204 protein-coding genes, 2 tRNA genes and 2 pseudogenes (2 of these 208 cut by a window edge) are annotated in these 229,130 nt (G+C 71.8%); 92 read left to right on the forward strand and 116 right to left on the reverse strand.

The features are described 5' to 3' along the window. From ACUP6Y_RS20715 to ACUP6Y_RS20735, 5 genes are all read right to left on the reverse strand, one after another. A protein-coding gene (locus tag ACUP6Y_RS20715) for a hypothetical protein (RefSeq protein WP_462552799.1) crosses the window boundary here: on the reverse strand, positions 1-134 show its beginning. 853 nt of this gene lie to the left of the window's left edge; only the first 134 of its 987 coding nucleotides appear in the window; its start codon is at positions 132-134; its stop codon lies off the left edge, out of view. A gap of 12 nt (positions 135-146) precedes the next feature. Beyond that, positions 147-602, reverse strand: a complete 456-nt coding sequence (locus ACUP6Y_RS20720) for a hypothetical protein (protein ID WP_462552800.1) — start codon at positions 600-602, stop codon at positions 147-149. Positions 603-756: 154 nt separating this feature from the next. Further along, a complete protein-coding gene (locus tag ACUP6Y_RS20725) occupies positions 757-2,277 on the reverse strand; it encodes a hypothetical protein (RefSeq protein WP_462552801.1) in 1,521 nt (506 codons plus the stop codon). Then, the gene (locus tag ACUP6Y_RS20730; protein ID WP_462552802.1) at positions 2,262-2,813 is read right to left on the reverse strand and encodes a hypothetical protein; all 552 of its coding nucleotides are present in this window, start codon (positions 2,811-2,813) and stop codon (positions 2,262-2,264) included. The genes ACUP6Y_RS20725 and ACUP6Y_RS20730 overlap by 16 nt, the downstream gene beginning before the upstream one ends. A gap of 199 nt (positions 2,814-3,012) precedes the next feature. Beyond that, positions 3,013-4,878: an acyl-CoA dehydrogenase gene (locus ACUP6Y_RS20735; RefSeq protein ID WP_462552803.1), complete on the reverse strand. Its 1,866-nt coding sequence runs from the start codon at positions 4,876-4,878 to the stop codon at positions 3,013-3,015. A 190-nt stretch (positions 4,879-5,068) separates the two neighbouring features. Between ACUP6Y_RS20735 and ACUP6Y_RS20740 the strand changes: the two genes are divergently transcribed. Further along, complete coding sequence (locus ACUP6Y_RS20740; protein ID WP_462552804.1) at positions 5,069-5,527, forward strand: RrF2 family transcriptional regulator; 459 nt, start codon at positions 5,069-5,071, stop codon at positions 5,525-5,527. A gap of 128 nt (positions 5,528-5,655) precedes the next feature. Here the strand turns inward: ACUP6Y_RS20740 and ACUP6Y_RS20745 are convergent, their stop codons facing one another. After that, complete coding sequence (locus tag ACUP6Y_RS20745; RefSeq protein WP_462552805.1) at positions 5,656-6,318, reverse strand: hypothetical protein; 663 nt, start codon at positions 6,316-6,318, stop codon at positions 5,656-5,658. 126 nt (positions 6,319-6,444) lie between these two features. On the opposite strand from ACUP6Y_RS20745, the gene ACUP6Y_RS20750 reads away from it, so the two are divergent. Both ACUP6Y_RS20750 and ACUP6Y_RS20755 read left to right on the forward strand, forming a co-directional pair. Next, entirely contained in the window at positions 6,445-6,897 is a 453-nt protein-coding gene (locus ACUP6Y_RS20750; protein WP_462552806.1) for a nuclear transport factor 2 family protein, read from the forward strand. A 46-nt stretch (positions 6,898-6,943) separates the two neighbouring features. Further along, positions 6,944-7,432, forward strand: a complete 489-nt coding sequence (locus ACUP6Y_RS20755; RefSeq protein WP_462552807.1) for an FBP domain-containing protein — start codon at positions 6,944-6,946, stop codon at positions 7,430-7,432. A gap of 6 nt (positions 7,433-7,438) precedes the next feature. On the opposite strand, the gene ACUP6Y_RS20760 is transcribed toward ACUP6Y_RS20755, so the two are convergent. Together ACUP6Y_RS20760 and ACUP6Y_RS20765 are read right to left on the reverse strand one after the other, a co-directional pair. Next, positions 7,439-8,071 carry a DUF2461 domain-containing protein gene (locus ACUP6Y_RS20760; protein ID WP_462552808.1) on the reverse strand — a complete coding sequence of 211 codons (633 nt, stop codon included), beginning with the start codon at positions 8,069-8,071 and terminating at the stop codon, positions 7,439-7,441. 1 nt (position 8,072) lies between these two features. Next, positions 8,073-8,258 carry a hypothetical protein gene (locus ACUP6Y_RS20765; protein WP_462552810.1) on the reverse strand — a complete coding sequence of 62 codons (186 nt, stop codon included), beginning with the start codon at positions 8,256-8,258 and terminating at the stop codon, positions 8,073-8,075. A 35-nt stretch (positions 8,259-8,293) separates the two neighbouring features. On the opposite strand from ACUP6Y_RS20765, the gene ACUP6Y_RS20770 reads away from it, so the two are divergent. Continuing rightward, positions 8,294-8,524, forward strand: a complete 231-nt coding sequence (locus ACUP6Y_RS20770) for a hypothetical protein (protein WP_462552812.1) — start codon at positions 8,294-8,296, stop codon at positions 8,522-8,524. A gap of 27 nt (positions 8,525-8,551) precedes the next feature. Here the strand turns inward: ACUP6Y_RS20770 and ACUP6Y_RS20775 are convergent. Further along, a tRNA-Gly gene (locus tag ACUP6Y_RS20775) sits at positions 8,552-8,627 on the reverse strand. A gap of 30 nt (positions 8,628-8,657) precedes the next feature. Then, positions 8,658-9,431 carry an SGNH/GDSL hydrolase family protein gene (locus tag ACUP6Y_RS20780; protein WP_462552813.1) on the reverse strand — a complete coding sequence of 258 codons (774 nt, stop codon included), beginning with the start codon at positions 9,429-9,431 and terminating at the stop codon, positions 8,658-8,660. A 64-nt stretch (positions 9,432-9,495) separates the two neighbouring features. Here ACUP6Y_RS20780 and dcd point away from each other — a divergent pair, with 64 nt between their 5' ends. Both dcd and ACUP6Y_RS20790 read left to right on the forward strand, forming a co-directional pair. Next, positions 9,496-10,071 (forward strand): dCTP deaminase, encoded by a 576-nt coding sequence (gene dcd, locus ACUP6Y_RS20785; protein WP_462552814.1) that lies wholly within the window; start codon positions 9,496-9,498, stop codon positions 10,069-10,071. A gap of 51 nt (positions 10,072-10,122) precedes the next feature. Next, positions 10,123-11,112 (forward strand): siderophore-interacting protein, encoded by a 990-nt coding sequence (locus ACUP6Y_RS20790; protein ID WP_462552816.1) that lies wholly within the window; start codon positions 10,123-10,125, stop codon positions 11,110-11,112. A 105-nt stretch (positions 11,113-11,217) separates the two neighbouring features. On the opposite strand, the gene dmpG is transcribed toward ACUP6Y_RS20790, so the two are convergent. Genes dmpG through ACUP6Y_RS20805 form a run of 3 tightly spaced genes read right to left on the reverse strand, consistent with a single transcriptional unit; the run spans position 11,218 to position 14,020 of the window. After that, positions 11,218-12,249: a 4-hydroxy-2-oxovalerate aldolase gene (gene dmpG / locus ACUP6Y_RS20795; protein ID WP_462552817.1), complete on the reverse strand. Its 1,032-nt coding sequence runs from the start codon at positions 12,247-12,249 to the stop codon at positions 11,218-11,220. Continuing rightward, positions 12,246-13,193 carry an acetaldehyde dehydrogenase (acetylating) gene (locus ACUP6Y_RS20800; RefSeq protein ID WP_462552818.1) on the reverse strand — a complete coding sequence of 316 codons (948 nt, stop codon included), beginning with the start codon at positions 13,191-13,193 and terminating at the stop codon, positions 12,246-12,248. The genes dmpG and ACUP6Y_RS20800 overlap by 4 nt, the downstream gene beginning before the upstream one ends. Then, complete coding sequence (locus tag ACUP6Y_RS20805; RefSeq protein WP_462552819.1) at positions 13,190-14,020, reverse strand: 2-keto-4-pentenoate hydratase; 831 nt, start codon at positions 14,018-14,020, stop codon at positions 13,190-13,192. The genes ACUP6Y_RS20800 and ACUP6Y_RS20805 overlap by 4 nt, the downstream gene beginning before the upstream one ends. A gap of 68 nt (positions 14,021-14,088) precedes the next feature. Between ACUP6Y_RS20805 and ACUP6Y_RS20810 the strand changes: the two genes are divergently transcribed. Next, on the forward strand, positions 14,089-14,844 hold the full coding sequence (locus ACUP6Y_RS20810; protein WP_462552820.1) for an IclR family transcriptional regulator: 756 nt from the start codon (positions 14,089-14,091) through the stop codon (positions 14,842-14,844). Positions 14,845-14,851: 7 nt separating this feature from the next. On the opposite strand, the gene ACUP6Y_RS20815 is transcribed toward ACUP6Y_RS20810, so the two are convergent. From ACUP6Y_RS20815 to ACUP6Y_RS20840, 6 genes are all read right to left on the reverse strand, one after another. Then, entirely contained in the window at positions 14,852-16,918 is a 2,067-nt protein-coding gene (locus tag ACUP6Y_RS20815) for a CocE/NonD family hydrolase (protein ID WP_462552821.1), read from the reverse strand. A gap of 89 nt (positions 16,919-17,007) precedes the next feature. After that, on the reverse strand, positions 17,008-17,844 hold the full coding sequence (locus tag ACUP6Y_RS20820) for a DUF4097 family beta strand repeat-containing protein (protein ID WP_462552822.1): 837 nt from the start codon (positions 17,842-17,844) through the stop codon (positions 17,008-17,010). 23 nt (positions 17,845-17,867) lie between these two features. Next, positions 17,868-18,380, reverse strand: coding sequence for a toxin-antitoxin system HicB family antitoxin (locus tag ACUP6Y_RS20825; protein ID WP_462552824.1), 513 nt, complete (start codon positions 18,378-18,380; stop codon positions 17,868-17,870). 173 nt (positions 18,381-18,553) lie between these two features. Beyond that, positions 18,554-20,197, reverse strand: a complete 1,644-nt coding sequence (locus ACUP6Y_RS20830; RefSeq protein WP_462552825.1) for an AMP-binding protein — start codon at positions 20,195-20,197, stop codon at positions 18,554-18,556. A 100-nt stretch (positions 20,198-20,297) separates the two neighbouring features. Next, positions 20,298-23,510: a (Fe-S)-binding protein gene (locus ACUP6Y_RS20835; RefSeq protein WP_462552827.1), complete on the reverse strand. Its 3,213-nt coding sequence runs from the start codon at positions 23,508-23,510 to the stop codon at positions 20,298-20,300. A gap of 179 nt (positions 23,511-23,689) precedes the next feature. Continuing rightward, a complete protein-coding gene (locus ACUP6Y_RS20840) occupies positions 23,690-26,266 on the reverse strand; it encodes a hypothetical protein (RefSeq protein ID WP_462552828.1) in 2,577 nt (858 codons plus the stop codon). 124 nt (positions 26,267-26,390) lie between these two features. Here ACUP6Y_RS20840 and ACUP6Y_RS20845 point away from each other — a divergent pair, with 124 nt between their 5' ends. Then, a complete protein-coding gene (locus tag ACUP6Y_RS20845) occupies positions 26,391-27,863 on the forward strand; it encodes a M1 family metallopeptidase (RefSeq protein WP_462552829.1) in 1,473 nt (490 codons plus the stop codon). A gap of 513 nt (positions 27,864-28,376) precedes the next feature. Here the strand turns inward: ACUP6Y_RS20845 and ACUP6Y_RS20850 are convergent. Next, positions 28,377-28,853, reverse strand: a pseudogene (locus ACUP6Y_RS20850) (serine/threonine-protein kinase); the annotation flags it as partial. A 100-nt stretch (positions 28,854-28,953) separates the two neighbouring features. On the opposite strand from ACUP6Y_RS20850, the gene ACUP6Y_RS20855 reads away from it, so the two are divergent. Further along, a complete protein-coding gene (locus tag ACUP6Y_RS20855) occupies positions 28,954-29,799 on the forward strand; it encodes a DUF1707 SHOCT-like domain-containing protein (RefSeq protein WP_462552830.1) in 846 nt (281 codons plus the stop codon). A gap of 19 nt (positions 29,800-29,818) precedes the next feature. Here the strand turns inward: ACUP6Y_RS20855 and ACUP6Y_RS20860 are convergent, their stop codons facing one another. The 9 genes from ACUP6Y_RS20860 to ACUP6Y_RS20900 form a co-directional block, all read right to left on the reverse strand. Continuing rightward, a complete protein-coding gene (locus ACUP6Y_RS20860) occupies positions 29,819-31,132 on the reverse strand; it encodes a dihydrolipoamide acetyltransferase family protein (RefSeq protein WP_462552831.1) in 1,314 nt (437 codons plus the stop codon). Between the two features lie 8 nt (positions 31,133-31,140). Then, positions 31,141-32,118, reverse strand: a complete 978-nt coding sequence (locus ACUP6Y_RS20865) for an alpha-ketoacid dehydrogenase subunit beta (RefSeq protein ID WP_462552832.1) — start codon at positions 32,116-32,118, stop codon at positions 31,141-31,143. After that, positions 32,115-33,248: a pyruvate dehydrogenase (acetyl-transferring) E1 component subunit alpha gene (pdhA, locus tag ACUP6Y_RS20870; RefSeq protein WP_462552833.1), complete on the reverse strand. Its 1,134-nt coding sequence runs from the start codon at positions 33,246-33,248 to the stop codon at positions 32,115-32,117. The genes ACUP6Y_RS20865 and pdhA overlap by 4 nt, the downstream gene beginning before the upstream one ends. A 255-nt stretch (positions 33,249-33,503) precedes the next feature. Then, a complete protein-coding gene (locus ACUP6Y_RS20875) occupies positions 33,504-34,310 on the reverse strand; it encodes a hypothetical protein (RefSeq protein WP_462552834.1) in 807 nt (268 codons plus the stop codon). Positions 34,311-34,320: 10 nt separating this feature from the next. Beyond that, entirely contained in the window at positions 34,321-35,205 is an 885-nt protein-coding gene (locus ACUP6Y_RS20880; protein ID WP_462552835.1) for a hypothetical protein, read from the reverse strand. 13 nt (positions 35,206-35,218) lie between these two features. Further along, complete coding sequence (locus tag ACUP6Y_RS20885) at positions 35,219-36,133, reverse strand: DUF2510 domain-containing protein (RefSeq protein WP_462552836.1); 915 nt, start codon at positions 36,131-36,133, stop codon at positions 35,219-35,221. 109 nt (positions 36,134-36,242) lie between these two features. Further along, positions 36,243-36,455, reverse strand: a complete 213-nt coding sequence (locus tag ACUP6Y_RS20890; RefSeq protein ID WP_462552837.1) for a hypothetical protein — start codon at positions 36,453-36,455, stop codon at positions 36,243-36,245. 40 nt (positions 36,456-36,495) lie between these two features. Then, entirely contained in the window at positions 36,496-37,362 is an 867-nt protein-coding gene (locus ACUP6Y_RS20895) for a nuclear transport factor 2 family protein (protein WP_462552838.1), read from the reverse strand. 89 nt (positions 37,363-37,451) lie between these two features. Further along, on the reverse strand, positions 37,452-37,886 hold the full coding sequence (locus ACUP6Y_RS20900; RefSeq protein WP_462552839.1) for a hypothetical protein: 435 nt from the start codon (positions 37,884-37,886) through the stop codon (positions 37,452-37,454). Between the two features lie 34 nt (positions 37,887-37,920). On the opposite strand from ACUP6Y_RS20900, the gene ACUP6Y_RS20905 reads away from it, so the two are divergent. The 4 genes from ACUP6Y_RS20905 to ACUP6Y_RS20920 all read left to right on the forward strand — a co-directional run bounded on the left by ACUP6Y_RS20905 (position 37,921) and on the right by ACUP6Y_RS20920 (position 40,453). After that, positions 37,921-38,625: a GntR family transcriptional regulator gene (locus ACUP6Y_RS20905; protein ID WP_462552840.1), complete on the forward strand. Its 705-nt coding sequence runs from the start codon at positions 37,921-37,923 to the stop codon at positions 38,623-38,625. A gap of 12 nt (positions 38,626-38,637) precedes the next feature. Next, a complete protein-coding gene (locus ACUP6Y_RS20910; protein WP_462552841.1) occupies positions 38,638-39,030 on the forward strand; it encodes a phage holin family protein in 393 nt (130 codons plus the stop codon). Beyond that, positions 39,030-39,533 (forward strand): low molecular weight protein-tyrosine-phosphatase, encoded by a 504-nt coding sequence (locus ACUP6Y_RS20915; protein WP_462552842.1) that lies wholly within the window; start codon positions 39,030-39,032, stop codon positions 39,531-39,533. Before ACUP6Y_RS20910 ends, ACUP6Y_RS20915 begins: the two co-directional genes overlap by 1 nt. Before the next feature lie 77 nt (positions 39,534-39,610). Continuing rightward, positions 39,611-40,453 (forward strand): 3-hydroxybutyryl-CoA dehydrogenase, encoded by an 843-nt coding sequence (locus ACUP6Y_RS20920; RefSeq protein ID WP_462556787.1) that lies wholly within the window; start codon positions 39,611-39,613, stop codon positions 40,451-40,453. A gap of 355 nt (positions 40,454-40,808) precedes the next feature. Here ACUP6Y_RS20920 and ACUP6Y_RS20925 read toward each other — a convergent pair whose 3' ends face one another. From ACUP6Y_RS20925 to ACUP6Y_RS20955, 7 genes are all read right to left on the reverse strand, one after another. After that, positions 40,809-41,036, reverse strand: a complete 228-nt coding sequence (locus ACUP6Y_RS20925; protein ID WP_462552843.1) for a hypothetical protein — start codon at positions 41,034-41,036, stop codon at positions 40,809-40,811. A gap of 9 nt (positions 41,037-41,045) precedes the next feature. Next, positions 41,046-41,261 (reverse strand): AMP-binding enzyme, encoded by a 216-nt coding sequence (locus tag ACUP6Y_RS20930; RefSeq protein ID WP_462552845.1) that lies wholly within the window; start codon positions 41,259-41,261, stop codon positions 41,046-41,048. Between the two features lie 27 nt (positions 41,262-41,288). Continuing rightward, positions 41,289-42,503: an AMP-binding protein gene (locus ACUP6Y_RS20935; protein ID WP_462552847.1), complete on the reverse strand. Its 1,215-nt coding sequence runs from the start codon at positions 42,501-42,503 to the stop codon at positions 41,289-41,291. A gap of 54 nt (positions 42,504-42,557) precedes the next feature. Further along, the gene (locus ACUP6Y_RS20940) at positions 42,558-44,066 is read right to left on the reverse strand and encodes an aldehyde dehydrogenase family protein (RefSeq protein WP_462552849.1); all 1,509 of its coding nucleotides are present in this window, start codon (positions 44,064-44,066) and stop codon (positions 42,558-42,560) included. A 78-nt stretch (positions 44,067-44,144) separates the two neighbouring features. After that, positions 44,145-44,942 (reverse strand): vWA domain-containing protein, encoded by a 798-nt coding sequence (locus ACUP6Y_RS20945; RefSeq protein WP_462552850.1) that lies wholly within the window; start codon positions 44,940-44,942, stop codon positions 44,145-44,147. Between the two features lie 146 nt (positions 44,943-45,088). Beyond that, on the reverse strand, positions 45,089-46,012 hold the full coding sequence (locus ACUP6Y_RS20950; protein WP_462552852.1) for an AAA family ATPase: 924 nt from the start codon (positions 46,010-46,012) through the stop codon (positions 45,089-45,091). Between the two features lie 6 nt (positions 46,013-46,018). Further along, a complete protein-coding gene (locus ACUP6Y_RS20955) occupies positions 46,019-47,131 on the reverse strand; it encodes an NDMA-dependent alcohol dehydrogenase (protein ID WP_462552854.1) in 1,113 nt (370 codons plus the stop codon). Positions 47,132-47,287: 156 nt separating this feature from the next. Here ACUP6Y_RS20955 and ACUP6Y_RS20960 point away from each other — a divergent pair, with 156 nt between their 5' ends. After that, entirely contained in the window at positions 47,288-48,898 is a 1,611-nt protein-coding gene (locus tag ACUP6Y_RS20960; RefSeq protein ID WP_462552856.1) for a sigma-54-dependent Fis family transcriptional regulator, read from the forward strand. A 146-nt stretch (positions 48,899-49,044) separates the two neighbouring features. Then, positions 49,045-50,055 (forward strand): VWA domain-containing protein, encoded by a 1,011-nt coding sequence (locus ACUP6Y_RS20965; protein ID WP_462552858.1) that lies wholly within the window; start codon positions 49,045-49,047, stop codon positions 50,053-50,055. Between the two features lies 1 nt (position 50,056). On the opposite strand, the gene ACUP6Y_RS20970 is transcribed toward ACUP6Y_RS20965, so the two are convergent. Then, positions 50,057-50,560, reverse strand: coding sequence for a MarR family winged helix-turn-helix transcriptional regulator (locus ACUP6Y_RS20970; protein ID WP_462552859.1), 504 nt, complete (start codon positions 50,558-50,560; stop codon positions 50,057-50,059). A gap of 118 nt (positions 50,561-50,678) precedes the next feature. Here ACUP6Y_RS20970 and icmF point away from each other — a divergent pair, with 118 nt between their 5' ends. The 3 genes from icmF (at position 50,679) to ACUP6Y_RS20985 (ending at position 55,689) form a co-directional block, all read left to right on the forward strand. Then, entirely contained in the window at positions 50,679-53,849 is a 3,171-nt protein-coding gene (gene icmF / locus ACUP6Y_RS20975) for a fused isobutyryl-CoA mutase/GTPase IcmF (protein WP_462552860.1), read from the forward strand. 157 nt (positions 53,850-54,006) lie between these two features. Beyond that, on the forward strand, positions 54,007-54,390 hold the full coding sequence (locus tag ACUP6Y_RS20980) for a YciI family protein (RefSeq protein ID WP_462552862.1): 384 nt from the start codon (positions 54,007-54,009) through the stop codon (positions 54,388-54,390). Positions 54,391-54,426: 36 nt separating this feature from the next. Continuing rightward, complete coding sequence (locus tag ACUP6Y_RS20985) at positions 54,427-55,689, forward strand: RNA polymerase sigma factor (RefSeq protein WP_462552864.1); 1,263 nt, start codon at positions 54,427-54,429, stop codon at positions 55,687-55,689. 21 nt (positions 55,690-55,710) lie between these two features. On the opposite strand, the gene ACUP6Y_RS20990 is transcribed toward ACUP6Y_RS20985, so the two are convergent. Then, positions 55,711-56,640 carry an AraC family transcriptional regulator gene (locus tag ACUP6Y_RS20990; RefSeq protein ID WP_462552865.1) on the reverse strand — a complete coding sequence of 310 codons (930 nt, stop codon included), beginning with the start codon at positions 56,638-56,640 and terminating at the stop codon, positions 55,711-55,713. A 198-nt stretch (positions 56,641-56,838) separates the two neighbouring features. Here ACUP6Y_RS20990 and ACUP6Y_RS20995 point away from each other — a divergent pair, with 198 nt between their 5' ends. Then, the gene (locus tag ACUP6Y_RS20995; protein WP_462552866.1) at positions 56,839-57,384 is read left to right on the forward strand and encodes a flavin reductase family protein; all 546 of its coding nucleotides are present in this window, start codon (positions 56,839-56,841) and stop codon (positions 57,382-57,384) included. Between the two features lie 11 nt (positions 57,385-57,395). Next, positions 57,396-58,970, forward strand: coding sequence for a 4-hydroxyphenylacetate 3-hydroxylase family protein (locus tag ACUP6Y_RS21000; RefSeq protein ID WP_462552868.1), 1,575 nt, complete (start codon positions 57,396-57,398; stop codon positions 58,968-58,970). A gap of 134 nt (positions 58,971-59,104) precedes the next feature. On the opposite strand, the gene ACUP6Y_RS21005 is transcribed toward ACUP6Y_RS21000, so the two are convergent. Continuing rightward, positions 59,105-60,373 (reverse strand): MFS transporter, encoded by a 1,269-nt coding sequence (locus ACUP6Y_RS21005; protein ID WP_462552870.1) that lies wholly within the window; start codon positions 60,371-60,373, stop codon positions 59,105-59,107. Between the two features lie 143 nt (positions 60,374-60,516). Between ACUP6Y_RS21005 and ACUP6Y_RS21010 the strand changes: the two genes are divergently transcribed. The 3 genes from ACUP6Y_RS21010 to ACUP6Y_RS21020 all read left to right on the forward strand — a co-directional run bounded on the left by ACUP6Y_RS21010 (position 60,517) and on the right by ACUP6Y_RS21020 (position 63,762). Then, complete coding sequence (locus ACUP6Y_RS21010) at positions 60,517-61,014, forward strand: thioesterase family protein (RefSeq protein ID WP_462552871.1); 498 nt, start codon at positions 60,517-60,519, stop codon at positions 61,012-61,014. Between the two features lie 45 nt (positions 61,015-61,059). After that, positions 61,060-62,274 carry an IS4 family transposase gene (locus tag ACUP6Y_RS21015; protein WP_462551601.1) on the forward strand — a complete coding sequence of 405 codons (1,215 nt, stop codon included), beginning with the start codon at positions 61,060-61,062 and terminating at the stop codon, positions 62,272-62,274. Between the two features lie 270 nt (positions 62,275-62,544). Next, entirely contained in the window at positions 62,545-63,762 is a 1,218-nt protein-coding gene (locus ACUP6Y_RS21020) for a DUF480 domain-containing protein (RefSeq protein ID WP_462552872.1), read from the forward strand. Between the two features lie 4 nt (positions 63,763-63,766). On the opposite strand, the gene ACUP6Y_RS21025 is transcribed toward ACUP6Y_RS21020, so the two are convergent. Next, positions 63,767-64,114, reverse strand: coding sequence for a DUF2568 domain-containing protein (locus ACUP6Y_RS21025; RefSeq protein ID WP_462552873.1), 348 nt, complete (start codon positions 64,112-64,114; stop codon positions 63,767-63,769). A 17-nt stretch (positions 64,115-64,131) separates the two neighbouring features. Between ACUP6Y_RS21025 and ACUP6Y_RS21030 the strand changes: the two genes are divergently transcribed. Together ACUP6Y_RS21030 and ACUP6Y_RS21035 are read left to right on the forward strand one after the other, a co-directional pair. Beyond that, on the forward strand, positions 64,132-64,875 hold the full coding sequence (locus tag ACUP6Y_RS21030) for a helical backbone metal receptor (RefSeq protein ID WP_462552875.1): 744 nt from the start codon (positions 64,132-64,134) through the stop codon (positions 64,873-64,875). An 88-nt stretch (positions 64,876-64,963) separates the two neighbouring features. Beyond that, positions 64,964-65,179, forward strand: a complete 216-nt coding sequence (locus ACUP6Y_RS21035) for a hypothetical protein (protein ID WP_462552876.1) — start codon at positions 64,964-64,966, stop codon at positions 65,177-65,179. A 90-nt stretch (positions 65,180-65,269) separates the two neighbouring features. Here ACUP6Y_RS21035 and ACUP6Y_RS21040 read toward each other — a convergent pair whose 3' ends face one another. Beyond that, entirely contained in the window at positions 65,270-66,748 is a 1,479-nt protein-coding gene (locus ACUP6Y_RS21040; RefSeq protein WP_462556789.1) for a helicase HerA-like domain-containing protein, read from the reverse strand. A gap of 233 nt (positions 66,749-66,981) precedes the next feature. Between ACUP6Y_RS21040 and ACUP6Y_RS21045 the strand changes: the two genes are divergently transcribed. After that, positions 66,982-67,278, forward strand: coding sequence for a type II toxin-antitoxin system VapB family antitoxin (locus tag ACUP6Y_RS21045; protein WP_462552878.1), 297 nt, complete (start codon positions 66,982-66,984; stop codon positions 67,276-67,278). Between the two features lie 5 nt (positions 67,279-67,283). Then, positions 67,284-67,826: a LytR C-terminal domain-containing protein gene (locus tag ACUP6Y_RS21050; RefSeq protein WP_462552879.1), complete on the forward strand. Its 543-nt coding sequence runs from the start codon at positions 67,284-67,286 to the stop codon at positions 67,824-67,826. A gap of 6 nt (positions 67,827-67,832) precedes the next feature. On the opposite strand, the gene ACUP6Y_RS21055 is transcribed toward ACUP6Y_RS21050, so the two are convergent. Then, positions 67,833-69,326 carry a potassium/proton antiporter gene (locus tag ACUP6Y_RS21055; RefSeq protein WP_462552880.1) on the reverse strand — a complete coding sequence of 498 codons (1,494 nt, stop codon included), beginning with the start codon at positions 69,324-69,326 and terminating at the stop codon, positions 67,833-67,835. Positions 69,327-69,398: 72 nt separating this feature from the next. On the opposite strand from ACUP6Y_RS21055, the gene ACUP6Y_RS21060 reads away from it, so the two are divergent. From ACUP6Y_RS21060 to ACUP6Y_RS21100, 9 genes are all read left to right on the forward strand, one after another. Next, positions 69,399-70,937: an FAD-binding protein gene (locus ACUP6Y_RS21060; RefSeq protein ID WP_462552882.1), complete on the forward strand. Its 1,539-nt coding sequence runs from the start codon at positions 69,399-69,401 to the stop codon at positions 70,935-70,937. A 126-nt stretch (positions 70,938-71,063) separates the two neighbouring features. Next, positions 71,064-72,233 (forward strand): pyridoxal phosphate-dependent aminotransferase, encoded by a 1,170-nt coding sequence (locus tag ACUP6Y_RS21065; protein WP_462552883.1) that lies wholly within the window; start codon positions 71,064-71,066, stop codon positions 72,231-72,233. Between the two features lie 72 nt (positions 72,234-72,305). Continuing rightward, positions 72,306-72,758 carry a WXG100 family type VII secretion target gene (locus ACUP6Y_RS21070; RefSeq protein ID WP_462552885.1) on the forward strand — a complete coding sequence of 151 codons (453 nt, stop codon included), beginning with the start codon at positions 72,306-72,308 and terminating at the stop codon, positions 72,756-72,758. After that, the gene (locus tag ACUP6Y_RS21075; RefSeq protein WP_462552886.1) at positions 72,758-73,690 is read left to right on the forward strand and encodes a DEAD/DEAH box helicase; all 933 of its coding nucleotides are present in this window, start codon (positions 72,758-72,760) and stop codon (positions 73,688-73,690) included. The genes ACUP6Y_RS21070 and ACUP6Y_RS21075 overlap by 1 nt, the downstream gene beginning before the upstream one ends. Further along, positions 73,687-75,021, forward strand: coding sequence for a hypothetical protein (locus tag ACUP6Y_RS21080; RefSeq protein WP_462552887.1), 1,335 nt, complete (start codon positions 73,687-73,689; stop codon positions 75,019-75,021). Before ACUP6Y_RS21075 ends, ACUP6Y_RS21080 begins: the two co-directional genes overlap by 4 nt. A 205-nt stretch (positions 75,022-75,226) precedes the next feature. Then, on the forward strand, positions 75,227-76,231 hold the full coding sequence (locus tag ACUP6Y_RS21085; RefSeq protein ID WP_462552889.1) for an AurF N-oxygenase family protein: 1,005 nt from the start codon (positions 75,227-75,229) through the stop codon (positions 76,229-76,231). Positions 76,232-76,234: 3 nt separating this feature from the next. Further along, positions 76,235-77,926, forward strand: a complete 1,692-nt coding sequence (locus ACUP6Y_RS21090; RefSeq protein ID WP_462552890.1) for an FAD-dependent oxidoreductase — start codon at positions 76,235-76,237, stop codon at positions 77,924-77,926. 20 nt (positions 77,927-77,946) lie between these two features. Continuing rightward, complete coding sequence (locus ACUP6Y_RS21095; protein WP_462552892.1) at positions 77,947-78,657, forward strand: TetR/AcrR family transcriptional regulator; 711 nt, start codon at positions 77,947-77,949, stop codon at positions 78,655-78,657. Beyond that, entirely contained in the window at positions 78,658-80,112 is a 1,455-nt protein-coding gene (locus ACUP6Y_RS21100) for a flavin-containing monooxygenase (protein WP_462552893.1), read from the forward strand. Between the two features lie 106 nt (positions 80,113-80,218). Here the strand turns inward: ACUP6Y_RS21100 and ACUP6Y_RS21105 are convergent, their stop codons facing one another. Continuing rightward, positions 80,219-81,649, reverse strand: coding sequence for a vWA domain-containing protein (locus ACUP6Y_RS21105; protein ID WP_462552894.1), 1,431 nt, complete (start codon positions 81,647-81,649; stop codon positions 80,219-80,221). 7 nt (positions 81,650-81,656) lie between these two features. Next, positions 81,657-82,568: an AAA family ATPase gene (locus ACUP6Y_RS21110; RefSeq protein WP_462552895.1), complete on the reverse strand. Its 912-nt coding sequence runs from the start codon at positions 82,566-82,568 to the stop codon at positions 81,657-81,659. Between the two features lie 130 nt (positions 82,569-82,698). On the opposite strand from ACUP6Y_RS21110, the gene ACUP6Y_RS21115 reads away from it, so the two are divergent. Next, a complete protein-coding gene (locus tag ACUP6Y_RS21115) occupies positions 82,699-83,064 on the forward strand; it encodes a hypothetical protein (RefSeq protein WP_462552896.1) in 366 nt (121 codons plus the stop codon). Between the two features lie 15 nt (positions 83,065-83,079). Here ACUP6Y_RS21115 and ACUP6Y_RS21120 read toward each other — a convergent pair whose 3' ends face one another. Both ACUP6Y_RS21120 and ACUP6Y_RS21125 read right to left on the reverse strand, forming a co-directional pair. Then, positions 83,080-84,156: a helix-turn-helix transcriptional regulator gene (locus ACUP6Y_RS21120; RefSeq protein WP_462552897.1), complete on the reverse strand. Its 1,077-nt coding sequence runs from the start codon at positions 84,154-84,156 to the stop codon at positions 83,080-83,082. 98 nt (positions 84,157-84,254) lie between these two features. Beyond that, positions 84,255-84,923: a response regulator gene (locus ACUP6Y_RS21125; RefSeq protein ID WP_462552898.1), complete on the reverse strand. Its 669-nt coding sequence runs from the start codon at positions 84,921-84,923 to the stop codon at positions 84,255-84,257. 80 nt (positions 84,924-85,003) lie between these two features. Between ACUP6Y_RS21125 and ACUP6Y_RS21130 the strand changes: the two genes are divergently transcribed. Continuing rightward, a complete protein-coding gene (locus tag ACUP6Y_RS21130; RefSeq protein ID WP_462552899.1) occupies positions 85,004-87,352 on the forward strand; it encodes a sensor histidine kinase in 2,349 nt (782 codons plus the stop codon). 72 nt (positions 87,353-87,424) lie between these two features. Here ACUP6Y_RS21130 and ACUP6Y_RS21135 read toward each other — a convergent pair whose 3' ends face one another. Together ACUP6Y_RS21135 and ACUP6Y_RS21140 are read right to left on the reverse strand one after the other, a co-directional pair. Beyond that, positions 87,425-89,998, reverse strand: coding sequence for a VaFE repeat-containing surface-anchored protein (locus ACUP6Y_RS21135; RefSeq protein WP_462552900.1), 2,574 nt, complete (start codon positions 89,996-89,998; stop codon positions 87,425-87,427). 235 nt (positions 89,999-90,233) lie between these two features. After that, a complete protein-coding gene (locus ACUP6Y_RS21140; RefSeq protein WP_462552901.1) occupies positions 90,234-90,515 on the reverse strand; it encodes a hypothetical protein in 282 nt (93 codons plus the stop codon). A 144-nt stretch (positions 90,516-90,659) separates the two neighbouring features. Here ACUP6Y_RS21140 and ACUP6Y_RS21145 point away from each other — a divergent pair, with 144 nt between their 5' ends. Further along, on the forward strand, positions 90,660-91,034 hold the full coding sequence (locus ACUP6Y_RS21145; RefSeq protein ID WP_462552902.1) for a hypothetical protein: 375 nt from the start codon (positions 90,660-90,662) through the stop codon (positions 91,032-91,034). Positions 91,035-91,062: 28 nt separating this feature from the next. Here ACUP6Y_RS21145 and ACUP6Y_RS21150 read toward each other — a convergent pair whose 3' ends face one another. Together ACUP6Y_RS21150 and ACUP6Y_RS21155 are read right to left on the reverse strand one after the other, a co-directional pair. Next, entirely contained in the window at positions 91,063-92,676 is a 1,614-nt protein-coding gene (locus ACUP6Y_RS21150) for a sigma-70 family RNA polymerase sigma factor (protein WP_462552903.1), read from the reverse strand. Positions 92,677-92,904: 228 nt separating this feature from the next. Beyond that, positions 92,905-94,155 carry a low temperature requirement protein A gene (locus tag ACUP6Y_RS21155; RefSeq protein ID WP_462552904.1) on the reverse strand — a complete coding sequence of 417 codons (1,251 nt, stop codon included), beginning with the start codon at positions 94,153-94,155 and terminating at the stop codon, positions 92,905-92,907. Between the two features lie 84 nt (positions 94,156-94,239). Here ACUP6Y_RS21155 and ACUP6Y_RS21160 point away from each other — a divergent pair, with 84 nt between their 5' ends. After that, on the forward strand, positions 94,240-94,377 hold the full coding sequence (locus ACUP6Y_RS21160; protein ID WP_462552905.1) for a hypothetical protein: 138 nt from the start codon (positions 94,240-94,242) through the stop codon (positions 94,375-94,377). A gap of 95 nt (positions 94,378-94,472) precedes the next feature. On the opposite strand, the gene ACUP6Y_RS21165 is transcribed toward ACUP6Y_RS21160, so the two are convergent. After that, positions 94,473-94,562 (reverse strand) — tRNA-Ser (locus ACUP6Y_RS21165). Positions 94,563-94,703: 141 nt separating this feature from the next. On the opposite strand from ACUP6Y_RS21165, the gene ACUP6Y_RS21170 reads away from it, so the two are divergent. The 3 genes from ACUP6Y_RS21170 to ACUP6Y_RS21180 all read left to right on the forward strand — a co-directional run bounded on the left by ACUP6Y_RS21170 (position 94,704) and on the right by ACUP6Y_RS21180 (position 97,972). Then, complete coding sequence (locus ACUP6Y_RS21170) at positions 94,704-95,921, forward strand: GAF domain-containing protein (RefSeq protein WP_462552906.1); 1,218 nt, start codon at positions 94,704-94,706, stop codon at positions 95,919-95,921. Positions 95,922-96,080: 159 nt separating this feature from the next. Then, the gene (gene exaC / locus ACUP6Y_RS21175) at positions 96,081-97,604 is read left to right on the forward strand and encodes an acetaldehyde dehydrogenase ExaC (RefSeq protein ID WP_462552907.1); all 1,524 of its coding nucleotides are present in this window, start codon (positions 96,081-96,083) and stop codon (positions 97,602-97,604) included. Beyond that, positions 97,604-97,972 carry a DUF779 domain-containing protein gene (locus tag ACUP6Y_RS21180; protein WP_462552909.1) on the forward strand — a complete coding sequence of 123 codons (369 nt, stop codon included), beginning with the start codon at positions 97,604-97,606 and terminating at the stop codon, positions 97,970-97,972. The genes exaC and ACUP6Y_RS21180 overlap by 1 nt, the downstream gene beginning before the upstream one ends. Here ACUP6Y_RS21180 and ACUP6Y_RS21185 read toward each other — a convergent pair. After that, positions 97,963-99,147 (reverse strand): ROK family protein, encoded by a 1,185-nt coding sequence (locus ACUP6Y_RS21185; RefSeq protein WP_462552910.1) that lies wholly within the window; start codon positions 99,145-99,147, stop codon positions 97,963-97,965. The genes ACUP6Y_RS21180 and ACUP6Y_RS21185 overlap by 10 nt on opposite strands. A gap of 90 nt (positions 99,148-99,237) precedes the next feature. Here ACUP6Y_RS21185 and zwf point away from each other — a divergent pair, with 90 nt between their 5' ends. From zwf to eda, 3 genes are read left to right on the forward strand one after another with little or no spacing between them, the layout of a single operon-like run. Beyond that, positions 99,238-100,713, forward strand: coding sequence for a glucose-6-phosphate dehydrogenase (gene zwf, locus ACUP6Y_RS21190; protein ID WP_462552911.1), 1,476 nt, complete (start codon positions 99,238-99,240; stop codon positions 100,711-100,713). Next, positions 100,710-102,554, forward strand: a complete 1,845-nt coding sequence (gene edd, locus ACUP6Y_RS21195) for a phosphogluconate dehydratase (RefSeq protein ID WP_462552912.1) — start codon at positions 100,710-100,712, stop codon at positions 102,552-102,554. Before zwf ends, edd begins: the two co-directional genes overlap by 4 nt. Beyond that, positions 102,541-103,152: a bifunctional 4-hydroxy-2-oxoglutarate aldolase/2-dehydro-3-deoxy-phosphogluconate aldolase gene (eda, locus tag ACUP6Y_RS21200; protein WP_462552914.1), complete on the forward strand. Its 612-nt coding sequence runs from the start codon at positions 102,541-102,543 to the stop codon at positions 103,150-103,152. The genes edd and eda overlap by 14 nt, the downstream gene beginning before the upstream one ends. Here the strand turns inward: eda and ACUP6Y_RS21205 are convergent. From ACUP6Y_RS21205 to ACUP6Y_RS21240, 8 genes are all read right to left on the reverse strand, one after another. Then, the gene (locus ACUP6Y_RS21205; RefSeq protein ID WP_462556792.1) at positions 103,115-103,585 is read right to left on the reverse strand and encodes a nucleoside deaminase; all 471 of its coding nucleotides are present in this window, start codon (positions 103,583-103,585) and stop codon (positions 103,115-103,117) included. The two genes, eda and ACUP6Y_RS21205, sit on opposite strands and share 38 nt — an antisense overlap. Before the next feature lie 29 nt (positions 103,586-103,614). Next, on the reverse strand, positions 103,615-104,106 hold the full coding sequence (locus ACUP6Y_RS21210; protein ID WP_462552915.1) for a tRNA adenosine deaminase-associated protein: 492 nt from the start codon (positions 104,104-104,106) through the stop codon (positions 103,615-103,617). 59 nt (positions 104,107-104,165) lie between these two features. Then, positions 104,166-105,284: a Dyp-type peroxidase gene (locus ACUP6Y_RS21215; protein WP_462552916.1), complete on the reverse strand. Its 1,119-nt coding sequence runs from the start codon at positions 105,282-105,284 to the stop codon at positions 104,166-104,168. Beyond that, a complete protein-coding gene (locus ACUP6Y_RS21220) occupies positions 105,281-105,877 on the reverse strand; it encodes a class F sortase (RefSeq protein ID WP_462552918.1) in 597 nt (198 codons plus the stop codon). The genes ACUP6Y_RS21215 and ACUP6Y_RS21220 overlap by 4 nt, the downstream gene beginning before the upstream one ends. Next, positions 105,874-107,202: a right-handed parallel beta-helix repeat-containing protein gene (locus tag ACUP6Y_RS21225; protein ID WP_462552920.1), complete on the reverse strand. Its 1,329-nt coding sequence runs from the start codon at positions 107,200-107,202 to the stop codon at positions 105,874-105,876. Before ACUP6Y_RS21225 ends, ACUP6Y_RS21220 begins: the two co-directional genes overlap by 4 nt. Next, positions 107,202-107,894, reverse strand: coding sequence for a hypothetical protein (locus tag ACUP6Y_RS21230; RefSeq protein WP_462552922.1), 693 nt, complete (start codon positions 107,892-107,894; stop codon positions 107,202-107,204). Before ACUP6Y_RS21230 ends, ACUP6Y_RS21225 begins: the two co-directional genes overlap by 1 nt. Positions 107,895-107,929: 35 nt before the next feature. After that, on the reverse strand, positions 107,930-111,133 hold the full coding sequence (locus tag ACUP6Y_RS21235) for an SdrD B-like domain-containing protein (RefSeq protein WP_462552923.1): 3,204 nt from the start codon (positions 111,131-111,133) through the stop codon (positions 107,930-107,932). A 200-nt stretch (positions 111,134-111,333) separates the two neighbouring features. Next, positions 111,334-112,035 (reverse strand): response regulator, encoded by a 702-nt coding sequence (locus ACUP6Y_RS21240; RefSeq protein WP_462552924.1) that lies wholly within the window; start codon positions 112,033-112,035, stop codon positions 111,334-111,336. Between the two features lie 332 nt (positions 112,036-112,367). On the opposite strand from ACUP6Y_RS21240, the gene upp reads away from it, so the two are divergent. The 4 genes from upp to pntB all read left to right on the forward strand — a co-directional run bounded on the left by upp (position 112,368) and on the right by pntB (position 118,423). Continuing rightward, positions 112,368-113,012 carry a uracil phosphoribosyltransferase gene (gene upp / locus ACUP6Y_RS21245; protein ID WP_462552926.1) on the forward strand — a complete coding sequence of 215 codons (645 nt, stop codon included), beginning with the start codon at positions 112,368-112,370 and terminating at the stop codon, positions 113,010-113,012. Positions 113,013-113,017: 5 nt separating this feature from the next. Next, entirely contained in the window at positions 113,018-115,330 is a 2,313-nt protein-coding gene (locus ACUP6Y_RS21250) for a sensor histidine kinase (RefSeq protein WP_462552928.1), read from the forward strand. Between the two features lie 115 nt (positions 115,331-115,445). After that, entirely contained in the window at positions 115,446-116,996 is a 1,551-nt protein-coding gene (locus tag ACUP6Y_RS21255; protein ID WP_462552929.1) for a Re/Si-specific NAD(P)(+) transhydrogenase subunit alpha, read from the forward strand. Positions 116,997-116,998: 2 nt separating this feature from the next. Then, positions 116,999-118,423: a Re/Si-specific NAD(P)(+) transhydrogenase subunit beta gene (gene pntB / locus ACUP6Y_RS21260; RefSeq protein ID WP_462552931.1), complete on the forward strand. Its 1,425-nt coding sequence runs from the start codon at positions 116,999-117,001 to the stop codon at positions 118,421-118,423. A 273-nt stretch (positions 118,424-118,696) separates the two neighbouring features. Here pntB and ACUP6Y_RS21265 read toward each other — a convergent pair whose 3' ends face one another. Together ACUP6Y_RS21265 and mftR are read right to left on the reverse strand one after the other, a co-directional pair. Beyond that, positions 118,697-119,431 carry a VIT1/CCC1 transporter family protein gene (locus tag ACUP6Y_RS21265; protein ID WP_462552933.1) on the reverse strand — a complete coding sequence of 245 codons (735 nt, stop codon included), beginning with the start codon at positions 119,429-119,431 and terminating at the stop codon, positions 118,697-118,699. Between the two features lie 41 nt (positions 119,432-119,472). After that, on the reverse strand, positions 119,473-120,072 hold the full coding sequence (gene mftR / locus ACUP6Y_RS21270) for a mycofactocin system transcriptional regulator (RefSeq protein WP_462552935.1): 600 nt from the start codon (positions 120,070-120,072) through the stop codon (positions 119,473-119,475). Between the two features lie 89 nt (positions 120,073-120,161). Between mftR and mftA the strand changes: the two genes are divergently transcribed. The 7 genes from mftA to mftF are packed head-to-tail and all read left to right on the forward strand — an operon-like array spanning position 120,162 to position 125,821. Continuing rightward, on the forward strand, positions 120,162-120,251 hold the full coding sequence (gene mftA / locus ACUP6Y_RS21275) for a mycofactocin precursor MftA (RefSeq protein WP_462552936.1): 90 nt from the start codon (positions 120,162-120,164) through the stop codon (positions 120,249-120,251). After that, a complete protein-coding gene (gene mftB, locus ACUP6Y_RS21280) occupies positions 120,251-120,532 on the forward strand; it encodes a mycofactocin biosynthesis chaperone MftB (protein WP_462552938.1) in 282 nt (93 codons plus the stop codon). The genes mftA and mftB overlap by 1 nt, the downstream gene beginning before the upstream one ends. Further along, on the forward strand, positions 120,529-121,815 hold the full coding sequence (mftC, locus tag ACUP6Y_RS21285) for a mycofactocin radical SAM maturase (protein ID WP_462552939.1): 1,287 nt from the start codon (positions 120,529-120,531) through the stop codon (positions 121,813-121,815). Before mftB ends, mftC begins: the two co-directional genes overlap by 4 nt. Positions 121,816-121,822: 7 nt before the next feature. Further along, a complete protein-coding gene (gene mftD, locus ACUP6Y_RS21290; protein WP_462552940.1) occupies positions 121,823-123,067 on the forward strand; it encodes a pre-mycofactocin synthase MftD in 1,245 nt (414 codons plus the stop codon). Positions 123,068-123,069: 2 nt separating this feature from the next. Further along, positions 123,070-123,738: a mycofactocin biosynthesis peptidyl-dipeptidase MftE gene (gene mftE, locus ACUP6Y_RS21295; RefSeq protein ID WP_462552941.1), complete on the forward strand. Its 669-nt coding sequence runs from the start codon at positions 123,070-123,072 to the stop codon at positions 123,736-123,738. After that, on the forward strand, positions 123,735-124,460 hold the full coding sequence (locus ACUP6Y_RS21300; RefSeq protein ID WP_462552943.1) for a mycofactocin-coupled SDR family oxidoreductase: 726 nt from the start codon (positions 123,735-123,737) through the stop codon (positions 124,458-124,460). Before mftE ends, ACUP6Y_RS21300 begins: the two co-directional genes overlap by 4 nt. Next, positions 124,457-125,821, forward strand: coding sequence for a mycofactocin biosynthesis glycosyltransferase MftF (mftF, locus tag ACUP6Y_RS21305; protein WP_462552945.1), 1,365 nt, complete (start codon positions 124,457-124,459; stop codon positions 125,819-125,821). Before ACUP6Y_RS21300 ends, mftF begins: the two co-directional genes overlap by 4 nt. A 120-nt stretch (positions 125,822-125,941) precedes the next feature. Here the strand turns inward: mftF and ACUP6Y_RS21310 are convergent, their stop codons facing one another. Beyond that, a complete protein-coding gene (locus tag ACUP6Y_RS21310) occupies positions 125,942-127,087 on the reverse strand; it encodes an acyl-CoA dehydrogenase family protein (protein ID WP_462552946.1) in 1,146 nt (381 codons plus the stop codon). A gap of 85 nt (positions 127,088-127,172) precedes the next feature. Further along, positions 127,173-127,763, reverse strand: coding sequence for a hypothetical protein (locus ACUP6Y_RS21315; protein ID WP_462552948.1), 591 nt, complete (start codon positions 127,761-127,763; stop codon positions 127,173-127,175). Between the two features lie 82 nt (positions 127,764-127,845). On the opposite strand from ACUP6Y_RS21315, the gene ACUP6Y_RS21320 reads away from it, so the two are divergent. Further along, entirely contained in the window at positions 127,846-130,623 is a 2,778-nt protein-coding gene (locus ACUP6Y_RS21320) for an ATP-binding protein (RefSeq protein ID WP_462552950.1), read from the forward strand. Between the two features lie 9 nt (positions 130,624-130,632). Continuing rightward, positions 130,633-131,262 (forward strand): PadR family transcriptional regulator, encoded by a 630-nt coding sequence (locus tag ACUP6Y_RS21325; RefSeq protein WP_462552952.1) that lies wholly within the window; start codon positions 130,633-130,635, stop codon positions 131,260-131,262. A 37-nt stretch (positions 131,263-131,299) separates the two neighbouring features. Here the strand turns inward: ACUP6Y_RS21325 and ACUP6Y_RS21330 are convergent, their stop codons facing one another. Next, positions 131,300-133,453, reverse strand: a complete 2,154-nt coding sequence (locus ACUP6Y_RS21330) for a hypothetical protein (RefSeq protein WP_462552954.1) — start codon at positions 133,451-133,453, stop codon at positions 131,300-131,302. A 268-nt stretch (positions 133,454-133,721) separates the two neighbouring features. On the opposite strand from ACUP6Y_RS21330, the gene ACUP6Y_RS21335 reads away from it, so the two are divergent. Further along, a complete protein-coding gene (locus tag ACUP6Y_RS21335; RefSeq protein ID WP_462552956.1) occupies positions 133,722-134,744 on the forward strand; it encodes an ATP-binding cassette domain-containing protein in 1,023 nt (340 codons plus the stop codon). Next, a complete protein-coding gene (locus ACUP6Y_RS21340; protein ID WP_462552958.1) occupies positions 134,741-135,493 on the forward strand; it encodes an ABC transporter permease in 753 nt (250 codons plus the stop codon). Before ACUP6Y_RS21335 ends, ACUP6Y_RS21340 begins: the two co-directional genes overlap by 4 nt. A 60-nt stretch (positions 135,494-135,553) precedes the next feature. On the opposite strand, the gene ACUP6Y_RS21345 is transcribed toward ACUP6Y_RS21340, so the two are convergent. Beyond that, positions 135,554-137,380 (reverse strand): serine/threonine-protein kinase, encoded by a 1,827-nt coding sequence (locus ACUP6Y_RS21345; protein ID WP_462552960.1) that lies wholly within the window; start codon positions 137,378-137,380, stop codon positions 135,554-135,556. Between the two features lie 312 nt (positions 137,381-137,692). Here ACUP6Y_RS21345 and ACUP6Y_RS21350 point away from each other — a divergent pair, with 312 nt between their 5' ends. Together ACUP6Y_RS21350 and ACUP6Y_RS21355 are read left to right on the forward strand one after the other, a co-directional pair. Beyond that, positions 137,693-141,502 carry an nSTAND1 domain-containing NTPase gene (locus tag ACUP6Y_RS21350; RefSeq protein WP_462552962.1) on the forward strand — a complete coding sequence of 1,270 codons (3,810 nt, stop codon included), beginning with the start codon at positions 137,693-137,695 and terminating at the stop codon, positions 141,500-141,502. A 9-nt stretch (positions 141,503-141,511) separates the two neighbouring features. Further along, positions 141,512-143,707, forward strand: coding sequence for an ATP-binding protein (locus tag ACUP6Y_RS21355; protein ID WP_462552964.1), 2,196 nt, complete (start codon positions 141,512-141,514; stop codon positions 143,705-143,707). Between the two features lie 108 nt (positions 143,708-143,815). On the opposite strand, the gene ACUP6Y_RS21360 is transcribed toward ACUP6Y_RS21355, so the two are convergent. Together ACUP6Y_RS21360 and ACUP6Y_RS21365 are read right to left on the reverse strand one after the other, a co-directional pair. Continuing rightward, on the reverse strand, positions 143,816-144,454 hold the full coding sequence (locus ACUP6Y_RS21360; RefSeq protein WP_462552966.1) for a response regulator: 639 nt from the start codon (positions 144,452-144,454) through the stop codon (positions 143,816-143,818). Positions 144,455-144,561: 107 nt separating this feature from the next. Then, complete coding sequence (locus tag ACUP6Y_RS21365; RefSeq protein WP_462552967.1) at positions 144,562-146,721, reverse strand: MMPL family transporter; 2,160 nt, start codon at positions 146,719-146,721, stop codon at positions 144,562-144,564. Between the two features lie 123 nt (positions 146,722-146,844). Here ACUP6Y_RS21365 and ACUP6Y_RS21370 point away from each other — a divergent pair, with 123 nt between their 5' ends. Then, on the forward strand, positions 146,845-147,675 hold the full coding sequence (locus ACUP6Y_RS21370) for a TetR/AcrR family transcriptional regulator (RefSeq protein WP_462552969.1): 831 nt from the start codon (positions 146,845-146,847) through the stop codon (positions 147,673-147,675). A 60-nt stretch (positions 147,676-147,735) separates the two neighbouring features. On the opposite strand, the gene ACUP6Y_RS21375 is transcribed toward ACUP6Y_RS21370, so the two are convergent. The 6 genes from ACUP6Y_RS21375 to ACUP6Y_RS21400 form a co-directional block, all read right to left on the reverse strand. Continuing rightward, positions 147,736-149,028, reverse strand: a complete 1,293-nt coding sequence (locus ACUP6Y_RS21375) for a hypothetical protein (RefSeq protein WP_462552970.1) — start codon at positions 149,026-149,028, stop codon at positions 147,736-147,738. Then, positions 149,025-150,353, reverse strand: a complete 1,329-nt coding sequence (locus tag ACUP6Y_RS21380; protein WP_462552971.1) for a TolB-like translocation protein — start codon at positions 150,351-150,353, stop codon at positions 149,025-149,027. Before ACUP6Y_RS21380 ends, ACUP6Y_RS21375 begins: the two co-directional genes overlap by 4 nt. A 24-nt stretch (positions 150,354-150,377) precedes the next feature. Beyond that, the gene (locus ACUP6Y_RS21385; RefSeq protein WP_462552972.1) at positions 150,378-151,658 is read right to left on the reverse strand and encodes an FAD-binding oxidoreductase; all 1,281 of its coding nucleotides are present in this window, start codon (positions 151,656-151,658) and stop codon (positions 150,378-150,380) included. A 126-nt stretch (positions 151,659-151,784) separates the two neighbouring features. After that, positions 151,785-152,240, reverse strand: a complete 456-nt coding sequence (locus ACUP6Y_RS21390) for a hypothetical protein (protein WP_462552973.1) — start codon at positions 152,238-152,240, stop codon at positions 151,785-151,787. A gap of 108 nt (positions 152,241-152,348) precedes the next feature. Next, positions 152,349-153,020, reverse strand: coding sequence for a hypothetical protein (locus ACUP6Y_RS21395; protein WP_462552974.1), 672 nt, complete (start codon positions 153,018-153,020; stop codon positions 152,349-152,351). Continuing rightward, complete coding sequence (locus ACUP6Y_RS21400) at positions 153,013-153,525, reverse strand: RNA polymerase sigma factor (protein WP_462552975.1); 513 nt, start codon at positions 153,523-153,525, stop codon at positions 153,013-153,015. The genes ACUP6Y_RS21395 and ACUP6Y_RS21400 overlap by 8 nt, the downstream gene beginning before the upstream one ends. A 226-nt stretch (positions 153,526-153,751) precedes the next feature. Here ACUP6Y_RS21400 and ACUP6Y_RS21405 point away from each other — a divergent pair, with 226 nt between their 5' ends. Together ACUP6Y_RS21405 and ACUP6Y_RS21410 are read left to right on the forward strand one after the other, a co-directional pair. Next, on the forward strand, positions 153,752-155,140 hold the full coding sequence (locus ACUP6Y_RS21405) for a BTAD domain-containing putative transcriptional regulator (RefSeq protein ID WP_462552976.1): 1,389 nt from the start codon (positions 153,752-153,754) through the stop codon (positions 155,138-155,140). Beyond that, positions 155,137-157,149: a sensor histidine kinase gene (locus tag ACUP6Y_RS21410; protein WP_462552977.1), complete on the forward strand. Its 2,013-nt coding sequence runs from the start codon at positions 155,137-155,139 to the stop codon at positions 157,147-157,149. Before ACUP6Y_RS21405 ends, ACUP6Y_RS21410 begins: the two co-directional genes overlap by 4 nt. A 22-nt stretch (positions 157,150-157,171) precedes the next feature. Here ACUP6Y_RS21410 and ACUP6Y_RS21415 read toward each other — a convergent pair whose 3' ends face one another. From ACUP6Y_RS21415 to ACUP6Y_RS21430, 4 genes are all read right to left on the reverse strand, one after another. Further along, positions 157,172-157,906: a hemerythrin domain-containing protein gene (locus tag ACUP6Y_RS21415; RefSeq protein ID WP_462552978.1), complete on the reverse strand. Its 735-nt coding sequence runs from the start codon at positions 157,904-157,906 to the stop codon at positions 157,172-157,174. 85 nt (positions 157,907-157,991) lie between these two features. Continuing rightward, positions 157,992-158,684: an NAD-dependent deacylase gene (locus tag ACUP6Y_RS21420; protein ID WP_462552979.1), complete on the reverse strand. Its 693-nt coding sequence runs from the start codon at positions 158,682-158,684 to the stop codon at positions 157,992-157,994. Positions 158,685-158,748: 64 nt separating this feature from the next. Further along, on the reverse strand, positions 158,749-160,170 hold the full coding sequence (locus ACUP6Y_RS21425) for an NAD(P)/FAD-dependent oxidoreductase (protein WP_462552980.1): 1,422 nt from the start codon (positions 160,168-160,170) through the stop codon (positions 158,749-158,751). Positions 160,171-160,237: 67 nt separating this feature from the next. Continuing rightward, positions 160,238-161,332, reverse strand: a complete 1,095-nt coding sequence (locus ACUP6Y_RS21430) for a fatty acid desaturase family protein (protein WP_462552981.1) — start codon at positions 161,330-161,332, stop codon at positions 160,238-160,240. An 89-nt stretch (positions 161,333-161,421) separates the two neighbouring features. Here ACUP6Y_RS21430 and ACUP6Y_RS21435 point away from each other — a divergent pair, with 89 nt between their 5' ends. The 4 genes from ACUP6Y_RS21435 (at position 161,422) to ACUP6Y_RS21450 (ending at position 164,729) form a co-directional block, all read left to right on the forward strand. Next, positions 161,422-162,138, forward strand: coding sequence for a GAF and ANTAR domain-containing protein (locus ACUP6Y_RS21435; RefSeq protein ID WP_462552983.1), 717 nt, complete (start codon positions 161,422-161,424; stop codon positions 162,136-162,138). Positions 162,139-162,189: 51 nt separating this feature from the next. Further along, a complete protein-coding gene (locus tag ACUP6Y_RS21440; protein WP_462552985.1) occupies positions 162,190-162,912 on the forward strand; it encodes a GAF and ANTAR domain-containing protein in 723 nt (240 codons plus the stop codon). 196 nt (positions 162,913-163,108) lie between these two features. Then, the gene (locus tag ACUP6Y_RS21445; RefSeq protein ID WP_462552986.1) at positions 163,109-163,771 is read left to right on the forward strand and encodes a response regulator; all 663 of its coding nucleotides are present in this window, start codon (positions 163,109-163,111) and stop codon (positions 163,769-163,771) included. Between the two features lie 94 nt (positions 163,772-163,865). Beyond that, complete coding sequence (locus ACUP6Y_RS21450; RefSeq protein ID WP_462552987.1) at positions 163,866-164,729, forward strand: ATP-binding protein; 864 nt, start codon at positions 163,866-163,868, stop codon at positions 164,727-164,729. 137 nt (positions 164,730-164,866) lie between these two features. Here the strand turns inward: ACUP6Y_RS21450 and ACUP6Y_RS21455 are convergent, their stop codons facing one another. The 3 genes from ACUP6Y_RS21455 to ACUP6Y_RS21465 all read right to left on the reverse strand — a co-directional run bounded on the left by ACUP6Y_RS21455 (position 164,867) and on the right by ACUP6Y_RS21465 (position 168,877). Then, complete coding sequence (locus tag ACUP6Y_RS21455; protein WP_462552988.1) at positions 164,867-165,202, reverse strand: DJ-1/PfpI family protein; 336 nt, start codon at positions 165,200-165,202, stop codon at positions 164,867-164,869. Positions 165,203-165,879: 677 nt separating this feature from the next. Then, on the reverse strand, positions 165,880-167,391 hold the full coding sequence (ltrA, locus tag ACUP6Y_RS21460; RefSeq protein ID WP_462552989.1) for a group II intron reverse transcriptase/maturase: 1,512 nt from the start codon (positions 167,389-167,391) through the stop codon (positions 165,880-165,882). Positions 167,392-167,869: 478 nt separating this feature from the next. Beyond that, entirely contained in the window at positions 167,870-168,877 is a 1,008-nt protein-coding gene (locus tag ACUP6Y_RS21465) for an HNH endonuclease signature motif containing protein (RefSeq protein WP_462552990.1), read from the reverse strand. A 202-nt stretch (positions 168,878-169,079) separates the two neighbouring features. Here ACUP6Y_RS21465 and ACUP6Y_RS21470 point away from each other — a divergent pair, with 202 nt between their 5' ends. From ACUP6Y_RS21470 to ACUP6Y_RS21490, 5 genes are all read left to right on the forward strand, one after another. Further along, positions 169,080-169,745 carry a lipoyl protein ligase domain-containing protein gene (locus ACUP6Y_RS21470; protein ID WP_462552991.1) on the forward strand — a complete coding sequence of 222 codons (666 nt, stop codon included), beginning with the start codon at positions 169,080-169,082 and terminating at the stop codon, positions 169,743-169,745. A 125-nt stretch (positions 169,746-169,870) separates the two neighbouring features. After that, entirely contained in the window at positions 169,871-170,767 is an 897-nt protein-coding gene (locus ACUP6Y_RS21475) for a LysR family transcriptional regulator (protein WP_462552992.1), read from the forward strand. Between the two features lie 85 nt (positions 170,768-170,852). Further along, a complete protein-coding gene (gene aceE / locus ACUP6Y_RS21480; RefSeq protein WP_462552993.1) occupies positions 170,853-173,498 on the forward strand; it encodes a pyruvate dehydrogenase (acetyl-transferring), homodimeric type in 2,646 nt (881 codons plus the stop codon). Positions 173,499-173,502: 4 nt separating this feature from the next. Next, positions 173,503-174,765: a 2-oxo acid dehydrogenase subunit E2 gene (locus ACUP6Y_RS21485; RefSeq protein WP_462552995.1), complete on the forward strand. Its 1,263-nt coding sequence runs from the start codon at positions 173,503-173,505 to the stop codon at positions 174,763-174,765. 19 nt (positions 174,766-174,784) lie between these two features. After that, complete coding sequence (locus tag ACUP6Y_RS21490; RefSeq protein ID WP_462552996.1) at positions 174,785-178,204, forward strand: pyruvate carboxylase; 3,420 nt, start codon at positions 174,785-174,787, stop codon at positions 178,202-178,204. A gap of 45 nt (positions 178,205-178,249) precedes the next feature. On the opposite strand, the gene ACUP6Y_RS21495 is transcribed toward ACUP6Y_RS21490, so the two are convergent. From ACUP6Y_RS21495 to ACUP6Y_RS21505, 3 genes are read right to left on the reverse strand one after another with little or no spacing between them, the layout of a single operon-like run. Beyond that, positions 178,250-179,323 (reverse strand): LLM class F420-dependent oxidoreductase, encoded by a 1,074-nt coding sequence (locus tag ACUP6Y_RS21495; RefSeq protein WP_462552997.1) that lies wholly within the window; start codon positions 179,321-179,323, stop codon positions 178,250-178,252. Next, positions 179,320-180,084, reverse strand: a complete 765-nt coding sequence (locus ACUP6Y_RS21500) for a 3-hydroxyacyl-CoA dehydrogenase (RefSeq protein ID WP_462552998.1) — start codon at positions 180,082-180,084, stop codon at positions 179,320-179,322. Before ACUP6Y_RS21500 ends, ACUP6Y_RS21495 begins: the two co-directional genes overlap by 4 nt. A 14-nt stretch (positions 180,085-180,098) precedes the next feature. Further along, positions 180,099-181,292, reverse strand: a complete 1,194-nt coding sequence (locus ACUP6Y_RS21505; RefSeq protein WP_462552999.1) for a thiolase family protein — start codon at positions 181,290-181,292, stop codon at positions 180,099-180,101. Positions 181,293-181,404: 112 nt separating this feature from the next. On the opposite strand from ACUP6Y_RS21505, the gene ACUP6Y_RS21510 reads away from it, so the two are divergent. After that, positions 181,405-181,995, forward strand: coding sequence for a TetR/AcrR family transcriptional regulator (locus ACUP6Y_RS21510; protein WP_462553000.1), 591 nt, complete (start codon positions 181,405-181,407; stop codon positions 181,993-181,995). A 37-nt stretch (positions 181,996-182,032) separates the two neighbouring features. Here ACUP6Y_RS21510 and ACUP6Y_RS21515 read toward each other — a convergent pair whose 3' ends face one another. Together ACUP6Y_RS21515 and ACUP6Y_RS21520 are read right to left on the reverse strand one after the other, a co-directional pair. After that, the gene (locus ACUP6Y_RS21515; protein ID WP_462553001.1) at positions 182,033-183,274 is read right to left on the reverse strand and encodes an RNA polymerase sigma factor; all 1,242 of its coding nucleotides are present in this window, start codon (positions 183,272-183,274) and stop codon (positions 182,033-182,035) included. Beyond that, entirely contained in the window at positions 183,271-183,630 is a 360-nt protein-coding gene (locus ACUP6Y_RS21520) for a YciI family protein (protein ID WP_462553002.1), read from the reverse strand. Before ACUP6Y_RS21520 ends, ACUP6Y_RS21515 begins: the two co-directional genes overlap by 4 nt. A 188-nt stretch (positions 183,631-183,818) precedes the next feature. Between ACUP6Y_RS21520 and ACUP6Y_RS21525 the strand changes: the two genes are divergently transcribed. Beyond that, entirely contained in the window at positions 183,819-184,280 is a 462-nt protein-coding gene (locus ACUP6Y_RS21525) for a limonene-1,2-epoxide hydrolase family protein (protein WP_462553003.1), read from the forward strand. 10 nt (positions 184,281-184,290) lie between these two features. Here ACUP6Y_RS21525 and ACUP6Y_RS21530 read toward each other — a convergent pair whose 3' ends face one another. The 4 genes from ACUP6Y_RS21530 to ACUP6Y_RS21545 all read right to left on the reverse strand — a co-directional run bounded on the left by ACUP6Y_RS21530 (position 184,291) and on the right by ACUP6Y_RS21545 (position 187,027). Then, positions 184,291-184,782 (reverse strand): HtaA domain-containing protein, encoded by a 492-nt coding sequence (locus ACUP6Y_RS21530; RefSeq protein WP_462553004.1) that lies wholly within the window; start codon positions 184,780-184,782, stop codon positions 184,291-184,293. Continuing rightward, positions 184,779-185,090, reverse strand: a complete 312-nt coding sequence (locus ACUP6Y_RS21535) for a hypothetical protein (protein WP_462553005.1) — start codon at positions 185,088-185,090, stop codon at positions 184,779-184,781. The genes ACUP6Y_RS21530 and ACUP6Y_RS21535 overlap by 4 nt, the downstream gene beginning before the upstream one ends. 1 nt (position 185,091) lies before the next feature. Beyond that, complete coding sequence (locus ACUP6Y_RS21540) at positions 185,092-185,760, reverse strand: hypothetical protein (RefSeq protein WP_462553006.1); 669 nt, start codon at positions 185,758-185,760, stop codon at positions 185,092-185,094. Between the two features lie 640 nt (positions 185,761-186,400). Beyond that, positions 186,401-187,027, reverse strand: coding sequence for a hypothetical protein (locus ACUP6Y_RS21545; RefSeq protein WP_462553007.1), 627 nt, complete (start codon positions 187,025-187,027; stop codon positions 186,401-186,403). A 76-nt stretch (positions 187,028-187,103) separates the two neighbouring features. On the opposite strand from ACUP6Y_RS21545, the gene ACUP6Y_RS21550 reads away from it, so the two are divergent. Continuing rightward, positions 187,104-188,275, forward strand: a protein-coding gene (locus ACUP6Y_RS21550) for an IS3 family transposase (protein ID WP_462556739.1) whose coding sequence is annotated in 2 segments (ribosomal slippage) — positions 187,104-187,356 and positions 187,356-188,275 — 1,173 coding nt in all. Because the reading frame shifts where the segments join, the coding sequence is not laid out codon by codon here. 14 nt (positions 188,276-188,289) lie between these two features. Here the strand turns inward: ACUP6Y_RS21550 and ACUP6Y_RS21555 are convergent. Continuing rightward, positions 188,290-188,733 (reverse strand): hypothetical protein, encoded by a 444-nt coding sequence (locus ACUP6Y_RS21555; protein ID WP_462556838.1) that lies wholly within the window; start codon positions 188,731-188,733, stop codon positions 188,290-188,292. Here ACUP6Y_RS21555 and ACUP6Y_RS21560 point away from each other — a divergent pair. Beyond that, on the forward strand, positions 188,698-189,081 hold the full coding sequence (locus ACUP6Y_RS21560) for an acyl-CoA dehydrogenase family protein (RefSeq protein WP_462553008.1): 384 nt from the start codon (positions 188,698-188,700) through the stop codon (positions 189,079-189,081). The two genes, ACUP6Y_RS21555 and ACUP6Y_RS21560, sit on opposite strands and share 36 nt — an antisense overlap. Here the strand turns inward: ACUP6Y_RS21560 and ACUP6Y_RS21565 are convergent. From ACUP6Y_RS21565 to ACUP6Y_RS21590, 6 genes and pseudogenes are all read right to left on the reverse strand, one after another. Beyond that, positions 189,071-190,366 (reverse strand): acetoacetate--CoA ligase, encoded by a 1,296-nt coding sequence (locus tag ACUP6Y_RS21565; protein ID WP_462553009.1) that lies wholly within the window; start codon positions 190,364-190,366, stop codon positions 189,071-189,073. The genes ACUP6Y_RS21560 and ACUP6Y_RS21565 overlap by 11 nt on opposite strands. Continuing rightward, on the reverse strand, positions 190,329-191,066 hold the full coding sequence (locus ACUP6Y_RS21570) for an AMP-binding protein (RefSeq protein WP_462553010.1): 738 nt from the start codon (positions 191,064-191,066) through the stop codon (positions 190,329-190,331). The genes ACUP6Y_RS21565 and ACUP6Y_RS21570 overlap by 38 nt, the downstream gene beginning before the upstream one ends. A gap of 4 nt (positions 191,067-191,070) precedes the next feature. Then, positions 191,071-191,991 (reverse strand): VOC family protein, encoded by a 921-nt coding sequence (locus ACUP6Y_RS21575; RefSeq protein WP_462553011.1) that lies wholly within the window; start codon positions 191,989-191,991, stop codon positions 191,071-191,073. Positions 191,992-192,016: 25 nt separating this feature from the next. Then, positions 192,017-192,886, reverse strand: coding sequence for a fumarylacetoacetate hydrolase family protein (locus ACUP6Y_RS21580; protein WP_462553012.1), 870 nt, complete (start codon positions 192,884-192,886; stop codon positions 192,017-192,019). A 27-nt stretch (positions 192,887-192,913) separates the two neighbouring features. Next, on the reverse strand, positions 192,914-193,552 hold the full coding sequence (locus ACUP6Y_RS21585) for an aromatic-ring hydroxylase C-terminal domain-containing protein (protein WP_462556794.1): 639 nt from the start codon (positions 193,550-193,552) through the stop codon (positions 192,914-192,916). 72 nt (positions 193,553-193,624) lie between these two features. Further along, positions 193,625-194,693, reverse strand: a pseudogene (locus ACUP6Y_RS21590) (FAD-dependent monooxygenase); the annotation flags it as partial. Positions 194,694-194,817: 124 nt separating this feature from the next. On the opposite strand from ACUP6Y_RS21590, the gene ACUP6Y_RS21595 reads away from it, so the two are divergent. Next, complete coding sequence (locus ACUP6Y_RS21595; protein WP_462553013.1) at positions 194,818-195,507, forward strand: GntR family transcriptional regulator; 690 nt, start codon at positions 194,818-194,820, stop codon at positions 195,505-195,507. A gap of 19 nt (positions 195,508-195,526) precedes the next feature. Here ACUP6Y_RS21595 and ACUP6Y_RS21600 read toward each other — a convergent pair whose 3' ends face one another. The 8 genes from ACUP6Y_RS21600 to ACUP6Y_RS21635 form a co-directional block, all read right to left on the reverse strand. Continuing rightward, positions 195,527-196,057: an Lrp/AsnC family transcriptional regulator gene (locus ACUP6Y_RS21600; protein WP_462553014.1), complete on the reverse strand. Its 531-nt coding sequence runs from the start codon at positions 196,055-196,057 to the stop codon at positions 195,527-195,529. Between the two features lie 117 nt (positions 196,058-196,174). Then, the gene (locus ACUP6Y_RS21605; protein ID WP_462553015.1) at positions 196,175-198,520 is read right to left on the reverse strand and encodes a transketolase-like TK C-terminal-containing protein; all 2,346 of its coding nucleotides are present in this window, start codon (positions 198,518-198,520) and stop codon (positions 196,175-196,177) included. 300 nt (positions 198,521-198,820) lie between these two features. Next, a complete protein-coding gene (gene lpdA / locus ACUP6Y_RS21610; RefSeq protein WP_462553016.1) occupies positions 198,821-200,212 on the reverse strand; it encodes a dihydrolipoyl dehydrogenase in 1,392 nt (463 codons plus the stop codon). A gap of 37 nt (positions 200,213-200,249) precedes the next feature. Next, positions 200,250-200,570, reverse strand: a complete 321-nt coding sequence (locus tag ACUP6Y_RS21615) for a hypothetical protein (RefSeq protein ID WP_462553018.1) — start codon at positions 200,568-200,570, stop codon at positions 200,250-200,252. Then, complete coding sequence (locus ACUP6Y_RS21620; RefSeq protein WP_462553019.1) at positions 200,567-201,811, reverse strand: dihydrolipoamide acetyltransferase family protein; 1,245 nt, start codon at positions 201,809-201,811, stop codon at positions 200,567-200,569. Before ACUP6Y_RS21620 ends, ACUP6Y_RS21615 begins: the two co-directional genes overlap by 4 nt. A 9-nt stretch (positions 201,812-201,820) precedes the next feature. Next, positions 201,821-202,795, reverse strand: coding sequence for an alpha-ketoacid dehydrogenase subunit beta (locus ACUP6Y_RS21625; protein ID WP_462553021.1), 975 nt, complete (start codon positions 202,793-202,795; stop codon positions 201,821-201,823). A gap of 1 nt (position 202,796) precedes the next feature. Continuing rightward, a complete protein-coding gene (locus tag ACUP6Y_RS21630; protein WP_462553022.1) occupies positions 202,797-203,915 on the reverse strand; it encodes a thiamine pyrophosphate-dependent enzyme in 1,119 nt (372 codons plus the stop codon). A gap of 5 nt (positions 203,916-203,920) precedes the next feature. Continuing rightward, positions 203,921-205,012 carry a Glu/Leu/Phe/Val dehydrogenase dimerization domain-containing protein gene (locus tag ACUP6Y_RS21635; RefSeq protein ID WP_462553024.1) on the reverse strand — a complete coding sequence of 364 codons (1,092 nt, stop codon included), beginning with the start codon at positions 205,010-205,012 and terminating at the stop codon, positions 203,921-203,923. Between the two features lie 187 nt (positions 205,013-205,199). Here ACUP6Y_RS21635 and ACUP6Y_RS21640 point away from each other — a divergent pair, with 187 nt between their 5' ends. Continuing rightward, positions 205,200-205,751 carry an Lrp/AsnC family transcriptional regulator gene (locus tag ACUP6Y_RS21640; RefSeq protein ID WP_462553025.1) on the forward strand — a complete coding sequence of 184 codons (552 nt, stop codon included), beginning with the start codon at positions 205,200-205,202 and terminating at the stop codon, positions 205,749-205,751. On the opposite strand, the gene ACUP6Y_RS21645 is transcribed toward ACUP6Y_RS21640, so the two are convergent. Further along, on the reverse strand, positions 205,741-205,914 hold the full coding sequence (locus tag ACUP6Y_RS21645; protein WP_462553026.1) for a hypothetical protein: 174 nt from the start codon (positions 205,912-205,914) through the stop codon (positions 205,741-205,743). The genes ACUP6Y_RS21640 and ACUP6Y_RS21645 overlap by 11 nt on opposite strands. Positions 205,915-205,996: 82 nt before the next feature. Here ACUP6Y_RS21645 and ACUP6Y_RS21650 point away from each other — a divergent pair, with 82 nt between their 5' ends. Beyond that, the gene (locus ACUP6Y_RS21650; protein ID WP_462553027.1) at positions 205,997-207,154 is read left to right on the forward strand and encodes a Fic family protein; all 1,158 of its coding nucleotides are present in this window, start codon (positions 205,997-205,999) and stop codon (positions 207,152-207,154) included. Between the two features lie 302 nt (positions 207,155-207,456). On the opposite strand, the gene ACUP6Y_RS21655 is transcribed toward ACUP6Y_RS21650, so the two are convergent. Next, entirely contained in the window at positions 207,457-207,747 is a 291-nt protein-coding gene (locus ACUP6Y_RS21655; protein WP_462553028.1) for a hypothetical protein, read from the reverse strand. A gap of 397 nt (positions 207,748-208,144) precedes the next feature. On the opposite strand from ACUP6Y_RS21655, the gene ACUP6Y_RS21660 reads away from it, so the two are divergent. Next, entirely contained in the window at positions 208,145-208,909 is a 765-nt protein-coding gene (locus ACUP6Y_RS21660) for a nuclease-related domain-containing protein (protein WP_462553029.1), read from the forward strand. A 148-nt stretch (positions 208,910-209,057) separates the two neighbouring features. Here ACUP6Y_RS21660 and ACUP6Y_RS21665 read toward each other — a convergent pair whose 3' ends face one another. Together ACUP6Y_RS21665 and ACUP6Y_RS21670 are read right to left on the reverse strand one after the other, a co-directional pair. Then, positions 209,058-209,216 (reverse strand): hypothetical protein, encoded by a 159-nt coding sequence (locus tag ACUP6Y_RS21665; RefSeq protein ID WP_462553030.1) that lies wholly within the window; start codon positions 209,214-209,216, stop codon positions 209,058-209,060. 213 nt (positions 209,217-209,429) lie between these two features. Next, on the reverse strand, positions 209,430-210,053 hold the full coding sequence (locus ACUP6Y_RS21670) for a TetR/AcrR family transcriptional regulator (protein ID WP_462553031.1): 624 nt from the start codon (positions 210,051-210,053) through the stop codon (positions 209,430-209,432). A 147-nt stretch (positions 210,054-210,200) separates the two neighbouring features. Here ACUP6Y_RS21670 and ACUP6Y_RS21675 point away from each other — a divergent pair, with 147 nt between their 5' ends. Beyond that, positions 210,201-210,791 (forward strand): hypothetical protein, encoded by a 591-nt coding sequence (locus tag ACUP6Y_RS21675; RefSeq protein ID WP_462553032.1) that lies wholly within the window; start codon positions 210,201-210,203, stop codon positions 210,789-210,791. Between the two features lie 59 nt (positions 210,792-210,850). Continuing rightward, complete coding sequence (locus tag ACUP6Y_RS21680; RefSeq protein WP_462553033.1) at positions 210,851-212,272, forward strand: dihydrolipoyl dehydrogenase family protein; 1,422 nt, start codon at positions 210,851-210,853, stop codon at positions 212,270-212,272. Positions 212,273-212,294: 22 nt separating this feature from the next. Here the strand turns inward: ACUP6Y_RS21680 and trxB are convergent, their stop codons facing one another. After that, positions 212,295-213,245, reverse strand: a complete 951-nt coding sequence (gene trxB, locus ACUP6Y_RS21685) for a thioredoxin-disulfide reductase (protein ID WP_462553034.1) — start codon at positions 213,243-213,245, stop codon at positions 212,295-212,297. 150 nt (positions 213,246-213,395) lie between these two features. On the opposite strand from trxB, the gene ACUP6Y_RS21690 reads away from it, so the two are divergent. Beyond that, positions 213,396-215,561, forward strand: a complete 2,166-nt coding sequence (locus tag ACUP6Y_RS21690; RefSeq protein WP_462553035.1) for a malate synthase G — start codon at positions 213,396-213,398, stop codon at positions 215,559-215,561. A 1-nt stretch (position 215,562) separates the two neighbouring features. On the opposite strand, the gene ACUP6Y_RS21695 is transcribed toward ACUP6Y_RS21690, so the two are convergent. Beyond that, a complete protein-coding gene (locus tag ACUP6Y_RS21695; RefSeq protein ID WP_462553036.1) occupies positions 215,563-217,143 on the reverse strand; it encodes an MFS transporter in 1,581 nt (526 codons plus the stop codon). Between the two features lie 374 nt (positions 217,144-217,517). On the opposite strand from ACUP6Y_RS21695, the gene ACUP6Y_RS21700 reads away from it, so the two are divergent. Genes ACUP6Y_RS21700 through ACUP6Y_RS21715 form a run of 4 tightly spaced genes read left to right on the forward strand, consistent with a single transcriptional unit; the run spans position 217,518 to position 221,579 of the window. Further along, entirely contained in the window at positions 217,518-218,297 is a 780-nt protein-coding gene (locus ACUP6Y_RS21700) for an SDR family NAD(P)-dependent oxidoreductase (protein WP_462553037.1), read from the forward strand. Between the two features lie 27 nt (positions 218,298-218,324). Continuing rightward, on the forward strand, positions 218,325-219,284 hold the full coding sequence (locus ACUP6Y_RS21705) for an NmrA family NAD(P)-binding protein (protein WP_462553038.1): 960 nt from the start codon (positions 218,325-218,327) through the stop codon (positions 219,282-219,284). Continuing rightward, the gene (locus tag ACUP6Y_RS21710) at positions 219,284-220,444 is read left to right on the forward strand and encodes an acyl-CoA dehydrogenase family protein (protein WP_462553039.1); all 1,161 of its coding nucleotides are present in this window, start codon (positions 219,284-219,286) and stop codon (positions 220,442-220,444) included. The genes ACUP6Y_RS21705 and ACUP6Y_RS21710 overlap by 1 nt, the downstream gene beginning before the upstream one ends. Further along, a complete protein-coding gene (locus tag ACUP6Y_RS21715; protein ID WP_462553041.1) occupies positions 220,437-221,579 on the forward strand; it encodes an acyl-CoA dehydrogenase family protein in 1,143 nt (380 codons plus the stop codon). Before ACUP6Y_RS21710 ends, ACUP6Y_RS21715 begins: the two co-directional genes overlap by 8 nt. Positions 221,580-221,590: 11 nt before the next feature. Here ACUP6Y_RS21715 and ACUP6Y_RS21720 read toward each other — a convergent pair whose 3' ends face one another. Further along, positions 221,591-222,139, reverse strand: a complete 549-nt coding sequence (locus ACUP6Y_RS21720; RefSeq protein ID WP_462553042.1) for a hypothetical protein — start codon at positions 222,137-222,139, stop codon at positions 221,591-221,593. A gap of 124 nt (positions 222,140-222,263) precedes the next feature. On the opposite strand from ACUP6Y_RS21720, the gene ACUP6Y_RS21725 reads away from it, so the two are divergent. Both ACUP6Y_RS21725 and ACUP6Y_RS21730 read left to right on the forward strand, forming a co-directional pair. Beyond that, a complete protein-coding gene (locus ACUP6Y_RS21725; protein ID WP_462553044.1) occupies positions 222,264-224,594 on the forward strand; it encodes an ATP-binding protein in 2,331 nt (776 codons plus the stop codon). 72 nt (positions 224,595-224,666) lie between these two features. Continuing rightward, positions 224,667-225,359, forward strand: a complete 693-nt coding sequence (locus ACUP6Y_RS21730) for a GntR family transcriptional regulator (protein ID WP_462553045.1) — start codon at positions 224,667-224,669, stop codon at positions 225,357-225,359. A 6-nt stretch (positions 225,360-225,365) separates the two neighbouring features. On the opposite strand, the gene ACUP6Y_RS21735 is transcribed toward ACUP6Y_RS21730, so the two are convergent. From ACUP6Y_RS21735 to ACUP6Y_RS21750, 4 genes are all read right to left on the reverse strand, one after another. After that, complete coding sequence (locus tag ACUP6Y_RS21735; protein WP_462553046.1) at positions 225,366-226,283, reverse strand: enoyl-CoA hydratase-related protein; 918 nt, start codon at positions 226,281-226,283, stop codon at positions 225,366-225,368. Beyond that, positions 226,280-227,914: a class I adenylate-forming enzyme family protein gene (locus ACUP6Y_RS21740; RefSeq protein ID WP_462553047.1), complete on the reverse strand. Its 1,635-nt coding sequence runs from the start codon at positions 227,912-227,914 to the stop codon at positions 226,280-226,282. The genes ACUP6Y_RS21735 and ACUP6Y_RS21740 overlap by 4 nt, the downstream gene beginning before the upstream one ends. Before the next feature lie 223 nt (positions 227,915-228,137). Continuing rightward, complete coding sequence (locus tag ACUP6Y_RS21745; protein ID WP_462553048.1) at positions 228,138-228,671, reverse strand: flavin reductase family protein; 534 nt, start codon at positions 228,669-228,671, stop codon at positions 228,138-228,140. Between the two features lie 10 nt (positions 228,672-228,681). Next, positions 228,682-229,130, reverse strand: the 3' portion of a protein-coding gene (locus ACUP6Y_RS21750; protein ID WP_462553049.1) for an ABC transporter ATP-binding protein. Its footprint extends 292 nt past the window's final position; the window shows 449 of its 741 coding nt (coding positions 293-741); the start codon falls outside the window, past its right edge — the gene reads right to left on this strand; it ends in the stop codon at positions 228,682-228,684.

Consider the following 229,130-nt stretch of genomic DNA (forward strand, 5'->3'; position numbering starts at 1 on the left):
ACGGCCAACTCGCCGTGGCTCTGTCCTCCGGCGACCTTGTGTCCGATCGCCACCGCATTGACCCCGGACTGCGCCAGGTAGCGGTCCGCGATATCCCGCCGGGCTTCGTCGACAGCATCCCTGTCGGCGGTCATCCGCTCACCTCCCTACGCCAACTCGAAGGAGCCGTCGATCACAACGACGCTCCCGTCTTCGACAAGCCCGGAACAGCCGACGACGTCACCGACCCAGAGATCGGTGTCCTCAACTGCGGACCTGACTTCCTTCTCGGCGAGGGCAAGATCGGCGGAGGTCGCACCCGTCATCGAGAACGAGCAGCCATGACCTGTCCGGACCTCGACGACGATCGATCGGAGCTCGACGCGCCCCTGACCGCCGGACAACCCATCGTCATCGGCAACCACCTGCCAACCACCGCTTTGCGTGACCTCGACGGGCGAGCCGAAGGGATCTGAACAGCCCGTCCAGGTCGAGCCGGTCACCCAACCGACCTGCATCTTTCCGTCGGGAGTGAGGTCGCCCATCTCGAGCTCGTAGGACATCACCACCGTGTCGCAATATCCGAAGATCGAGCTGTCTCCGTACCAGTCCAGGATCGTCATCGAGATATCCGTGCTCTCACTGACGCCGGTGGGGTGCTCAACCGCCGTCGGCGTCCCCGTCGCCTCGGCAGGGCCGAGTCCCAGAAGGACCGCGCCGACACCTGCCGCGGCGATGACCCGGGAACGTCGACACCGTGCCGCCAAGCCGACCATGTCAGTTCACCACGCAGTCTGTCGTGGGCGCGTCGCCGGAGGGGAATGCTCTGATCATGTGCTCCGACGGCAGAGGAGGGGCCAGATTAGGAAATCCACGGTTGTGGAACCTGTACAGGCAACCGCCGACGAACGTAGACGGGTCACTGGTGTCGGCGCTCTTCTCCCAGAGGACCTCGGTATCAGGAGCCTTGTCGAAGATGCCGCTGACGAAGACATTGCCTTCATGATCCGCATCGAAGGCGTAGGAGTAGGTAATTGCCGGGGCGTCCACCATGCCGAGGAGACGACACAGAGGGTTGGGCGCATCGACCTTGACCAGGCGCCATGCGCTCTCCGCATCCGACCAGGCATCCTCCAGCGTGATGTCACGCGTACCGACATTCGCTTCCTTGATCAGGACCTTGTCCTCGTCATAGGCATGCGACGTGCCAACGCCCCGATAGAGCCAATCGTCGTAGATCTCCGCATTCAGGTCCGACCCACTGCCCGAGAGGTCCCACGAGCTGCCAACCCGGCTCGAGATCCGCGAACGCGGCATCCCGGTCGCCGTGAACGCCTCGTCCGCCGGTTCGTCCGCATAGTCCCGATCGTCGCCGCCGTAATAAGCGATGTCGCTACCCCAGCCGCAAACGCTCGAGTCCACATAGTCCTCACCGATGAACGAGTTCCACTCCACGAACCGGGCAACCTCCGGCCCAGCGTTGTTGAGTTGTCCGGCCACAGCCCGAGAGCTCACGAACCCTGGGTCAGGCTCCAACTCGATACGGCCGACCTGACGACCGAGCAGGTTCTCGTCGTATCGCGGCACTTCAAACCCGTAGGTGAACCCATCGCGTTGGTCGCCCCGAACCTCGTCTCCCCCGCCCCGAACCTCGGCAAGCCCGTCGTGACGAATGGTGTAGCCCCGCGTTGCATCGACCCGCCCGGGATCGAAGTAGTAGCGTCCAGCATCGCTAGTCAGCTGCGCTCCATCACGCATGATCGACCACCCTCTGCGTCCTTGACCATCCCAGACGATCTCGACCCCGTCCTTCGACATCACCCACTGCACCGCGAGCTGACTGCCCCAGCCCCGCAGGTTCCCGATGACAGCCACATCGATGATCTGACCGCCGTCATCGGTCAGATAGACGACCACTTCCTTCTTCGCCAGGTAACTGGAGTCGTCGGCGGCGAACTCCAGCACACCGGGGTCGATAGGTGTTGGCTTTCCGAACAACCGCTCTCCGGAGTCCCATCGCGAGATGTAGGCATGGTCCGGAATGACGACCTGTGCGCCCCCGTCCCTCGTCCAGGTCAGCCCCAGCACACCCGTCGGCCCCTGCCATGCGGGCGCGGGATCCGACGCATCGGGACTCGAGCTCGCCGAATCCGACGGCCCGGCCGAGCCCGGCGCCCCTTGCTCGCCCTGCAAGTCGGGCTCCCGGCTCACACCGATCAGCACCGCTGTCAACAGAGCCCCGGCGACCACCACGACGAGGAGTCGTCGGGCGCCGATGCGCCTCACCCACGTCGCCACGGCGACACCTCCGTCCCGGCGAAGCCGGCCAGCCACAGCGCCCCGACCGCTCCACTCGCGCCGCTGAGACGAGGAACGGCCCCGGCAACGGCGAGAGCACACGCCTCCACGACGCCCTCGCGCGCACGCCCCTCCATCTCACCGAGCGCCGCCTGTCGCAAGGTCGCGCGAGCACGATCCACGGCGGTCAGATCGACATGCTCCCGCCACCAACCGAGACCGCGTCGAACGGCGTCCCGCCGGTCCGGATCGAGTGACTCGAACCGGACGCGCAAGCCGGGGAGCACCTCATCCGGAGACACGGCGGCAAGACCACCGTCCGCGAGAGCCGCGGGATAGCTCCTCACGAGCCGGACCAGACTGACGAGCAGGGTCGCTTCGCGCCGGTTGAGGACGGCAAGGTCCACCCTAACGCCAGGGCAGGGCCCGGTCAGCGTCAAACCGAGCAGGCCGACAGCACCGGCCAGCACGCCCCTCCTCGTGGTGGTGGCGCAGCTCGCCGCGACGTCGTCGCGCTCCAACTGCGGTGCGGCCAACGGTGCCACCTCCTCGCTCCTTCTCGCAGGGCTGGTGAGCGACGCTAGGTCGTGGCACAAGACATGACGAGGGAGAAGCGACGAGAAGCGGAACTTCTCGCCGGACGTTGTATCGCAGGTGACAATTCACGGACCGCCACGTACGACGACGGCCGCCCCGGTTGCCCGGAGCGGCCGTCGTGTGCGCGTCAGCGGTGGATCAGAACGCGGCCTCGTCGAGCTCCATCACGTCCAGGCCGGTGGCCTGGGCGATCCGCAGCTCGGCGGACACGCGCGGCAGGTTGAGCTGCGCGAACCACTGGGCCGCAGCGACCTTCCCCTCGTAGTAGGCCTGGTCGCTGCCGGCGTCGCCACCGAGCTTCTCCAGCGCGACCTCGGCACCGCGCAGCAGCAGCCAGGCGCAGACCACGTCACCGAGCGCCATCAGCAGACGCGTGGTGTTGAGACCGACCTTGTAGATGTTCTTGATCTCGTCCTGGGCGGACATGAGGTCGTTGATCATCAGGCTGACCATGGCCTCGGCGTCGGCGAGAGCGGTCGCGAGCAGCTCGCGCTCGTTCTTGAGCCGCCCGTTGCCCGCGCCAGACTCGATGAACGCCTTGATCTCGCCCGCGATGTGGCCCAGCGCCTTGCCCTGGTCCTTGACGATCTTGCGGAAGAAGAAGTCCTGGCCCTGGATCGCGGTGGTGCCCTCGTAGAGGGTGTCGATCTTGGCATCGCGCACGTACTGCTCGATCGGGTACTCCTGCAGGAAGCCGGACCCACCGAAGGTCTGCAGCGACTCGGTGCCGAGCAGCACCCACGAGCGCTCCGAGCCGTAGCCCTTGACGATCGGGAGCAGCAGGTCGTTGACGGCCTCGGCGAGCTCGTTGCGCTCACCGGTGGCCTTGGCGAGCTGGACCTGGTCCTGCCAGGTGGCGGTGTAGACGACCAGGGAGCGCATCGCCTCGGCGAACGACTTCTGGGTCATCAGCGAGCGGCGTACGTCGGGGTGGTGGGTGATCGTCACCCGCGGCGCCGCCTTGTCGGCGGACTGGGTGAGGTCGGCACCCTGGACCCGCTCCTTGGCGTACTCGAGCGCGTTGAGGTAGCCGGTCGACAGGGTCGCGATCGCCTTGGTGCCGACCATCATCCGGGCGTTCTCGATGACGTCGAACATCTGCCGGATGCCGTCGTGGACCTCGCCGAGCAGCCAGCCCTGGGCGGGCTCGCCTCCGCCGACCTGCGGGTCGCCGAAGGTGAGCTCGCAGGTGTTGGACACCTTGATGCCCATCTTGTGCTCGACGTTGGTGACGTAGACGCCGTTGCGCTCGCCGGTCAGCTCACCGCTCTGGTGGTCGAAGTGGTACTTCGGCACGAGGAACAGGCTCAGGCCCTTGGTGCCGGGACCGCCCACGCCCTCGACGCCCTTCGGGCGGGCGAGGACGAGGTGCATGATGTTCTCCTGCAGGTCCGACTCGGCGCTGGTGATGAAGCGCTTGACGCCGGAGATGTTCCAGGAGCCGTCCTCGTTGGGGGTGGCGAAGGTCTTGCCGGCGCCCACGTCGGAGCCCGCGTCGGGCTCGGTCAGCACCATGGTCGCGCCCCACAGGCGCTCCACCATGATCTCGGCGATCCGCACGTCGCGCGCGACGCCGTTGGCGTTCTTGAAGACGACCGAGCCCATCGAGGGTCCGGTGCAGTACATCCAGATCGGCGCATGCGCGCCGAGCACCATCTCGGCACTGCCCCAGACCAGCGACGGGGGCGCGATCGTGCCGCCGATCTCCTCGGGCAGGCCCAGCCCCCAGAAGCCGGACTCCATCCAGGTGTCGTAGGACTTCTTGAACGACGCCGGCAGCGGCGCGGTGTTCGTCTTGGGGTCGAACACCGGCGGGTTGCGGTCGGAGTCGACGAAGGAGGCCGCGAGGTCCTCGCGGGCGATGCGCTCGACCTCGGAGAGGATCTCGCGCGCGGTGTCGGCGTCCATCTCCTCGTAGAGGCCGGTGCCGAGGTAGTCCTGCACCTTGAAGAGCTCGAAGAGGTTGAACTCGATGTCGCGCAGGTTGCTCTTGTAGTGACTCACAGTTCCCACCGTTTCCAGTTCCAGGGATTCGCGGAGTGGCTTCGTCGTACGTCATGAGTACGGCTACTCACCAGTAACTTCATGATACGGGGGGTGCTAGCTGCGGGCAAGCACGGGGTCGGCGTCCTCGCTCACACCGAACTGCCCCTAGGTCGACTGAATCGATCGAGCAATCTGACAGACTGGGCCCATGCGCGTCTCCGCCAAGTCCGACTACGCACTGCGGGCCCTGATCGCCATGGCGAGCAGGTCCGACGGGCGAGCCGTGAGCGCGGAGGAGCTCGGACGCCTCCAGGACATCCCCCACGGCTTCCTCCAGGCGATCCTCGCCGACCTGCGCCGCTCCGGGATCGTGATGTCCCAGCGCGGACAGTCCGGCGGCTGGCGGATGGCCCGCGAGGCCACGGCGGTCTCCGTCGCCGACGTCATCCGCGCCGTCGACGGCCCGCTCGTCTCCGTCTACGGCCTGCGCCCCGAGGCAGTCAACTACAACGACGCCGCCGAGGTGCTCCAGCACGTGTGGATCGCCGCCCGGCGCGCCCTGCGCGAGGTGTTCGAGGACGTCTCGATCCAGCAGCTCGCCGACGGTCAGCTGCCCGATGCCGTCACCAGCCGTACGGCCGACGACGACGCCTGGGCGCCGCACTGAGAGTCGGCCGCTGCGGCTGCTGGTTTCCCAAGGGATGCAGGAGTCCCCACGCTTCCCAAGCCAAATCTGAACAGGGAAGTGCAGACATGGCTGCATCCCTTGGGAAACCTGCAGCCCCCGCCACCCCCTCAGGCAGCCAACCTCTTCTTGAGCTTGCGCCGCTTGCGGTCCAACTCCTCGAGCCGCACCTCCAGCGACGCGTTGCGTCGAGCCAGCCGCTCGACCTCCCGCAGCGCCTCGGGGAGGGTCTGGAGCGTGGCGGAGGCAGTAGGAACAGCAGAGAGGCCGAGGGACGCCGTACCGAAACCGACGAGCTTGCCGAACGCCTTCCAGACCTGGGCCGGCTCGAGCCCGTCGGTCTCGAGGACGTGGAGCCGCTCGGGCTTGCGGCAGGCGGCCTGCCACCGGGCGAGGGCCGTGGTCTCGTCGTCGAGGCCGGTGGTGAGCACGACGTGGACCTGGTAGCCGGCGAGCGCGTCGACGAGGAGGGCGACCTGCTCGGGAGTGGCGGCCGCGAGGAGGGACTGGCTGAAGGCGACGTCGCAGCGGGTCTTGCGGGCGCGGCGGACCAGGCGGCACCACTGGCCCTCGACGTCGGCGCGCTTGAGACCCCAGTCCTTGTGGGAGCGGGTCATCTCGACGGCGGCACGGAAGCTCTCGGCGCCCGACTGGGCGAGGGAGGCGACGCCGAGCTCGACGAGTGCCGCATGGTGGTGAGCGAGGGCGGGCTCGATCATGTCGCCGGCGCCCGGCATGCCCACGTGGATCCAGGCCTTCTGCTTCTTCGCCATACTCGCACGCTGACAGGCGCCGGTGAGCGCTCCGTGAACGTCCGGCGACCGGAAGCGGTCGCACCGTCGGTGATCGAGAGACCCTCGGGACTAGAACACGTTCTAGATTCGCCCTACGATGGCCGCATGATCACCTCCGACGCGATCGTCTGGAACGCCCCCAACGACCCGCACCCGGCCCGCGCCGCGTCCCAGCGGTCGTACTCCGCCGTGGCCAAGGGCGACCTGGCCGAGTGGCTGACGGTGTACGCCGAGGACGCGGTGCTCGAGGACCCGGTCGGGCCGTCGATGTTCGACCCCGAGGGCACCGGCCACCACGGGCACGCCGGCATCTCGGCGTTCTGGGAGAAGGCGATCGCACCGATCGCGACCTTCGAGTTCCGGATCGACGACTCGTTCGCCAACCCGGGCAGCAACACCTGCGCCAACATCGGGCGGATCAAGACGTCCTTCGCCGACGGCTCGCACACGACGACCGACCTGATCATGGTCTACGTCGTCGACGACGACGGCCGCGTGAAGTCGATGAAGGCGTTCTGGGAACCGGACCGCACCATGGCGAGCTTCACCTCCGCCTGACGCTGCAGAGGTCAATGGGTGGCGGCGGTTCGTAGGGTGGATCGACGTGGAGTCCCTCACCGAGCAACAGATCCGCGCGTCCTTCGTGAACTGCTCGAAGGGCGAGGCCAAGCGGCTCAACGTCCCGCGGCAGCTCGCCGACCAGCCGTGGGACGACCTCGACCTCCTGGGCTGGCGCGACCCGCAGTCGCGCACCCGGGCCTACCTCGTGGCCGAGCGCGACGGGGCGCCGTACGGCGTGGTGCTGCGGGCCTCCGACGGCGGCCGCGGCGTACCCCGCAAGAACCTCTGCACGCTCTGCCTCACCCCCCACTCCGCCGGCGGCGTGGTGCTGCTCGTCGCGCCGCGCGCCGGCAAGGCGGGGCAGAACGGCGACTCGGTCGGCACCTACGTCTGCGCCGACCTGCAGTGCTCGCTGTACGTGCGCGGCAAGCGGACCACCGACGCCGGCAAGCTGCCCGAGTCGCTCAGCGTGGAGCAGAAGGTCGAGCGGCTGCGCACCAACCTGGCCGCTTTCCTCGGGCGGGTCGGCTGACCCGGGTCAGGCGCTGGTCGCGTCCGCGATCCAGTTGACCAGCGGCCGCAGCCGCCGCCAGTCCGCCCGCACCCGGTCGAGCAGCTCGGCCGTATGCACGAACGGCTCGAAGCCGTACGACCGCATGCCCAGCACGGTCTTCATCCGCAGCAGCTCGATCCGCGGGTGCTCCTTGTCGTAGCCGCGCGGCACCGTCTTGAGCCGCTCGCCCGCCACCTCGAACCCGCCCTTCTCCAGGCCGCGCAGGATCCGCTGCAGCGCCTTGCCCGTCTTGTCGTCGGCCATCGCCTCGCGCAGCGCCGCCAACCGCCCCCCGCCGGCCTCGTAGATCCCACCGCCGACCCGCACGCCGGGCGCCGCCACCTCGACGTACCAACCCGTCGCCGGCCCCACCCCGACGAACGCGCCCTGATGGGTCTTGTAGGGGGTCTTGTCCTTGGCGAAGCGCACGTCGCGGTAGGGCCGGAACACCTTGGCGGCACCGAACTCCTGGCCGAGCGCGTCGGTCAGCGCCACCATCGGCGCCTTGACGCTCTCGACGTAGACCTCCTTGTGGGCCTCCCAGAAGGACTTGGTGTTGTCGACCTCGAGGTCGTCGTAGAAGTCGAGGGCGGCGACGGGGAATCCGGTGAAGTCCACGTCAGGAGGGTACGACCGGCTGCTCGACCAGGGCGCGCGGGACCGGCACGTTCCAGCGCAGCGTCAGGCCGATCCCGTAGCCCGCCCAGCCACTGCCGGCCACGGTCAGCACGGCCGCGGTCACCGGGCCGCCCCGGCGCCGGGGACGCGGGGTGAAGGTGAAGGGTGGGGGCTCCACAGGCACCATGGACCCATTCAACCGCCCCACCCGGAGGAGAGACCATGGCCAAGAAGCGCTGGAAGGACCTGAGCCCCCGAACCCGCCGGATCATCCTGGTCACCGGCATCATCGACGGCGCGCTCAAGACGGCCGCGCTGGCCGACCTGCGCCGGCGTGAGGACAGCGAGGTGAACGGCTCGAAGAAGAGGTGGACGCTCGCGCTGACCTTCGTGAACTCCGCCGGGGTGCTGCCGGTGGTGTACTTCGTGCGGGGGCGGCGCACCGCGGGCTGAGCCCGCTGGGCTCGCGCCGGCTGAGAATGGAGCGGACGACGAGGTTCGAACTCGCGACATTCAGCTTGGGAAGCTGACGCTCTACCAACTGAGCTACGTCCGCACGCCCCGGCGAACCGGAGCGTGGAGGATGTTACCCGATGGGTCGGAAGGTGCTGTGCTTCGGCTCCACCCCGTCGCCCGAGGAGCGCCCGGTGACCCGCCGCTGCACCCAAGGGGCGAGGTGCGTGCGGGCCCAGGCCAGGTTGGCCGCGCGCTGCTCACGGACGCTCAGGACGGGCGCCGGCGCCGGCGGGATCGGTCGCAGCTCGTGGGCGACGCCGAGCGCGTCGAGGGCGGCGATGGCGATGGTCTGATGGCCGACCGCGTTGAGGTGCAGTCGATCCTCGTCCATCACCTCGGCGACCTTCCAGCCGCGCATCCGCCACATGTCGACCAGCGTGGCGTCGTGCTTCTCCGCGATCTCGCGGACCCACTCGTTGAAGATCGCGGTCCGGCCGCGGATCACCTTGATCACGCCGTTGAGGCCGGGGTCGGCGATCGTGAACATGACGACGTGCGCCCCGCTGGCCGCGAGCCGGCCGATCGCGGCGTCGTACGTCGCCGCGAGGGCGTCGATGTCGACCTTGGGCCGCAGCACGTCGTTGCCGCCGCCGTGGATGCTGACCAGGTCCGGGCCGAGCGCGATCGCGGCGTCGACCTGCTCGTCGATGATCGCCGGCAGCTTGCGGCCGCGGATGGCGAGGTTGGCGTAGCCGAAGTCCGCGCCCTGGGCCGCGGCAGCCACGGCGAGGGCCTCCGCGGTCCGGTCCGCCCATCCCCGCAGGCCGTTGGGACGCGCCGGGTCGGGGTCACCGACCCCTTCGGTGAACGAGTCGCCCAGGGCGACGTACTTGCGGTAGGTCATCCGATCATTGTGCGCCCGTGATCGGGACCACTCGCGAGCAGGTGGGGCCGGTAGGGTGCGGGACGTGCTGCTCAGCGACAGGGACATCACTGCCGAGATCGACGCCGGCCGGATCGGCCTGGACCCCTACGACCCGGGGCTGATGCAGCCGTCGTCGGTGGACTTCCGCCTGGACCGGTTCTTCCGGGTCTTCGACAACCACAAGTACCCGTCGATCGACCCGGCCGCCGACCAGTCCGACCTCACCCGCGTGGTAGAGCCGGAGGGAGACGAGCCGTTCATCCTGCACCCGGGCGAGTTCGTGCTCGGGTCGACGTACGAGGTCGTCTCCCTGCCCGACGACATCGCCGCCCGGGTCGAGGGCAAGTCGTCGCTGGGCCGGCTCGGCCTGCTCACCCACGCGACCGCCGGCTTCGTGGACCCCGGGTTCTCCGGGCACGTGACGCTCGAGCTCGCCAACGTCGCCACGCTGCCGATCAAGCTGTACCCGGGCATGAAGATCGGACAGTTCTGCTTCTTCCGGCTCTCCTCGCCCAGCGAGCACCCGTACGGCTCGGAGAAGTACGGCTCGCGGTACCAGGGGCAGCGGGGTCCGACGCCGTCGCGCTCGTTCCAGAGCTTCCACCGCACTCGGATCTGACTGCGAACCCGGTTCTCCGGGGATTCATGCAGGTTAGGTTAGCCTGACCTCATGACCACCGACCAGAACGAGTACGTCGCCACCCTCCCTCTGCTCCTGACCAAGCTCGAGGTCGTGCGGGCGGAGCGGGTGTCGCCGTCGTTCGTACGGATCGAGCTGGGGGGTGCGGCGCTGGCCGAGCTGGGTCCGGACGGGCCGGTGTACGACCAGCGGATCAAGCTGATCTTCCCGAACGCGAAGGGCGGGCTGCCGTCGTTCGCCGACGCCGACGAGTCCTGGTGGACCACCTGGATGGAGATCCCCGAGGACGAGCGCGGGTCGATGCGGACCTACACGATCCGCGACCGGGTGGGTGAGGGCACCGAGACCCGGCTGGTGGTCGACATCGTGGTCCACGAGGCGGACGAGAGCCATGACCAGGACCTGCTCGACGGCGCCGGCAACCGCTGGGCGCTCCAGGCCGCGCCCGGCCAGCGCCTGGTCGCGATGGCGCCGCGCGCGGGCCACGAGTTCGGCGGCATCGAGTGGTCGCCGGGCGACGCGAGCCGGCTGCTGCTGGTGGGTGACGAGACCGCCGTACCCGCGATCCGGGGCGTGCTGCGCGACCTGCCGGCCGACGCGACCGGGGCGGCGTACGTCGAGGTGCCGGTCGACGCCGACATCCAGGAGCTCGTCTCCCCCGCAGGCGTCCAGGTCACCTGGCTGCCTCGCAACGGCGGCCCCCGTGGCGTGGCGCTGCACGCCGCGGTCATCGACCACCTGACCGGCACCGCCCCCACCGAGGCGATCGTGGTGAGCGACGACGAGATCGACCCCGACCTGTGGGAGACGCCGGTGCACTCCTCGTCGGGCGAGGAGGTCGGCACGGCGACGGCGGTCCCGACCGGGGACACGCCACACGCCGGGCTCTATGCGTGGATCGCCGGCGAGTCCAAGGTCGTGACCGGCCTGCGCCGCAAGCTGGTCAACGACCTCGGACTGGACCGCCGCCAGGTCGCGTTCATGGGCTACTGGCGCGAGGGCGTCTCCCTGCGCTCCTGACCGACCCGTCGCAAACTGACTCCCCGAAGACGCCGACCCGGCGCGAAAGTGACACTTTTGCGCCGGGTCGGCGTCGTTCCAAAGGCCAGTTTGCGCCGGGTCGCGCTAGACCAGAGCGGCCTCCCGCTCGGCGACGATGGTCAGCGCGATGTCGACGATCATGTCCTCCTGCCCACCGACCAGGCCGCGGCGGCCACACTCCATGAGGATGTCGCGGACGTCGACGCCGTACTGCTCGGCGGCGCGCTCGGCGTGTCGGAGGAACGAGGAGTACACGCCGGCGTAGCCGAGGGTCAGCGTCTCGCGGTCGACCCGGACCGGGCGGTCCTGGAGCGGGCGGACGATGTCGTCGGCGGCGTCTTGGAGCTTGAAGACGTCGCAGCCGTGCTCGAAGCCCATCAGGTCGGCGACCGCGATGAACGGCTCGATCGGGCAGTTGCCGGCGCCGGCGCCATGGCCGGCGAGGGAGGCGTCGACCCGGTAGACCCCGTTCTGGACGGCGACCACCGAGTTGGCGACCGAGAGCGAGAGGTTCTCGTGGGCGTGGATGCCGATCTCGGTCTCCGGGTTCAGCACCGAGCGGTACGCGCGCACGCGGGCCACGACGTCGTCCATGGTCAGCCGGCCGCCGGAGTCGGTGATGTAGACGCAGTGGGCGCCGTACGACTCCATCAGCTTGGCCTGCTGGGCGAGCTGCTCCGGCGGCGCCATGTGCGAGAGCATGAGGAAGCCGGAGACGTCCATGCCGAGCTCGCGGGCGGCCGCGATGTGCTGGGCGGAGACGTCGGCCTCGGTGCAGTGGGTGGCGATCCGCACCGAGCGGACACCGAGGTCGTAGGCACGCTTCAGCTCGTGGACGGTGCCGACGCCGGGGAGCAGCAGGGTGGTCAGGCGCGCGTTCTTGAGCACCGACGCGGCGGCCTCCAGCCACTCCCAGTCGGTGTGCGAGCCGGGCCCGTAGTTGACCGAGCCGCCGGCGAGACCGTCGCCGTGGGCGACCTCGAGCGCGTCCACGCCGGCCTCGTCGAGGGCGACGACGATCCGCTTGACGTCGGCGGGCGAGATCCGGTGCCGGATCGCGTGCATGCCGTCGCGCAGGGTGACGTCCTGGACGAAGATCTTGGTCTTCTCGCTCACAGTGCGCTCTCCTTCGCCGCAGCGATCCGCTCGGCGACCTGCAGGCCGGCCGAAGTCATGATGTCGAGGTTGCCGGCGTACGCCGGGAGGTAGTGGCCGGCGCCGGTGACCTGGAGGAACACCGACACCTGGTGGGTCGGCCGCCCCGCGCCGTCGACCAGCAGCGTCTCCACCGGCTGGTCGGCGGGGATCTCGGCGATCTGGACCTTCTGGACCAGCCGGTAGCCGGGGACGTACGCCGCCACGTCGGCGACCATCTTCTCCACGCTCGCGCGGATCTCGTCATGCACGGCCGGGTCGGGCGCATGGACAAGGGCGAAGACGGTGTCGCGCATCATCAGCGGCGGCTCGGCCGGGTTGAGGATGATCACGGCCTTGCCGCACTTGGCACCGCCCACCGCGGCGATCGCGCCGGAGGTGGTCTCGGTGAACTCGTCGATGTTGGCGCGGGTGCCCGGGCCGGCGGACTTCGAGGAGATCGAGGCGACGATCTCGGCGTACTCCACCGGGACGACGCGGGAGATCGCGGCCACGATCGGGATGGTGGCCTGGCCGCCGCAGGTGACCATGTTGAGGTTGGGCGCGTCGAGGTGCTCGTCGATGTTGACCGCCGGGACGACGTACGGGCCGATCGCGGCCGGCGTGAGGTCGATCAGCCGCTTGCCGAACGGGCGCAGCAACGCGTCGTTGTGGAGGTGCGCCTTGGCCGAGGTGGCGTCGAAGACGATCTCGATGTCCTCGAAGCCGGGCAGGGCGATCAGGCCCTCGACCCCCTCGTGGGTGGTCGCGACGCCGAGGTCGCGGGCCCGGGCCAGGCCGTCGGACTCCGGGTCGATGCCGACCAGGGCGCCCATCTCGACATGCTGGGCGGTCTGCAGGATCTTGATCATCAAGTCGGTGCCGATGTTGCCGGAACCGATGATGGCCACCTTGGTCTTGCTCACGCTTCCTCCTGGTCAGCGAAGTGGACGGAGACCTCACCGAGGCCGGTGATGGTCACCCGGACGTCGGCGCCCGGCGCGGCCGGACGCATCGGGCCGAGGGCGCCGGAGAGGATGACCTGGCCGGCCCGCAGCGGCTCGCCGAGGTCGCGGGCCTGGCGGGCCAGCCACTGCACCGCGAGCAGCGGGTCGCCGAGGCAACCGGCGCCGGTGCCGGTCGAGTCGTCCTGGCCGGTGACCGTCATCCGCATCTCGACCTCGCGCGGGGTGAACTCCGCGAGCGTCCGCCGCTCGGTCCCGAGGACGTACGCGCCGGACGAGGCGTTGTCGGCGACGGTGTCGGCGAAGGAGATGTCCCAGTCGGCGATCCGGCTGTCGCAGATCTCGATCGCGGCCACCGCGTAGTCGACCGCGGCCGCGACCTGGTCCAGGTCGAGGTCGCCCTCGGCGAGGTCCTCCTTGAGCACGAAGGCGATCTCCCCCTCGACCTTGGGCTGCAGCAGGTCGCCGACGGGCACGGCCGAGCCGGCGTCGTAGGCCATGTCCGCGAAGAGCACGCCCAGGTCCGGCTGGTCGACGCCGAGCTGCTCCTGCACGGCCTTCGAGGTCAGGCCGGCCTTGCGGCCGACGATCCGCGCGCCGGCGTCGACCCGGGCCTGGTTGAGCCGCTGCTGGACGGCGTAGGCGAGCCGGATGTCGGTGGCGCCGACCAGCTCACGGATCGGGGCGCACGGGACGCCGGTCTCGAGGGCGTTCCGCAGCCGCTCGGCGGCAGCCCTGACAGCGGAGGCCGCGGCATCGGTGTCGACAGCGTCGAGGGTGGGGTTCATGGTCCCACTGTCCCGGTCCTCGACCGCGGCCACCATGGCCGCGTTCCACTCACCGGTACGCTGTGGACGTGGACGACCTGGACACCGTTCTCGGCAAGGCGGTCGCGCTGCTGCGCGCCTTCGGCCCCGAGGACCGGCTGCTCCCCCTCGCCGAGCTGGTACGACGCACCGGTCTCCCCAAAGGCAGCGCCCATCGGGTCGCCGGCGACCTAGTCCACCACCGGCTGCTGGAGAAGACCGAGCACGGCTACCGGCTGGCGGGCGGGCTGTTCGAGCTCGGCATGCGCGCCGCCACCGAACGCACCCTGCTCGAGGTCGCGATGCCCTTCCTGCAGGACCTCTACGAGCGCACCCACGAGACCGTCCACCTCGGTGTCCGCGACGGCACCGAGATCGTCTACGTCGCCAAGATCGGCGGCCACCGCCAGGCCCGCAGCCCCTCGCGCGCCGGCGGCCGGATGCCGATGCACTGCACGGCGCTGGGCAAGGTCCTGCTCGCGCATGCCGAGCCGTCCGTGCGGGCGGCCGTGCTGGCCGGGCCCCTCGCCCGTCGTACGCCGCACACGGTCGTGGCTCCCGGCCTGCTGGAGCAGCAGCTGGAGCGCGCTGTGGAGACCGGGCTGGCCTTCGAGCGCGAGGAGTCGACGCCGGGTCTGCTGTGCGTGGCCGCACCGGTGCTCGACACCGACGGCGCGAGCGCGCTGGCCGCGATCAGCGTGACCGGTCCGGTCGGCCGGTTCCGCCCGGACGCCCACCAGAACGCCGTCCGGGCGGCGGCCACGGCGCTCGCGAGCACCCTGGCCCGCCGCCCGGGCGGGTGGTAGCGCTAGCTCAGCGCACGGCCATGGTCAGCACCGACGGGTACTGCGGTCCGGTGTGGACGGTGACCGGCACCAGCTGACCGACCAGGTCGGTGGCCGGCGAGAGCAGGTGCGGCACGTCGAACGCCTGGACCGCGATCCGCAGCCGGTGCCCCTGCGCGATCACGGCGCCGGTCGGGAAGATCTCGACGTCGACCGGCGCGATCTCGCCGGCCGGCAGGCTCACCTTCGCCTCGCGGGTGAACGGGTGGTAGGGCTGGAGCAGCTCTCCGTCGAGGTAGCGCGAGCGGCTCTCGTCGAGCTTGCGGTGCGCGATGGTCTGCCAGCCGCCGCTGATCCGGGTGACCGTTCCGTCGGGTGCGACGTCCTCGACCGCCACCGACAGCATCCCGTCACCACTCGGGGTCGAGACGTAGAGCCGCGCGTTGAGCGGGCCCTGGAAGCGCACGTCGGCGTCCTGGGGCGCGGTGTCGAAGGTGACGCCGCCGAGGTCGTTGAGGCTGTTGTCCTGGAAGCAGGGCAGGTCCTCGAGCAGCACGTTCGGCAGGCCGGCGGTCCACTGGTTGGCCGAGCGGGTACACAGCCCGGTGACCGGGATCGGCGGGACGATCGCGGACCCGGCGGCCGCCACACCCGTGGTCAGGGCACCGGCTTTGCCGCCCACCGACGCGGATCCCGAGAGCCGGTAGCTGCGCGCGGACAGGTCGCTGTCGATCCACCTCGCCTTGCGCACCCACGAGCCGGAGCCCTGCTCGTAGTAGGTCAGCGGCGCGATCTGGTCGAGCTGACCGTCGATGCCGTTCAGGTACTGGTCGAACCAGCGCAGCTGCAGCTCGGCGAGCGAGCCGTAGCCGGCCCTGCCGACCTCGGCGCCGGCCGAGCCCTGCAGGTGGTCCCACGGACCGAGGATGAGCTTGGCCGGGATGCCGCGCTGCTGGAGCCGCTCGAAGACGAGCGGGGTGCCGCGCTGGAACAGGTCGAACTCGCCACCGACCAGGAAGGTCGGGACGGTGACCTCGTCGAGCACCTCGATCGGCGAGCGCTCGCGGTAGAACGGCCCGTCGTACGCCGGATCCCCGCCGAGCAGCGCCTGGGTCGCCAGCGGCAGGGTGAAGGTGAGCCCGCCCATCAGGTGGTCGAGCGCCATCTGGAGGCCGGCCTGCGGATCCTCGAGGCCGTACGCCGGCGGGATCACCCCGGTCGCGGTGACCAGGCCGAGCCACAGCGGGATGAACCCGACGTCGATCTGACCGCCGGAGGCGACGACGTCGCGGTACACGTCGGCCGCCGGCACCTGCGGGAAGATCGCCTTGAGGCCCTTGGGCTGCCGGGCCGCGGCGAAGAGCTGCGAGATGCCCATGTACGACGCGCCGGTCATGGCGACCTTGCCGTTGCTCCACGGCTGCGAGGCCGCCCACTCGACGATCGCGCCGGCGTCCTTGCCCTCGCGGGCGCTGAACGCGGCCCACTGGCCCTGGGAGCCGCCGGTGCCGCGGGCGTCGACCGTGAGCTGGGCGTAGCCGCGCTCGACCAGGTAGCCCGGATCGGCGCCGGCAAGGGTGGCGCCCGCGCCGGCGGAGAGCACCGTCTTGTTGTAGGCGGTGATGGTGACGATGACCGGCAGCGGCGCGGTGACCGGCTGACCGTCGGCACCGGCCGGTCGCTGCAGGTCGCCGCGCAGGACCACGCCGTCGTCCATCGTGATCGGGATGTCCGTGGTGGTGACGGTGGCGTCGTACTGGGCCGGACGCGGGGTCCAGGGGGTGGCCGCGGGGGCGGCGCCGGGGGAGCCGCCGGGGGCGGTGCCGGGGGCGGTGCCAGTGGCGGCCGGCGCCTGCTTCGCCTTGCCGCACTTCCTCTTGTGCTTCTTGCCCTTGTGCTTCTTCGCCTTCTTGCACTTCTTCGGCTTCTGCGCGACGGGCACGCTCGCCGTGGCCCGCTGGGCCGCGGCCGCGGTCCGGGCCGAGGTCGTGTCCGCGCCGGCCGCGTCACCGGCGAACGGGAGCACGACGGTGGCGGCGAGGCCGGTGCTGAGCAGCGCGGCCACCAGGCGGCGGCGCAGGACGTGGTCGTTCATGGGTCATCCCCTCCCGTGGCGTACTCACGGGTAACGAGCCACCTGTGGCGTCGGTCACGCTCGGATGCCGCCCACCCGCGGCGGCACGGTCAGGCAGGGACCAGCGAGATGTCGCCGGAGACCGTGGTGGCGCGCAGCTCGACGTGGTCGGCGCCCGGCTCCGGCCGGCCGACCGGCGACAGGGTCGAGCTGACCCGGCCGGTGACGGTGGTGAGATCGGTCCAGACCGGCGTACCTGCGGGGATTCCGACGTGGACCCGGGTCGAGGCGCCCTTGACGAGGATCCGACCGCGGCGCGCCGTACGGACGACGACGTCGCCGGACCCGGTCTTGCTGGTCAGGTCGGCCGCACACTCGCCCACCTCGAGGTCGCCGGAGCCGGTCTTCACGACGGCCGTGCCAAGCGCTTGGCCGAGACAGACGTCGCCGGAGCCGGTCGAGACCGACGCGACGTGGGCGACCCGGCCGAGGTCGACCGCGCCGGAGCCGGTACGGACCCGAACGTCGCCGTCCACCTCGGCGACGCTGACGTCACCGGAGCCGGTGTCGACGACGACGGTCGTGGCCTGGTCGAGGACGACGTCGCCCGAGCCGCTCTTGACCCGGGCGGTCATCAGCCGGCCGCCGGCCGTGACGCTCGCATTGCCGCTGCGGGCGATCAGGTCACTGTCGGACGGGACGACGACCTCGATGTCGAGCTCGTCGGCACGCCCGAAGATGCCATTGCGAGGCTTCGGGGCGTGGACGCCGATCCGGCGGCCGTCCTGGGTCACCCGCACCTCGGCCGCGCGAGCGCCGGTGACGGTGATGTCGGTCGTGGCCTGCTCGGCCACCTGGACGACGATCCGGCCACGGCCGTTCTCGACGTGGAGGCGGACCGGGCCGGGGGTCTCGAGGACCTGGCGGAGGGGTTCGTGGGTGGACATGGTCTCTCCTGGGATCGGTGCGGTCACAGCCAGCCGGTGAGCCGGCGATTGCTGCCGAAAGGTGCGCTGGACAGGTCGGCGTCGACGTGGAGCGCACGCCCGCCGGTGGCGCCGCGGATCAGGGTCACCAGCCAGGTGTTGAGCGACTGGCCGGCCTGGGCCGCGGCCTCGTCGGCGCGGGTCTTGAGCGACTCGGGCAGCCGCAGGCTGACCCGCGCCTGCCCCTCGTCCTCGGCAGGCATCTCGGCCGGGACCGGCCCGGTCATCTGCTGCGGCTGCGTGGGGCCGTCCGGCTCGCCCGGCGTCACGACGAAGTCGAGATCGCGGCCGTCGAGTCGGACGTCGACCCCGCCGCTCGACATCGCCGCGGTGATCTCCGCGGCTGCCTGGCTGATCGCCTCCATCACCGCGAGCCGGACCGCGGGATCCAGCGCGTAGCCCAGCCGCTCGGCCGCCTCCCGCACCTCCGCCCCCGCGCTGTCGGCAGCGGCGAGAAGGTCGCGGCGCAGGCTATCGACGTACGGGGTGATGTCCACAGACGTCATTGTGACGTCACTATGACGTCAATGTCAAGGAACTATGGCGTCACCCGCGACCCGGCGCAAAGCGGCTCCTGAAATCCGCTGACCCGGCGCAAAGCGAACGCATCTCGCGGTTCGCTTTGCGCCGGGTCGGCGCGGATCGGGAGTCGGCTTGCGCCGGGTCGGCGTCAGGCCAGACCGAGGATCTCCGTGGACCTCTCTCGCATCTCGATCTTGCGGATCTTGCCGGTGACGGTCATCGGGAACTCGTCGACGAGCAGGACATAGCGCGGGATCTTGTAGTGGGCGAGCCTGCCGGTCGCGAACGCGCGCACCCCGTCGGCGTCGAGCGGCTCGGCGCCGGCGCGCAGGCGGACCCAGGCGCACAGCTCCTCGCCGTACTTCTCGTCGGGGACGCCGACCACCTGGACGTCCTCGACGTCGGGGTGGGTGTAGAGGAACTCCTCGATCTCGCGCGGGTAGATGTTCTCACCCCCGCGGATCACCATGTCCTTGATCCGGCCGACGATGTTGGCGTACCCGTCCTCGCGCATGACCGCCAGGTCGCCGGTGTGCATCCAGCCGTCGGCGTCGATCGCCTCGGCGGTCTTGGCGTCGCCCTCCTCCTGACCCAGCGGCCAGTAGCCGAGCATCACGGAGTACCCGCGGGTGCAGAACTCCCCCGGCTCCCCGCGCGGCACGGTCTCCCCCGTCACCGGGTCGACGATCCGGATCTCGACGTGGGGCGCGGCCCGGCCGATGGTCGACGTACGACGGTCGAGGTCGTCGTCGGCCCGGGTCTGGCAGCTGACCGGGCTGGTCTCGGTCATCCCGTAGGCGATCGACACCTCCGCCATGTGCATGTCGTTGATGCAGCGCTTCATCACCTCGACCGGGCAGATCGAGCCGGCCATGATGCCGGTGCGCAGGGTGGCGAGGTCGAAGCCGGCGAAGTCGGGCGCGTTCTGCATCGCGATGAACATCGTCGGGACGCCGTACAGCGCGGTGCAGCGCTCGTCCTGGACCGTCTTCAGCGTGACCACCGGATCGAACCCCGGGGCCGGGATGACCATGGTGGCACCGTGGCTGACGCAGCCAAGGTTGGCCATCACCATCCCGAAGCAGTGGTAGAAGGGCACCGGGATGCACAGCCGGTCCTGCTCGCCGAACCCGATCAGCTCGGTCACGAAGTAGCCGTTGTTGAGGATGTTGCGGTGGCTGAGCGTCGCGCCCTTCGGGAAGCCGGTCGTGCCGCTCGTGTACTGGATGTTGATCGGGTCGTCGGGGCTCAGCTCCGCCTGGCGCTCGGCCAGCGCGTCGGCGGACAGGTCCGCGCCGGCGGCCACCAGGCGCTGCCAGTCGTCGCTGTCGACGTACAGCGTCTGCTCGAGGCCGGGCACCTCGCCCTGGGCGGTGACCTCCTCGACCATGCCGCGGTAGTCGCTGGTCTTGAAGCCGGTCGCGGCCAGCAGCAGGCGCAGGCCGGACTGGTTGACGGCGTACGCGAACTCGTGGGTGCGGTACGACGGGTTGACGTTGACCAGGATCGCGCCCACCTTGGCCGCGGCGAACTGGATGATCGTCCACTCCGCGCAGTTCGGTGCCCACATCCCGACCCGGTCGCCCTTCGCGATCCCGAGCCCGATCAGCCCGCGTGCCGCCTCGTCGACCGCGTCGTCGAACTCGCGCCAGGTCCACCGGCGCCCGCTCGCCACCTCCACCAGAGCCTCCCGATCGGGCCACCGGGCGACCGTGCGCTCGAGGTTGGCGCCGATGGTCTCGTCGAGGAGGGGGGTGGTGGTCTCGCCAGCGGCGTACGACAGCTCCGTCATGGGTCCATGGTGACCCTCAGGTGAGCACGGTCACACCCCTCGAAAGGAGGGGTGCTGCGCTGCTGCATCCGCGGTGACGGATGGGGCTCCTGGGACTCGCTCAGAGGTCGAAGAGGGACTCCGCCGCGTTGATGTCGGCGTCCGTGCGCGGCTGGTGGGCTGCGCCGGAGTACGCCGGGGTGGCGGGCGCCTCCGCCTCGGGGGCGGCCTCCGGCTCGGGCGCGACGGCGGCCTCCGACTCGGGCACCGGCGCTGCGGCCGGACGCTCGACAGTGGTCGCGGCAGGCGCGGCGATGTCGAACAGCGAGCCCATGGCGTTGATGTCGACGTCCGTCGCGGGTGCGCTGGCTGTCGAGGCGGCGGACGCCGGGGTGGGCGCGGGCGCCTCCTCGACGACGGCGGCCTCCTCCACCCGGGCCTCGGCCTCAACCGGAGCGGCCTCCGCAACCGGCTCCGGCGGCGGGGCCGGGGTGGCAGCCGGTGCGGCCGGGGCGGCGGGCTCGGGGGTGGCGATGTCGAACAGCGAGCCGCCGGCGTTCAGGTCGACCGACGGCGCCGGGGTCGTGGGAGCGGGCCCCTCGGCCGGAGGAGCCTCGGCCGTCGCGGCGGCAGGCGACGCCACGGGAGCGGCCGGCTCGGGGGTGGCGATGTCGAACAGCGAGCCGCCGGAGCCGAGGTCCGCCTTCGGAGCCTCCGCCTTCGGAGCCTCGGCGGCGGGAGCCGGTGCGGCAGCGGCCGGCGTGTCGAAGAGCGAACCGCCCTCGTCGAACAGTGAGCCACCGCCCGCGGGTGCGGCCGGCTTCTCCTCAGCCGGAGTCGCCGGAGCCGGCGCGGCAGACGCCGCCGGAGCAGGGGTGTCGAACAGCGAGCCCGGGTCATCGAAGAGCGAGCCGCCCTCGGCGGGCGCAGCCTTCGCCTCGGGAGCGGCAGGCGCCGCGGGCGCAGGGGTGTCGAACATGGAGCCCGGATCGTCGAACATCGACGACCCACCGGACGCCTTGGCGGCGGGGCCGACGTCCTCGGTGGCGACGACGGTGTTCTCGGTGATGGTGACGTCGCCGGCCTCCGGCTCCGCCCTGGTCTCGACCGGGGTCACAGCAGGCGCGGCCTTGGCGACCGGCTGGAGCGGCGCACCCTCGCCGGGGAGCAGCTTGGTGGCCTGCTCGCCCTTGACCGACGCGAGCAGCATCTGCGCCACGTCGAGGACCTCGACCTCCTCGCGGGCCTCGCCGTCGGCCTGCATCTTGGTCAGGCCGTCGGAGAGCATCACGCGGCAGAACGGGCAGCCGACGGCGACCTGGTCGGCGCCGGTGCCGACCGCCTCAGCGGTGCGGTTCAGGTTGATCCGCTCACCGATGGTCTCCTCCATCCACATCCGGGCGCCGCCGGCGCCGCAGCAGAAGGACCGCTCGGCCGAGCGCTCCATCTCCGCGAACTCCGCGCCCGGCAGGATCTGCAGCAGGTCGCGCGGCGGGGTGTAGACCTGGTTGTGGCGACCCAGGAAGCACGGGTCGTGGTAGGTGATCTTGCGGTCATGCGCCCCGGCCCCGGCCGCCACCGGCGTCAGCCTGCCCTCGCGCACGAGGCGGTTGAGCAGCTGGGTGTGGTGGATGACCTCGAGCTCGAGACCGAGCTGGCGGTACTCGTTCTTGAGGGTGTTCATGCAGTGCGGGCAGGTCGAGACGACCTTCTTCGCCTTGGCATCGTTGAGCGTCTCGATGTTCTGCTGGGCCAGGCCCTGGAACACGAACTCGTTGCCGGCCCGGCGCGCGGAGTCACCGGTACAGGTCTCGCCGTTGCCGAGTACGCCGAACGAGACGCCCGCGAGGTCGAGGAGCTCGGCCACGGCGCGGGTGGTCTTCTTGGCGCGGTCCTCGTAGGCACCGGCGCAGCCGACCCAGAACAGCCAGTCGACGGACTCGAGGTCCTCGATCTGGTCGCCGACGACCTTGACCTCGAAGGGCAGGTCCTTGGCCCAGTCGAGGCGCGCCGTGGGCGACATGTTCCACGGGTTGCCCTTGTTCTCGAGCCCCTTGAACAGGCCGTTGAGCTCGGAGGGGAAGTTCGACTCGACGAGCACCTGGTAGCGGCGCATGTCGATGAAGTGGTCGACGTGCTCGATGTCGACGGGGCACTGCTGGACGCAGGCGCCGCAGTTGGTGCAGCCCCACAGCGCGTCCTCGTCGATGACGAAGTCGCCGCCCTCGGGGTTGTAGAACCACTCCCCCTCGCCGGCGGAGCCGACCAGCGCCTTCTCGGCGGCGCCCTCGACGCCCGCGGCGGCGGCGTACGCGTGCTCGCGCATCGCCATCATCATCAGCTTGGGCGAGAGCGGCTTCTCGGTGTTCCAGGCGGGGCACTGCGACTGGCAGCGACCACACTCGGTGCAGGTCGTGAAGTCGAGGATGTCCTTCCAGGAGAAGTCCCAGATGGAGCCGACGCCGAGGATGGCGTCCTCGTCGAGGTCGTCGACGTCGTCGAGGGTGATCGCCTTGCCACCGGAGGTCAGCGGCTTGACCGCGCCGAGCGCCGCACGACCGCTGTCCTCGCGCTTGAACCAGATGTTGAACCAGGCGGTGAAGCGGTGCCAGGCGACACCCATGGTCAGGTTCGTGGAGATCACGATCAGCCAGACCATCGCGGAGACGATCTTCACCATCGCGATGAAGTAGATGATGTTCTCGAGCGAGCCGATGGAGTCGTGACCGGTCGGGTAGAGGTTGCCGAAAGCCTGCGAGATCGGGAAGTGCGCGCCGGTCGCGTGCTCGCTCCCGTGGGCCTGGCCGAGGTTGTACTCCGCGCCGCGGATGAACAGGATCGCGCAGCTCTCGAGGAGGACCATCGCCTCGACGAAGTACGCCTGCCACATCGTGGAGCCGAAGAAGCGGCTCTTGCGGCCGAGCTGCGAGGGCCTGTGGGTCAGGCGGTAGACGATCAGCGGGATGATCGCGAGCGTGCCGAGGAGGCCGAGGAGCTCGGCCACCCACTCGTAGACGACCCACTTGCCGATGATCGGGATCGCCCACTCCGCGTCGAAGAGCTGGATGAACGCGGCGGCGACGGCGGTCGAGAGGAACAGGAACGCGGCGAAGGCGAACCAGTGCAGGATGCCGACCCAGGTCCACTGCAGCATGCGGGTGTGGAGGAAGGTCTCCTTGACCATCGTCAGCGTGCGGCCGACCGGGTTGCCGGTGCGACCGGGCGCCGGCTGGCCGCGCTTGATCACACCGAGCATCGCCACGACGGCGCGAGCGGTCAGCGCGACGGCGACGACCGATACGGCCAGGGAGACGACGATCGCAACGATCTGCATGGTGTCCAACAGCTCCTCATCCGGCAGGGAGTCAAGGGGCGCGCACAGGAGTGCGCGCGACGAGCCTAGTGCCGGGCGAGAGACCCCGCCGCCATAGGCACGCCTTACCCGCGTAGGCTGACGCCACGGGCATCGCGGATACTACCGGCAGGTAACTTCACCGCGCCGTGACCAGCGCCTCACCTGCGGTACTTGACCTTCTTCACCGTCCCATTGGCCTTGAGCCTCACCACGACGGTGACCTTGACCACCTTCTTGGTCTTCTTGCCGTTCTTCTTCACCTTCTTCACCTTCTTCGCCTTGGCGCAGAAGGTGAACCTCTTGTCGAGGCGCAGGTAGGGCTGGCCGACCTTCGCGATCACCCGGTCGGTCGTGAAGTGCTTGCGGACCATCCGCTTGCCGAGCCTCTTGGCCTTGGCCAGCGACATCCGCAGGCTCGGGTTGCGGCACGAGTCGGGTCGTACGCCGTACGCGCGCTCCCACATCTGCAGGTACGCCTCGGCGCCGCGGGCCATGTCGTCGACGATCTTGGCGCCGTCGCCGCGGTTCTGCGCCTCCGCGATCTGGCGCAGGTCCTCGATCCAGTCGGGGTAGAGGCCGTACTGCGCCACGCCGTCGATGTTGATGTCCCACACCCGCTGGCCGGCGCGCTGCTTGTCGATCCTCACCCCACCGAGACCGGTGAACGGGTAGCGCACCGGGTTGGGTACGTCGGCCCCGCGCGGGTTGCCCTGCGCGCCGAGCCCGTTGATGTCGGCACCGAAGCCGAAGCCGAAGTAGTAGCGCGGGTCGGCCCAGCCGAGGTGGCGGCGCCACTTCGCGACGAAGCCCGTCGAGTCACCGGCGTAGGGCGTGATGAAGCCGCCCGCGCGGTAGATCCGCGGGTAGGTGTCGGGCGTCGACCACGAGTGGCTGGAGATGACGCCGGCGTAGCGCAGGTCCTCGATGACGTCCATCGACGCCGCGCGCGCCTTGACCGAGAGATGATCGGGGTCGAAGACCATCTTCCGCTTCGCGAGGCCCTCGATGGTGTGGACGCCGAGCTCGGTGAGGCCGCGCTTGTTGCAGTGCGCGGGCTGCGGATACAGCGGCAGCGCCGGCAGCAGGCCGAGCACCTCGCCGAGCGCGCCGAAGAGGGCGTCCTGCTGGCCGGCGGAGATGTCGGGGAGGGTGATCTGCGCGTTGTCGGCCGACTCTCCGTCCGCCGGCTCGCAGTGCTCCATCGCCCAGAAGGTGCCGGTCTCGAGGAAGTTCGCGGCGTTGACCAGCGGCCCGATCGCGCCGGCGTCGCCCGCGACCCCGGCGAGCGCGTTGTCGAACTTGTTGACCAACTCCATCTGGCGTACGCCGAGCGCCTGCATCTCGTCGAGGTTCGCGTCGATCTCCTCCGGCGTGCAGGCCGGGAAGTCGCGGCCGAGCACGGTCTTGTACGTGCAGCCGAAGGGGATCGAGGTCTCGATGCCCATGACGACGGCCATCTTGCCGGCGTTGATCACCCGCCGCGCCTCGAACGGGTCCCTCACGATCCGGTAGAAGCCCTTGCCCGGGCCCCCGAACTGGGCATCGATGTAGTCCTGCATCGTGTACATGTCCTTGGCCTGCAGCCGGATCGAGGTCATGTCGTCGCAGGAGTTCTTCTTCAGCGGGTACAGCTCGCACAGCTTGTTGTTCTCGACCAGCAGGTTGACGAACAGCCGCTCGCCGCCGCGCCAGGCCCGCTCGAGCCAGCGGTAGTAGGTGCCCTCGTGGGTCAGCGACTCGGGCGCCGGCCAGTCCTTGAAGGTCGGCCAGCCCACCGGGTCGTGGGACGCCTTGCCGGACAGTACTGACTCGAGCAGCGCGCCCTTGCCGCCGGTGATCTTGTGGTCGACGCAGTCGTCGAGGGCGTACGGCGCGCCGTACGCGTGCCAGGGGCGGCCGCAATGCACCTGGCCGCCGAGGAACTCGAAGGCCATGCCGTGGGTGTGGGCGTCGACGAAGCCACGCACCTCCTGGTACGGCTTCGCGCCCCCGAACGGCTCGCCGCTCACGTCGACCTCGGCCTCGGGGTATGCCGGGCATCCGCTCGCGAGCGCGACCTGGAAGGTCGTGCCGGTCCCACCGCTGGTCAGCGTGCCGCCCTGTGCCACCAGGGCGCCGGCACCGTCGATCTGCAGCGTGAAGGCGCCGTTGCCGCCGGTGACGGTCCAGTCGGCCTGCGGGCTGGGCTTCGCGGCGAGCGCGATCGAGCCGTTGCCGTTGCGGGTCAGCTCGCCGGTCGGGGTGTGCAGCAGGTAGCCGCCGAGCCGGGTGGCCTTGAAGTAGTAGGGCCCGAAGGAGGTGCCGCCGGCGCTGAGCGCGTAGCAGCCGCCGGCCATGGCGTAGCGGTCGACGGGGACCGCGGCGCGGGCCGGGTAGGCGGCGGTCGGGACCAGCTTCGGGTCGGGCAGCGCCCGCTCGGTGTCGACGTACGCCGCCGAGGCCTTGCGCTCGCGCGCCGTGGTCGGGTCGACGACGTCGTCGCCGACCGCGAGGCCACGGGCGACCTCGTTCTTGGTGCGCGGGTCGTTGTGGTCGTGGGCCGGGAGCAGGGCATCGTCGTGAGGGACGCCGAGGTCGGACTTCTGCTGCTCCGCGGCCGCGGCGAGGGACACGGAGCCGTCTCCCGAGCCGGTCGCTGGTGCGGCGAGCGCGACACCCACCACGGACAGCGCGACCAGCGCGGCGAGCCCGACGCGGTACCACCCCTGCGGGCGCGCCACCTGTGCTTCGTCCACCACTCCACCTCCCCGGCCCGGGGCACACGGCAGTGACCCCGATCACTCTCCAACGACGGTCCGGCACATCGGTGACGGCCGAACATGAACCACTGTCAGATTTGTTGCCCGGCATGATGGCGCCATGACGCGCACACCGGGGCTGCTCGCCGTCGCGGCCGCCTGCTGCCTGGGGCTCGCCGCCTGCGCCGGCGAGACCTCTGGGCGCCCCGCCGGCCCCGGCCCGACCACGTCGGCCACGCCGACCAGCTCACCCAGCAACACCGCGAGCCCCGGCGACCTCGCGATCGCACGCAGCGACCCCCGCGCCGACTCGGTGTACCCCGACCACGGGAACCCGCTGGTCGACGCGCTCCACTACGACCTCGACCTGACCTGGGCACCCGACGCCGACCGGCTCACCGCGCGCGAGACGCTCACCTTCCGCGCGACCGGCGACGCGGCGCGGATCCCGCTCGACTTCAACGAGCAGCTCGCCATCTCCCGCGCCACGGTCGACGGCACTCCCGTCGAGGTGAGCGTCGAGGGCAACGACCTCACCGTCGCGCATCCCATCTCCGCCGAGCGCCAGTACGAGCTGGTGCTGGAGTACGCCGGCACGCCTGCCTCCGCGCCCGCCCCCAGCCAACGCGCCGACTTCGCCCAGGGCGTCGGCTGGACCACCACCGCCGAGCACGAGACCTGGACCCTGCAGGAGCCGTACGGCGCCTTCACCTGGTACGCCGTCAACGACCAACCCTCCGACAAGGCGCTCTACGACTTCACCCTGACCGCTCCCGCACCGATGTCGGGCGTCGCCAACGGGGTGCTCACCTCCTCGACCACCGACGGCAAGCGGAGCGTCCACACCTGGCACCTCGCCGAGCCGGCGGCGTCGTACCTCGTCACGGTCGCCTTCGGCGACTTCCAGCACACCGACCTGGAGTCGGCCGGCGGCGTGCCGATCCAGGTCTGGACCGACGCCGACGGCGACCCGCTGCCGGGCGACACCGCGCGCACGCCGGACGCGATCGACTGGCTGGAGAGCCTCCTGGGTCCGTACCCGTTCGACAGCTTCGGCGTGCTCGTGGTCGACAACGACAGCGGCATGGAGACCCAGACCATGGTGACCCTGGGCGACTCGGCGTACAGCCTCTCGGAGGCGGTGCTCGTCCACGAGGCCGCGCACCACTGGTACGGCGACACGGTCACGCCCGCGGACTGGTCGGACGTGTGGATGAACGAGGGCATGGCGATGTACCTGCAGGGCATGTGGGAGGCCGAGCAGGAGCGCATCACGATGGTGCGCAAGATCGACCAGTGGGCGGCGTTCGAGTCCGATCTGCGCGCGGAGTCCGGACCGCCCGGCGCCTTCGACCCCACCCGGTTCGGCGACGGCAACATCTACTACGGCCCGGCGCTGATGTGGCAGGAGCTGCGCGAGCGGATCGGCGACAAGAGGTTCTTCGAGGTGCTCCGGGAGTGGCCGGCCCGGCAGGCCAACGGCAGCGCCGACCGGCGCGGGTACGTCGCCTGGATCGAGGACACGACCGGCGAGGAGCTGTCGTCCTTCTTCGACGAGTGGCTGCTCGATCCCGACACCCCGCCGCGCGACTGAGAGCGACCCCTTCCCCGGGACTGGAACGTGTTCCGGTGTCCCCGGGTGCGCATGCTCCGCTGAGGGACGCCACAGGCAGCCGGCGACCGCGGCGAGGACGTCGTCGACGGGGAGGTCCCGCAGCCCGCCGTCGCCGACCCCGTGAGTGGCGGCGAGGGACCGAGCGGCGCAGCGGGCGGTCGCCGGGTCAAGACCGGCGCCTCCCTCGAGGGCGTGGGCGAGGTCGACGGTGGCCGCGTCGCGCCGCGGGCCGGCGACGACCAGGGCGAGGGCGACGATCGCCACCATCGCCACGACCAGCGCGCAGACGACACCGACGAGCCGGCGGTGGGGCCGCGCGGTCGCCCGCAGGACGCCACGGAGGGCATCGCGAAGAGTGGCGGCGGTCGTGGGCGGCTCGCGCAACAGCCGGGCGAGCGCGGGGCCGGGCGGGTCGGCGAGGATCTCCCGCAGCAGCCCGAGCAGGGCCCGGACGTCGTCGCCGGCCGCGTCCCCGCGCGCCGGGACGGCGATCCCGAAGTCCGCGAGGTAGGCGAGCGTGTGGCCGCCTTGCCGGCGCAGCAGCACGTTGGACGCCTTGACGTCGCGATGCGCCAGGCCCGCGCGATGGGCCTCGGCCAGGCCGTCGGCGACCTGCGCGACGAGGTCGACCGCCTCGCGCTCCGGGAGCGGACCGTGACGGCGCAGCGCCGCCCCGAGGTCGCCGTCGGGCATCAGCCGGCTGACGAGGTAGAGCCGGCCGTCGACCTCGCCGTGGGCGTAGACCGGCACGACGTGGGCCGAGTCCAGGGACGCCTGAACCCGGGCTTCCCGCACGAACCGCGCGCGGAATTCGGGGTCGTCGGCGAGCTCGGGGAGGAGCACCTTCAGCGCCACGTGGCGGCCGAGCGCGGTGTCGACGGCGTCGTAGACCGCGCCCATGCCGCCGCGGCCGAGGCGGCGCACGATCCGGTACGGACCGAGGGTGTCGGGAGGGTCGGGCAGGAGCATGCCGTCGTTCTACCCGCAGGGTCCGGCACTGGCGAACGGTTGTCCCCAGGGCCCGGGCACCCCTCGGAACAGCCGGTCATCGGCCCGGTAGCGTCGAGGCATGACCAGGCGCGGCAGGTGGGCGAGCGAGGCCGACCGGACGGCTGCCCTGAGCCTCCTGGAGTCGGCGTACGGCGAGGGTCGCCTCTCCCGCTCCGAGTGGGACAGGCGAAGCGAGTTCGCCCTGCGCGCGGAGACCAGGGACGACCTCGCCAGCCTCACCGACGACCTCCGCGGTGGGCAGGCCGCGGGCGGCCGCCCGACGAGGTCGCGCCTCGTCGCCGCCGGGGCCGCGGCCGCGCTGGTCGTCCTGGGCGGCGCGGCGTACGCAGCCCTCCAGGACGACGAGCCCGAGCCTGCCACCACCAGCCAGGCCGACCCGGTACCGGCCGCCGAGCCGCCCGCGGTGGAGCCGGAGCCGGAGGCGGCGGTCGACGAGGGCCGACCGGCCGCCGAGCCCGCCTACTCCTTCACGCCGGACGGCGTGCGCAGCTTCGCCACCCTCTACGAGGAGAAGTTCGGCGGACCGCCTCGCGCGCTGGCATTCGGCTTCACCGACGACCAGGTCGTGATCTATCTACCCTCCCGGGTGCAAGGCAAGATCCACCGCTGGTTCCTGCAGGACGGCATCTTCCTCGATGACGGCCCACGGACGCCGAACGCGCCGCTCGAGCCCGGCCAGATCGACCTCGCCGACGTCGACGTCGACGCGATGTTCCACCACATGCACACCGCCGAGCGCTCAGCCACCGGCCCCGTCGACGTCTTCGGCGTGACCATCCTGCGCACCGACGGCCGGGCCGAGGTGGTGGTCTCCGCGGGCAACCGGTCGAGCGGCGTCTGCTATCGGATCACGGCCACCCTCGCCGGGGAGCTGCTCACCCAGGGTGAGGAGTCCTGCGCCTGACGCTCCGACGAGGCCCGGCTCAGAACAGCAGCGCCGTGGCGGGATCGCTGACCAGGTCGGCGACGTCCGCGAGGAACTGCGAGCCGGTGGCGCCGTCGATGTGCCGATGGTCGAAGGACAGGGACAGGGTCATCACCTGGCGTGGGACCACCTGGTCGCCGACGACCCAGGGCTGCGGCTTGATCGCGCCGAGGCACAGGATCGCGGACTCGCCGGGGTTGATGATCGGCGTACCTCCGTCGACGCCGAACACGCCGACGTTGGTGATCGTGAACGAGCCGCCGGCCATGTCGGCGGGCTGGGTGCGGCCCTCGCGGGCCGTGGCGGTCAGCGCCTCCAGCGCCTGGGCCAGCTCGACCAGCGACAGCGCGTGGGCGTCCTTGACGTTGGGGACGACCAGGCCGCGCGGGGTGGCGGCGGCGATGCCGAGGTTGACGTAGTGCTTGACCACGACCTCCTGGGCGGCCTCGTCCCAGGTCGAGTTGATCAGCGGGGTACGACGCATCGCGAGCAGGCAGGCCCGCGCGACGACCAGCAGCGGACTGATCTTGACGTCCGCGAGCTCCCGGCGCTCCCTCAGCCGCGCGACCAGCTCGACGCTCGCCGTGGCGTCGATGGTCACCCACTCGGTGACGTGCGGCGCGGTGGAGGCGGAGGCGACCATGGCGGCGGCCATGTTCTTGCGTACGCCCTTGATCGGCTCACGGGTCTCGCGACCGGCGGGGTCGACGGCCACCGGTGCGGCGGCGGGACGGGCGCCGCCGGCCGCCGCGAGCACGTCCTCCTTGCTGACGGTGCCCTTCGGTCCGGTCGGCACCAGCGCCTTGAGGTCGACACCGAGGTCGCGGGCCAGCCGCCGGACCAGCGGCTTGGCGAGGGCGCGCGGCGGCCGGACCGGCTCGTCGACCGGACCGGGTACGACGACCGCGGGCACCTCGTCGGGCGTGGCCTTGCGGGCGCGCCGCTTGAGCGCGCGCTGCTTGGGTCCGTAGCCGACGAGGGTGGCGTTGCCGGTCGGCGGCACGTTGGTGTCGATGACCTCGGGACCGGCCGCGGGCACCGTGGGCACGGGAGCGGGCGCGGGAGCCGCCCCCGGCTCGCCGATCCGGATGATCGGCGTACCGACCTCGACCGTCGCGCCCTCGGCGACCAGCAGCGCCAGCACGTGGCCGGCGTAGGGCGAGGGCAGCTCGACGATCGACTTGGCGGTCTCGATCTCGACGACGATGTCATTGACGGCGACGACGTCGCCCTCCTTGACCCGCCAGGCCACGACGTCGGCCTCGGTGAGCCCCTCACCGACGTCGGGGAGCTTGAACTCGTGGGCAGTCATGGCACTCCTCAGAACCCGAAGGTCCGGTCGACGGCGTCGAGGACCCGGTCGAGGTCAGGCAGGAAGGCCTCCTCGATCCGGGCGGGCGGGTAGGGGGTGTCGAAGCCGCCGACGCGCAGCACCGGGGCCTCGAGCGAGTGGAAGCACTCCTCGGTGACCCGCGCGGCGATCTCGGCGCCGACGCCGAGCGTCACGTGGGCCTCGTGGACCACGACCAGGCGTCCGGTACGGCGCACCGACTCGTGGACCGGCACCAGGTCAAGCGGCGAGAGGGTGCGCAGGTCGATGACCTCCAGCGAGCGGCCCTCCTCGGCGGCGACGGTCGCGGCGTCCAGGCACGTGGAGACCGTGGGACCGTAGCCGACGAGCGTGGCGTCCGCGCCCGCGCGGACCACGCGCGACTGCCACAGCGGCGCGGCCGGCGCCGACTCGTCGACGTCTGCCTTCGCGGAGTGGTAGAGCCGCTTGGGCTCGAGGAAGACGACCGGGTCGTCGGCATGGATGGCCTGCTGGATCATCGCGTAGGCGTCGGCCGGGTTGGAGCAGGAGACCACCTTGAGACCGGGTGTGTGGACGAACTGCGCCTCGGGCGACTCGCTGTGGTGCTCCACCGCGCCGATGCCGCCGCCGAACGGGATCCGGATGACCATCGGGACCTTCACCCGGCCCCGGCTGCGGTAGTGGAGCTTGGCGACCTGGCACACGATCTGGTCGTAGGCGGGGTAGACGAAGCCGTCGAACTGGATCTCGACCACCGGCCGGTAGCCGCGCATGGCGAGGCCGACGGCGGTGCCGACGATGCCGGACTCGGCCAGCGGGGTGTCGATCACCCGGGCGTCGCCGAAGTCCTTCTGCAGACCGTCGGTGATCCGGAAGACGCCGCCGAGGGTGCCGACGTCCTCTCCCATGATCACGACCTTGTCGTCATCCTCCATCGCCTTGCGCAGCCCGGCGTTGAGCGCCTTGGCCAGGGTCATCGTGGTCATCGCGACACCTCCTCGAACGAGGCGGCGTGCGCGTCGTACTCCGCCTGCTGGGCGGCCAGCTCGGCCGTCTTCTCGGCGTGGACCAGGTCCCACAGGTCGTGGGGCGAGGGATCGGGCAGCGCGTGGCACTCGCGGCGCATCCGCTCCCCCAGCGCGTCGGCCTCGGCCGAGACCTCGGCCAGGAAGGCGTCGTCGGCCATCCCGTTGCGGCGCAGGTAGACCTCGAGCCGGGCGATCGGGTCCTTCAGCTTCCAGTGCTCGACGTCGTCGCTGAGCCGGTAGCGGGTCGGGTCGTCGGTGGTGGTGTGAGCGCCCATCCGGTACGTGTAGGCCTCGATCAGGATCGGGCCCTGGCCCTCCCGCGCCCGCTGCAGGGCCGCCTTGGTGACGGCGTACGTCGCCAGCACGTCGTTGCCGTCGACCCGGATGCCGGGGAAGCCGAAGCCGTGGGAGCGGCGGTAGAGCGGGATCCGCGACTGCCGCTCGAAGGGCTCCGAGATCGCCCACTGGTTGTTCTGGCAGAAGAACACGACCGGAGCGTTGAAGGAGGCCGCGAAGACGAACGCCTCGTTGACGTCGCCCTGCGACGAGGCGCCGTCGCCGAAGTGGGCGACCACCGCGGTGTCGCGCTCGGGGTCGCCGGTGCCGACCAGGCCGTCGCGCTGCACGCCCATGGCGTAGCCGGTGGCGTGCAGGGTCTGCGCGCCGATCACGATCGTGTAGAGCGCGAAGTTGTGCTCGGCCGGGTCCCAGCTGCCGTGGTCGACCCCCCGGAACAGGCTCAGCAGCCGGACCGGGTCGACGCCGCGGACCCACGCGACGCCGTGCTCGCGGTAGGTCGGGAAGACAAAGTCCTGCGGCGCGAGCGCGCGGCCCGCGCCGATCTGGGCAGCCTCCTGGCCCAGCAGCTGGGCCCACAGGCCGAGCTCGCCGTGGCGCTGCAGCGCGGTCGCCTCGACGTCGAGGCGCCGGACCAGGGTCATGTCGCGGTAGAAGCCGCGCAACTCCTCGGCGCTGAAGTCGGCGTCGAAGCCGGGGTGCTGCACACGCTCGCCCTCAGGCGTGAGCAGCTGGACGAGCTCGGGGTCAGGTACGCGTTCGGGGGCCGGTCCGAAGACGGGGTCGGTCATTCGCCACTCCTTGCATCCGCCGCCTGCGGGATCGCCGCGGCACGGGTCGGGTCGGTCCGTGGTCCGGGTCCGTCACAGGGGTGGCGTGACGTGTGATCCGAAGCACACCATCACTCGCCACGATAACTCGTCCCCATGATCGGCTCGTGTTCCCGACGCCGGCGGCGCCAGGGGCGACGCGCGGGAGGTTCTCCCGGCGCCCTGTCCCCCCAGGGCGGTACGACGACACGGGAGCCGCGCCGTCGCACCGGCGCATCACTTCTCGACGTAGGTGTAGCCGCTGACCAGCCAGTCGCCCGTGCGGCCGTCGAGCGCCCACGTCGAGTCCAGGGTCTTGCCCGTGTTGGGGGCGTAGACGTCGCCGTAGACGTTCACGACGTAGGCGTCGAGGGTCGTCTCCGGCTCCTGGAAGGTGTACTCGGCGTTCGACATCTCCAGGTTGCCGGCGACCGCCTTGCAGCCGGTCTGGTCGGTGAACTCGGAGGCGAAGTACTCCGGCGTCGTCAGCCCCTCGACCGCCAGGCAGTCGCCCTCGAGCAGCGAGTCGAGGAACGCGCGCGCGGTGACCGTCGGGTCGCTGGTCGGCACCTCGGCGCCGTCGGTCTCGTCGGTGGGCTCGTCGGTGGGCTCGTCGCTCGGCTCGGACGTCGCGTCGGTGGGCTCGGACGTCGTGGACGGGTCGTCCTTGGCTGCCGGCTTGTCGTCGTCGCCGTTGAACACGGTGAACGCGAGCACCGCCACGACACCGAGGACCAGGACCACCACACCGGCCACGATGCCGATGATCAGGCCCTTCTTGCCGCCACCATCGCCCGGCGGGGCTGGGAAGCCGGGTCCGCCGGGGTACCCGCCGCCCGGATGGCCGGGCTGCTGCGGGTAGCCGGGCTGTGGGTAGCCAGGCTGCTGGGGATAGCCAGGCGCCGGGGGCGGGGCGGGGTATCCCTGCTGCGGCGGCTGGCCCGGCGCGCCGTACGGCGGCACGGGAGCGCCGCCCGCAGGCGGCGCCATCTGGGTCGGGGGCTGCTCGCCCGGCTGCCCAGGTGGGGGGAACTGGTCGCTCACGCGCGTGAGCCTAGTGCCAGTCGGGCGCCGAGAAGGCCGATTCGCGACGGCGACGCGACCACAGGCTGAGGACCAGCAGGACCAGGCCGGGCGGCGCCGCCAGCAGGAAGGCGCGCGCGTAGGGCTCCAGCGAGCCGATCACCGTGTCCTGGAGGACACCGGCCAGCTCCCGCCGCCCCACCTCGCTCCGGTCGAGCGCGGCCGTGGCCAGCGGGTCGGCCGCGACCAGGAGGACCACCGCGGCGAGAGCCACGCCCAGCAGGGCGAGCCCGAGGACCCGGACCCGGCCCCGGCCCCGCCAGCCGCGCGCCACGAGCAGCGCGATCGCGACCAGCCCCAGCCACACCCAGGGCAGCAGTTGGGCGACGCCGTCGGCGGCGCGGTACGCCGGACCCGCCTCCGCGACCCGCGACTCCCGCTCCACCGGGACCCGCAACGCGACGTCGGGCAGCAGTCCGACCGGGATGCCGCGGTCCTCGAGCCGGCCCAGCACCAGCGCGACCAGTGGGCCGGCGTCGACGGTGATCGACCCGTCGGCCGGCGCGTCCGGGTCCTCGAGGACGGCGCGCACCTGGTCGTGGAGGTCGCCGTTCGCCTGGCGCCAGAACGCCGGGAACGCCGGGCTCTCCACCACCGCCGTCGCGGCCTGCCCGGACCACTCCCGCAGGGCGGCGGGCAGGCCGAAGGGGATGTGCTCCTGCAGCGCGTCGACCGCACCGTCCGCGGCGGCATCGGCCAGGACCTGGCGCACGGTCGGGTCGTCGGCGAGGACGGCGACCGTGTCGACGTACCCGTCCCGGTCGTCGACCCGGGCGCTCAGCCAGGTGCCGGCGATCGCGAACGGCGCGAGCAGAGTCGCGAGCAGGACCGTGACGGTCGCGGTGAAGGTGCGCATGCGGCCGGTCGACTCAGTCGGAGTCCGGATCCTCGACCTTCCAGTCGCCGTCCTCCTTGACCAGCTTCACCGTCAGGGTCCGCGCGTCCGTCCGGTCACCGCCGAGCACCTCGTCGACGAACTTCTCGTCGCCGGAGAACTCTGCCCTCTGGCGCACCTCGACCGTCGCCTTGTCGTCGTCCTCGTCCACGTCCTTGACCTCGTACTCGACGTCGTAGTCGCCGCGGATGTCGTCGAGCGAGATGCCGTACTCCTCGTCGTACTTCTTGCTCGCGTCCTCGTCGTCCTTCTCCTGCTTGTCGGCGAACTCGCCGCAGTCATCGGCGTCCGCGTCGTCGAGCAGGGACTCGCGCTGGTCCTCGGCCGTCAGCTCGCAGGCCTTCGCGTAGTCGCCGTCGAACCTCGCCTTGAGGTAGTCGGTCGCCACGTCCTCGGGGCCGCCGCCACCGGCCACCTTCACCAGCACCACGACGAGGACCAGGAGCAGGACGACGGCGGCCGCACCGGCACCGACGAGGAGGCCGAGCTTCCTGCCACCGCCGCTGCCGCCGCCCGGCGGGGCCCAGCCGGGCTGGGCGAACTGCTGGCCGAACTGTTGCGGCTGGCCGAGCTGTTGCGGCTGGCCGAGCTGTTGCGGCTGGCCGAGCTGTTGCGGCTGGCCGAACTGTTGCGGCTGCCCGAACTGTTGCGGCTGCCCGAACTGTTGCGGCTGGCCGTACGGCTGGGCCGGGGGCTGCACGGGCGCCTGCTGCGGCTGCGGCGGCGCCTGGTGCGGCTGCCGCGGCGCGATGACGGTGGCGTCAGCGGCCGGGCCGACGGCCGGCGGCTGGGTGTGCTCGGTCCACCCGGTGCCGTCCCACCAGCGCTGCCCGCCCTGGCCGTCGGGGTACCAACCGGCGGGAATGGTGGGCTGGTTCGGGTCGGACATCGCACTCTCCTGGACGGGCGGGCAGGTCGGCGGGCATCATGCCACGCGGCCGCCCGCTTCAACCCCGGCGCCGGCGACGACGGCACGCCGCCCGGGCGGCGCACCCGGCTCAGTTGGTCGCGGTGACGATCGCGACCACCACCACGAACAGCACCAGCACGACGGTGGTCAGCAGGCCCACCGTGAAGCCGATGGTCCGCTTGGCCGTGGCCGGCGGCGGGGGGAGTGCGGGACCGCCGTATGCCGGCGGCGGTCCGCCGAGGTACGGCGGGGGCGGCGGACCCGGGGGCGGCGGCGGAGCACCGTACGGCGGCTGGCTCATGGTGGTCAGCGTAGCCAGGAACAGGCCCGCGTGGGGCGGGTCAGCCGGCGTCGCTCAGCTTCCACCGGCCGTCCTCGCGCACGAGATGGAAGACCGACTTCTCGGTCGAGCCGTAGATCGTGAGCTTGACCGGCACACTCGCCTCCTCGCCCGCGGGGTCGATGGTGGCCTCGCCGACGTCCCAGGTCACCGCGTCGCCCAGCTCGGTCGGGATCTGGGCGGCGTCGCAGCTGCCCTCGTCGGCGAGGTACGTCGAGGTGACCAGGTCCTCGGCGGTCGCGCAGTCGCCGGCGAAGGCGGCGTCGAGGAAGGCCGCCACCACGGCCGCCGGCTCGTCGGGCACGGCGCCGGCGCTGCTGGAGCCTTGGGCCGACGGGCTGGCCGAGTCCGTCGGCGCCGTGGCGCTCGGCTCGCCGCTGGGGCTGTCGGAGCCGGAGCTGTCGGAGCCGGAGCTGCGGGCGATGTCGTACGACGCGACGAGCCACTCGCCGTCGACCTTCTCGAGGACGAAGGTGTACGTCGAGTTGCCGTACCGACTGGTGAAGTCGGCGGGGACGCTCGCCGTCGAGCCGTCGATGCTGGCGTCGTGGACGTCGGACTCGACGTCCTCGGTGGCGAGCAGCTGGAAGGCCTCGGAGTCGCAGGGCTCGGCGGCCCTCGCCTCCTCGGTCAGCAGCCTCTCGGCGGCCGCGCAGTCGCCGTCCTCGGCCGCGTCGACCAGGCTCTCGACCACGTCCTCGGGCGTGCTGGCCGAGCTCTCCTCGGCGCGGCCGTCGTCACCGTCGTCGTCGCCGGTGAGCGCGAGGATCAGGCCGACCACGACGCCGATGAGAAGGACCAGCCCGACCGCGCCGAGCACGATCCACAGCGTCCTGCCCTTGCCGGCCGGGGCCGGCGGCCCCGGCACGCCGGGCGGCGGGAACGGAGGCGGACCCGTCGGGGGCGGCGGGGGTGGTGGAGGTGGCGGGAACGAGGGTGGCGGCGGGGGCTGCTGGCTCATCGGGGGCTCACCTGCTGCAGGTAGTCGGAGAACCACGACTCCAGGTCGGCGGGGTCGGTGGGGAACGGCGGCAGGTCGGAGGGGATGCCCGAGGGGACCCCGCTCGGAACCTTGGTCGGCAGGTCCGGCACGCTCGGCGCCCCGCTGGGCAGGTCCGGCATGCTCTCGGAGGGCAGGTCGCTCGGGAAGTCCGAGGGGTCGATCGTCGGCAGGTCGAGTGTCGGCTTCGTGGCGGGGGCGCCGGGCGTCGTGTCGCTGGTCGTGCCGCCGGCCGGGTCGGCGTCGCCGTCGTCGCGGCCGACGATCAGGAACGCGGCGACCGCGACGACCGCGATCGCCAGCAGGACGCCGCCCACGGCGATGGCCGCCCGCAGGCCGCGGCCACCGCCCACCTCGAGGGACGGGCCGTCGTTCGGGAGCTCGGGGGGCACGACCTCACCCTAGATGTTCTTGCAGAATGGGGTCATGGCCGGAGCGTCCACGCCACCGAGCACCCCGTTCACCCCGCTCAGCATCGAGCCCGAGTCGACGGTCTCGCGGGTGGCGGCGGAGGTGCGGCGGGCGATCTTCGAGGGCGACCTGGAGAGCGGTACGGCGCTGCGCGAGGTCGCCCTCGCCGAGTCGCTCGGGGTCTCGCGGCCGACGGTGCGCGAGGCGCTGACGGTCCTGGTGGCCGAGGGTCTGGCGACCCGGGAGCCGCACCGCGGGGTGATGGTGGCGACGCCGCGCGCGGAGTCGGTGCGCGACGTGTGCCGGGCGCGGTGGGTGCTGGAGGGGGCGGGCGTGCAGGCGTGGCCGGCGGCGGACGCCGTACGACGGGCGCGGGTGCGCACCACCCTGGACGCCTACACGGCGGCGGTGCGCGGCGGCGGGGCGTCGTACGAGGAGCTCAACGAGCGCCACCTGTCCTTCCATGTCTCTCTGGTCGAGCTGACGGGCAGCCCGCGGCTGGTGCAGATGGCCGAGACGCTGATGGACGAGCTCCGACTGGCCCTGGCTCAGGTCGAGCGGATCGACCGCAACGCGCACGACGAGGCGGACTCCCATGAGGGCCTGGTCACGCTGCTGGAGGCGGGCCGTATCGACGGATCCGACGGCGCACACGCCATCTTGCGCAAGCACATCGGCGACGCCGAGGTGGAGATCATCGAGGCGCTCGGGCTGGAATGACACACTGGCCACATGCTGGCCTTCCTGTCCCGTTGGGTGATCACCGCCGCGGCGCTCGCCGTGGCAGCGCAGCTGATCGACGGCATCTGGTTCGAGGGCGCGACCGAGGGCCGCGCCGAGTTCGACGACAAGATCCTGCCGCTGATCCTGGTCGCGCTGATCTCGTGCGTGGTGACCGCATGGGTGAAGCCGCTGCTCACCTTGCTGTCGATCCCGTTCATCCTGGTCACGCTGGGCCTGTTCCTGATCGTGCTCAACGCGCTGCTGCTGCGGCTCACCGCGTGGCTCGCCGACGTGGTCGACATCGGGTTCCACGTCGACGGCTTCTGGCCGGCCGTGTGGGGCTCGATCATCATCAGCATCACCACCTGGTTCCTCGACGCGATCATCGGGTTCGGCGACTGATGACCGCCGCTCCCCCGCCCCGCACCCCGGGGCGCTACCGCGTCGCGCTCGTCTGCCTCGGCAACATCTGTCGCTCGCCGATGGCCGACGTCGTCCTCGCCGCCCGCGTCGTCGAGGCCGGCCTCGACGACCGGGTCGAGGTGGTCAGCGCCGGCACCGGCACCTGGCACGTCGGCGAGCCGATGGACCGCCGCGCCGCCGCCCTGCTCACCACCGAGGGGTACGACGCCACCCGACACCGCGCGCAGCAGGTACTCGCCTCCTGGCTCGACGAGCAGGACCTCATCTTGGCCATGGACGAGGCCAACCTGCGCGACCTGCGCGCACTCGGTGACGCCGACCCCGAGCGGGTCCGCCTGTTCCTCGACTTCGACCCCGACGAGCCGGGCGGCGAGGTGCCCGACCCCTACTTCGGCGGCGACGACGGCTTCGGCACCGTGCTCGCCATGGTGGAGCGCACCTCCGCCTCGCTGGTCGCGGCGGTGGCCGCCACACTGCCCTGAACTGGTCCTACTCGCCGGTCACCCTTACGTTTGCTAGGACGTCCTAGTAAACGAGCAAGGGGAACCAGATGACGAGCATCGAGCGTGTGGGAGTGGTCGGCGGTGGCCTGATGGGGTCCGGCATCGCGGAGGTCAACGCCCGCGCGGGCAAGGACGTGATCGTCGTCGAGTCCTCCACCGCCGCGGTCGAGGCCGCCCGCCAGCGCCTCGAGAGCTCCCTCAAGCGCGCCGAGAGCCGCGGCAAGATCGACTCCGCCGCCGACGTACTCGCTCGGATCCAGGTCGTCGAGGACCTCACCGCGCTCGCCGACCGCGACATCGTCATCGAGGCCATCATCGAGGACGAGCAGGCCAAGACCGACCTGTTCCGCCGCCTCGACGAGATCGTCACCGACCCCGACGCCATCCTCGCCTCGAACACCTCCTCCATCCCGATCATGAAGCTGGCCGTCGCCACCAAGCGCCCCAGCCACGTCCTGGGCGTCCACTTCTTCAACCCGGTCCCGGTCCTCAAGCTCGTCGAGCTCGTGCCCTCCCTGATGACCGCCGAGGAGACCACCGAGCGCGCCCGCGCCTTCGTCCAAGACGACCTCGGCAAGAACGCCATCGACTGCCAAGACCGCGCCGGCTTCGTCGTCAACGCCCTGCTGATCCCGTTCATCCTCTCCGCGATCCGGATGTTCGAGTCCGGCTTCGCCTCCGCCGAGGACATCGACCAGGGCCTGGTCCTGGGCGCCGCCCACCCCCAGGGCCCCCTGGCCCTCGCCGACCTGATCGGCCTCGACACCGTCAAGGCGGTCGCCGAGTCGCTGTACGAGGAGTTCAAGGAGCCCCTCTACGCCGCCCCGCCGCTGCTCGCCCGGATGGTCGAGGCGCGGCTGCTCGGCCGCAAGACCGGCCGCGGGTTCTACACGTACTAGTTCGGCGCTCGCTGCGCTCGCGCATGTCGCGCCGCCTGCCAACGCCGTTTCTTCCTCCCCCGCTCGCTCGTTCCTCGCTCGCTCCTCCGTCCAGAAACGGCGGGCGGCGCGACGAGACTCAGCCGCATGTGATGCATGCACGCATCACGTGCGGCTGGATGTCGTCGGGCGCGCCGCGTTGCCTGGACGGAGCGGAGCGAGCGCCAGCAAGCGCAGCGGAGGAAGGCGACGCGCACAAGCGCGCCCGACATGCGAGCGAAGCGAGCCGAACCAACACCGTGAGTCGATCACGCAGCGCACCAATCCCGCGACCTCCCGCGACCTCCCGCGACCTCCCGCGCGACCTTCTCCGCGTTCAGCCCTTGAGCCCCGGGAAGTCCTCGTCCCGGAACTCCCCGACCGGCCGGGCGCCCTCGACCTCGGCCTCCCGCTGCCGCAGCTCCACCCGCCGGATCTTGCCGGAGATCGTCTTGGGCAGCTCGAAGAACTCCAGCCGGCGCACCCGCAGGAAGGGCGCGAGGTGCTCGCGGGCGTACCTCAGGATCGACTCGGCGGTCTGCGCCGACTCCTCGAAGCCCGGCACCAGCGCGACTTACGCCTTCGGCACGGCGAGCCGCACCGGGTCGGGCGCCGGTACGACGGCCGCCTCGGCGACGGCCGGGTGCTCGATCAGCACCGACTCCAGCTCGAACGGGCTGATCTTGTAGTCGGAGGCCTTGAAGACGTCGTCGGTGCGGCCGATGTAGGTGATGACGCCGTCGGCGTCGCGGGAGGCGACGTCGCCGGTGTGGTAGCAGCCGCCGGCCATGGCCTCGGCGTTGCGGGCCTCGTCGCCCTAGTAGCCGGTCATCAAGGTGAGCGGCGAGGCGGCGAGGTCGAGGCAGATCTCGCCCTCGCCGATCCCGTCGACGACCACGCCGGTGAGCGGGTCCACCAGCACCACGGGGACGCCGGGCAGCGGGCGGCCCATCGAGCCGGGGACGACGGGTTGGCCGGGGGTGTTGGCGATGGCGGCGGTCATCTCGGTCTGCCCGAAGCCGTCGCGGATGGTACGGCCCCAGTGCTTCTCGACCTGGCTGATGACCTCGGGGTTGAGCGGCTCGCCGGCGGCGATCGCCTCGCGCAGCACGCCGGGGCCGCCGGACAGGTCGGCGTTGATCAGCATCCGCCACACGGTGGGCGGCGCGCAGAAGGTGGTCACGCCCTCGGCGCGCAGCTGGCCCAGCAGCGCCGCTGGGTCGAAGCGCGTGTAGTTGTGGACGAACACGGTCGCCTCGGCCAGCCACGGCGCGAAGAAGTTCGACCAGGCGTGCTTCGCCCAGCCGGGGCTGGAGATGTTGAGGTGGACGTCGCCGGGCTGCAGGCCCAGCCAGTACATCGTCGACAGGTGGCCGACCGGGTACGACACGTGCGTGTGCTCGACCAGCTTCGGCCGCGAGGTGGTGCCGGAGGTGAAGTAGAGCAGCAGCCGGTCCTCGCTCGCGTTCCCCGGGTGCGAGACGGGCTGGGCGGCCCGCTCGTAGGCCACGGCGTACGACGACCAGCCGGCCGGCGCCTCGCCCACCGCGATCCGCGCGTACGAGCCCGGCACCTCGTCGAACTTGGCGGCGTCGGCGGCCGTGCAGATCACCGCTCGGGCGGACCCCCGCTCGAGCCGGTCGACCAGCTCGGCCGGCCCGACCGCGGTGGTGGTCGGCATGATCACCGCGCCGATCCGGATCAGCGCGAGCATCGACTCCCACAGCTCGACCTGGTTGCCGAGCATCACCACGACGCTGTCGCCGCGCCCGATGCCGTGTTCGGCGAGGAGACCCGCGACCTGCTCGGAGCGGGTGACCAGGTCGCCGAACGAGTACGACGCCCGCCGCCCGTCCTCCTCGACGATCACCAGGCCGGGCTGGTCGCTGCCCCGGGCGTACCCGTCGAACCAGTCATGCACGAAGTTGAACCCGGGACCGACGTCGGGCCACTCGAACCGGGCCACCGCCGCGGCGTGGTCGGCGCGCAGGTCGCGCAGCAGGTCACGGGCGGTACGCAGGGTGCTGCTCATGGTTCCACTCTCCTCGTTCGGGGGCTCGCCGGGACACCCCCGAACGAGGGGTCCTCAGGCCAGCAGCGCGTTGACCGACTTCTGCTCGGTGTAGGCGTCGATGGCCGACGCCCCGAGCTCACGGCCCCAGCCGGACTGCTTGTAGCCGCCGAACGGCATCGCCGCGTCGAAGGCGTTGTGGCAGTTGATCCACACCGTGCCGGCCTTGATCTGGCGGGCTGTGCGGTGCGCCTTGCTCACGTCGCGGGTCCACACCGACGCCGCCAGCCCGTACGGCGTGTCGTTGGCCGCGGCGGCGACGCCCTGCTCGGCGTTGAACGGGGTGGCGACGACGACGGGGCCGAAGATCTCCTCGCGGTAGACGCTGAACGAGGAGTCGACGTCGACGAGGACGGTGGGCTCGACGTAGTAGCCCGTGTCGCCGTGGCGCCGGCCGCCGGTCAGCGCCCGGGCGCCGTCGCGCAGCCCAGCGTCGACGTACCCGAGGACCCGGTCCAGCTGGGTCTGCGAGACGAGCGGGCCGACCGTGGCGGTGGGGTCGAGGCCGGGGCCGAGCTTGCTGGCGGCCGCGACCTCCGCGACCCCGGCCGTGAACTCGTCGAAGATCCGGTCCTCCACGAGCAGCCGGGTGCCGCTGGTGCAGGTCTGACCGTGGTTGAACAGGAAGCCCGAGGCGGTGCCGGGGATGGCGAGGTCGAGGTCGGCGTCGGCGTACACGACCTGGGGGCTCTTGCCGCCCAGCTCCAGCGAGACCTTCTTCAGGTTGCCCTTGGCGGCGTCGACGATCAGCTTGCCGACCTCGGTGGAGCCGGTGAAGGCGATCTTGTCGACGTCGTCGTGCGCGGCCAGCGCGGCGCCGGCGTCGCCGTACCCGGTGACCACGTTGAAGACGCCGTCCGGCAGGCCGCACTCGGCCATGATCTCGGCGAGACGGAGCGCGGTGAGCGGGGTGTCCTCGGCGGGCTTGAGCACGACGGTGTTGCCGCAGGTCAGCGCGACCGGGACCTTGAACGCGGCCATGAGCAGCGGGAAGTTCCACGGCACGATCGCGCCGCAGACGCCGACCGGCTCGCGCAGCGTGTAGGCGTGCCACTGGGTGCCGGGCGCCCACGGGACCGAGACCGGGATGGTGCGGCCCTCGATCTTGGTGGCCCAGCCGGCGTAGTACTGGAACAGCTCGGCGACCCAGGTGATGTCGACGGCCTGCGCGACCGCGGCGGACTTGCCGTTGTCGAGCGACTCCAGCTGGGCGAGCTCCTCGGCGTGGTCGTAGATCGCCTCGCCGATCTTGAACAGCAGTCGCTGCCGCTGGGCGGGCGTCCACAGCGCCCACTCGCCCTCGAAGGCGGTGCGCGCGGCACGGACGGCGCGGTCGACGTCCTCGGCCTGGCCGTACGCCACCTCGGTGAGAACCTGGCCGGTGGCCGGGTCGCGGGTCTCGAAGGTGCGGCCCGATGCGGCGTCGACCCAGGCGCCGCCGATGAACAGGCCCTTGGGGCGGGCGAGCCAGTCGCGGACCGCCGGGAGCACGGCGTGGTCGGTGGGGACGAGCAGGTCGGTCATGGTTCCTCCGTTGGAATGGGGTGGGTGTGTGCGAGCGTCGTCCGGCACCGGGGCGACCGGTGTTCAGCTTCTGGACATTCAGGGGGCGAGCAGCCGGTCGAGGACGACGGGCAGGTCGGCGAGGACGTCGAGCGACGCGACCCGGGCCCCGGCCGCGCGGGCGAAGCGATGCGCCTCCTCGTCGTCGGAGCCGGGCGCGATGACGAGCAGCTCGTCGAGGCCGCGCGCGGCCGGCAGCGGGTCGACGTCGTCGGTGACCCGACAGTCGGAGAGCAGCACCGTGATCCGGCGCCGGGCCCGGGCGCCGCTGAGCTGCTCACGCGCGGCGCGCAGGGCCGCGTCGAGCGAGGTCATGCCGTGGCCACGCAGGCCCAGCACCCGTTCGACGGTACGACGCGCCGGGCTCGCCGTACCGAGGGCGACGACGGTCTCGGCGCGGCGGTCGAAGGCCACGACCGCGAGCTCGCCACCGGACTCGGCCGAGCGCAGCGCGCAGGCCGCGGCCGCCATGGCCGCGGTGACGAGCCGCTGGCCGTCCATCGACCCGGAGCGATCGACGAGCAGGCACAGTGCGCTCGCCGGCCGCTCCCACACCGAGGCGGTGAGCTCGTCGAGCGCCGGCGGGCGCCCCTCGCCCCGGGCGACGGCGACCGCCTCCAGCGAGGCGTCCAGGTCGAGGTCCCCGCCGCGGTCGGCCCGGGTGGGGCGCAGTCGGCCGGCGCCGATCCGGCCGTGCGGGCCGCTGCGGGCCCGTTCCAGGACGAGTCGCGGGACCAGCGCCTGCACCCGCGCCCGGAGGGCGGGATCGGTGGCCCGGCTCATCAGCGCGAGCAGCGGCAGCACGCCGTCCGGGTCCTCGGCGACGGCGGCCTCCACGGCCTCGACGTCGAGCTCGCCGACCTCCGGCGAGAGCTCCGCGAAGCGCGGGTTGCGGGCCAGCTCGGCGCGGCCGTTGGTGCGCTCGGGGCGGCCCCGCCGGGAGGCCGAGGGTGGGGTGTCGCCCGCCCCCAGCGGGGGCGGGCTCAGGCTTCCCCCGGGCTCGGCCCCTCTCCCGCGTCACTTTGCGCCGGGTCGGCGTCTGCTGCGGGGTCACTTTGCGCCGGGTCGCCGAAATGGGTGCGGTAGAGCTCGGTGATGATCTCCTCGGGCGGCCGGGTGGAGGCCTCGTCGACCCGCACCCGCCCGCTCAGCGCCACCAGCGCGGCGTCCAGACCGGCCTGCCAGTCGTCCTCGGGGACGCCGCGGGAGCGGGCCAGCTGATGGTTGATGCCGGCCAGGTCGATCGTGCCGCGCACCGACGAGCCGACGCGCAGCTCGGGGTGCTCGCGGGTGGCCCGGACCAGCGCGACCGCGCGGTCGCGCCACTCCTCGGAGGGCACCGGCGCCCGCTGCGCGAGGATCTGCGCCTCCGCGTCGGCGGACTGGTAGCCCATCGCGATCCGGCAGGTGCGGTCGTAGACGGCCGAGGAGACCCGGGCGGTGCCGACGGCGTCGTACGGGTTCATCGCGGCGACGACCGCGAAGCCCGGCGCCGCGCGCACCGCGCCCAGCCGGGGCACGGCGATCTCGCGCTCCGACATCACCGTGAGCAGGGTGTTGAGGGTCTCCTCCGGGACCCGGTTGAGCTCCTCGACGTACAGCAGCCCGCCCGCGCGCATCGCGGTGAGCAGCGGCCCGTCGACGAAGACGTCCGGCTGGTAGCCCCGGCTGAGCACCAGGGCGGGGTCGAAGTGGCCGACCAGCCGGGCCGGGGTCAGCTCGGCGTTGCCCTCGACGAGGGCGAACGAGCGGTCCCGGCCGGCGGCGACCCGGCGCAGCAGGGTGGTCTTGCCGGTGCCGGGAGGCCCCTCGAGGACGACGTGGGCGCCACTGGCCAACGCCGCCTCGAGGAGCTCGGTCTCCCGCGCGCGGTCGACGACCGCCAGCGCCGCGAGCACAGCAGTCATCGGTCCTCAGTGCTCGTGGACGACCACGCCGCGGACGTTCTTGCCGTTGAGGAGGTCGTCATAGCCCTCGTTGACCTCCTCGAGCGTGTACGTGCGGGTGAGGATCTCGTCGAGCTTGAGGTCGCCGGCCTGGTAGAGCCCGAGGATCCGCGGGATGTCGACGGTCGGGTTGCAGTCGCCGAACAGGCTGCCGCGCAGCTCCTTGCGGAAGAGCGTGAGCACCGAGCCGGGCAGCTGGATGTTGGTCTCCTCCAGCTTGTTGAGGCCGGTGAGCACCACCTTGCCGCCCTTGCCGACGGCGTTGAAGCCGTCCGAGACGATCTCGGAGGTCATCAGGCCCGGCGTGAGGATCGCGGAGTCGGCCATCTGGCCGCGGGTCAGGTTGGTGATCGTCTCCATCGCCAGCTCGGCGGACTCGAAGGCGTGGGTGGCGCCGAGCTCCATCGCCTTCTCGCGCTTGTTGGCGAGCGGGTCGATCGCGATCACGTTCTTCGCGCCGGCGAGGGCCGCACCCTGGACGGCGTTGATGCCGATGCCGCCGATGCCCATGATCACCACGGTCTCGCCCGCCTTGACCGCGGCGGTGTTGACGGCGGCGCCCCAGCCGGTGGGGACGCCGCAGCCGACCAGGACGGCCTTCTCCAGCGGCAGGTCGTCGTCCACCTTGACGCAGGAGTTCTGGTGGATCACACCGAACTGGCTGAAGGTGCCGAGCATGCACATCGCGCCGTACTGGCCGGCCGGCCCGGTGATCGGGAACCGCTCGCCCGGCAGGTAGCCCTCGAGGATGGTGGCGCCCATGTCGCAGATCGACTGCTGGCCGTTGGCACAGTAGCGACAGGTGCCGCAGTTGGGGATGAACGAGCACACGACGTGGTCGCCGACCTTGACCCGGGTGACGCCGGGGCCGACCTCCTCGATGATCCCCGCGCCCTCGTGGCCGAGCACCATCGGCAGCCGGGCCTCCAGGTCGCCGTGGGCGATGTGGACGTCGGAGTGGCACAACCCGGCGTGCGTGTACCGGATCAGCACCTCGCCCTCGCGGGGCTTGTCGAGGGTCAGCTCCTCGATCACGATCGGCTTGCCGGTCTCGTAGACGACTGCGGCCTTGGTCTTCATCGGTTCTCCTGTGGGGCGTGGACGGCTCGGACGTGATGCCCGACACGCTCGCAAGACCGACCCCGGCCGAGTGTTCAGAAACTGGACAACCCGGTACCAACCACGATCCGCATACTGTGACCACGGCCACAGGGACCGGACCCAGGGAGGCACCGCGTGACCACGGAGACCGATGCCCTCCGCGACCCGATCGCCAAGTCGTGGCGGCGGGCCGAGCTGGCCGGGCTGAACCCCTCCTCCGCCCTCGACCACCTGACGTACGTCGACGTCGACGCGTCCGGCCCGCTCCAGGCCGCTGCGTCGCCCGTGCTCGACGAGCTCAACGAGCAGCTCGAGGGCACGATGTTCTGCACCCTCCTCGTCGACCGCGACGGGCGGGTCGCCCAGCGCTGGTGCGGCGACAACGGCTCGCGGCGGGCGTTCGACAACCTCGGGGTGGACGTCGGCGCCTCGCTGCTCGAGGAGGCCGTCGGCACCAACGCCCTCGGGACCGTGCTCGAGACGCGCACCAGCATCACCGTCAACGGCCGCGAGCACTTCGCCGTCCCTCTGCGGCGGTTCAGCTGCTACGGGCACCCGATCTTCCACCCGACCACGCGGCGGATCGAGGGCGTCCTCGACATCTCCGCGCTGATGGCGGACGCCAGCCCGCTGCTGCCGCCGCTCGTCGCGCGCGCGGTCGCCGACATCGAGCAACGGCTGCTCGACGGCAGCCGGTTCTCCGACAAGCAGCTCCTCGCCGCCTTCCAGGCCGCCGGCGCCCGGCGCCGCGCCGTCATCGCCATCGGCCACGACCTGCTCATGTCCAACCAGGCGGCCGCCGACCTGCTCGGCTCCACCGACATCGCCCTGCTGCGGATGCTCGCCTCCGACGTCCGGGACGAGGCGGCCATCGACCTCACCCTGGAGTCGGGCATCGCCGTCCGGGTCGAGGCCGCCCGCGTCGGCGGGACGCGCGGCGGTGCGCTCCTCCACGTCGAGCCGCTCCGGGAGCCGCGGTCACGGCGTACCGTCGTCGACGTGCCGCTGACGCACGCACCGGTGCTCGTCTCCGGACCGCCGGGCTCGGGGCGCTCGACCACCGCGCGCCGCCTCGCCGACGTCCAGCCGGTGACCGTGCTCAGCGCCGCGTCCGCGCTGCTCGACGGCACCGACGCCTGGGCCCGCAACTTCGGCGCCCTGGTCCGCGCCGGCCAGGGCTCGGTCTGCATCGACGGCATCGACCTGCTGCCCGACGACCTCGTCGACCTCGTCGCCTCGCACCTCGCCGAGCGCCGGGCGCCCCGCCTGGTCCTGGTGAGCGGCCCGCTCGACGGCCTCACCGGCCGCGCCGCGGCGCTGGCCGGGGAATGCACCGAGCGCCGCCTGCTCACCCCGCTCGCCAGTCGCCCCCAGGAGATCCCCGAGCTGGTCCGGGCCATGCTGGTCGACCTCGGCGCCGACCCCTCCCTCCACTTCACCCCCGGCGCCCTCGGCGCGCTGTCCACCCAGGCCTGGCCGGGCAACCTGCGCGAGCTGCGGGCCGTGGTCGAGCAGGTCGTACGACGGCGGCGTGCCGGCGCGGTCGTGGTCGACGAGCTGCCGGAGGCCTACCGGACCCAGGCGCCGTCGCGCCCGCTCGCCCCGATCGACCGGGCGGAGCGGACCGTCATCGTCGAGGCGCTGCGCGAGCACGACGGCAACAAGGTGAAGGCCGCCCAGGCGCTCGGGATCTCCCGGACCACCCTCTACGCCAAGATGCGGGCGTTGCGGATCACCGTCTACTGAGACGCTCCGTGGGTCCTCGACCCATGGGACCAGAGGTTCCGTCCGTAGGTGGTGCCTCTTGGTCCCGGATAACCCCGCATTTCGGTGATGTTCCGGCCCTTCGACGCGATGGACGATGCGGAAACGTCCGAGCGAAGGGGATCAGCATGCGAGTTCCGGTATCAGTGGTGGCATGGGGCCTGGCGGGGGGACTGGTCTCCGCGGCACTCGTCGCGCCACCCACGGCGTCCGCCAGCACGACAGCGGGCGCACAGGCCGCCCCGGCCTGCGTGCCCGCCGCCAACATCCAGGCGATCATCGACGACTCGGGGTCGATGTCCAGCACCGACCCCGGACGGCTCAGGGTCCAGGCCATCGGCCTCCTGATCGACGCCCTGGCTCCCACGACGATCCTCGGCGCGAACGAGTTCGGCACCACCGCGGCCGCCGTGTTCTCGCCCGCGCCCGTCGGCGCCGGCGGCCCGGCCATGAAGGGCGCCCTCGACGCCGTCGTCCAGGCCGACAACGGGTCCACCGACTACAACCTCGCGTTCAACTCGGCCCGGGCGGTCAACCCCGGCGCCGTGGCCCGGATCTTCCTGACCGACGGCGGGCACAACAGCGGGACCTACCTGAACACGCACCTCAACCCCGCTCCGCCCCAGACGCCGACCTACGTCATCGGCTTCAGCCCCGGCCTGGCCGGCGTCGCGGACCAGGGTCGACTGCAGCAGATCGCCAACGAGACGGGCGGCATCTACTACGCGCTTCCCGACGCGCAGACGCTGCAGTCGGTGATGAACGACATCCAGACCCGGCTGACCTGCCAGACGCCGCCGAAGACGTTCGTGGACACCATCGCCATCGGCAAGGCGAAGGGCCACTCGGTGAAGATCAAGGGCAAGTCGCGCTCCGCGCAGCTCACGCTGACCTGGACCAGCCCGCTCGACGCGTTCAAGATCAAGAAGCTGCGGATCGTGCGCCACGGCAAGGTCGTCGCCGTCAAGGGCCGCCACCTCAAGGTCAAGACGAAGAAGGGCTCGACCTACCTGGTGATCAAGGTGACCAAGCTGACCCCGGGCAAGCTGAAGTTCAAGGTGAAGAACACCGCCGCGGGCTCCGGCGCACCCCAGGTCACCGTCACGACGCAGGTGAGCCAGAGCAGGTCGAAGAAGTAGCTCAGTCCGCGAAGTCGCCGGACGCCTGGCGGACCTGGCGGAGCAGGTCGTAGGCATCGGCCTGCTGGTCACCACTGAGGCCGGTCACCGCGAAGTCGATCGCGGTGACCGCCTTGGTGGCCTTGCGGACCGTGGCCCGGCCCTCGGGGGTCAGCCGGGCGAGGGTACGGCGCCGGTCGTCCTCGTCGGGAACCCGGACGACGAAGCCCTGGGCCTCCAGCCGGTCGATCGCGCTGGTGACCGAGGTCGGGTGGACCATCAGCCGCTCGCCGATCTTGCTCAGCGGCAGCGAGCCGCGCCGGCTGAACAGCAGCAGCACGAGCACCTCGTAGCGGGAGAAGGTCAGCCCGAACGGCTTCAGCGCGGCGTCGAGCGCGCTGATCATGAGCTGCTGGACCCGCATCACCGAGGTCGCCAGCCGCATCGCGGTCGCGTCGCCGAAGTGCTCCTCCCACAGGTCGCCGGCACGGTCGATCGGGTCGAACGGCAGACGGTTCTCAGGCACGACCCAGACCTTAGCCTCGCTTGGCCTCGATCCGTGGACGGGGCTGAGACCATCCGAGGACTTTTCCAGATTACTTGGACGTCCTACTATCGGAGGTCCAAGGAGTTTTGGAGGATCGATGCCCGAGCACGCCCTGCATGTCCCGCAGCACCCCGTCCGCCTGGTGACGGCGTCCAGCCTGTTCGACGGCCACGACGCCTCGATCAACATCATGCGGCGTATCTTCCAGTCCCAGGGCTGCGAGGTGATCCACCTCGGGCACAACCGCTCGGTCGCCGAGGTGGTCGAGGCCGCCATCGAGGAGGACGTCCAGGGCATCGCCGTGTCGTCGTACCAGGGCGGTCACGTGGAGTACTTCGAGTACCTCACCCAGCTGCTCCGCGAGCGCGGCGCCGGCCACATCCAGGTCGTCGGCGGCGGTGGCGGCGTCATCGTCCACGACGAGATCACCCGGCTGCGCAAGTCGGGCGTCACCATCTTCTCGCCCGAGGACGGCCAGCGACTCGGCCTGCCGGGCATGGTCAACACCGTCGTCGAGGCGTGCGACACCGACCTGTGGGAGACCGGCAGCGTGAAGGCCGAGCAGGTTCTCAGCGGCGACCGCACCGCCCTCGCGCGTGCCATCACCGGCGCCGAGCTGGGCCGGCTCGACCAGGACCTGCTCGACCGGCTCTCCGAGGCGGCGGAGGGGCGCGCGGTACCGGTCCTCGGCATCACCGGCACCGGCGGGTCCGGCAAGTCCAGCCTGACCGACGAGCTGGTACGACGCCTGCGGGTCGACCAGCAGGACAAGGTCCGGGTCGCGGTGCTCGCCGTCGACCCGACCCGGCGCAAGGGCGGCGGCGCGCTGCTCGGCGACCGGATCCGGATGAACAGCCTCGACCTGACCGGCCACGGCCTGGACCGCAACCAGGTCTACTTCCGCAGCCTCGCCACCCGCGGCGCGCACGAGGTGCCCGAGCACCTGGTCGACGTGCTCACCGTGATCAAGGCCGCCGGCTTCGACCTGGTCATCGTCGAGACCCCCGGCATCGGTCAGGGCGACGCGGCGATCGTGCCCTACGTCGACACCTCCCTCTACGTCATGACGCCGGAGTTCGGCGCCGCGTCGCAGCTGGAGAAGATCGACATGCTCGACTTCGCCGACGCGGTCGCGATCAACAAGTTCGAGCGCCGCGGCGCCGAGGACGCGCTGCGCGACGTCGGGCGCCAGATGGTCCGCAACCGCGAGGCGTTCGGCAAGCTGCCCGCCGACATGCCGGTCTTCGGCACCTCGGCGGCGACCTTCGACGACGACGGCGTCACCGCGCTCTACCAGCACCTGCGCGGCCTCCTCGTCGGCAAGGGCCTCGCCGTCGGCGAGGGCATGCTCGCCCCGGTCGAGGGCAAGAAGTCCACCCGCATCCAGCAGGTGCTGCCCGCCGACCGGGTCCGCTACCTCGCCGAGATCGCCGAGACCGTCCGCGGCTACCACGCCGAGACCGAGGTACTCGTCGAGAAGGCCCGCCGCGCGCAGCGCTTCACCGCCGTCTCCGAGGAGCTCGCCGAGCTCGAGGACCTCGCCGCCGCGGCCGCCCGCGCCAACGACGACCTGCCGCTCGACGTACGCGACCAGCTGGCGGCGTGGCCGGGCGTCGTGGCGTCCTACGACGAGGACACGGCGACCAAGGGTCGCGAGTCGCTGTCCGGCAACCGGGTGCCGCGGGTCGCCGTACCCCGGCTCGAGGACCACGGCGAGCTGGTCCGCTACTGGCGCCGCGAGAACCTGCCGGGTCACTTCCCCTTCACCGCGGGCGTGTTCCCGTTCAAGCGCGCCGACGAGGACCCGGCCCGCATGTTCGCCGGCGAGGGCGACCCGTTCCGCACCAACAAGCGGTTCAAGCTGCTCTCCGAGGGACAGCCGGCCACCCGCCTCTCGACCGCCTTCGACTCGGTCACCCTCTACGGCCGCGACCCCGACGAGCGCCCCGACATCTACGGCAAGGTCGGCACCTCCGGCGTCTCCGTCGCCACGCTCGAGGACATGAAGGCCCTCTACGACGGCTTCGACCTGCTCTCCCCGACGACCTCGGTGTCGATGACGATCAACGGCCCCGCCCCGACGGTGCTGGCGTTCTACCTCAACACCGCGATGGACCAGGCGCGCGAACGCGGGATCGACCCGTACGAGGCGATCAAGTCGATCCGCGGCACGGTCCAGGCCGACATCCTCAAGGAGGACCAGGGCCAGAACACCTGCCTGTTCTCCACGGAGTTCTCGCTGCGCTGCATGGCCGACATCCAGGAATGGTTCATCCAGCAGCAGGTCCGCAACTTCTACTCCGTCTCCATCTCCGGCTACCACATCGCCGAGGCCGGGGCGAACCCGATCAGCCAGCTCGCGTTCACGCTGGCCAACGGCTTCACCTACGTCGAGTCGTACCTCGCCCGCGGCATGGACATCGACGACTTCGCGCCCAACCTGTCGTTCTTCTTCTCCAACGGCATGGACCCCGAGTACACCGTGATCGGCCGGGTCGCCCGCCGGATCTGGGCCGTCGCCATGCGCGAGCGCTACGGCGCCAACGAGCGTTCCCAGAAGCTGAAGTACCACGTCCAGACCTCGGGCCGATCGCTGCACGCCCAGGAGATGGACTTCAACGACATCCGCACCACGCTGCAGGCGCTGATCGCGATCTACGACAACGCCAACTCGCTGCACACCAACGCCTACGACGAGGCCGTCACCACCCCGTCGGCTGAGTCGGTGCGCCGCGCGCTGGCCATCCAGCTGATCATCAACCGCGAGTGGGGCCTGGCCTCCAACGAGAACCCGCTCCAGGGCTCGTACGTCGTCGACGAGCTCACCGACCTCGTCGAGTCGGCCGTGCTCACCGAGTTCGACCGCATCTCCGAGCGCGGCGGCGTCCTCGGCGCCATGGAGACCGGCTACCAGCGCGGCCGGATCCAGGACGAGTCGATGCTCTACGAGCACCGCAAGCACGACGGCACCCTGCCGATCATCGGCGTCAACACCTTCCGGGCGCCCGAGGCCGGCGACGGCACGCCCGACGAGATCGAGCTGGCCCGCGCCACCACCGAGGAGAAGGAGTCGCAGCTGGTGCGGCTGCGCGACTTCCAGTCCCGCCACACCGACGACGCCACGGCCGCCATCGCCCGGCTCAAGGAGGTCGCCACCACCGGCGAGAACCTCTTCGCCGCCCTCATGGACGCCGCCCGGGTGTGCTCGCTCGGCCAGGTCACCGAGGCCTTCTTCGAGGTCGGCGGACAGTACCGCCGCAACGTCTGAGGCCGGCCGAAGAGAGGGCGTCACGAGACCGGGTGACGTGGTTTCGGGGATCGCCCTGCTCGGGCTACTCGACGAAACCTTTTTCACAGTCGATGTCGAACGCCCGACCGGCCGTTCGACGTAGGTTCGCAATCACCACCAACGAACCGAAGGACTGATGAAGATGCCGCGTTTCATGGGACTCGTGCGGATGGAAGAGGGACAGGGCAACCCGCCGCAGGCGCTGTTCGACGCGATGGACGCCTACATCGGCGAACAGGCGCAGAAGGGCCACTTCCTCGACGGCGGCGGGCTGTTCGGGCTCGAGGACGCCGTGAACTTCGTGGTCCGCACCGGCGAGGTCACCCGGGTCGACGGCCCGTACGCCGAGGCACGCGAGGCCGTCGGCGGCTGGGCGCTGCTGCAGTACGACACCCTCCAGGAGGCGATCGCCGACCAGGAGGAGTTCGCCGCCCTGCACGCCAGGCACTGGCCCGAGTGCCAGATGGTCGCCACCCTCCGCCAGATCTCCGACGAGGCCCCCGAGCCCGCCGACGCCTGATCGCCCATGTCGTGCGGCCAGCCCTAGGCTGGCCGCATGGCCGAGGGAACCACCGCTGACGCGATCACCGCTGCCTGGCGGCACGAGTCGGCGCGGGTGGTGGGGGCACTGGCCCGGATGACCCGCGACGTCGAGCTCGCCGAGGACCTGGCGCAGGACGCGCTGGTGGCCGCTCTCGAGCAGTGGCCGAGCACCGGCGTACCCGACAACCCGGGCGCCTGGCTGATGACCACCGCCAAGCGCCGCGGCATCGACCAGATCCGGCGCGCCGCGACGCTGCGTCGCAAGACCGAGGAGATCGCGCACGCGGCCGAGGAGGTGAGCCCGATGCCCGACCTGGAGTCCCAGATCGACCACATCGAGGACGACGTCCTGCGGCTGGTCTTCCTGTGCTGCCACCCCGCCCTGACCCCGGAGTCCCGCGCGGCGCTCACCCTGCGCCTGGTCGGCGGGCTCACGACGGACGAGATCGCGCGCGGCTTCCTCGTGCCCAGCACCACGATGGGCCAGCGGATCTCGCGCGCCAAGAGGACCCTGACCGAGGCCGGCGCGCAGCTCGAGCTGCCGACCGGCGCCGAACGCACGCAGCGGCTCGACGACGTGATGGCAGTGGCCTACCTCGTCTTCACGGAGGGGTACGTCGCCACGGCGGGCGACGACTGGACCCGCCCCGACCTCGCCCAGGAGGGCATCCGGCTGGCCCGCCTGCTCGCGGGCATCGCGCCGGACGAGCCGGAGGTCCACGGTCTGCAGGCGCTGCTCGAGCTGCAGGGCTCGCGGCTGCCGGCCCGCACCGACGCCGACGGCGCGCCCGTGCTGCTCGACGACCAGGACCGCGGTCGCTGGGACCGGCTGCTGATCCGCCGTGGCCTCGCCGCGCTGCGCCGGGCCGAGGAGATCGCCGCGCGCGGGGTGCCGGTCGGGCGCTACTACCTGCAGGCCGCGATCGCCGCCGAGCACGCGAAGGCCGACACCGCCGCGGCCACCGACTGGCCACGCATCGCCCGCCTGTACGACGTCCTGGCGGCCGCCGCTCCCGGCCCGGTCGTCGAGGTCAACCGCGCCGTGGCCCACGGGAGGGCGGCCGGTCCCGACGCCGGCCTCGCGGTCCTGGCGGCAGTGCCGGACGACGCGCTGCGCGACTCGCCGCTGCTGCCGAGCGTCCGCGGCGACCTGCTCGAGCGGGCCGGCCGGCACGCCGAGGCGGCCGACGAGTTCGCCGAGGCGGCCCGTCGTACCCGCAACGGCGACGAGCGCGCCCTCCTCGAACGCCGCGCCGGTGCCGCCCGGACCCGCTGACGCGCCCCGTGTCGTCCGGGGTCAGCGACCGCGCAGGGTGACCGACGGCGCCACGCCGTACCGCTCACGATAGGAGGCGGCGAACCGGCCGAGGTGGGCGAAGCCCCAGCGCATGGCGACCTCGGAGACGCTGTCGACACCTCCGGCGAGCAGGTCGGCGTGGACCCGCTCGAGCCGGATCGAGAGCAGCTGCTGGGTGGGCGTGCGGCCGAGGTAGCGCTGGAAGCCCTGCTGCAGCCGGCGGATCCCGACCCCCGACTCGGCGGCCAGCTCGGCGGCGGTCCAGTCGCGCGACGGATCGGTCTCCATCGCCTCGACGACGCGGGACACGATCCGTGGCCGGATCGTGCCGCAGCCCGGCTCCTCGGGGAAGCAGGCGGCGACGAACGCGGCGGTGAGGGTGGCGGCCAGGCGGCGGCCGACCCGCTCGTCGCGGGCGAGCGCGGGGTTGCGCAGCGCCTCGGTGCCGATCGAGGCGAGCAGGCCGATCCAGGCGCGACCGCCGTCGGTGCGCAGGTCGACCTGGGCGGGCAGCCGGTCGGTGGTGAGGCCGACGAGGGCGGTGACCTCCTCGGCGAGATAGGCCCGTTCGACCCGCATCCCGACGATCGAGCAGTCGGCCGACCAACGGGTCATCCGGGTCTGCTCGTCGGGCGGGCAGACGGTCGCCTGCCCGTCGAGGGAGAGCACGTGATGGCCGCCGACATTGGCCTCGAGCACGCCGCTGCGCGGGACGTTGACCGCCCAGGCGCCCGGGTGGTCGGACTCGACGGAGACCTCCGAGCCCCAGCCGATCCGAGCCAGCCGCACCGGGCCGAGGTCGACGGCGCGCAGGTCGGCCGGGCCGGCCGGCCGCCGCTTGATCGCCAGGTCGTGGGGGAAGTAGGCCTGGGCGACGGCCGCGGAGAAGGCGTCGAGCTCGTGGGACGACGCGGTCAGCGTTCCCGTCACTTCGCTCACCCCCTTCCCGGTGACGCCCATCACACTACCGGCGCACCGGTGTCCGGAAAACGCACTCGATCCACCTCGCTGCGCATTCGGGACAGCGCGTTCGCGGAACGGATCGCCGCGGCCCCCGCACCGGCCTAGCGTCCCCGTCCACCCGACCTGACCCCGGGACCGACGGGGTCGCGACGACGAGGAGGAGCCATGGACCCGCGCACGCTGCGCTCGACCTTCGGTCGCTTCGCGACCGGCGTCACCGTCATCACCTGCCGCACCCCCGACGGCGCCCACCACGGCGCGACCGTCACCGCCTTCACACCGATCTCCCTGGACCCACCGCTGGTCCAGGTGGCACTGACCCGGACGTCGAAGGCGGCGGCGTACCTCGACGGCGCGTCCTTCGCCGTCAACGTGCTCGCCGCCGACCAGGTCGACGTCGCGATGCACTTCGCGGGCCGCCCCAGCGCGGACCCGCTGCCCTGGTGCGACGGCTCGGTCGCGCCCTCCCTGCGCGGTACGGCGGCCACCCTCACCTGCCGCGCGCACCGCACCGACGACGGCGGGGACCACCTGCTGTTCCTCGGCGAGGTGGTCGACGTCGTCAGCACCGACCGTCGCCCGCTGCTCTTCCACGACAGCGCCTTCCACCAGATCGGCCGCCGTTCGTCCGACGTCGTCTGGCTCGGCTGCCAAGACGACCCCCACACCAGCTGGTTCGGCGCGCTCGTGCCGGCCGACACCCACTACTGAGGAGATTCCCGATGACCGACACCCTCGCCCCCGAGACGGACGCGCCCACCGTCAACCCCGCCGCCGGCTCGCCGGCCAACCAGCAGACCAACTTCGCGTCCCGGCCGATGACCGGCGACGAGTACATCGAGAGCCTCCGCGACGGCCGCGAGATCTACCTGCAGGGCGAGCGGGTCGAGGACGTCACCACGCACCCGGCGTTCCGCAACCCGATCCGGATGACCGCCCGCCTGTACGACGCCCTGCACACCGGCCCGCACGTCGACGAGCTCACCGTCCCCACCGACACCGGCAACGGCGGCGTGACGATGCCCTTCTTCAAGACGCCGACCTCCTCGGCCGACCTGCTCAAGGAGCGCGACGCGATCGCCCGCTGGGCGAAGATGACGTGGGGCTGGATGGGCCGCAGCCCCGACTACAAGGCCAGCTTCCTCGGCACCCTGCACGCCAACAAGGAGCTCTACGCGCCGTTCGAGGCGAACGCCGAGCGCTGGTACCGCGAGTCGCAGGAGAAGGTCCTCTACTGGAACCACGCGATCATCAACCCGCCGGTCGACCGCAACCTGCCGCCCGACGAGGTCGGCGACGTCTACATGAAGGTCGAGAAGGAGACCGACGCCGGCCTGATCGTCTCCGGCGCCAAGGTCGTCGCGACCGGCTCGGCGATCACCAACTACAACTTCATCGCCCACTACGGCCTGCCGATCCGCAAGAAGCAGTTCGCGCTGATCTGCACGGTGCCGATGGACGCGCCGGGCGTGAAGCTGATCTGCCGGACGTCGTACACCCAGCAGGCAGCGCAGAACGGCACCCCGTTCGACTACCCGCTGTCGAGCCGGATGGACGAGAACGACACCATCTTCGTCTTCGACAAGGTGTTGGTGCCCTGGGAGAACGTCTTCATGTACGGCGACGTCGACCGGATCAACGCGTTCTTCCCGCAGTCCGGCTTCCTGCCCCGGTTCACCTTCCAGGGCTGCACCCGGCTCGCGGTCAAGCTCGACTTCATCGCCGGCCTGCTCATGAAGGCCCTCGACACCACCGGCTCCGGCGACTTCCGCGGCGTGCAGACCCGGGTCGGCGAGGTCATCGGCTGGCGCAACCTGTTCTGGTCGCTGACCGAGTCGATGGCGCGCGACCCCGAGCCGTGGATCGGCGACGCGGTGATCCCGAAGCTGGAGTACGGCCTGACCTACCGGATGTTCATGATCCACGGCTACCCGCGGGTCAAGGAGATCATCGAGCAGGACGTCGCCTCCGGCCTGATCTACCTGCCGTCCGGCTCCGCCGACTTCAAGTCCGCCGAGGTGCGCCCGTACCTCGACAAGTACGTCCGCGGCTCCAACGGCATCACCGCCGTCGACCGGGTCAAGGTGATGAAGGCGCTGTGGGACTCGATCGGCTCCGAGTTCGGCGGCCGGCACGAGCTGTACGAGCGCAACTACTCCGGCAACCACGAGAACGTGAAGGCCGAGCTGCTCTTCGCCGCCCAGAACCGCGGCATCGTCGACCAGATGAAGGGCTTCGCCGACGAGTTCCTCGGCGAGTACGACCTCGACGGCTGGACGGTCCCGGACCTGTTCTGACCGCCGACCCGGCTCATCTGAACGTACGAGCCCCGCTGACCCGGCGCAAACTGACTCTGCAGGCGCGCCGACCCGGCTCGAAAATGCACCGGGTCGGCGCCGAGCCGGTGCAGTTTCGAGCCGGGTCGGCCCGCCTACGACGCCAGTTCGAGCCGGGTCGGTGTGCCTGACGAGTCAGTTTGCGCCGGGTCGGCGGCCTGGAGATGCGGCAGGAGCGCGTTCACAGCGCCGGCGGCCACGACCACGGCGGCGGCGAGGATCGGCACGACCAGCGCGGCGGAGGTGCCGAAGCGGTCGGCCAGGCTGCCGGTGACGGCCGAGGCCAGCGACTGACCGACGATGACGGCCGAGCCGAGGATGGTCATCACGGTGGCCGACCGGCCGACCGGGCTGCGCAGGGCGCCGAGGCTGTATTGGGTCACCATCGTCGGGCCGATGCCGCAGCCGATGAGCAGCAGCACCGCGCACATCGCGGCGACCGAGGACACGAACGGCAGCAGCGCGGCGCCGGCGAGCATGGTGGCACCGAAGACCAGCCAGCGGGCGCGCAGCGAGAAGGCGGCCGGGAACAGGGCCACGCCGAGGGCCAAGGTCGCGGAGCCGATGCCCATCACGCCGTACACGAGACCAGCGGACTCGGCGCCCCCGCGGTCGGCCATGAACGACGTGAGCGCGGTCAGCATCGAGCCGAAGAACAGGCCGACACCGAAGATGCCGGCGACCACGGCCAGCAGAGCGGGCCGGGCGATGGCTCGCGCCGGCGCGGGCGGGGCCGCCTGCTCGTCGGCACCCGCGGCGGCGCGGGCCGACGGGTGCAGCGCGAAGGCGGTGACGAAGACCAGCGTGAGCAGCGCGGCACCGGCCACGGGCGCCCACGGGTCGAGCGTCGTACCGAGGATGCCGACCACGAACGGGCCGACGATGAACACGATCTCGTCGGCCGCCGACTCGTAGGCCATGGTGGCGTCGAAGGTACGCGAGCGGCGCCCCGGCGCGATCCGGGCGCCGATGATCTGCACCAGCCGGCTACGCGACATCGGCGCGATCTGCGGTGCGCTCGCACCCACCAGATAGGCCACCGCCAGCACCGCCGCGGCCGGCAGCGGGCTGTAGACCACCCATGCCATCAGTCCGAGTGCCGTCGACGATGCGATCCCGCTGACCAGCAGCACCCGGCGCTGGCCGAAGCGGTCCGCCGCCGCGCCCAGCAGCGGCCCGACGCTCGCCGCGCCGAGGCCCACGACCGCCGAGTTGAGCCCGCCGAAGGCGAGCGAGTCGCGCCCCGCGACGACCAGGGTGAGCACCCCGACCACCATCATCGCGTAGGGCATCCGGGCTACGAGCGCGATCGGGAAGTACGACGCACCGGCGGCACGCACCAGTGTCGGGGAGTGATCGAGCATGTCCTCGTCCCAAGGGTCGGGTGCCGCCTTGGACCGCCGGTCGAGCCGGCGCGAGGTAGATACACGCAGTGGATCTGTCGACTCAGGATACGCCGCGTGTGGGGCACCGCCCAATCCCGATCCGGGTTCAGTAGGGTCCGAGCATGAGCACGCAGCCGATGTACGACCAGCTCGTCACCCTGCCCGCCTACGCGGTCCAGCCGGTCCCCAGCGCGTTCGAGGACAGCAACGGCTTCCTCAACGTCCGCCACTATCTCGGCATCGGCAGCGAAGGCCTCGACGAGTCGCTCTACGACATCGGGATCCCGTTCAACTGGCCGGTGCTCAGCGGCTTCGCCTGCCTGTCGGCCGAGCACCACCTGACCTACCTGCACGAGCTCAAGACCGGCGACCAGATGTCGGTCCGGGTGCGGCTGCTCGGCCGCTCCGAGCGCGCGGCTCACGCGCTGGTGTTCGTGCTCGACGACACCAACCAGCGGGTGGCCTGCGTGTTCGAGGAGATCCTCCTGTGCGTCGAGATCGCCGACCGCAAGACCGCGCCCTGGCCCACCGACATCGCCGTCGGCCTCGACAAGCGGGTCGCCGAGCACGCCGCGATCGGGTGGGAGCCGGTGACCTCGGGGTGCTTGAAGCTGCGTTAGCTGCAATACCGTTCAGTTAAGGTTACGACGGTGTAGTTTGGTGGCATGCCGCGTGCTGGATGGAGGAAGCCGGAGACCGAGCGACGCTTGTCTGATCTGGTGTCGGTGGGGGTGCTGACGCGGGTGTTCCCGCCGGAGTTGGTCGACGATGTGATCGCCAAAGTGGGGCGGACCGAGCGTCGGCATCGGTCGTTGCCGGCGCGGGTGATGGCGTACTTCTCGATCGGGATGGCGCTGTACTCGGAGGGCTCTTATGAGGACGTGCTGGCTCAGTTGACCGATGGTCTTTCGTGGGCCTCGGGCTGGACCGAGGAGTACTCCCCGCCGAGCAAGTCCGCGATCTTCCAGGCCCGGGCCAGGCTGGGCGCTGAACCGCTGAAGGAGTTGTTCGAGCGGGTTGCCAAGCCGATCGGCACCGATGAGATGCCAGGAGTCTGGCTCGCCGGTCGGCGGCTGGTTGCGATCGACGGCACGTGTCTCGATGTCGCCGACACGGCAGTCAATGCCGAGCACTTCGGCCGGCCGGGGGTGAACAAGGGCGAGCAGGCAGCCTTCCCCCAGGCTCGCGTGGTCGCGTTGGCCGAGTGTGGCACGCACGCGGTGTTCGCCGCCGAGGTCGGCACCTACTCGACATCCGAGGCCGTCTTTGCTGATCGTCTCGTGGACCGGTTGGCGCCAGGGATGCTGCTGACCGCGGATCGCGGGTTCTTCTCCTACGCCCTGTGGCGCAAGGCAATCGCGACCGGGGCGGACCTGCTGTGGCGGATCCGCACCGACAAATCCGCCCCCAAGCCGGTCCATGTCGAAGACCTGCCCGACGGCTCCTGGCTGGCCGACCTACAACAGACCCACTCCAAGGCCGCGCGGGCTGCGGAGCCGATGCGAGTGCGCGTCATCGACTACACCCTCGACGACGGCCGCGAGAACACCACGTCGTATCGGCTCTTCACCACCATCGTGGACCCGGGCGAGGCGAGCGCGACCGATCTGGCCGCGGCCTACGCGCAACGGTGGGAGATCGAGTCGACCTTCGACGAGCTCAAGACCCACCAACGCGGCCCGAGGACTGTGCTGCGATCCAAGTCGCCGGACCTGGTGCTCCAGGAGATCTGGGGCCACCTGTGCTGCCACTTCGCGATCCGCTCGCTGATGGCCGAAGCCGCCGCACACTCCGGGCATGATCCCGACCGGGTCAGCTTCGTTGCCGCGCTACGGATCACCCGCCAGACCCTCGCCCACCCGGGCGCCTTTCCCCCCTGACCAGCATGGGCGAGACAGTCCCGGCTGGCTGGACTTCCTACGCCGGCTGCTGCGACGACTCAACCCAGAGCGGCGACGACGGGCAGCACCGCGCGTCGTGAAGAGGAAGTACACCAAGTGGCACGTCAAACGCGCCGCCCACGCCACCTGGCCCCAACCCGGCAACACCACAACCATCTCCGTCGCGCGGCTAACTGAACGGTATTGGCGTTAGCTGGGCTCGCTCAGCCGCACGTGTTGCATTGGTCGCCTGTCGCTAGGCTCCATGCCGTGAGCGACCTGCCCGTCCTGACAGCCGAGGAGCAGCGCGTGCTGGGGAGCCTCCTGGAGAAGGAGGTGACGGTGCCGGCGTCGTACCCGATGACGGTCAACGCCGTGCGCACCGCCTGCAACCAGCAGAGCAGTCGCGAGCCGGTCGTGGACTACGACGAGGACCTCGTGCATCACACGCTGCGCGACCTCAAGCAGCGCGACCTCGTCGCGGTCACCTGGGACGACCGCGGGCGGCGCACGCTCAAGTACCTCCAAAGGCTCGCGGTGCTGCTCGACCTTGCCGACGACGAGCGAGCGCTGGTCACGGTGCTGCTGCTGCGCGGCCCGCAGCCGCCGGGTGCGCTGCGCACCCGCGCCGAGCGGTTGCACGCCTTTCCCGACCGCGGCACCGTCGAGGCATGCCTGCGGCGGCTCGCCGAACGCGACCAGCCGCTCGTCCAGGTGCTGCCCAAGCAGCCCCGTGAGCAGGACGCCCGCTGGGTCCACCTTCTCGGGCCCGTCGACGTGCCGGCCGCGGCGCCCGGCTCGACGACCCCGGTTGTCGACCGCGACGCCGTGCTCGCGAGCGGCGCCGAGGCCAGGGACGCGAAGGTGCGCGCGTCCTACGCCGCCGTCGCGACGTCGTACGCCGACGCCCTGACCGGCGAGCTCGACCACCTGCCCTTCGAGCGGTGGCTGCTCGACCGCGTCGCCGCGCACGCCGGCACCGAGCCCGTCGTCGAGGTCGGGTGCGGGCCCGGCCACGTCACGGCCTACCTGGCGGAGGCGGGCGCCGACGCGACCGGCCTCGACCTCACGCCCGAGATGGTCGAGCAGGCGCGGGAGCGCTACCCCGACGGCGTCTACGAGGTCGGCGACCTGCGCACCCTCATGCGCCCGGTCAACGGCTCGGGGTGGGCGGCCGTCCTGGGCTGGTACTCGCTGATCCACCTCGCCGCCTCCGAGATGCCCACGGCTCTCGAGGCGCTGACCCGGCCGATGCGGCCCGGCGGGCTGTTGGTGCTCGGGCTCCACGCCGGCGCCGAGGTGCGCCACCACGACTCCTGGTTCGAGCACGAGGTCGACCTCGACGTGGTCCTGCACGAGCCGGCCGATGTCGTCACGCTCGTCGAGCGGGCGGGGCTCGTCGATGTCGAGTGGTATCGACGCGGCCCGCTCCTCGACCGGGACGAGACCAGCGAGCGGCTGTACGTCGTGGCCCGCAAGCCGCTCTGACGCCCTACTGCTCGTCGACGAGAACCCGGATGCTGGGCAGCTGCGCGAGCCCGTTGACCACCACGGAGAAGACGAGCAGCGCGAGCGCCCCGGCCTCGTGGCCGGCGTCCCAGAGCGCCACGACAGCGAGACCGAAGACGGCGACCTTGACCACCGGACGCACCACCGGACCGCCGTACGGCGCCTTCGGCGAGGCGAGGAGGAACCACACCGTCATCGCGGCGAGCGGGAGCAGCCAGACCAGCAGCCAGCGCGGGCCGTGGCCCCAGCCCCAGACGCCGAACGCCGCGACGGCGAGCAACTCGTCGAGGAAGACCAGGGCCAGGACCGACCATCCGAGGATCGCGCTCACCTGTGGATGATAGGACCGTGACTGTCGATGACCTCGGACATGAGGTGGCGTTGTCCGCGCCTCCGGCCCGCATCGTTTCCCTCGTGCCCTCGATCACCGAGGCTCTCGCGACCGACGTGCCCGACCGGATCGTCGGCGCCACCGACTGGTGTACCCACCCCGCCGGGCTGACCGTCGCCCGCGTCCGCGGCACCAAGAACCCCGACCTCGCCGCGATCCGCGCGCTCGCGCCGGACCTGGTCGTGGCCAACCAGGAGGAGAACCGGGAGCTCGACGTACGCCGCCTGCGCGACGCCGGGCTGGCGGTGTGGGTGACCGCCATCGAGACGGTGCCGCAGGCGCTGGCCTCCCTCACCCGGTTGTACGGCGAGGCGCTCGGCCTCGCCGCTCCCCCGTGGCTGGCCCGGGCCCACGAGCTCTGGTCGGCGCCGGCTCCCGAGGCGCGCGGCCGGGTCGCCGTACCCGTGTGGCGGGACCCGTGGCTGGTCGTCGGGCCCCGGACCTACACCGGCGACCTGCTGCGCAGGCTCGGCTGGAGCAATGCGTACGACGGCGGCGCGGACCGGTACCCGAAGGTCGAGCTGGCCGACCTCGACCGCGCCGACCTCGACCTGGTGCTGCTGCCCGACGAGCCCTATGTGTTCACCCTCGACGACGGGCCGGAGGCGTTCACGCGGGTCCCGACCCGGCTGGTGTCGGGACGGCTGCTGACCTGGTACGGCCCGGCGATGGTCGAGGCGCACGACGCGCTGTCACGCTGACGCGACTGTCGCGCGGCTCACAGGCCAGGTCACCGAGTCGTAACCGATGCGCGGTCGACCCGAAACCTCTCGGTTGGAGGCTGGAGCCATGAAGAAGACGACCTCTCCTGAGACCCAGACCGCAGGGCGTCACCTCGAGTCCGTCGAGGATCTCGACGCCGTGGACCGCTCCCTCACCCGCCGGGCCGCGCTGCGCGACCGCCACGCCCAGGGCCTGTCGCGCCTGATGGACGTGCGCACCGACCTGCGGGGCGTACACCCGCTCGCCGACTTCGTCGACGACGCGATCCGCTGGTCGGCCTGAGGTGGTGCCGGAACCGGCGGAGGACAGTGTCGGCATCTCCTCGCGGCGTCTCGTGGCGGTCGCCGCGCGACCTCCTCGACGTCCGGGGTGTCAGCGGCGGCGGCGCGCGGTGCCGAACATGCCGCGGGCGATCTCGGCGGCGGCGGTGCGCATGAACTGCTTGAAGGCCGAGGACTTCACGACGTCCTTGACGATCTCGCCGGCCGCATTGCCGTCGTCCTTCTTCTTCGGCGCGGTCTTGCCCTTGGCGGCGGGCTTGTCGGCGGCCTTCGCTCCGGCCGCGGCCTTCGCGCCCTCCTCGAGCTTCTTGGCGAGGATCTCGCGAGCCGACTCGCGGTCGACGACCTCGGCGTACTTCGCCTGACGGGGGCTGGCCTCGACGGTCGCCTCCATGGACTCCGCGCTGCTGGGCGCCATCAGCGACTCGGGCGCGCGCAGCCGGGTCCAGGCGACCGGCGTCGGCGCGCCCTTCTCACCCATCACGGTCACGATCGCCTCGCCGATGCCGAGGGTCGTGATCACCTCGCCGAGGTCGGCGTACGCGCTCTTGGGGTAGGTGTTGACGGTCGCCTTGAGCGCCTTCGCGTCATTGGGCGTGTGGGCGCGCAGCTGGTGCTGGATCCGGGAGCCGAGCTGGGCCAGGACGTCGTCGGGTACGTCGGTCGGGCCCTGGGTCACGAAGAAGACGCCGACGCCCTTGGACCGGATCAGCCGCACCGTCTGGGCGATCGACTCCAGGAACGGCTTGGACGCGTCCTTGAACAGCAGGTGCGCCTCGTCGAAGAAGAAGACCAGCTTGGGCTGGTCGATGTCGCCGACCTCGGGCAGATCGTGGAACAGGTCAGCGAGCAGCCACATCAGGAAGGTCGAGAAGATCGCTGGGCGATCCTGCAGGTTGGGCAGCTCGACCAGGTTGACCAGGCCTCGGCCGTCGGGCGCCTGTTGGAGCAGGTCGGCCGAGTCGAACTCCGGCTCGCCGAAGAACGCCTCGGCCCCCTGGTCCGCGAACCCGATCAGCTCGCGCAGGATCACGCCCGCAGTCGCCGAGGACAGACCGCCGAGCTCCTTGAGGTCGCCCTTGCCCTCGTCGCTGGTGAGGTGCTGGACGACGGCACGCAGGTCTTGGAGGTCCAGCAGCGGCAGGCCCTGCTTGTCGGCGTAGTGGAACACCAGGCCCAGGCTGGACTCCTGGGTGTCGTTGAGGCCGAGCACCCGGCTGAGCAGGATCGGCCCGAACGACGACACGGTCACCCGGATCGGGATGCCGATGCCCTGCCCGCCCAGCGCGTAGTACTCCACCGGGAAGGCGGTCGCCGTCCAGTCCTGCCCCACCGACCTGGTGCGGGCCAGCAGCTTGTCGCTGGCCTCGCCGGCCGTCGCGATGCCGGACAGGTCGCCCTTGATGTCGGCGGCGAACACGGGTACGCCGGCCGCGCTGAGCTGCTCCGCGAGCAACTGCAGGGTCTTGGTCTTGCCGGTACCGGTCGCGCCGGCCACCAGGCCGTGCCGGTTCAGCATGGCCAGCGGGATCCGGATGGTGCTGCCGGAGAGCTGGTCGGGGCCGGTCATCAGGCCGCCGAGCTCGAGCGCCGGCCCCGCGAAGGCGTACCCCGGCGCGATCGCCTGCTCGATGGGACTGGCCGCTTGGGGCGCCGCCTCAGCCGAGGGTGCGGTCTCCGCCTCGGGTGCGGTCTCGGCCGAGGGTGCGGCGGGGTCAGGTGCTGCGTCGGGAGTGGGCGTCTGCTCCTGCGTCATGCCCGGAACTCTAGAGCCAGGGGCCTGGCCCCGTAGACTCCGAAGCCGTGATCTTCAAGCGTGTGGGGGTCGGGCGTCCCTACCCCGACCACGGCCTCACCTCCAAGGGGTGGGCTGCCGTGCCCCCGCGCCAGGTCCGCCTCGACCAGCTGGTCACGACCAAGGACACGCTGCAGCTCTCCTCCCTGCTCGACGAGGACTCCACCTTCTTCGGCGACCTGTTCGCCCACGTCGTGCTCTGGCACGGCGACTACTACCTCGAGGACGGACTGCACCGCGCGCTGCGGGCCGCGTTGCAGCAGCGCAACGTCCTGCACGCGCGCGTGATCCGGATGGAGGGCTAGGGCGGATGGACGGCCTCGACGTCAAGGCGGGCAGCCGCTCGGCGGTGACCCTGGGAGCGCTGGCGGTGGTGTTCGTCGCCAGCGCGGCCTGGGGATGGGCCAAGGTGACCCAGCCGTTCCCGGAGAAGATCGAGCCGGCGCCCTGCACCTCCACCCTGATCGCGAAGGGCGACGACCTCGCGCCGCCGCAGGTGATGGTCACCGTGCTCAACGGCGGTGGCGCCAACGGCCTGGCGAGCAAGACCATGGACGACCTGGTCGGCTTCGGGTTCGCGCAGGGCGAGCTCGGCAACGCCCCGGACACCGGTGGGCCGGTGGCCGCCCAGGTGTGGTCCGACGACCCCGGCGACCCGGCCGCGATCCTGCTGGCGTCGTACCTCGGCGCCGACGTCGACATCGTCGACCAGCCGTCCGGCTACCCGGGCGTGACGATCGTGGTCGGCAAGAGGTTCCGGGGCGTGGTCGAGGGGCACCCGACGGTCACCACGACCAAGGATGCCTACGTCTGCACGCCGCCGCTGAGCAGTCAGCCCGACGACCCCACCTGAGTCGGGTCAGTCCTCGAGCCACTGCGCGAGCCGGCCGCCCTGGCTGACCTGGCGCAGCCGCTGCTCGGTGCCCTCGCGCAGCTTGCGGGGCGTGACGACGATGAGGTCGTCGCCGTGGCGCAGCACGGTACGCCGCTCGGGAACCAGGGTCCGACCCTCGCGCACGACCATCGACACGTTCGCCCCCAGCGGCAGTCGCAGCTCGCCGACCTCCACGCCGTGCAGCTTCGAGCCCGGGCTGATGGTGATCTGCAGCAGGTCGGCGGCGACCCGGTCGAGGGGCGCGGCCTCGACCTCGATCCCCCGCGGCTCCGAGCGGCGGGCGACGCCCAGCAGCCGGGCGGTCAGCGGGAGCGACGGGGCCGTGATCAGGGTGTCGAGGACGACGAGCACGAAGACGATGTCGAACAGCCGGCTCGCGCCGTCCACCCCCTCGGCGAGGGGGATCGTGGCCAAGACGATGGGGACGGCACCGCGCAGCCCGGCCCAGGAGATGAAGGCCAGCTCCGCCGACCTCATCGGCCGGACGACGGCACTCACCACCACCGACACCGGTCGGGCGACGAAGGTGAGGATGCTGCCCGCGACGACCGCCATCCCGATCACCTCCCACGACAGCCGGTCCGGCGAGAGCAGCAGGCCGAGCATCACGAACAGCCCGATCTGGGCGAGCCAGGCGAGCCCCTCGACGAACGAGCGCGTGGTCACCCGGTGGGGCAGCTCGGCGTTGCCGAGGACGAGCGCGGCGACGTAGACCGCGGCGAACCCGCTGGCATGGACGGCGGCCGCGCCGCCGTACCCGATCAGGGTCAGGCAGAGCACCGCGATCGGGTAGAGGCCGGACGACGGCAGCGCCGCGCGGCGCATCACCCAGGCACCGCCGAAGCCGGCGGCGAGCCCGAAGGCGACGCCCGCGACCAGCTCGTAGAGGACGATCCCGGTCGTGCCGAGCAGGCCGTGCTCGCCGACCGCGCCCGAGGAGACCAGGGTGACCAGGACGACTGTCGGGGCGTCGTTGAGACCGGACTCGGCCTCGAGGGTGCCGGTGATCCGCTTCGGCAGCGGCACCACCCGCAGCACGGAGAAGACCGCCGCGGCATCGGTCGGCGAGCAGATGGCGCCGAGCAGGATCGAGAGCTGCCAGGACAGGCCGAGCAGGAAGTGCGCGCCCACGGCGACGATGCCGATCGACACCAGTACGCCGACCGTCGCCAGCGACAGGCCCATCCGCATCGCGGGGCGGGCATCGCGCCAGTTGGTCGTGAGGCCACCCTCGGCGAGGATCACCGCCAGCGCGCCGAACCCGATCGCGTGGGCGAGCTCGGCGTTGTCGAAGGAGATGCCGAGCCCCGCCTCGCCCAGGGCGACGCCCATGAGCAGGTAGACCAGCAGGCTGGGGAGGCCTACTCCGGACGACATCCGCACCGCGAGGACGGCCAGAAATGTGACTCCGGCGCCGATCAGCAGGAAGGTGTCGAGCTGGTGGACGTCGAAGGACATGAAGTTAGCACTCGGCTTTCGTCGGGTGGCGGGGATCTAGTCTATCGGTAGAACATGTTCTAGATTTCAGCCGTGGCATCTGCGAACCCCAACGCCCCGGCCGGCCTGACTCTTCCCGACGTCCTCCCGCCGAGCGTACTGAACGAGGACACCGAGCAGTTCGACGTGGTCGTGGTGGGCTTCGGCATCGCCGGTGGCTGCGCCGCGCTCGAGGCAGCCCGCGCCGGCGCGCGGGTGCTGCTGCTCGAGAAGGCCGCGGTCCACGGGGGCACATCGTCCATGTCCGGCGGACACTTCTACCTCGGCGGCGGTACGGCGGTCCAGCGTGCCACCGGCCACGACGACTCGGTCGAGGCGATGGCGGCGTACCTGCTCGCCTCGACCAAGGACCCCGACGAGGAGAAGATCCGCGCCTACTGCGAGGGCTCGGTCGCGCACTTCGACTGGCTGGAGTCGCTGGGATTCCGGTTCGAGCGCTCCTACTTCCCCGGCAAGGCGGTCATCCAGCCCGGCACCGAGGGACTGATGTTCACCGGCAACGAGAAGGTGTGGCCGTTCCGCGACCAGGTGGCGCCCGCCCCGCGCGGCCACAAGGTGCCGGTGCCCGGTGACACCGAGGGCACGAAGATCGTGATGGACCTGCTGCGCGAGCAGGTCGAGACGGCCGGGGTCGAGGTCCGCTACGAGACCGGGGCGAGCAACCTCGTCGTCGACGGGGACGCCGTCGTCGGCGTGGCCTGGCGCTCCTTCGATCGGCACGGCGTGATCCGCGCGGACGGCGTCGTCATCGCCGCCGGCGGGTTCGTGATGAACGCCGACATGGTCGCCCGCTACACCCCGGCGCTCGGCTCGAAGCTGTTCACCCTCGGCTCGACGTACGACGACGGGCTGGGCATCCGCCTCGGGGAGTCGGTCGGCGCGGCTCTGGAGAACATGGAGGAGCCGTTCATCACCGCGCCCTTCTACCCGCCGTCGTCGCGCTGCAAGGGGATCATCGTCAACCGGGACGGACGGCGGTTCGTCGCCGAGGACAGCTACCACGCGCGGACGTCGTACCACGTGATGCGGCAGCCCGACGCCGTCGCCTACCTCATCGTCGACAGCGAGCACCTCGGCGAGGACCACATGCCGCTGGTGCCGCTCAAGGACGGCTTCGAGACGCTGGAGGAGATGGAGGCCGGGCTCGGCATGCCCGCCGGGTCCCTGGTCGCGACCGTCACCCGCTACAACGAGCAGGCGGCCGACGGCAAGGACCCCGACTTCCACAAGCACCCCGACTGGCTCGCCCCGCAGATCGCCGGACCGTGGGCGGTGCTGGACCTCTCGCTCGGCGTCGCGCTGTACGCCGGCTTCACCATCGGCGGGATGGCCACCACCGTCGACGGCCAGGTCCGGCGTACCGACGGCTCGGTGATCCCCGGCCTGTACGCCGCCGGCGCGTGCGCGTCGAATATCGCCCAGGACGGCAACGGCTACTGCTCCGGCACCCAGCTCGGCGAGGGCTCCTTCTTCGGCCGCCGGGCGGGCCGCCACGCCGCCGACCCGGCGCAAACTGAGCTGTTCAAGCCCGCCGACCCGGCGCAAAGCAACGTTCCCTTCCCGCCGACCTGACGCTGGAGTCGCCACACGTGCGGTCTCCGCAGGCCAGATCGGCGCGATCACGCGCATCACTTTGCGCCGGGTCGTCGGGCGCCGCGGTTCACTTTGCGCCGGGTCGCGCATGACAGGATCGGGAGGGTGACTGACCGCCTCAGCGCCGCGATGCGGGCGAACGTGCCGCCCTTCCACGTGATGGACCTGCTCGCGGGGGCGGCCGAGCGCCAGCGCACCCACGGCGACCTGGTCAACCTGGTGGCCGGCCAGCCCAGCACCGGTGCGCCGGCGACCGTCAACGCCGCGGCGATCCGGCTGCTCGGCAGCGGCGACCCGCTCGGGTACACGACCGCGACCGGCATCGTCGAGCTGCGCACGGCGATCGCGGGCCACTACCGGCGCACCTACGACGTCGCCGTCGGTCCCGACGACGTGATCGTGACCACCGGCTCCAGCGGCGGCTTCCTGCTGGCGTTCCTGGCGGCCTTCGACGCCGGCGCGCGGGTGGCGATCGCCCGGCCCGGCTACCCCTGCTACCGCAACGTGCTGGCGGCGCTGGGCTGCGCGGTGGTCGAGATCCCGACCGGGCCCGAGACCCGGTTCCAGCCGACGGTCGAGCAGCTCGCCGAGGCGCACGCACGGGAGCCGATCGCCGGCCTGGTCGTCGCCAGTCCCGCCAATCCGACCGGCACCATGCTGCTGCCCGACGAGCTCGCCGCGATCGCGCGCTGGTGTGAGGAGAACGGCGTCCAACTGGTGTCCGACGAGATCTACCACGGCATCCAGTACGCCGACTCTCGGTCGAGCTGCGCCTGGGAGACCTCCCGCGAGGCGGTCGTGTTCGGCTCGTTCTCGAAGTACTTCTCGATGACCGGCTGGCGGCTCGGCTGGATGCTCGCCCCCGAGCGGCTGCGGCGGCCGGTCGACGTGCTGACCGGCAACTTCTCGATCTGCCCGCCCGTACTGGCCCAGCACGCGGCGCTCGGCGCCTTCGAGGACGCGGCGTACGCCGAGCTCGACGCCCACGTCCAGCGCTACGCCCGCAACCGCGGCCTGCTCCTCGACGGCCTGCAGCGACTCGGCGTCGACCGGCTCGCCCCGGCGGACGGCGCGTTCTACGCGTACGCCGACGTGGGGCACCTCACCACCGACTCGATGGCCTACTGCCGCGACCTGCTGGCGCGCACCGGCGTGGCCGTCGCCACCGGCATCGACTTCGACACCGTCGACGGCGGCCGCTTCCTGAGGTTCAGCTTCGCCGGCACCGCCGACGACATCACCACCGCCCTGGACCGGCTCGACGGCGCCCTGTGACGAGTGGTCCCGTCCCGGAGAGCCCCCACCACTAGGGTTTGAGCAGGGACCGATCGGGGAAAGGCGCGACTCATGTACGGCGACAGCGAGATCATTCGACGTCGCGCGACCCAGCTGCGGGACCAGGGGGCCGACGTACGCGCCCTCGCCGACGAGCTGGTCGCGCGGGTCGAGGGCCTCGGCTGGACCGGGCGGGCCGCGGACGCGATGCGGGAGCGGGTGACCGACCGCGCCAGCCACCTGCGGCGGGCAGCCGAGCGCCACACCGGCGCCGCTGACGCGCTGGCGGACCATGCCGAGAGCGTCGACGCCGTGCGCGAGGAGATCGCCACCACCGAGGCGCGGGTCGGCGCGCTGGTCGCCGACGCCCGAGCCCGGATCGCCGCGATCGCGACCCGCAACGAGGCCGGTGACGGCCTGCAGGTGACGCCGGACCCGCTCGACGAGGCGCTCGCGGCCTTCACGCCGCCGCCGTCCGGGCATCGCGACTGGCTCGCGGTCGACGTCCCCGGCCTGGAGCGCTGATGCCGACCATCGACCTGACCTCGGTCTCGCCGCCGCGCACCCCCGGCGGCGACGCCCTGGCCGCTGCGCCCCGGCGGATCGGCCTCAACCTGGCCGAGCTGCAGCACGCCGCCCGACTCGACGGCGACGCCCCGCTCCCGTTCGAGGTCGCCGCGCCGCCCACCGCCGACGCCATGCAGGCCCGCCTCGGGCAGAGTCCGGCGACGCTCGACGACCAGGCCTTCCGCGTCGCCGTCGCCGCCCTCAACGACCCCGCCGACGCCCTCGAGCGCCGTGGCCTGAGCGTCGACGGGGTGCTCGACGCCGGGCTCGCCGGGGCGATCGGACTGCTCGCCTCCCCGCGCCTCGCCCTCGACGTCGACGTCACCATGGGCGGCGTCCAGGCCAAGGTCTGGCACCGCCAGGGCGGGAGCGCCGTCGCCTCGCTGGCCACCGTCGACGGGATCGTCTTCGAGCTCGGCTGGTTCGGCACCGACGCCTGGGCCGCCGAGCTCGCCCGGGTCGCCGCGATCTCGGAGGAGGTGACGCTCGGGCCCTCCGAGGTGCCGTCGTACGTCGACCTGCCCTTCGAGCTCGCCGACGCCGCCGCGGAGGCCAGCGGCTCCGGCCGCGGCGACCTGCTCCCCGTGCTCGCGTCCCGCCATCACGGCGCCGTGCGCGGACCCGACGGCGCCCTGGACGACGCGACCGTCGTCGGCGTGCTCGCCTCGCTCGCGAGCGAGGCGCGCGGCCGGCTGCGCGCGCTGGTCGCGGACGTGTCCGGCGCCGAGGTCGACACCGTCGGCGTCGTCTCCTGGACCCTGCTCGCCGATGGCTGGCGGGCACTGCGCCCCCACCAGGAGGAGGGCGTGCTGCGGCTGGAGCTGCGCGCCGCCGTCGCCGACGACCTGGGGGCGGTCGTCGCCCCCGTCCTCGGGGAGGCGGCGCGGTGAGCACCGAGGAGCAGTCACTCAGCGCGGTCGAGGTGGCGGACCTGGCCGACAAGTACGACCAGATGCTGCGGCTGGCCGACCTGTTCGACGACGCCGGCGCCCAGATGCGCGCGTGGTCGCAGCTCGGCGACGTCGTGCTGGCCGATCCCGACGTCACGGACTCCGCGGCCCTGTCCCCCACGACCTGGAGCACCGCCGAGGACGAGATCCGGGCCGCGACCACCGGCAAGGGCAGCCTGCTCAGCCGGTCCATCGAGCTCGATGCCGACGCGCTCGTGCTGCGCGCGACGGTGATGACCTACCGCTGGATCGACGAGCTCCAGGCGGCGGCGTACGAGACCCTCGGCTCGATCGCCGGCAAGGCCATCGGCTACCTCGCCCCCGAGGTCAACCTCGGCGGCGCGATCGTCGCGGCCGGGCTGATCGAGACCGACGCGCTGGACCGCGACGGCGTGGCGGCGTACCTGGGCGAGCTGGCCGAGGCGAACCCCGAGCTGATGGAGCACGTCACCACCGGGGGCGGCACACTCGACAGCCTGCAGATGCGCGGGCTGCTCACGGCGGGCGTCCACGCCGGGGACGCCGGGCGCTCGGCGCGGATCGGCGGCCTGCGCGCCACCGGCATCGCGCCGCTGGCCGACGACTGGGGTGCGGCGCTGCGCGACGTCGCCGTCGGGCTGGGCGAGGTCGTCGAGCCGGTCGCCGCCGAGCCGGCGGCGACCGACGGCGCCACCGTGCCCGCCGGCCTCGCCGACCTGATGGCGACCCTCGCCCGGACGGACGGGCCCGTGCGGGTGCTGCGAACGGCGCCCGGACGCCTGGTCGCCTTCCTGCCCGACGCCACCGCCCCCGCGCCCGCCGCCGGCCGGCTCCGCCTGGTCTCCGGCGACGCCTCCAGCGAGGCATCCGCCGTGGTCCGCGCGCTCAGCGCCGCGGTCGAGCCGGATGACGAGCCCACTCGGGTGATGCTGGTCGGCCGCGGCAGCGGTGGCGCGGCCGCGCTCGAGGTCGCGACCCGCGACCAGCCCGGCTTCGTCGTCGACCAGGTCGTCACCGCCGACGCCCCCGCGACCCAGCTCGCGCTCCTCCCGGCCGATGTCCAGGTGCTCTCGCTCGAGGACCGCGGCAACCCGGTCGCCCTTCTCGGATCGCTGATCAACGCCGGCGCGGCCAACCGTCTTACCGTGGTGTACGACGCCGCCGCCGACCCCGACCTGCCCGCCATCGTCGCCGGTGGTCGCGCCGCCGACCGGGCCGAGCACCCCGACCTGGTCGCCGCCCTCGCCCGCTGGCGCGCCTCGGGCTTCCTGCGTCCGAGCGCGGGAGGTTGACGCGGCCCGGCGTCTCGTGACGGTCGCTGCGCGGGCTCCTCGACGTCCGGGGCAGCGATCCCCGTCACACCCGAACGGCCCTCTCCGGGCCGTTCGGCTCATTTCCCTGCCATTTGCTTGACAAAACCCGGGTCAATGTATGCAACATGTTGTTGCGCTAACAACCAGCACGCTCCCGATTTCGATGACGAGAACGGACCGGACCATGACTGCGACCGCCGACGCCCCGATCGACACCCCCACCGCCCACGACCTCGACGGGCTGAGTTACCAGGACACGCTGCGTGTGCTCTCCGAGGCGTCGGTCCACCAGCACTTCGACGCCTTCCTCGACATCGCGTGGGACAGCCCGGAGCTCGAGGTCGTCCCCGACGACCCGCGCTGGATCCTGCCGACGGTCGACTCGCTGGGCGGCACGGAGTGGTACCGGTCGCTGCCGCGGGAGCGGCAGATCGAGATCGGCAGGTACCGGATGGCCAATATCGCCAAGGTCGGCCTGCAGTTCGAGCAGCTGCTCATCGGCGGCGTCGTCAACCACCTGATGACGATGCCCAACGACCGTGCGGAGTTCCGCTACTCCACGCACGAGATCACCGAGGAGTGCCACCACACCCAGATGTTCCAGGAGGCGGTGAACCGGATCGGCGTCGACGTCCAGGGCGGCCCGACCTGGTTCCTCAAGATCGCGCCCTTCCTGGCGCTGGCCGGCCGCGGACTGCCCAACATCTTCTTCTTCGGCATCCTCGCCGGCGAGGAGCCGATCGACTACCTGCAGAAGTCGGTGCTGCGCTCCGGCACCGAGATCCACCCGATCGTGCAGCGGGTGATGCAGATCCACGTGGCCGAGGAGGCCCGCCACATCGGCTTCGCGCACTCCTACCTGGTCGAGCGCTCCAAGGACTACGGCACGCTGCAGCGCTTCGGCCTGTCGCTGGCGTACCCGGTGATCATGCGGGTGCTGTGCGACGTGATCATGCGGCCCAGCAAGCGGATGCAGAAGGACCTCGGCATCCCGAAGTCCGTGATGCGCGAGGTCTACTGGAAGTCCGAGCAGTCCGAGAAGCTGCTGCGCGACACCTTCGGCGACGTGCGGATGCTCGCCGACGAGCTCGGCCTGATGAACCGGGTCTCGCGCCGCGTGTGGCGAGTGCTCGGCATCGACGGGCGCCCCTCGCGCTTCCGCAGCGAGCCCAAGTCCGCCGCGGTCTGAGCCATGGCGTACGTCGTCACGCAGTCGTGCTGTGCCGACGCCTCGTGCGTCGTCGCCTGCCCGGTCAACTGCATCCACCCCGCTCCGGGTGAGCCCGGCTTCGGCACCACCGAGATGGTGTACGTCGACGCGACCGCCTGCGTCGGCTGCGGCGCCTGCGCGACCGCGTGCCCGGTCGGAGCGATGGTGCCCGATGCCGCGCTGACGACGAAGCAGCTGCCCTTCCTCGACCTCAACGCCGCCTACTACGACGCCTTCCCCCACGCCGACCGCACCCCTGTCGCGCTGGTGCCGCAGCAGCGCCGGCTCACCCGGCCCGGGCCGTTCCGGGTCGCGGTCGTCGGCGCCGGCCCGGCCGGGCTCTACACGGCCGACGAGCTGCTCAAGCACCCCGAGGTCGTCGGCGTCGACGTCTACGACCGGCTGCGGACGCCGTACGGCCTGGTCCGGCACGGCGTCGCCCCGGACCACGCGTCGACCAAGCTGGTCACCCGCCTGTTCGAGGCGATCGAGCGGCAGCCGCGGTTCCGCTACCTCCTCGACGTCGAGGTCGGCGCCGACGGCGGAGTCACCCTGGCCGACCTGCGCGCCCACTACGACGCCGTCGTGTACGCCGTGGGCGCGTCGGCCGACCGCGGCCTCGGCATCCCCGGCGAGGAGCTGGCCGGCTCGATCGCCGCGACCGCGCTGGTCGGCTGGTACAACGGCCACCCCGACCAGCAGACGCTCGACGTACCGCTGGCCGCTGAGTCCAATCCGTCGGGGCGCGCGGTCGTGGTCGGCAACGGCAACGTGGCGCTCGACGTGGCGCGGATCCTGTCCCGCCCCCTCGACGTCCTCGAGCGCACCGACCTGGCGCCCGGACCGCTCGACCGGCTCCGCGCGAGTCAGGTCCGCGAGGTGGTCGTGCTCGGCCGGCGTGGCCCCGCGCAGGCGGCGTTCACGGTGCCCGAGCTGATCGGCCTGGCCGCGCTCGACGACGTGGACGTGGTCGTCGACGCCGACCCGGCGCTGCTGACCGGCGACGACCAGCGCAGCGTGCTGCTGCGCGAGCTCGCCGAGCGGCCGGTCGCCCCCGACAGCGGGAGGCGCCGGATCGTGCTGAGCTTCGCGGTCTCCCCCGTGGAGATCCTCGGCGCCGACGGCCGGGTCCGCGGGGTCCGCGTGGCCCGCAACGAGCTGGTCACCGACGCCGACGGCTCCGTCCGCGCGGTCGCCACCGACGACGTCCACACCCTCGACGCCGGCCTGGTCGTCCGCTCGGTCGGCCACCGCGGCGCCCCGGTCGCCGGGCTGCCGTTCGACGAGCGCACCGGCACCGTCCCCCACCACGAGGGCCGGGTCGAGCCCGGCGTCTACGTCGTCGGCTGGATCAAGCGCGGTCCGGTCGGCTTCATCGGCACCAACAAGACCGACGCCCAGGAGACCGTCGAGACGATCCTCGACGACCTCGACGCCGGCCTCCCCGCGCCGACCGCGACCGCGATCACGGCGCTCGTCGCCGCCCGCCACCCCCAGTCCGCCGACCTCGCCGCCTGGCAGCGGCTCGACGCCGCCGAGCGCGAGCGCGGCGCGCGGACCGGCCGGCCCCGCGCCAAGATCACCGACGTCGCCGAGCAGCGCTCGGTCGCCGCGCCCCCGGCCGCCACCCGCCGCCGGGGCCTGTTGCGGCGTACCGTGTCGCTGACATCGTGAGGATCGCAGGAGGTGTCGACATGGGGACGCCGAAGCGGGAGCAGACCGACGGCCGCAAGCGCCGCTGGCAGCAGCACAACGCCGACCGCCGGCAGGCGGTGATCGAGGCCGCGTTGACCGTGCTGGCACGCGACCTCGAGCCCGGCGCCGAGCTGAGCGTGCAGCTGATCGCCGACGAGGCGTCGGTCCACCGCACCGTGCTCTACCGCTACTTCGAGGACCGCACCGACCTCGACGTCGCGATCCAGCAGGAGATCTGCAACCGCGCCGGCGAGCTGCTGCTCGCCGCGGTCACCCTCGAGGGCACGCCGCGCGAGATCGTGCATCGGATCATCGACGCGTACGTCGGCTGGGGTGCTCGCAACGTCGCGCTGATGCGCTTCGCCGAGCGCGACATCCCCGGCGCCGCGGCCAAGCCGCTCGACGTCGCGATCGGCCAGATCGCCGAGCAGATCGAGCTGGTCATCGGCGGCTTCCTCGCCGTCCTCGAGGCCGACGTCGAGGAGGACGACCGCGACGCGCTGACGCCGTGGGTGTTCCTCCTCGTCGGCGGCGTCATCGCCGCCGTGCGCAGCTGGAGCTCCCGCGAGGAGCTGCGCCCGGCGGCGCCACAGTTCACCCGGCTGCTCGCCGACGTGACCTGGCTGCAGATCGAAGGTCTGGCAGCCTCCCGCAGGATCGAGGTGCCCGACCTCCCGGTCGAGCAGCTCCTGAACTTCAAGGAAGCCTGAATGAGCGACTCCACGCACCTCGACGTACTGATCATCGGCGCCGGCCTGTCCGGCATCGACGCGGCGTACCACGTGAGCAAGGCGTTCCCGGCCAAGACGTACGCCGTGCTCGAGATGCGCGACTCCCTCGGCGGCACCTGGGACCTGTTCCGCTACCCCGGCATCCGCTCCGACTCCGACATGCACACCCTCGGCTTCGGCTGGAAGCCGTGGAAGGGCGCCAAGGCGATCGTCGACGGGCCCGACATCCTCGCCTACCTCGAGGAGGCGGCGGCCGAGAACGGCATCGACGAGCACATCCGCTACCACCACAGGCTGGTCCACGCGGAGTTCTCCACGTCCGATGCGCGCTGGACCGTGACCGTCGAGCGCACCGACACCGGCGAGACGATCGAGCTGACCGCGAGCTTCCTGTGGTCGACCTCCGGCTACTACCGCTACGACGAGGGCTTCACGCCCGCGTTCGCCGGCGCCGAGGACTTCGAGGGGCGGATCGTGCATCCGCAGCACTGGCCCGAGAACCTCGACTACGCCGGCAAGCGGGTCGTCGTGATCGGCTCCGGCGCCACCGCCGTCACCCTGATCCCCGCGCTGGCCGACTCCGGCGCCGGGCACGTCACGATGCTGCAGCGCACGCCGACGTACATCATCAGCCAGCCGACGTACGACAAGGTCTCGGCGCAGATGTACCGCCGCCTGCCCGACAGCATCGCCCAGAAGCTGGTCCGCACCCGCTACCTCACCAGCCGGATCGCGTTCTACGAGTTCTGCCAGGCCCGCCCCAAGGAGTCGCGCGCGCTGCTGCGCAGGCTGCTCGAGCGCCAGCTGCCCGACGACGTCGACTTCGACGAGCACTTCAAGCCGCCGTACGACCCCTGGGACCAGCGTCTGTGCGCCGTCCCCGGCGGCGACCTGTTCAAGGCACTGCGCCACCACACCGTCGACATCGTCACCGACCACATCGAACGGTTCACGCCGGGCGGGATCCTGCTGAAGTCGGGCCGCGAGCTCGAGGCCGACATCATCGTCACCGCCACCGGCCTCAACCTGCAGATCTTCGGCGGTGCCACCCTCGGCGTCGACGGCGCCGCGGTCAAGCCGGCCGACACCATGGCCTACAAGGGCCTGATGCTCAGCGACATCCCCAACTTCGCGTTCATCATCGGCTACACGAACGCGTCGTGGACGCTGAAGGCCGACCTGGTGTGCGAGTACGTCGTCAAGCTGCTCCGGCGGATGGACGAGACCGGCGCCCGGACGGTCGTGCCGCGCCGCGACCCGGGCGTCGCCGAGGAGCCCTTCCTCGACTTCGAGGCGGGCTACGTCATGCGGTCCATCGACTCGCTGCCCAAGCAGGGCGCCACCTTCCCGTGGCGGCTGAAGATGAACTACTTCAAGGACGTGCTCGTGTTCCGCAAGCCGGTGGAGGACGAGACGCTGGAGTTCTCGGGCTGAGGTCGGGTGCCGGAATCGCCGCTTCAGTGGCGAAACTGGCGCTTCTTGACCGCTGCAACGGTCAAGAAGCGCCGGAATCGCCGCCGAAGCGGCGATTCCGGCACCCTCACCACGCGAGGTCGTGGACGAACTCGCTGAGCTGGGTCAGGTTGCGACACTCGATCATCCGCACGATCTCGCCGTACGACGGCGCGGCGGAGTCGCCGGTGCCCCAGTTGCGCTCGTGCTCGGGGTTGAGCCAGAAGGTCCGCTTCACCGAGCCGGCGAGGCGCCGCAACGCGTCCTCGTGGAGGTCGCTGTAGTTGGAGCGGGCGTCGCCGAGGATGAGCAGGGTGGTCTTCGGGGTGAGGGCGTCGAGGTGGGCCTCCTCGAACTTCGTGAACGCCCGGCCGTAGTTGGTGCGGCCCCACAGCGCGGCGTGGGACGTGGCGGCGGCCAGGTCGGCGAGCACGTCGACCGGGTCGGCGCCGGGCCGGAGGTGACCGGTGACCTCGTGGACGTGGTCGATGAAGGTGAAGGCCCGCATGCTCTGGAAGACCTCGCGCAGCGCGAAGACGAACAGCAGCGTGAACTGGGCGAAGTTGGCCACCGAGCCGCTGACGTCACAGAGCACGACGAGGTCGGTGCGGTGCGGCCGCTTGGGCCGGTGGTGGGTGGTGATCGGGACGCCGCCGGTGGCGATCGAGGCGCGGACGGTACGACGGAAGTCGAGCGGCGCCGTGCGCGCGTGGCGGGAGTGCTGCTCCTTCGCGAGCCGGGTCGCGAGCCGGCGGGCCAGCGGGAAGATCTCCTTGCGCATCTCCTCGAGGTCGGTGCGCCGGGCGGCCATGAAGGCGAGCTTGTCGATGCTGGGCCGGACCGCGACGTCGGCGACGTGGTCGGGACCCTTCTCCTCGGCGATCCGGCGCCGGGCGTCGTCCTCGACCATCGCGGTGAACGACCCGATCCGGCGGTGGGCCCGACGCCGGGCGTCCTCCTCGTCGGCGCCCTGGCCCAACAGAGCGGCGACCAGCTTGTCGACCAGCTCCTGGGGGGCCACCCGCTGCAGGGCGGTGTACGCCGACCACGACGACAGGCCGGGCCCCCGGCCGGGCATCGCCCCGAAGACGCCGACCATCTCGGCAGCCATCCGGCGCAGCTCCGCCTCGTCGAGCTGAGCCGCCTCCAGCGCCTCGGCGAGGCGGTCGCGGAAGTCGAGGAGGGCGGTGGCGTTGTCGCGGACCTGCCCGTCGCCGGCCGCGCCGCCGGCCTCGTCACCGTCGCCCGCGACGCCGTTGCCGACCATGGCGGGGAAGTAGACGTCGAAGAGCGCGTCGAAGGTGGTCCGCTGCGCCTGCTTCTTCACCATCGTGGCGGCGAGCGCGTCGCGCACCAACGACCGGTCGCCCCAGCCCCCGTCGTTCCAGCACAGTGCGCCCAGCGCGGCCAGGGAGTCGATGTCCTCGGCCAGCGAGACCGACAGCCCGGCACCGCGCAGCGCCTCGACGAACGCCAGGTGGCGGTCGAGGAGCCCGGACTGCTCGGCATACTCGGTCATCGCGGCCTCAAGCCCGGGCCAGCTTGAGCTCCTTGACCGCGCGCTCGTGGTCGGACTGGTGCTTGAGCACGGCGCCGAGGGTGTCGGCGATCGCCGTGGCGTCGAGGTCGCGGATCTCCAGCGCGATCAGGGTGCGGGCCCAGTCGACGGACTCTGCTATCGACGGGGCCTTCTTCAGCTCCAGCTCCCGCAGCCGCCCGACGGTGGTGACCAGCTGCTCGGCGATCCGGTCGTCGAGGCCCGGCACCTGCTGCTGCAGGATCTGCCGCTCACGCACCGCGTCGGGGTAGTCGATGTGGAGGTACAGGCAGCGGCGCTTGACCGCCTCCGACAGCTCCCGGCTCGCGTTCGAGGTGAGTACGACGAAGGGCCGGCGGGTCGCCGCCACCGTCCCCAGCTCGGGGATGGTGACCTGGAAGTCGCTGAGCACCTCCAGCAGCAGGCCCTCGACCTCGATGTCGGTCTTGTCGACCTCGTCGACGAGCAGCACGGTCGGCTCCTCGCGCCGGATCGCGGTCAGCAGCGGCCGGGTGAGCAGGAACTCCTCGGAGAAGATGCTGTGGTCCAGCCACGTAGCCGGCCCGGTCTGGTGGTCATCTTGGTCAGCGGGCAAGTCGCCACGCTGTGGCTGGGTGTTGACGGCCTGGATGTACAGCAGCTGCTTCTTGTAGTTCCACTCGTACAGCGCCCGCGCCTCGTCGAGGCCCTCGTAGCACTGCAGCCGGACCAGCTCGGCGCCGGTGGCGCGGGAGACCGCCTTGGCCAGCTCGGTCTTGCCGACGCCGGCCGGTCCCTCGAGCAGCAGCGGCTTCTCGAGCGCGCCGGCGAGGTAGGTGGTGGTCGCCGTGGCGGCGTCCGCGAGGTAGCCCGCCGTCGCGAGCCGGGCGGCCGCGTCGGCCGGGGCGTCGAACCAGGTCATGGCCCCATCCTGCCGTGCGCGGTGTCGGCCACGTCACGCGGTCGTGACCCGACCGGCTCCTCGTCGTTGTGCTGAGCAGTGCGACAGGGCCCGGCGACGGGGCGATCAGGAAGTGGACAAGGGGGGCGTCATGAGTGCTGCCGGCACGTCTCTGTCCTGGTTGCGAGTCACCGTCCACGCCGCGCGTACGGCGACCACGGTGGCGGCACTCACCCTGCTGGTCGGCTTCGGCGCCATGAGCTCGGTCGCCAGGCCGGCGCCGGCCGATCCCACGCGTCGGCTCGACATGTCCTCGGGGCCGCTGGACGCGATGATGCAGCACAACCGGTGCTCGGTCACCGGCTTCGACCGTGACGTCATCCCGAGCAAGGCCATCGTCCGCACGCCCGAGGGCACCACCGAGCTGGTCAGCTTCGACCGCGGCTGGGCTGTGTTCAGCGGCGAGGCCGAGGGCGAGCTGGTCGCGGTCTGTCTCGGCCCGACCCACGCCGGCTGAGCGTGTGCCCGGCGCTCACACCTCGAGGTGGTCGGGTACGCCGTAGGTCCAGCCGGCCGGCATCGACTCGACCTTCCGCAGCACCCCCGCGCGGCTGGTGACGCCGAGCTTGGCGTACAGCCCACGGAGCTGGGTCTTGACGGTGTTGAGCGAGACGCCCAGGCGCTCGGCGATGCCCGACCGGTCCTCCCCTTCGAGAAGCACGCGCAAGACGGCGCGCTCGCGCGGCGACAGCGGCGCGGTGAGCACCGGCCCGGGGATCCAACAGCCCGGCTCCGCGACGTCGGCGGGCAGCAGGTCCCTGCCGCGCGCGAAGGCGACGAGCGGGCGCGGCAGAGCGGTCAGGACCGCGTCCCAGCCCGCGGGCCGACCGTCGCCGAGGACGGCGTCGAGCAGCCGGACGGCACCGTCGTCGTCTCCGGCGGCGAGGCAGGACGCGGCCTCGAGCGCGCGCAGCCGCACCGCCTCGCGCGCACTGAGCTGGTGACCGACGCGCGCGACGCGCGCGACGTACCGCATCGCCTCGAACTCGCCCGAGGCATAGAGCACCGTCGCCTCCGCGACGGCCGACCACGCGCTCCGCGCACTGCCCGGGGCGACCGCGAGCCAGGCCTCGCGGATGTTGCCGAGCGCGACGTTGAGGTCTGCCCGGACCGCCCGCACGATCGCCGCCCCCTCCTCCACCGTGTCGTCGGCCAGCGCCTGGCGCAGCAGGTCCAGCCCTTCCTCGGGCCGGGCGACGCACAGCAGGACCTGGACCTGCACCCACAGCGCGATCGGCGCCAGGGTGTCGTACGACGCCACGGCCCGCCCGGCCACGAGGAGGCTCGCCTCGACCGGCCGGCCGCGGTCGAGCAGGAGGATCGCGCGGGTCAGCAGGACCGCGTCGATGGTCGCGGCCTCGCCCGCGTCGGGTGCGGCGGTCGCGGCGGCGACGACGGTCTCCACAGCCGCATGGTGGTCGCCGGCGAGGGCACAGGCCAGAGCCAGCCGGGCGGCGACGTGGGCCTGCCTCCTCCCGTCGCCCTCGTCGGCGTCGTACGCCGCCTGGAGGAGGTCGCGGGCTCTCGCGACGTCACCACCGAGCAGCACGCGTGAAGTGTCCCGGACCCGCGCCTCCGGGTGGTGTCAGATCGCCCGCGAACCCGGACCTTGTCCTCCGTTCGGGGGTCGTGTCGGCGTCGGGCGGCTCACCCGGCGTCGACGTAGCCGTCGTCGATGGCGATCCGGCTCAGATCCATCTTCGAGCGGACCGGCCGGCCCGCCGCGGCGTACTTCGACTTGACCCGCGCGATATAGGTCTTGGCGGTGTCCTGCTTGACCCCGAGGGCCTCGGCGACGGCGCCGAGGGTGAGCCCGGAGGCGTAGAGCACCAGGGCGCGCTCCTCCTGGTCGCTGAGCTGGGGGCGCTCGGCGTCGGAGGCGATCACGGCGGCGAGGTCGGGCGTCATCCACTCGCCGCGGCGCAGCACGGTCCAGACCGCGTCGACGACGTCCTGCTCGGAGTCGCGCTTGCCGACGATGCCGGCGACCCCGGCCTTGATCACGGAGCGGACCAGGGCGGGCGAGGCCAGGGCGGAGAGCACCAGCACCCGCAGGCCGGCGTCGACGAGCCGGGCGACGACGTCCGGGTCGACACTGGGGCCGCGGTCGACGCTGAGGTCGAGCACCAGCAGCTGGGGGCGAGCACTGGCCGGGGCGCGCTGCAGCCAGGCCAGGAACTCGGGCAGCGTGCTGCAGCTCGCCACCACGACCAGTCCGGACTCCCGGCCGAGGATCTCCTCGGTACGACGCCGTTGCAGCAGGTGGTCCTCGACGAGTGCGACCTGCCAGACCTCGGACGCCTCAGCCGCTACCACGCAGCCATTCTGGCAGGCCGGGACGCTGTTGTTCGCGGATGGTCACAAACCCAGGGGTGTCGATAGGGAAGGGTGGACCCGTGACGAAGTTCGGAGGACCGGCGGACGTGGGCCGCATCGCCCTCGACCTGCTGCGTCGTACCGCGCCGTTCGTGCCGGCCGAGGACGGCTGGGCGACGCACACCCTGGCCGACGCGATGCGGCGGGTGTTCCTGGTCGCCACGGTCGGATGGCAGCTGGTCATGCTCGGCGCGGTCCTCGCCTCCCCCGGCGACCTCGGCCCGCTGCTGCCGCTCCTCGCGGCCCACGCCGCCGTGCTCGTCGCCACCCTCCTGGTCCAGGCCGGCCGGCTGCCCCCCTGGCTCCCGATCGTCGGCGTGGCCGTGCTGTTCGTGGCCGACTGGTCCGTGGCGGACTCGATGAACGACCCCCTGCTGTTCGCGGCCTGCTGGATGATGAACCTCAACGGCGCCACCCCGTCGTTCGTGCTCCACGGCCGCACCGCGCTCGCCCTGCCGGCCGTCACGTCGGTCCTGGTGCCGACCGCCATGGTGCTGCTGCGTCCCGACCTGCCGGCCACCCTGCCGATCGCCGTCTTCGGCACCCAGTGGGCGATCGTGCTGGCGACCCGGATCGGCCAGTCCTACCTGTACGACTTCGCCGGGCGCGCCGACGCGGAGGCGGCCGCCGCCCTGCGGGAGCGCGCGGCCGTCGCCGCCCAGGAGGCGGCCAGTCGCGCCTCCGCCGAGGACGCCCGGGTACTCCACGACACGGTCATCAACACCCTCGCCGCCCTGGCGAGCGGCGGAGCGGCCGTGAGCGACGCCGACGCGGTGCGCGAGCGCTGCGCCCGCGACATCGCAACGGTCACCGCGCTGCGCGACGGCGCCGAGCCGGCTGCCGACGACGGCGGGCTGCGCGCGGCGTCGTACGACTCGCGGATCCGGGTGCGTCACGTCGGCCTCCCCGACGACGAGCTGGCCCGGATCGAGAGCGGCCTCCTCCCCGCCCGGCACCGGGCACTGCGCCGGGCCACGACCGAGCTGGTGCAGAACGCCGCCAAGCACGCCGGCGTCGACGAGGTCGAGGTACGAGCCGAGCAGCACGACGGCCGCCTCGTGGTCACCGTGGCCGACGACGGGGTCGGCTTCGACGGCCGGGTCGCACCGTCCGGCGGGCTCGCCTCCTCGGTCCTCTCGCGGGCCCGGGAGGCCGGCCTCGGGGTCGACGTCGACACCGCGCCCGGCGCCGGCACCCGGGTCACGCTCACCGTGCCGACGACCGCCGCCCTGCCGACCGGGCCGACCGTGCCGACCGGGTCGACCGGGGAGAACGACATCGCCGGCGTCGTCCGTGGACTGCGCCGCGACGCCTGCCTGCTGTACGCCGCCGGGGTGTCCGCCGTCGGCTTCTACCTGGCGATCACCAACCATCCCGGGCAGGCGACGCCGGAGTACCTGATGGCGACCGTCGCCGCGCTCGGCGCGGCTCTCGCCTGGCGGACCACCCGGCGCCGCGACACCCTCCCCTGGTGGGGCGTGGCGACGCTCGCCGGCGCCGCGGCGACCGCGTTCGTGCTCTCCGCCGCCGCTGTGGACTACGGGCGCGACGACCCGGTGCTCTGGCAGGCCATCGGCGCCACCGGGCTGCTCATCGTGATCGCCGAGCTCGGGACACGCTCGACGGCGGTGCTGGCGGCGGGAGCGGCGTACGGCGCCGTGGTGATCGCGGTCGCCGTCCACACCGGTCGGTCCACGCGACCGTTCTCGGGCGAGGCCGAGACGATCACCCTGATGGCCGGCGCGGCCGCCCTCGGGCTGGTGGTCGCGTGGAGCCGGTTCCAACACACGATCGCCGCCATCGGCAGCCGCGCCTCGGCCGACCAGCAGGCCACCTGGGCCGCCCGCACCCGGCTCGCCGAGCGCGAGGCGGCCGACCGCGCGCGGGCGCGCTGGCGCGACGCCGGGCTGAACCGCTCCCTGGAGCTGCTCGAGACCGCCCGGAGCGCCGCCGACCCCGGGAACGCGGCGCTGCGCGAGAGGTGCGCCGTCGAGGAGGCCTACCTGCGCCAGCTCACCCTGCTCCACCCGGACCTGGTCCACGTCGGCCAGTGGTTCGCCCGGGCGCTCAACGACGCCCACCACAACGGCGTCCGGCTGGTGGTGCGCTCCGGCGGCACCGACGTTCCCGCCGACGTGGCGGCCGACCTGGGCGATGTCGTGCTGGCGGCCGTGGCACGCACCCCGAGTGGCGCGGACCTCACCGTCACCCTGTTCCCCGACCCCGCGGGGGCCCGGATGACCCTGGTCGGCGCGCACCCGCACCTCTCGGCCGGCGTACGGTCGGCGACCGGGGCGCTGGCGGCACGCGCTCGGGTCCAGTCGGTGGGCGACCAGGAGGTGGCCGAGATCCTGGTCGACGTGGCCTGACTCCCCCGGCGAGATGGAGTGCCCGTCGGCGGTGGCGGAGAAGCGCCACCACCGCCGACGGAGTCTCGTTTCTCAGTCCAACGGGACCGCGGTGACCACGACGTTCTGGCGGTAGTGGAACCCGCCGTTCGACGTCGTCGTCTTGCCGGCGCAGCTGATCAGCACCAGCCTGTGCTCGCCCGTGGTCGAGAAGAACCGGTCGGGAAGCGGCCTCGTGCGCGAGAACCGCTCGATCGAGGTGACCCGGTAGCGCAGCTTCCTGCCACCCTGCCGGACCGTGACGATCTTGCCCTTGCGGAGCTTGGTGAGCTTCCAGAATGCGCCCGGCCGGTCGTGCCGGTCGGAGACATGGCCGGCGATGACCGTCGTACCGATCAGGTCACCGGCCGCGGCGGACCGGCTGAGCCGGCCGGTGCGGGCGACATTGCCGGGCACCCGCATGTGGCCCTTCTTGATGCCGACCAGCGACGTGGGAGCGTTGACGCCGAGCGACGGGATCCGGATCCGGTCGACGCTACGGCGACCGGCGACGTCGCGCCCCGCCGAGCTGTAGCCCGTGCTGACCACCGGCGCCGCATACGACGGCTTGCGCACCAGCGTCGTCTCCGACACCAGGCCGCAGGCGTGCGACGCGGCGGTGTTGTGGCTGTCGGCCGTGGTCGAGGCGACCCAGGTGTAGTAGCCGGTCCGGTGTACCTGGACCGACGGCGTCACGACGACGCCGTTGCCCGGGGCGAAGCTCACGGTGCCGACGGCGTGCGCCGGGGTGCAGGCGATCTTGTCGCGGGACGCGAACGGGCCGTACAGCGTGGCCGAGCCGGTCGCCCCGTAGCCGGGAACGAATCCGGTGATGGTGACCTGGTCGGACACGCGAGCACCGGGCTTAACCTGGTCGTGCGAGGTCTCCGTGGTCAGCGACACCGTCGACTGGCCCCCCGAGCCGGTACCCGGCTGCTCGACCGTGGTGGTCTCGGCCGCCAAGCCGCACGCGTGGGTGGCCGCGGTGTTGCGGTCATCGGCGCCGAGGCTGACCTGCCAGGTGTAGAGCCCCGGCTGGGTCACCGTGACGGTCGGGGTCGAGATCGTCCCGTTCTGCGGTGCGAAGGTGACCGTGCCGGCCACGTTCGCCTGGGTGCAGACGCTGCTGTCGACCGTGGTGAGCGGACCGTAGAGGGTGGCGGTGCCCGTGGCGGTGCCGCCCGGGACGAAGCCGGTGATGGTCACGACGTCGTGCAGGCCGGCACCCACCTGGGCCGTGGCCACCGAGGCCTGGGTGGTCACCGTCGGAGCACCCTTCTCGACCGAGACGGTCTGCGCGGTGTCGTCGATGTCCTCGTGCGCGGCCACCACCGGCGTCTGACCCGTCACCTTCAGGGTCTCGAAGGCCACCAACGACTGGCCCGCATGGCCCGCCGGAACCGTGAACTCCACCTCCACCGTGCCATCGGCCTGCGTCGGTGTGAACGTCGTCGAGCCCGTGATGCCGGTCGCCGAGCCGTCCGACTTCCGCATCAGCTCACCGCTCACCGTGTACGAGGTCCCCGCGACCAGGTTCTGGTAGGCGACGGTGTCCACGACGATCCCGCCCCCAGCCGGGATCGTGTGGTCACCGTCGGCCTGGTCGGTCAGCGTGGTGCCGATCGACGGGGTCGGGGCGACAGTCCAGCTGACAGCGGCCGAGTCGGTGGTCGTGGCCGTGCTGGCGGCGACCAGGATGAGCGACTGCGCGTGGCTGCCGGAGGTCGGCGTGCCGCCGTTGGTGGTCGGCACCGAGATGACCTTGCCGGTGCCACCCGCGCCCGCGGCGGTCACGGTGACCGTGGCGGAGCCGGCGGTCGACGTACCGCGCAGGTCGAGGTAGATCTGCTGGCCGTCGACGACGGCCGAGATGTCGACCGGAGTGCCCGCGGCGTCGGTCACGGCGACGCCCGGGGCGACCGAGACGCTCACCGAGGCCTGGTTGGTGTGGACGGTGAACGGGCCGACCAGCGTGCCGGCCTGCTGCGCACCGGCCGGGGCGGTGACGGTCGCGGTGACGGACGAGATGTCACCGGGCGCCATGGTGTTGCCGGCGTTGATGCTGTCGATGAGGTACCAGTACGCGGCCTCCGCGTTGGCCTGCGAGTCGGAGCCCGCCCAGTTCCAGTTGGCGTCGAAGTCGAGGTCGGTGTAGCGCCAGATGGCGTACTGGATGGCCTCGATCGCGTCGTTCTGCGTGATGCCCGGCACCCCTGCGGCGGTGCCGAACGCCGACAGGCTCACGGCGGGGTAGCTGTGCGCGAGGATCCACAGGACCTTGCCCGCCACGGTGGGGTCGGTGTCGAAGTGGTTGCTGCCCAGGAAGGACGACGCGTCGCCGATGGCCCCGCCGATGCTCGTCTTCGCCGAGACGTCGTGCTCGATGCAGTAGGCCCAGTAGTCGGGCGTGCCCGCATTGCCGGGGTCGGCCGGCGTGTCCTCGTAGACGCTGTGCAGACGGGTGCCCGAGAACCCCTGCGCGATCGAGCCGATCCAGACGGTGTCACCGTCTCCCGGCTCCGCGGACGCCGACGGTGTCCACGACGGCACCACCACGACGCCGAGGGCGAGGGCCAGTCCCACGGCCCAGGCCCGCCACGCGCGATGGCTCCAACTCGACTTGCTCACTGTTCTGTCCCCTTCGTCTCAGCGGCGCGCGGTGCGCGACCAGCGGGTTGTCCGACATGGGTCTGCATGCCCCTGCCCGCCCTACCCCCGAGATCCGGCCGGCGGTACGACGAGCGGGGTGCGCTCGCCGACGGACGCCTGGCCGGTGTGGGCATCTTGCAGAGTCGAAACGAGCCGCGACACCGAAGGCGCCGACTCCCGGCCCGAATGTCACCCTTTCGGGTGACGGCTGTCCTCACTCGTCCGCACCACCGGGCCGGCCCACCAGGTGGGGGCAGTGGGGCGGCAGCAGCGGCGTGACGCGATAGCTGCGGTCCGCGGCCACATCGGCGTTGGCCCGACGATCGTCCTCGAGCGCGCAGAGCGCCGCCTGGGCGTCGGCGTACGGCCCGGAGACGTAGGTCAGCCCCCCTTCGGTGATGGCCAGCACGTGCGGACGGTCGAGGTCGGCGACGCTCTCGCTGATGACGTGGTCGATCAGCAGCTGCAGCGTGGCTCCGGTCGGCGGTCCGCTCACCCGATCGGGTGACGGCTCGTCCGACCAACGGTTCGTGGTGACGTTGTCCATGCCCGGAAGACACCTCCGCCCCCGGGCGATGACGCGACTCCGCGGAAAAACCTCGATCGCGTCAGGACCCGGCTCCGGCTTTGTCTACGGGACGTGACGCAGCAACCCGAGATCACCGTCGCGGCCCATCCGCGCGGCTGGGCGCACCGCGCCGTGACGACCGCCCAGATGCTGGCCGTCCACCCCGCCGCGCTCCAGCTCAGGCGGCTGACGCAGGCACCCGAGCTCCTCGACGATGTCGTGCTGGCCCATGTCCTCGGCGTGACACATCCCCGGACCACGGCCGCACTGCTGAGCCCGAGCCTGCGACACCAGCGCCGCCATGCCCTGCTGCGGGTCCACGCGCTCCTCGTCGCCGAGCTGGAGCGCGGGTGCGCTGCGGCGACGCTCGCCGAGGCCGTCACCCGGCGGGTGCGGGCCGAGGCCGCCCGCGCCTGGCTGGACGAGTCGGCCCGGTGGCCTCGCTAGTGGTCGCTAGCCTCGGGATTTCACGAGGCTAGGAAGCCTGGTCGGACCGTCCCGGTGACGGTACGGCGATCGACCGCTTGTTGTTGGTCAGGTCGGCGTCGCGGCCATCGACGCTGGTGATCGCGAAGGTGAGGTACGTCGCCCACGCGGCCTTCACGTCGACGGTCAGCTGCGTGATCCCGGATCCGGCCATGACGACGTCGGCCCAGGGGGCGTGCTGGGTCCGCGACGCGCAGGTGCCGTCCGCGCCCCCGACGCTCACGCAGTAGTCGGTGGCGCCCACACCGCCGAGCGCGACCTGGACGGTCCGTCCGTCGCCGTTGACCTGGATCGTGACCCGGCGCCAGGCGGTCCCGGAGGACGACGGGGACAGGGCCGGCACACCCAGGCGCGGGTCGTTCGGCGGCGGGGTCTCAGCAGGCGAGGTCGGGTCCGACGGGGCGGGGTCCGACGGCGTGGGCGTCGGGCTCGGTGGGGTCGCGGGAGCCTCGGCCCGCGGGGGCTGCGCCGAGGTGGGAGACGGGCTCGCGTCGTCGTACCTCAGCTCGTCGGCGGTGCGGTCGCTGGGGGTCGGGGTGACCTCGCGCGGCACCGGAGGGGTCGCGGCCACGACGGGGGCGGGGTCCGGAGCCGGGTCCTCGGCGGAGTGCGGGGCGGCCGGCGTGGCCGCGACGATCGCCTCGCTGGTCCGGGCGGGCGCCGGCGTCACCGGTGCTGCCGTGTCGTTCGGGGCGGGCGTGCGGATCGCGACCAGCGCGATGCCGGTGACCACGCCGGCGACCGCCGTCGTGGCGGCGACACCCGTGAGCGCCTTGCCGAACGAGCTGCTGACGAGCGAGCCGATCCCGCCGGCCACACCCGCGCCGACCGCGCCGACCGCGCCGACCGCACCGGCCGCGCCGCTCGCGGCGACCGACAGCACCAGGGGCGCGAGCAGCGCACCGACGTCGCGACGCGCCTCGCCGAGCTCGAGGATCGCGACCGGGCAGGTGCCGCAGGTCCGCAGGTGCCGATCGACGGTGTCGCGGCGGGCCCGGGTGAGGTGGCCGTTCACGTAGCCGGGCAGGTAGCCGACGATCTTCTTGCACTCGGCCGAGTCCGCGGCCTGGGCGTACTGCGCCAGGTAGGCGTCGGCGAGCCCTCGCCGGGCACGCAGCGCCAGCGCCGCGACCGCGTTGGCCCTGATGCCGAGCAGCTCGCCGACCTCGTCGTGGGGCACCCGGTCGACCTCGCACAGCCAGAGCACCTGCTGCCACCGGGCGGGCAGCGTCGTGAAGGCGTCGCGCACCACCCGGTTGGTCAGGTGCTTGCCGGAGGTGTCGTCCGCGACGAGCAGCGGGATCAGGTCGCCCGGCTCCGTGGTCACCTCCCGGCTGCGCCCGCGCAGCCGGTTGACGGCGACGTTGTGGACCGTGACGCTGAGGTACGGCCGGAAGGTCGTCGTCGGTCCCCGACCGCCCTTGAGGATCGCGAAGATCCGCTCGAACGCCTCCGCGACCACGTCCTCCGCGTCGCGCTGGCCGACGACGCGGCGCGCCACGGCGAGCGCGTACCCACGATGCCGGACGAACAGCACGCCGAACGCCGCCTCGTCCCCCTGCCGGACCTGCTCCAGCAGCTCTTCCTCGGACTGAAACTCCATGACTCCCCCTGAGCCGGCGACCCGGCCGCACTGCGGCAGGGCTCACCGACCCACCCTGATCGGCCTGCGGCCGGACAACTCGATGAACTGAAACGCCCCATCACCGCCGCCCGCGGGGAGCCACTCGTCAGCGGTGATGTACCCGTCCCCACCTTCACGGTAGGTCGGAAGTCCCGGCTACCGGAGGATGGTTAGCCAACCTAGCCGGTTTTGTCCCCCGAACGGGGGTCATTCGCGCAGCTCGTCGAGAACCGCGGCATGGTGACGGAAGCCGGCGAGCTCGTACCCGACCACACTCACCCACGGCGCGAGGGAGAGCACGAGCAGGCACCAGACGAGCTCGACGTCCGCGGCCGCCATCAGCAGCGCGGCGGCGATCACGACGGCGGTGATGACCAGCAGCGCGACATGCAGCCCGTGGAAGGTTCGGGTCAGTGACGAGTAGCCGGCGTAGAAGACCACGAGGTAGGCGGCCACCGGGATCGCGACGGCGAGCACCGTGCCGAGCAGGCCGAGGTGGGTCTCGTGCTCGAGGTAGGTGGCGCCGCCGTGGAGGCCGGCGCCGACCGCGACGACGCTGCCGAACACCAGCAGGTGGCCGTAGCCGAAGCCGAAGGAGCGCTCCCGATGGGCGTGCAGGATCTCGCCCGCCGGTACGACGAAGTAGCTCCACCAGATGCCGAAGGTCAGCGCGGTGCCGGCCAGCGCGAGCAGCCCGATCTCCCAGGTCAGCCCCTCCTCGGCGAGGGCGTTGATGGACGCCATGGTGCCGATGAGCCCCTCGCCGAGCGCGATGATCACCATCAGGCCGTAGCGCTCGGCGATGTGGTGGGCGTGCCACGGAGTGCCGGCGAGGCGGGTCTCGGCGTACACCGGGCCGCCGATCTCGATGAGGAACGGGATGACCAGCAGCGCGAAGGTGGCCCCGACCGGGAGATCGGTCAGCGCGAAGACGATCCAGAGGACCTGGGCCACCAGGATGGAGACCAGGTAGGTGCGCACGACGTCGCGCCGGGTCCGGTCGTGGGAGCCGGCCCGCCACCACTGCAGGACCATGGCGACCCGCATCAGCACGTAGCCCCAGACCATGACGTCGTTGTCGAGCGTCTCCTCGTGGTTCGTGACGGACTCGAACATCGGCTTGAGGCCGAGGGCGAGCACCAGCACGCCGACCATCTGCAGCATCGTGGTCAGGCGATAGACCCAGTCGTCGGTGTCGTACGCCGACGCGAACCAGCTGAAGTTGATCCACGCCCACGCGATGGCGAAGGTGGCGAAGCAGAAGGCGACGATCCCGGGGACCACGTGGTCGTGGGCCATCGCGTGCGCGAGCTCGTTGGCCGCCGTACCGAAGGCGACGGCGAAGGTGAGGTCGAACAGCAGCTCCAGCGGGCTGGAGACCCGGTGGCTCTCGTGGGGGTCGCGGCCGGTCATCCGACGGCGGCGGTGACGGACGTCTGGTTCAACGCTCTCCGACATGAGCGGAGAATAGGGCGAATCGCGGGTCTGGTGCGGCCCGAGGCCCCAGATCGGCGTACGGCCGATGCGAAGCGTGATCAATCCGTGACCTGGCCACGGGCCCGTTCCGCGACGTCGTTCGGCGGGCTCCTCGGCGAGCTCACCGTCGATCCCGACAAGGACCACCTGTACGTAGCCCGCGACAAGCGCACCGGCGACCCACCGAGGCTGAGCCGCACCTGAGACGCCGAGAGCCACCCTCGGGCCGGCTTCTCGGACCTCAGGTGGCTCTCGTCAGACTTTCGTCTGTCGGGCTACGAACTTTCATCCGTAGGCCATGGCGGTGACGGAGGGATTTGAACCCTCGGTGGACTTGCGCCCACAAACGCTTTCGAGGCGTTCTCCTTAGGCCGCTCGGACACGTCACCGCGGAAGACAGTACCGGAGCGGCGACGGCGGTCCGAAATCCCGGTACCCTCCCGCCACTCGGCACTCCCCGATGCAACCTGGTTGCAACCTCTGCCCGTCATCGTCGTTCCGAGAGACGCTCGTCACGTGGGAGAGATACCGTGACCCCTGTACCGACCGACGGGAGCGCGCGCGGCATGCGCGCGGAGGTCGCCGCGTCCTGGGAGCGCTCCGCGGCCGCCGGCGTGGACGTCACCCAGCGCGAGGCGCCGATCGCCCTGGAGACGCCGGACCTGCGCGGGCAGCGCGAGGCGCATGCGCTGGCGCGGGTGTTCCCGCTGCTCGACGACGTGCTGGGACGGGAGGTGCGCGACTGCGGGGCGGTGATGGCGCTGGCCGACGCGGAGGGCACCTTGCTGTGGGTGTGCGGTACGCCGGAGCGGCTGCGCGAGGCCGAGCGGATCGGCTTCGTCGAGGGCAGCAACTGGGACGAGCGGCTGGCCGGCACCAATGCGCCGGGGCTCGCGCTGGCGACCGGGCGGGACGCGGTGGTCACCCGCGACGAGCACTTCCGCTCGTCGGTCCGGTCCTGGAGCTGCGCGGCGACGCCGATCCACGACCCGGGGACCAGCCAGGTGCTGGGGGTGCTCGACGTGACCGGCGGGGACGAGATCGTCGTACCGCAGACGATGGCGATGGTGCGCGCCGCCGCGCGTCTGGCCGAGGCCGAGCTGGCCCGCCACCTGCCGCCGCCCCCGCCGGTCGCCGACCACCCCACCGGGCTGCGCCTCCTGCTCGAGCTGCTCGGCCACAACGAGGCGCTGGTGACGGTGGACGACGGCCGCGGCAGGCTCAGCCGGCTGCGCCTGTCACGTCGCCACAGCGAGATCCTCGCGCTGCTCGCCGCCTCCCCCGCCGGCCTGACCGGCGACGAGCTCGGCGTGCTGCTCTACGAGGAGGACGGCGGTACGTCGACCCTGCGCGCCGAGCTGAACCGGCTGCGCGGCCTGCTGGGCGACGGGCTGCTCGCCTCACGCCCGTACCGCCTCACGGCGCCGGTCACCGGCGACTGGCTGGCGGTCGAGGCGCAGCTCGCGGCGGGCGACCTGCGCAGCGCCATGCGGGGGTACGGCGGACCGGTGCTGCCGCGCTCGACCGCACCGGGCGTCGTACGGCTGCGCGAGTCGCTGGCGGCCACGCTGCGGCAGGCGCTGCTGCGCTCGGGCGCGGCCGACCTGATGTCGACCTGGACCCGCTCGGGATGGGGGCGCGACGACTACGACATGTGGCTGGCCCAGCGGGCCGTCGTACCAGTGGCGTCGCCGATGCGGGCACTGGTCGAGGGGCAGATCGCGCGCCTCGACGCCGAGCTCGGCTGACCCGGGGGTGTCGTGACGGTCGCTGCGCGACCTCCTCGACCTCCCTCAACCTCCCCCGACCTCCGGAGCGCAACGGACCTGCAACGTGACGCTGCCTAGCGTCGTGACCGCCGTCACACCGACGATCACGACACCTCCCGACATCGCTTGGAGCAGACCATGACCGTGTACGCCGCCCCCGGACAGCCCGACTCCCTCGTCTCCGTCGCCAGCCGCTACGACCACTACATCGGCGGCCAGTGGGTGGCGCCGGCGAAGGGCAACTACTTCGAGAACATCTCGCCGGTCAACGGCAAGGCGTTCACCGAGATCGCGCGCGGCACCGCCGAGGACATCGAGGCCGCCCTCGACGCCGCGCACGCCGCCGCGCCCGCGTGGGGCCGGACGTCGCCCACCGAGCGGGCCAACATCCTCAACAAGATCGCCGACGTGATCGAGGCGAACCTGACCGAGATCGCGGTGGCCGAGACCTGGGAGAACGGCAAGCCGGTCCGCGAGACCCTGGCCGCCGACATCCCGCTCGCGGTCGACCACTTCCGCTACTTCGCCGGCGTGCTGCGGGCCCAGGAGGGCTCGGCGGGCGAGCTCGACGAGACCACGGTGGCGTACCACTTCCACGAGCCGCTCGGCGTCGTCGGCCAGATCATCCCGTGGAACTTCCCCATCCTGATGGCCGTGTGGAAGCTCGCGCCCGCGCTGGCGGCCGGCAACGCCGTCGTACTGAAGCCGGCCGAGCAGACCCCGTGGTCGATCCTCAAGCTGGTCGAGCTGGTCGGCGACCTGCTCCCCGCGGGCGTGGTCAACGTGGTCAACGGCTTCGGCGTCGAGGCCGGCAAGCCGCTCGCGTCGTCGTCCCGCGTCGCGAAGGTGGCCTTCACCGGCGAGACCACGACCGGGCGGCTGATCATGCAGTACGCCAGCCAGAACATCATCCCGGTCACCCTCGAGCTCGGCGGCAAGAGCCCGAACATCTTCTTCGACTCGGTCGCGGCCGAGCGGGACGCCTTCTACGACAAGGCGCTCGAGGGCTTCACCATGTTCGCGCTCAACCAGGGCGAGGTCTGCACCTGCCCGTCGCGGGCCCTCGTCCAGCGCAGCATCTACTCCGACTTCGTCCACGACGCCATCGCCCGCGTCGAGAAGGTCAAGCAGGGCAACCCGCTCGACGACACCACGATGATCGGCGCGCAGGCGTCCAACGACCAGCTCGAGAAGATCCTGTCGTACCTGGAGATCGGCAAGGAGGAGGGCGCCAAGCTCCTCACCGGCGGCGAGCGCAACATCCTCGAGGGTGACCTCGCGGAGGGCTACTACGTCACGCCGACCGTGTTCGAGGGCGACAACTCGATGCGGATCTTCCAGGAGGAGATCTTCGGCCCGGTCGTCTCGCTCACCGGCTTCGACGAGGAGGCGGACGCCCTCAAGGTCGCCAACGACACCCTCTACGGCCTCGGCGCCGGCGTGTGGACCCGCGACGGCTCGCAGGCCTACCGCGCCGGCCGCGAGATCAAGGCCGGCCGGGTGTGGACGAACTGCTACCACCTCTACCCCGCCGGTGCGGCGTTCGGCGGCTACAAGCAGTCCGGCATCGGCCGCGAGAACCACAAGATGATGCTCGACCACTACCAGCAGACCAAGAACCTGCTGGTGTCCTACAGCCCGGACGCGCTCGGCTTCTTCTGATGGACCGCGTGGCAGTCACCGGTGAGGCTGCGGACCTGGTCCGCCGCCTCACCGAGGCGCACGGCCCGGTGATGTTCCACCAGTCCGGCGGCTGCTGCGACGGGTCCGCCCCGATGTGCTACCCCGACGGCGAGTTCCTGCTGGGCGACGCCGACGTCCACCTGGGCGACCTCGACATCGGGCTCGAGCGCAAGGTCCCGGTCTGGATGTCGAGGGCGCAGTTCGAGTACTGGTCGCACACCCACCTCACCATCGACGTCGTCCCTGGTCGCGGCGCGGGCTTCTCCCTGGAGGCGCCGTACGGCGTGCGCTTCCTGATCCGCTCCCGGCTGCTGACCGACGCGGAGGTGGAGCAGGCTCAGGCCTGACGGCGCAGGCGGGCGTCGACGGCGGCCGGGCTGAGCACCTCGTCGAGCGCCAGGGCGGCGCACCCGACGAGGCCGGCCCGGTCGCCGTACGTCGCCGGCAGGAACCGCAGCTCCCGGGTCGCCAGTGCGGAGGAGCGCGCATAGACCGCCTCCCGCACGCCGGCCGCGTAGACGTCGTACGCCGCGGCCATGTCGCCGCCGAGGACCACCGCGCGCGGGTTGAGCAGGTTGATGGCGACGGCGAGCAGCTCGCCGACCATCCGGCCGCTCTCGCGCAGCAGCTGCTTGGCCTCCGGGTCGCCGGCGAGGGCGTGGGCGACCAGGTCGCGGACGTGCTCGACGTCGCGCCCCTCCTCCCGCAGCCGGGCGACCAGCGCCCAGCCGGCGGCGATCGTCTCGAGGCAGCCGACGTCGCCGCAGCGGCACGGCCGCCCCGCGGCCTCCGGGACCTTGGTGTGGCCGAGGTCGCCGGCCGCGCCGAGGGCGCCGCTGACGATCCGGCCGTCGGCGACGACGCCGAGGCCCAGGCCCGTGGAGGCCTTGAGCACCAGCAGATCGCGGGCCTGGGCGGCGTGGCCGAGGTACTCCGAGCGGGCCAGGATGTCGGCGTCGTTGGCGAGGAACAGCGGGGCGTCGGCCACCGCGGTGAGGTACGGCGCCAGCGGGATGCCGTCCCAGCCGGCGATGACCGGCGTGTCGACGCTGACCCCGCGCTCGGTGTCGACCGCGCCGGGCAGCGACAGGCCGATGCCCAGGACGGGCGGGGTGCCGGCGCCGATCAGCCGCGCGAGCTGGTCGGCGACGCCGGGCATCACCAGGTCGGGTCCGGCGCCGACCTCGTGGTCGACGGCGGAGGTGGCGAGCTCGGTGCCGGCGAGGTCGAAGACGGCGACCTGGGAGCGGGAGCGGCCGATCGCGACGGCGAGCACCGAGCCGGCGTCGGCCGCCAGCGTGAGGCTGCCCGGGGGCCGGCCGCCGGTAGACGCGAGGTCGGCCCCGACCCGGAGCAGGCCGGCCTCGCCGAGCGCGCCGACCCGGGCGACCACCGCGGTGCGGGACAGGCCGGTCAGCCGGGTGAGGTCGGCGCGGGTCGCGGCGCGGCCGGCGCGCACCAGCGCGAACAGCTCGCCCGCCGTCGCCGTGTCGCGACCGACCGGCTGCCGCACCTCCGTCATGCCTCCGAACTCTAAACCCCGTCCACTTTGTCCTGAAAAAGTCATAAGCATGACTTTCACAAGTCACTCTTGCGCACTACCGTTGCACAGGTGACCGCACCCGACCTCGTGCTTCCCCCTTGCGACTTCACCGTCTTCGGCGGCACCGGCGACCTCGCCCTGCGCAAGCTCCTGCCCGGCCTCTACGAGCAGGAGCGCCGCCGCCAGCTCCCCGCCGGCACCCGGATCATCGGCGTCTCCCGCACCCCGCTCGACGACGCCGGCTACCGCGACCTCGTCACCCACGCGCTCTTCGAGCACGTCACCGAGGACCACCTCGAGGCCGGCGCGCTGCACCGGCTCACCGCCCACCTGCACCACCTCACGCTCGACATCGGCTCCGCCCACGACTGGGATCGGCTGCACGGCCTGCTCAAGGACCGCCCGGCCGGCGAGGAGGCGACCCGGATCCACTACCTCGCCGTCGGCTCCGACCTGTTCGGCGCCCTCTGCGAGCGGCTCGACGACCTCGGCCTGGTCACCCCGCGGTGCCGGGTCGTGCTCGAGAAGCCGATCGGCGCCGACCTCGCCTCCTCGCGCCAGGTCAACGACGCCGTCGCCCGGGTCTTCGAGGAGCGGCAGATCTTCCGGATCGACCACTACCTCGGCAAGGAGAGCGTGCAGAACCTGCTCGTCACCCGCTTCGCCAACGTCTTCCTCGAGCCGATCTGGAACTCCCGCTGGGTCGACCACGTCCAGATCACCGTCGCCGAGACCCTCGGCGTCGAGGACCGCGGCGACTACTACGACCGGGCCGGCGCGCTGCGGGACATGGTGCAGAACCACCTGCTGCAGCTGCTCTGCCTGGTCGCGATGGAGCCGCCCGCCCGCGTCGGCGGGGTCGTCGGCGGGGACGCGCACGACGCCGTCCGTGACGAGAAGCTCAAGGTGCTGCGCGCCCTCGCACCGCTCACCGGGGCGGACGTCGACCGGGCCACGGTGCGCGGCCAGTACTCGACGTACGGAACCGAGCTGGGACACCCCAGCACCACCGAGACCTTCGTCGCGCTGCGGGCCGAGGTGCAGAACTGGCGCTGGTCCGGTGTGCCCTTCTACCTGCGCACCGGCAAGCGGCTGGCCCGCCAGGAGTCGACGATCGAGGTGGTGTTCAAGGAGCCGCCGCACGCGATGTTCCCCGACAGCGAGGGCGTCACGACGCCCAACCGGCTGACCATCCGGATGCAGCCCGACGAGGGCATGCAGCTGCACCTCACCGCCAAGCACCCCGGCCCGGGCGGCATCCGGCTGCACCCCGCGTCCCTCGACCTCGCCTGGGCGGACGCCTTCGACGAGCGCAGCCCCGAACCCTACGAGCGCCTGCTTCGTGACGTGATGCGCGGCGTCCCCACGCTGTTCATGCGCCGCGACGAGGTGGAGGCCGCCTGGGGCTGGGTGGAGCCGATCCTCGACCGGTGGCGGGAGGCCGCCGTCGAGCCGCTCCACTACCACCCCGGCACCGCCGGTCCCGCGGCTGCCGACCGCCTGCTTGCTCGGGACGGCCGCGCCTGGCAGGAGGTCGGCCGATGAGTGACCTGCACCCCGTCCTCGCCGAGGTCACCCGGCGGCTCGTCGAGCGCAGCGCGACGAGCCGGTCGGCGTACCTCGACCGGGTCCGGGCCGCCGCCGTCCGCGGACCCGCGCGCGGCCGGCTGGCCTGTGCCAACCTCGCGCACGGCTTCGCCGCGGCCGAGGGCGGCGCGAAGACCGAGCTGGCCCGTGGCCAGAAGCCCAACCTGGCGATCGTCACCAGCTACAACGACATGCTCTCCGCGCATCAGCCGTACGGCGCGTACCCGCCCGTGCTCAAGGACGCGGTGATCCGTGCGGGCGGGCTCGCGCAGGTCGCGGGCGGCGTGCCCGCGATGTGCGACGGGATCACCCAGGGCCGCGACGGCATGCAGCTCTCGCTCTACAGCCGCGACGTGATCGCCATGTCGACCGCGATCGCGCTCTCCCACGACATGTTCGACGCGGCACTGCTGCTCGGTGTGTGCGACAAGATCGTGCCCGGGCTGCTGATCGGGGCCTTGTCGTTCGGGCACCTGCCGACCGTGTTCGTGCCCGCCGGACCGATGACCTCCGGCCTGCCGAACGGCGAGAAGGCCCGGGTGCGACAGGCCTACGCCGAGGGCAAGGCCGGGCGCGAGGAGCTGCTCGCGGCCGAGGCCGCGTCGTACCACTCCAAGGGGACCTGCACCTTCTACGGCACCGCCAACTCCAACCAGCTGCTGATGGAGGTGATGGGCCTGCACCTGCCGGGCTCCTCCTTCGTCAACCCGGACACACCGCTGCGCGAGGCGCTCACCCGGGAGGCCGCCGCCGTGGCGGTACGCCGGGCCGCGGGCTCGACGCCGGGGATCGGCGAGCAGGTCGACGAGCGGGTCGTGCTCAACGCCTGTGTCGCACTGCTCGCCAGCGGCGGGTCGACCAACCACACCCTGCACCTGGTCGCCATCGCCCGCGCGGCCGGGATCCTGCTCAGCTGGGACGACCTCGCGGACCTGTCGGCCGTCGTACCCCTGCTGGCGCGGGTGTACCCGAACGGCGCGGCCGACGTGAACCACTTCCACGCCGCGGGCGGGATCGGGCTCCTGGTGCGCACCCTGCTCGGCGCGGGGCTGCTGCACGAGGACGTCGAGACCATCGTGGGCCGGGGGCTGCGACGCTATGCGACCGAGCCGGTGCTGACCGACGGCGAGCTGTCATGGCGGCCGGGCCCGTCGTCGAGCCTCGATCCGGAGGTGCTGCGGCCGGCCGACTCTCCGTTCTCGGTGGACGGCGGGCTGAAGGTGGTGCGCGGGCCGCTCGGAACCGGCGTCGTGAAGACGTCGGCCGTCGCGGTCGAGCACCGGGTGGTCTCCGCGCCGGCGCGGGTGTTCGACGACCAGCACGACTTCCTGACCGCCTTCGCCGCCGGCGAGCTGGACGGCGTCGACCTGGTGGCGGTGATCAGGTACCAGGGGCCGGCCGCCAACGGGATGCCCGAGCTGCACAAGCTGACCCCGGCGCTCGGCGTCCTGCAGGACCGGGGGCAGCGGGTCGCGCTCGTGACCGACGGCCGGATGTCCGGCGCGTCCGGCAAGGTCCCCGCCGCCATCCACGTCACCCCCGAGGCCGCCCTCGGCGGGCCGCTGTCCCGGGTGCGCGATGGCGACGTGGTCACGCTCGACGCGGACGCCGGGGTGCTCTCGATCGCGGCCGACCTGGCCGGGCGCCCGGCGGTCGGGGCCGCTCCCGCCGGCGACGCCTGGGCCGGCACCGGTCGCGAGCTGTTCGCCGCCTTCCGCGCCACCGTCGGCCCGGCCGACCAGGGCGCGTCGATCTTCCCCGTCCCCACTGCCCCGGAGGTCTCCCTTGTCTCCTCTTGACCTGGTCCCCGTCTTGCCGGTGGTCGTCATCGACGAACTGGCCAGCGCCGTACCGCTGGCCCGGGCGCTCGTCGACGGCGGCCTGCCCGCCCTCGAGCTCACCCTGCGCACCCCCGTCGCCCTCGACGCGATCCGCGCGATCGCCGCCGAGGTGCCCGAGATCGCGCTCGGCGCCGGGACGGTCACCACGCCCGGCCAGGCCGCCGCGGCGGTGGCCGCCGGCGCGGGCTTCCTGGTCTCCCCCGGCTACACGCCGGCCCTGCTGGGCGCGATGCGGGACACCGGCGTGCCCTTCCTCCCCGGCACCTCCACGGTCTCCGAGGTGCTGAGCGTCGTGGAGACGGGCGTGACGGAGATGAAGTTCTTCCCCGCGGAGGCGGCCGGCGGGACGGCGTACCTGAGGGCGGTCGCGGGTCCCCTCCCCCAGGCCCGGTTCTGCCCCACCGGCGGGATCCGGCCCGGCTCGGCCCCCGACTACCTCGCGCTGCCCAATGTCGGCTGCGTCGGCGGCACCTGGCTCACCCCCGCCGACGCCGTCGCCGCCGGCGACTGGACGCGGATCAGCCGGCTGGCCGCCGAGGCCGCCATCCTCCGATAGTCCCGCGCTGGGCCGAGAAGAAGCCGTCGAGCAGCGCAGTCGACTCCTCGGCCAACACCCCGGCGACCACCTCGGGGCGGTGGTTGAGCCGGCGGTCGCGTACGACGTCCCACAGCGACCCGACAGCGCCGGCCTTGGCGTCGTACGCACCGAACACGACCCGGTCGACCCGGGACAGGACGGCGGCGCCGGCGCACATGGTGCAGGGCTCGAGGGTGACGACGAGGGTGCAGCCGGTGAGCCGCCACTCGCCGCGGGCGGCCGCCGCCTCACGCAGGGCGACGACCTCGGCGTGGCCGGTCGGGTCGGCGTCGCGCTCGCGGACGTTGCGGCCGGTGCCGAGGACGGCACCCTCGGGAGAGACGACGACCGCACCGATGGGGACGTCGCCGGTGGCGAGCGCGGCGCGGGCCTGGGCGAGGGCCGCGCGCATCGGCTCCTCCCAGCGGCGCAGCGGCCCGCTCACGCGGAGGTCAGGCCGACGGCGTCGTCGAAGAGGTCGCCGAAGCCGAGGCCGCGGGCGATCTCGGAGAGCATCTCGTCGGGGTACAGCTCGTCGTCGTCGAGGATCGCGGCGAGGTCCATCGCGTCGACGCCGAGGTCGCTGAGCAGCTCGAGGTCGCCGGCCGGCTCGGGATCGTCCTCGTCGTCGACCGGGGGCAGGCCGAGGTGCTCCACGACGATCGCCGCCATCTCCCACTCGGTCGCTGCGGTGATGTCGGACAGCATCACCCGGGTCCGCGGCCCGGCGACGCGGACGACGACGAAGAAGTCCTCGTCGACGGCGACCAGCCCGACCGCGCCGCCGTCACCGGGGAACCGGCGCAGCGCGGTGGCGAGGGTGTCGACGTCGGTCGCGTGGTCGGGCGACAGCTCGGAGACCTGCCACACGCCCTCCTCGCGATAGGCGGCGACGGCGAAGTCGACGGATTCGATGGCCGAGCTGGCGGTCATGCGTCCAGCGTGGCACGGGACCGGTCACAGGGCCAGAGGGTTTCGCCGCCTTGCGGGTATCAGCCGAACAGAGTCGACCCGAGCGGGCGGGTCGCGGAGTGCCCGGGAAGCACGAGGAAGGTGCCCGACGCGGTGGTGGTGGCGAACTCCATCATCCGGTCGGACTCGTCGAGGCGCTGCATGGTCGCGGTGAATGCGCGCAGGGTGTTCTGGAAGCTGATGAACAGCAGGCCCGGGGACGGCTCGTCGATGGAGTACGAGCGGCGCAGCATCATCGGTACGCCGACGTCGAGCGGGTGCGCGCGCCGGACATGGGCGTCGGCCGGGATGAGATAGCTGCCGTCGGGCGTCTTGGCGGTGAGGTTCGGGTCGCCCTCGCCGGAGAGCGGGACCGAGGTGCTCCGCACCCGCCCGACCGCGGCCTCCTGCTCACCGGTCGACAGTCCGCGCCAGGCGTCGACGTCGATCCGGAACCGGCGGACGACGGCGATCGTGCCGCCCACGACCTGCTCCGGGCCGGCCAGCCAGACCGACTCGTCGAGCTCCTCGGTCCCGCGGGGCGCGATGATCCCGTCCTGGAAGCCCTGGACGTTGCGGGCCGCCTCGACCCCCTTGTCCGAGGTGGCCTCGGCGGGGCCGCGCCAGGCCCGCTGCGACCAGCGCGGCGTGGCCCGCGCGCCGAGGAGCTCGCGCACGGAGGTGAGCGCCATCGACACCACGAGCGGGTCGGTGGCGCAGACCTGCACCCACAGGTCGCCGCCGCGCTCGCGGTCGGCCATCTCCTCGCGTCGGAAGTCGGGCAGCGCGCTCGCGCCGGGCAGGGCGGGGTCGACCGTCGCGACCAGCCGCGGTCCGATCCCCACCGTGACCGTGAGGTCGCCGGGCGCGACGCCCTGGACGCCCGCGTCGGTCAGCTCGGCGATCAGCGTGCCGAGATCGCGCAGCAGCGGTCCCGGCCGGTCGCCGACGTCGAGGACGAGCGAGACCAGATGGGCCTGCGGCAGGGTCGGGCGGGCGATGCCGGCCTGCTGGTCGCCGTGCGGGTCGACGGCCCGGGGACCGGAGCTGCCGGCCCCCGCCTTCGGGGCCGGATCGCCGTCGGCGGCCCGGCAGGCGGCCAGACCCACCGCCGACGCCACCCCGAGGCCGACCAGGCCGCGGCGGGTGGTGCCGCTCATCGGTCGGAGACGGGGGTCGCGTACCAGATCGTGCGGTGGGACCAGCGGCCCGGACCGAGCCGCTTGCCCGAGCAGACCACGATCACCAGCTGCTCCGGTCCCCACCAGCGGAAGGCCTTCTTCCGCGGGACCTTGGCGGCGCGGTACTGCTTGCGCTTGGTGACCTGGTAGCAGGCCACCTTGGCCCCGTCGCCCTTGGTGAGCACCAGCCGGTCGCCCGCATGCAGCGAGTGCAGCAGCGCGTTGCCGAGCGCGGAGTCGTCGGGCCAGGTGTGCGCCGCCATGATCACGGTGCCCTCGCCCTCGCCGGGCCGCACCTGCGGGTCGAGTCCCATCAGCCACTTGCCGCGCTTGGAGACCGGCGGCGTGCCGACCGCACCGGAGGCGGTACGACGCACGCGAACCACTCCCACCGATCGGCCGATCGCCGCGATGGTGGCCTTGGTCGGCTTGAACGGGCCGGCCGGTGCCGCGCAGGTGACGCCGGTCCGCACCCGCCCCTCGGACTCGGCACCGGACGCACCGGGGACGGCGGCTCCCGCCAGCGCGAGCGTGAGCGCCGCGGCCACGGCGGTGCGGCGCAGGCGGTTCACGACGCCGCCCACAGCAGGTCGGCGAACAGGGAGCGCGGCGGCAGCTGGATGCTCGCCAGGTCGGGCATGGCCACGGTGGCCGGCAGCGGCTCGGGCACCTGCTCGACGTCGGTCAGGCCGGGCTGGTCCGGCGGCATCGGCACCTCCAGGAAGCTGATCCCGGCCGGCGCGGCGGCCAGTGCGGTGAGCGCGGCGGCCTCGACGGCAGCCCCCTTGGTCGACCCGTCGCAGGCCGCGCCGGCGAGACTCGCCGGCAGGGTGGTGATCCCCGGCTCCGGGCAATTGCCGACGCCGGGAGTCGCGGACGAGGAGATGTCGGCGAAGTCGACCCGGTTGCCGTCGTACGCGTTGCCGTCGAACTGGTTGGCGAGCGCCGGCAGGTCGCTGTTGTGGGCCACGGCGACGCCGGTGCGGGGGTGCCCCTCGACCCGGTTGCGGACGAACCGGTTCTCGGTGCCGCCGGAGATGCCGATCCCGATCCCGAAGCCGCCGTCGGCCTGGGCCGGGGTCTGCTCGTGGTCGTTGTCGACGACCAGGTTGCCGGCCACCACGTCGCCGGTCTCGGGGATGAAGGCCTCCTGGTAGTCGGACAGGAAGGTCATCCCGACCCGGTTGGAGCTGAACCGGTTGCCGACCACCATCATCGGCTCGGAGGCGTTGGCGTTCTCGAACCCGACCGCGTTGCGCTCGCCGACGTTGCCGGTGACGAGGATGTCGCAGGCCCGGCACTGGCCGACGTAGAAGCCGCTGTCGGCCGAGCCGCTCGCGTAGTTGTCGCGGATGACGCCGTGCTGGGCGTCGAACGCGTAGATGCCGTAGAGGCCGTTGTCGGCGGCCGTCACGTGGTCGATCTGGAAGCGCTGCAGCGGCGGGAACTCCTCGGGGTCGAAGTTCTCGTAGCCGTCGTCGTTGTTGGCGCGCGGACCGTTGTCGTCGTGCAGCCCGGTGACCAGGACGCCGTAGAAGGTGTGGTTGCGGACGGTGAGGTTCTGGACCCGCACCCCGTCGGCGATGCCGACGACGCCGTGGGGGCGGATGCCCTCGCCGTCGATGACGACCTGGTTGCGGTCGGTGCCGCGCACGGTGACGTCCTCGGTCCGCACGACCACGCTCTCGTGGTAGGTGCCGGGCGAGACGAGGACGAGGCCGCCCTCGGCGACCGCGTCGACGCCCTTCTGGATCGTCGGGGCATCCTGCGGCACCCGGACGACGGGGGAGCCTGCGGGCGGGGAGCTCTGGGGGGGACCCTCCTCACCCGCGCCGCAGGCGCTCAGGAGCACGGCCATCAGGGCCGTGAGCAGTGCTGCGGAAACCCGTCGGGTCATCACTTCCTCCTCAGGAACCGCAGCACCTTACCGGGGATCTCGTCGGCCGCGCCGGACGCCTCGACCTCGAACACCGCCGGCTCGCCGGCCCCGATCCGGGCCTCCATCCGCTGCAGGTGACCGGTGGTGTCCACCCAGTACGTCGTCCTCGACTCGGTCTTGCCGTCCGCGGAGCCGGGACCGGTCATCACCCAGACCCGGTCGTCGCCCTTGCCCTCGACCCGCAGCAGCCGGGCGCTGCTCTGGCGCAGCAGCGCCGGGTTCTCCGGCCGGTCGTCGCCCAGCTGCAGGGCCAGCGCCAGGGCGACGTCGAGCGGCTGGGAGGTGTCCATCGCCCGCTGGGTCCACGCCGTCGCCTTCGGCACCTGCGCCGGGTCGTCGCCGGCCGCGGTGCCGACCTGCTCACTGCTCCAGGCGATGACGCCCTGGCCGACCGGGTCGGAGGTCGCGGAGTCACTCGCCCGATAGGTGCCGTACGCCGCGCCCGCCCGCAGGTCGACGAGGACGTCGGCGTCCATGTCCACCGTCCCCTGGGCCGTGATCGCGAGCCGGATGCTCCCGGCGGAGTAGTTGTTGAACCGGACCACCGCCAGCGCCTGCGCCTGCGCGTCCGAGAGCGGGCGCGGGTCGTCCTGCCGTGGGGCCGCCGCCTGCTGACCACTGCAGGCAGCCAGGCAGACGGCAGCGGCCACGACGAGGAGTGCTCGCCGTGGCCGCTGCCGTGTCATCACTGCTGAACGGTCTCAGGCAGGACACGCGCACCCGTCGCCGGGGTACCCGCAACCGCGCCGGTCTTGGCGTGGAACTTGTCCTTGTCCTTCAGCTTCTCGCCCTTCGGACCCACACCCTTGATGGTGATCTTGTCCGCGTGCAGCGCAGCGTTGGCCTTGAGGGTGAGCTTGGCCGTGCAGACGAAGGTGACGCCCGGCTTCCAGGTCGTCGGGTTCGCCCCGAAGCTGGCCTTCCAGGTCACCACACCCTTCTTGTTCGCCTTGGCCTTCGAGCCGTCCGGGAAGGTGCACTTGAAGTTCGTGACCTTGGCGCCCTTGAGCGTCTTGTCACTGACCTTCACGTTGTGGACCGGAGCGGTGCCGACGTTGGTGGCAGGCATCTCGATCTTGCGGGTCTTGCCCGGCTTGAAGACCATCGCCTGCTTCTTGGTGTCGGCCTCGGTCCCGGTCTTCTTGTCCCGCTTGGTGATCACGATCTCCGGGTGGTAGCCCGTGGTCGCGTAGTAGCGGTCCGCGTCGGTCACCGGAGCCGCCCCGGCCACCGGCAGCCCGGTGATCGGGTTGAACTGCTCGGCGACGACCTTGATCTCGTCACCATGGTCCTCACCGGCCTCCAGGTTGACCGAGCCGGTGCAGGGGAACGAGTCGCCCGGCTCGAAGATGCCACCCCAGGTCGTTCCCGACGCCGGGCCGCCCAGTGCCGAGAAGTCACAGGTCAGACCCGTCATCGCCGGCTTGCTGAGCGTCTGGTCGGAGACGTTCACGTTGCCGAGCGCGGCCGAGCCGTCGTTGGTGACGATCATCTTCACCGACTGCGGACCGGTCATGCCGTCCGCACCCGCCTGGTAGACCGTCGGCGACGCCTGGTTGTTCGCGTGCGACAGGGCGCCGCCCGGAGGACCGGCCAGGCGGCCGTCGTACTTGACGATGTGGATGCTCGGGATCGGCGCGAAGCCGATGTCGAAGCTGTGGTCGTTCTCGCCCGGGTCGCCCGTGGTGACGGGAACGGTCGGGAAGCCGTCCACCATCGACGCCTTGTTGCCGTCCTCGCCGGCGCCCGGCTTGGTCAGCTGCCAGACCGCGGGGTCGAGCGGAGCGCCGGCCGCGTAGTCGTCGGGGTTGTCCATCTTGATGACGTACGCGGAGTTGTAGGCGATGTCCGGGAACTCGCGCGAGTCGAAGTAGTACTCGCCCTTGTCGTTGGTCACCGTCGTGGCGACCAGGTTGCCCTGCTCGTCGTACAGGTTGACCGTGGCGCCGACCACCGGCAGCTCGCCGGCGCTCTGCGAGCCGGTCGCCGCGTCGTTGTACCAGACCCGGTTGCCGATCTGGATCGGCGCGAGGTCGCACAGGACGTCCATGTCGGCCAGACCCTGGCCCTTGCCGTAGTTGGTGCCGAAGCCGCTGGCCTCACCGATCGTCTGACCATGCACCGTGTTGCCGGTGTCGCGGTTCTTGACGGTGATCGCCTGGGTGTTGATCGCACCGCCGCCGTCCATCTCGTCGATGATCAGGCCGACCTCGGCCCGGCTCATGGTCATGCCGGCGAAGGTGCCCAGCGGGTGGACCGTGGTCGTGTCGTAGAACCACGACGCGTTGGGCGTGGTCACCGGGACACCACAGCCGCCGTCCACGTCCAGGACGTAGGCGCCGTTCTCGCGGCAGGCCTTGTTGAGACCGCCACCGACCTGGGTGTACGGGTAGACCGTGCCGCCGGACTCGCGCTCACGAGCGAGGTTGACGCCGCCCATGTCGCCGTTGCGGTCGCGGAAGGCGAGGTCCAGGTCACCATTGGCCTCGACGACGATCTTGCCGAGCATCGGGGTCGAGAGCGCGTTCTGGCCGTTGTTGCCGCACCACAGCTCGGTGTTCCAGGCGTACCAGCCGGCGTCGCCCATGCAGTGGTAGCCGTCGCCCGCCCGGGTGTAGTCGTTCAGCTGCTTGTCGATGGCCTGCCCGGTCAGGGCGTAGGTGTTCTCGTCGAAGGTCAGCACCACCGCCCGCAGCGAGTCGGGACGCGGGTCGGCCGTGGTCGCCTCGGTCTCACCGGAGCAGACGCCGCCGACGTAGAGGGTGCCCTCGTCCTCGCCGAGGCCCATCGGGCGCCAGTCGTCGGCGCTCGCGCATGCGGGCGTGGGCTGCGGGATCGCGAAGGAGGTCAGCGCGACCGCCGCGCCGGAGGTGTCGGTGGCGTCGTAGACGTAGACCTTCTTGTCCGCCATGTTGACGACGAAGAGCTTGGAGTAGTCGTCGCTCATGACGATCGCGCCGAGCGACTCCTTGCCGACCACGGCCGCGAACGCGGCGTCCTCGTCGCCGCCGTCGGCGACGGTGGTGAAGTCGTGCGGCGTGGTGCCGGCGTTGGGCACCGTCGCGAACGCCTTGGTCTGGCCCGTCGCGGGGTCGGTGACGTAGATGCCGCCGGCGCCGAGCGAGCCGTAGGCGCCGTTCCGCTTCGCGTAGGCCGCGGAGAAGACGTTCTTGCGGACCCGGTCGTAGGCGATGCCGTAGACGGTGCCGGTGCCGATCCCGGCCCCGGGGGTGTCCGCCGACTGGGCGATGTCGTCGTAGCTGACCGACGTGTAGTTCTTCAGGAACAGGGTGTCGCGCGCGCTGGTGTCGACCGCGTTGGAGACGGCATGGTTGAAGATGCCGGGCTGGCAGGCGTTGGCGACCTGCGGGTTCGACTGGCAGTAGTCGCGCGGACGCCAGAAGCCCGTGGTCACCGCGACATCGCCGTCGGTCAGGTCGACGAACTCCTGGTTCGACGACAGCCGGACCGCCGACGGGGTGTCCGCCGGGTCGTCGAAGGACGCGACGGCCGGCTCGAAGCGGGTCGGGTCGGGGTTGGCCACGTTGACGCGGTACTTGCCGCCGGCCAGTCGGGTGTCGCCGGCGGGCAGCGTCGCCACACCGTTGGCGTCGGTCACCAGGTCGATGCTGGTGCCGAAGGGGTCGGTCACCGTGACCGTGGCACCGGCGAAGGGCAGGTCGATCACCGCGTCGTACTGGCCGTTGCCGCCCATGTCGCGGATGACGCGCACGGTGAGTGCATCGTCGCCGCTGGCGGCCTGGGCCGGTACGGCGGCCGGGCCGGCCACGCTGAAGGTCACCGCACCCGCCGCGACCGCGGCGAGCGCCGTCAGTCGCGCGACCGCGCGGCGCGGGAGCAGTTCGCGCCCAGAAGGTCCTGACGTCACGTCGAGTTCCTCGCTTCGGTGATGAGGGGGAGGACAAAGCAGGGTGATCCCAAAGATCCTCATGGAGGCTAGTGGGGCTATTGAGGCCCACTCCAGACTTCAACAATTCTGGCGATGAAATGTCCCCCGAAAGGGGGACATAACCGGGTGACATCGGGTGACGCCCCACATTCTTGACCCCTTTTCAGGGGTCAAAGACATCAATTCAGCTCTGACCCGCCGTCGGCGGGCGCCGGCGACATCAGCCCGTCTCGGATCGCCTCCCGGTTGAGGTCGATCTTGGTCCGCACCGGGCGACCCACCTCGGCGTACTTCCCCTTCACCCGCTCGAGGTACTTCTTGACGGTGTCCCGCTTGACCCCGAGCGCGACGGCGACGGCATCGAGGGTCAGACCGGACGCGTAGAGGACCAGGGCGCGCTCCTCCTGGTCGCTCAGCCGCGGCCGCTGGGCGTCGCCGGCCATCACGCTGGCCAGCTCGGGGGTGATCCACTGGCGACGCCGAAGCACCGCCCACACCGCGGCGATGATGTCCTCCTCGGTGTCCCTCTTGCCCACGAACCCGGACACGCCGGCCCGGATCATCGCGCGGACCAGCGGCACCGAGGCCATCGCCGAGAGCACCAGGACGCGCAGACCCGAGCGCACCAGCCGCTCGACGACGGCCGGGTCCGCGTCGCGGCCACGATCGACGACCAGGTCGAGCACGACGAGGTGCGGCAGCGTCTGCGGCGTGCCTCCGGCCATCCAGGCGACCAGCTCGTCGAGGGTCTCGCTGGAGTACACGACCCGCAGCCCGGGCTGGCGGCCGAGGAGCTCCTCGGTCCGCAGGCGCTGCAGCCGGTGGTCCTCGACGATCGCCACACGCCAGTACGCGGGTACGCCCTCTTGCACCTCGACCACGAGCCCGGTCCTCCTCACATCCACGACATCCGCCGAATTCCGCTTCCCGACAAGCGGGACGGATCATGGCACGTCGCGATGACACGATGCAGGGCACCGAATTTCGATTCGCGCGGCCGCTCGGTCGAATTCCCTGATGAATTCGGGGATGAATTCGGGGATGAATTCCGCGGGCCGCGAGAACATGTTCCGCGACGCATTCGGGCTCGCTCGACTCCGCGCCTGAGCGGGGGCCCGGGCCGTGTCTCCCCTTCCTCGGTGGATGGCCAGGTCGTCCGGCGCGTGCGATGGCCAGGCGCCGGGGAAGGGGAGACACGGCCTAGGCTCCTCCCATGCGCACCCTGGTCGTGGATCACCCCCTCGTCGCCCACAAGCTGACCGTGCTCCGCGACAAGGACACCGACTCCCCGACCTTCCGGTCCCTGGCCGACGAGCTGGTCACCCTGCTGGCCTACGAGGCCACCCGCGACGTGCGCGTCGAGGCGACCGAGATCGAGACCCCGGTCGCCGCGACGACCGGCACCCGGCTCGCCGCGCCGCGTCCGCTCGTCGTACCGATCCTGCGGGCGGGCCTCGGCATGCTCGACGGCATGGTCCGGCTGCTGCCGACGGCCGAGGTGGGCTTCTTGGGCATGGTCCGCAACGAGGAGACCCTCGAGGCGACGACCTACGCCGAGCGCCTGCCCGAGGACCTGTCCGGCCGCCAGTGCTACGTGGTCGACCCGATGCTCGCCACCGGCGGCACCCTCGCGGCGGCGATCCGGTTCCTGGTCGAGCGCGGCGCCGACCACATCACCGCGGTCTGTCTGCTCGCCGCGCCCGAGGGCTGCGCGCGCCTCGAGAGGGAGCTGGGCGACCTCGCCATCCCGGTGACGATCGTGACCGCGGCGATGGACGAACGGCTCAACGAGAAGGGCTACATCGTGCCCGGCCTGGGCGACGCGGGCGATCGGATGTACGGCATCGCCGCCGGTTGAGCTCCGTGGCAGGACCGGCCCCCACGGTGCCCGCACGGTGGGTGACGGACGCCTTCGAGCAGTCGGTGCGCACGGCGCTGTTGCTGGCCATCGTCCTCTGGCAGCCGATCTCCGTCCTCACGGTCCTCGCCACCCCCGGCCTGCAGGTGTCCCCCGCGCTCCTGGTCGCCGCGCACGCCGCGCAGCTCCTCCTGGCCCTGGCCACCTTGGTCCACCGCTGGCCGGTCGCGCCCTGCTACGTCGTGCAGACCGCGCTGGTGGTCATGGAGGTGCAGGCACTCTCCACACTGCACGGGCCCTTCGCACTGTTCCTCTTCTGGACCGCATGCCTGCTCCCCGGGAACGCGACGCTGATGGTGCGCGGGCGGGGCTGGCCACTCGTCACGGTCGGGATCACGACGGTCCTGGTGGCGGCGATCGCGCTCCTCCGTACCGGGTGGGGGCCTCGTACGGCGACGACCACACTGGTCATCGCGCTCGCGGTGAGCATCGCGGCCCGCGCCTTCCGCCGTACCGGGCACGCCTTCGCCCGCGACACCGACCGACTGGTCTGGCTCGCCGAGGAGGAGCGGCGCAGGGTGCTCGCCGTGAGATCCGCGAGTCGCGAGGCGACCGAGGACGCACGGGTCCTGCACGACACCGTCATCAACACGCTCGCGGCGATCGCCTCCGGGGGCCGCGCCGTCTCGGATCCGGCCCTCGTCCGGCGCCGGTGCGCCGACGACGCGGACCGGGCGGAGGCGAGACTGATGGGCCGCCGGGGCGCGGGGCACGGCATCGCCGCCGCGATCGGGCGCGCGAGTCTCCTCATGCCCGTGCTCCGAACGGGCATGAGCGACCCCGAGCTCGCCCACTACGAGGCCTTGATCACGGCCGAGGCCGCCGAGGCGATCGGAGCCGCCGTCGAGGAGCTGGTCCGCAACGCGGCCAAGCACTCCGGGGCCGAGCAGGTCCACGTGAGGTGCGTCCGCACCTCCTCGCATCTCGTGATCACGGTGTCCGACGACGGCGCCGGCTTCGACCGCTCGCCGCCTCCGCGCGGCGGACTGGCCCAGTCGGTGGTCGCCCGGACGCGGGAGCAGGATGTGGCGACGACGATCCACAGCGCACCCGGCGCCGGCACGTCGGTGCAGCTGTCCTGCCCCCTCGACCAAGGCCGTGCCCACGCGCCGGAACGAGGACCGGAGCCGACGGACGACTCGTCGTACCCGGTCAGGCGAATGCGGCGGGTCGCGGGCTGGGCATGGGCGAGTGCCATGACGGGTGCGAGCCTGGCGACGGCACTCGTCCACCCGCGGCTCCTCGAGGCACACCTCAGCGTCGCCCTCCTCGTCGGGGTCTGCCTCCTGTGCGCCTGGTCGTGCCGTCACGACCGCGACCTGCCACCGTGGGGCGCGGCCGTCGTGGCAACGAGCGTCCCGATCGTCTACGTGCTCGAGCTGAGGGCCGCCGACCCCCGTGCCGCGGCCGTCGACCAGTGGCTGAGCCTGAGCCTCACGGCCCTCTTCGCCCTCCTCCTCGCCCTGCCGGCCACCCTGCGACCGTTGCAGGCCGCACTCGGCCTGTTGGGGGCCGCGGTGGGCACTGCCGTGGTCGTCGCGTGGCCGCACGGCCCCGAGGCCGTCCTCCTCGTCCTGGTCGGGCTCGCACCCCAGGCTGCCATCACCGGGGCCTGGGCGGTGTTCTCGGCAAGCCTCGGCTGGATCGCACGGAAGTCCGAGCGAGCTCGACACGAGGCGCGGACCGCACGCGCCGAGGCCAGCGCACGCGCCCGGACCATGGCCGCGCGAGCCCGGTGGACCGGCGCCGGGCTCGACGGCTCGATCGCGCTCCTGCGACGGATGGCCGCGGGTACGGAGGACATCCGCTCCGCGGACATCCAGCGCCGGTGTGCGGCCGAGGAGCACCACCTTCGCCAGGTCGTGCAGATCGACCCGGAGATCGTCCACCTCAGCGGGTGGTTCGCCCACTCCCTGACCGAGGCCCGATCGCGATCGGTGAACCTGACCATCCGCGGGGACGGAACGGACGCACCGGACGACGCCACCGCCGCCCTGCTCGGCCAGGTCCTCCTCTCCGCGGTCACGACGGCACCCGAGGGTGCCGGCGTCACGGTCGGCCTGTTCGGGGAGCGTGACTCCACCCACCTCCTCGTGGTCACCGGCGCCGACGAGCTGGGCTCGGTCGACGTACCCGACGTACCCGACGTGCCCGCTGCCTCGTGGCTGGTCACCCGGCGCCGGCTGAACCGCCAGGGTCTGCTCGAGGTCGTCTGGCAGCGCCCGCCGACCGCCGGGCGCGCCCACCTCGTGGGGTGAGTCGGCATCACGGATTCGGGGCGAGTGACGTGCGTCACACGTAAGACGCCCCCCGCGAGGGGGTGCGCTCTGTGTAGGTTGACTCGCGTTTATCCACATAAGGGCTGGAGGCTCGATGCTGATCGGCATCCCGCGTGAGTCGAAACAGGGCGAAACCCTGGTCGCGGCGACCGCTAAGACCGTAACCCACCTGACCAACCTCGGCTACGACGTGATCGTCGAGTCGGGCGCCGGCGACCTCGCCGACCAGCCCGACACCGCGTTCACCGAGGCCGGGGTGCGCGTCGGCACGGCGCAGGAGGTGTGGGCCGCCGACGTGGTCGTGAAGGTCAACGCCCCCACGGACGAGGAGATCGGACGTCTCCGGCAGGGCGCCACGATCATCTCGATGATGGCGCCGGGCCGTAGCCCCGAGCTGCTCGAGCGGCTCCGGGCCCAGGGCGTGACCGCGCTGGCCATGGACGCGGTGCCGCGGATCTCGCGCGCGCAGTCGATGGACGTGCTGTCCTCGATGGCGAACGTCGCGGGCTACCGCGCGGTGGTCGAGGCGGCCCACGAGTTCGGCCGGATGTTCACCGGCCAGGTCACGGCCGCGGGCAAGATCCCGCCGGCCCGGGTCTTCGTCGTCGGCGCCGGTGTCGCCGGCCTGGCCGCGATCGGCGCGGCCTCGGCGATGGGTGCCATCGTGCGCGCGTTCGACGTGCGTCCCGAGGTCGCCGAGCAGGTCGAGTCGATGGGCGCGCAGTTCGTCCACGTCGAGATGGAGCAGGAGGTCTCCTCCGACGGCTACGCCAAGGAGATGTCCGCCGCGCAGGTCGCCGCGACCGCCGCGATGTACGACGAGGAGGCGCGGGCCGCCGACATCGTCATCACGACCGCCCTGATCCCGGGGCGCCCGGCCCCGTCGCTGCTGACCGCCGAGACCGTGGCCGCCATGCGCAACGGCTCCGTGATCGTCGACATGGCCGCGGCCAACGGCGGCAACGCCGCCGGCACCGTGGCCGACCAGCGGGTCGTGACCGAGAACGGCGTCACGATCCTTGGCTACACCGACCTCGCCGGCCGGCTGGCCGCGCAGACCTCACAGCTGTACGGCACCAACATCGTCAACCTGCTCAAGCTGCTGACCCCTGAGAAGGACGGCCTGCTGGGCCTGGACTTCGACGACGTCGTCCAGCGCGGCATCACCGTCGTCGACGCCCGCGACGGCCAGGCGGCCTCGATCACCTGGCCGCCCCCGGCCGTACAGGTCTCCGCCGCCCCGGCCGCGGCCCCCGCTGCCGTCGTACCGGTCAAGGAGCCGAAGGCTCCGATGTCGGCAGGCACCAAGATCGGCCTGGTGCTCGGCGCGATCGCCCTGTTCTGGCTCGTCAACGCGCTGGCCCCGACCCAGGAGCTGCGTACGCACTTCACCGTGCTGATGCTCTCGATCGTGATCGGCTACTACGTCATCGGCAAGGTCGCGCACGCGCTGCACACGCCGCTGATGTCGGTCACCAACGCCATCTCCGGCGTCGTGGTCGTCGGTGCGCTGCTGCAGGTCCCCGCCGAGGACAACCTCGTGCGGATCCTGTCGGCCGTCGCGATCCTGCTGGCCTCGATCAACGTCTTCGGTGGGTTCGCGGTCACGCGCCGCATGCTCTCGATGTTCAGCAAGGGAGCCTGACCATGGACATCACCTCGATCACCGGTGCGGCGTATATCGTCGCCGCCCTGCTGTTCATCCTGTCGCTGGCCGGACTCTCGAAGCACGAGTCGGCCAAGAACGGCCTGACCTTCGGCATCGTCGGCATGGCCGTCGCGCTCGTCGCGACCGTGGCCGCCGTCATCGACGTCAGCGAGTTCGTCGACAACCGGGCCCTGGTCATCGTCTTGATGCTCGGCGCGATCGCCATCGGTGCCGCGATCGGCCTGTGGCGCGCCAAGATCGTCGAGATGACCGGCATGCCCGAGCTGATCGCGCTGCTGCACTCGTTCGTCGGTCTCGCCGCCGTCGCGATCGGCTGGAACGGCCACATCCTCGGCTCCCACGAGTCGCTGGACAGCCTGGTCGACATCCACGAGGCCGAGGTCGCGATCGGCATCTTCATCGGCGCCGTCACCTTCACCGGCTCGATCGTCGCCAACCTGAAGCTGTCGGCGAAGATCTCCTCGGCCCCGCTGATGCTGCCCGGAAAGAACGTCATCAACGTCGGCTCACTGGTGCTGTTCGTGATCCTGACCGCGGTCTACGTCTCGCTCGACACCCACGACAACACCTCCGCCGACGTGTTGCTGGGCGTGCTGACCCTGCTGGCGCTGGCGCTGGGCTGGCACCTGGTCGCCTCCATCGGCGGCGGCGACATGCCGGTTGTCGTGTCGATGCTCAACTCGTACTCCGGTTGGGCCGCGGCCGCGTCGGGCTTCCTGCTCGGCAACGACCTGCTCATCGTCACCGGTGCCCTCGTCGGCTCCTCCGGTGCCTACCTGTCGTACATCATGTGCAAGGCGATGAACCGCTCGTTCATCTCCGTCATCGCGGGTGGCTTCGGCATCGAGGCCGGACCCGCCGAGGACAAGGACTACGGCGAGCACCGCGAGATCCAGGCCGACGCCGTCGCCGAGCTCCTCACCGGGGCGTCCTCGGTCGTCATCACGCCGGGCTACGGCATGGCCGTCGCGCAGGCGCAGTACCCCGTCGCCGACCTCACCGCGAAGCTGCGGGCCAAGGGCGTGGACGTCCGCTTCGGCATCCACCCCGTCGCGGGTCGTCTCCCGGGCCACATGAACGTGCTGCTCGCCGAGGCCAAGCTGCCCTACGACATCGTGCTCGAGATGGACGAGATCAACGACGACTTCCCCGACACGGACGTCGTCCTCGTCATCGGCGCCAACGACACCGTCAACCCGGCCGCCTCCGAGGACCCGACCTCCCCGATCGCCGGCATGCCGGTGCTCGAGGTCTGGAACGCCAAGGACGTCATCGTCTTCAAGCGCTCCATGGCCGCCGGGTACGCCGGTGTCCAGAACCCGCTGTTCTTCCGCGAGAACAGCCAGATGCTGTTCGGCGACGCGAAGGACCGGGTGGAGGACATCGTCAAGGCGCTCGGCTGACGCTTGCCGTACGACGAGGGCTCGGATCCGGTGTGGATCCGGGCCCTCGGGCTCTCTGGCTGGCGGGGTGTCGGTTTCTCAAGGGATGCAGCCATCCCGACACTTCCCAGTTCAAATTCGAACTGGGAGGTGCGGGTTCTCCTGCATCCCTTGAGAAACCGACAACACCTCAGAGCAGGCGCCCGGCGAGCGACTCCGCCAGGCGGTCGACGTACGCGTCGACACGGCGCTCCTCGGCCTCCGGCGGTGGCACGACCGCGGTGAAGATCCGCATCAGACCTGGGTTCCGACCAGCTGGCCGATGCCGTAGGTGACCGCCATGGCGAGCAGGCCGCCGAGCACGTTGCGCGCGACCGACCGGCTCGGGGAGCCGTAGCCGAACCGGGCGCTCGCCCAGCCCGTGACCGCGAGCGCCGCGACCACGGCGGCGACGGTGACGGGGACCCGCGCGCCGGCGGTGACCAGCACGATGGTGAGCAGCGGCAGCAGCGCGCCGACGGTGAAGGACAGCATCGACGCGAGGGCGGCGTTCCACGGGCTGGTGAGGTCGTCGGGATCGATGCCGAGCTCGGCCTCGGCGTGCGCGCCGAGCGCGTCGTGGTCGGTGAGCTGCTGGGCGACCTGGAATGCGAGGTCGGGGTCGAGGCCCTTGTCGACGTACAGGCCGGCGAGCTCGGACAGCTCGTCCTCGGGGTCCTCGCGCAGCTCACGGCGCTCCTTGGCCAGCAGCGCCTCCTCGGAGTCGCGCTGGGTGGAGACCGAGACGTACTCCCCCGCGGCCATGCTCATCGCGCCGGCCGCCAGGCCCGCGATGCCGGCGACCAGGATCGCGGAGCGGTCGTTGGTCGCCCCGGCGACGCCCAGCACGATGCCGGCCGTCGACACGATGCCGTCGTTGGCCCCGAGTACGCCGGCCCGCAGCCAGTTGAGCCGGTCGTTGAGTCCCTCCTGATGGGGCTCGTCCTCGTGGGGCCCGAGCATCTCTTCCGTCGCGTCCGCATCGACCACGCACCCATCATTCCCGACCGGAGCCGGGTGTGCGAGCGGGTTCAGCGGACGTCGAGGTAGTCGGTCAGCGCGGCCATGGTCTCGTCGAGCAGGTCCTCGAGGACGGCGCTATCGTCGCGCAGCCAGGCCTCGTACGCCGTCAACGCCTGCGCCAGCGCGACGTGGGCGACGAGCTGGGGCTGGAGGTCGCTCGCGGCGGCGCCGGTGCGCTCGGCGACGTACTCCGCGATGACCGCGCGCCAGTCGGCGTACCGCAGCACCGAGTGGGCCTCCAGCTCGGGCGTGGCGAGGATCAGCCGCATCCGCTCGCGGTGGCTGGGCCGCGCGTTGGTCGGGAACCTGTTGAAGGCGACGACGGCACGCTGCACCGCGACGTGCAGCGGTACGTCGAGCGGCTGGTCGGCCAGCAGGTCACGGAAGCCCTCGAGGGTCAGGTCGAAGCGCCCCCAGGGGATGTCGTTCTTCGACTCGAAGTAGCGAAACAGCGTGCGCCGTCCGACCCCGAGCGCGCGGGCGATGTCGTCGAGCGTCGTGGAGGCGAACCCGTGCTCGGTGAACAGCTCGAACGCCGCCTGCTCGATGGCGGCATGGCTGGTGGCGACGGGGCGTCCCCGTGCGGACGTCCGCGCGTGCTCGACCATGGCGCCGCAAGTTAGCACGGTCCACCCCTTCCTTTTTGGCCACGAGTGCCATTAGTGTGTCCGGCACCACAGAGACGAAGGAGGTAGTCATGAACCCCGAGCTGGAGCACACCGACGAGCTCGTCGCCGAGGACCTGATCGAAGAGGTCTCGATCGACGGCATGTGCGGCGTCTACTGATGGACCCGCTGCTGGGAGAGCCGTGGACGCTCTCGCCCTTGGTGGCGCTGCGGCCCGAGCCGTTCGGGGCGCTCGCCTACCACTTCGGCAACCGGAAGCTGACCTTCCTCAAGCGGCCCGAGCTGGTCGCGGTCGTGCGGGGGCTCGGTGCGGCTCCCGACGTACGGACCGCGCTCGAGACCGCCGGCGTCCCGGCCTCCCAGCACGCGGCCTTCGCGGCCGCCCTGCGCGGCCTGGCCGCGACCGACATGATCCGCCCCCGGAAGGAGGCTGCAGCATGACCATCGCTCCCGAACGCCCGACCCAACGCCCGCAGACCGGTTCGCTGGTCCAGCAGTTCGAGTACGGCCTCGACGCCCCGATCTGCCTGACCTGGGAGCTCACCTACGCCTGCAACCTCGAGTGCGCGCACTGCCTGTCCTCGTCCGGCCGGCGCGACCCGCGCGAGCTGTCGACCGAGCAGTGCAAGGCCGTGATCGACGAGCTGCAGCGGATGCAGGTCTTCTACGTCAACATCGGCGGCGGCGAGCCCACGATCCGCCCGGACTTCTGGGAGCTGCTGGAGTACGCCGTCGACCACCAGGTCGGCGTGAAGTTCTCCACCAACGGCGTGCGGATCACCCCCGAGCGGGCGCGCTTCCTCGCCTCGCCTGCGTGTGGGGGCTATGTGGACGTGCAGATCTCCCTCGACGGCGCGACCGCCGAGGTCAACGACTACGTCCGCGGCCCGGGCTCCTACGACACCGCGCTGCGCGCCTTGGCGAACCTCAAGGACGCCGGGTTCCGCGACGCCAAGATCTCCGTGGTCTGCACGAGGGAGAACATCGGCCAGCTCGACGCGTTCAAGGCGTTGGCCGACGAGTACGGCGCCACGCTGCGCCTCACCCGGCTGCGTCCCTCGGGCCGGGGCGCGGACGTGTGGGACGAGCTGCACCCGCTGCCCGAACAGCAGCGCGAGCTCTACGACTGGCTGGTCGCCCACACGGCCGCCGGCGAGCAGGTCCTCACCGGCGACTCGTTCTTCCATCTCGCCGCGTTCGGCCCGGCTGATGGGAGTGGGGCCCTGCCCGGGCTCAACCTGTGCGGCGCGGGCCGCGTGGTCTGCCTGATCGACCCGGTCGGCGACGTCTACGCCTGCCCGTTCGCGATCCACGACAACTTCCTGGCCGGCAACCTGCTGGCCGACGGGGGCTTCCAGCAGGTCTGGCAGACCTCCGCGCTGTTCCAGGAGCTGCGCTCCCCGCAGACGGGCGGTGCCTGCTCGTCGTGCCAGTTCTTCGACTCGTGCCGCGGCGGCTGCATGGCCGCGAAGTTCTTCACCGGCCTTCCGCTCGACGGCCCGGACCCCGAGTGCGTGCAGGGGTACGGCGAGCAGGCGCTGGACCAGCTGGGGAGGGACCGGGTCATCCCGGCGGCCAGCCAGGACCACTCGAAGGCCACCCCCACCCGCAACCAGCCGGTGATGCTGCAGCTGCTCACCCGCCCCCCGACGGCCCCGGCGGCACCTCCGGTCTCGGCGTGCGCGGAGAGCCCACTCGCCGGCTTCGACCCCGACCAGATCTGAGAGTCCGATGAAGTTCGAGAACCCCTGGAAGCAGAACCCCTGGTTCGAGTCGGTCGCGGTCGCCCAGGAGCGCGCCCGCAAGCGGCTGCCCCAGCCGGTGTACGGCGCGCTGGTGGCCGGCTCCGAGCGCGGCCAGTCGATCGCGGACAACCAGGCGGCGTTCGCCGAGCTGGGCCTGGCCCCCCACGTCGTGGGCCAGCTCCCCGAGCGCTCGCAGTCGACCACGGTCTTCGGTCAGCAGATCGGCTCACCGGTCATCATCAGCCCGACCGGCGTCCAGGCGGTCCACCCCGACGGCGAGGTCGCCGTGGCCCGCGCGGCCGCGGCCCGGGGCACGATCATGGGCCTGTCGAACTTCGCGTCGAAGTCGGTCGAGGAGGTCGCCGCCACCGGCGCGACGACCTTCTTCCAGATGTACTGGACCGGTGAGCGCGACACCATGATCCAGCGGATGACCCGCGCCCACGACGCCGGCGCGAAGGGCCTGATCGCCACCCTGGACTGGTCGTTCTCGATGGGCCGCGACTGGGGCAGCCCCGAGATCCCCGAGAAGGTCGACCTCAAGGCGATGATCCGGCTCGCGCCGAAGGTCGCCACCAAGCCCCGCTGGATGTGGCAGTTCGGGCAGCAGTTCCGCGCGACCGGGAAGCTGCCCGACCTGACCGCCCCCAACCTGGCCGCACCCGGGGAGACGACCGGGCCGACGTTCTTCGGCGCCTACTACGAGTGGATGACGACCCCGCCGCCGACCTGGGAGGACGTGGCGTGGATGCGCTCGACCTGGGCGCAGATCAGCGGCACGCCGTTCGTGCTCAAGGGCGTGTGCCGGATCGACGACGCGCTGCGGGCCGTGGATGCGGGCGTTGCCGGCATCTCGGTGTCCAACCACGGCGGCAACAACCTCGACGGCACCCCGGCCGCGATCCGCATGGTCCGGCCCATCGCCGAGGCGGTCGGCGACCAGATCGACGTGGTGATGGACGGCGGCGTGCGTCGCGGCTCCGACGTGGTCAAGGCGCTGGCGCTCGGCGCCAAGGCGGTCATGATCGGCCGCGCGTACCTGTGGGGCCTCGCCGCCAACGGCCAGGCCGGCGTGGAGAACGTCCTCGACGTCCTCTCCGGTGGCGTCGACTCCGCGCTGCGCGGCCTCGCACTGTCCTCGACCGCCGAGCTGCGGCCCGAGCACCTGCTGATCCCCGACGGCTTCGACCGCGCCCTCGGGGTGCCGCAGCAGGCCGGCGCGGTGCGCTGACCATGGCATCCGAGCTGGCCGCCGCGACCTCGCCCGGCCTGCCTGCCGGACCGACGGTGCTGGTCCCGGTCGGCTCGGTCGAGCAGCACGGGCCGCACCTGCCGCTCGACACCGACACCGTCATCGCCGCCGCGGTCGCGACCCGGGCCGCCGAGGAGCTGGGCTCCGCGGTGCTGGTGGCGCCGGCGCTGTCCTACGGCTCGAGCGGCGAGCACCAGGACTTCGCCGGCACCAGCTCGATCGGCACCGACGTGCTCCGGTCCGTGGTGGTCGAGCTCACCCGCTCGATGCGGACCTGGGCCGCGCGGGTGGTGTTCGTCAACGCCCACGGCGGCAACCTGACTGCACTGCGGGCGGCGGTCGACCAGCTCACCGGCGAGGGCCACGATGTCGCCTGGGTGGCCTGCGCGACCGAGGACGTCGACCTGCACGCCGGGCGCACCGAGACCTCGCTGATGCTGCACCTGGCCCCGTGGAACGTCCGCGGCGACCGGGCCGAGGCCGGCAACACCGGATCCCTGGCCGAGCTGCTCCCGCTGATGATGACCGGCGGCGTGAAGGCCGTCTCGCCCAACGGCGTACTCGGCGACCCGGCGGGCGCGACCGCCCGCGAGGGCGTCGCGATCCTGGCGTCGATGGTCGCCGACGTCGTGCGGGCGGTACGACGATGAGCCGGGTCGTGCTGGTCACCGGCGCCGCGCGCGGGATCGGCGCGGCGAGTGTCCGCGCGCTCGTCGCGCGGGGTGACCGGGTCGTCGCGGTCGACGAGCTGCCGGTCGCTGACGGGTCGCAGGTGGTCACCTGCGTGGCCGACGTCCGCGACCGGGTCGCGCTGGCCGGCGCCGTGGATCTCGCACTCGAGCGGTGGGGGCGCCTCGACGCGGCCGTCGCCGCGGCCGCGGTCATCGCCGGCGGCCGGCCGCTCTGGGAGACGCCCGAGGCCGATCTCGACCTGCTCTGGGACGTCGACGTGAAGGGCGTGTGGCACACCGCCGCCGTCACCGTCCCCGCGATGCTGGCCGGCCCCGACCCGGCGGGCTGCCGCTTCGTCGCCGTCGCCTCCGCGGCCGGGCACCACGGCCTGCATCACCTCGCCGCCTACAACGCGGTCAAGCACGCCGTCGTCGGCCTGGCGAAGGGCCTCGCCGCCGATCTGGTCGGCACCGGCGTCACCGCCTGCGCCGTCTCCCCCGGCTCCACCCGCACCCCCATGCTGTCCGCGACGGCGGACCTCTACGGCCTCGCCGACGTCGAGGGCTTCGCCGAGAACCAGCTCCTGCGGCGGATCCTCGACCCGGACGAGGTCGCCGCCACCATCGCCTTCTGCTGCAGCCGCGAGGCCGCCGCGCTCAACGGCTCGGTCGTCCACGCCGACGGCGGGTTCGCACCGTGACTCTGCCCGACGGGTTCGCCGTACGCCTGCGCGCGGACCTGACCCGCGCCGACGACCTGCTCGTCGGCGGCTCCCCGCTGCGCGCGCTGCGGCTCACCCCTCGGGCGCGCGCGCTGCTCGACGGCGACCGGCTGGTGGTGCGCGACCACGCAAGCGCCCTGGTCGCACGGCGACTGCTCGACGGCAACCTGGCCGACCCGGAGCTCGACGGGCCGGGCACCGACGCGGGGCTGCTGACGGTCGTCGTCCCGGTGCGCGACCGGCCCGACCAGCTCGACCGCGCCCTGGCGGCCGTCGTACCGCTCGCGACGGTCGTCGTCGACGACGCCTCCCGCGACCCCGCGGCGGTGGCCCGTGTGGCCGCCGCGCACGGTGCCTCGCTCGTGGCGCTGCCGACCAACGTCGGGCCCGCCGGAGCCAGGAACGCCGGACTGGAGCGGGTCCGGACGCCGTACGTCGCCTTCGTGGACTCCGACGTGACCGTCGACGCCGCGACCCTGCGCCGCCTGGCCCGCCACTTCGCGGACCCGTCGGTCGCACTGGTCGGCCCCAAGATCGTCGGCCGGGCGCGGGCCGCGCGGCCACGCTGGTTCCAGCGGTACGACGAGCAGGCCTCCTCCCTCACCCTCGGCACCCGCGCCTGCTCGGTCCGCCCGGGCGCCGCCGTCGGCTGGCTGCCGAGCGCCTGCCTGGTCGCCCGGACCGACGCGATCCGCCCCGGCTTCGACGCGACGATGCGAGTCGGCGAGGACGTCGACCTGGTCTGGCGGACGGTGGCCGCAGGCGGCGTCGTCCGCTACGACCCCGACGAGGTCGCCGCGCACGACGTACGGCCGGGCATGGGCGGCTGGCTGGGCCGCAAGCTCGTCTACGGCACCGGCGGCGCCCCCCTGGCCGCCCGGCACGGCGACGCGATCGCCCCGGCGGTGCTGTCGCTGCCGATGGCGCTGGCGGGGGCGGCCGCCCTGGCCCGGCGCCGCTGGTCGGCCCCCGGCGTGGCGGCCGGACTCGCCGTGGGCCTGGTCTCGGTGAGCCGCCGGCTCCCCGCCCACCCCGGCCGGCCCCGGACGGCGGCCGGACTGGTCGTCCGCGGCTTCGGCTGGGCGGTGCGCCAGGAGGCGGCGCTGCTGTTGCGACACTGGTGGCCGTTCACCGCGCTCGCGCTGCCGAGCCGCACCGTGCGCCGGATGGTGGTCTCGGCGCTGGTCGTCGACACGGTCGTGGCCCGGCGCGAGCACCCGGGCGCGCCGTACGCCCTGGTCGCGCGGCGGCTCGACGACCTCGCCTACGGCGCCGGGCTGTGGCTGGGCGCGCTGCGCGCACGGTCGGTGCGGTGCCTGTTGCCGCGGCGCCCGCGCTGATCGACGTCCCATCCGACTCACCCGTCACGCCGAGTGACTACTTCTTGCGCTTCTTGCCCGTTGCAAAGGGCAAGAAGCGCAGGAATCACCGCTGAAGCGGCGATTCCTGCCGCCCCGGGATCACAGGCCCAGGTCGCGCCCGATGAGCTCCTTCATGATCTCGTTGGAGCCGGCCCAGATCTTGGTGACCCGGGCGTCACGCCAGGCGCGGGCGACCCGGTACTCGTTCATGAAGCCGTAGCCGCCGTGCAGCTGCACGCAGTGGTCGAGCACCTCGGACTGGACCTGCGAGGAGAACCACTTCGCCTTGGCGGCGTCGATGGCGCTCAGCGTGCCCTGGGAGTGGTTGAGGACGCACTTGTCGATGTACGCCTCGGCCGCCTCGATCCGGGTGACCAGGTCGGCGAGCAGGAACTTGTTGTGCTGGAAGGTGCCGATGGGGGCGCCGAAGGCCTGGCGCTCCTTGGCGTAGTCGATGGTCTCGAGCAGGATCTGCTTGGCGTGGGCGATGTTGGCGACCGCGCAGCCGAGGCGCTCCTGCGGGAGCTTCTGCATCATGTGGATGAAGCCCATGTCGAGCTCGCCGATGATCTCGGCGTCGGTGACGCGGAGGTTCTCGAAGAACAGCTCGGCGGTGTCGGACTCCTCCATGCCGACCTTGTCGAGCTTGCGACCGCGCGAGAAGCCCTCCATCGTGGCCTCGATGCCGAACAGGGTGATCCCCTTGGGGCCCTTCTCCGGGTCGGTGCGCACGGCGGTGACGAACAGGTCGCCGGAGTAGCCATTGGTGATGAAGGTCTTCGAGCCGTTGATGACCCACCCGTCGCCGTCACGCACCGCGGTGGTCTTCAGCGCGGCGAGGTCGGAGCCGCCGGAGGGCTCGGTCATGCCGATGCCGAGCAGGATCTCACCGGACGCGACGCCCGGCAGCCAGCGCTGCTTCTGCTCCTCGGTGCCGAGCTCGACGAGGTACGGCGCGGTGATGTCGGCGTGGATGCCGTGGCAGGTGGGGTACGCCGCGCCGACCTTCGCGAGCTCCTCCTGCAGGACGGCGTTGAACCGGAAGTCGCCGGCGTCCGAGCCGCCGTACTCCTCGGGGATGCAGAGGCCGAGCAGGCCCTGCTTGCCGGCCTCGAGCCAGAACTCGCGCGGGAGCGCCTTGGCCTTGATGTGCTCCTCCGCGTGGGGCAGCACCGAGCGGTCCACGAACTCCTTGACGGATGCGCGGAAGGCCTCGTGGTCGTCGTCGTAGATCTCACGCTTCATGGCGGCGACTCTACTCGCGGGTCACTTGTGCGGTCGTCGTCCCCGAGCACAACGAAACCGCCCCGGGGTTGGTCGCCGGTCACGATCAGGAGGTGGCCGAGACCAGCTCTCCGCAGCCGCAGGCGGCCTGCACCTCGGCGTACAGGTCGGTGCCCTGCTGGCCCCAGAGGCCGTTGACGACGAGGGCGGTCGGGCCGGCGACGAGGGCCTGCTTGTCGTCGTACAGGTTGTCCTGGGCGTAGCTCCGGGCCTCGTCGGCCGACGGCATCTCGACCCAGATGATCGTCTGCAGCAGCGCCGGGAGCCCGATGTCGACGGCGTCCTGGTCGCCGTAGCAGTCGAACTGGCGGAAGTCGACCTGCCCGTCGACACCGGTCTCGTTGGGACTCCATTTGACGATCGCGCACGAGGGGTTGTCACTGGTCAGGTCCGCGGTCGCGGTCTCGACCACGGCGAAGTCGAGGCGGGCGTCCGGGTCGGCGGCCACCGACGTCGGCGAGTCCGGCGAGTCCGACGAGTCCTGTGTGGTCGGCGCGTCCGTGGGCGGGTCGGCGGACGCCGCCGAAGCGGGTGCCGACGTGGGGTCACCGTCGTCGGACGAGCAGGCGGTGGTCGCGGGGAGCAGGAGCAGGAGGCCCGCCAGGAGGGCGGCCGGGCGGCGCAGGGCAGAGGTCACGGCCCCATCCAGTCACGTCCGCCCCGGTGCCCGCATCAGGGGACGACCCCAATCCTGCGGGCGAGCGCACTACGCTTCCTCCGTGCCCAGCGGTCGTCTCGTCGAGAGGGAGGCGAGCCTCGCCCGGGCCGGTGCCGCCCTCGACCGGTTGCGTGCCGGGAGCGGCGGCGCGCTGTGCCTGCTCGGTCCGGCCGGCGTGGGGAAGACCTCGCTGCTCGACTCGGTCCTCGCCGGCGCCGGCGACCTGCGGGTGCTGCGGGCGGCCGCGGGCGAGCTCGAGGCGCACGCGCCGTACGGCGTGGTCCGGCACCTCTTCGGTCGGGCTCTCGCCGACCTCGACCCGGTGGCGGTCGACGGTCTCGACGGGATCGCGCACGGCGCGGCCCGGGCGGCGGTCGACCTGGTGCTGCACCGCGGCGAGCCGGTGGCCGACCCGTCGGTGATGCTCAACAGCCTGTACTGGCTGCTCGACGGGCTGACCGCCGCCGGCCCGCTGGTGCTCGCGGTCGATGACGCGCACTGGGCCGACGAGGCGTCGCTGCTCTTCTGCCAGCATCTCCTGAGCCGGGCCGGCGAGCTGCCGGTGCTGCTCGTCGTCGCGGCCCGCGACATCCTCCCCGAGCGCCGCAGCCCGGCGCTGGCGGCGCTCGTCGCCGGGGCCGGCCGGCTCGACCTGGAGCCGCTCAGCGCGGCCGGTGTCCGCTCCTGCCTCGCCGACCTGGGCCATGCCGAGATCAGCGACGAGCTCGCGGCCGCCTGCGCCGACGTCACCGGCGGCAACCCGTTCCTGGTCACCGCGCTCGCCGATCTGCTGGGGACGACGGACGTGCGCTCGCTCGTCCCCCGGACCGTCGTCGACACGGTCGTGCAGCGGCTCACCGCTCTCGGCACGGCCGAGCAGGCGCTCGCCCGGGCGGTCGCGGTCCTCGAGTCCGCGCCGCTGCGCATCGCCGCCGACCTCGCCGAGCTGACCCCCGAGAAAGCGGGGATCGCGGCCGATCGGCTGCGCGACGCCGGGCTCTTCGCGACCGAGCGACTGCTGGGGTTCCGCCACGCCCTGCTGCGCAGCGCCGTCTCGGCCGCGACCGGCGCCGCGACCCGCGACGACCTGCACCGGCGGGCCGCCCGGGCACTCGCCGACGAGCCCGACGGGCTGCACCCCGCGGCCGGCCATCTGCTGGAGGCCGAGGGCATCGCGGACCCGTGGGCAGCAGAGCTGCTGCGCACCGCCGCCCGCGCGGCGCTCGCCGACGGCGCGCCCCAGGCCGCCGTCGACCTGCTCCGGCGTGCGGTGGCCGAGCCGCCGGCGGCCGCCGACCTCCCGGAGCTGCTGGTCGAGCTCGGCACCGCCGAGCTGCACGCGGGCGACCCGGCGTCGGTGACCACCCTCGAGCGCGCGGGCCGTGGCGTGACCGACCCCGTCCCGCGGGCGCACTGTGCGCTGGCGCTTGCGACGGCGTACCACGTGGGCGGGTTCTACGAGCGCTCCGTGCCGGTCCTCGAGGACGCGCTGGCCGATCTCGGGCCCGAGCACGGCGATCTGACGCTCGTCGTCGAGGCGGCGCTCGTCGCGGCGGAGATCTCGGTGCCCGGACGCTTCGAGAACGCGCGTACCCGGCTCGCCGCGCACGGTGAGCTCACCGGCACCACCCCCGGCGAGCGGCTGCTCCTGATCCATCAGGCCTCGGTCGCCAACGCCACGCTCGCGCCGATCGCGGAGGCCGGCGACCTGGCCCGCCGCGCGATCGGCGACGGCGCGACACCCGAGCAGCTGGCCAGCCCGTTCGCCTGGTCGCTGGCGCGGATCCACCTGGCCTGCTCCGGGGAGTACGACGCCGCGGCCGACCTGTGCGCGCAGGGACTCGAGCTCGCCGCCCGCGAGGGCTCGGTCCCCATCTATGCCGCCGCCTCGGTGACCCGCGGCTGGGCGCACCTGTGGGCCGGCCGCCTCGACGACAGCGGCACCGACTTCGCCGAGGCGCTGCGCCACGCCGAGGTCGTCCCCGGCGGCCAGCTGGTCCGGCTGATGGCGGCCGCCGGCCTGGCGGAGGCGCTGCTCGCGCAGGGCCGGCTGGCCGAGGCGGTGGCCGCGATCGAGCAGGTCCCCGAGGAGGTCGCCGTCGACCGCAACCACGCGACCGGCATCCACCTGCTCCGCGCCCGCGGCCAGGTCCGCGCCGCGGGCGGCGACCACGAGGGCGCTCTCAGCTCACTGCGGCTTTGCGCCGAGCGGCTGGCCGAGCTCGACATGGACTCGCCCACCTGGTGCGGCTGGCGGGCCGTCGCCGTCGAGAGCCTGTGGGCGCTCGGCCGGGTCGACGAGGCCCGCGAGCTCGCGGCCACCGAGCTGGCCGTCGCCGAGCAGAAGGCCGCCGCGAGCATGCTCGGCCAGGCGCTGCGGATCGCCGGCGAGGTCGCCGCGGACGACGGGCTGGCCCAGCTGGAGCGCTCGGTCGACGTCCTCGCCGGCTCCCAGGCCCGGCTCCAGGAGGCCCGGTCCCGGGTCGCGCTGGGCGCCGCGCTGCGGCGTACCGGACGCCGGGTGGAGGGCCGCGAGCAGCTCCGCATCGGACGCGAGCTGGCCCACCGCCTCGGCGCCGCCACGCTCACCGAGCGGGCCACCACCGAGCTCGCCCTGGCCGGTGGCCGGGCGGGGCGGATCGAGGTCAGCGGCGTCGCGGCGCTGACCTCCGCCGAGCGCCGGGTGGTCGAGCTGGCCGCCGCCGGGCTGCGCAACCGCGACATCGCCCAGCGGCTGTTCCTCAGCACCAAGACCGTCGAGGTCCACCTCTCGCGCGCCTACCGCAAGCTCGGCGTCGGGCGCGACGGCCTCGCGGCCGCGCTCGCCGCCGGATCGTAGTGTTCTGTCATGGCCGCCCACGACACCCGGATGCTGCTGCTGGGCGCCGTGGCGCTGTTCGAGCCGGTCAACGGCTACCAGATCCGCCGCGAGCTGCTGTCGTGGAGCGTCGACGACTGGGCCCACCTCAACCCCGGCTCGATCTACAACGGGCTGGCCACGCTGACCAAGCAGGGCTTCCTGGTGCGCCACGACCTCGACGACGGCGGCCGCGAGGTGGCGGTCTACGAGTCGACCGACGCGGGGCGCGCCGAGCTGGAGCGGCTGGTGATCGCGGGCCTGGAGGAGGTCAGCGTCGTGGATCGCAAGGGGTTCAGCGCGGCGTTCGGGCTACTGCCGCTGGTGGCGCCGGAGCGCGCGCTGCGCTCGCTGGTACGCCGCCGGGTCGCGCTCGAGAAGCTGGTCGCCCGGCTCGCGGCGCCGCCCGCGCCCGGCGACGCGCCGCCGCACGCCCTGCGCACCGTCGTCATGTGGCTCGACCTCGCGGTGGCCGAGCTGGCCTGGCTGCGCGAGACCGTCGAGGCGCTGAAGGCCGGCCGGCTCGCGCTCGACACGTCCACCTGGGCGCCGCCGGCGGAGGACCCCGGCTGGCAGATGAACACGGACCGGGAGCGCTACCGGGCCCTGCTCGGGCGTTGACCGGCAGCACCCCCGGTGCCGTGGACTCCGTGACTGGCTACTTGACCCGGATCTTCTTGGCCACCGAGCCCGCGCCGACGCCCGTGGTGCCGGCGTAGGTCGCCGTGAGCTTCCGCTTGCCCCGCTTGAGCTTGACGGTGCCGGACGCCTGGCCGTTGACCAGGGTGAGCGTCTTGACGACCTTGCCGCCGTCGCGGATCGTGACCTGGCCGCCGAGCGCCGGGACGCCGGGGGCGGTGATCGAGATGGTGACCCTCACCTTGCGCTTGGCGCCCGAGCTGCTGACCTGCTTGGTCTTCCAGCTGATCGCGGGCGAGGCATCGGCGACCGTGACGGAGCCCGACCGGGTCGTCGTGTCCCTACGCCCGGCACCGCTCAGGGTCGCGACGACGGCGAGGGTCCGGCCGGCGTCGACCGGCCCGGCCTGGTAGCGCTCACCCGTCGCCCCGCTGATCGCGACGCCGTCGCGATACCACTGGTACGTCGTGCGGCCGGGGCTCGGCAGCGCGACCGGCGCGGTGACCGCCAGCGTCGCGCCCACCTGGGGCGTGCCAGTGATCTGCGGCGGCGACTGCACCTGATAGCCCGGGGTCTCCGGGTCGCGCGGGGCGTCGGTGACCACCGGCGTGGCGTCGGAGGTCTCGGCCTGGATGCGCTCGTAGCCCTCCTTGTCGGCGTAGACCAGGACGGTGATGCGCTTGCCCCGGTCGGCGTCCTGCACGACGTACTGGCCCCGCTCGTCGCTGGTCTTGCGGTAGACGCCGTCGGCGTACCAGTCGTAGCGGTAGGTCGTGGTGACCGGCACGGCCGTCACCTCCACCGCGGTGAGGGTCGAGCCGACGTACGGGTCGCCGGCGATGCGGGGCTTGGAGATGGACGTGAAGAGCCGCCCCTTGACCTGGATCTGCGGGGTGTCGCTGAAGGCCGTGCCGTAGGTGCCGTTGTCTGCATTGGTGCGGAACACCAGCGTGGAGCCGATGTCGGCGTTGGTCGGCGTGTAGATCAGACCGGTTCCGACCGTGCTGACGACCTCGTCGGTGACCTTGAGCCACTGCCCCGTCTTGGTGACGGCGTCGGTCGGCCCGAACGTCGCGTGCGTCGCGTGGATCGGGGTGCCGGCCCGGAAGACGCCGTCGGGCTGGGTGGTGACCGTGGGCGCGGAGGCGACGCCGAGGCGCCGGAAGCCCTGCACCAGGAAGTCGCCGCCCGCGACGACCGAGACCGCAGGGGAGCCGGACGGCGCCGGCGGCTGGCGGACCCCGGTGGCCCCGGAGCCCCACACGCCCGCGACGGGCGACTGCGCCGACGTACCGGCGGAGAAGCCGTCACCCGCGGCGATCTGCACCCACCGGTCGTCCGGCGCGATCGCGGGGATGTTCAGGGCGCCGTCGGCGTTGCTCCCCCAGCCGACGATCTCGCCGTCCTCGGTCAGCGCCAGGGCGTGGTGCTCGCCCGCGGCGATCTGGATGACCTTGCGGCCGTCGAGCGAGGACGGCACCTTGGCCGCACCGTGGGTGTTGTCGCCCCAGGCATAGACCTTCCCCGACGTCGACAGGGCGACCGAGAAGCCGTTGCCGGCCGCGATGTCCTTCATCGTGCCCAGCAGGACCGACGTCGGCGGCAAGGTGGCGCCCGTCGCGGCCCGCCCCCAGCCGGCGACCTTGCCGGTCGACATCAGCGCGAGTGCGTGGTCATGGCCCGCAGCGACCTCGGCGACGTCGCCGTCGACGATGGCCTGCGGCACGCTGTCGAGGCCGTAGGGCGTGCTGCCCCACACCCTGATGTTGAAGTCGTCGCCGAGGACGACGTTGAAGCCGTCGCCGGCGGCGACGTCGATCGTGCCGAGGTTCTGCAGGTAGTCCGGCACCGTGCCCTCGCCGTGGCTGTTGTCGCCCCACGCGTAGAGCTTCTTGTCGGTCGTCGCCGCGACGCCCTGGTGCTCGCCGAGCGAGATGGACTGAACGACCTTGAGGCCGCCGCGGAGGTCGGCCGGCAGCTGGGTCTGGCCGTAGTCGTTGTTGCCCCAGGCCTGCAGCGCGCTGGCCGAGTACGCCGGGACGGCGTGCGCCCCGGGCGCGGCCGCCAGGGTGGCGGCGGAGCCGGCGGCGAGCGCGAGGGTCGCGACCCACGTGGTCGCGCGTCCTGAGAAGGGCTGACGTCGCGCCCGACCGGGCGCTGTCATGGTGGACATGGTCACTCCTTGGTGTCGTCGACGGACACACACGTCGCGCCCGTCCCGGCCAGGCTGGGGTGCGGCGCTGGGGTTTGACTGGGAGGCGGCTGGAGCGGACGCGGCCGATCCCTCGCGCTCGTCGATCGAGCGAGAATCACCTCGCCGATGAATCAGTGTCGGTGGCATGGTCTGTGCTGGGTGACGAACGGCGATGTGCCCGTTTGACGGCGTCGTATTCAATCTTGAATACTTGCGTTATTCAACCTTGACTACCGAGGGGATCCCCATGATCGAGGCACGAGGACTCGTGCAGACCTTCCACAGCGGACAGGGCAAGCAGAAGAAGGAGGTCCACGCCGTGCGCGGCGTCGACCTCGACGTCGCCGAGGGCGAGGTCGTCGGCTTCCTCGGCCCCAACGGCGCCGGCAAGACGACCACGCTGCGGATGCTGACCACCCTGCTCAAGCCGACGGCCGGGACCGCTACGGTCGCCGGCTTCGACGTCGCGACCCAGGCGGTCGACGTACGCCGCAGCATCGGCTACTGCTCCCAGGTCGGCTCGACGTTCTCCGGCGCCTACGCCGGCGACGAGGTCGTGGACCACGGGATGCTCTACGGGATGTCCAAGAAGGCGGCCGTCGCCAAAGGCGAGGAGCTCTTCGACAAGCTGCAGCTCGACGGGCTGTGGCGGCGGATGCCGAAGAACATGTCGGGCGGGCAGAAGCGGCGCCTCGACATCGCGATGGCCCTGATCCACTCCCCCGGCCTGGTGTTCCTCGACGAGCCGACCACGGGACTGGATCCGCAGGCGCGGATCAACCTGTGGCAGCACATCGCCGACCTCCGGGCCAGGGAGGGCGCGACCGTCTTCCTCACCACCCACTACCTCGACGAGGCCGACGCGCTCGCCGACCGGATCGTGATCATCGACAAGGGCGAGATCGTCGCCAGCGACACGGCCGACAACCTCAAGGCCGCGGTCGCCGGCGACCTGGTCGACCTCGAGGTCGTCACCGACGAGCAGGTCGCGATCGCCCGCGACAAGCTCGGCTCGATCAGCGCCGATGTCGAGGTCGAGGGCCACCACGTCCGCGGCCGGGTCGCCCGGGCCGGCAAGGCCGTCCCCGGCCTGCTGCGCGACCTGGAGAACTCCGGCGTCGGACTCGAGTCGATCGAGGTCGTGCGGCCCACGCTCGACGACGTCTTCCTCACCCTCACCGGCCGCTCGCTGCGCGACGCCGAGGCCGCGGCCGAGGCCGCGGACAGTCCCGACGCCGACGCCCCTGCCACCGAAGGAGTCCCGGCGTGAGCACGTTCTTCCGCGAGTCCTGGATCGTCTTCAACCGCCAGCTGCGGATGAACCTGCGCAACCCCGCGTGGGTGATCATCGGGATGCTGCAGCCGGTCCTCTACCTGCTGCTGTTCGGCCCGCTCCTCAAGCCGCTGATCGGCCAGCTCGGCGGCAACGCCTACACCTGGTTCGTCCCCGGCATGCTCGTCCAGCTCGGCATCTTCGGCGCCTTCTTCGCCGGCTTCTCGCTCATCGGCGAGTGGCGCGAGGGAGTCATCGAGGCCGAGCGGGTCACCCCCGCGCACCGCTCCGCGCTGCTGTTCGGCCGGCTCTACCGCGACCTGCTCCAGCTCTTCGTGCAGGCCGTCATCCTGGTCGTGCTCGGCCTGGTGATGGGCATGGACTCCTCGTTCGGCGGCATCGTCGTCGGCGTCGTCCTCACCCTGATGCTCGGCGGCGCCTGCGCGGCCGCGTCCAACGCCCTCGCCCTGACCACCAAGAGCGAGGACGTGATGGCACCGGTCATCAACGTCATCATGATGCCGGTGCTGCTGCTGAGCGGCATCCTGCTCCCGATGAGCTTCGGCGCGGGCTGGCTGGAGCGGCTCAGCGACTTCATGCCGATCCGCCACGTCGTCGACGCCGTACGGGCGGCGTTCTTCGGCGACTTCGACGGCTCGATGCTGTGGGGCGTGGGCTGGACGGTCGCGCTGTTCGGGCTCGCCGTGTGGTGGGGGACCTCGGTGTTCAAGAAGGAGAACGCCTGACCCTCCGCCTCCGCCGCGGGCGCGGCGGACAGGGCGGGGCAAGGGCGGGCCGAGCACCACTCAGCCCGCGCCTCCTGGCAGGCCGGCGAGCACCTCGTCGAGATCCAGGATCAGCGCCGGGTCGGGCGGCTCGATGGTCGCGTCCTCGTCGATCTCGGAGAACTCGAAGTGGTCGACGTCGGACTCGTCGATGCGCAGCACGTAGTGGGGCTCGGCGACCCGGATGGTGAGCACCTCCCGCTCGGAGCCCTCGGTCTGCTCGATCCGGACGGCGCGCTCGCCGTCGATCGTGGTGGTGCCGAGGCTCTTCGCGACCGCGTCCTCCCGACCGTCGCGCTCGAGCAGCTCGTCGAGGTCGCAGAACGCCTCGGTGCTGTCGGTCATCGAGTCGTCGACGACCCACTTGTCGCCGATGAGCGGCAGCACCAGGGCCGCCGTACCCGCGCCCACGATGCCGTCCCAGAACTTCGCGTCGGCGCGCAGCCAGGTCGTGTCGCCGACGTGGAGGATGTCGGCGCTGCCGCCGGAGGTGGTCGAGGTCAGCTTGCCCTTGCAGTCGCCGCGGGTGGTGGCGACGACGTCGACCTTCACGGTGTCGGTGCCGTCGGCGAACTCGCCGCGGATCCGGGCGGTCTCGACGACGGCCATGTCCTTCTCCGAGGCGCGGACGATGTCCGAGGCCGGCTGGTCGAGGAAGGCGTCGCCGCCACTCGGGTCGTCGTCGCGGGTCAGCAGCGCGGCGGCGACACCGATCCCGACGGCCAGCAACACGGCGAGCAGGGTGATCAGCAGCCAGGTCCGCACGCCGGGCCCGGAGCGCCGGGGAGGCGCCGGCATCGGAGCGGGAGCCGCGAAGAGCGGAGCGGCGGGACCCACCGCCGCGGGCGCGGGCGGTGGGGGCATCGTGGTCACCGGAACCGGCGGGGCCGGCACCGGCGCGGGCGCGACCGGGCGGGCGACCGGGCGGGCCGGGCGCAGCGCGGTGGCGCCCCGCTCCTCCGGCTGCGCGGCACCGGGCGTGACCGGGAGCCGCAGCGCCGCCTGCAGGTCGGCGCTCATCTCCGCGGCGCGTTGGTAGCGGTCGGCCGGATCCTTGGCCATGGCGGTGCGCAGGATCCGGTTGGTGGCATGCACCATCGCGCTGGTGCCGGCCAGCTGCGGGACCGGGTCGCGCACGTGGGCGGCGATGAGCTGGTACTCCGAGTCGCCGAGGTACGGCGGCCGCCCGGTCAGGGTCACCCACAGCAGGCAGCCCAGGGCATAGAGGTCGCTGACCGCGCTGGCCCGGGCACCGCCGTGCAGCTCCGGGGCCATGTACGACGGCGTCCCGGCCGCCGAGGAGCTGAACCGGGTCGCGTCGGCGTTCATCCGCCGCGCGATGCCGAAGTCGGCCAGGTAGGCCCGCACGGAGCCGGGGCGGCGGCGGACCAGCACGTTGCCGGGCTTGATGTCGCGATGGACCAGCCCGGCGTCGTGGGCGTCGGCGAGCCCGCTGGTGACCTGCTCGATGATCTCGAGCGCCTCGACCAGCGACGGCACGCCCTGGGTCCGGATCAGCTGGCCGAGGTCGCCGCCGGCGATCAGCTGGCTGGCGATGTAGAGGTGACCGTCCTCCTCGCCGTGCGCATAGACCGCGACCACGTGGGCCGACTCGAGGGAGGCCTGGGCCCGCGCCTCCCGGGTGAACCGCTCGCGGAACTCGGGGTCGTGCGCGAACAGCGGCGCGATGACCTTCAGCGCCACCTCGCGACCGAGGTTCTCCTCCATCGCGCGGTAGACGACACCCATCCCGCCCTGGCCGAGCTGCTCGAGGATCCGGAACCGCCCGATCCGGGCGCCGAGCGATCCGGGCGCGCCCGGATCGCCGGGGCCAGAGTTGGAGGACACACCGTCAGTTCTACCGGACGACGAGGAGCGCGGCGCTGCCCACCGGCCCGACCAACCCCCCAGTCGCTTCCGAGAGCTCGAACCGGCGCGGGGCGGAGCGCCGCGGCTCCTCGTACTCGAGGACCGCTCCCCCACAGTGCGATCCCGGGGAGGATTCTCCCGGCTCGGGCGGGTGGGGCGGTACCAGCGGAATGGAGGACAGCGCGGGACGCCCGGGCGCCCGCTGGTCGAGACGCCGACCGATTCGTCTGCGCGCCCTGCGACGGCCCGCCATAGTGGGCGCCGGAACCACGCAGGACCAGGGGAACCCGAGTGACCGACGCCGCCCGCCATCCGGATCTCGACCCGGACGACCTTCACAGCACCGCCGACCTCGCCGCCGCGCTCACCGACCTGCGGACCTCCCTGGGCCTGACGGTGCGCGAGGTGGCGCGGACGACCGGGATCCCGCCCGCCACGCTGGGCGGCTGGTTCAGCGGACGGCACCTCCCGCCGCACAGCCAGCTCGCGGCGTACGACGCCGTGCTGGCCGCGCTGGCCGTGCCCGTCGAGGAGCGTGCCGCCTGGCGTGCCGCGCTCCTGCGGCTGCGCCGGACGCCGGGCCCGCGACGCAGCGACGAGCCGACGCCGTACCGCGGCCTGGAGAGCTACGGCGTCGAGCACGCCGCGATGTACGTCGGCCGCGAGGCCGAGGTGCGACATCTCACCGATCGGGTGGTCGCCCTGACCGGCGCCGCGGGACTGCGCGTCGTCGCGGTCATCGGCCCGTCCGGCAGCGGCAAGTCGTCGCTGCTGCACGCCGGCCTGCTGGCCGCCGCCGCCGAGCACGGGCTCGGCACGGCCGCCCTCACCGTGGACGACCTGGCGGCCGGCGCGGACCTGCCCGGCGCCGGCGACGCCGCGCGGGTCGTCGTGGTGGACCAGGTCGAGCAGGTGCTGACCGAGCGGTTCGCGGCCACGACCCGGGCCCGGGCCCTCTCTCGGGTCCGGGCATGGGCGCAGGCCGAGCGGACCGTCGTGGTGATCGGGCTGCGGGCGGACTTCCTCGCCAAGGCGCTGACCGACCCGGCGCTCGGGCCGCTCGTGCGCGAGCATCAGGTGCTGCTCACGCCGCTGGACCGCGATGCCCTGCGCCGGGTCATCGTGGAGCCGGCGGCGCGAGCCGGTCGGCCGATCGAGGACGAGGCGGTCGACCTCGCCCTGCGCGACGTCGCGCCGCTCGAGGACCCCGACGGCCTCAAGGGGATGCTCGCGGCGAGCACGCTGCCCCTGCTGTCACACGCCCTGATGGTCGCCTGGGAACGGGCGGGAGGCTCCCGGATCACGGCGACGACGTACGTCGCGGCCGGCGGCGTCCGCGGGGGCGTCGAGGCCTCCGCCGAGGCGGCGTACGCGTCCCTCGACGACGCCGCCCGCGTGGCGGCGCGCCGGCTGTTCCGGATGATGGTCATCGTCGACGCGGACGGCGTCGCCCTGCGCCGGCCGGTCGGCCACGCCGACCTGGCCGAGGATCCCGAGCTGGAGCGGGCGGCGGACGCCTTCGTCGAGCAGCGGATCCTCACCGCGCACGAGTCGACCTTCGAGATCAGCCACGAGGTGGTGCTTCTCGCATGGGCCCGGCTCCGGGAGTGGCTGGCCGACGACCGGGGCACCCGCCTGGTCCAGCACCGGATCGCGCTCGCGACCCGGGCCTGGGACGCGCACGGGCAGGAGCCCGGATCACTGCTGCGCGGCACGGTCCTGGCCGAGGCCCGGGCCCTGCCGGCCGAGCGCCGCCACGAGCTCACCGCCACCGAGCGCGCCTTCCTCGACGCCAGCGCGGCCGACGCCGACGCGACCGTCCGGCGCGAGCGGCGCGGCCGGATCCGGCTGCAGCTGCTCGCCGCCTGCGCGGCGGTCCTGGCGCTGCTGACCGGCGTCAGCGCGGCCTACCTGTTCGACGCCCGCGGCACCGCGAACGACGCCCGGGCGAGCGCCGAGACCGCGCGCCGCGCCGCGATGTCGCGCCAGGTGGCCGCCGAGGCGCGGCTGACCCGGGCCGCGGAGCCGTCGCTCGCGGCGCAGCTCGCCGCGGCGGCGTACCGGATCAGCCCGACGCTCGAGGCCCGCTCCGCCCTGCTGGAGGCGACCGGCGAGCCGATGGTCACCCGGCTGACCGGCCCCGAGGGCCCGAGCCGCGCGATCGTGTCCCCCGACGGGCGCACCGTCGCGGTCGCGGGGGCGGACGGCACGGTGCGCCTCCACGACATCGGCGCCGACGGGCGCCCCTCCCTCGAGGTCGCGCAGCAGGTGCGGGTCGACGACAGCCAGCTCTACTCCTCGGCGTACGACGAGACGGGCCGGCTGCTCGCCGTCGGCAGCGCCGCCGGCACGATCGCCGTCTACGAGATCGCGTCCGGCCGCCCGAGCCTCGTCGCCACGGCCACCGTCGAGGACTCGGCCGTCCTGGCGCTGCTCGTCCACGACGGCATCCTGTACGCCGGCACCGCCGCGGGCCTGTCGCGCTGGGAGATCTGGGACACCAGGCTGGTCCCGCTCCCCTCCGCCCCCGGCCAGGACGCGACGGTCGCGTCGATCGCCCGCACCCCGGACGGCCGGCTGGTCACCGGGAGCAGCGACGGCACCGCCCGGGTCTGGCGGGTGGGCCCGAAGCGGCTGCGCGCGGTCCGCACCCTCGCCGTCGGCAGCCCCACCAACACGGTGACCGCGCTCGCCGTCTCCCCCGACGGCCGCCAGCTCGCCACCGGATCCAAGGACAAGACGGTCCGGGTCTGGGACCTGTCCGGCGAGCGCGCCACCCCACTGCGGGAGCTGACCGGCGCCGGGTCCTGGGTCAACGCCGTGACCTACACGCCCGACGGGCGCGAGCTCGCCGCCGGCGCCTCGGGCGCGAACCTCATGGTCTGGGACACCGGCGACTGGCGCACCGTGGTCGACGTCGAGCCGGCCGCCAACATCGGCTCGATCGTCGCCACGCCCGACGGCCGGATGCTGGTGACCGGCTCCACGGACGGATCGACCCGGTTCTGGCCCCGGTACGCACCCGCGCCGACGACCGCGTTCGGCGACACCGTCTGGAACCTGGGCGCCCCCGCCACCGACGAGCTGTACGCGAGCACCGGCTCCGCCGCGCCCGCCATCCGGCGCTACGACGTCAGCGACCCCGCCGCGCCCGTCCCCGACGGGCCCGCCTACACCGCGCCGACGGCCGCCCCGCTCAGCGGCTCGGCGTCGGTCTCCCGAGACGGACGGCTGCTCGCGGGCGGCACCACCACCGGCGAGCTGGCTGTGTGGCGCACCGACGGGCCGCGCGAGCGGCCGGTCGTCGTACCCGCGGCCACGGACCTGGTCGAGGCCACCTCGTTCAGCGCCGACGGCTCCACCGTCGCCGTCGCCTCCGACGACGGCACCGTCACCCTCCTCGACGTGACCGCCGAGACACCGCGCCCGATCCGGTCACTGAGCGTGGGCAGCCTCGTCCTCAGCGTCGGCTTCAGTCCCGACGGCAGCCTGGTCGCGGCCGGTGGCGCCGACAGCCTGCTGCACCTGTTCCGGGTCGCCGACGGCACCGAGCTCACGACGCTGGAGTTCGACAACTACGTCTACGGCACGGCGTTCAGCCCCGACGGCACGCTGCTCGCCGCCGGCAGCACCGACCGCACCATCCGGATCTGGGACGTCACCGACCCCGAGCGGCCTCGCACCGTCGGCCGGCCCCTGACCGGGCCGAGCTCGACCGTCTTCCTCGTCGCGTGGGCACCCGACGGCCGCCACCTCGCCGGCGCCTCGCAGGACGGCTCGGTGTGGCTGTGGGAGCGCCGCCGCGACACCTTCCGCAGCCGGGCCGGCCTCGCCAACCTCGGCTCCGGCGCCGTCAGCGTCGGCTGGCTGGCGGACGGCCGAGCGCTGGCCGCCGGCGGTCTCGGCGGTGCCCTGCGCACCTGGACCGCCGACCCGGAGCGGGCGATCGCCGAGATCTGCGCCCGCAGCGGGACGCCGATGGCGCCCGCGGAATGGGAGCGGCACGTCCCGGGCTCGGCACCGATCGACCCGTGCCGCCCCGGCCGAGCCAGCGGATCCGAGGACGCCGCCGCACTGCCGGACGCGGGCGCGGACCACTAGGGTCGCGGCGTGGAGGGGACCTCGCCGCCGACGCGCCACTTCGCCGCGTCCGTCGAGCGCGGCCTCCACATCGCGATCGGCGTGGTCATCCTCGCCAAGACGGCGGTCTTCGCGTCGGCGTTGACCGAGCGGACGTCGTACGACACCGGGGACGTGCTGCTCTCCCTGGCCGTCCTGGTGTGCGTGGGCACCGCCGGCGTGCGGTGCGTCCTCGGACGCCCCGGGCGCGTCGACGTCCTGCTCTGCACGCTGGCCATGGCGGCCGGGGCCCTGCTCCACCAGGGCGCGACACCGCTGGCCGGCGCCGCGGACTCCCCGATCATCCACCTCGTCGAGCCGATGCTGCTCGTCGTCGCGGCGCGCCTGCCCGCCGTGACCGTCCTGGCCCTCGCCGGGCTCTACGTCGCCCTGCGCTGGGAGACCGGACGCACCGCGTCTGCCCTCCACTACGGCATCCAGGAGGCGGCGTTCATCGGCGGCACCGTCCTCGCGGTGTTCGTGCTGGTCGGGCTGATGCGCCGTACGTCGGCGCGGGCCGAGGACGCGCTGCGGGCCGAGGGCGCGCGGCTCGCGGAGGAGGACGACCGGGCCGAGGTCGAGGCGGCGGCCTTCGTCCACGACGACCTGGTGCCGGCGCTGCTGTCCGTCGCCAGCCTTCCGCGCGCCGAGCCGACCCTGGCCGCGGCGGCCGCCGCGCTGGACGGGCTCACGACGCAGGCGCCGACCTGGTCGCCGGCACAGCTGAGCGAGCAGGTCCGAGCGGTGGCGGACAGCAGTGCGCTGGACGTGCTCCTGGTCGTGCGCGGGCGGCGTACCGCCACCCCCGAGGACGTGCGGGACGCCCTCGTCGGGGCCGTCCGCGAGGCACTGCGCAACGTGGCGCAGCACAGCGGCGGGCACCGCGCCACGATCACCCTCACCCAGCGGCCGGGCCGGGTCCGGCTCACCGTCGAGGACGAGGGCGTCGGGTTCGTCGCGACCCCGGGCGTCGGCCTGCGGGTGGCCGTCACCGGACGCGTGGAGGCCGCCGGGGGGACGGCCCGCGTCGAGAGCACCCCGGGCGCCGGCACGGTCGTCACCCTCGGCTGGCGGGCCCGCCGGGTCGCGCGTCTCCTCGGCCTCTCCCCCGAGACCGACACCTTCGCCCGCGCGGCCGTCGGGAAGCCCGGACAGGCGGCGCTGCGGGTGTGCGGCGTGCTCGCGGCCACCTACCTGGCGAGCTCGATCCTGCTCGCCATCGACGGCACCGCACAGCTCGGCTCGTGGTGCGGTGCCGCGGTCACGCTGGCGACGGTGCTGCTGATCGCGCACCGCGTCGACCGCGGGCCGGTCCCGCCGTCGCTGCTGGTGGCCGGGGCGGTCCTCCCGGCTCTCGTTCTCGCCATCGCGCTGCCGACGGTCCCCGACGACGGCCTCGGCGGCCTCGGCTCCTGGCTGATCGAGATGAACGCCCTCCCGGCGATGGTGCTGGCCTGGGTGGTCTCCCGGCGCATGGTCCTGCTCCTGCTGGCGCCCAGCGTCATCACGGTCGGCGTCGTCGCCGTACAGGCCGGCGTCGCCACGGCCGACCTGCCCCATCTACTGATCGTCCTGCCCCTCAACACCCTCTTCGTCGCCGTCGTCATCGGCGTGTGCCGTCGGGCCGGGCTGGTCCTCGCCGGGATCGGCGCGACCTCCGGGACCGACCGCGGGAGCGCCGCCCGCCGCCTGCTCGGACCGCTGCTGGGCGAGGTCGAGCGCACTCTCGCCCAGCCGGTCCGCGCCGAGACCGCCGGGGGCGCGGCGGTCCTGGCGCACTCCGTACGCGACTGCCTCTACCTGCCCGGCCCCGCCCACCTCGCCCTGCGCGAGGAGCTGCACCAGCTGCGGCGGGTCGGGGCCCAGGTCGTCGTCACCCTCCACGGGGACCTCGACACCAGCGCGACCCTGGCGAGCGCCATCGCGGTGCTGCGCGCCGTCGCCCCGGGCCGGGTGACCGTCTCCGGCACCGCCCGGCAGACCAGCCTGGTCGTCGTACCCGCGGTGCCGGACGCCGCCGCGGACGCCCTCGCCGCCGCGCTGCCGTGGACCTGGGCGGCGACGTTCGACCCCGACGCCACCGTGCTGACCGGGCCTCCGGGCGAGCTGGAGCCGGCGGTCCCCGAGCAGGACCTCAGCCTGGATCCGTGGGAGGGCGCCGTAGCGAGCGGCGCCACAGGGGTGTGATCGCAAGGCGCGGGCGCGAGGGCAGTCTGGTTGTCTGTTGAGCGTCCGCAACGCAGCGAGCGCGCCGCTGTGGGGCCGCGTAGTAGGTGGCCTTCTGCGGATACAGGCTCAACCGTCCAGGTGGCCGTCAGCTCGCGCCCGGCTGATCAGGCCATGCACGTTGCCCGTCTCGATGCCGCCCTCGCGATAGGCCCTGGCCGCACGCGCGAGGTGCTCGCGGACGGTCACCTCGCCGATGCCGAGCTGACGGGCGACCAGCCGGTACGGCAGCCCGGCGCTCACCGCGCGCAGGATCTCGATCTGCCGCGGCGAGAGCCGGGCGCCGACGTCCTCGTCGGACAGCAGCATCGTCGCCAGCTGGCTCGAGCAGGCCAGCTCGCCGGCGACCGCATCGCGGATGGACTGGGCGATCGACTCGACCGGATCGACCTTGAGGATCAGCCCCGCGGCGCCCGCCTCGATCGCGCGCCGTACCGGCACCGGACGCTCCTCGGCCGTGAACAGCACCACCACGAGTCCGTGCCGGACCAGGGTCGCCACCGTCTCGTCCGCCGCCGGCTGCCCCGGGATCCGCATGTCGAGCAGCACCACGTCGAGCCCGTCGGGCGCCTGCTCCACGAGCTCCTCGGCCGAGCCCGCGATGGCCACGAGGCGCATGTCGGGGGCGGTCTCGGCGAAGGCGGCGCCGAGACCCAACAGCACCACGGGGTGGTTGTCGATGGCCCCCACCCGGATCACCCGGCTCACGGCAGCGATTATCGCCGGGGCCTGCGACCTCGCCGTCCGAATGCCCCGTTCTTTGCGTACGGCCCTGTCCGGACTTCCCGCCCAGGCGGGAACCGTCGCGCTCCGGTCTAGACCAGCACCCGATCCTGCGGCGCGCCCGGACCGGCCGGCAGGTCAGGGCCCTCGCGGAAGCCGTGTCGCTCCCACCAACGAGCCAGCGGAGCGGGCGCCCACCAGTTCCAGCGACCCAGGAGCTTCATGGTGGCCGGCACCAGCAGGGCCCGGACCACGGTCGCGTCGACCAGGATCGCGACCAGCATGCCGAGGCCGAGCATCTTCATGAACACCACGCCGCTGAGGCTGAACGCGCCGATCACGACGGCCAGCAGGAGCGCGGCGCTGGTGATGATCCGGCCGGTCTTCTGCACGCCGGTCTGGACCGCCAGGTCGTTGTCGCCGGTCGCGTCCCACTGCTCGCGGACCCGCGAGAGCAGGAACACCTCGTAGTCCATGGACAGGCCGAACAGCACGGCGAGCATCACGATCGGGTTGGTGAGGTCGAGGAAGCCCTGCGGCGTGAAGCCGAGCAGGCCGGCCAGGTGGCCGTCGCTGAAGATCCAGGTCACGACGCCGAACGACGCGGTGATCGAGAAGGCGTTCATCAGCACCGCCTTCAGCGGCAGCACCACCGAGCCGAAGGCCAAGAACAGCAGCACGAGCATCACACCGACCACGATCACGCCCATCAGCGGCAGGTGGTCGCCGACCGAGCCGGCCAGGTCGACGGTGTCGGCGCTCAGGCCGCCGACGAGCGCGGCGGATCCGTCGGGCGCGGCGACCGCACGCAGGTCGCGGACCAGCTGCTGGGACTGCTCGCTCTGGCTGTTGCCCTCCCAGGCGGCCCGCAGCAGCGTGGTGTCGCCCTCGGTCGCGACCGGGCGGACGTCGACCACCCCGGCGACCCGCTCCAGCGCCTGCGCGTACGACGCCACGCCGGCCTCGTCCGCGCCACTCACCACGATGTTCGCGGTCGAGCGCTCCGGGCCGAACTCGCCGTTGAGCCGCTCCGAGGCCTGGTGCGACGGGGTGTCCGCCGGCAGCACCCGGTAGTCGACGCTGCCCCACCTCACACCGAGGAAGGGCGAGGCCAGGGCCAGCAGCACCACCACGACGGCGGCGGCGACCACGACCGGTCGCCGCATCACGGCCCGCGCCAGCCGGGCCCAGGCGCCGTGGCCGGTCTCGACCGGCGTCGGGCGCTGCAGGAAGGGGATCCGCAGCGCGTCGATGCGGGTCCCGAGCAGGGCCAGCACCGCGGGCAGGACCGTCAGCGCGGCGACCATGGCGATCAGCACGGCCGCGATGCCGCCGTACCCGATGGACTTGAGGAAGGTCTGCGGGAACACCAGCAGGGAGCTCATCGCCGCCGCGACGGTCAGCGCGGAGAACGCGACCGTGCGGCCCGCGGTCGCCATGGTCCGCACCACCGCACCGCGCGGGTCACCGGGGTCCCGGACGATCTCCTCGCGGAACCGGGAGACCACGAAGAGCGCGTAGTCGATCGCCAGGCCGAGTCCCAGCAGGGTGATGATGTTGGGCGCGAAGATCGACACGTCGACCAGCTGGTTGAGGCCGGCGATCGTGGCGCGGGCACCGAGCACCGCCACCAGCCCCACCAGGAGCGGCATCAGCGCCGCGACGACGCTGCGGAAGATGATGAGCGACAGGATCAAGACGATCGGCATCGACACCAGCTCGGCGCGGAGCAGGTCGGACTTCGTCTCCTCGTTGACGTCGGTGTAGACCGCGTAGGCACCCGCGATCTCGGTGTGCAGCTCGCTCCGCTCCACGATGGGGCGCATCTGGTCGAAGGAGTCGATGAAGTCGTTCTGACTGCTCCCGGCGAGGGAGACGTAGACCGCGGTCGCGTGAGCGTCCTTGCTGAGCATCGCGGGGTCCTGGACGTCGTACCAGGTGAGGACCGAGACGACGCTCTCCTCGGGGATCGCCGCGACGGTGCGCTGCACCTCGGCCTGGAACGCCGGGTCCGACACCTCCTCGTCGTCACTGGAGAAGATCACGACGGCGTCGATCGACCGGTTGCCGAAGGTCTCCCGCTCGAGCGCGAGCTCGCGGGCCGACTCGGTGCCGGGGTCGTCGAAGCCGCCGGCCGAGAGCCTGTCCTCGAGGCCGAAGCCGGCGAGCGCGGCCAGTGCGGTCACAGCGAGTCCGACCAGCAGCACCGCGACCGCCCGGCGCACCACCAGCGCGCCCCATCGCTCGATCATGTCGACTCCCCCTCGGCGACCGTGAACTATCATCAGTTTCGTGAATGCCGTTAACCGTAAACGGTGTAAACTCCAGTCGTCAAGTGTTCACCCCGGTGATCCAGGCCCAACTCGAGGAGTCCCGTGCCGCACCTCCGCGCACCCGCCAGCCGCAGGGAACGTCAGCGCGAGGCGACGTACGACGAGATCGTCGACGTCTCCGCGCGCCTGCTCGCCGAGGGGGCGGACCTCTCGCTGCGCGCGGTCGCCGCGGGGATGGGGATGACCGCGCCGGCGCTGTACCGCTATGTGGCGAGCTACCAGCAGCTCGTCGACCTGGTCGCCTTCGAGCTCGACAAGGCGGCGACGGCGCAGTGGGCCGCGGCGGCCGCCCGGTTCCCGGAGGACGACCCGGCGGCCCGCCTGGCCGTGGCGTGCGCCCGCTTCCGGCAGTGGGCGCTGGCGAAGCCCCGGGAGTTCGCCCTGGTCTTCGCCAACCCGATCGCCGAGGCCGACAGCGAGCGCCGCGACCTGCTCACCCTGTCGACGTCCGGCCACTACTTCACCGACCTGCTCTGGCAGATCTGGGAGATCTACCAGTTCCCGTACCCGGCACTCGAGGATCTCGACCCGGTGATCCGCGACGCCGTCCTCGACCCCCTCATCCCGGCCAAGGCGGACCACATCCCCCCGGAGGAGCGCGGCCTGCTCTGGATCTACATGCGCGCCTGGTCGGCGCTCTACGGCGTCGTCACCCTCGAGTCCACCGGCCACTGCGACCCCCGGGTCATCGAGTCCGGCCAGCTCTTCCGGGCCACCCTGCTCGACTGGCTCGAGCCCCTCGGCCTGCGTCACGAGCGCGAGCGGATCACCGCGATCCTCGACACCGAGCTCGACCCGGCACAAACAGAACTCCAGCACTCGCCGACCCGGCGCAAACAGAACTCCGGCACGCGCCGACCCGGCGCAAACTGAACAGGAGCACGTGCAGTCTTTCGCCGGGTCAGCGTCACCCGCGAGTCAGTTTGCGCCGGGTCAGCGTCGGACCTTGACCTTGGGGCTGGTCCACCTGGTGCTCGCGAGGCCCGGGGCGCTGGCGGTCACCCGTACCGAGAGCCTCTTGCCGCGGTCCTTGCCGGTGACCCGGTACGACGCCTTGGTCGCCTTCTTGATCGGCTTGCCGTTGCGCAGCCACCGGTAGGCCACCTTGCGTGGCGCCGGGGACCAGGAGACGCCCTTGACCTTGAGCACCTTCCCGACCCGCACCTTGCCGGCCACCTTCGGGGTCGCCGCCAGCGTGAAGCTGCCGCCGCTGGTCTTGGGGCCGGTCGTGCCGCCGTTCTGGTCCGGGTACGTCGGCCGGACGGTCTGCAGCGCGGCACCGGTCCAGTACGGGTCGGCACCGCCCGCGATCGCCAGCTCGGGCTGGACCGCGCAGGCCAGTGGCGACGACTTCACGTAGACGCCGTCCGCCTCCTGCCAGGCGATCGCGCTGCTGTCGGGGGCGAACGTCGGGCTCGCGAAGCCCGCCGCGCGGTGGGTCGAGCAGATCGGGTCCGGCGGCGGCGGTGGCGCGCCGTACAAGACGTTGCCCTCCACCTGGTAGGTCCAGATGTGGGACTGGCTCCCGTCTCCGCGCAGGTTGGCCAGCAGGGCGCCGTCGCGGGAGACCGCGGGATCGGACAGCTGGAGGTACTCGCCGGAGTTGTTGCCGTCGTGGAACCAGTGCTTGGTCGACGTGGCCAGCTCGAAGAGCTGGATCGCGTCGAAGTCGATCCCGTTGACCACCAGGCGTGATCCCGTGACCCAGCCGGGGTTGCCGTAGAGCGTGGTGCCGTAGGCGTCCGGGGAGGTCAGCCCGCCGGCGGCCGTGACCGCGGTCGCCCATCGCGTCTTGCAGGCCAGGCCGGGAGGGCAGCTGTAGTGCCGGTAGGAGTAGGCGATCAGGCCGCCGTCGGGCGAGACCGCCGCCTTGTCGACGTTGCCGCCGATGACCTGGCCGGCAGAGTCGCGCAGGTCGGGCGGGTCGATGGAGTTGAGCACCGTGCCCCACTGGTCCATCCGATGCACCAGGGTGCCGCGGACCGCCACGACGGTGCCGTCGTCGGCACCGGTCGGGGAGTGCCACGGCTGCGCGGCCGTGCCGTCGAAGGTGATCCGGCGCTCGCCCGAGCCGTCCGGGTGGGCGACGTACACGTCGTACCCCTTGAGGTAGACGATGGTCCCGGGCCCGGCGGGTACGGCGGCGCTCGCCTCGGGGACGCCGCCGAGGGCGACGGCGGCGAACGCCACGACCCCGGTCGCGAGGCCGGTCAGCAGCCGCTTCATCGGCGCACCTTGACCTTCGCGCTCGTCCAGGCGGAGCTCGGCAGGCCGGGCGAGCTGACGCTGACCCGCACCGAGACCTTCTTGCCACGGTCCTTGCGCTTGATCCGGTACGACGCCTTGGTCGCCTTCTTGATCGGCTTGCCGTTGCGCAGCCACTGGTAGCCGACCGCGCTCGGCGCCGGCGCCCAGGCGCCGCCCTTGACCTTGAGCACCTTCCCGAGCCGCGCCTTGCCGGCGAGCCGGGGAGCCGACTGCAGGACGAAGCCGGCCGGCGGGTGCGGATCCCCCTGCCCGTCGGTCCGGGGGTCCGGGTCGGCGGCCGGAAGCGTGGCCGCGCTCCAGGAGACGTCGGTGGCGCCGGGAACGACGAGGGTCGCCTCGGTCGCACAGGCCAGCGGATCCGACTTCAGCCAGATGCCGTCGGACTCGACCCACGCGATCGCGCTGCCGTCGGGGGCGAAGGCCGGGCTGCTCTGGGCCTCCGCGGCGTCGCTGACGCACACCTGCACCGGCGTCGCGGGCGTGGCATCGGTCCTGATGTCGCCGTTGATGCCGTAGGTGGTGACCCGAGCCTCCGGGCCGGTGCCGCGCACCGTCGCCAGCATGCTGCCGTCGCGGGAGGTCACCGGCTCGGCGAGGTCGACGTAGTAGTACGGGCCGATGCCGTCGGTGAACCACGGCCGCTGCACGCCGTCGACGTCGAGCAGCTGCACTCCGTGACTGCCGAACCCGTTGAGCACCAGGCGGGAGTCACTCGCCCAGGCGGGATTGTCGAGGCCGGCCTCGCCGTACTCGAAGCGCGGGCTGAGGTGGTCCGCCGCGGTGACCCCCGTGGCCCAGACCGGACCACAGACCATGGCCACGCAGCTGGTGCCCTCGAAGGTGTAGGCGATCTTGCTCCCGTCGGGCGAGACGGCCGCCTTGGTGACGTCGCCGCCGAGCGGCTGGCCCCACACGTCCGACAGGTCCGGCGGGTCCATGGAGTTGAGCACCGCGCCGGTGCCGGTCATCCGGTGGATCATCGTGCCGTGCGCTGCCACGACGTTGCCGTGGTCGTCCCGCGTCGGCGAGCGCCACGGCTGGGCCGCGGTGCCGTCGCTGGTCAGACGGCGCTCGCCCGAGCCGTCGGGGCGGGCGAGATAGATGTCATGGCCCTTGACGTAGACGAGGGTCCCCGTCGCGGACGCCGGGTCTGCCGGCGCCGCGGCAGCGACAGCCGTGGCGGCCGAAGCGCTCAGGGCGAGCCCGGACAGGGCGAGCCCGGACAGGGCGAGCGCACCGACGGCGGCGCCGGACAGCGCGCGCCGAGTGGTGGTGATGGACATGATGGTTCTCCTTGGGTGGGCCGGTCAGTGACCGATGACGCCGGCCGGGTCGTAGGTCTGCCGGATGCGCTCCAACCGGGCGCGGACGTCGTCCGGCCAGGCGGCGTCGAGCGCGGTCGGCTGGTTCAGCGCGCCGACGAAGTTGGGCTGGAACCGGCCGCTGGCCCACGGCGCCAGGGCCCGGGCGAGACCACCGACGGCCGCCGGGACCGGGCCGTCGAACAGCTCGGGGACCGGGGCACTGACGACGAGGAGTCCGTAGCCGGCGTCCCGGCCGGCCACCGAGTCGGGGCGGGACGGCGCGTCGGCGAGCCGTCCGCCGAGCCGGCGTACCTCGACGACGGCGAGCGGCACCTCCACCTGCGGACCGGCCGCGGCGAGCAGCGCCCGCGCGGCCTCGACGTCGAACGACGACAGCAGGGCACCGGCCTCGAGGGTGGGCATCGGCTCCTCGGGGTCGGCGTGGACGGCCCCGATCGCGGCCGCGGGCAGCTCGGCCACGGTGTCGAGGATGGGACTGGCGACCTTGCGGATCGGCTCGAGCAGCGCAACGGCCGTCTCCTCGTCCTCGACGATCGCGACCCGGACGTGGACCGTGAACCGGCCGCGCAACGGCGCCGGGACCGCCTCCAGGTCGGGGAGCCGCAGCAGCGCCACGGACGTGTTGACGCTCGCCGGCACCCGGGCCGACCAGGCGGCCCACTCGCTGAGCACGGCGTCGGCGTCGGCGGCGTCGAAGAACAGGCCGCCGCCGTACACCGTGCTCAGCGCGACGAGGTCCAGGTCGACGCAGGTCACCACGCCGGGGACGTGCTTGCCACCGAGGAGCGCGGCGAACAGGTCGGGGTGGCTGCTGGGGGACGCGGTGAGGATCTCGCCGGCGCCGGTCACGATCTCGAAGGACCGGACGTGGTCGGTGGCCCAGCCGTAGGTGCGGCCGAGGGGGCTGAGCCCGCCGCCGAGGAGGTACCCGACGGCGCCCACGCCGGGCGCCGATCCCGCCAGCGGCGTCAGGCCGTACGGCGCGGCCGCGGCGAGCACCTCGGCCCAGGTGTTCCCGGCGCCGATCCGGGCCGTGCGCGCCGTCGCGTCGACGTCGACGCCGGCCAGATCCCGGGTGAGCAGCGCGATGCCGCCCTCGACGGCATGGGTCCAGCCGTGGCCGGTGCCGATCGGGTGGACCCGCTCGCCGGCGCGGCCGGCCCGGTGGACGATCTCGGCCACCTCCTCGGCGTCGCGGGGGATGACGACCTCGCGCGGCTGGTGCCGGTGGGCGAGGTTGAACAGCGGTAGTGCGTGGTTCACGGGGTGCCTTTCTCTCGGGTCTCTCGATGTCACCGACAGCGTCGACGGGTGCGGTGGAGCGCGACTGGGAGACGACTGGGCCCGCCCCGTGGCCCTGCTGGGGCGGGCCTGCTGGGGGCGGCCGGCCTACGGGGCGGCCAGCAGCGCGTCGGCCTCCTCGGGGGTCAGACCCGCCGCCAGCTGCTCGGCCCACCACGCGTCGACGCGGGCCCCGACCTCGTCGACCGGGCCGTTGAACAGTGAGCCCTCGGGGCCGATGAAGCGCGCGCTGTCGGCCGAGCCGCCGGGCCCCAGCGCGAGCAGGACGTTCGCGGGGACGTGCGGAACTCCCGCGACGTAGGGCGAGGACATCGACGCCAGGCCCTCCTGCCGCCCCGGGTCGGACGCCCCCGGCTGGGCCGTCGCGGACCCGAGCCGGTCGCCCGTGTGGACGACGTCGCCGATCGTGGACGCCGGGACCGGTCCGTCGGTGCCGGCCGTCGCGCTGCCGCCCAGGACGACGACGCCGAGTCCCCCGGCCAAGCAGCTCGCGGCGATTCGGGTGCTCCGGGTGGTGATCCGGTGGGATCGGTGGGCAATCATGTGCTTCTCCTTCTCTCGGTGATCGAACACCGACGAGACGCCTACGGCGACCGCCAGGTTTCACCCGACGGCACCGACGAGACGCCGACGAGACGCCGAGCGGGCTGCTCAGCACGGCCGCTTCGCGAAGACGCACATCCGGAGCAGCACCGGCGCCGCCTGGTCGACCAGCTCCTGCTCGGTGGCGGTCCCCGCGCCCACCCGGGCACCGCTCGCCCGGCTCAACAGCAGCAGCGCGTTCCCGACCCGGACGGCGAGAATCGCCGCGGCCCTGGGCTCGGCCGCGCACCGGGCCGCGGCGCGACGTACGCCGTGCAGCGCCCGCTCGGCGGCGTCGTCATCGGGAAACAAGACCAGGAGCCGCTGCTCGCCCGGATCCGTTAAGCCGGTGGTGGCCAGCAGCAGGTCGGTGGCCCGCGCGCGCACCGCACGGACCCATGCTGTGTCACCGCACAGATCGACCCCGGCGATGGCGCCACGGTCGGCGCTGAGCCGGGGCGTCGTGACCATGCCGGCATCCAGCGCGAAGTCACCGGGCACGGTCGTGACCCGGGTGACCGGTTCGCTCGCGACGGGCCCGGCACCGCTCCGAGTCGCTCCGCCGACCAAGGCGGTGGACGCCAGGAGCACGGCCGCCGCAAGACCGAGCACCAGCGTGCCCGTCACGCCGCGCAGTCGCCGCAGCCGGCGGCGCTCCCCGGCGGCGCGCAGCGCGCTCGGCGCGGCCAGTTGGTCCAGCGTCCAGCCGAGATCTCCGAGATCGCTCTCCCACTCAGCCATGGCCCACGGCCCCCGGCAGCGGGTCGTGTCGATCCTCGTCGAGCAGGACGGCGAGGGCCGCGCGACCGCGGCGCAGCCGCGTCTTGACGGTGTTCTCCGAGACGCCGAGCTCGGCGGCCACCTGGCGGACGGGGAGATCGGCGAGGTGGTGCAGCACGATGGCCTGGCGCTGTGCGGCCGAGATCTCCCGCAGCGCCGCCACCACGGCGACATGGGTCTCGCTCGGCGCGGCGGCGACGCCGTCATCCGACAGCGCGCGGTCGGGAGCCCGTCGGCCCCGATTCGTCCGGCGCCATCGGCTCACCGCCAGCCGGTACGCCGTCGTCCGGATCCAGGCCTCCCGGTACTCGACCTCGGCGAATCTCCGCCGCTGGGCCCAGGCCCGGGTGAAAGCCTCCTGGACGCATTCCTGCGCCTCGTCGCGGTCCCCGATCATCGCGTGGACCTGCGCCGTGATGCGCACCGCCGAGGCGGCGTAGAAGGCGTCGAAGTCGTGTTCGTCCATCGGCTTCCCCGTCTCCCGGGGGACGCCGCCCGAGCGGCGCCCCTGGGCGTCAGCGGCGCAGGACCTTGAGGGGTCGGGGGGATGACATCGGTGCTCCGTTTCGGGTCGGTGGTTCTCGCCCCGCAGCCTGCGATCCGGCGCTGGTGACGCACTGGGCCACGAGCCGACCGGCGCAGTCCTGGCAAAGCCCCAGCCGACTCCCAGTCACGCGCCTACGATGACGGGCGTGCAGATCGACGTCCTGGGGCCCGTTCGCGTGTGCCGCGACGGCGTCGAGATCGACCTCGGGACCCCGCGGCAACGCGCGATCGTCGCCGCACTCGCCCTCGAGCACGGCCGCCCGCTCTCCGTGCCCGGGCTGATCGCCCGGGTGTGGGGCGACCGGCCGCCGGCCAGCGCCCAGGGCACGCTGCAGAGCTATGTCGGCCACCTGCGCCGCGCCCTCGAGCCGGACCGCGGTCCCCGGCAGCCGGCGCGGGTGCTGATCACCGAGCACAGCGGGTACGCCCTGCGCATCGACCGGCAGCACCGCGACGACGCCATCCTCGTCGACACCGTCGCGCGGGCCCGGGAGCTGCTGGCCGTCGTACCCGACCCGTTGCGGCCGAGCGCGCCCACCACCGCGCGGGAGGCGGTCGAGCATGCCCTCGCGTCCGTCGACCGCGCGCTCGCCGGCTGGCGCGGCGTGCCGTACGCCGACCTCGACGACGACCCGGACACCCGGGCCGAGCGGGCCCGGCTCGAGGACCACCGGGCCGCGGCCGAGGAGCTGCGGGTCGTGGCACACCTGGCCCTCGGCCGGCACGACGAGATCGCCTCGGCGCTCGAGGCGATGACCCGCGCCCATCCGCTGCACGAGCGGTGGTGGACGCTGTGGGCCGTCGCCCTGGCCCGGTCCGGCCGGCAGGCCGACGCGCTGGCGGCGCTCCAGCGCCTGCACGCCGTTCTCGACGAGGAGCTCGGTGTCGAGCCCAGTGCCCCGGTCCGCGAGCTCCAGACGGCGATCCTGCGCCAGGACCCGTCGGTGACCTGGCAGCGGGCCGAGCCGACCACCCAGCCGACCACCCAGCCCTCGACCGGGCCGGAGCCCTGGCTGTGGCAGCGGGTCCTCGATCCACTGCGCGCCCAGGCACCCGACACCGCCATCGAGGCCGACGAGCCGGTCGACGGGCCACCGGCCCCACCGCTGCGGGTTGCCGTCGTGGACGACCACCCGGTGTTCCGGATGGGCATGACCGGGCTGCTCGGCTCGCTCGACGGCCTGGAGCTGGTCGGCGCGGCAGGCGAGCCCGCGGGCGCCCACGAGCTGGTGGCGCGCGGGGTCGACGTCGTGTTGATGGACCTCGACCTGGCCGGCGAGTCCGGGATCGACCTGACCCGCGCCCTGCTCGCCACGCACCCCGACCTCAAGGTGCTCGTGATGACGATGCACGAGGACGACGACTACGTCACCGGGGCGCTGCAGGCCGGCGCGTCGGGATACCTGCTCAAGTCGGCCGAGGCCGGCGACGTGCTGCGCGCGATCCGCGGCGTGGCCCGCGGCGAGCTCATCATCGGCGCCGCCGTCGCCCACGCCGCCCGCTCGCGGCTCACCACCCCCGCGGAGCCGCGGTGAGCCTGGCGGCGGCGGTACGCCGGCCGGCCGCGACGCCGTACCCACGGGCGGGAACGTGGACCGTGGCGGCATGGCTGATCGCGGCCACCGCCTGGGCGATGGCGCTGGCCGCGGTCGTCACGCTGGTCGCCACCGCGATGGAGCCCGCGGAGGTCGCCAGCTGGGTGATGGACGTGGTGACCGCGGTGGTCTACGGCATCGTCGTGGTGATGATGCTGCCGCGCTCGCGGCACCCGGTGGTCTGGGTCCTCGCGCTGACGGCCGTCGGCACCGGCGCCGCGGCCCTGGCGACCGCCTACCAGGCAGTCGGCGGGAGCCCGCCCGGGCAGGGCCTGGCGTTCTACGCGCAGTACTGGGCCTGGCCGCCCGGCGTCTACGCCACCGTCATCGTGATCCCGCTCCTCGTCGTCCCGGGTGTGCGCCGGCGCCGGCCGGTGCTGGCGCTCGCGGTCGTGCTGATCGCGGCGACCACGCTGCCCAGTCTCACCGCGGTCGGCCCCGGACTGCCGCCCAACCCGTTCGGCGTCGACGTGGCCTGGTGGCAGTCGCTGCGCCACGACCTGGGCTGGTGGCCGATCCGGGCGGTGGCCCTGCTCGGCGCCGCCGAGTGGGTGTGGCTGGCCGTCCTGGTCCGTCGGACCACCGGCCCCCGGCGGCGCGGCCTGACCTGGCTGCTCGCGGGCCACGGCGCGATGGTGGTCGCGCTGGCGGCGTTCGCGGTGCCGGTGCCAGCCGGCTGGGTCGCGACCGCGACCGAGGTGAGCGGCGCCCTGCTGCTGCTCGCCCAGCTGTTCCTGCCCGCCGCACTGCTGGTGCTGGTCCTCGGCCAGCAGCTGTGGGGCGTCGACGCCCGGATCAACCGGGCTGTGATGTGGGCGGTGACGACCGTGGCGATCGCGCTGTCGTACCTCCTGCTCGTCGGCCTCACCACCTGGCTGCTCCCTCACGACTCCGAGCTCGGCCTCGCCCTCGGCGTCGGGCTGGTCGGCCTGGGCTCGACCCCGCTGCGCAGGCTCCTGCAACGCCGAGTGGACGACCTCGTGTACGGCACCGGCACCGACCCCGCCCGGCTGCTCTCCGGCGCCGAGCGCAGCGGGGAGTACGACGTCGACGGGCTCGCCACCGCGCTGAGCAGGAGTCTGCGCCTCGCCGAGGTCCACATCGTGGCCGAGCAGCCCGGGACCCCGCCGCGCGAGCCGGCCGTCCACGACAGCGACGTGACCATCGCGCTGCGCAGCCGCGGGCGGCGGGTCGGGCTGCTGGTGGCCACGCCCCGGCCGGGCGAGCGGCTGGACCAGCGCACCACCCGGATGCTGGCCGAGGTGGCCGGCCTGGTCGGCATCACGATCGACCTCACCCAGTCAGTTGACGCGCTGACCGCGGCCCGGCGCCGGATGACCGACGTCCGGCACGAGGAGCGCCGTACCCTGCGCCGCGACCTGCACGACGGTCTCGGGCCGGCCCTGGCCGGGATCCGGCTCGGCCTGCTCGCTGCCCGGGAGCTGCAGCAGCGCGACCCGCAGGCGGCCGAGGAGATGCTCGACGTGCTGGTGCGCGAGCTGGCCCAGCAGGGCGAGGAGGTCCGGCGGTTGAGCCGGTCGCTGGTGCCCCTCGCCCTGGACGACGGCGACCTCGGCTCGGCGCTGGGCTCGCTCGCGGAGCGGTTCACCGGCGACGACCTCGAGGTCCGGGTCAGCGTGGCCCCCGACGTCGAGCTCGAGCCCTCGGTCCAGGTCGCGGTCTACCAGCTGGCGAGCGAGGCCCTGCTCAACGTGCAGCGGCATTCCGGCGCGGGCCGCTGCGACATCGTGCTGCGCCGGCGAGCCGACGGCGGCACCCTGTTCATCGTGTCCGACAACGGCGCCGGCATCGCCCCCGGCACCGCCGAGGGCGTGGGCCTGCGCTCGATGCGCGAGCGGGCCGAGGAGCTCGGCGGAGTCCTCCAGCTGACCGCGCCGAGCCCCGGCACCGGCACCCGCCTGGAGCTCCGGCTGCCCGCGTCGCGCTGAGCGCCGGGGCGCCGGGGCGCCGTCAGGCGACGTACCGGAAGGCTGCCCGCTGGTGGCGCAGGAAGCGGCCCCGCGAGAGCCGCAGGATCAGCGCGAAGCCGGGGCCGGCCGCCTTGACCAGGTCGGCGACGATGTCGTCGGGGACCTCGTGGACCATCCAGGGCAGCTGGAAGCGCAGCTCGCCCAGGCTCGGGCGGCCGCGGAACTCGCGGCGCTCCAGCTCGGCCCACTCCCGGGCGCCGACGTGGCGTTGGACCAGGGCCACGGCGTCGCGCTCCTCGTGGCCGAGATGCGCGTCGAGCACCTGGCGGGTCTCGGCGAGGACGCCCGGGAGCTCGGCCAGCGCAGCGGCGTCGGGGCCGGCGACCAGCGCCCGGACCAGGTCGGCACACCGGTCCAGCAGCGGGTCGATGAGGGCGTGCTCGGCCTCCATCGCGATCAGCACCGCCCGGCCGGCGTCGTCCTGTGCCGCGCCCACCCGCTCGAGCAGCAGCGGCCACAGCACCCGATCCTCGACCGCGTGGTGCTCGTGCAGGTGGTGGGCGAAGCGCTCCCAGCGCACCCCGATCTCGGCCCAGGTCTCGCGCTCCTCGACCGGGGTGCGCTCGGCGGCGGCCAGCAGGTCGCGCAGGTCGCGCCGGAAGGCGTGGTGCATGAGGTACATCCCGCTCAGGTCGCACGGCCCGGGCGGCGAGGCCGCCTGGCCGGCGAGGAGGAGCGCGGGATGGGCGGCGGTGGGTTCGGTCTTCCTGCTCATGCGGCGAGCATGGGCGCGGGCGCTGGGAGCCGACTGGGGATCCGCCGGGTCGACACGATCTCCGAGCTAGTTTGCGCCGGGTCGCTCAGGTCCAGAGCACCTCGCGCGCCCACAGCGGCACCAGGTCGCCCGCCCGGCCCTGGCGGGACTCGTGGAAGAAGTGGCTGCCCTCGCTGGGCTCGAGGTTGAGCTCGAGGGTGCGGGCGCCGTGGCGGCGGGCGTGCTGGACGAAGCCGGCGGCGGGATAGACCGCGCCCGAGGTGCCGACCGAGACGAAGGTGCCGGCCTCGGAGAGCGCGTCGGCGATCCGGTCCATCTCGTAGGGCACCTCGCCGAACCAGACGACGTCGGGGCGCAGCTCGTGGGCGCCGCAGCCGGGGCAGGCCGGCTCGTCGAGCAGCGTGCCCTGCCATGGCGACGCGACGCCACACGAGCAGCACAGCGCCTTGAGCAGCTCGCCGTGCATGTGGATCACGTTGCGCGACCCGGCCCGCTCGTGCAGGTCGTCGATGTTCTGCGTGACGACCAGCAGGCCGGTGCCGAGGGTCTCCTCGAGCTCGGCGAGGGCCCGGTGCGCGGCGTTCGGCTCCACCGTGGCCAGCGCGGCCCGGCGCTCGTCGTAGAAGCGCTGCACCGTCGCCCGGTCGCGCTCGAAGCCCTCCGGCGTCGCGACGTCCTCGACCCGGTGGCCCTCCCAGAGCCCGTCGGCGTCGCGGAACGTCGGCACCCCGCTCTCGGCGGAGATCCCGGCACCGGTCAGGACGACGATCTGAGGCACGACGGGAGGCTACCCGCCGCAGCGTGACAGCGGTCACCCGCCCAGGGACGTCCGCGGCGGGCGGTCACGAGTCGAACCCCAGGCCGAGGGCGTCGAGGGTGCGCAGCCAGGCGTTGCGGCGCCCGCCGCGCCGGTCGGCCCGGTCGAGCGCCCACCGGGTGGTCTGGATGCCGATCGAGGCGATCGGCTCCGGCGGGAAGGGCAGTGGCATCCGGCGCACCATGGCGAGGCGGGTGCGCTCGGTGTCGAGGCCGGCGAGCCGGTCGAGCATCACCTCCGCCGCGAACCGCGACGCACCCACGCCGAGGCCGGTGAACCCGGCGGTGTGCGCGACCCGGCCGTCGAGGGCCTTGCCGTGGAAGGCGCAGAACCGGGTCGAGGTGTCGATCGCGCCGGCCCACTGGTGGCTGAACCGCAGGCCCGCGAGCTGGGGGAATGTCGTCAAGAAGTGCTCGGCCAGACGGCGGTAGGTCTCCGGGCGCCGCTCGTACGCCGGCCGGACCTGCCGTCCGTAGTGGTAGATCGCGTCGTACCCGCCCCACAGGATCCGGTTGTCGCGGCTGAGCCGGTAGTAGTGGAACTGGTTGGCCAGGTCGCCGACGCCCTGACGGCCCTCCCAGCCGACCGACGCCAGCTGCTCGGCGCTGAGCGGCTCGGTCATCAGGGCGTAGTCGTAGACCGGCACGGTGTGCATCCGGTAGCGCGCGAGCAGGCTCGGGAACACATTGGTGGCCAGCGCGACCCGGCGGGCGGTGACCATCCCGGCCTCGGTGGCGACCCGGACCGGGCCTCGCCTGCCGGCGCCGTCGATGCCGGTGGCCCGGGTGGCCTCGAAGATCTCGACGCCGAGCTCGACGGCGAGCCGGCCCAGCTCCTGGGCCAGCTTGGCCGGATGCACCAGCGCGACGGCGGGGTCCAGGACCCCGGCGAGGTACGTCGGGCTGTCGACCATCCGGCGCAGCGCGTCGGCCTCGATGATCTCGGCGCCGGAGGCCCGCAGCTCCGCGACCTGGTGCGGCTCGATCGCCACGTCCAGCTCGCCGGTGCGCTCGAAGTCGCAGTCCAGGGCGTGCTGCCGCACGGTGGCCTCGATGGCGTCCAGGTTGGCGAGCCCGAGCCGCTCCAGCTCGTCGTACTCGTCGGGCCAGCGGGAGCGGCCGTTCTCCTCGCCGTGGGTGATGCTGGCCGCGCAGAACCCGCCGTTGCGCCCCGAGGCCGCCCAGCCGATCCGCTCCGCCTCGATCAGCACGACCCGGCGGTCGGGCTCGCGCTGCTTGGCGAGCACCGCGGTCCACAGCCCGGTGTAGCCGCCGCCGACGACCAGCAGGTCGGTGTCGATCGCCCGGCGCAGGGGCGGGTGGAGCGCGCGCTCGGGCAGGTCCTCGATCCAGAAGCAGGCGTCCCGCACACCGACGAGTGCGTGGTCGACGAGCGCGCGGTCGACGGGCGTGCGCGAGAAGACGGTCCCCGGGACGGTGGCGGTCACCCGCTCACCCTGGCGGACCGGCCGCCGGTCCGCCAGTGACGCACTGTCACTCTTTCGGCCGATGGCGTTACATACCGTCTCGCCGACCTCCCGCCGAGCCGGCGGGCCGGCCCGCGGCTCCGCCCTCGTCGTCCCAGACACCGGTGGCGAAGGGCGAGGCGGACCCGACCCGGCGCAGGTGCCGGAGTCCGGATCCGTACGACGCGATGAGCGTGGCCTCGGCGTACGGGATTCCCCGGTCCTGGCAATGCCGGCGCACCACGGGCCGGGCAAGGCGGAGGTTGGGACGTGGCATGGACGGAAACAGGTGGTGCTCGATCTGGAGGTTGAGTCCGCCGAGTGCCAGATCGACGAGGGGGCCGCCTCGGATGTTTCGGGAGCACAGCACCTGGCGGAGCAGGGGGTCCGTGCTCTGCTCGGCCGTGGCGGCGGGCATGCCCTTGTGCGACGGCGCGAACGAGCAGCCGAGATACACGCCGAACAGGGCCTGGTGGACGAGCACGAACACGAGGCCCTGCGCCCAGGTGAGCGTGGTCACGACCAGCCCGAGGTACAGGACCAGATGGCCGACGAGAAGCACCGCCTCGACGGACCGGTTCCGGAACCCGGGCCGCAGGAGCGCGCGCACTCCCTCGACGCGCAGATTGAACGCCTCGAGCGTGAGCAGGGGGAAGAACAGCACCGCCTGGTGCCTGGTCAGCCATCCCGCCACCCCATCGCGATCACCGGCCTGCGCTGAGTCGAAGACGAACACGCCCACGGCGACGTCGGGATCGGTCTCCAGGTCGTTGGGGTGCGCGTGGTGGGCGTCGTGTTTGGCGACCCACCACCCGTAGCTCAGGCCGTTGAGCAGGTTGCCGAGGAGCAGGCAGACGACCGTCGTGGCCCGACGCCCCCGGATGACCTGACGATGGGCGGCGTCGTGCGAGAGGAACGCGATCTGTGTCGACACCACGGCGAAGGCGGGGGCCAGGGCAAGCGCCCACCACGACTCGCGCAGTGCCACGAGGGCGAGGACGAGCACGGCCAGACACCCGAGATCGAGGGCACCGAGCCTCACGTAGTACGCGGGTCTAGGCTGGAGTAGTCCTCGACGTCGAATCTCCCGCACCAGCACGCCGTAGTCGCTGCGGGGCGGATGCCCTGGATCGGTGGTGGACATGACGTACTCCCGGCTGCTCGCTGATGGTGCCGCCGGGGTCCGAGGTGGCTTTCATTCGAGGCTACTCCTACGGCCCGAGGGGCGGAAGCGTGAGGACGACGACGCAGATCCTCGCTGCGATCAATGCCGCTGACAGCGCGGGGCGATCGCTCCCCGAGCTGCTGTGCGTCGACTGCACCCGGTCCCTCGATCTGGCCGGCGCCGGCATCACGCTCATGAACGACGACGGGCACCAGGCGGTGGTCGGCGCATCGGGGCCGCTGGCGTCGCGGCTCGAGGAGCTGCAGTTCGACCTGGGTGAGGGCCCGAGCCTGGATGCCTCTCGCACCAACCGCGCGGTCGGACACGACGACCTCGCCGACGCCGTGATGGCGCGGTGGCCGGCGTTCGCGTCCTCGGCGCTGGCAGCAGGGGTCGGGGCCGTGACCGCACTTCCCCTCCAGGTGGGCGGCACCAGGCTCGGCAGCCTGTGCCTGTATCGCTCGGCCCCGGGTCGCCTCGATGACGACCGGACGGCGACGGCTCACGCCTACGGCGCGGCGGCGGTGGCGGTCCTGCTCCATCTCCAGGATCAGATGTGGCCGCAGGACACGCTGCACCCCGAGCTCGGGGAACCGGTGGCGTACCGAGCCGTGATCCACCAGGCCACCGGCTTCCTCTCGGTCACGGCCTCGGTCGGCATGGCCGAGGCCCTGCTCCTGATGCGCGCTCATGCCTTCGCCACCGAGCAGCCGCTGGTGCATATCGCCCGAGAGATCCTGGCCGGGCGAATCCGCATCCACCCCGAGGAGAACGAGGATGATTGAGTACAGGAACCGGCCCCCCGCGCCGGGCCCGACCTGCGAGGTGCAAGCATCATGACGAGTGAACAACGGCTCACCCGGGTGTTCGTCGAGCTCGCCGACACGCTGGTCGACGAGTTCGACGCTCTGGACTTCCTGTCGACCCTGACCGAACGGAGCGTCGAGCTCCTGAACACCGACGCCGCGGGCGTGATCCTGCTCGACGCGCGCGGCGTCCTTCATGTCGTCGCATCGACGAGCGACCAGGCGCAGCTCCTCGAGCTCCTCGAGCTCCAGAACGACGAGGGCCCGTGCCTCGAGTGCATCGAGACGGGGCGCGCGGTCGTCAACGTCGGCAGCGAGCAGACCCGCTCTCGGTGGCCGCGGTTCAGCGGCGCGCTCGCGGAGGTCGGCTTCCAGTCGGCCCACGCCCTGCCCCTGCGCCTCCGGGACTCCGTCGTCGGCGCGATGAACCTGTTCTGCACCACCGACGCCCTGCTGAGCGACGACGACCAGGCCCTCGGGCAGGCCCTCGCCGACATCGCCACGATCGGCCTGCTCCAAGAACGGGCGGTCCGCCAGTCCGGGCTGATCGCCGAACAGCTCCAGACCGCCCTCGACAACCGGGTCCTGATCGAGCAGGCCAAGGGCGTGCTGATGGCGAGCGCCGGCGTCGACGTCGACGTGGCCTTCCAGCTGATGCGGGCCTACAGCCGTCGCAACAACCTCCCGGTGAAGGACGTGGCGCGCCTCGTCGTCGACCGCTCACTCACGGGAGACCAGCTCTCTGGCGCCTGAGGCCGATCGGCCCTAGTGAGTCGGCGACGCAGGTGATAGACAGGGGCCTCACCCGACCCGCCCGGACCCCGCGAGTCTCCCTTGCAGGCCGCCTGGGGGCCCCATGTCATCTTCGGTCGTTCCGGTCTCACCGTCTCCGCTCTCGCAGCGACGCCCGCATTCCGGCGTCGGCGTGCCCAGCCCACGCCAACGCCCGATGCGCATCACGATCATCGATCGCCACACGCTGGTCGCCGACTCGCTCGCACTGACCCTGGAGAGCGAGGGCTTCATCGTCACCTCGGTAGCGATCGGTGGTCGCGACACCTCCCCGGCGAGTGTGCTCGCCGCCGCGCTGCGCAGCGCAGGGCGGCTCGTGCTGCTCGAGCAGAGGCTCGACCGGGCCGGCGACGGCCTCCGCCTGATCGCGCCGTTGACGGCCTCCGGCTCGTCCGTGGTCCTGCTGACCGAGTCGCGAGACCCCTTCCAGTGGGGCGAGGCAGTGCGGCAGGGCGCCAAAGACGTCCTGCACAAGACCTGCTCGCTGGCTCAGGTGGTCACGACCGCACGACGGGTTCGCGACGGCCTGCCCCTGATGCCGCTGGAGCAGCGCGCGCAGCTGGTCGTCGCGGCGCTCGCCGACCGGGACGAGACACGGGTCATCCGGGGGCGGCTGGATCGGCTGACCTCGGTCGAGCGGGAGATCCTGGGGGCGTTGATGCGTGGCGCCCAGGTGCGGGAGATCGCTCGGACCCGGGTGGTCGTCGAGGCGACCGTCCGTAGTCAGATCAAGTCGATCCTCGCGAAGCTCGAGACGTCGTCACAGCTGGCTGCCGTGGGCGCGGCCCATCGGGTGGCCTGGCGTCCTCCTCCGCCTTGACCTCCCGTGACAGGTGAGATCTCCCGCGACGACGTCCCCATCGCGGGCCCGAGCCGATCCACGGATCGAGCACGAACGGGGCATCCATGCCTCCGTGAGCCTCGGAGGACTCCTCGCGGGTACCCAGAGCGAGGTGTCCGGTGACACCGACATCGAGCTGGGCGACTACGTCGACGAGATCCTCGCGGGCGGTTTCCCCGGAATGCGGGGCCTGTCCGGCCGAGCGCTACGCGCCCAGCTCGACGGATATCTCCAGCGCGTCATCGATCGCGAGTTCCCCGAGCAGGGCATGGTCATCCGGCATCCCGACACCCTGCGCGGCTGGATGCGCGCCTACGCCGCAGCAACGTCGACCACGGCGAGCTACGAGGTCATTCGCGACGCCGCCACTCCCGGAGTGGCGAACAAGCCGGCCAAGACCACGACCATGCCGTGGCGCGACATCCTGACCCGACTCTGGCTGCTCGATCCGGTCCCCGCCTGGCTTCCCTCCCAGAGCAGACTCAAGGAGTTGGCAGCCTCCGAGAAGCACCAGCTCGCCGATCCCGCCCTCGCGGCGAGACTACTGAATGTCACGCCTGAGACGCTCTTGGCCGGTGGCACGTCCGGACCGCACATCCCCCGCGACGGCACACTGCTCGGAGCGCTGTTCGAGAGCCTGATCGCACTCAATCTCCGCGTCTACGCACAGGCCGCGGAGGCCGAGGTGCGTCACCTGCGCACCCATCGCGGTGAGCACGAGGTCGACTTCATCGTCGCCGGGCCCGATGGTGGCGTCGTCGCCGTCGAGGTGAAGCTCTCTGCGACGGTCGAGGAGAAGGACCTGAGACACCTGAAGTGGCTCGGCGAGAGAATCGGAGACGATCTGCGTGCCGCATTGGTCCTCAACACCGGCGCCCATGCCTATCGTCGGACCGACGGGATCTGCGTCGTCCCAGCGGCGCTGCTCGGCCCCTGAGACCCTGGAGTCACCGCGACAGATACGCCCCAGCGCCGCCACGGCCTCGCCGATCGCCCCGTCGAAGGCCGCGGCCACCTCGGCCGGCTCGACGTCCGAGCCGTAGACGAGGACGGAGCGGCCCTCGCCGAGGTCGATCACGTCGAGGGTGCCGAGGTGGTGGGCGGGGACGAGGTCGCCGCCGGTGATCCGGTACTGGTAGCGCCGCAGGTCGTCGTACCGGTCGGGGCGGCGAGGAGCGCCGCCGGGCCGTGACACAGCGCGGCGATCGGAGCCTGCCTCTCATGCAGGGCGCTGACCACCCGGGCGACATCCGGGCTCTCGGGCAGGTCGACCATCGCCCCGCGTCCACCGGGCACGAAGACCGCGTCGAACCCGTCGGCCTGCTCGTCGCCCAGCTCTGACGGCGCCACCGGGTCGCGCAGGCCGTCGATCTCCTCGGGCAGCCCGCCGTCGAGGCCCTCGCCGACCATCACATCGACCAGGCGGCGGCCCCGGGTCGGGATGGAAGGTGCGGTGGACCGAGGCGAAGTAGCCGCGGTCCTCGATCGGCCGGTGGAAGACGGGATCGAGGCTGTACGGGTCGGGCGCCGCCGGGCTCCCGTCGGCCGTCATCACGACCACCTCGGCGCCGGCCTCCATCAGTCGCTCGTACGACGCCAGGACCTCCTCCGCCCAGTAGGCCGTCGGGTGCTCCGGGCTGTCGGCAAGCTCGATCGACCGCGCGGCGGTGACGAGGAAGGCGACACGGGGCACGACCGGATTACACCGCAGATCGCGGCCGTCGCGCAGGAGGTCCGCGGGGTGCGATCACGCCCCCGACAGGGTGCGGACCCTGCCCCTCCCCTGCTCGAGCTCAGCGGTCGCGTCGCCGGCCAGGTGTCTGCGCCGTCATCCGCGCGGGCCTACGTGCGTCGGTGGAAGCGGATGTCGCCGTCGGGCAGGCGTTCGTGGGTGTAGCGGCGGTCGTGGATGCGTTGGTGGTGGTGACCGCACAGGCTCACAGCCCGGTCCAGGTCGGTCGATCCACCGGCCGACCAGTGAGGTCGGCCGGGGGCGCGGTGTCCGGATTGCTCCGGGTCCGTTTCCCCCGACCGCCTGCCCGAACCGGACGTGCGGCTTTCACCGCATCCGGCTCTCCACGAGTCCCTCAGGACGGTGCTGTTACTGGCTGTTGGGTCCATGGCGTGGGGATCGCGGCTCCCCGGTAGCGGTGACGAACGATCGTCATCGTGGCGGGTTGCCACAGGTTCACGCCGTCCTGCGCTCGGGGCCACCAGCCGTGCTGGCGGTTGTAGTAGCGCCGGACGATCCACTTCGCGGGCCGTTTGGGGTGTCGCTTGCGTAGCCATCGCCACACGCTCCACCACAGGTAGTCGTGGAGGTTGGAGTAGGCGTCGCTTGATGCCCCGTGCCGGAAGTAGATGGCCCATCCGCGAGTGATGCTGCTGAGACGTCGAAACACCTCGCTCACGTCGCTGGTCGTGATTGTGCTGGTGACCGCCTTGACCTTCCGTTTGATCGAAGCCATCGACTTCGCTGACGGGTAGGTGTAGACGTGTCGCCGGTCGCTTCCTCGTTGCTGGTGCCGCCGGATGCGGAACCCGAGAAAGTCGAACCCCTCGTCGATGTGGACGACCTGGGTTTTGTCCGGCGCGAGCCGGAGCCCGATCCGGTCCAAGACGTCCGCGACCTCGTCCCACAACTGCCGGGCGTGTCGCTCGGTCCCGAACACCATGACCACGAAGTCGTCGGCATACCGGACCAGCCGATAGGTCGCTCCTCCTCGGTTGCGGTGTCGGTAACGGGCGCTGGCGTTGGGCAGTTGCGCCGCGACTGCGGCGAAGTGCTCATCGAGCACGCTCAGGGCGAGGTTGGCCAGCAGCGGCGACAGGATGCCGCCCTGAGGGGTGCCGGTATGGGTGTCCCGGTTGAGTCCTTCTTCGTCCAGCAGGCCCGCCTTCAAGAACGCCTTGACCAGCCCCAGGACGCGCTTGTCCCCGACCCGTCGACGTAGACGGTCCATCAAGACCGTGTGGTCGATCTCATCGAAACAAGCCGCGATGTCGCCCTCGAACACCCACTCATAGCCGGTGCGGGCGTACAGGCGGATCTCCTCGATCGCGTCCTGGGCTCGGCGTCGGGGACGGAAACCATAACTGCACGGATCGAAGTCCGCTTCCAAGATCGGCTCCAACACCAACTTCAAGGACGCCTGCACCACCCGGTCCCGCACGGTCGGAATCCCCAGCCGACGGACCTTGCCGCCCGCTTTCGGAATCTTCCTCTCCCGAACCGGGAGCGGCTCGAACGCGCGGGACTTCAGATCGCCGCGCAACTCGGACAAGAACCCGCTCACTCCACGTTCAGAGCGCTCGATCTCACCCGCTGTCTTGCCGTCGATCCCGGCAGTACGTGCCCCCTTGTTCCCCCGGACCCGCTCCCATGCCAAAGCAAGAAAGGCCGGGTCCACCACGAGGTTGAACAGATCATCGAACCGGCGGCCAGGATCGGCCGCCGCCCATTGGTGGAACTTGGTCTGAATCTCCAGTACCCGCCGTTCGGCCCCATAGGGGCTCTCCAGCATGGCGTCGATATTCACCGACGCGTCTTCTGACATGACAGTCCCTTCGTTGCCTGACTCGCTGCCGCCCTTCGCCATGACGCCCGCGATGCACGTCGCGTGACCGGCTTTCCCGGCCTCGGACTACTACGGCGGCTCCGCCCCATCCCGACGCTTCGGCCGACGGTGTGCCTACCCGGACCCGCTGGCTGCGGGGCCTGTTGTGCTGTTCCGGGACACGACCGGGATGGTTCCCGTGTTCACCTGCTACCGCTCGACGAGGGAGGAGCCCAGCTTTACCCCGACGGCCCCCGCGGCTACGCCGCAGACCTTCACCACGGGCTGACCAGACCACTGGCTGCGGCTGGCCGGACGACGCACCCGACCCATTCGGCGTCGCGCACCGTACACCGGCCCATATCCACCAAGTTTGAGCCGGCTCCACATAACGAGGCGTCTGACACTGGTTCCTCGCGTACTCCTTCTCATCACGCTCGCCGGACCCGGCCCGTCTGGTGATCCCGGACCGTCCCGGCTTTGTCAGGGCTGCTTCCCACCCTCCCCGGCACCTCCCGGATCAGGCTGCCCTCAGCTTCACCGGACTGCTGCGACAGACCGGCGACGGAGGTCTCTCACCTCCATTCGGTAGAACAGGCGCCTCACGGCGCACCGGGTCCAGGTGGTGCACATGGCACCACCTGGCCGGGATCGAGCATCCCTCGCCCCGACAGGTGTGGTCGCGCAACCGGATCGCCGCCCGCTGCGCAGGCTGGAACAGCCGGGCCGAACGCCCCAGGTCGAGCACCCGGCCCCGGCCGTCGAGCACCACGGGGATGATCCGGGCCTGGCAGGCCAGACGACGGGCCTCGGCCGCGGAGATGGCCTCCTGGCCCTCACCGATGAGCAGGCCCGCGGTGGCGAGGTCAGCACGGAGCTGGTCGATGTCGATGGTCACCGCGACCGTGGTCGCGTCCCCACCGTGCTCGGGAAGCCGCTCGGGGTCGATGAGCTCGAGCAGGTCCATCAACGCCCACGCCCGGCGACGGTGGAACGGCGAGCGGGCCACCTCCGCGTTGGCCTGCGCCGAACGGTCATGATCGGGCCGGGCAGGGTTGGTGTGGGCAGGGTTGGTGTGGGCGTCGAGGTACCCCTTGAGTCGCTCCACCGCCCCGGTCGGCAGAACGCCCGACAGGCGGGAGCGTCCCTCACCCAGGTTGCGGAACCTCAACGACGCCCGATCACGCGCCGCGGCCTCCTCGGCCTCCAGCCGGCGGGCCTCTTCGGCCTCGGCGATCTCCGGGGCCACGACGTCGAGGATCCGGCGCCCAAGACGTCGCAGCTCGACCGGGCCGAACTCGGCGGCGTACTCGAGCAGCCGGGCCTCGGCATCGGCTCGCAACTCGGTCCCGAGCCGCTCGGGCAGATCGGCGACGGTGGAGGCGATCGCACGCGCCTGCGCCGCGTTCACGGCACCGGCGCGCAGGCCGGCAGCCACCAGCGGCTGGACCAGCGAAGGTGCGACGGTCATCGTGCGGCCTTTCCCGAGAGTCGATGTACGTCGATCCTGCCGCCTAGGTTCGAACATACGCTCGAACAACGTGGTGGCTGTGGACAACCACCCTTTGGACAACCGCACCGCGAGCAACCGACCCCGCAAAGAGAGACGGTGCCGAGCGGCAGCAGCGGGTCTACGACCCGCAGGCGCTCGAGATCAAGGGCGCCGGCCTGGGAGAGCGCGCCGGCTCCCGCACCCGCGCGCTCCTGAGCCGCTCAGGCACACTTCACCTGTGCAGCTGCGCCACCTCACCGGTTCGATCGCCGACTTCCACGCCCGGGTGATCCCGGACGACCTCGCCGAGGCGGAGGTCTGGTCCTTCCAGCCGTCCGGCCCCGCCCTGGTCCTCGGCAGCGCCCAGGACCACACCACCGCCTCCGCGGTGGCGACGGCGGCCGCCGGGGTCGACGTCGTACGACGGCGCAGCGGCGGCGGGGCCGTCCACGTCGACCCGGCCCGCTCGGTGTGGGTCGACGTGGTGGTGCCGCGAGGCGACGAGCGGTGGAGCGACGACGTGCGGGAGTCGACGTACTGGCTCGGGGCGGCGTGGCAGCGGGCGCTGGGGCGGCTCGGCATCGCGTCGGAGCTGTACCGCGGTGGGCTGGAGCAGACGCCCTGGGGGCGGCTGGTGTGCTTCGCGGCGCTCGGCCCGGGCGAGGTGCTGGTCGGCGGGCGCAAGCTGGTCGGGATCTCGCAGCGACGCACCAAGGCCGGTGCCCGGTTCCAGTGCATCGCCTACGACCGCTGGGACCCGTACGACGTCCTCGACCTGCTGCAGATGGACGCCGCCGACCGCGCGGCCGCCGGGGCGGACCTGGCCCACCGGGCCACGGGAGTCGGGCCCCGGCTGGCCGAACTGCGCGAGGCGGTCCTCGAGGAGCTGTCGCGCGACGCTTGAGGTTTGGCGGGACTTCTTGACCGGAACCGGCGCTTCTTGGCCGTTGCACTGGCCAGGAAGCGTGGGAATCACCTCTGAGGAGGTGATTCCCACCCCCACCACCCATGCACTGACAACATGGGTGCATGGAGCTGGACACCATCCGCGCATTCCTCGCCGTGGCCGACGGCAGCACCGTCACCGAGACCGCCGAGCAGGTCCACCGCACGCAGCCGGCGGTGTCGCGGGCCCTGGCCCGGCTCGAGCGCGCGGTGGGGACGCCGCTGTTCCAGCGGGTCGGGCGCGGGCTGGTGCTGACGCCGGCGGGGCGCGAGCTGGCGCTGCATGCGCGGGAGACCGTCGAGTCGTACGAGCGCGGGGTCCGCTCGGTGCGGGACATCACCGCGCCGGACGGCGGGTTCGTGCCGGTCGCCTTCCTCCACACGCTCGGCACCTGGCTGGTGCCGGAGCTGATCCGCACCTTCCGCGCGGAGCGGCCGCAGGTGCGCTTCGACCTGCGCCAGCACGGCGACGAGGGGTTGATCGACGACCTGCTCGGGGGCGCGGTCGACCTGGCGATCACCGGCGACCGGCCGCAGCTGTTCCAGCTGGAGAGCCGGCGGCTGTTCCTGGAGCCGCTGCGGCTCGTCGTCCCGCCCGACCACCGGCTCGCCACCCGGCGCACCGCACGCCTCGCCGACGTGGCCGACGAGCAGTTCATCGTGCTCAAGCCGGGCTTCAGCCTGCGGGCGGTGACCGAGGACCTGTGCGCGCAGGTGGGCTTCGCGCCGCGGATCGGGTTCGAGGGCGAGGAGGTGGAGACCCTGCGCGGCCTGGTGTCGGCGGGACTCGGCGTCGCCCTGCTGCCCGAGCCGCGCGGTGGCGCCTCCCCCGCCGCGCCCTCCCTCCGGGTCACGGACGTGCGCGCCTCGCGCGAGATCGGGCTGGCCTGGGTCCGCGACCGCACGCTGCCGCCGGCGTCGGCGCACTTCCGCGAGCACGCACTCCGCACGAGCCGGAAGATCCATGTCTCTGATGCATAGTTCAATAGAAAACTAGGCATTGGACGCATTCCAGCAGCGGCCCGGAGGATGGTGATGCCCATCACCACCGACCCGAGGACCTCTGTTGACCGACATCGATCCCGCCGAGACGCAGGAGTGGCGCGACGCGCTCGCGGCCGTCCTGGAGTTCGAGGGCGAGGCGCGCACGAAGTTCCTGCTCGACCAGGTCCTGGCGGAGGCCCAGCGCCTCGGCAGCCGGGTGCCGTTCGTGGCGACGACGCCGTACGTCAACACCGTCCCGGCCGACGAGGAGCCGGCCCACCCCGGCGACCGCGCGGTCGAGCACCGGATCCGCTCCGCGATCCGCTGGAACGCTCTGGCCATGGTGCTGCGCGCCAACAAGGACTCCACCGAGCTCGGCGGCCACCTCGCCAGCTTCCAGTCCGCCGCCACCTTGTACGACGTCGGCTTCCAGCACTTCTGGCACGCTCCGACCGAGAGGCACGGCGGTGACCTGGTCTACGTCCAGGGCCATCTCTCCCCCGGCATCTACGCCCGCGCCTTCCTCGAGGGCCGGCTCACCGAGGCCCAGCTCGACAGCTTCCGCCAGGAGACCGGCGGCAACGGGCTGTCGTCGTACCCGCACCCCTGGCTGATGCCCGACTTCTGGCAGTTCCCGACCGTCTCGATGGGCCTCGGGCCGCTGATGGCGATCTACCAGGCCCGCTTCCTCAAGTACCTCCATGCCCGCGGCCTCGCCGACACCGCCGCCCGCAAGGTGTGGGCCTTCCTCGGCGACGGGGAGACCGACGAGCCGGAGTCGCTCGGCGCGATCTCGATGGCCGCGCGCGAGAAGCTCGACAACCTGGTCTTCGTCGTCAACTGCAACCTGCAGCGCCTCGACGGCCCGGTGCGCGGCAACGGCAAGATCATCCAGGAGCTCGAGGGCGTCTTCCGCGGTGCCGGCTGGAACGTGATCAAGCTGATCTGGGGCTCCGGCTGGGACCAGCTGCTCGCCCAGGACACCAGCGGCGCGCTCAAGCGGCGGATGATGGAGTGCGTCGACGGCGAGTACCAGACCTTCAAGTCCAAGGACGGGGCCTACGTCCGCGAGCACTTCTTCGGCGTCGACCCCGAGCTGAAGGCGCTGGTCGCCGACTGGAGCGACGACGAGATCTGGCGGCTGACCCGCGGCGGCCACGACCCGCAGAAGGTGTACGCCGCCTACGCCGCCGCTAACGCCCACACCGGCACCCCCACCGTGATCCTGGCCAAGACGGTCAAGGGCTACGGCCTCGGCGCGGCCGGCGAGGGGATGAACATCAGCCACCAGGCCAAGAAGGTGGCCGAGCCGGCGCTGCGCGCCTTCCGCGACCGGTTCGCCATCCCGGTCGCCGACGAGCAGCTCCTCGACCTGCCCTACCTCTCGTTCCCCGAGGGCTCCGAGGAGCACGCCTACCTGCACGCCCGCCGCAGGGAGCTCGGCGGCTACCTGCCCGAGCGCCGTCGTACGTCGACCGCGCTGAACGTCCCCGGCGTCGAGGCGTTCGGCCAGACCGCCGGCTCCAACGGCCGCGCGATCTCCACGACGATGGCCTTCGTCCAGATCCTGACCAAGCTGCTGCGCGACAAGGAGATCGGCAGGCGGGTGGTCCCGATCGTCCCCGACGAGGCGCGCACCTTCGGGATGGAGGGCCTGTTCCGGCAGGTCGGCATCTTCTCGCAGAGCGGCCAGCTCTACACGCCTGAGGACGCCGACCAGCTGATGTTCTACAAGGAGGACGCCAGCGGCCAGATCCTCCAGGAGGGCATCAACGAGGCCGGCGCGATGTCGTCGTGGATCGCGGCGGCGACGTCGTACTCCAGCAACGACACCCCGATGATCCCGTTCTACATCTACTACTCGATGTTCGGGTTCCAGCGGATCGGCGACCTGGCCTGGGCGGCCGGCGACATCCGCGCCCGCGGCTTCCTGCTGGGCGGCACCGCCGGGCGGACCACGCTCAACGGCGAGGGCCTGCAGCACGAGGACGGCCACAGCCACCTGCAGGCCGCGATGATCCCCAACTGCGTGGCCTACGACCCGACCTACGCCTACGAGCTGGCGGTCATCGTCGCCGACGGCCTGCGCCGGATGTACGCCGAGCAGGAGGACGTCTTCTACTACCTCACCCTGATGAACGAGAACTACGAGCAGCCGCCGATGCCCGAGGGCGTGACCGACGGGATCCTCAAGGGGATGTACCTGCTCCAGCCCGGCAAGGGGCGCGGCGCGGCCAAGGTCGAGCTGCTCGGCTCGGGCACCATCCTGCGCGAGGTGCTCGCGGCCGCCGAGCTGCTCGCCAAGGACTTCAAGGTCAAGGCGAACGTGTGGAGCGTCCCGAGCTTCACCGAGCTGCGCCGCGACGGCCTGGCGGTCGAGCGGTGGAACACCCTGCACCCGCTCGAGGAGCCGCGCACGTCGTACGTCGCGCAGTGCCTGGGCTCCGCCGCGGGGCCGGTCGTCGCGGCGACCGACTACATGAAGGCGTACGCCGACCAGATCCGCGGGTTCGTGCCCGGCAGCTACACCGCGCTCGGGACCGACGGCTTCGGCCGCTCGGACTACCGCCGCAACCTGCGCCGGCACTTCGAGGTGGACCGGCACTTCATCGCCGTCACCGCCCTGCGCCGCCTGGCCGACGAGGGCGTCGTCACCGCCGACGTCGTCGCCGAGGCGATCGAGAAGTACGGCATCGACCCCGACCGGGCCGACCCGGCCCACGCGTGAGGACATGACAGTGGACAACGGCATCGACATTCGCGTTCCCGACATCGGCGACTTCTCCGACGTACCCGTGATCGAGGTGCTGGTCGCCCCCGGCAGCGTCGTGCAGGCGGAGGACCCGCTCATCACCCTGGAGACCGACAAGGCCACGATGGAGGTGCCCTCGCCCGTCGACGGCACCATCGTGTCGGTCTCCGTCGCCGTCGGCGACACCGTCAGCCAGGGCAGCGTGATCGCGGTCGTGGAGACCGCGACCGTCGAGGCCGCACCCGACACGCAGACGCCCGCACCGGCCGAGGAGGCGCCAGCGCCCGCCGTCGAGCAGCCGGTCGTGGCCCAGGTAGTGGAGCCGGCGACGGCCGGCTCTGACGACGACGGCCTCCGGGCCACCCCGCTGGTACGACGCCTCGCCCGCGAGCTCGACGTCGACCTGACCACGGTCGCGGGCAGCGGCATCAAGGGCCGGGTCACCAAGCAGGACCTGCTCGCGCACTACGACCGCGGCGTCGCGCCCGCCGCCGCTGGAACCCCCACAGGTGCGGGGATCCCCGCCATCCCCGAGGTCGACTTCTCGAAGTTCGGCCCGGTCCGGCGCGTCCCTCTGTCGCGGATCAAGAGGATCTCCGGCCCGCACCTGCAGCGCTCCTGGCTCAACGTCCCCCACGTCACCCACTGCGACGAGGCCGACATCACCGACCTCGACGCCTACCGCCGCGAGCTCGACGAGGCCGCGAAGGCCGACGGCTACCGGGTCACCCTGCTCAGCTTCCTGCTCAAGGCGGCGGCCGCGACGCTGCGCAAGCACCCTGAGGTCAACAGCTCACTGTCGGGCGAGGAGCTGGTGCTCAAGGACTACGTCCACGTCGGCGTCGCCGTCGACACCCCCGACGGCCTGGTCGTCCCGGTCGTGCGCGACGTCGACCGCAAGGGCGTCCTCGAGATCAGCCGCGAGCTCGCCGACCTCTCCGCCCGGGCCCGCGACGCCAAGCTGACCGCGACCGACATGCAGGGCGCGACGTTCACGATCAGCAGCCTCGGCGGCATCGGCGGCACCGCGTTCACGCCGATCGTCAACGCACCCGAGGTGGCCATCCTCGGCGTCGTACGCTCGAAGCTGGCACCGGTCTGGGACGGCGAGACCTTCGTCCCCCGGCTGATGCTGCCGCTGTGCCTGTCCTACGACCACCGGGTGATCGACGGTGCGCTCGCCGCGCGGTTCACCGCCCACCTCGCCCACCTGGCCGCCGACGTACGCCGTCTCTCGCTCTAGCCGAACTGCAGGAGTCCCGATGTTCTCGAAGGTGCTGGTCGCCAACCGTGGCGAGATCGCGATCCGTGCGTTCCGCGCGGCGTACGAGCTGGGGGCGGCGACGGTCGCCGTGTTCCCCCATGAGGACCGGGGCTCCGAGCACCGGCTGAAGGCCGACGAGGCCTACGAGATCGGCGAGCGCGGCCACCCGGTGCGCTCGTACCTCGACCCCGAGGCGATCGTCGCGGCCGCCGTCGCATGCGGCGCCGACGCGATCTACCCGGGCTACGGCTTCTTGTCGGAGAACCCGGCGCTCGCCGAGGCGTGTACGGCGGCCGGGATCACCTTCGTCGGACCGTCGGCCGAGGTGCTGACCCTGACCGGCAACAAGGCCCGCGCGATCGCGGCGGCCAAGGCGGCCGGTGTGCCGACCCTGTCGTCGGTCGAGCCGTCGACCGATGTCGATGCGCTGATCGCGGCGGCCGAGGCGATCCCGGCGCCGCTGTTCGTCAAGGCCGTCGCCGGCGGCGGCGGGCGCGGCATGCGCCGGGTCGACGACCGTGCTCAGCTGCGCGAGGCGATCGAGACCTGCATGCGCGAGGCCGACGGCGCGTTCGGCGACCCGACCGTGTTCATCGAGCAGGCGGTGGTCGACCCGCGCCACATCGAGGTGCAGATCCTCGCCGACGGCGTGGGCAACGTGATCCACCTGTTCGAGCGGGACTGCTCGGTGCAGCGACGCCATCAGAAGGTCGTCGAGATCGCCCCGGCGCCCGGGCTGGCCCCGGAGCTGCGGGAGCGGATGTGCGCCGACGCGGTGCGCTTCGCCCGTGAGATCGGCTACTCGTGCGCCGGCACGGTCGAGTTCCTGCTCGACCCGGCCGGGAACTACGTGTTCATCGAGATGAACCCGCGGATCCAGGTCGAGCACACGGTGACCGAGGAGGTCACCGACGTCGACCTGGTCCAGGCCCAGCTGCGGATCGCGTCGGGCGAGACCCTCGCCGACCTCAGGCTCTCCCAGGACACCGTGCGGCTGCGCGGCGCCGCGCTGCAGTGCCGGATCACGACCGAGGACCCCGCCAACGGGTTCCGCCCCGACACCGGCACCATCACGGCGTACCGCTCGCCGGGCGGCGCGGGCGTGCGGATCGACGGCGGCACCACCTTCACCGGCGCCGAGGTCAGCCCGCACTTCGACTCCATGCTGGCCAAGCTGACCTGTCGTGGCCGGACCTTCGAGGACGCCGTCGCCCGGGCCCGACGCGCGGTCGCCGAATTCCGGATCCGCGGCGTGGCCACGAACATCCCGTTCCTGCAGGCGCTGCTCGACGACCCGGACTTCTCGAACGCCGCGACCGGCGCGGTCACCACCTCGTTCATCGAGACCCACCCGCAGCTGCTCACCGCCCGCGCGTCGGGCGACCGCGGCACCCGGCTGCTGACCTACCTGGCCGACGTCACGGTCAACCAGCCGCACGGCGCCGTCCCCGTCTCGGTCGCACCGGTGGCGAAGCTGCCTGCCCTCGACCTCGCGGCGAGCCCGCCGGACGGGTCGCGGCAGCGGCTGCTCGCCGTCGGACCTTCGGCCTTCGCGGCCGAGCTGCGCTCCCGGCCGGGCGTCGCGGTCACCGACACCACCTTCCGCGACGCCCACCAGTCGCTGCTCGCCACCCGGGTGCGCACCCACGACCTGGTGGGCGTGGCCGGGCACGTCGCGCGGATGACGCCCGAGCTGTGGTCCCTGGAGTGCTGGGGCGGGGCGACGTACGACGTCGCGCTGCGCTTCCTCTCCGAGGACCCGTGGGACCGGCTGGCCAAGCTCCGCGAGGCCGTGCCGAACATCTGCCTGCAGATGCTGCTGCGCGGGCGCAACACGGTCGGCTACACGCCGCACCCGACCGCGGTCACCGACGCCTTCGTCGAGGAGGCCGCCGCCACCGGCATCGACGTGTTCCGGATCTTCGACGCCCTCAACGACGTCGAGCAGATGCGGCCCGCGATCGAGGCGGTCCGCGCCACCGGCAGCTCCGTCGCCGAGGTCGCGCTCTGCTACACCGGCGACCTGTCCTCGCCGGACGAGGACCTCTACACCCTCGACTACTACCTGCGGCTGGCCGAACGGATCGTCCAGGCCGGCGCGCACGTGCTGGCGATCAAGGACATGGCCGGACTGCTCCGCGCACCCGCCGCGACCACCTTGGTGACCGCGCTGCGCGAGCGCTTCGACCTGCCGGTGCATCTGCACACCCACGACACCGCCGGCGGCCAGCTCGCCACCCTCACCGCCGCCATCGCGGCCGGCGTGGACGCGGTCGACGCCGCCACCGCCTCCATGGCCGGCACCACCTCCCAGCCCCCGCTGTCCTCCCTGGTCGCGGCCACCGACCACTCGGACCGCTCCACCGGTCTGTCGCTGACCGCCGTCAACGCGCTGGAGCCCTACTGGGAGGCGGTCCGCCGCCTCTACGCGCCCTTCGAGTCCGGCCTGCCCGCCCCGACCGGGCGGGTCTACCGCCACGAGATCCCCGGCGGCCAGCTCTCCAACCTGCGCCAGCAGGCCATCGCCCTCGGCCTCGGCGAGCGGTTCGAGCAGGTCGAGGACATGTACGCCGCCGCCAACGACATCCTCGGCCGCGTCCCCAAGGTCACCCCCTCCTCCAAGGTGATCGGCGACCTGGCCCTCGCGCTCGTCGCCAACTCCATCACCACAAGCGCCGACCCGGCGCAAACTGCACAGGCATTCGCGACCGACCCGTCGTCGTACGACATCCCGGCCTCGGTCATCGGCTTCCTCCACGGCGAGCTCGGCGACCCCCCGGGCGGCTGGCCCGAGCCGTTCCGCGCCAAGGCCATCGCCGGGCGCCCCTGGACCCCGCCGGCCTCGGAGCTCTCGGCCGAGGACGAGGCCGGCCTGGACCCCGCATCAGGCGACCGGCGCGGCACCCTGAACCGGCTGCTGTTCCCCGGACCGACCCGGGAGTACGCCGAGGCCCGGGCCCGCTGGGGCGACCTGTCCGTCGTACCCACGACGGAGTTCCTCTACGGACTCCAGCCCGAGACCGAGCACGCCGTCGACATCGACGAGGGCAAGCGCGTCCTCGTCGAGCTCGAGGCGATCAGCGAGCCTGACGAGCGCGGCTACCGCACGGTCCTGGCCCGCCTCAACGGCCAGATCCGCCCCATCTCCATCCGTGACCGCTCGGTCTCCGCCGAGGTCGCCGCCGCCGAGAAGGCCGACCCCCACCAGCCCGGCCACGTCGCCGCGCCCTTCCAAGGCGTCGTCACCGTCACCGTCGCCGAAGGCGACGAGGTCGCCGCCGGCGACACCGTCGCCACCATCGAGGCGATGAAGATGGAGGCCGCGATCACCACACCCGTCGCCGGCGTGGTCAAGCGGCTCGCCATCCGCGGCACACACCCCGTCGACGGGGGTGACCTGGTCCTCGAGCTGGGGTGAGCAGGCGCAAAGCAACGCGATGATCCCGCCGACCCGGGTCGGCAGCTATGCGATGGCAGCTTGTGCCGGGTCGGCGTTGAGCGCGGCCAGTCGGCGGACCTGCTCGACCCGCTCGGCGGGCTCGCTCGCCACCGGGTTGAGCAACAGGGTGCGGACGCCGGCCTCGTCGAACTCGCGCAGCTGGCGGCGCATGGAGTCCTCCTCGCCCATCAGAGTGACCGCCTCGACCAGGTCAGCCGGCACGACGGCCGCGGCCTCCGCCTTCTGGCCGGACAGGTACAGGTCCTGGATCTCCTTGGCCTCGGCCTCGTAGCCGTAGCGGCAGGCCAGCTGGTTGTAGAAGTTCTTCTCGCGCGCGCCCATCCCGCCGATGTAGAGGGCGAGCTGGTCACGCACCTTCTGCACCTCGGCGTCGCTGGGCTCGCCGAGCACGAAGTTCACCTGGAGCTGGATGTCCAGCTCGCCCAATGCCGGGTCGCGGCGGGAGAGGCCGTCGGCCAGGGCGTCACCCCAGGCGAGCCGGGCCTTGCGGGGGTGGAAGAAGAGCGGCTGCCAGCCCTGGGCGATCTCGGCGACCAGGGCGACGTTCTTCTCTCCCAGCGCGGCGATGGCGATGGGGATGTCGCTGCGGACCGGGTGGTTGATGATCTTGAGCGGCTTGCCGAGGCCGGTGCCGCCGTCGTCCTTGGTGAGCGGGACGGTGTAGTGCCTGCCGCGGTGCTCGACCGGCTCGCGACGCCAGACCTGCCGGCAGATCTCGACGACCTCGCGGGTGCGGCCCAGCGGGGCGTCGTACTTCACGCCGTGGAAGCCCTCGACCACCTGGGGCCCGCTGGCACCGATGCCGAGGGTGAACCGGCCGCCGGACACGTAGTCGAGGCCGGCAGCGGTCATCGCCAGCAGCGACGGCGTCCGGGAGTAGATCTGCAGGATGCCCGAGAGCAGCTCGAGCCGCTGGGTCCGCGCGGCGATGTAGCCGAGCTGGCTGACGCCGTCGAAGGAGTACGCCTCGGGCACGGCGACCATCTCCAGGCCCGCCTGCTCGTAGGCCTGCAGCAGCTCCACGGACTCGCCGAACCCGCCGGCGTAGTCCATGACCATGCCCAGGCGGATGCTCATCGCGGTGCCATCCGGATCGCGCCGTCGAGACGGATGGTCTCGCCGTTGAGCATCGGGTTCTCGACGACGTGGGCGGCGAGGGCGCCGTACTCCTTCGGGTCGCCGAGGCGCGAGGGGTGCGGGACCTGCTGGCCCAGGCTGGTGCGGGCGGCCTCGGGCAGCGAGGCCAGCAGCGGGGTGTCGAACAGGCCGGGGGCGATGGTGACGACGCGGATCCCGATGGTCGACAGGTCGCGCGCGATCGGGAGGGTCATCCCGACCACGCCGCCCTTGGAGGCGGAGTACGCCGCCTGGCCGACCTGGCCGTCGAAGGCGGCGACCGAGGCGGTGTTGACGATGACGCCGCGCTCCTCGCCGAGCAGGTCGAGTCCGGCCATGTGGGCGGCGGTGAGGCGGATGACGTTGAACGTGCCGAGCAGGTTGATCTCGATGATCCGCTGGAACTTGTCGAAGGGGTACGGCGTGTTGTCGCGTCCCACGGTCTTGATCGCGTCGCCCGTGCCCGCGCAGTTGACGACCACGCGCAGCTCCCCGAGCTCGGCGGCCGCGGCGATGGCGGCGTTGACGTCGTCCTCGCTGCGTACGTCGGCCGGCACGAAGCGTACGGCGTCGCCGAGCTCCTTCGCGGCGACCTCGCCGGCGCCGCCGGGCAGGTCGAGGATGACGGCCTTGCCGCCCTTGGCGAGGAGGGCCTCGACGGTGGCGCGGCCGAGGCCGGAGGCGCCGCCGGTGACGAGGGCGACGGTGTCGGAGATCTGCATGGTTCTTCCTTCTCTCAGATGCGTTCGATGATGGTGGCGTTGGCCATGCCGGCGGCCTCGCACATGGTCTGCAGGCCGTAGCGGCCGCCCGTCGCCTCCAGGTGGGTGACCAGGGTGGAGAGCAGGCGGGTGCCGGAGGCGCCGAGCGCGTGGCCGAGCGCGATGGCGCCGCCGCGCGGGTTGAGCCGGGCCGGGTCGGCGCCGAGGTCGTGGGCCCACGCGAGCGGCACCGGCGCGAACGCCTCGTTGACCTCGTAGGCGTCGATGTCGTCGATGCCGAGGCCGGCGCGGCGCAGGGCCTGTTGGGTGGCGGGGATCGGCGCGGTCAGCATGAGGACCGGGTCGTCGCCGGTGACGGCGTACGACACGAAGCGGGCGCGCGGGGTGAGGCCGAGCTTGGCTGCGGCCTCCTCGCTCATGATGAGGACGGCGGATGCGCCGTCGGTCAGCGGCGAGGAGTTGCCGGGGGTGATCTTCCAGTCGATCTCCGGGAAGCGCGCGGCCATCGCCTCGTCCTGGAACGCCGGGCGCAGTCCGGCCAGGCCCTCGACGGTGGTCGCGGCGCGCACGGTCTCGTCGACCCGGTGCTCGAGCGTCGCGCCGTCGGCGCCGGTCACGGTGATCGGGACGATCTCGGGGTCGAAGAAGCCGGCCGCGGCGGCCTCGGCCGCGCGGCGGTGGGACTCGGCGGAGTAGGCGTCGAGGGCATCGCGGTCCAGCTTCCAGCGCGCGGCGACCAGCTCTGCGGAGATGCCCTGGTTGACCAGGCCCTCGGGGTAGCGCGCGGCGACCTCGGGACCGTAGGGGTCCTTGCCCATCGGGGTGGTGCCCATCGGCACCCGGCTCATCGACTCGACGCCGGCGGCGATCACGACGTCGTACGCACCGGCGGCGACGCCCTGCGCGGCGAAGTGGACGGCCTGCTGGCTGGAGCCGCACTGCCGGTCGAGGGTGGTGCCCGGGACGCTCTCGGGGAAGCCGGCGCCGAGGACGGCGTTGCGCGCGATGTTGAGCGCCTGTTCGCTGGCCTGGAAGACGCAGCCGGTGATGACGTCGTCGACCAGCGCGGGGTCGAGGTCGTTGCGCTCGACGAGTGCGGTGAGCACGTGGACGAGCAGTGAGGTCGGGTGGGTGCCGGACAGGGCGCCGCCGGGCTTGCCCTTGCCGGACGCGAGACGGACGACGTCGACGATGACGGGGGTGGGCATCGGAACCTCCAGGGCCGGATGACTAACCAGTCAGTGCTGACTGGTTCATCGGAGGGTAGCCTCCGACTCCACCGGTTGTCACTGGTGGGTCCCGGAATGAGAGGCAGATCGCGTGGCCCGCGCCGTCCAGAGCCGCACCATCGACGTCCAGCGGCGCATCCTCGACGCCGCCGTCGACGTGATGCTCGAGCACGGCTACAGCGGCGCCTCGACGCTGCGGATCCAAGAGCGCGCCGACGTCTCCCGCGGCCGGCTGCTGCACCACTTCCCGTCCCGCGACACCCTGCTCATCGCCGCGACCCACCACCTCGCCAAGGCCCGCATCGGCGAGCTGCCGTCGGGCCACAGCTGGCCCGCCGACCACGGCGAGCGGATCGACGCCGTCGTCGAGACCATGGCCGGCACCTTCACCCAGGGCTACTTCTGGGCCGCCACCGAGCTCTGGGTCGCCGCCCGCACCCATCCCTCCCTCCGCGACGCCCTCCTCGACGGCGAGCGCGAGATCGCCCGGGCGATCCGAGTCGCGATGGACGAGTTCTTCGGACCCGAGCTCACCGCCCGCGAGGGCTACGACGACCTGCGCGAGGTGATCTTCACCAGCCTGCGCGGGATGGCGCTCACGACGACCTTCGATCCGCGCGAGGAGCCGACCCAGCGCCACGTCGAGCGGCTCAAGCGGCTGGCGCGCGCGCTCCTGCTTTGAGGACGCGGGTCGGTCAGCCGCCCTGGGGGAACGCTGATCAATCCCGCCGACTGCGGGCCTCGAGCGCGGCCCGCTCGGCGACGTTGCCGCTCAGCTCGATCGCCCGTCGGTGCGCCGCGGCAGCGGCCTCGGCCTCACCGGCCCGGGCGAGCAGCTCGGCCCGGGTGGCGTGCCACGGCTGGTACCGCTCCAGCCGCTCGTCGACCTCGAGGGTCGCGAGGAGGGCCAGGCCGACGTGGGGGCCGTCGGCCATGCCCAGTGCGGCGGCGCGGTTGATGGTGACGACCGGCGACGGCGCCAGTCGGGACAGCTCGCCGTACAGGGCGGCGATCTGGGACCAGTCCGTGGCGTCCCAGTGCGGCGCCTCGGCGTGCAGCGCGGCGATCGCGGCCTGGACCTGGAAGGGGCCTGGAGAGCGCAGGGCGAGCGCGCGGCCGAGGACCGTCGTACCCTCGGCGACCTGGGCCCGGTCCCAACGGCCACGGTCCTGGTCCGCCAACGACACGGGGACTCCGGCGGCGCCGGTCCGGGCCGGCCTGCGGGCATCGGTCAGCAACAGCTGCGCGAGGAGACCGAGCACCTCGGCATCCTTCGGGAGCAGCTCGGCGACCAGGCGGCCGAGCCGGATCGCCTCGCGGCACAGGTCGGCCCGCACCAGGTCCGCGCCCGAGGTGGCGACATGGCCCTCGTTGTAGATCAGGTGGATGACGTGCAGCACACCGTGGACGCGCCCGGGGAGCTCCGAGGCGGGCGGCACCCGGTAGGGGATCCGCGCGTTCTTGATCTTCCGCTTGGCCCGGACCAGGCGCTGGTACATCGTCGACTCGGTAGTGAGCAGGGCGCGCGCGACCTCGGCCACCTCCAGCCCGCCGACGACCCGCAAGGTGAGCGCGACCCGGGCATCCAGCGAGAGCGCGGGATGGCAGCAGGTAAACAGCAGCCGCAGCCGGTCGTCGGCCACGCCGCTGCGGTCGGGCGGCTCCGGCTCGGTCGGTCCGTCGTCGCGCATCAGGGTCTCCAGCCGCTCGAGCGCGGCCGACCTGGTCGCCTCGCGGCGCAGCCGGTCGACGGCCCGGCGCCGCGCGACCGTCGTGAGCCAGGCGCCCGGCCGGACCGGCACGCCACGGTCCGGCCACTGCGCCACCGCCGCGGCGAACGCGTCGGCCGCCGCCTCCTCGGCCAGCCCGACGTCACCGCCGAGCTGGCCGGCGAGCGTCGCGAGGAGTGCGGTCCACTCCTCGCGATACGCCCGCTCGACCGCCCCGACGGCCTCGCTCACCCGTCCTGCTCGTGACTGGACAGCGGCCGGACCTCGACCGAGCCGTACGTCGCGTTCGGCATCCGCTTGGCCCAGGCCAGCGCGGCGTCGAGGTCGGCGACGTCGATGACGATGTAGCCGAAGAACGCCTCCTTGGTCTCCGCGAACGGGCCGTCGGTGATCAGCGTCTCGTCGTCACGGACCCGCACGGTCGTGGCCGTCGCCTCCGCGTCGAGGCCGTGGGCGGCGATCATCTCGCCCGCCTGGCCGAGCTCGCCCATCACCTCGCCCCACGCGGCCATCTCGGCGTCGAACTCGGGCGTACCCTCGGCCGGGCCGGCGTCGGGCAGGTGACGGAGCAGCAGCATGTACTTCATGGAAGCCTCCTGGGCATCGGCGGGAACCGTGTCGTCCCCTCATCCTGACGTCGCGGCCCTGAGCCGGATTCGACACCCTCCCCGAGAAAAGTTCGAAGAGACTTTCCGGACAGTCCCGCACGGCCCCCTTGACCCAACCGATCATCGTTGGATAATTGGCCCTCCCGCTCGCGAGACCAGGAGGATCCGTGCCCGGAACCCCACTGCCCCCGGAGACCGTCGTCGAGCGCTTCCTCGAGGAGTCCAGCGGCTCGATGGACGACCACATCGAGGCCTGCCTGCAGTGGGTGCATCCCGACGCGTACTTCGCCACCGGAGGGTTCGACCCGCCCCGGATCCCGAACCGCGACGTGCTCGTCGGCGACCTGGAGAAGGCCAAGCACAAGCTGCACGGCTTCAAGTACGAGATCCTCACCATCGCCTCCGTCGGCGATCGCGTCCTCACCGAGCGGTTCGACAACATCGTCGGTCTCGACGGCGAGATCGCGCACGAGTACAAGGTGATGGGTATCGCCCGCGTCGTCGACGGCCGGATCGCCTGGTGGCGCGACTACTTCTACAACACCGCCGAGTTCCAGAAGTACCTCCCCGAGCCGCACGTCGCCACCGAGCCGCCGGTGATGTCCCAGCGCCTGCGCTCCGGGGACTGACGGGACTCGGTCAGACGACGACGCGCACCGACAGCGGGTCGAAGGGCTCGCCCGCGGCGTAGACGTCGTTGAAGAGCGGCACGCCCTCGGGCCGCAGCGCGCTCGGCATCGGCGCGAAGAGCCGAGCGCCGAGATGCTCGGCCCAGTCGCGCACCTCGACGTCGAGGAGGTCGAGGCGGCGGTCCATCGCCGGGTGGCTGTCCGGGTCGACGACGCTCAACGTCGCCGCATCTGCTCGTAGGGTCAGCCACGGCTGGGCGACCATCACGAACATCGTCCCGTGGTGACCGGCGAACCGGACGTCGCCGGCGAACCTGATCGTCCCCTCCCCCGTCGCCGGGTCGAACTCGTCGACCGAGTCCGTCGGGAAGAGCAGTCGCTGACGGGCGTCGACGACAGCGCCGCCCGTCGCCGACATGCGCGCGTCGGGGAGCCGTCCGAGATAGGCCAGGAAGCTCTCCTTGAGGCCCCACATCAGTCCCTCGGGGACGCTCTCGGTCACGACCGCTCCAGATGAGCCCGCACCTGCGCTCCGTCGGCCGAGACCCAGCCCCGAGACGCGGCGTAGGCGATCATGCCGGCGTACCCCTCGTGCCAGGTCCGGTCGCGACCGGCACCGGCCCGCTCGCGCAGCGCGGCGACGTCGAGCCAGACATGGTCGCCCTCGTCCTCGACGGGCTCGTGCCCGAGTCCCACCTCGGCCACGAGCCGGCGGGTCGCCGCGGCATCGCTGTCGGTGCGCACCGAGAGCGCGGTCAGGGTCTCGGGGTCCGCCACGGCAACCGCCCCGTCGGCGATGATCAGCTCCACGTCACTCCTCCAGGATCACAGGTCGGCGAGCGCCCGGTCGGCGATCTCGGCGAGCCGGGCGGCCGCCTCCACGTCGAGAGCGTACGACGCCACACCGCCCGAGTAGCCGCGCGGGCAAGGACGCGTTCTTGGGAACGATAGAAAGCGGGTTTGCCCAGCCTCCGACTCCGTGCCCTGGAACTCGCGGGAACCTTGCCTTATTCGTGAATCCCAAGCCGCGCATCTTTCCGAGCAGCCCACCTGCGGCACGGAGGAGCGCTCCGCCTACCAATGACCAAGCCGCGTCCTGTCCGGCCCGCCATGCACCCTCCCAGGAGCCGTCCGCCCAACCCTTTTCCGTGACGATGACGTCCTCGCGCTCGATGCAGCTGTCAAGCTTTTCGAGACATGCGAAACCATTGCGGAGATTGAATATCTGCCAGTCTAAGGCACCTTCCTCATCATCAATGAGGTCGAGAATGACAGACTTCTCCATGTTCTTTCCTTGCGAATAGAAATCCCACGCTTGAATCTGATAGATCATGCGCTCGACTTCCAGTTCTCCCTCGCTCCTCGCCGGCGCGGGAGGGGGCGAAGCAGCCTTGATGTTGGTGAAGTGACCCTTGGCATCGACGTCGAAGGAGCATTCCTCGCCATTGCACGCCGGCCGGTGTCCGTCGGAATCGGTCATGTTGACCGGGTTGCCGTTGACGTAGGTGTAGGTGTTGGCGGTGAGTGGGTCGGTGCCGATGGAGAGGTCGGTCGAGGGGGGAGGAAACGCGGTAGGTGTCGGGGGTGGTGAAGGCTCCGGTGTCGGGGTCGTAGGTGCGGGTCCCCATCTGGTAGGTGCCGGTGGAGCCGTCTCGGACCAGTCCGCGCGGTACCAGACGGCGTTGCCGGTGGTGGTTCTGGCTGCCGTTCTTGCAGATCTTGTTCGCGTTGGTCCCGGTCCCGGGCTGGTAGGGGTTGCCGTAGCCGGTGTAGGCGACTCCGCAGGCGAGGGCTCAGGTGCCGCTGGTGAGTTTGGTGGTGATGGCGGTGATGTTGCCGTGGCCGTCGGTGTCGAGGAACGCCTTTCCGGTGGGGGCGTTGCCTGTGGCGCCGGGGGTCTGGTCGTAGCCGATGGCGGTGCCGTCGGCGTCGAGCTGGTAGAGGAGGTTGGGTTTGGTGTGGGTGCCGTTGAGGGCGTCGACCTGTCCGACGAGGGTGGGGGTGAGGCCGTTGTAGATGTTGCGGTGGTGGCGTTCGCGCCCGCCGGAGTAGCACCGGTGACGGTGATCGCGCGCTGGCGGTCGAGACCGTCGTAGGTGTAGGTCGTGGTCCGGTTGTCGCTACCGCAGGCCGGGAGTCTGCCTGTCTTGGGGGCGACCTTCTTGACGCGGTCGAACACGTCGTAGGTGTTGTCGACGCAGCCGTCGGACTCGAGGAGTCCGTCGTTGTTTGTAGGTGTAGTCGAACAGGTCGGGGTCGGTCCCCGAGACCGCCGGCGCGGGTCCGTTGTGGGTGTCGATGGAGTTGTCGGCTCGGTAGGTCCAGTTGGTGACCTGTGGGGTGCCGCCGGCTGAGAGGGTCGAGGTCTCCTTGGTCTTGTTGTGGTTGCGGTCGTATTCCCATTCGATCTTCGTGAGGTCGCCGAACCCGGTGGTCCACGACTTCAGCTGCTCAGCGGGCGTGTACTCATATTCCGAGGTGTAGGTGCCGGTTGATCCGGCGACGGCACCGGACACCTCTTGCTTGGTGATGTTGCGGTTGTTGTCGTAGGTGTAGGTGTAGTCGGCGATGGTGGTACCGGTGCCGGTGTCTTCGGTGGTCTTGGCGCGGGCCAGGGCGTTGTTGGGGTGCCAGGCCCACTGGTTGAGGTGGGTGCCGCTGCCGTTGGGGGTAGCCGCGTCGGTGAGTCGACCGGCGGTGTCGTAGGCGTAGTTCGTGATGGTGGGGGTTGTCGTGGTGCCGAGCACCCCGGATCTGACACGCTCCGCGCTTCTCGGACAGTTGGCCCCAAGATAGAATTCTTGGGATTGACTGAAAGGCAATATTCCGTTGGCTGCGAAGAAGTATTCTCAGGAGTTCAAGGACGCGTGTGTCCAGGAAGTGATCAGGACTTCACAGCCGATCGCTGTGGTGGCCCGCGAGAACGGGGTTGTCGAGCAGACGCTGCGTAACTGGGTGAACGCGTACAAGAAGGCGCATCCAGTTCCGGAGGCGGAGTTGTCGGTTTCGGAGCGTGCCCGTTTGAAGGCGCTCGAGGCCGAGGTGCGTGAGTTGCGCGCTGAGAACGAGTTCTTGGGAAAAGCAACGGCCTTCTTCGCGAAGAAGCACCGGTGAGCGTGAAGTACGCGTTCATCGAATCCGAAGAGGGCAACTATCCGCTGATCTCGATGTGCCGCTGGGCGGGTGTGTCCCGATCGGGGTACCACTCGTGGAAGACCAGGCCGCCGTCGGCGCGGGCGGTGCGAAGGGCCGAGCTTGCCGTGCTGGTCCGGTTCTCGTTCACCGAGTCTGATGAGACCTACGGCTACCGACGGGTCCATGCCGACCTGCTGCGGTGGGGTCACGACGTTGATGACGAGACAGTCCGTTCGATCATGCGCGAGCTCGGTCTGGTGGCCTGCCAGCCCCGTCCATGGCGTCCGGTCACGACGATTGCCGGCGACGCCGGCGAGACTCCCGACCTCGTCCGACGCGACTTCACCGCTGCGGCGCCAGCTTCCAAGCTCGTCGGCGACATCACCTACATCCGCACCTGGCAGGGATGGTTGTACCTGGCGACCGTGCTGGACTGCTTCACCAAGAAGGTCGTGGGCTACGCGATGGCCGACCACATGCGCACCGAGTTGGTCACCGCCGCGTTGGATATGGCTGCACGCAATGGTCATATCCGTCCCGGAATTACCATCATGCACACCGATCGCGGCACTCAATACACGTCGGACGAATACGCGAAACACGCCACACGGCTCGGGATATTGCGGTCCGTTGGGCGCACCGGGATCTGTTATGACAATGCTTGGGCGGAATCGTTCAACTCGACCCTGAAGAACGAGCGAGTTCACCGGACCTCGTACCCCACTCGCGATGCTGCTCGGTTTGACATTACCCGCTATATCGAACTACGGTATAACGCCAGAAGGCTTCACTCTGCGGTCGGTTACCGCACCCCGAACGAGGTCGAAGAAGCTTGGTACGCAGCGCATAGCGCCGCGTAATCAACCACCGAAATTCACTGTCCGAATTTCGCGGGGCGGCTCACTCCCATGGACCACACGAGTCCGGCTTGGTTGTAGGCGTAGCTGGTGGTCTTCTTCTTCGCTGCGCCGGTGGGGCCGTTGGTGCCGGTCTGGTCGGTGCGGACGGTGACGTTGCCGCCGGCGTCGTAGGCGTAGCTGTTGGTGTTGCCGCCGCCAGCGGCGTCGCCGGTACCGGGGCCGGACTCCTCGACGGTGCGGGTCTTGCCGTCGAGGTAGTAGCCGACATCGATGATGATGTCGCTGATCGGGTCGCTGATCTGGACGGGTCCGCCGTGCTGGGCGTAGGTGGTGGTGATCTTGCGTGAGGTGCCGTCCTCGCGGCCGATCTGCTTCCAGACTCGACCGTTGGGGCCGTAGTCGACCTTCATCGATCCACCGGTGTGCCAGGCGCCGCCCGGGCCGTCGTTGGTCGGCACGCAGTCGGCGACGGTCCCCGAGGAGCAGCGTGCGGTCTCGGTGTTCGACTTCAGCCCGGCCCGGTTGTAGGTGTACCAAACCGAGCGGTACGCGGTGACCGCACCGCCGAGCCCGAAGCGGCCATGGCCAAGGCCTACGCCACCCGCCTCGCCAACGACCTGGTCCGCGAGGCGATCCAGATCCACGGCGCCGTCGGGTTCGCCCGCCGGGTCGGCGAGACCGGCGAGTCAGTCCGCCTGGAGGAGATGTACCGCGACGCCAAGATCCTCGAGATCTTCGAGGGCGCCAACGAGCTCCAGCAGTGGATCGTGGCCCGGCTCCTGATCGGGCGCGCCATCACCGGCTGACGCCGTCGCCAGCGCGGCGGTAGGCCCGGAAGCCGGCCAGCACCTCGTAGTCGTCGACGGCGTCGCGACCGGCGACCTGCTCCAGGGGATGGCCCTGGATCAGTCGCTTGACCGGGATCTCGAGCTTCTTGCCGGTCCGGGTGTGCGGGATCGCCGGCACGGCGATCACGTCGTCGGGCACGTGTCGGGGCGAGGCGCCCGTGCGGATCGCGGCCTTGACGGAGGCGGCGAGCTCGTCGGTGAGCTCGACGCCGTCGGCCAGGACCACGAAGAGCACGAGCCAGTAGCCGCCGTCGCCGAGCTCGGCGCCGACGACCAGGGACTCGCGGACCTCGGGCACCTGGTCGACGACCGCGTAGATGTCCGCGCTGCCCAGCCGTACGCCGTGCCGGTTGAGGGTGGAGTCGGAGCGCCCGGACACGACGACGCTGCCCCGCGGCGTGAGCGTCATCCAGTCCCCGTGGCGCCACACGCCGGGGTAGGTGGCGAAGTAGGCGTCGCGGTAGCGCTCCCCGTCGGGATCGTCCCAGAAGCGGACCGGCATCGACGGCATCGGCCGGGTGACGACCAGCTCGCCGACCTCGTCGACGACCGCCCGGCCCTCGGCGTCCCGGGCCTCGAGCGCGACGCCGAGGGCAGGCGCCGAGATCTCGCCCGGCCACACCGGGGTCGTGGGCGCGCTGCCGGCGAAGCCACCGACGACGTCGGTGCCGCCCGTGGTCGAGGCCAGCTGGACGCCGGGACCGATCCGCTCCGCGACCCAGTGGTACGACGTGGCGGTCACCGGCGCGCCCGTGGCGCCGACCGTGCGCAGCCGCGAGAGGTCGAGGTCGCGGCCCGGGTGGAGGTCGGCCTGCGCGCTGCCGAGCAGGTAGCCGGGACTCACGCCGAGGAAGGCGACCCCCTCGTCCGCGGCGATCTCCCACAGCCGGCCGGGGCCGGGATGGGTGGGGCTGCCGTCGTACATGATGACGGGGGCGGCGACCAGCAGACCGGACGCCACGACGTTCCACATCATCCAGTTGGTCGTGGTGTACCAGAACAGCGGCCGCCGTGGCCCGACGTCGAGATGGAGGCCGAGCATCTTGAGGTGCTCCAGCAGCACGCCGCCGTGGCCATGCACGATGCCCTTGGGCAGACCGGTGGTTCCCGACGAGAAGAGCACCCACAGCGGCGCGTCGAAAGCCACCCGCTCGAAGACCGGATCGGCCGGAGTGGCCACGGCGTCCGCCCAGGAGACGGCACCGTCAGGCCCGGGCAGCCCGAGGTTCGGCACGTGAACCACCGCTCGGAGCGTTGGCAGTGCCGACCGTAGCCCAGCGACCTCGTCGCGCCCGGTCGTGGGCGCGCCCGTTCCAGCGGTACCCGTCGGCGGCGACGAGCACGACCGGCTCGAGCTGGGCGAAGCGCGCGGCGGCGCCGGTGCCGGAGTAGTCCTGCGCGCACGCCGACCACACCGCGCCGATGCTCGCGACGGCCAAGAAGGCGACCAGGGTGGGCGTGGTGTTCGGCAGGTATCCGACGACACGGTCACCCGGCCCGACGCCGACCGAGCGCAGCCAGCCGGCCAGCGCGCCGACCTGGCTGCGCAGCTCGCGCCACGTCGTACGAACGACGGCGCCGTCCTCGCTGATCGAGGTGACGGCGACGGCGTCGGCCAGGGCGGGCTCCCCGCCCCCGTGGACTCCGGGGCCGACACGCCGCAGTGCGTGCTCGGCGTAGTTGAGCCGGGTCCCGGGAAACCACGACGCGCCCGGCATGCGCTCCTCGGCCAGGGCCGGCACGGGATCGCCGTCGGCCCTGACCTCGAAGAAGTCCCACACCGCCGACCAGAACCCGTCCAGGTCGTCCACCGACCAGGACCAGAGCTCCCGGTAGTCGGCGAGCGGGCGCCCGGCCCGCTCCGCGGCGAGGTCCGCGAAGCGGGTGATCGCCGCATCCGCGACCGCGGCCGGGTCCGGCTGCCAGATCGACTCCACCGTCATCGGCTCAGCCGGGCTGGTGCGCGCCGGTCATCAGCGCCGCGAGATCCTCGGGCGCGAGGAACGACGGTGGCGGGGGCGGGCCCCAGTTGAACAGCGCCTTCGCGCCGTCCCACACGCCGGGCTCCCACAGCGCCTCGTCGACGATGCAGTCGATGTCGGAGTAGTACTCGGAGAAGTTGCCGGCCGGGTCCTTGAGGTACCAGAAGAAGTTGGACCCGATGTGGTGCCGGCCCAAGCCCCACACGTGCCGCCCCGGGTCCGCCTCGAGCATCGCGGTCGCGCCCCGGCCGATCTCGTCGACGTCGTCGACCTGCCAGGAGGTGTGGTGCAGGAAGTTCAGCGGCGCCTGCTGGACCAGCACGTTGTGGTGGTCGGTCGAGCAGCGCATGAACGCCGCCATGCCCGGCACCGTGTCGCTGACCTTGAGCCCGATCCCCTCGGTGAAGAAGCGCTGGGTGGCCTCCTGGTCGGTCGAGCCGATCACGACGTGCCCGAGCTTGCGCGGCTCGACCCGCCCCTCACGCAGGATGCCGGGTGCGCGGGTGTCGGGACGCTCGATGCGGCCCGGGCCGTTGTACGGCGTCGGCTCGCTCTCCTGCACGATCCGCGGCGCGATCGACACGACCGCCCGGAAGCCCGCGATCGGCTCCTCGGTCACCAGCGTGTCGGCACTGCGCTCGACGCCCAGGTCGAGACCGCGCAGCTGCCGCTCGATCCGGTCCAGGTCATCGGGGTCCTCCACGCCGACGCCGATCTCGAGCAGGCGACGCTGGGGCGCGTGGGCGAGCCTGAACTGCTCGCCGCCGTCGGCGGTGGCGAAGGCGTGCCCGCCGACGGGGGTGAGGCCGAAGTCGGTGTAGTAGGCAGCGGTCTCCTCGACGTTCGGGACGCCGACGGTGATCGAGGTGAGGCGGTGCAGGGCCATGGTCTTCTCCTTCTCCTTCCGGACTCTAGGACGCGGACGCCGTGGTGTGCGGGCGGCCGGCGACGCAGCTCTGTCGCAGCTCCCCGAGCCCCTCGATCCAGGTCACGACCTGCTCGCCCGGCTGCAGGAAGCGCGGCGGCTTCATGCCGCCGCCCACGCCGCTGGGCGTGCCGGTGAAGATCAGGTCCCCGGGCTGGAGCGGCACGACCGCGGACAGTCGCTCGATGAGCACGGCGACGGGGAAGATCAGGTCGCTGGTGCGGCCCTTCTGCACCTGCTCGCCGTCGATGCTGCATCCGATCTCGAGGTCGTCGGGGTCGCCCAGCTCGTCGATCGTGACGACCGCCGGCCCGACCGGCGCGAAGCCCGGGAACGACTTGCCGAGGCTGAACTGCGGGGCGGGCGCGACCAGCTGCCGGGTGCGCTCGGAGTAGTCCTGGCCGATGGTCAGGCCGGCGACGTACTGCCAGGCGTCGGCGGCCGGCACGTGGTCGGCCTCCCGGCCGATGACGACCACCAGCTCGGCCTCCCAGTCGACCGTCGCGGTCGGCAGGGCGAGCTCGCCGTACGGCGCGGCGAGCGAGCCGCGGAACTTGGTGAACACCGGCGGCTCCGCGGGGAACTCGGTGAACCCGCTCTCCAGCGCGTGCTCCCTGTAGTTCAGGCCGATCGCGAAGACCTGCCCCGGCTCGGGGACGGCGCAGCCGAGGTCCGCCTCGGCGAGGGGACGCCCCTCGGGCAGGTCGGCCGACGCGGCCCACGCGGCGAAGGCGGCCCAGTCCCGGTACACCGCGCTCGGGTCGGATCGGAATCGGCCCTGACTGGCCTGCTCGACGTCGACGGCGCCGGCGTCGGTGACCAGCACCAGGCGGCCGGCGAGGTTGGCGATGCGCATCTCTCTCTTCTCTCCTAGGGTCCGCGCTCAGCGCAGCTCGGTCGAGAGGACCGAGCCCAGCGCGTCGCGCAGGGTGGTGTGCGGGTCGGCGACGGCTCCCGCGGACCGGAAGGCGACGTAGCGGTCCGGTCGGACCAGCAGCACGCCGTCGTCGGCGATCTCGCGGTTCTTCAGGAACGAGAACCGGACGTCGACCAGATCCGCGCCGAGGATGCCTACGGTCGCGGCGACGAGCGGCAGGTCGATCTCGGCGGCGATCTTGTTGGCCGCGTCCACCCAGGCCTGGCCCTCGGGACCGGCCAGGACGAGGAAGTTGCCGCCGTGGACCAGCGTGCCGAGCGCGAACTGCTCGCCCTCGTGCTCCACGAAGGCGTGGGGCAGCGGAGCGCCGGGCTGGGTGCTCGGCTCGTACAGGCGCACCGCGTCCAGGGGGACGTACACCGGGCTGCCGTCGGGCACGATCGCGGTGGAGTCGTAGCGGTAGCCGAACTCGGTGTTGTGGTGGTGGAACTCGATGGTCTGCGAGGCCACGGCCTGGTTGACCGCCTGCCGCTTCGCCGCGGACTCAGGGCCGTCGTGCCACAGCGGCGCGAGCTCGGCCCAGTTCTGCTCGGGCGTGTTGTCCGGGGACAGGTTGAGTGCCTGGTCGATGCTCGCGTGGTTCATCGCGTTCGCGATCGCGTTGTCGATGTTGCTCTGGTCGACCGGCTTGCGCTCGGCCTCGTAGGTGTCGAGCAGCGCGTCGCCGGCCCTTCCGGCCAGGACCGCGGCCAGCTTCCAGCCCAGGTTGTAGACGTCGGCGATGGCCGAGGTCAGGCCCAGGCCGCCCGTCGGGGGGTGCCGGTGCGCGGCGTCGCCGGCGACGAAGACGGCCGACGCGGAACCTGTCGGCGATGACGCCCTCCATCACCCAGGGGCTGATCTTGTGGACCTGCACCGGGTGGTCGGCCGGGAGGCCGAGGGTCGCGTACATCCGCTCGAGGACCTTCTCCTCGCGCATGGCGTCGGGGTCGTCGTTGGCGTACTGCATGTGGAAGACCCACTCCTCCGACTCCGGGCCCCAGTGGTCGGGTCCCATCGGCACGAGCACGCCGCTCCACGAGCCGCCGAAGTCGGGGTTGACCAGCCAGCGGATGAGCACGTCGTCGTCGGTGGCCCAGGGCGAGAGGTCGGCGGTCATGTGGACCGAGACCAGCTTCATGATGTCGCGCGGCCCGTCGAGCGTGACACCGACCTGCTTGCCGACGGTGCGGTCGCCGTCGGCGGCGATGACGTATTGCGCGCGCACGGTGTACTCGGTGTCGGCGTCCTTGTCGCGGATCGTCGCGGTGACGCCGTCATCGTCCTGCACCAGCTCGAGGAGCTCGTTGTTGAAGCGCACGTTGCCGGGGTTGAGCTTCTCCGCGTGATCCTTGAGGACCGGCTCGAGCCGGATCTGCGGGAGGTTGCAGGTGCGGCACGGGCTCGCGGCGACGTACGCCGGGTCGGTGTAGCCGCCGCCCCAGACCTCGAGGACGCCGATCCGCCGACCGTAGTCCTCGTGGCCGCCGGTGAGGCCGGCGTACCAGCCGGTGGCGCGCATGCTCTGCGCCGGCGTGCTGCGCTTGTAGATCTCGGGCGCCACGCCGGTCTCGGTGAAGATCTCCATCGCCCGCTGGTTGAGCACATGCGCCTTCGGGAGGACCGACGTCGTCGGGAACGCGCTGACCAGCAGCGAGTCGACGCCGAGGGTGGACAGCGTCATCGACGCGGTGAGGCCCGCGCCGCCGCCGCCGACGATGAGCACGGGCACCTGGATGTCAGCCATGGGAAGTCTCCTTCGATTGCGTGGCCTGCATCACAAGGGTCAGCCCTAGATATCGATGGGTAAAGAAAATATCGATTTCTTTTCATAACAGCGATTTTCTGTCGCCTCGACGTAGACTTCGCCCATGTCCGCTCCGGCCGCCAAGCCCACCCGCATCCAGGAGACCTACGACCTGATCCGCGATCGCCTGCTGTCCGGTGAGCTGGAGCCCGGCAGCAAGCTCAAGCTCAACGACTTCGTCGAGGCGTACGGCGTGAGCCTCTCCGTCGTCCGCGAGGCGGTGACCCGGCTGGCCGGCGAGGGCCTGGTCCAGGCCTCGCCGCAGCGCGGCTTCGCGGTGATGTCGCTGACCATCGACGACCTGCTCGACCTCACCCGGGCGCGGGTCCTCATCGAGACCCTGGCCCTCGCCGAGTCGATCCGGCTCGGCGACATCGCCTGGGAGGCCTCCGTGATCGCCAGCCACCACGAGCTGGCCAACACCTCGATGATCACCCCCGAGGGCACCATCGCGACGGCCTTCACCCACGCCCACCGGGCCTTCCACGACACCCTGCTCGCCGGCTGTCAGAGCAGCCGGCTCGAGGCGGTCGCCGTCGAGCTGCGCGCCTGCTCCGAGCTCTACCAGAGCTGGTCGCAGCGCCTGGCCCACGATGAGACCCGCGACGTCGCCTGCGAGCACCGCACCATCGCGGAGTTCACCGTCGCCCGCGACGAGGCCGGCGCCACCCAGGCGCTGCGCGAGCACATCGAGCGGACGACCGCCGTCCTGGTCCGGTACGCCGAGGAGGCCGGCCGCGCCAAGACCGCGTGAGCGTCCTCTCCCGACCGGATCATTCCGTCGTCGAGGTCACCGGCGAGTCGCTCTCGGGACCAGCGTCCTCACCGCGGTTCCAGTCGTACATGACGATCATGGTCTTGGTCCCTGTCGTCTTGCCCGTCCTGCGGATCCGGTTCACGACGCGCTGCAGGTGGTCGACGTCTTGGACCCTGAGCCGCACCAGGACGTCCGGGTCACCCGCGATGGTGAAGAAGTTCTGGACCTCGTCCATCTCACGCAGGACCTTCTCGAGAACAGCGGTCTCCGTGTCCCCCGTCAGCCGGATCTCCGTGAACGCATAGAGGTCTCCGGCGACCTGGTCGTCGATCACCGTGACGTAGCCCTTGATCACTCCCTGGCGCTCGAGTCGGTCGATCCGGCGGCTCACCGGGCCCGAGGAGAGGTTCACGAGTCGCGCGAGCTCACTGATCGGGATGCGGGCGTCGCGGCGCAGGAGCTCGAGCAGCCGACGGTCGACGTCGTCGAGCTGGACCGCCTTCCTCGAGCCGACCGGCCCGTGCTCCGACGGGCTCACATCTGCCATCCGCGCCTCGCTTAGTGACGAGAATTCCTGGGAATTCGCATCGTAGGACACACCTCCTCCACCGTCACCGGCCGCGGAGCGGACCGCGCGCGCATCGCCCGAGGTCCGCGACCTCGCTCATCGGCCGGTCACCGTCAGGGCCGCGTCGACGATCGCGGTGACGTCGATGCCGTGCAGACGATAGGCCTCGTCGACACCACTCGACTGGCCGAAGTCCCTGACGCCGAGGCCCACGAGCCGGTCTCCCCGGATGCCCGAGAGGAACGACAAGGTGTGCGGATGACCGTCCATGACCGTGACCATCGGCGTCGGCCGGCCGCTCGGGAAGAGGACGTCTGCGATCCCCGACGTCGGCTGCGCGCCGACCCGGCCGCGGGCGTCGAACGAGCGGTACACCAGGTCCGGACTGGTCAGGCACACGACGCCTGCCGTGATCCCTCGACTCGCCAGCCGGGCCGCCGCCGCCACCACCTCGGGCATGATCGCACCGACGCCGACGAGGGTGACCTGCTCCTCGGCCGGGTCGTGGTCCGTGATCCGGTATCCGCCCGCGACGGCATGCTGGCGACGGCGCTCGAGGAGGTCGGCATCCTCCGGCAGCCGGGACAGGCCCTGGTCGAGCGGGCGCGTGGAGAGGCGGAAGTACGACGACGTGCCGCCCGGCACACCGACCTGATCCATCGCGGCGAGCATGCACCACTCGAGGTCCTGGGCGAAGGCCGGCTCCCAGGCGATGCAGCCGGGCTGCTCGAGGCCGATCGACGGCGTGGTGATCGACTGGTGCGCTCCCCCCTCGGGCGCCAGGGTGACACCTGAGGGCGTACCGACCAGGATGGACTGGCCGCCGGCGTAGATCCCGTACGACCAGGGCTCGAGCGCACGCGAGACGAACGGGTCGTACAGGGTCGCGATCGGGATCAGCCGCTCGCCCCACCGGCTCCACGTCACGCCGAGCTCGCCGAGAAGACCGACGAGATTGACCTCCGCGATGCCGAGCTCGATGTGCTGCCCGTTCGTCACCTCGGACCACTTGAGGACCCGTTCGGCGTCGTCCCCGAACCAGTCGTGCCTGTCCTCGACCGACCACACGCCGGTCTTGTTGATCCAGCCGCCCAGGTTCGTCGACGACGCGACGTCGGGGCTGCAGGTGACGACCCGGGCCGCGACCTGCGGTGCGGCCCGCTTGACGTCGACGAGAAGGCGGCCCAGTGCCGCCTGGGTCGAGATTGGAGCGCGGTGGCTGCGTCCCAACGTCGTCGGCAGTGCTGCGGGCGGGGCGTCCGTCGTCGGATCGCGCCGCAGCTGCGTCGCTCGCGCGCGGCACAGCTCGGCCGCCGCCGTTCCCGGAGCGAAGGGCCGCCACGGGTCCGTGCGGTCGGCGCCGATCTGCGCGGCGTACGCGTCCATCTGCGCCCCGCTCAGCAGCGCCGAGTGATTGGCGGGATGCCCTTCGATCGGCAGCCCACGGCCCTTGATGGTGTAGGCGAAGATCACCGTCGGGCGGTCGTCCTCGACCAGCCGGTAGGTGTCGACCAGCAGGTCGAGATCGTGACCACCGAGATCACGGATGGCCGACGCCAGCTCCGCCGACGACACCGACTCGACCAGGGCCCGCAGGTCGGCCGAGCCGGCCACGCCGACGATGCGATCGGCGATCGTCTCGGGATCGGCTCGCAGCGTCCGCTGGTACTCCTCATTGGGCATCGACTCGAGCCGCGCCCGCAGCTCGTCGCCGCCCGGGCGGTCGAACAGCGCCGTGATCCGGCGTCCCCACTTGAGGGTCAGCACCTGCCAGCCCGCCGCGGCGAACATGCCCTGGAGTCGATCGATCTGGACGTCGGGGACCACCCGGTCGAGCGACTGCCGGTTGAGGTCGACGATCCAGAGCAGCTCGCCCAGCTTCGCGACCGAGGGGTCGGCGACCGCCTCCCAGACCGCGCCCTCGTCGAGCTCGGCATCGCCGACCAGGCTGATGAACCGGCCCGCGGGCGGGGCGTCCGCGAAGCGTGATGAGACATAACGGTGGGACATGGCCGCCCAGATCGCCGCCGTGGCGCCGATCCCGACGGAACCCGTCGAGAAGTCGACGGTGCCGGGATCCTTGAGGCGACTCGGATAGCTCTGCAGGCCACCCTTCTCCCGGAGCCGCGTCAGGTAGGAGCCGTCGAGGTCGCCGAGCAGGTAGTTGATCGCGTGCAGCACCGGCGAGGCATGCGGCTTGACGGAGACGCGATCCAGTCGGCCGAGCTCGGAGAACCACAGCGACACCATGATGTCGACCATCGACGCACTCGACGCCTGGTGACCGCCCACCTTGACCCCCGAGTCGTTCGGACGGCCGTGGTTCGCGCTGTCGACGATGGCGGTGGCGATCCACCGCACCCTCTCGGCGATCTCACGTAGCGTGCTGTGCGTGGTGCTGTGCGTGGTGGTCGCGGCAGGAGGGGTCGCGAGCTCGGTCATGTGACGGGGCCTCATTCGTTGACAGGCGGTCGAGCCGGCCGCGCCTGTCCGTCGAGGTCCCGCACGGATGGTCGCGGTCCCCGACAGAGGGCGGCCGACGAGGTCGGCTGCGGGGATCTCCCGGACCCACCACGATCACATCGGCAGATTCGCTACGCCACAGCGTTGCCGAGATCGGTCGCATGTCGAACGTCTTCGTGCGGCCAGGTGCGCCGTAGGTGCCTTTTCCGTGCCCAGGTGAGCACGATCCGGTACCCAACCACGCAGCGCACACCATCTGATCGGGGTGTCAAGCACCCGTCAGCCGTGGGCGTGCAGGGGCTTGCCGGCGAGCGCGAGGGCGGCCTCGCCGAGTGCCTCGTTCTGGGTGGGGTGGGCGTGCAGAACTGCGGCCACGTCCTCGGGATGCGCCTCCCAGTTGACGATCAGGGCCGCCTCTCCGACCTGCTCACCGAGCCGGCTGCCGACCAGATGCACACCCACGATGGGGCCGCCCTTCTCGCGGACCAGCTTCACGCTGCCCGCGGTCCGCAGGATCTGGCTCTTCCCGTTGCCGCCGAGGCCGTACTCCACGACCTCGACGCGGTCCTCACCGAGCTGCTCACGCGCCTGGGGCTCGGTGAGTCCCACACTGGCGATCTCGGGCTCGCAGTAGGTGACCCGCGGGATGCCCGCGTCGATCACCGGCGCGGGATGCAGCCCGGCGATCTCCTCGGCGACGAAGATCCCGTGGGCGAAGCCGCGGTGCGCCAACTGGAGCCCCGCGACGAGGTCGCCCACGGCGTAGACCCCCGGGTGTCCGGTCGCGAGCCGTTCGTCGGTTCGTACCCAGCCGCGGTCCAGGACCAGGCCGGCCTCCTCGAAGCCGAGGTCGGCGCTGCGGGGGCCGCGGCCGACCGCGACGAGGACCAGGTCCGCCGCCAGCGTCTCACCACCCTCGAGGGTCACGGTGACACCCACCGCGGACTCCTCCACACCGGCGACGCGGGCACCGGCGCGAAAGCCGATGCCGCGCTTGCGGAAGGCGCGCTCCAGCTGCTTGGACAGCGACGGGTCCTCGAGGGGAACCAGGCGCGGCAGCGCCTCGACGATGGTGACCTCGACGCCGAACGAGCGCCAGAGGCTGGCGAACTCGACACCGATCACCGAGCCGCCGACGATCACGACCCGCTCGGGCAGCTCCGCGAGGCCGAGCGCCTCGTCGGACGTGATGACGCGACCACCGATCTCCAGCCCGGGCAGGGTCCTGGCGACCGATCCGGTCGCCAGGACGACCTGCCGGCCGACGTACTCCGCCGTATCGACAGCGACCACGCCACCGCCCTCCGGAAGCACCCGAGCGAGCCGGCCGTGCCCCTCGACCACCGTGATGCCGGCCGAGCCGACCAGCCCCTGCAGACCCTGGTGGAGTCGGGCGACGACCCCGTCCTTGAACGCGTTGACGCCCGGCAGGTCGATGCCGTCCAGGCTGGCGCGAACACCGAAGGCAACCGCCTCGCGGGCGGCATCGGCGACCTCGGCGGCGTGCAGCAGGGCCTTGGTCGGGATGCAGCCACGGTGCAGGCAGGTCCCGCCCAGACGGTCCCGCTCGACCAGCGCGACCGTCATGCCCAGCTGGCGGGCGCGCAGCGCCGTGGCATAGCCGCCGCTGCCGCCTCCCAGGATCACGATGTCGTAGGTGTGGGTCGTCATGACGGCCTTTCGTTGGAGTGTTCTCAGAGCGTGTTTCTCAGAGGAGGAAGCGCTCGACCTTGTAGACGTCGACGAACCGGTTGAGGCGCTTGACGATCCGGTCCAGGTCGTCGCCACCACGCAGCGCCACGACCAGCGAGATGCGCATCAACGGCACCTGGACGCTCTCGATCCCCTTGATCTCACCGGGGTCGACGTGACTGAAGTCCGCGGTCAGGCGCTCGACCGTGACCCGCTGGACCGTGAGCATCTGCAGGATCCGGGCGCCGACCGTGAGATCGGCGCGGGCATGGACGGTGACGACGACCAGCCCGGCCGCCAGCCCGGCCCGGCGAGTCTCGGCGAGGTGGGCGCTCATGCGAGGGCGAACGCCTCACTGGGATCGGACAGCAGCCGACCCAGCGTGGCGAGGACGCGGGAGCCGAGCTCGCCATCGACGAGACGGTGGTCGAACGAGAGGGCCAGCTGGGTCACCTTGCGCACCTCGATCCGACCGTCGACGACCCAGGGCATGTCGCGCACGTTCCCGAACGCGAGGATCGCGGCCTCGCCCGGGTTGAGGATCGGCGTACCCGTATCGACGCCGAGGGCACCGATGTTGGTGATCGTGATGGTGCCGTGCGCCATCTGCTCGGGCGAGGTCCTCCCGGCCCGAGCAGTGGCGACCAGATCCTCGATCGCGTCGGCGAGCCCGCGCAGGTCGAGGGCGTCGGCGTCCTTGACGTTCGGCACGATCAGGCCACGCGGGGTGGCCGCCGCGAGCCCGAGGTTCACGTACCGGGGCTCGACGATCTCCTGGGCCGGATCGTCCCACCGCGCGTTGATCCCCGGATACCGGCGCACGGTGAGAAGGAGCGCGCGGGCGACCAGCACCAGGGGCGTCAGGCGTACACCGCTCCAGGCCCGGTCTGCCTTGAGCCTCGCGAGCAGGTCCATGGTGCGGGTGACATCCACCGTGAGGAACTCCGTGACGTGCGGCGCGGTGAACGCCGAGGCCGTCATCGCCGCGGCGGTCGCCTTGCGCACTCCCTTGATCGGTGTCCGGGTCTCCCGGCCGCCGGGGGGTGCGGCTGCCGACGGGACGGTGGTGGTGGCGGCGAGCGCCGCCTCCTCGACGTCCTGGCGCGACACGATCGCGCCGTCCGAGGGACGTACCGCGGCCAGGTCGACCCCGAGCTGACGGGCCAGGAACCGGACCGGCGGCTTGGCCCGCACCGAGCCGGTCCGCACCGGTGCGGGCGTGGGCGTCGGGGTGGTGCTCCCACCGCGGCCGGTCAGCCGCCGGGTCCGCGCCACCGCAGGTGCCGGGCCGGTCCCGACGAGCACGAGCGGCTTCTCCTCCTCGACGACCTCCTCGAGGGCGGCACCGTCGTCGATGGTGATGATGACGGTGCCGACCGGGACCGTCTGACCGACCTCGACGTCCAACGTGCCGACCGTGCCGGCGACGGGCGAGGGCAGCTCCACGACAGACTTCGCGGTCTCGATCTCGACGAGGGTCTGGTTCACCTCCACCAGGTCGCCGGGCGCGACGTGCCACGCCAGGACGTCTGCCTCGGTGAGGCCCTCGCCGACGTCGGGCAGCTTGAACTCGAACACGGGGTCTCCTCAGAAGCTCAGGCTGGACTCGACCGCCTCGAGCACCCGGTCGACGTCCGGCAGGAAGTCGCTCTCCAGGTGCGCGGGCGGGTACGGCAGGTTGTAGGCGCCCACGCGGAGGACCGGCGCCTCCAGGTCGTAGAAGCACTCCTCCGTGATGGAGGCCGCGATCTCGGCACCGATCCCGAAGAGCGTCGAAGCCTCGTGAACCACGACGACCCGATGCGACTGCGCGGCAACCTTCCGCAACGTCGGCAGGTCGAGCGGCGAGATCGAACGCAGGTCGACCACGCCGACATCGAAGCCGTCCTCCCGGGCCCCGTCGGCCGCCGCGAGGGCGGTGGCGACCGTCGGGCCGTGGGCGACCAGGGTGCAGTCGCCGCCCTCGCGCAGCACGGCCGCCTCGTGCAACGACCGCGACGGCTCGTCCTGGACGTCGCCCTTGTCCCAGTAGCGGCGCTTGGGCTCGTAGAAGATCACCGGGTCGTCGGAGGCGATGGCCTGCTGGATCATGTGGAAGGCGTCGTCCGGGTTCGAGCACGACACCACGCGCAGGCCCGCGGTGTGCGCGAAGTACGCCTCGTTCGACTCCGAGTGGTGCTCGACCGCGCCGATCCCACCCCCAGCCGGGATGCGGATCACGAGGGGCAGCGCGAGCCGGCCCTGGGAGCGGGCGCGCATCTTCGCCAGCTGACTGACGATCTGATCGAAGGCAGGGTAGACGAAGCCGTCGAACTGGATCTCACAGACGGGGCGATAGCCGCGCAGCGCCAAGCCGATCGCGGTGCCGACGATCCCCGACTCGGCCAGGGGCGTATCGACGACGCGCTCGGGACCGAACTCGGCCGCGAGCCCGTCGGTCACCCGGAACACGCCACCGAGCGTGCCGACGTCCTCACCCATCACGACGACCTTCTCGTCGCGCGCCATCGCGGCCCGCAGACCCGCGTTGATCGCGGCGCCGAGGGAATGTCGAGTCGCCACCTCAGGCCACCGACCCACGACGGGCGAGGAATCGGGCCTTCTCGGCCGCCATCACCGGGTGGGGCTCTGCATAGGTCTGGTCGAAGACCGCGTCCAGCCCGTCCCCGTGGAGCGCCTTGCACTCGTCGCGGACGGTGGCGGCGAACGCCTCTTCACGCGACCTCAGCTCCTCGAAGTACGCCTCCGCCAGTCCGGAGCCGCGCAGGAAGCGCTCCAACCGGTGGACCGGGTCCTTGGCCTGCCAGGCGGCGAGCTCGTCGTCGCTGCGGTAGCGGGTGGGATCGTCCGAGCTCGAGTGCCCGGCCAGCCGGTAGGTCTGGGCCTCGATCAACGCGGGCGGCCCGCCAGCGCGGACCCGCGCGACCGCCTCCTGCGTGACGGCATGCACGGCCAGCGCGTCGTTCCCGTCGACGTGATAGCCGGCGAGGCCGAAGCCGGCGGCGCGCACGTGCAGAGGCGTTCGCATCTGGGCGCTGGTCGGCGTCGAGATCGCCCACTGGTTGTTCTGGCAGAAGAAGACGACCGGGAGACTGCCCGCCGCCGCCCAGTTGAACGCCTCGTTGACGTCGCCCTGGCTGGCCGACCCGTCGCCGAAGTAGGTCATCACCACCTCGTCGGACCGATCCATCCGCACCCCGGCGGCGTAGCCCGTGGCATGCAGCGTCTGCGTGCCCAGCACCAGGGAGTAGATGTGCATGTTCGACACGGCGGGGTCCCAACCCGCGTGCGCGACACCACGCCACTGGCGCATGATGTCGGCCGGCGAGATCCGCCGGCACAGCGCGACCGCATGCTCGCGGTAGCTCGGGAAGATCGGGTCGGTCTCACGCAGCGCCCGCACGGACCCCACCTGCGCCGCCTCCTGCCCCCAACTCATCAGCCACAGGTGCAGCTCGCCCTGCCGCTGCAGGGCGAGCGCCTCCTGGTCCAACCGGCGCGCCAGCACCATGTCGACGTACAACTGCTGCGCGAGGTCGAGATCGATCCCGAGGGCCTCGCCCGCAGCGGTCAGCTCGCCGTTCTCGTCGATGACCTGGAAGGGCACGGTTGGACGGGGGTCGCGCTGGCGAGCGACCCGCACGACGTCGTCCACCTCGACGGCCCCAGGGGAGACGGTCATCGTCATCATCGCTCCTGACGACCAGCGGCGAGGCGCCGGCTGACGATCCGCCGGGCAGCCTCGTAGGTCGTCACGTCCTGGTCCGCCGCGTGGTGGAGGATCTCACGCGCAGTCTCCTCGATCCCGCGGACCTTGGCCTCCACCTCGACCGGCGAGGCCAAGGTGAGCTCACTGCCCACCTGGATCAGGCCACCGGCGTTCGCGACGTAGTCCGGGACCCACTGGATCGACCGCTGGCGAAGGAGCTCCGCGACGCCTCGGTGGAGAAGCTGGTTGTTCGCGGCGCCGCATACGACGCGGGCCCTCAAGGTCGAGACCGAGTCCGGCGTGAGACTGGCACCCAGGGCACAGGGCGCGTAGACGTCGAGCTCCTCGCCGAGGACAGAGGGGAGGACCGTGAGCTCGACGCCCTTGCCGTCGAGCCTCCCGAGGGCCTGCGCGTCGGGGTCCGACGCGACGACCCGGGCACCGGCCGCGAGAAGCAGGTCGACCAGGTGGCGACCGACCTTGCCGACTCCCTCGACCCCGACCCGCTTGTCGGCAAGCCCGTTGTCCCCCCACCTGAGAGCGGCCGCCGCCTTCAGCGCCGAGAAGACACCGAGGGCGGTGGAGTAGCCGCTGTCGCCGGACCCGCCGGCCCCCGCGGTCCGCCCGACCACGTACGTGCTGGTCCGACCGACGACGTCCAGGTCCGCCGAGGTCGTGCCGACGTCGGCGGCCGTGTAGTAGCGCCCGTTCAGGCTCTCGACGAACCGGCCGTACGCTTCGAGCAGTGCGTCGCTGCGGTCGGCGGGGTTGCCGATGATGACGGCCTTCGCGCCGCCGAGCGGCATGGTGGCCGCCGCAGCCTTGTAGGTCATCCCCTCCGCCAGACGCAGGACGTCGGTCAGGGCCTGGGCCTCGTCGGCGTAGGGAAAGTAGCGGGTGCCTCCCAGGCCCGGGCCCAGGGTGGTGTCGTGCAGCGCGATGATCGCGCGCAGCCCGGTCTGCCGGTCACGACAGAACACGACCTGTTCGTGGGCAGCGTCGCGCAGGTCGTCGTCGCGGGTGAACACGCCGAACGGCGCGGGCGACACATCGAGAACACTGGTGCTCATGGCGAGGGTTCCTTCTGAACTGGCCGCCTTGGCTTGTGGCCCGACGGCGCGGCAATGTCCAGCGGATCACGCTGGACGTTTCGTTTCGCTATCCTCTTGGATACAGCGAGATGTGGTCAACAAAGTTCGCCATAACTATGCTTTTCGATCGATAGATCCGGCTTGAGTCCCACGGGAGGTTGTCACCATGCCAACGATCGACCGCCTCGACGCGGAGATCCTGCGTCTGCTCACCGAGGACGCTCGGGCCGGTGTGGCCGAGATGGCACAGAGCCTCAGCGTCAGCCGCAACACGGTGCAGCTCCGGCTGAACCGGCTTCTCGAGTCCGGGATCCTGCGCGGCTTCCGACCCGACATCGACCTGGCCGCGATCGGCATGGGGATTCAGGCGCTGGTCAGCGTGGAGCTCGACCAACGACTCCTGCCCGCGATCATCCGCGGTCTCGCCGATCTTCCCGAGGTCATCGAGGTCAAGATCCAGGCCGGGCGGGAGGACGTCCTGGTCCATGTCGCGATCGCCTCGCTGGAGGCGCTGCAGGAGCTGACCGCCTCGATCGTCGCCATCGACGGCGTGCGCAAGACGACATCGACGTTCTCGGTCGCGACCCCGGTCGCCTTCCGGGTCCAGCCGCTGTTGCACAAGGTCACCGAGGACACCGGCTGGGGCCGCTCGACCCCAGCGGCGCAGACGACAGGCCCCGGCCGCGGTCGGCCGTCGGGGCGGCCGCTCAGAGCCTGAGCCACTGCACCGACGTGCCGGCGGCCGACAGCTGATCCTCGGTGGACACGATGCCCAGCCCCGGGCCTTCGGGTACGGCGAGATGGCCGTCGTCGACCACGAACCGCCCGGTGATGTCCTCGCGGTAGTAGCGCGCCCCGATCCCGCTCGTGCCTGCTGGCACGAGCCTGTCTGTATGTCTCTTATTAAGTGACAGGAGTGCGATCCGCGCCGTAATGTTGGCACTTAATAAAGGACATACGGACATGACGCCTCTCTTCGCCACGCCAGACCCCGATCTCGAAGACCAACACGTCATCGGCGAGATCCATGAGACGCGCGCATCGCTCGCGGACTACTTGCGCGCACCCAAACGGTGGAACGGGCTACTCAGGCGCACCTCGACGGCACGTGCCATCCAAGGCTCCAACACCATCGAGGGCTACACCGTCAGCGACGAAGACGCCGTCGCCGCTGTCGACGACGAGCCCCCTCTCGGCGCCGACGAAGCCACCTGGCTGGAGATCCTCGCCTACCGCCGCGTCCTCACCTACGTTCTCAACGTCGCCACCGAACCCGGCTTCGTGATCGACGAAGCCGTGCTGCGCTCGATGCACTTCATGCTGCTCGATCACGACCTGTCGAAGACCCCCGGTCGCTACCGCACCAAGGAGATCTTCGTCCGCGACGACAAGCGCGGCGTCAACGTCTACGCGGGCCCGGATAGTGATCAAGTGCCGGAGCTGATGCGAGCGCTCTCCACGTCACTGTCGACACCGACAGCTGACGCCCCGCTAGTGCGCGGGGCCATGGCTCACCTGAATCTGGTCATGATCCATCCCTTCCGCGACGGGAACGGACGCATGGCCCGCGCTCTCCAGACGATGGTTCTCGCGCAGGACCACGTAGTCGAGCCGACCTTCTCGAGCATCGAAGAGTGGCTCGGCAACAACACCCAGGACTACGACGACGTTCTCGCCGCCACCGGACACGGCGCCTGGAATCCCGGCAACGACGCCACGCTGTGGGTGAAGTTCAACCTGCGCGCCCACCACATGCAGGCCCAGACGATGCACCGACGGTTCGACGAGGCCGAGATCCAGTGGCGCAAGATCGACGAACTAGTCGCCGAGCATCGGCTCAACGAACGTGTCAGCTCCGCCCTGTTCGATGCCTTGATCGGCCTGCGCGTGACACGGCCGTCGTATGTGAAGCTCACCGACCTCGACGAACGCACGGCCACCCGCGACCTAGTCAACGCCGCCGACACAGGCCTCCTGGAGGCTCGAGGCGAGCGACGGGGCCGCCACTACGTGGCCGGTGAGTCGCTCCGACAGATCCGGGCCCAGCTTCGGGCGGAGCGGAAGCCCCTGGACGACCCCTACCCGACTCTCATCGGCGAGATCCGGCGGGCACTGCCGTGAGGACCCCGACGAACATCCCGTTGGGACAACTGCTCAATCCGCCATCAAGGCGCAGTTCGAACTGCTCGGTTGGGGAGTTGCACCGAACCCCCGCGACTACGCCCGAGCGCACGTCGGGCTCGCCTACGCGACCACCGTCCGCGGCACCCAGGGCGACACCGTCGACCACGCCCACTTCGCCCTCAGCGAGACCACCGGCGCCACCGCCGCATACGTCGCCATGACCCGCGGCCGCCACTCCAACACCGCCCACCTCGTCGCCGACAGCACCGACGACGCCCGCCAGCAGCGGCTTACGACCTTCACCGTGACCGGGCCGACCTCAGACCCGCCCGCGCCCAGAGCTGCTGGCGCCGGTACTCGAAGAGCCAGAGGCACGTGGCCTTGCCGTTGGCACGCTGGTAGGTCGCGATGCAGCCCTCTCGATCAGCCTGGCGGTGAAGCCCGCCCATCCGGCCGCCAGCGAGTTCCCTCTGAGCGTCCACGCTGAGGCGCTCATCATGCGCGTAGAGCGTGTCCCATTGGTTGGGACTGGCCAAGATGTCGAACGCATAGAGGACGTCCTCGCGACGATCCGGCCACTCGACTCCCATGCCCAGATGGTGCCACTTCCGTCGTCGTGCAGCCTCGTGCGTTCAGCGGCCGGCCGAGACGACAGCGTCATCTCGATCGCGATTCTTGCCACGCATCTGCCGCGCACAAGGGGCTATGACCTGCGCAAACGCTCCCGATCAGTAGTACCAGGGGGACGATTCGAGGGGTTTTTGGGCATTGGTGACTAGTGCTGGTCATTGCTTGAAAAGTGCTCCTGACCTGCAGAAACGCGCCAGGTGAAGCACTTGTCGTTGCTGGCGCTCTATGGCCATTTCTCAACATTTTGCGGACTTTTTGCGGACCACCGGGACCTGATCGAGCTGGTCGCGGAAGCCCAAGCCCGCGAGCCTCGCTGATTCCACCTCCCACGCCTCAGCGATTCGCCATGCTGATGACATGGCCCCGCCCGTCGGCAAACCTGGAGGCTCCAGCCAAGCGCAGTACGACGCCCTGACCCGGTCGTGGCGGCGCCGCAACCGCAAGCTCTTCCTGGCCGTCGCGGCGATCTGCGGCTCGGTGATCGTCGGCTCCTTCGCCATCGCCACCACCTGGCCATCCCTCGCCTGGATCGCCGGCGTGTTCGCCGGAGCCGCGCTCTGCTTCTACCTCTTCGCACGCATGAGCCCACCCGGATGGATCGAGAACTGGCAGGCGGGTGCTTGGGGCGAGGAAGCCACCGCTACCGCCCTCGCACCACTCGAGGCCGAGGGGTGGATGGTGACGCACGACCTGCCTGCACACCAGGGCAACATCGACCATCTCGTCGTCGGACGAGGCGGAGTGTTCCTCCTCGACTCGAAGCGGATCAACGGCACCGTCACCGTCAGCGAGGGGCGAGTGACCGTCCAGCGACTCGACAACCCGGCGCTGGGCTACACCCATCCCGGCCCGGGCCACGTGATCGCACTGGCGAAGGAAACGCACGACCGTGTGCTCACTGCATCGCGCCTGAACGTGTGGATAGCGCCCGTCATGGTCTTGTGGGCGAACTTCCCTCAAGGCGTGACCGACGACCGATGCACCTTCGTGCACGGCGACCGGGTCGCCGAATGGCTGCGCGCGCAGCCGGTGAAAATCTCCGAGGATCGCATCGAGCAGGTATCCGAGTGGTTATCCGCGCACTCTCCCTCTGACGAATCGCTCGGAGGCGGTGCGGTCTAAGGTGGCAGAATGCGGCTTCGCCGCGGCAGGCTGTTCGAGATGCCGCCCAGAGCCGAGGTCGGCGTATCTCGACTGTGCGTGCGGCCGAACCGGGGATGTCGCCCGTCGTGAGATCAGGCGGCGGCGAGGGTCAGGGCGATGTCGACGATCATGTCCTCCTGCCCGCCGACTGGCCGCGGCGCCCGCACTCCATGAGGATGTCGCGGATGTCGACGCCGTGCTGCTCGGCGGCGCGTTCGGCGTGGCGCAGGAACGAGGAGTAGACGCCGGCATAGCCGAGGGTGAGGGTCTCCCGGTCGACGCGCACCGGCCGGTCCTGGAGCGGTCGCAGGGTCGTGCAACGCATCATCACCGACCTGTGCGTCCTCGACATCACCCCCGAGGGCCTCCGGCTCGTCGAGCTGGCGCCCGACGTCACCCTCGACGAGGTCCGCGCGAGCACGGGTCCGACTGTCCTGGCCTTAGGCTCCGACCGACTCACCAGCGCGGCGGCGGAGGGGTCACGCCCCTGGGTGTCGCGTCAACTGCTCGACGGGGCAGCTTCATCGTCCCCCACCTCGCGGGGCCCCGACTCCCCGACCCGGTCGTCACGGCTGCGGTAGACGAGCAGCCCGTCGACCCCGCGCAGGAACGTCTCGCAGACGAGGGCGGGGTCGGTGAGACAGCCAGCAGCCATGGCTCCGTCCCGCAGCATCACGAAGTGGCGGGCAGCAGCCTCGGCGTCCGGCTTTCCGGTCTCGGCGAACAACTCGCCCACCGCAGTCAGGAACCAGTCGCGGTGGCGCATCACGGCGCGATGCACCGGGTGTGCGGGTTCGGGGTACTCGGCTGCAGCATTCAGGAAGGCGCAGCCCCGGAATCCCGGACGCTGAATGTTGTCGGCGATTCCCGCGGCGACGGCGGCGATCACGTCGTCCGGTGACCCACCCGCGCTTCGTGCGGAGTCCACGCCCGAGCGGATCAGCTCGTCACCCTGGTCCAGGTAGGCGACGACCAGGTCGTCCTTGCTCGGGAAGTGCCGATAGAGCGTGGCTCGAGTCACGCCCGCGGTCGAGATGATCTTGTCGATGCCGACGGTGTGGAGTCCCTCGGCATAGAAGAGCCGACTCGCGGTGTCCAGCAGCCGCGCTCGCGCCTCAGACATTCGATCCCTCATCTCTCCACCGGCTCACCAGACCGCTCCACGCTAACAGACAGACCGGTCGGTCTTGACATTCGTGTACCGGGGCACCATGCTCGAACAAGACCGACCGGTCTATCTACACACCTTGCCTCACGAAGAGAGTTCACCGTGTCCCATCCCGTCGAGACCTCCGCCGGTGTCACCGGCTCCCACCCGTCGACCTCCGGCTCCAAGCCGGCTCTTCGCAACCTCTATGCCGTGCGCTTCCTGTTCGCGCTCGTCTGGGCGGGCTTGCTCGCCACCCATGCGTCCAAGCTCGGTGCGCTCTCCATCACCCTGCTCCTGGTGTACCCGCTCTTCGACCTCGGCGCCGCCGTCTACGATCTGCGCTCCTTCGCCGCCGCGCCGCAGCGAGTCGCACTGGTCGTGAACATCGCGCTCAGCCTCGCGACCACCATCGGACTGGCCTTCGCGGTCGGCTCCGGGATTCCCGACGTCCTGCGGGTGTGGGGGGTGTGGGCGATCACTGCGGGCATCGTGCAGCTGATCGTCGCTGCGCAGCGCCGGCGGGTCGGCGGCCAGTGGCCGATGATCCTCAGCGGCGGCATCTCGGTCCTTGCCGGCGGAAGCTTCGTCGCGGCGGCGTCGGGCGACGACGCCTCGTTGGGCAGCCTCGCCGGATACGCCACGCTCGGCGGCATCTTCTTCGCCGTCTCCGCGTTCCGGCTGCATCGCGACTCCACGGGCGCGGACCGATGAGCCCCACTGCTCCCGCGGCTTCCGCCCGCACCGCGAACAGAACTGAGACGTTCGACGTCGTGATCATCGGTGCCGGCCCGGTCGGCGAGAACGTTGCCGACCGGGCCGTGCAGGGCGGCCTGACTGCCGTCGTCGTGGAGCGCGAGCTCGTCGGCGGAGAGTGCTCCTACTGGGCCTGCATGCCGACCAAGGCCTTGTTGCGTGACGCCGCTGCCGTCCGCGCCGCGCGTGCGCTCCCCTCCGCCCGCCGGGCGATCAGCGGCCAGCTGGACGTCAAGGCCGTGCTCGGGCGTCGCGACCGGTTCACCTCGGACTGGAACGACGCCGGGCAGGTGCACTGGCTCGACCAGGCGGGCATCACCCTGGCTCGCGGCCACGGACGCGTCACCGGCACCCGGAGTGTCACCGTCACTCACGGTGACGGCACGACCTCCGTGCTGGCCGCGCGTCACGCCGTGGTGATCGCCACCGGCACCTCGGGTCAGCTGCCCCCCATCCCCGGCCTGGCCCAGGTGGACCCGTGGACCAGCAGGGAGGCCGCGGCCACCCAGCGCATCCCGGACCGGCTCGCCATCATCGGCGGTGGGGTCGTCGGCTCGGAGATGGCCACCGCCCTCAGTGCGCTGGGTTCCACGGTGACCCTCATCTCCCAGACCCGGCTCCTCCCGGGCGTCGAGCCCTTCGCCAGCGAGCACGTCTCGGCGGCTCTTCGAGCGTCCGGCGTCGACCTCCGCGTGGAGTCCGCAGCCGTTGCGGCCCGTCGCGACACCGACGGTGCCGTGCACCTCACCCTGGCCGACGACTCCGTCGTCATCGCCGACGAGGTCCTCGTCGCGACCGGACGCACCCCCAACACCAAGGACATCGGGCTCGACCACCTCGGCCTCGCACCGGGCGAGTGGCTCCACGTCGACGACTCCCTGAGCGTCCTCGACGAGACCGGCCGACCGATCGACGGCGGCTGGCTGTACGCCGCCGGCGACGTCAACGCGCGGGCAATGCTGACCCACCACGGCAAGTATCAAGCGCGGGCCTTGGGGGACGCGATCGCCGCACGGGCACGCGGCCAGCTCACCGACCTCGAGGCCTGGGGGCGGCACGCGGTCACGGCGGATGAACGCGCCGTCGCCCAGGTGATCTTCACCGACCCCGAGATCGCCACCGTCGGACTGTCCGCCGAGGCCGCCTCAGCGGCCGGGATCACCGTCAGGACCGCCGACCACGACCTCGGGTCGGTCGCCGGCGCGGCGCTGCACGCCGACGACTACAGGGGCCATGCCCGCATGGTCATCGACGCCGAACGCAACGTCCTGGTCGGCTTCACGGCCGTGGGCCCCGACGTCGCCGAGATGCTGCACGCGGCGACGATCGCGGTCACCGCCGAGGTGCCTCTCGATCGGCTCTGGCACGCTGTGCCGGCCTACCCGACCATCAGCGAGGTCTGGCTCCGCCTTCTCGAGGCCGACGGCCGCGACCGCTGACTCCGGCTACCACGCCATCGGCCTACGTGGCCATCGCGGCGGCGTGGTCCAGGGCGGCGAGGTAGCGCTCGGCGTCGAGGGCGGCCGAGCAGCCGGTGCCGGCGGCGGTGATGGCCTGGCGGTAGACGTGGTCGACGAGGTCGCCGGCGGCGAAGACGCCGGGCAGGCTGGTGGCGGTGGTGCCGGGCTTGACCAGGACGTAGCCGTTCTCGTCGAGGTCGACCTGGCCGGTCAGCAGCTCCGAGCGGGGCTCGTGGCCGATCGCGATGAACAGCCCGGTCGCGGGCAGCTCGCTGGTCTCGCCGGTGACGGTGTCCTTGAGGGTCAGCGACTCCAGCGACTCGGCGCCGTTGATCGACTCGACGACGGAGTTCCACACGATCTCGAGCTTCGGGTCGGCGAATGCCCGCTCGGCCATGATCTTGGAGGCGCGCAGCTCGTCACGGCGCACGATCAGCGACACCTTGGAGCCGAAGCGGGTGAGGAAGGTGGCCTCCTCGACGGCGGAGTCGCCACCGCCGACGACGGCGATGTGCTGCTCGCGGAAGAAGAACCCGTCGCAGGTCGCGCAGTAGGACACGCCGCGCCCGGACAGGGCCTCCTCGTTGGGGAGGTCGAGCTTGCGGTAGCCGGAGCCGGTGGCGAGGATCACCGCGCGGGCGGTGTAGGTGTCGGTGGCGGTCCTCACGGTCTTGAGCTCGCCGGTGAGGTCGACCTCGACCACGTCGTCGGCGACCAGCTCGGCGCCGAAGCGCTCGGCCTGGGCGCGCATCTCGTCCATCAGGGCCGGGCCCATGATGCCGTCGCGGAAGCCGGGGAAGTTCTCGACCTCGGTGGTGTTCATCAGTGCCCCGCCGGCGGTGACCGAGCCCTCGAAGACCAGGGGGCTCAGCTGCGCCCGGGCGGCGTAGACCGCGGCGGTGTAGCCGGACGGCCCGGACCCGATGATGATGACGTTGCGGATGGTGGACATGACGTCCTCTCGGGTGGAGATGGAGCCGGGCGAGGTCGGCGGAGGCGACGGCCGGACCGTATCGGTCGGGGCCCCTCGCACGGTTCTTCACGAGTCCGTCCTGCTGAACGCATCTCACGACCTGCGGGCAGGCGCATGGAACGATCGGGCATGTTGCCACCTGATTCCACCTATCGGAACGATGCCAGCGGCTTGCGGATCTCCGAGGACCTGTACCGCTTCGTCAGGGACGAGGCCCTTCCCGGATCCGGCGTCGACCCCGCCGGGTTCTGGTCCGGCGTCGCCGAGCTGATCGCCACCCACAAGCCGCTGACGCGAGCCCTGCTGGCGCGGCGCGAAGAGCTCCAGACATTGATCGACGACTATCACCTGCGCGGCTCGCGGGAGCCGTACCAGGCCTTCCTGCGCCGGATCGGCTACCTGGTCGAGGAGCCGGAGGACTTCCAGATCAGCACCGGCGAGGTCGACGCGGAGGTCTCACGCATCGCCGGGCCCCAGCTCGTCGTCCCGATCCTGAATGCCCGCTTCGCAACCAATGCCGCCAACGCGCGCTGGGGCTCCCTGTACGACGCGCTGTACGGCAGCGACGTCATCTCGGACTCGTTCGGTCCGCGGACCGGGGCCTACGACCCTCGTCGCGGCGAGGAGGTCATCTCCCGCGCGCGGGCGTTCCTGGACTCCTCCTTCCCTCTCGACGGCTGCTCGCACGCCGACGTCGACGACTACCTGAGCGATGACGACGGGTTGGTGGCCGTGCACGCGGGCGGGACGGCCCGGCTCCTCGACCGCACGCAGTACGTGGGCCGCGCCGACGACGAGGCCCGACACACCTTCCTCCTGCGTCACCACGGGTTGCACGTCGAGCTGGTCGTCGACCGGACCTCGGCGGTGGGAGCGGCGGACCGGGCCGGTCTTGCCGACGTGGTCCTGGAATCCGCCATCACCTCCATCATGGACCTGGAGGACTCCGTGGCGGCCGTGGACGCCGAGGACAAGGTCCGCGCCTACCGCAACTGGCTGCTCCTGATGCAGGGCACGTTGTCGGAGCAGGTGACCAAGGACGGTCGTACCTTCACGCGCTCCTTGGCTCCCGACCGTCGCTACGTCGACACCAGCGGCCAACCGTTCGAGCTCCCCGGCCGGGCGCTCATGTTCGTCCGTCACGTCGGTCACCTGATGGAGACCGACGCCGTCCTCGACCGGGACGGAGACCCCATGCCGGAGGGCCTCCTGGACGCCGTGGTGGCCACCCTCGCCAGCCTGCACGACCTCCGTGGTGCCGGCGAGCTCCGCAACTCCGCCGCGGGATCGGTCTACGTGGTCAAGCCGAAGATGCACGGGCCCGAGGAGGTCGCGCTCGCCTGTCGCCAGTTCGAGGACGTGGAGAGGCTGTTCGGGCTCGCTGCCGGCACCATCAAGATCGGCGTGATGGACGAGGAGCGCCGTACGTCGGTCAACCTGAAGGCCTGCATCCACGCAGCCCGTGACCGGATCGCGTTCATCAACACCGGGTTCCTGGACCGCACCGGGGACGAGATCCACACCTCGATGCACGCAGGTCCGATGGTCCGGAAGAACCAGATGAAGAAGCAACCGTGGATCCGCGCCTACGAGCACTCTAACGTCGCCATCGGCCTGTCCTGCGGCTTCTCGGGTCGCGCCCAGATCGGGAAGGGAATGTGGGCACGGCCCGACGATCTCGCGACGATGCTCGACGAGAAGGTCGAGCACCCGGAGGCCGGAGCGACCTGCGCGTGGGTGCCGTCGCCCACGGCCGCGACGTTGCACGCACTGCACTACCACCAGGTCGACGTGTGGGCGCGCCACGCCGATCCCGCCGTGCGCCAGCCGAGCCACCTCGAGGACCTCCTGACCGTGCCGCTCCTCTCGGACGTCGGCTCGCTCACCGAGGAGGAGGTCACGCGGGAGCTCGAGAACAACCTCCAGGGTGCACTCGGCTACGTCGTTCGCTGGGTCGACGCCGGGATCGGGTGCTCCAAGGTCCCCGCCATCACCGGCACGAACCTCATGGAGGACCGGGCCACCTGCCGGATCTCGACCCAGTACGTCGCCAACTGGCTCCGTCATGGTCTGGTCACCGCGGACCAGGTGGAGGCCGCCATGCGAAAGATGGCGCGGATCGTCGACGGCCAGAACTCGAGCGACCCCAGCTACCGAGCGATGGCGGCTGACGACTTCACCGGACCGGCGTTCCGAGCCGTCCACCAGCTGGTCTTCTCGGGCACTCGGCTGGCGTCCGGGTACACCGAGCCCGTCCTTCACCACTGGCGCGGCGTGGTGAAGGCTGCGACGTGACTCAGGCAGCTGCGTCGGTCACGGCCGTCGCCGCCTGACGTGAGCGCCGGGGCCCGGATCCGGACGACCGGATCCGGGCCACGCAGACGACCGCGAGGAGCGCCAGCGGCGCCACCACCAGGAAGGCCTCGCCGAACGCGGCTCCGAAGGCATCGCTGTACGCCGTCCGGACGGTCGGGTCCAGCTCGGCGAGGACCGGGATCGTCCCCGGCTCGAACACCCGCCCCGTCGCACCGACGCCTGCCTCGGCGAGTCCGCTGTCGAGATGGTGGGCGGTACGCGATGCGATCACGGCGCCCATGACGCACACGCCGACCGCCCCGCCCATGGACCTGAAGAAGGTCACCAGTCCCCCGGCCGACCCGACGTGGGTCAGGTCCACGTTGTTCTGCACGGCGACGACGAGGTTCTGGGTGGTGACCCCCAATCCGAGGCCGAGCACGCCGAGGTAGGCCCCCACCAGGATGAGCGGTGTCGAGGTCCGCACGCTGCCGAGCAGGATGAGCCCCGCCAGGACCAGGAGCGTTCCTGCGACCAGCCACGCCTTCCACCTTCCCGAGGCGCTGATCGCGCGGCCCGAGATGACGCTCGCCAGACCGAGGGCCCCGACCGTCGCCAGGGTCATCAACCCGGCCGAGGTCGCACCCATCCCCCGGGCCAGCTGGAAGTACTGCGAGGGATAGAGCGACGAGGCGAACATCGCGGTTCCGAGCAGCCCGGCGGCGAGCGTCGCGAGCAGGATGGTCCGCTCGCGCAGCAGACGGAGCGGCAGGACCGGGTCGACCGCCCTTCGGAGCTCGACGAGAACGGCCCCGGCGCTGGCGGCGATCCCTGCGCCGAGCAGGGCGATGCTCGGCGGGGACACCCAGGCGAACTCGTGTCCCGCGAGGCTCAACCAGACCAGCAGGAGCGAGGCGCCGAGGACGATGAGCGCCGTACCCGCCAGGTCCAGGTGGACCGTGCGCTTGACGGACGGCAGCACCAGGCAGCGGTGCACCATCACCATCGCGGCCACCGCGATCGGCAGGCTTGCGGAGAAGCAACCACGCCAGCCAAGCGGCGAGTCCACGATCGCGCCACCGATGAGCGGGCCCGAGACGGTCGCGATCGCGTACACCGCTCCGATGTAGCCGGCGTACCTCCCGCGCTCGGACCTGGGCACCATCCAGACGATCGCCACCTGGGTCAGGGCGGTGATGCCACCGGCACCGACACCCTGGATGACTCGCGCGGCCAGCAGCACCTCCATGGACGGCGCCAGCGTGCCCACGACCGTGCCGGCGCAGTAGATGACGATGGCGAGCTGGAGCAGGCGCCGCTTGTGGAAGAGGTCGCTGACCTTCCCCCAGACCGGCGTCGTCGCCGTCATCGCGAGCAGCGTCCCCACGACCACCCAGGTGTACCCGGCCTGAGTACCGTGAAGGTCGGACACGATCTGGGGGAGCGCGTTCGTGACGATGGTGCTCGACAGCATGGAGACGAAGAGGGCGAGCATCAGTCCCGTGATCGCCCACCGCGTCCGGGTCGTCGGGACCGGATGATCGCCGGCAACCACGGCGGACGCGCGACGGATCCTCGTCATGACTTCCTTGCCTCGCCGACCTCGTCGACGCTCAGCGCCTGCTACGCGCCTGAGCCCGGGCCCCGTCGGCCAGCCGGGCCGTGGTGACGAGGCGGACCAGGTCGAGCAGTGCGGTCACGACGGCATCGCCCGGGTTCGCGGGGCCAACCAGCCGGCGAGGACGGTCTCAGGCATCGTCGGCATCCTCGTCGCCGCCACGCTCGACGGTGCTGAGGATGGCGTCGCGCCACTCCTGCGGACTCAGGGGGACGATCTCTTCACGTGCGGGCACGAGCCGGAACGTAGTGAGGCCGAGGACCCACCGCCCGCATCCCGGTCCGCTCCGCTGAACGGCTCCCTCGACCGGACCCACCGCACGGGCCAACCTCAGGACCATGACGTTCGCCCCCTTCGACCTGACCGGCAAGGTCGTACTGATCACCGGCGGCAACGGCGGTATCGGTCTCGGCATGGCCGAAGGTCTGGCGCGCGCCGGCGCCACCGTCGCCCTGTGGGGCCGTGACGGAGCCAAGCTCGAGCGGGCCGCAACCCGGCTGTCCGACCTCGGGGGCCAGGTGAGCGCGACCGTCGTCGATGTCAGCGACGAGGGCGCCGTCCGGTCCGGCATGGAGGAGACCGTTCGTACCCTGGGCCGGGTCGACGCGGTGTTCGCAAACGCCGGCATCGGTGGGCGCACGCGCTTCCTGGACCTCGACGCCGCCGAGCTGCGTCGCGTGCTGGCCATCGACCTCGAAGGTGCGCTCTGGACCCTGCGCGAGGCGGCCAGGCACATGGTTGCGCGTGCAGAGGCGGGCGATCCCGGTGGGTCCCTCGTCACGACGTCGAGCGTCTCGGCGATCCGCGGCGCACCGACCCTGCAGTCGTACGCCGCCGCGAAGGGTGCCCTGGTGTCGGTCACCAAGGGTCTTGCGGCCGAGTTCGGCCGGTACGGCGTCCGGGCGAACACGATCATCCCCGGCTGGATCCGCACCGAGATGACCGAGGGCACCTTCGACCGACCCGAGGTGCAGGAGGCCATCCTCCGTCGCGTCCCGATCCGGCGCTGGGGCGCAGCCGACGACTTTGCCGGCGTCGCCGTCTACCTCGCCTCCGACGCGTCGGCCTACCACTCAGGCGACACCTTGGTCGTCGACGGCGGCTACACGACGTCCTGATCCTGGACGCGACAGATGGAGAAGCAGATGAACGAGCATGCAACCGTGACGGCGACCGACGGTCCCGTCCTGGTGGTCGGAGCGACCGGGAAGCAGGGCGGAGCCACCGCCCGGGCGCTCCTCGCGGCCGGGATCCCGGTCCGCGCCCTGGTGCGCGACCCGAATTCCGACCGCGCGAAGGCCCTCGTCGACCTGGGGGCGACCCTCGCCGTGGGGGATCTGTACGACGCAGCATCCCTCGCGGCACCGTGCACCGGGGTACGCGCGGTCTTCTCGGCGTTGACCCCGGACATGATGGATCCGACGGCCGACGCCGAGCGCGTCCACGCGCGCAACCTGATTCCTGCGGCGGTGGCCGCCGGGGTACCCCACTTCGTGCAGACATCGGTGTCCGGCGCCGGGCGACACCTCGACGTGCCCGGCTGGGACGACGGACGTTGGCACCGCTCGTACCACGAGGCCGTGGCGCCGATCAGCGAGTACTGGCTCAGCAAGGAGGACGTCAACGACCTGGTCCGCAACGCAGGCTTCCCGGCATGGACCATCCTCTACCCCTCGACGTTCATGGAGATGTTCGCGCGGCCGTCGGTCTACTTCGAGGGTCGCACCGGCAACCGACTGGTCGCCGCCGTCGACCCGGACACGACGTACGCGCTGGTCGCGGTCGAGGACATCGGTCGCGCAGCGGCTGCCGCCATCGCCGATCCTGAGCGGTTCGCCGGCGTACAGCTCGAGCTCGCGGGCGACGTGCTCACCTTCGACGAGATCGCGGCGACCCTGACCGTCGCGTGGGGCGAGGAGATCCTCCCGCCGGAGTTGCCGATGACGGCGGAGCAGGCCCTGGCGAAGGGCCAGGTTCCGCCGATCGTCCAGGCGGGTGAGTGGAACCGTGACGCCGGCCAGACTGCGGCGCCCGAACAGCTGCGGGCCTTCGGGATCGAACCGATGAGCCTCGAGGCGTGGGCGATCGCCAACAAGTCGTCCTGATGAGCGCCACCGACGCCATCGCGTCACGGACACGACGGCTGCTGGAGGAGAATCCCCCGGCCACCACCGAGCGGGAGCGCTTCCTCGCAGCGCAGTACGACGCGGGCCTCACCTGGGTGCACCACCCCGTGGGCCACGGCGGAATCGGCGCTGAACGGGACGACCAACGCCAGGTGTTCGAGATGCTCACGGACGCTGGGGCGCCCAATGTCCAGGTCGAGAGCCGGCTCTCCTACTCCATGGGCGCGCCGAGCGTGATGGCGTGGGGCACCTTGGAGCAGCAGGACCGTTACCTGCGCGCCATCGCGACGGGCGAGCGCTGGTGCCAGCTCTTCTCCGAGCCCGGGGCCGGCTCCGACCTCGCCGCCATCGACACCCGGGCCGTCCGCGAGGACGACGGCTGGCGCGTGTCCGGGCAGAAGGTGTGGACGTCCATGGCGACGTCGTCCCAGCGCGGCATGCTGCTGGCGCGCACCGATCCCGCGCAGCCCAAGCACCGCGGCCTCACCTACTTCGTGCTCGACCTGGCGACCCCGGGCGTCGAGATCCGGCCGCTGCGCCAGATCACCGGCGAGGCCGAGTTCAGCGAGGTCTACCTCACCGATGTGCACATCCCCGACTCCGACCGGCTCGGTCCGGTCGACGCGGGCTGGAAGGTCGCCATGTCGACGCTCATGAACGAGCGCGACATGTTCGGCACCAAGGCCTCCGAGAGCGGGCCCGTGGAACTGGCACTCGAGCTGTACCGCGAGCGGGGCATCGACGACCCGGGCCTGCGCTCACGGGTGGCCCAGCTGTGGGTTCGCGGCCACGTGCTGCGTCTGTACGCCGCGCGCGCGGCCCGTCGTACGAGTGCCGGCCCCGGCCCGGAGAGCTCCGTGAGCAAGGTGGGGTTCGCCGAGCTGAACAAGGCGGGCTACGAGCTGTGCCTCGACCTGCTCGGCGACGAGTCGCTGCTCTACGACGGCTACGACGCCGATGAGTCGGACACCACGTTCGCCCGCGATCCTCGCCGGCTCTTCCTCCGCTCCCGGGCGAACTCCATCGAAGGCGGGACCACCGAGATCATGCGCAACATCCTGGCCGAGCGCGTGCTCGGCCTCCCGCCCGAGCCGAAGGTCGACAAGGACCTTCCCTACTCCTCGCTCCGCCGTGGCTGACCCGTCCGCCCGTTCGGGCGCTGATCTGGACGATTCCGAGGAGCTTCGCGACCTTCGCTCGACCCTCCGGCGGATGCTCGTCACGACCGCTCCCGAGTCGGTCGTGCGGCACCACCTCGACTCGGCGGACGGATTCGATCGTGCGAGCTGGCGACGGCTGGCCGCCGAGATCGGGGTGCAGGGGCTGGCCGTCCCCGAGGAGTTCGGCGGCGCCGGCTGCGGGCCACGCGAGCTCGCCGTCGCGGCCGAGGAGCTCGGACGCGCCCTCGCCCCGGGGCCGTTCCTGTCCACGGTGCTGCTGAGCGCCACGCTCGTGGCCTCGTCCGCGGACCCTGCCGTCCAGGCGGCCGTCCTGCCGGGGATCGCCGACGGCACGCTGGTCGTGACCGTCGCCCTCCCGGTGCACGGCGCGGGCTGGGACCCGAGCGACGTACGGGTGACGGCGGTCCCGGACGGCGACGAGTGGCGGTTGACCGGGGCGGTCCCCGAGGTCCTCGACGGACAGGCTGCGGACCTCCTGCTGGTGCCGGCCCGTCACGGCGACCTGGTCTCGGTGTTCCTGGTGCGGCCGGACGCGGGGTCGACCACGACCGAGCCCCGGCCCGCCCTCGACCGGACCAGACGGTTCGCCCGCATCACCCTGGCCTCGGCCCCGGCCATCCTGGTCGGCGTACCCGGGACGGCGCCGGAGCTGGTCGACGCCGCCATGGCCACCGCCGGCGTCGGTCTGACGGCCGACCAGCTCGGTGGCGCTCAGCGGATGCTCGAGATCACGACCGAGCATGCCTCCACCCGCTACCAGTTCGGTCGGCCCATCGGGTCCTTCCAGGCGGTCAAGCACGCTCTGGCCGACATGCTGATCAGCACCGAGCTCGCCCGGGCGGCGCTCGAGGACGCGGTGCGCGCCGTCGGCGATGACGCCCCCGACCTGGCCGTCGCGGTCGCCGCAGCTCAGGTCGTCTGCTCCACGGCATACTTCGACGTCGCCTCGGCGGCCATCCAGTTGCACGGCGGCCTCGGCTTCACGTGGGAGCACAGCGCCCACCTGTACTTCAAGCGAGCGACGTCGGACCGGGTGCTGCTCGGCACTCCGGCGGTCCACACCGAACGCCTGTCCCGCGCCCTCGGGCTGTGAGCGGCCCCGAGCTAGCGCGGCAGCGGCAGGCCCCGGCCCGCCAACACCTCTGCGAACCGGTCGGCGACCTCGGCGGGCGACACGCCGCCGACGTGGACGGTGCCGAAGGTCCGCGCCAGCTCGCCGTACACCTCGTCGAGCTGCGCAGCCCGGGCCCGGTGCCACCGGGACCGGCCGCTGTCTCCGGTGGTGAGCACGACCACGCCGCGGCGGGTCAGCAGGTGGGCGCAATGGGCCAGATGGCTGTGGATCGCCGTCACGTCCCAGTCACGGCGCCCGAGGTCGGCGAGCCCGGCGTCCAGCGCGACCAGGTGCGGCCGATGCGCGAGCGCGACTCGGAGCTGGACCCGGCGCACGTCGTACGCCGTGGCGCGGGCGAACGACGCGTCACAGAAGGAGACGTCGTGGGCCGTGGCCACTCGACGTGCGAGAGCCTGGGCCCAACCGGGCCTGCTGCCGAGGGCGGCGAACCGCACGTAGCACCTCTCGTCGCCGCCGGCGGCGGTCCGTCGGATCGCACCGATGGAGGCCCCGGAGGACCGGTGACCGTTTGCACTCATCTCGCACCCCTGACGTCGTGGCGGGCGTCACACCCACGCGTGCCAGCCTCACCGGTCCAGATCGCCCTGCCATGCGCCGTTCCACCTACAGCCCTACCTAGTGGATCCGGCTAGACTCGCCTCGATGAGTCGGTCCTCACGCCGCGCCGACGGTGACTCGCTTCCGGCCGAGCTCACGACCTTCGTCGGCCGGCGGCACGAGCTGGCCGAGGCCCGATCCCTCCTCTCCACGTCGCGCCTGGTGACGCTGACCGGTCCCGGCGGCGTGGGCAAGACGCGACTGGCACTGCGCCTCGCCGGCCATGCCCGGCGAGCGTTCCCCGACGGCGTGGCGCTGGTCGAGCTGGCCGAGGTCAAGAGCGCCGAGCTCGTCCCCCACGCGGTCGCCCAGGCCCTCGGCTTCCGCGACCAGCCCTCGGGCTGGACCAGCGACACCCTGGCCGACCGCCTCGCCGAGCGGCACCTGCTGCTGGTGCTGGACAACTGTGAGCACCTGATCGTGGCGTGCGCCCTGCTCGTACGGCGGATCCTGGCCCGGGCTCCCGAGGTGCACATCCTGACGACGAGCCGCGAGGCGATGAAGGTCGGTGGCGAGCACACCTACGCCGTCCCGCCGTTGCCGGTCCCGGACTGGGACCTGCGTTCGCGCGCGGCCGACCTGGACCAGTACGACGGCGTGCGGCTGTTCGTCGACCGCGCGCAGGCCCGCGTCCCGGGGTTCACCATCACCGAGCAGAACGCCCCCCACGTCGCTCAGATCTGCAAGCGCCTGGACGGGATCCCCCTTGCCATCGAGCTGGCCGCGGACCGGGTGCGGGCGCTGCCCGTCGAGCAGATCAACGCGCGCCTCAGCTCGCGGCTGCGGTTGCTGACCACGGGCGACCGGAGCGCCTCGGCCCGGCACCAGACGCTGCTCGCCTCGATCACCTGGAGCCACGACCTGTGCTCCCGCCCCGAGCAGGTCCTGTGGTCCCGCTTGTCCGTGTTCCCCGGCAGCTTCGCGGTCTCCACCGCCGAGTCGGTGTGCACCGACGCCGACCTCACGCCGGACGCCGTCCTCGACCTGCTGACCGAGCTGGTCGAGAAGTCGATCCTCGTCCGCGAGGAGGACGCCGGCCCCGAGGCGCGCTACCGGATGCTGGGCGCGCTCCGCGAGTTCGGTCACGAGCGACTCGTCGTGTCGGGGGACGACCTGGCCGTTCGTGCGCGTCTCGTGTCGTGGTGCGCTGCGCTCGCGGCCGACTATCGCGACGGCTGGTTCGGGCCGGGTCAGCAGGAGTGGATGCGACGGGTCCGCGCCGAGCACCAGAACGTCGCGGCCGCTCTCGGCTTCGCCCTGGACGACCGCGAGCCCGAGCAGGCGATGGAGATCGCCTCCAACCTCGAGCCGTACTGGGTGACGGCCGGCTTGATGTCCGAGGCACGGCACTGGCTCCGGCGCGGCGTCGAGGAGTCCGAGCCCGGCACGCCCGGTCGCGCCACGGCTCAGCGGTGGCTCGCCTACTTCTCCTTCTACCTGCGCGACCACGACGACGTACCCGGCCTCCTCCGCGATGCCCGGGCCGACCTCGGGCCGGCACCGGCACCCGCCGACCTGGCGTACCTGCTCTTCGTGGAGGGGATGACGCAGCTCGGCTCGAGCGACCCGCACGGCGCCCAGGCCCCGCTCGGCGAGGCCCTCCGCCTCTTCCGGCAGTGCGACGAGGTGGTCGGTCAGGCGCACGTCCTCCTCGGGTACGGCGTGACCCAGTGGCTGTGCGGCGAGCTCGCGTCGGCCCAGGAGCTGCTCGAGGAGTGTCTCGTCGTCACCGGCCGCCACGTCGAGCGGACGGTGCACTCCAGTGCGCTCATGAACCTGGGCATGGTCGTCTGGGACGCGGGTGACCCGGGAACGGCGGAGATGCTGGTGCTGGAGGCCCTTCGACTGAAGGCCGATGACGACGAGCGCATCGGGCAGGCGATGTGCCTGGACGCACTGGCCTGGTTCCGCGCCGCCGAGGACCCGCGTCACGCCGCGACCCTGGCCGGGTGCGCGGAGACCGCGTGGCGCCGCAGCGGCGCCTCCATCGACAGTGTCGGGGCCCTGCGCAGGTTCCGGGACGCCTCCTTGGAGCAGCTGCGCCTCCAGCTCCCCGAACGCGTCCTCACCGAGATGATGGCGACCGGCGCCGAGCTGACCTCCGGCCAGGCCCTGTCGCTCGCGCTGAGGATCCCGGACAGCAAGGAACCGGCCGGAGACCCGAGCGCGACCTTCCAGCCCCTGACCAAACGGGAGTGGCAGGTCGCGCAGCAGGTCGCTCACGGGCTCGGGAACCGCCAGATCGCGGGTCGGCTGGCCATCTCGCCGCGCACCGTCGACGCCCACGTCGCCCACATCCTGGAGAAGCTCGCCTTCGGCAACCGGTCCCAGGTGGCCGCCTGGGTGACCGAGCGCCTGCACGAGAGTCGTCAGTGACGCCCCGGCGGTCACCTGACATATGCTGTATCGCGCATGGCACATGAACTTCATCTGGAAGGCAGACGTTCGATGATCGAGCGACCGGAGAACCTCACCGACCTCGTCTTCGCGGCGATCCGACGCCGGCTGGTCGAGGCGAGCCTGCCGCCGGGCAGCTCGGTCAGCGAGGCCATGCTCTCCAAGGATCTGCAGGTCAGCAAGACCCCGGTCCGCGAGGCCCTGCTGCAGCTGCGTCACATCGGGTTGGTGGAGATGACCGGGCGGGGCCTACGGGTCGTCGTACCCACCGCGCGGATCATCCGGGACGCCTTCGAGCTCCGAGCGGGGCTCGAGGCCGCGTCGGCGAGGTACGCCGCCGAGCGTGCGACCCCCGAGCAGAAGACCGAGCTGCTGAAGCTCGCCCTGGCCTCCGTCGAGGTGGCGACGGACTTCGAGGCCTTCCGTGAGGCCGACACCGCCTTCCACCTGGCCGTCGCGGCCGCCTCGGGCAACGACATGCTGAGCAAGGCGGTCGAGGACGCAGTCGTGCTCACCCAGGTCGTGCGCCAACGCGACGTGCACGTGGAGCGCGACTTCGGACCCGACGCCCAGGAGCACGTCGGCATCGCGCAGGCGCTCCACGCGAGTGACGGCGCGACCGCGGCCGACCGGCTCTCCGGGCACATCCTGCGGATCATGGACCAGCTGCTGCAGGCCTTCGCTGAGGAGACCGCGGCCGCCGATGACCGTGACCGTGCCACGGGTCTCGGCGCACGCACCTGATCCACCTCAGCGGAAGCCCTCGGAGCGCGCCGGTCCGTCGCGCCACTCCAGTGCGGCCTTGAGCCCGCCCTCCTTGAGGTGCTGCGAGAAGTCTCGGGCCCCCGGGCGCAGCGCACCGCTGAGCGAGTGCATCGCCCACGCCTGGTTGAAGTGCGTCCGCATCCCCATGATCTCGTAGGCCTGGTTCAGCGACTCCTTGTTGGCAGCCAGCAGCGAGGGGGCGATGTGGCTGATCGCGCGCAGCTCACGCAGTGTCTCCGCCTCGAGCTCGTCGGGCGGGAAGGACTTCGCGACCCAGCCCATGGCGGCCGCCTCGGCTCCGGTGACGCTGTTGCCCGTGAGCTGGAGGTACTTCGCCTGGGCCATCGTCATCTTCCAGGGAAAGTAGGGGATGTCGGGCGTCGTCATGCCGCGCATCGGCGGATAGCCGATCTGGGCATCGTCGGCGACGAAGGCGATGTCGCACAGCGACATCAGCTCGGTGCCGCCGGCGAGGCAGTGACCGTGGACCATCGCCACCACGGGCTTGAGCAGCTCCCACACGTTCAGCCAGTCGCGCAGGCAGCTGCGCGCCCACTGGTCGGTCCAGCCGTCGAACTCCTCGGCGTCGATCCAGCGCTCCGGGCGGGTGCCGTCATCCCAGTACGACTTCGCCGAGGACTGGCCCGCCTGACCCGGATCCCCGGACCCTGCCGACGCGCGCTTGCCGCCCGACAGGGCATACCCGCCGGAGAACGACGGCCCGACGGCTCGGATGAGGATGACCGTGACGTCCTCGTCGGCCTCGGCGGTGCGCAGCGCGTCGATGATCTCGCGCCGCATCCTGAAGGTCAGCGCGTTGCGCCGGTCAGGCTGGTTCAGGGTCACCGTGGCGATCCGGTCCTCGACGGTGTAGAGGATCTGCTCGTACTCGGTGGTGCTCATGACTGCTCCTTCGGGCCGGCTTGCACACGGGCACGGAGGTCCGTCTTCAGGACCTTCCCGGTCGATGTCCGCGGGAGCGGGGTCGACATCACGATCAGGGCCGTCGGGACCTTGTACGCCGCGGCGCGCTCGGCGACGTGGTTCCGCAGGTCGTCGGCGGTCCTCGGCGATCCGTCGCGCAGCTGCACCACCGCGGCGACCTCCTCGCCGAGCAGGTCGTGGGGGATCCCGAAGACGGCCACGTCGACCACGTCGGGATGGGTGGAGAGCACGCTCTCGACCTCAGCGCAGTAGACGTTCTCGCCGCCGCGCAGGACCACGTCCTTGATCCGGTCGACGACGCGGACGAAGCCCTCCTCGTCGCGGGTGACCAGATCACCGGTCGCGAACCAGCCCTCGGCATTGAGGAACCGCTCACCGGGCCGGTTCCAGTAGCCGGTCGCCATGGTGGCGGTGCGCATCCACGCCTCGCCGACCTCGCCGGGCCGGGCCTCCGAGCCGTCGGTCGTCACGACACGGACCTCGCTGACCGGGAAGGGGCGCCCCGCGGCGTCGGTCCGGTCCAGGAAGTCGGCGGACGCGATGCCGACGACGGCACCGGTCGTCTCGGTCAGGCCGTAGCCCGTGCTGGCCATGACGGTGCGGCCGAACTGCGTGCCGATGCGCTCGATCTGGTTGCCGGGGGTGGGGGCGCCGCCCGTGCCGATCTGGCGCAGGGTCGGGAGGGCGGTGCCGACCTCCTCTGCGCGGTCGAGCAACTGACGCACCATCGTGGGCACGCCCGCGAAGCCGTCGAGACCCAGCTCGTCGATGAGGGCGACCGCGCGCTCGGCGTCCCAGCGCCGCATGAGCACGAGGTGGTGGCCGCGCCAGGCGCCGACGTAGAGCTTGGGCAGGTTCGAGATGTGGAACAGCGGGCCACCGACCAGCGACTGCACGGGGCCCCGGAGCGGTCGCACCGGCTCCGAGCGGGCGTGGTTGACCGCGGCGTGGAGGGCCCCCTGGAACAGGATGTTCATCAGCGCGTTCGTGTGCGCGCGGTGGGTGGCCAGGACGCCCTTGGGCCGGCCCGTCGTGCCGGAGGTGTAGAGCATCGTGGCGTCGTCGTCGGGCGCGATGGAGGCAGCGAGTGCGGGCAGGTCGGCGGCCTCGGCGCACGCCAGCTCCGCCCAGGTCACGTCCCCGCCGGAGCGCTCAGGCTCGGCCTCGACGACGGTTCGCAGGGCGGGCAGGTCCGCGCGTCGCTCCGCGATCAGCCGGGCCCGCTCGCCGTCGGCCACGAGGACGACCGCACCACTGTCGGCCAGGACGACGGCCAGCTCCTCGGCGGTCCACCAGGAGTTGAGGGGCACGGCGACCGCGCCCAGGCTCATGGCGGCGGCGAAGGCGAGGGCCCACTCGGGATAGTTGCGCATCGCGATCGCGACCCGGTCGCCCGCACGGACGCCGTGGTCGGCCATCAGTCCCCCGGCCGCCCGAGCGACCTGGTCGGCGTACTGCGCCCAGGTGACCGTGCGCCCCTCGTACGAGAGCGCGGGCGCATCGCCCCACGTCCCGGCTCGGGCGAAGACCTCGGCAAGGGACTCCGGAGCGTTGCGGTAGACGGTCTGTGACTCCCCGCGCACCGTCACGACGGCCGTCGCGAAGTCCCCGGCGACCAGCTCCGCCTCGATCGCTTCCCGCGAGCGGGCCGGCTCGGGGTCCGCGGTGACGACCCGCGCGCGGTCGGGTGCGGTGCTCTCGGAAATGACGTGCTCCTCACTGAGGTCGGACCGTCACCCTCCACCGGACGGGGTGGTCTCGCCACCACGCGGTTCCGACCGGCTGAACGGGTGTTCGGGGCGAAGGCCGGACTCAGGTGATGTCGGCCTCGCCGAGGGGGCTCAGCGTGACGAACGCGCTCTCGTGGAAGACCAGTGGTGCGACGTCGTGGGACAGGCTGACCGCCCGGATCCGCAACAGGACCATGCTGTGGTCCCCTGCCGGCATCTCGCTCTCCTGGACGCAGTCGAATCGGGACACCGACTTGGCCAGGAAGACCGCGCCGCCCTCGGTGAGGTTCCCGAGGTCGATGTCGGTGAACCGGTCTCCCTCGCGCGCCGCGAGCTGACGAGCCTCCAGGTGTTGGTTCGCGGCCAGCACGCTGACCCCGAGCGACGGAAGCTCGCGCAGCACCGCCCAGGTGCGCGAGCTGTTCTGGACCGCGACGCCGATCAACGGCGGGTCGAGGGACACCGGGATGAAGGCACTGATGGCCATCCCGACGGTCTCCCCGTCCGGCGTCGTGCCCGCAAGGGCCACGACGCCGGACGGGAACGTCCCGAAGATCCGACGCAGGACCTCCGGGGTCGGCTCGGGATCGTTGACGTACGGCGTGTCTGTCGTCATCACGGCCACCTCACACCAGTCCCTCGGCGACGGCCGCGTCGATGCTCGTCTTCTCACCCAGGTAGCTGGCCTCCAGCAGCTCGGCGTCGCGTCGCAGCTCCTCCGCGGTCCCTTCGGCGACCACTCGACCGTGCGCCATCACGTAGCCACGGTCGGCCACGCTGAGGGCGGCCAGGATGTGCTGCTCGACGAGCAGGACCCCCATGCCTCGCTCGTCGGCGATGTTGCGCACGATCGGGAGCAGGCGCTCGACGATGATCGGGGCCAGGCCCAGGCTCATCTCGTCGAGGAGGATGACCTTCGGGTCCGCGAGCAGCGCCCCCGCGAGGGCGAGCATCTGCTGCTCGCCCCCGGAGAGGAGGACTGCGCGGCGACCCATCAGGTCCGCGAGGACCGGGAAGTGCCCGAGCACGTCGTCGATCGTGACTCGCGAACGACGGTGTCGGCGCAGTCGCAGGT

The organism is Nocardioides sp. S5-5 (genome assembly GCF_054954065.1).

Bases quoted from the DNA above. Each gene is read 5' to 3' on its own strand.
- ACUP6Y_RS21150 (WP_462552903.1), bottom strand. From the start codon at position 92,676: ATGGAGTTTCAGTCCGAGGAAGAGCTGCTGGAGCAGGTCCGGCAGGGG.
- ACUP6Y_RS21670 (WP_462553031.1), bottom strand. From the start codon at position 210,053: ATGTCTGAGGCGCGAGCGCGGCTGCTGGACACCGCGAGTCGGCTCTTC.
- ACUP6Y_RS21300 (WP_462552943.1), top strand. From the start codon at position 123,735: ATGAGCCGGGTCGTGCTGGTCACCGGCGCCGCGCGCGGGATCGGCGCG.
- ACUP6Y_RS21485 (WP_462552995.1), top strand. From the start codon at position 173,503: ATGACAGTGGACAACGGCATCGACATTCGCGTTCCCGACATCGGCGAC.
- ACUP6Y_RS21040 (WP_462556789.1), bottom strand. From the start codon at position 66,748: ATGACCGGCCCCGACCAGCTCTCCGGCAGCACCATCCGGATCCCGCTG.
- ACUP6Y_RS21705 (WP_462553038.1), top strand. From the start codon at position 218,325: ATGAACGAGCATGCAACCGTGACGGCGACCGACGGTCCCGTCCTGGTG.
- ACUP6Y_RS21205 (WP_462556792.1), bottom strand. From the start codon at position 103,585: ATGCGCGCGGCCCTCGCCCAGGCCCGCGCCGCGCTCGCCACCGGCGAC.
- ACUP6Y_RS20815 (WP_462552821.1), bottom strand. From the start codon at position 16,918: ATGAACGACCACGTCCTGCGCCGCCGCCTGGTGGCCGCGCTGCTCAGC.
- ACUP6Y_RS20740 (WP_462552804.1), top strand. From the start codon at position 5,069: ATGCGCGTCTCCGCCAAGTCCGACTACGCACTGCGGGCCCTGATCGCC.
- ACUP6Y_RS21335 (WP_462552956.1), top strand. From the start codon at position 133,722: ATGATCGAGGCACGAGGACTCGTGCAGACCTTCCACAGCGGACAGGGC.
- ACUP6Y_RS21325 (WP_462552952.1), top strand. From the start codon at position 130,633: ATGGCCGCCCACGACACCCGGATGCTGCTGCTGGGCGCCGTGGCGCTG.
- ACUP6Y_RS21005 (WP_462552870.1), bottom strand. From the start codon at position 60,373: ATGCTCGATCACTCCCCGACACTGGTGCGTGCCGCCGGTGCGTCGTAC.
- ACUP6Y_RS21090 (WP_462552890.1), top strand. From the start codon at position 76,235: ATGGCGTACGTCGTCACGCAGTCGTGCTGTGCCGACGCCTCGTGCGTC.
- ACUP6Y_RS20855 (WP_462552830.1), top strand. From the start codon at position 28,954: ATGACCAGGCGCGGCAGGTGGGCGAGCGAGGCCGACCGGACGGCTGCC.
- ACUP6Y_RS21095 (WP_462552892.1), top strand. From the start codon at position 77,947: ATGGGGACGCCGAAGCGGGAGCAGACCGACGGCCGCAAGCGCCGCTGG.
- ACUP6Y_RS21595 (WP_462553013.1), top strand. From the start codon at position 194,818: ATGTCCGCTCCGGCCGCCAAGCCCACCCGCATCCAGGAGACCTACGAC.
- ACUP6Y_RS20830 (WP_462552825.1), bottom strand. From the start codon at position 20,197: ATGACGGAGCTGTCGTACGCCGCTGGCGAGACCACCACCCCCCTCCTC.
- ACUP6Y_RS20805 (WP_462552819.1), bottom strand. From the start codon at position 14,020: ATGAACCCCACCCTCGACGCTGTCGACACCGATGCCGCGGCCTCCGCT.
- ACUP6Y_RS20890 (WP_462552837.1), bottom strand. From the start codon at position 36,455: ATGAGCCAGCCGCCGTACGGTGCTCCGCCGCCGCCCCCGGGTCCGCCG.
- ACUP6Y_RS21395 (WP_462552974.1), bottom strand. From the start codon at position 153,020: ATGGCTGAGTGGGAGAGCGATCTCGGAGATCTCGGCTGGACGCTGGAC.
- ACUP6Y_RS21440 (WP_462552985.1), top strand. From the start codon at position 162,190: ATGACGAGTGAACAACGGCTCACCCGGGTGTTCGTCGAGCTCGCCGAC.
- ACUP6Y_RS21600 (WP_462553014.1), bottom strand. From the start codon at position 196,057: ATGGCAGATGTGAGCCCGTCGGAGCACGGGCCGGTCGGCTCGAGGAAG.
- ACUP6Y_RS20955 (WP_462552854.1), bottom strand. From the start codon at position 47,131: ATGAAGACCAAGGCCGCAGTCGTCTACGAGACCGGCAAGCCGATCGTG.
- ACUP6Y_RS20780 (WP_462552813.1), bottom strand. From the start codon at position 9,431: ATGACCTACCGCAAGTACGTCGCCCTGGGCGACTCGTTCACCGAAGGG.
- ACUP6Y_RS21415 (WP_462552978.1), bottom strand. From the start codon at position 157,906: ATGAGCAGGAAGACCGAACCCACCGCCGCCCATCCCGCGCTCCTCCTC.
- ACUP6Y_RS21215 (WP_462552916.1), bottom strand. From the start codon at position 105,284: ATGAGCGGCACCACCCGCCGCGGCCTGGTCGGCCTCGGGGTGGCGTCG.
- ACUP6Y_RS21490 (WP_462552996.1), top strand. From the start codon at position 174,785: ATGTTCTCGAAGGTGCTGGTCGCCAACCGTGGCGAGATCGCGATCCGT.
- ACUP6Y_RS21310 (WP_462552946.1), bottom strand. From the start codon at position 127,087: ATGAAGCGTGAGATCTACGACGACGACCACGAGGCCTTCCGCGCATCC.
- ACUP6Y_RS21725 (WP_462553044.1), top strand. From the start codon at position 222,264: ATGAGTCGGTCCTCACGCCGCGCCGACGGTGACTCGCTTCCGGCCGAG.
- ACUP6Y_RS21225 (WP_462552920.1), bottom strand. From the start codon at position 107,202: ATGACCCGACGGGTTTCCGCAGCACTGCTCACGGCCCTGATGGCCGTG.
- ACUP6Y_RS20790 (WP_462552816.1), top strand. From the start codon at position 10,123: ATGACCACCGACCAGAACGAGTACGTCGCCACCCTCCCTCTGCTCCTG.
- ACUP6Y_RS20910 (WP_462552841.1), top strand. From the start codon at position 38,638: ATGCTGGCCTTCCTGTCCCGTTGGGTGATCACCGCCGCGGCGCTCGCC.
- ACUP6Y_RS20980 (WP_462552862.1), top strand. From the start codon at position 54,007: ATGAAGATGCCGCGTTTCATGGGACTCGTGCGGATGGAAGAGGGACAG.
- icmF (WP_462552860.1), top strand. From the start codon at position 50,679: ATGCCCGAGCACGCCCTGCATGTCCCGCAGCACCCCGTCCGCCTGGTG.
- ACUP6Y_RS20935 (WP_462552847.1), bottom strand. From the start codon at position 42,503: ATGAGCAGCACCCTGCGTACCGCCCGTGACCTGCTGCGCGACCTGCGC.
- ltrA (WP_462552989.1), bottom strand. From the start codon at position 167,391: ATGGCGAAGGGCGGCAGCGAGTCAGGCAACGAAGGGACTGTCATGTCA.
- ACUP6Y_RS21615 (WP_462553018.1), bottom strand. From the start codon at position 200,570: ATGAGCGCCCACCTCGCCGAGACTCGCCGGGCCGGGCTGGCGGCCGGG.
- ACUP6Y_RS20845 (WP_462552829.1), top strand. From the start codon at position 26,391: ATGACGCGCACACCGGGGCTGCTCGCCGTCGCGGCCGCCTGCTGCCTG.
- upp (WP_462552926.1), top strand. From the start codon at position 112,368: ATGCGCACCCTGGTCGTGGATCACCCCCTCGTCGCCCACAAGCTGACC.
- ACUP6Y_RS21100 (WP_462552893.1), top strand. From the start codon at position 78,658: ATGAGCGACTCCACGCACCTCGACGTACTGATCATCGGCGCCGGCCTG.
- ACUP6Y_RS21390 (WP_462552973.1), bottom strand. From the start codon at position 152,240: ATGATTGCCCACCGATCCCACCGGATCACCACCCGGAGCACCCGAATC.
- ACUP6Y_RS21520 (WP_462553002.1), bottom strand. From the start codon at position 183,630: ATGAAGTACATGCTGCTGCTCCGTCACCTGCCCGACGCCGGCCCGGCC.
- ACUP6Y_RS21540 (WP_462553006.1), bottom strand. From the start codon at position 185,760: ATGACCGATTCCGACGGACACCGGCCGGCGTGCAATGGCGAGGAATGC.
- ACUP6Y_RS20750 (WP_462552806.1), top strand. From the start codon at position 6,445: ATGATCACCTCCGACGCGATCGTCTGGAACGCCCCCAACGACCCGCAC.
- ACUP6Y_RS21505 (WP_462552999.1), bottom strand. From the start codon at position 181,292: ATGCCCACCCCCGTCATCGTCGACGTCGTCCGTCTCGCGTCCGGCAAG.
- ACUP6Y_RS21730 (WP_462553045.1), top strand. From the start codon at position 224,667: ATGATCGAGCGACCGGAGAACCTCACCGACCTCGTCTTCGCGGCGATC.
- ACUP6Y_RS21445 (WP_462552986.1), top strand. From the start codon at position 163,109: ATGCGCATCACGATCATCGATCGCCACACGCTGGTCGCCGACTCGCTC.
- ACUP6Y_RS21110 (WP_462552895.1), bottom strand. From the start codon at position 82,568: ATGACCTGGTTCGACGCCCCGGCCGACGCGGCCGCCCGGCTCGCGACG.
- ACUP6Y_RS21690 (WP_462553035.1), top strand. From the start codon at position 213,396: ATGTTGCCACCTGATTCCACCTATCGGAACGATGCCAGCGGCTTGCGG.
- ACUP6Y_RS20745 (WP_462552805.1), bottom strand. From the start codon at position 6,318: ATGGCGAAGAAGCAGAAGGCCTGGATCCACGTGGGCATGCCGGGCGCC.
- ACUP6Y_RS20930 (WP_462552845.1), bottom strand. From the start codon at position 41,261: ATGGCCGGCGGCTGCTACCACACCGGCGACGTCGCCTCCCGCGACGCC.
- ACUP6Y_RS21015 (WP_462551601.1), top strand. From the start codon at position 61,060: ATGCCGCGTGCTGGATGGAGGAAGCCGGAGACCGAGCGACGCTTGTCT.
- pntB (WP_462552931.1), top strand. From the start codon at position 116,999: ATGGACATCACCTCGATCACCGGTGCGGCGTATATCGTCGCCGCCCTG.
- ACUP6Y_RS20860 (WP_462552831.1), bottom strand. From the start codon at position 31,132: ATGACTGCCCACGAGTTCAAGCTCCCCGACGTCGGTGAGGGGCTCACC.
- ACUP6Y_RS21185 (WP_462552910.1), bottom strand. From the start codon at position 99,147: ATGACGGAGGTGCGGCAGCCGGTCGGTCGCGACACGGCGACGGCGGGC.
- ACUP6Y_RS21700 (WP_462553037.1), top strand. From the start codon at position 217,518: ATGACGTTCGCCCCCTTCGACCTGACCGGCAAGGTCGTACTGATCACC.
- ACUP6Y_RS21210 (WP_462552915.1), bottom strand. From the start codon at position 104,106: ATGACCGCCAGCTCGGCCATCGAATCCGTCGACTTCGCCGTCGCCGCC.
- ACUP6Y_RS20995 (WP_462552866.1), top strand. From the start codon at position 56,839: ATGGACCCGCGCACGCTGCGCTCGACCTTCGGTCGCTTCGCGACCGGC.
- ACUP6Y_RS20835 (WP_462552827.1), bottom strand. From the start codon at position 23,510: ATGCAGATCGTTGCGATCGTCGTCTCCCTGGCCGTATCGGTCGTCGCC.
- ACUP6Y_RS21055 (WP_462552880.1), bottom strand. From the start codon at position 69,326: ATGTCCTTCGACGTCCACCAGCTCGACACCTTCCTGCTGATCGGCGCC.
- ACUP6Y_RS21640 (WP_462553025.1), top strand. From the start codon at position 205,200: ATGCCAACGATCGACCGCCTCGACGCGGAGATCCTGCGTCTGCTCACC.
- ACUP6Y_RS21035 (WP_462552876.1), top strand. From the start codon at position 64,964: ATGAAGAAGACGACCTCTCCTGAGACCCAGACCGCAGGGCGTCACCTC.
- ACUP6Y_RS21105 (WP_462552894.1), bottom strand. From the start codon at position 81,649: ATGACCGAGTATGCCGAGCAGTCCGGGCTCCTCGACCGCCACCTGGCG.
- ACUP6Y_RS20905 (WP_462552840.1), top strand. From the start codon at position 37,921: ATGGCCGGAGCGTCCACGCCACCGAGCACCCCGTTCACCCCGCTCAGC.
- ACUP6Y_RS21400 (WP_462552975.1), bottom strand. From the start codon at position 153,525: ATGGACGAACACGACTTCGACGCCTTCTACGCCGCCTCGGCGGTGCGC.
- exaC (WP_462552907.1), top strand. From the start codon at position 96,081: ATGACCGTGTACGCCGCCCCCGGACAGCCCGACTCCCTCGTCTCCGTC.
- ACUP6Y_RS21375 (WP_462552970.1), bottom strand. From the start codon at position 149,028: ATGAAGCGGCTGCTGACCGGCCTCGCGACCGGGGTCGTGGCGTTCGCC.
- ACUP6Y_RS21075 (WP_462552886.1), top strand. From the start codon at position 72,758: ATGCCGACCATCGACCTGACCTCGGTCTCGCCGCCGCGCACCCCCGGC.
- ACUP6Y_RS21255 (WP_462552929.1), top strand. From the start codon at position 115,446: ATGCTGATCGGCATCCCGCGTGAGTCGAAACAGGGCGAAACCCTGGTC.
- ACUP6Y_RS21570 (WP_462553010.1), bottom strand. From the start codon at position 191,066: ATGACGGTGGAGTCGATCTGGCAGCCGGACCCGGCCGCGGTCGCGGAT.
- ACUP6Y_RS21365 (WP_462552967.1), bottom strand. From the start codon at position 146,721: ATGATCGAGCGATGGGGCGCGCTGGTGGTGCGCCGGGCGGTCGCGGTG.
- ACUP6Y_RS21495 (WP_462552997.1), bottom strand. From the start codon at position 179,323: ATGAGCATCCGCCTGGGCATGGTCATGGACTACGCCGGCGGGTTCGGC.
- ACUP6Y_RS20915 (WP_462552842.1), top strand. From the start codon at position 39,030: ATGACCGCCGCTCCCCCGCCCCGCACCCCGGGGCGCTACCGCGTCGCG.
- trxB (WP_462553034.1), bottom strand. From the start codon at position 213,245: ATGTCCACCATCCGCAACGTCATCATCATCGGGTCCGGGCCGTCCGGC.
- mftE (WP_462552941.1), top strand. From the start codon at position 123,070: ATGGCATCCGAGCTGGCCGCCGCGACCTCGCCCGGCCTGCCTGCCGGA.
- ACUP6Y_RS21710 (WP_462553039.1), top strand. From the start codon at position 219,284: ATGAGCGCCACCGACGCCATCGCGTCACGGACACGACGGCTGCTGGAG.
- ACUP6Y_RS20820 (WP_462552822.1), bottom strand. From the start codon at position 17,844: ATGTCCACCCACGAACCCCTCCGCCAGGTCCTCGAGACCCCCGGCCCG.
- ACUP6Y_RS20985 (WP_462552864.1), top strand. From the start codon at position 54,427: ATGGCCGAGGGAACCACCGCTGACGCGATCACCGCTGCCTGGCGGCAC.
- ACUP6Y_RS21735 (WP_462553046.1), bottom strand. From the start codon at position 226,283: ATGAGCACCACCGAGTACGAGCAGATCCTCTACACCGTCGAGGACCGG.
- ACUP6Y_RS20720 (WP_462552800.1), bottom strand. From the start codon at position 602: ATGACGATCCTGGACTGGTACGGAGACAGCTCGATCTTCGGATATTGC.
- ACUP6Y_RS21605 (WP_462553015.1), bottom strand. From the start codon at position 198,520: ATGACCGAGCTCGCGACCCCTCCTGCCGCGACCACCACGCACAGCACC.
- ACUP6Y_RS21465 (WP_462552990.1), bottom strand. From the start codon at position 168,877: ATGTTCGAACCTAGGCGGCAGGATCGACGTACATCGACTCTCGGGAAA.
- mftD (WP_462552940.1), top strand. From the start codon at position 121,823: ATGAAGTTCGAGAACCCCTGGAAGCAGAACCCCTGGTTCGAGTCGGTC.
- ACUP6Y_RS20965 (WP_462552858.1), top strand. From the start codon at position 49,045: ATGCGAGTTCCGGTATCAGTGGTGGCATGGGGCCTGGCGGGGGGACTG.
- ACUP6Y_RS20885 (WP_462552836.1), bottom strand. From the start codon at position 36,133: ATGTCCGACCCGAACCAGCCCACCATTCCCGCCGGTTGGTACCCCGAC.
- ACUP6Y_RS21580 (WP_462553012.1), bottom strand. From the start codon at position 192,886: ATGCGCATCGCCAACCTCGCCGGCCGCCTGGTGCTGGTCACCGACGCC.
- mftR (WP_462552935.1), bottom strand. From the start codon at position 120,072: ATGGTCGAGCACGCGCGGACGTCCGCACGGGGACGCCCCGTCGCCACC.
- lpdA (WP_462553016.1), bottom strand. From the start codon at position 200,212: ATGACGACCCACACCTACGACATCGTGATCCTGGGAGGCGGCAGCGGC.
- ACUP6Y_RS20940 (WP_462552849.1), bottom strand. From the start codon at position 44,066: ATGACCGACCTGCTCGTCCCCACCGACCACGCCGTGCTCCCGGCGGTC.
- mftA (WP_462552936.1), top strand. From the start codon at position 120,162: ATGAACCCCGAGCTGGAGCACACCGACGAGCTCGTCGCCGAGGACCTG.
- ACUP6Y_RS20865 (WP_462552832.1), bottom strand. From the start codon at position 32,118: ATGACCACGATGACCCTGGCCAAGGCGCTCAACGCCGGGCTGCGCAAG.
- ACUP6Y_RS21155 (WP_462552904.1), bottom strand. From the start codon at position 94,155: ATGTCGGAGAGCGTTGAACCAGACGTCCGTCACCGCCGCCGTCGGATG.
- ACUP6Y_RS21010 (WP_462552871.1), top strand. From the start codon at position 60,517: ATGAGCACGCAGCCGATGTACGACCAGCTCGTCACCCTGCCCGCCTAC.
- ACUP6Y_RS21085 (WP_462552889.1), top strand. From the start codon at position 75,227: ATGACTGCGACCGCCGACGCCCCGATCGACACCCCCACCGCCCACGAC.
- ACUP6Y_RS20950 (WP_462552852.1), bottom strand. From the start codon at position 46,012: ATGACTGCTGTGCTCGCGGCGCTGGCGGTCGTCGACCGCGCGCGGGAG.
- mftB (WP_462552938.1), top strand. From the start codon at position 120,251: ATGGACCCGCTGCTGGGAGAGCCGTGGACGCTCTCGCCCTTGGTGGCG.
- ACUP6Y_RS21630 (WP_462553022.1), bottom strand. From the start codon at position 203,915: ATGACCGTCTCCCCTGGGGCCGTCGAGGTGGACGACGTCGTGCGGGTC.
- ACUP6Y_RS21330 (WP_462552954.1), bottom strand. From the start codon at position 133,453: ATGTCCACCATGACAGCGCCCGGTCGGGCGCGACGTCAGCCCTTCTCA.
- ACUP6Y_RS21180 (WP_462552909.1), top strand. From the start codon at position 97,604: ATGGACCGCGTGGCAGTCACCGGTGAGGCTGCGGACCTGGTCCGCCGC.
- ACUP6Y_RS21070 (WP_462552885.1), top strand. From the start codon at position 72,306: ATGTACGGCGACAGCGAGATCATTCGACGTCGCGCGACCCAGCTGCGG.
- pdhA (WP_462552833.1), bottom strand. From the start codon at position 33,248: ATGACCGACCCCGTCTTCGGACCGGCCCCCGAACGCGTACCTGACCCC.
- ACUP6Y_RS20770 (WP_462552812.1), top strand. From the start codon at position 8,294: ATGGCCAAGAAGCGCTGGAAGGACCTGAGCCCCCGAACCCGCCGGATC.
- ACUP6Y_RS21000 (WP_462552868.1), top strand. From the start codon at position 57,396: ATGACCGACACCCTCGCCCCCGAGACGGACGCGCCCACCGTCAACCCC.
- mftC (WP_462552939.1), top strand. From the start codon at position 120,529: ATGACCATCGCTCCCGAACGCCCGACCCAACGCCCGCAGACCGGTTCG.
- ACUP6Y_RS21660 (WP_462553029.1), top strand. From the start codon at position 208,145: ATGGCCCCGCCCGTCGGCAAACCTGGAGGCTCCAGCCAAGCGCAGTAC.
- ACUP6Y_RS21635 (WP_462553024.1), bottom strand. From the start codon at position 205,012: ATGAGCACCAGTGTTCTCGATGTGTCGCCCGCGCCGTTCGGCGTGTTC.
- ACUP6Y_RS20880 (WP_462552835.1), bottom strand. From the start codon at position 35,205: ATGCGCACCTTCACCGCGACCGTCACGGTCCTGCTCGCGACTCTGCTC.
- ACUP6Y_RS21475 (WP_462552992.1), top strand. From the start codon at position 169,871: ATGGAGCTGGACACCATCCGCGCATTCCTCGCCGTGGCCGACGGCAGC.
- edd (WP_462552912.1), top strand. From the start codon at position 100,710: ATGAGTGACCTGCACCCCGTCCTCGCCGAGGTCACCCGGCGGCTCGTC.
- ACUP6Y_RS21575 (WP_462553011.1), bottom strand. From the start codon at position 191,991: ATGGCCCTGCACCGCCTCACCTCGATCACCGTCGGCGTCCCGAACGTC.
- ACUP6Y_RS21430 (WP_462552981.1), bottom strand. From the start codon at position 161,332: ATGTCCACCACCGATCCAGGGCATCCGCCCCGCAGCGACTACGGCGTG.
- ACUP6Y_RS20765 (WP_462552810.1), bottom strand. From the start codon at position 8,258: ATGGTGCCTGTGGAGCCCCCACCCTTCACCTTCACCCCGCGTCCCCGG.
- ACUP6Y_RS21380 (WP_462552971.1), bottom strand. From the start codon at position 150,353: ATGTCCATCACCACCACTCGGCGCGCGCTGTCCGGCGCCGCCGTCGGT.
- ACUP6Y_RS21115 (WP_462552896.1), top strand. From the start codon at position 82,699: ATGAGTGCTGCCGGCACGTCTCTGTCCTGGTTGCGAGTCACCGTCCAC.
- ACUP6Y_RS21585 (WP_462556794.1), bottom strand. From the start codon at position 193,552: ATGAACCACGCGAGCATCGACCAGGCACTCAACCTGTCCCCGGACAAC.
- ACUP6Y_RS21500 (WP_462552998.1), bottom strand. From the start codon at position 180,084: ATGCAGATCTCCGACACCGTCGCCCTCGTCACCGGCGGCGCCTCCGGC.
- ACUP6Y_RS21650 (WP_462553027.1), top strand. From the start codon at position 205,997: ATGACGCCTCTCTTCGCCACGCCAGACCCCGATCTCGAAGACCAACAC.
- ACUP6Y_RS21455 (WP_462552988.1), bottom strand. From the start codon at position 165,202: ATGGTCGGCGAGGGCCTCGACGGCGGGCTGCCCGAGGAGATCGACGGC.
- ACUP6Y_RS21050 (WP_462552879.1), top strand. From the start codon at position 67,284: ATGGACGGCCTCGACGTCAAGGCGGGCAGCCGCTCGGCGGTGACCCTG.
- ACUP6Y_RS21695 (WP_462553036.1), bottom strand. From the start codon at position 217,143: ATGACGAGGATCCGTCGCGCGTCCGCCGTGGTTGCCGGCGATCATCCG.
- ACUP6Y_RS21720 (WP_462553042.1), bottom strand. From the start codon at position 222,139: ATGAGTGCAAACGGTCACCGGTCCTCCGGGGCCTCCATCGGTGCGATC.
- ACUP6Y_RS21745 (WP_462553048.1), bottom strand. From the start codon at position 228,671: ATGACGACAGACACGCCGTACGTCAACGATCCCGAGCCGACCCCGGAG.
- ACUP6Y_RS21655 (WP_462553028.1), bottom strand. From the start codon at position 207,747: ATGGGAGTCGAGTGGCCGGATCGTCGCGAGGACGTCCTCTATGCGTTC.